At 67.1% G+C, this 221,561-nt stretch carries 227 protein-coding genes, 5 tRNA genes and 1 pseudogene (2 of these 233 running past the window's edge); 157 read left to right on the top strand and 76 right to left on the bottom strand.

Annotated elements, in window-relative coordinates; translation table 11 throughout:
* A protein-coding gene (locus tag DZG09_RS07365) for a thymidine kinase (protein WP_119696957.1) crosses the window boundary here: on the top strand, positions 1-335 show its 3' portion. The gene continues 325 nt to the left of window position 1, outside the view; 335 of the gene's 660 nt are visible here — the last part of the coding sequence; its start codon lies beyond the left edge, outside the window; the stop codon is at positions 333-335.
* A 136-nt stretch (positions 336-471) separates the two neighbouring features.
* Here DZG09_RS07365 and DZG09_RS07370 read toward each other — a convergent pair whose 3' ends face one another.
* A complete protein-coding gene (locus tag DZG09_RS07370) occupies positions 472-1,035 on the bottom strand; it encodes a TetR/AcrR family transcriptional regulator (RefSeq protein WP_119696958.1) in 564 nt (187 codons plus the stop codon).
* An 87-nt stretch (positions 1,036-1,122) separates the two neighbouring features.
* On the opposite strand from DZG09_RS07370, the gene DZG09_RS07375 reads away from it, so the two are divergent.
* The 9 genes from DZG09_RS07375 (at position 1,123) to galE (ending at position 13,753) form a co-directional block, all read left to right on the top strand.
* Entirely contained in the window at positions 1,123-3,390 is a 2,268-nt protein-coding gene (locus DZG09_RS07375; RefSeq protein ID WP_119696959.1) for a glycoside hydrolase family 3 C-terminal domain-containing protein, read from the top strand.
* A gap of 268 nt (positions 3,391-3,658) precedes the next feature.
* A complete protein-coding gene (locus DZG09_RS07380) occupies positions 3,659-4,279 on the top strand; it encodes a PadR family transcriptional regulator (protein WP_162893206.1) in 621 nt (206 codons plus the stop codon).
* A gap of 113 nt (positions 4,280-4,392) precedes the next feature.
* Positions 4,393-5,937: an ABC transporter substrate-binding protein gene (locus tag DZG09_RS07385; protein ID WP_119696961.1), complete on the top strand. Its 1,545-nt coding sequence runs from the start codon at positions 4,393-4,395 to the stop codon at positions 5,935-5,937.
* Between the two features lie 15 nt (positions 5,938-5,952).
* A complete protein-coding gene (locus tag DZG09_RS07390; RefSeq protein ID WP_119696962.1) occupies positions 5,953-6,894 on the top strand; it encodes an ABC transporter permease in 942 nt (313 codons plus the stop codon).
* Complete coding sequence (locus DZG09_RS07395; RefSeq protein WP_205529087.1) at positions 6,891-8,666, top strand: dipeptide/oligopeptide/nickel ABC transporter permease/ATP-binding protein; 1,776 nt, start codon at positions 6,891-6,893, stop codon at positions 8,664-8,666. Before DZG09_RS07390 ends, DZG09_RS07395 begins: the two co-directional genes overlap by 4 nt.
* Complete coding sequence (locus DZG09_RS07400) at positions 8,663-9,487, top strand: ATP-binding cassette domain-containing protein (protein WP_119696964.1); 825 nt, start codon at positions 8,663-8,665, stop codon at positions 9,485-9,487. The genes DZG09_RS07395 and DZG09_RS07400 overlap by 4 nt, the downstream gene beginning before the upstream one ends.
* Complete coding sequence (locus tag DZG09_RS07405; protein WP_119696965.1) at positions 9,484-11,133, top strand: sulfatase family protein; 1,650 nt, start codon at positions 9,484-9,486, stop codon at positions 11,131-11,133. The genes DZG09_RS07400 and DZG09_RS07405 overlap by 4 nt, the downstream gene beginning before the upstream one ends.
* Positions 11,134-11,159: 26 nt before the next feature.
* On the top strand, positions 11,160-12,665 hold the full coding sequence (locus tag DZG09_RS07410) for a sulfatase family protein (RefSeq protein ID WP_119696966.1): 1,506 nt from the start codon (positions 11,160-11,162) through the stop codon (positions 12,663-12,665).
* A 68-nt stretch (positions 12,666-12,733) separates the two neighbouring features.
* Complete coding sequence (gene galE, locus DZG09_RS07415) at positions 12,734-13,753, top strand: UDP-glucose 4-epimerase GalE (RefSeq protein ID WP_119696967.1); 1,020 nt, start codon at positions 12,734-12,736, stop codon at positions 13,751-13,753.
* Between the two features lie 14 nt (positions 13,754-13,767).
* Here the strand turns inward: galE and DZG09_RS07420 are convergent, their stop codons facing one another.
* From DZG09_RS07420 to DZG09_RS07445, 6 genes are read right to left on the bottom strand one after another with little or no spacing between them, the layout of a single operon-like run.
* A complete protein-coding gene (locus tag DZG09_RS07420; protein WP_119696968.1) occupies positions 13,768-14,340 on the bottom strand; it encodes a CoA-binding protein in 573 nt (190 codons plus the stop codon).
* Entirely contained in the window at positions 14,337-15,671 is a 1,335-nt protein-coding gene (locus DZG09_RS07425) for an O-acetylhomoserine aminocarboxypropyltransferase/cysteine synthase family protein (protein WP_119696969.1), read from the bottom strand. Before DZG09_RS07425 ends, DZG09_RS07420 begins: the two co-directional genes overlap by 4 nt.
* A complete protein-coding gene (gene acs, locus DZG09_RS07430) occupies positions 15,668-17,734 on the bottom strand; it encodes an acetate--CoA ligase (RefSeq protein WP_119696970.1) in 2,067 nt (688 codons plus the stop codon). The genes DZG09_RS07425 and acs (DZG09_RS07430) overlap by 4 nt, the downstream gene beginning before the upstream one ends.
* Positions 17,725-18,534, bottom strand: a complete 810-nt coding sequence (locus DZG09_RS07435; protein WP_119696971.1) for an ABC transporter permease — start codon at positions 18,532-18,534, stop codon at positions 17,725-17,727. Before DZG09_RS07435 ends, acs (DZG09_RS07430) begins: the two co-directional genes overlap by 10 nt.
* Entirely contained in the window at positions 18,531-19,556 is a 1,026-nt protein-coding gene (locus DZG09_RS07440; RefSeq protein WP_119696972.1) for an aliphatic sulfonate ABC transporter substrate-binding protein, read from the bottom strand. The genes DZG09_RS07435 and DZG09_RS07440 overlap by 4 nt, the downstream gene beginning before the upstream one ends.
* The gene (locus DZG09_RS07445; protein WP_119697445.1) at positions 19,553-20,497 is read right to left on the bottom strand and encodes an ABC transporter ATP-binding protein; all 945 of its coding nucleotides are present in this window, start codon (positions 20,495-20,497) and stop codon (positions 19,553-19,555) included. The genes DZG09_RS07440 and DZG09_RS07445 overlap by 4 nt, the downstream gene beginning before the upstream one ends.
* A 256-nt stretch (positions 20,498-20,753) precedes the next feature.
* Between DZG09_RS07445 and DZG09_RS07450 the strand changes: the two genes are divergently transcribed.
* Both DZG09_RS07450 and DZG09_RS07455 read left to right on the top strand, forming a co-directional pair.
* On the top strand, positions 20,754-21,455 hold the full coding sequence (locus DZG09_RS07450; protein WP_119697446.1) for a FadR/GntR family transcriptional regulator: 702 nt from the start codon (positions 20,754-20,756) through the stop codon (positions 21,453-21,455).
* A gap of 14 nt (positions 21,456-21,469) precedes the next feature.
* Positions 21,470-22,699 (top strand): alpha-hydroxy acid oxidase, encoded by a 1,230-nt coding sequence (locus DZG09_RS07455; protein ID WP_119696973.1) that lies wholly within the window; start codon positions 21,470-21,472, stop codon positions 22,697-22,699.
* A 24-nt stretch (positions 22,700-22,723) separates the two neighbouring features.
* On the opposite strand, the gene DZG09_RS07460 is transcribed toward DZG09_RS07455, so the two are convergent.
* Positions 22,724-23,497 carry an HAD-IIB family hydrolase gene (locus DZG09_RS07460; protein ID WP_119696974.1) on the bottom strand — a complete coding sequence of 258 codons (774 nt, stop codon included), beginning with the start codon at positions 23,495-23,497 and terminating at the stop codon, positions 22,724-22,726.
* 226 nt (positions 23,498-23,723) lie between these two features.
* Here DZG09_RS07460 and DZG09_RS16745 point away from each other — a divergent pair, with 226 nt between their 5' ends.
* Both DZG09_RS16745 and DZG09_RS07465 read left to right on the top strand, forming a co-directional pair.
* On the top strand, positions 23,724-24,317 hold the full coding sequence (locus DZG09_RS16745; protein ID WP_205529088.1) for an anthranilate synthase component II: 594 nt from the start codon (positions 23,724-23,726) through the stop codon (positions 24,315-24,317).
* On the top strand, positions 24,310-25,779 hold the full coding sequence (locus tag DZG09_RS07465) for an anthranilate synthase component I family protein (protein WP_205529089.1): 1,470 nt from the start codon (positions 24,310-24,312) through the stop codon (positions 25,777-25,779). Before DZG09_RS16745 ends, DZG09_RS07465 begins: the two co-directional genes overlap by 8 nt.
* Before the next feature lie 90 nt (positions 25,780-25,869).
* On the opposite strand, the gene DZG09_RS07470 is transcribed toward DZG09_RS07465, so the two are convergent.
* Both DZG09_RS07470 and DZG09_RS17075 read right to left on the bottom strand, forming a co-directional pair.
* Positions 25,870-26,472 (bottom strand): GTP pyrophosphokinase, encoded by a 603-nt coding sequence (locus DZG09_RS07470; protein ID WP_162893207.1) that lies wholly within the window; start codon positions 26,470-26,472, stop codon positions 25,870-25,872.
* 60 nt (positions 26,473-26,532) lie between these two features.
* On the bottom strand, positions 26,533-26,883 hold the full coding sequence (locus tag DZG09_RS17075) for an MFS transporter small subunit (protein ID WP_420845887.1): 351 nt from the start codon (positions 26,881-26,883) through the stop codon (positions 26,533-26,535).
* Here DZG09_RS17075 and DZG09_RS07475 point away from each other — a divergent pair.
* Positions 26,812-27,504, top strand: a complete 693-nt coding sequence (locus DZG09_RS07475; RefSeq protein WP_119697447.1) for a spermidine synthase — start codon at positions 26,812-26,814, stop codon at positions 27,502-27,504. The genes DZG09_RS17075 and DZG09_RS07475 overlap by 72 nt on opposite strands.
* Before the next feature lie 111 nt (positions 27,505-27,615).
* Here DZG09_RS07475 and DZG09_RS07480 read toward each other — a convergent pair.
* The 3 genes from DZG09_RS07480 to DZG09_RS07490 all read right to left on the bottom strand — a co-directional run bounded on the left by DZG09_RS07480 (position 27,616) and on the right by DZG09_RS07490 (position 31,495).
* A tRNA-Pro gene (locus DZG09_RS07480) sits at positions 27,616-27,689 on the bottom strand.
* A 236-nt stretch (positions 27,690-27,925) separates the two neighbouring features.
* The gene (locus DZG09_RS07485) at positions 27,926-28,849 is read right to left on the bottom strand and encodes a metallophosphoesterase (RefSeq protein ID WP_119696976.1); all 924 of its coding nucleotides are present in this window, start codon (positions 28,847-28,849) and stop codon (positions 27,926-27,928) included.
* 3 nt (positions 28,850-28,852) lie between these two features.
* Positions 28,853-31,495, bottom strand: a complete 2,643-nt coding sequence (locus tag DZG09_RS07490) for a transglycosylase domain-containing protein (RefSeq protein WP_119696977.1) — start codon at positions 31,493-31,495, stop codon at positions 28,853-28,855.
* A 98-nt stretch (positions 31,496-31,593) separates the two neighbouring features.
* Here DZG09_RS07490 and DZG09_RS07495 point away from each other — a divergent pair, with 98 nt between their 5' ends.
* The 6 genes from DZG09_RS07495 (at position 31,594) to DZG09_RS07520 (ending at position 36,869) form a co-directional block, all read left to right on the top strand.
* On the top strand, positions 31,594-31,815 hold the full coding sequence (locus tag DZG09_RS07495; RefSeq protein WP_119696978.1) for a Sp36 family protein: 222 nt from the start codon (positions 31,594-31,596) through the stop codon (positions 31,813-31,815).
* Positions 31,812-32,279 carry a RidA family protein gene (locus tag DZG09_RS07500; protein ID WP_119696979.1) on the top strand — a complete coding sequence of 156 codons (468 nt, stop codon included), beginning with the start codon at positions 31,812-31,814 and terminating at the stop codon, positions 32,277-32,279. Before DZG09_RS07495 ends, DZG09_RS07500 begins: the two co-directional genes overlap by 4 nt.
* Before the next feature lie 192 nt (positions 32,280-32,471).
* Positions 32,472-33,536 (top strand): glycosyltransferase family 2 protein, encoded by a 1,065-nt coding sequence (locus DZG09_RS07505; RefSeq protein ID WP_119696980.1) that lies wholly within the window; start codon positions 32,472-32,474, stop codon positions 33,534-33,536.
* Between the two features lie 26 nt (positions 33,537-33,562).
* A complete protein-coding gene (locus DZG09_RS07510; RefSeq protein ID WP_119696981.1) occupies positions 33,563-34,636 on the top strand; it encodes a nitroreductase family protein in 1,074 nt (357 codons plus the stop codon).
* Positions 34,636-35,628 carry a lysylphosphatidylglycerol synthase domain-containing protein gene (locus tag DZG09_RS07515; protein ID WP_119696982.1) on the top strand — a complete coding sequence of 331 codons (993 nt, stop codon included), beginning with the start codon at positions 34,636-34,638 and terminating at the stop codon, positions 35,626-35,628. The genes DZG09_RS07510 and DZG09_RS07515 overlap by 1 nt, the downstream gene beginning before the upstream one ends.
* Positions 35,625-36,869, top strand: coding sequence for a polysaccharide pyruvyl transferase family protein (locus DZG09_RS07520; protein ID WP_240423757.1), 1,245 nt, complete (start codon positions 35,625-35,627; stop codon positions 36,867-36,869). Before DZG09_RS07515 ends, DZG09_RS07520 begins: the two co-directional genes overlap by 4 nt.
* A 57-nt stretch (positions 36,870-36,926) precedes the next feature.
* On the opposite strand, the gene DZG09_RS07525 is transcribed toward DZG09_RS07520, so the two are convergent.
* Entirely contained in the window at positions 36,927-38,735 is a 1,809-nt protein-coding gene (locus DZG09_RS07525; protein WP_119696983.1) for a hypothetical protein, read from the bottom strand.
* 215 nt (positions 38,736-38,950) lie between these two features.
* On the opposite strand from DZG09_RS07525, the gene DZG09_RS07530 reads away from it, so the two are divergent.
* Positions 38,951-40,096, top strand: a complete 1,146-nt coding sequence (locus DZG09_RS07530; protein WP_119696984.1) for a polysaccharide pyruvyl transferase family protein — start codon at positions 38,951-38,953, stop codon at positions 40,094-40,096.
* A 222-nt stretch (positions 40,097-40,318) separates the two neighbouring features.
* Here DZG09_RS07530 and acs (DZG09_RS07535) read toward each other — a convergent pair whose 3' ends face one another.
* The gene (acs, locus tag DZG09_RS07535; protein ID WP_119696985.1) at positions 40,319-42,289 is read right to left on the bottom strand and encodes an acetate--CoA ligase; all 1,971 of its coding nucleotides are present in this window, start codon (positions 42,287-42,289) and stop codon (positions 40,319-40,321) included.
* A gap of 224 nt (positions 42,290-42,513) precedes the next feature.
* On the opposite strand from acs (DZG09_RS07535), the gene DZG09_RS07540 reads away from it, so the two are divergent.
* The 10 genes from DZG09_RS07540 (at position 42,514) to DZG09_RS07585 (ending at position 52,299) form a co-directional block, all read left to right on the top strand.
* Positions 42,514-43,545: a TadA family conjugal transfer-associated ATPase gene (locus DZG09_RS07540; RefSeq protein WP_119696986.1), complete on the top strand. Its 1,032-nt coding sequence runs from the start codon at positions 42,514-42,516 to the stop codon at positions 43,543-43,545.
* A gap of 215 nt (positions 43,546-43,760) precedes the next feature.
* Positions 43,761-44,708: a type II secretion system F family protein gene (locus tag DZG09_RS07545; RefSeq protein ID WP_240423759.1), complete on the top strand. Its 948-nt coding sequence runs from the start codon at positions 43,761-43,763 to the stop codon at positions 44,706-44,708.
* 71 nt (positions 44,709-44,779) lie between these two features.
* Complete coding sequence (locus DZG09_RS07550) at positions 44,780-44,953, top strand: DUF4244 domain-containing protein (protein ID WP_119696988.1); 174 nt, start codon at positions 44,780-44,782, stop codon at positions 44,951-44,953.
* Positions 44,950-45,312: a TadE family type IV pilus minor pilin gene (locus tag DZG09_RS07555; RefSeq protein ID WP_240423761.1), complete on the top strand. Its 363-nt coding sequence runs from the start codon at positions 44,950-44,952 to the stop codon at positions 45,310-45,312. Before DZG09_RS07550 ends, DZG09_RS07555 begins: the two co-directional genes overlap by 4 nt.
* The gene (locus DZG09_RS07560; protein ID WP_119696989.1) at positions 45,312-45,626 is read left to right on the top strand and encodes an Rv3654c family TadE-like protein; all 315 of its coding nucleotides are present in this window, start codon (positions 45,312-45,314) and stop codon (positions 45,624-45,626) included. The genes DZG09_RS07555 and DZG09_RS07560 overlap by 1 nt, the downstream gene beginning before the upstream one ends.
* A gap of 138 nt (positions 45,627-45,764) precedes the next feature.
* Positions 45,765-48,599, top strand: coding sequence for a type I DNA topoisomerase (topA, locus tag DZG09_RS07565; protein ID WP_119696990.1), 2,835 nt, complete (start codon positions 45,765-45,767; stop codon positions 48,597-48,599).
* Entirely contained in the window at positions 48,599-49,282 is a 684-nt protein-coding gene (tmk, locus tag DZG09_RS07570) for a dTMP kinase (protein WP_119696991.1), read from the top strand. The genes topA and tmk overlap by 1 nt, the downstream gene beginning before the upstream one ends.
* A gap of 133 nt (positions 49,283-49,415) precedes the next feature.
* Positions 49,416-50,573, top strand: a complete 1,158-nt coding sequence (locus DZG09_RS07575; protein ID WP_119696992.1) for a DNA polymerase III subunit delta' — start codon at positions 49,416-49,418, stop codon at positions 50,571-50,573.
* A 56-nt stretch (positions 50,574-50,629) separates the two neighbouring features.
* On the top strand, positions 50,630-52,099 hold the full coding sequence (locus tag DZG09_RS07580) for an alpha/beta hydrolase (protein WP_119697450.1): 1,470 nt from the start codon (positions 50,630-50,632) through the stop codon (positions 52,097-52,099).
* 124 nt (positions 52,100-52,223) lie between these two features.
* Positions 52,224-52,299 (top strand) — tRNA-Thr (locus tag DZG09_RS07585).
* A 65-nt stretch (positions 52,300-52,364) separates the two neighbouring features.
* Here DZG09_RS07585 and DZG09_RS07590 read toward each other — a convergent pair.
* The 4 genes from DZG09_RS07590 to DZG09_RS07605 form a co-directional block, all read right to left on the bottom strand.
* Positions 52,365-53,243 (bottom strand): AraC family transcriptional regulator, encoded by an 879-nt coding sequence (locus tag DZG09_RS07590; RefSeq protein ID WP_119696993.1) that lies wholly within the window; start codon positions 53,241-53,243, stop codon positions 52,365-52,367.
* A gap of 6 nt (positions 53,244-53,249) precedes the next feature.
* Entirely contained in the window at positions 53,250-53,621 is a 372-nt protein-coding gene (locus tag DZG09_RS07595) for a DUF1801 domain-containing protein (protein ID WP_162893208.1), read from the bottom strand.
* Positions 53,622-53,738: 117 nt separating this feature from the next.
* Positions 53,739-54,194: a GyrI-like domain-containing protein gene (locus DZG09_RS07600; RefSeq protein ID WP_162893209.1), complete on the bottom strand. Its 456-nt coding sequence runs from the start codon at positions 54,192-54,194 to the stop codon at positions 53,739-53,741.
* Between the two features lie 68 nt (positions 54,195-54,262).
* On the bottom strand, positions 54,263-55,006 hold the full coding sequence (locus DZG09_RS07605) for a sulfite exporter TauE/SafE family protein (RefSeq protein WP_119696996.1): 744 nt from the start codon (positions 55,004-55,006) through the stop codon (positions 54,263-54,265).
* A 101-nt stretch (positions 55,007-55,107) separates the two neighbouring features.
* On the opposite strand from DZG09_RS07605, the gene DZG09_RS07610 reads away from it, so the two are divergent.
* A complete protein-coding gene (locus DZG09_RS07610) occupies positions 55,108-55,752 on the top strand; it encodes an NAD(P)H-binding protein (protein WP_119696997.1) in 645 nt (214 codons plus the stop codon).
* Between the two features lie 157 nt (positions 55,753-55,909).
* Complete coding sequence (locus DZG09_RS07615; RefSeq protein WP_119696998.1) at positions 55,910-56,494, top strand: isochorismatase family protein; 585 nt, start codon at positions 55,910-55,912, stop codon at positions 56,492-56,494.
* Between the two features lie 183 nt (positions 56,495-56,677).
* Here DZG09_RS07615 and DZG09_RS07620 read toward each other — a convergent pair whose 3' ends face one another.
* Positions 56,678-57,406 (bottom strand): MgtC/SapB family protein, encoded by a 729-nt coding sequence (locus tag DZG09_RS07620; protein ID WP_119696999.1) that lies wholly within the window; start codon positions 57,404-57,406, stop codon positions 56,678-56,680.
* Positions 57,407-57,534: 128 nt separating this feature from the next.
* Here DZG09_RS07620 and DZG09_RS07625 point away from each other — a divergent pair, with 128 nt between their 5' ends.
* The 3 genes from DZG09_RS07625 to DZG09_RS07635 all read left to right on the top strand — a co-directional run bounded on the left by DZG09_RS07625 (position 57,535) and on the right by DZG09_RS07635 (position 58,851).
* Positions 57,535-58,062 (top strand): DUF421 domain-containing protein, encoded by a 528-nt coding sequence (locus DZG09_RS07625; RefSeq protein WP_119697000.1) that lies wholly within the window; start codon positions 57,535-57,537, stop codon positions 58,060-58,062.
* A gap of 99 nt (positions 58,063-58,161) precedes the next feature.
* A tRNA-Lys gene (locus tag DZG09_RS07630) sits at positions 58,162-58,234 on the top strand.
* 389 nt (positions 58,235-58,623) lie between these two features.
* Positions 58,624-58,851 (top strand): MerR family transcriptional regulator, encoded by a 228-nt coding sequence (locus tag DZG09_RS07635; protein ID WP_119697001.1) that lies wholly within the window; start codon positions 58,624-58,626, stop codon positions 58,849-58,851.
* 170 nt (positions 58,852-59,021) lie between these two features.
* On the opposite strand, the gene DZG09_RS16560 is transcribed toward DZG09_RS07635, so the two are convergent.
* A complete protein-coding gene (locus tag DZG09_RS16560; protein WP_162893210.1) occupies positions 59,022-59,171 on the bottom strand; it encodes a hypothetical protein in 150 nt (49 codons plus the stop codon).
* A 494-nt stretch (positions 59,172-59,665) separates the two neighbouring features.
* Between DZG09_RS16560 and DZG09_RS07640 the strand changes: the two genes are divergently transcribed.
* The 52 genes from DZG09_RS07640 to DZG09_RS07910 all read left to right on the top strand — a co-directional run bounded on the left by DZG09_RS07640 (position 59,666) and on the right by DZG09_RS07910 (position 94,070).
* Complete coding sequence (locus DZG09_RS07640; RefSeq protein WP_162893211.1) at positions 59,666-59,875, top strand: hypothetical protein; 210 nt, start codon at positions 59,666-59,668, stop codon at positions 59,873-59,875.
* Positions 59,872-60,186, top strand: coding sequence for a hypothetical protein (locus DZG09_RS07645; protein WP_162893212.1), 315 nt, complete (start codon positions 59,872-59,874; stop codon positions 60,184-60,186). The genes DZG09_RS07640 and DZG09_RS07645 overlap by 4 nt, the downstream gene beginning before the upstream one ends.
* Entirely contained in the window at positions 60,183-60,632 is a 450-nt protein-coding gene (locus DZG09_RS07650; protein WP_162893213.1) for a hypothetical protein, read from the top strand. The genes DZG09_RS07645 and DZG09_RS07650 overlap by 4 nt, the downstream gene beginning before the upstream one ends.
* Complete coding sequence (locus DZG09_RS07655; protein WP_119697005.1) at positions 60,629-61,111, top strand: hypothetical protein; 483 nt, start codon at positions 60,629-60,631, stop codon at positions 61,109-61,111. Before DZG09_RS07650 ends, DZG09_RS07655 begins: the two co-directional genes overlap by 4 nt.
* Complete coding sequence (locus tag DZG09_RS07660; protein ID WP_162893214.1) at positions 61,108-61,521, top strand: DUF3263 domain-containing protein; 414 nt, start codon at positions 61,108-61,110, stop codon at positions 61,519-61,521. The genes DZG09_RS07655 and DZG09_RS07660 overlap by 4 nt, the downstream gene beginning before the upstream one ends.
* Positions 61,518-62,240 carry a hypothetical protein gene (locus DZG09_RS07665; protein WP_119697007.1) on the top strand — a complete coding sequence of 241 codons (723 nt, stop codon included), beginning with the start codon at positions 61,518-61,520 and terminating at the stop codon, positions 62,238-62,240. Before DZG09_RS07660 ends, DZG09_RS07665 begins: the two co-directional genes overlap by 4 nt.
* The gene (locus DZG09_RS07670) at positions 62,237-63,022 is read left to right on the top strand and encodes a DNA methyltransferase (protein ID WP_119697008.1); all 786 of its coding nucleotides are present in this window, start codon (positions 62,237-62,239) and stop codon (positions 63,020-63,022) included. Before DZG09_RS07665 ends, DZG09_RS07670 begins: the two co-directional genes overlap by 4 nt.
* 336 nt (positions 63,023-63,358) lie before the next feature.
* The gene (locus tag DZG09_RS07680) at positions 63,359-64,048 is read left to right on the top strand and encodes a DUF6349 family protein (protein ID WP_119697010.1); all 690 of its coding nucleotides are present in this window, start codon (positions 63,359-63,361) and stop codon (positions 64,046-64,048) included.
* 29 nt (positions 64,049-64,077) lie between these two features.
* The gene (locus DZG09_RS07685) at positions 64,078-64,497 is read left to right on the top strand and encodes a hypothetical protein (RefSeq protein WP_162893215.1); all 420 of its coding nucleotides are present in this window, start codon (positions 64,078-64,080) and stop codon (positions 64,495-64,497) included.
* A 315-nt stretch (positions 64,498-64,812) separates the two neighbouring features.
* Positions 64,813-65,061 carry a hypothetical protein gene (locus DZG09_RS07690; protein ID WP_119697012.1) on the top strand — a complete coding sequence of 83 codons (249 nt, stop codon included), beginning with the start codon at positions 64,813-64,815 and terminating at the stop codon, positions 65,059-65,061.
* The gene (locus DZG09_RS07695; protein ID WP_119697013.1) at positions 65,058-65,666 is read left to right on the top strand and encodes a 2'-5' RNA ligase family protein; all 609 of its coding nucleotides are present in this window, start codon (positions 65,058-65,060) and stop codon (positions 65,664-65,666) included. Before DZG09_RS07690 ends, DZG09_RS07695 begins: the two co-directional genes overlap by 4 nt.
* Positions 65,663-66,046: a hypothetical protein gene (locus tag DZG09_RS07700; protein ID WP_119697014.1), complete on the top strand. Its 384-nt coding sequence runs from the start codon at positions 65,663-65,665 to the stop codon at positions 66,044-66,046. The genes DZG09_RS07695 and DZG09_RS07700 overlap by 4 nt, the downstream gene beginning before the upstream one ends.
* Positions 66,047-66,246: 200 nt before the next feature.
* Positions 66,247-66,516, top strand: coding sequence for a hypothetical protein (locus DZG09_RS16750; protein ID WP_205529090.1), 270 nt, complete (start codon positions 66,247-66,249; stop codon positions 66,514-66,516).
* Positions 66,506-66,802, top strand: a complete 297-nt coding sequence (locus DZG09_RS07710) for a hypothetical protein (RefSeq protein ID WP_119697015.1) — start codon at positions 66,506-66,508, stop codon at positions 66,800-66,802. The genes DZG09_RS16750 and DZG09_RS07710 overlap by 11 nt, the downstream gene beginning before the upstream one ends.
* A gap of 403 nt (positions 66,803-67,205) precedes the next feature.
* Positions 67,206-67,487: a hypothetical protein gene (locus DZG09_RS07720; RefSeq protein ID WP_119697017.1), complete on the top strand. Its 282-nt coding sequence runs from the start codon at positions 67,206-67,208 to the stop codon at positions 67,485-67,487.
* Entirely contained in the window at positions 67,484-67,792 is a 309-nt protein-coding gene (locus DZG09_RS07725) for a hypothetical protein (RefSeq protein ID WP_119697018.1), read from the top strand. The genes DZG09_RS07720 and DZG09_RS07725 overlap by 4 nt, the downstream gene beginning before the upstream one ends.
* Positions 67,785-68,249, top strand: coding sequence for an XF1762 family protein (locus DZG09_RS07730; RefSeq protein WP_119697019.1), 465 nt, complete (start codon positions 67,785-67,787; stop codon positions 68,247-68,249). The genes DZG09_RS07725 and DZG09_RS07730 overlap by 8 nt, the downstream gene beginning before the upstream one ends.
* Positions 68,246-68,485: a hypothetical protein gene (locus DZG09_RS07735; RefSeq protein ID WP_119697020.1), complete on the top strand. Its 240-nt coding sequence runs from the start codon at positions 68,246-68,248 to the stop codon at positions 68,483-68,485. Before DZG09_RS07730 ends, DZG09_RS07735 begins: the two co-directional genes overlap by 4 nt.
* Complete coding sequence (locus DZG09_RS07740) at positions 68,466-68,762, top strand: hypothetical protein (RefSeq protein ID WP_119697021.1); 297 nt, start codon at positions 68,466-68,468, stop codon at positions 68,760-68,762. Before DZG09_RS07735 ends, DZG09_RS07740 begins: the two co-directional genes overlap by 20 nt.
* Entirely contained in the window at positions 68,755-69,114 is a 360-nt protein-coding gene (locus DZG09_RS07745; protein WP_119697022.1) for a DUF4326 domain-containing protein, read from the top strand. Before DZG09_RS07740 ends, DZG09_RS07745 begins: the two co-directional genes overlap by 8 nt.
* Before the next feature lie 105 nt (positions 69,115-69,219).
* Complete coding sequence (locus DZG09_RS07750) at positions 69,220-69,489, top strand: hypothetical protein (RefSeq protein ID WP_162893216.1); 270 nt, start codon at positions 69,220-69,222, stop codon at positions 69,487-69,489.
* Positions 69,489-69,788: a hypothetical protein gene (locus DZG09_RS07755; protein ID WP_119697024.1), complete on the top strand. Its 300-nt coding sequence runs from the start codon at positions 69,489-69,491 to the stop codon at positions 69,786-69,788. The genes DZG09_RS07750 and DZG09_RS07755 overlap by 1 nt, the downstream gene beginning before the upstream one ends.
* 546 nt (positions 69,789-70,334) lie before the next feature.
* Positions 70,335-71,057, top strand: a complete 723-nt coding sequence (locus tag DZG09_RS07760) for a hypothetical protein (RefSeq protein WP_119697025.1) — start codon at positions 70,335-70,337, stop codon at positions 71,055-71,057.
* 13 nt (positions 71,058-71,070) lie between these two features.
* A complete protein-coding gene (locus tag DZG09_RS07765) occupies positions 71,071-71,727 on the top strand; it encodes a hypothetical protein (protein WP_205529091.1) in 657 nt (218 codons plus the stop codon).
* A gap of 468 nt (positions 71,728-72,195) precedes the next feature.
* Positions 72,196-72,474: an HNH endonuclease gene (locus DZG09_RS07775; RefSeq protein WP_162893218.1), complete on the top strand. Its 279-nt coding sequence runs from the start codon at positions 72,196-72,198 to the stop codon at positions 72,472-72,474.
* Between the two features lie 424 nt (positions 72,475-72,898).
* Complete coding sequence (locus tag DZG09_RS07780) at positions 72,899-73,285, top strand: bifunctional DNA primase/polymerase (protein ID WP_119697029.1); 387 nt, start codon at positions 72,899-72,901, stop codon at positions 73,283-73,285.
* A 23-nt stretch (positions 73,286-73,308) separates the two neighbouring features.
* Complete coding sequence (locus tag DZG09_RS07785) at positions 73,309-73,737, top strand: hypothetical protein (protein ID WP_119697030.1); 429 nt, start codon at positions 73,309-73,311, stop codon at positions 73,735-73,737.
* 91 nt (positions 73,738-73,828) lie between these two features.
* Positions 73,829-75,208, top strand: coding sequence for a terminase (locus tag DZG09_RS07790; protein WP_162893219.1), 1,380 nt, complete (start codon positions 73,829-73,831; stop codon positions 75,206-75,208).
* The gene (locus tag DZG09_RS07795; protein WP_162893220.1) at positions 75,148-76,869 is read left to right on the top strand and encodes a phage portal protein; all 1,722 of its coding nucleotides are present in this window, start codon (positions 75,148-75,150) and stop codon (positions 76,867-76,869) included. The genes DZG09_RS07790 and DZG09_RS07795 overlap by 61 nt, the downstream gene beginning before the upstream one ends.
* A 4-nt stretch (positions 76,870-76,873) precedes the next feature.
* Positions 76,874-78,013, top strand: coding sequence for a VG15 protein (locus DZG09_RS07800; protein ID WP_119697033.1), 1,140 nt, complete (start codon positions 76,874-76,876; stop codon positions 78,011-78,013).
* A gap of 10 nt (positions 78,014-78,023) precedes the next feature.
* On the top strand, positions 78,024-78,323 hold the full coding sequence (locus DZG09_RS07805; RefSeq protein WP_162893222.1) for a hypothetical protein: 300 nt from the start codon (positions 78,024-78,026) through the stop codon (positions 78,321-78,323).
* 117 nt (positions 78,324-78,440) lie between these two features.
* Positions 78,441-79,037 carry a hypothetical protein gene (locus DZG09_RS07810; RefSeq protein WP_119697035.1) on the top strand — a complete coding sequence of 199 codons (597 nt, stop codon included), beginning with the start codon at positions 78,441-78,443 and terminating at the stop codon, positions 79,035-79,037.
* Between the two features lie 19 nt (positions 79,038-79,056).
* A complete protein-coding gene (locus DZG09_RS07815; protein WP_119697036.1) occupies positions 79,057-80,043 on the top strand; it encodes an SU10 major capsid protein in 987 nt (328 codons plus the stop codon).
* Positions 80,044-80,045: 2 nt separating this feature from the next.
* Complete coding sequence (locus DZG09_RS07820) at positions 80,046-80,243, top strand: hypothetical protein (protein WP_119697037.1); 198 nt, start codon at positions 80,046-80,048, stop codon at positions 80,241-80,243.
* On the top strand, positions 80,240-80,671 hold the full coding sequence (locus tag DZG09_RS07825) for a hypothetical protein (RefSeq protein ID WP_162893223.1): 432 nt from the start codon (positions 80,240-80,242) through the stop codon (positions 80,669-80,671). Before DZG09_RS07820 ends, DZG09_RS07825 begins: the two co-directional genes overlap by 4 nt.
* Positions 80,672-80,689: 18 nt before the next feature.
* Positions 80,690-81,103 (top strand): Gp19/Gp15/Gp42 family protein, encoded by a 414-nt coding sequence (locus DZG09_RS07830; RefSeq protein WP_119697039.1) that lies wholly within the window; start codon positions 80,690-80,692, stop codon positions 81,101-81,103.
* On the top strand, positions 81,100-81,435 hold the full coding sequence (locus tag DZG09_RS07835) for a hypothetical protein (RefSeq protein ID WP_119697040.1): 336 nt from the start codon (positions 81,100-81,102) through the stop codon (positions 81,433-81,435). Before DZG09_RS07830 ends, DZG09_RS07835 begins: the two co-directional genes overlap by 4 nt.
* A 22-nt stretch (positions 81,436-81,457) precedes the next feature.
* On the top strand, positions 81,458-81,733 hold the full coding sequence (locus tag DZG09_RS07840; RefSeq protein WP_162893224.1) for a hypothetical protein: 276 nt from the start codon (positions 81,458-81,460) through the stop codon (positions 81,731-81,733).
* Entirely contained in the window at positions 81,730-82,101 is a 372-nt protein-coding gene (locus tag DZG09_RS07845; RefSeq protein WP_119697042.1) for a hypothetical protein, read from the top strand. Before DZG09_RS07840 ends, DZG09_RS07845 begins: the two co-directional genes overlap by 4 nt.
* A gap of 84 nt (positions 82,102-82,185) precedes the next feature.
* Entirely contained in the window at positions 82,186-82,761 is a 576-nt protein-coding gene (locus DZG09_RS07850) for a phage tail tube protein (protein ID WP_119697043.1), read from the top strand.
* A gap of 145 nt (positions 82,762-82,906) precedes the next feature.
* Positions 82,907-83,275 carry a hypothetical protein gene (locus tag DZG09_RS07855; RefSeq protein WP_119697044.1) on the top strand — a complete coding sequence of 123 codons (369 nt, stop codon included), beginning with the start codon at positions 82,907-82,909 and terminating at the stop codon, positions 83,273-83,275.
* 5 nt (positions 83,276-83,280) lie between these two features.
* Positions 83,281-83,679: a hypothetical protein gene (locus DZG09_RS07860; RefSeq protein WP_119697045.1), complete on the top strand. Its 399-nt coding sequence runs from the start codon at positions 83,281-83,283 to the stop codon at positions 83,677-83,679.
* Positions 83,680-83,716: 37 nt separating this feature from the next.
* Positions 83,717-86,818 (top strand): tape measure protein, encoded by a 3,102-nt coding sequence (locus DZG09_RS07865; protein WP_119697046.1) that lies wholly within the window; start codon positions 83,717-83,719, stop codon positions 86,816-86,818.
* Entirely contained in the window at positions 86,815-87,669 is an 855-nt protein-coding gene (locus tag DZG09_RS07870) for a phage tail family protein (RefSeq protein WP_119697047.1), read from the top strand. Before DZG09_RS07865 ends, DZG09_RS07870 begins: the two co-directional genes overlap by 4 nt.
* Complete coding sequence (locus DZG09_RS07875) at positions 87,666-89,627, top strand: Gp37-like protein (RefSeq protein WP_119697048.1); 1,962 nt, start codon at positions 87,666-87,668, stop codon at positions 89,625-89,627. The genes DZG09_RS07870 and DZG09_RS07875 overlap by 4 nt, the downstream gene beginning before the upstream one ends.
* Before the next feature lie 13 nt (positions 89,628-89,640).
* Positions 89,641-89,919 (top strand): hypothetical protein, encoded by a 279-nt coding sequence (locus DZG09_RS07880; RefSeq protein WP_119697049.1) that lies wholly within the window; start codon positions 89,641-89,643, stop codon positions 89,917-89,919.
* Positions 89,919-90,455, top strand: a complete 537-nt coding sequence (locus tag DZG09_RS07885; protein ID WP_119697050.1) for a hypothetical protein — start codon at positions 89,919-89,921, stop codon at positions 90,453-90,455. The genes DZG09_RS07880 and DZG09_RS07885 overlap by 1 nt, the downstream gene beginning before the upstream one ends.
* A gap of 13 nt (positions 90,456-90,468) precedes the next feature.
* Positions 90,469-91,791, top strand: coding sequence for a fibronectin type III domain-containing protein (locus tag DZG09_RS07890; RefSeq protein WP_119697051.1), 1,323 nt, complete (start codon positions 90,469-90,471; stop codon positions 91,789-91,791).
* Positions 91,792-91,857: 66 nt separating this feature from the next.
* Entirely contained in the window at positions 91,858-92,859 is a 1,002-nt protein-coding gene (locus tag DZG09_RS07895; protein WP_119697052.1) for a GH25 family lysozyme, read from the top strand.
* Between the two features lie 138 nt (positions 92,860-92,997).
* Positions 92,998-93,429, top strand: coding sequence for a hypothetical protein (locus tag DZG09_RS07900; protein ID WP_162893226.1), 432 nt, complete (start codon positions 92,998-93,000; stop codon positions 93,427-93,429).
* A 3-nt stretch (positions 93,430-93,432) separates the two neighbouring features.
* Positions 93,433-93,735 carry a hypothetical protein gene (locus DZG09_RS07905; protein WP_119697054.1) on the top strand — a complete coding sequence of 101 codons (303 nt, stop codon included), beginning with the start codon at positions 93,433-93,435 and terminating at the stop codon, positions 93,733-93,735.
* Entirely contained in the window at positions 93,735-94,070 is a 336-nt protein-coding gene (locus DZG09_RS07910; RefSeq protein WP_119697055.1) for a hypothetical protein, read from the top strand. Before DZG09_RS07905 ends, DZG09_RS07910 begins: the two co-directional genes overlap by 1 nt.
* An 89-nt stretch (positions 94,071-94,159) precedes the next feature.
* Here DZG09_RS07910 and DZG09_RS16570 read toward each other — a convergent pair whose 3' ends face one another.
* On the bottom strand, positions 94,160-94,327 hold the full coding sequence (locus DZG09_RS16570; protein ID WP_162893227.1) for a hypothetical protein: 168 nt from the start codon (positions 94,325-94,327) through the stop codon (positions 94,160-94,162).
* A gap of 111 nt (positions 94,328-94,438) precedes the next feature.
* Between DZG09_RS16570 and DZG09_RS07915 the strand changes: the two genes are divergently transcribed.
* Both DZG09_RS07915 and DZG09_RS07920 read left to right on the top strand, forming a co-directional pair.
* On the top strand, positions 94,439-94,903 hold the full coding sequence (locus tag DZG09_RS07915; RefSeq protein ID WP_162893228.1) for a hypothetical protein: 465 nt from the start codon (positions 94,439-94,441) through the stop codon (positions 94,901-94,903).
* Positions 94,904-94,905: 2 nt separating this feature from the next.
* Complete coding sequence (locus tag DZG09_RS07920) at positions 94,906-95,316, top strand: hypothetical protein (protein WP_119697057.1); 411 nt, start codon at positions 94,906-94,908, stop codon at positions 95,314-95,316.
* A 52-nt stretch (positions 95,317-95,368) separates the two neighbouring features.
* On the opposite strand, the gene DZG09_RS07925 is transcribed toward DZG09_RS07920, so the two are convergent.
* The 3 genes from DZG09_RS07925 to DZG09_RS07935 are packed head-to-tail and all read right to left on the bottom strand — an operon-like array spanning position 95,369 to position 96,594.
* The gene (locus DZG09_RS07925) at positions 95,369-95,647 is read right to left on the bottom strand and encodes a hypothetical protein (RefSeq protein WP_119697058.1); all 279 of its coding nucleotides are present in this window, start codon (positions 95,645-95,647) and stop codon (positions 95,369-95,371) included.
* 9 nt (positions 95,648-95,656) lie between these two features.
* Complete coding sequence (locus DZG09_RS07930; RefSeq protein WP_119697059.1) at positions 95,657-96,376, bottom strand: SOS response-associated peptidase; 720 nt, start codon at positions 96,374-96,376, stop codon at positions 95,657-95,659.
* Between the two features lie 32 nt (positions 96,377-96,408).
* Positions 96,409-96,594, bottom strand: coding sequence for a hypothetical protein (locus DZG09_RS07935; RefSeq protein WP_119697060.1), 186 nt, complete (start codon positions 96,592-96,594; stop codon positions 96,409-96,411).
* A gap of 47 nt (positions 96,595-96,641) precedes the next feature.
* Here DZG09_RS07935 and DZG09_RS07940 point away from each other — a divergent pair, with 47 nt between their 5' ends.
* Positions 96,642-96,896 (top strand): hypothetical protein, encoded by a 255-nt coding sequence (locus DZG09_RS07940; protein WP_119697061.1) that lies wholly within the window; start codon positions 96,642-96,644, stop codon positions 96,894-96,896.
* Here DZG09_RS07940 and DZG09_RS07945 read toward each other — a convergent pair.
* The 3 genes from DZG09_RS07945 to DZG09_RS07955 form a co-directional block, all read right to left on the bottom strand.
* Entirely contained in the window at positions 96,893-97,390 is a 498-nt protein-coding gene (locus DZG09_RS07945; protein ID WP_119697062.1) for a hypothetical protein, read from the bottom strand. The genes DZG09_RS07940 and DZG09_RS07945 overlap by 4 nt on opposite strands.
* Positions 97,391-97,458: 68 nt before the next feature.
* A complete protein-coding gene (locus tag DZG09_RS07950) occupies positions 97,459-98,361 on the bottom strand; it encodes a tyrosine-type recombinase/integrase (RefSeq protein ID WP_119697063.1) in 903 nt (300 codons plus the stop codon).
* A 23-nt stretch (positions 98,362-98,384) separates the two neighbouring features.
* Positions 98,385-98,711, bottom strand: coding sequence for a hypothetical protein (locus DZG09_RS07955; protein ID WP_119697064.1), 327 nt, complete (start codon positions 98,709-98,711; stop codon positions 98,385-98,387).
* Between the two features lie 397 nt (positions 98,712-99,108).
* Between DZG09_RS07955 and DZG09_RS07960 the strand changes: the two genes are divergently transcribed.
* The 4 genes from DZG09_RS07960 to DZG09_RS07975 all read left to right on the top strand — a co-directional run bounded on the left by DZG09_RS07960 (position 99,109) and on the right by DZG09_RS07975 (position 102,814).
* Positions 99,109-100,371 (top strand): Na/Pi cotransporter family protein, encoded by a 1,263-nt coding sequence (locus tag DZG09_RS07960; RefSeq protein ID WP_119697065.1) that lies wholly within the window; start codon positions 99,109-99,111, stop codon positions 100,369-100,371.
* A 10-nt stretch (positions 100,372-100,381) separates the two neighbouring features.
* Positions 100,382-100,795 carry a hypothetical protein gene (locus DZG09_RS07965; protein ID WP_119697066.1) on the top strand — a complete coding sequence of 138 codons (414 nt, stop codon included), beginning with the start codon at positions 100,382-100,384 and terminating at the stop codon, positions 100,793-100,795.
* Positions 100,792-101,772, top strand: a complete 981-nt coding sequence (locus DZG09_RS07970; protein WP_119697067.1) for a PstS family phosphate ABC transporter substrate-binding protein — start codon at positions 100,792-100,794, stop codon at positions 101,770-101,772. Before DZG09_RS07965 ends, DZG09_RS07970 begins: the two co-directional genes overlap by 4 nt.
* 199 nt (positions 101,773-101,971) lie before the next feature.
* Positions 101,972-102,814, top strand: a complete 843-nt coding sequence (locus DZG09_RS07975) for an alpha/beta fold hydrolase (RefSeq protein ID WP_119697068.1) — start codon at positions 101,972-101,974, stop codon at positions 102,812-102,814.
* Positions 102,815-103,042: 228 nt separating this feature from the next.
* On the opposite strand, the gene DZG09_RS07980 is transcribed toward DZG09_RS07975, so the two are convergent.
* From DZG09_RS07980 to DZG09_RS08000, 5 genes are all read right to left on the bottom strand, one after another.
* Positions 103,043-104,440 carry an NAD-dependent succinate-semialdehyde dehydrogenase gene (locus DZG09_RS07980; protein WP_119697069.1) on the bottom strand — a complete coding sequence of 466 codons (1,398 nt, stop codon included), beginning with the start codon at positions 104,438-104,440 and terminating at the stop codon, positions 103,043-103,045.
* Positions 104,437-105,645 carry an ectoine hydrolase gene (gene doeA, locus DZG09_RS07985; protein WP_119697070.1) on the bottom strand — a complete coding sequence of 403 codons (1,209 nt, stop codon included), beginning with the start codon at positions 105,643-105,645 and terminating at the stop codon, positions 104,437-104,439. The genes DZG09_RS07980 and doeA overlap by 4 nt, the downstream gene beginning before the upstream one ends.
* A gap of 1 nt (position 105,646) precedes the next feature.
* A complete protein-coding gene (locus DZG09_RS07990; RefSeq protein WP_119697071.1) occupies positions 105,647-106,912 on the bottom strand; it encodes an aspartate aminotransferase family protein in 1,266 nt (421 codons plus the stop codon).
* Between the two features lie 23 nt (positions 106,913-106,935).
* On the bottom strand, positions 106,936-108,177 hold the full coding sequence (gene doeB2 / locus DZG09_RS07995) for a N(2)-acetyl-L-2,4-diaminobutanoate deacetylase DoeB2 (RefSeq protein ID WP_205529092.1): 1,242 nt from the start codon (positions 108,175-108,177) through the stop codon (positions 106,936-106,938).
* Between the two features lie 245 nt (positions 108,178-108,422).
* Complete coding sequence (locus tag DZG09_RS08000) at positions 108,423-109,103, bottom strand: fasciclin domain-containing protein (RefSeq protein WP_119697452.1); 681 nt, start codon at positions 109,101-109,103, stop codon at positions 108,423-108,425.
* Between the two features lie 173 nt (positions 109,104-109,276).
* On the opposite strand from DZG09_RS08000, the gene sigK reads away from it, so the two are divergent.
* Both sigK and DZG09_RS08010 read left to right on the top strand, forming a co-directional pair.
* Positions 109,277-109,858: an ECF RNA polymerase sigma factor SigK gene (sigK, locus tag DZG09_RS08005; protein WP_119697072.1), complete on the top strand. Its 582-nt coding sequence runs from the start codon at positions 109,277-109,279 to the stop codon at positions 109,856-109,858.
* A complete protein-coding gene (locus DZG09_RS08010; protein WP_119697073.1) occupies positions 109,855-110,640 on the top strand; it encodes an anti-sigma factor in 786 nt (261 codons plus the stop codon). Before sigK ends, DZG09_RS08010 begins: the two co-directional genes overlap by 4 nt.
* Before the next feature lie 150 nt (positions 110,641-110,790).
* On the opposite strand, the gene DZG09_RS08015 is transcribed toward DZG09_RS08010, so the two are convergent.
* The gene (locus tag DZG09_RS08015) at positions 110,791-111,522 is read right to left on the bottom strand and encodes a SurA N-terminal domain-containing protein (protein WP_119697074.1); all 732 of its coding nucleotides are present in this window, start codon (positions 111,520-111,522) and stop codon (positions 110,791-110,793) included.
* Between the two features lie 198 nt (positions 111,523-111,720).
* On the opposite strand from DZG09_RS08015, the gene DZG09_RS08020 reads away from it, so the two are divergent.
* Positions 111,721-113,148: a phenylacetate--CoA ligase family protein gene (locus tag DZG09_RS08020; protein WP_162893229.1), complete on the top strand. Its 1,428-nt coding sequence runs from the start codon at positions 111,721-111,723 to the stop codon at positions 113,146-113,148.
* 219 nt (positions 113,149-113,367) lie between these two features.
* Entirely contained in the window at positions 113,368-114,798 is a 1,431-nt protein-coding gene (locus DZG09_RS08025; protein ID WP_162893230.1) for a mannitol dehydrogenase family protein, read from the top strand.
* A 101-nt stretch (positions 114,799-114,899) separates the two neighbouring features.
* Here DZG09_RS08025 and DZG09_RS08030 read toward each other — a convergent pair whose 3' ends face one another.
* On the bottom strand, positions 114,900-115,865 hold the full coding sequence (locus DZG09_RS08030) for a DMT family transporter (protein WP_240423763.1): 966 nt from the start codon (positions 115,863-115,865) through the stop codon (positions 114,900-114,902).
* A 164-nt stretch (positions 115,866-116,029) separates the two neighbouring features.
* Between DZG09_RS08030 and DZG09_RS08035 the strand changes: the two genes are divergently transcribed.
* The 11 genes from DZG09_RS08035 (at position 116,030) to DZG09_RS08085 (ending at position 128,936) form a co-directional block, all read left to right on the top strand.
* On the top strand, positions 116,030-116,431 hold the full coding sequence (locus DZG09_RS08035) for a PadR family transcriptional regulator (protein WP_119697078.1): 402 nt from the start codon (positions 116,030-116,032) through the stop codon (positions 116,429-116,431).
* A gap of 1 nt (position 116,432) precedes the next feature.
* Positions 116,433-117,383, top strand: a complete 951-nt coding sequence (locus tag DZG09_RS08040; protein ID WP_119697079.1) for a permease prefix domain 1-containing protein — start codon at positions 116,433-116,435, stop codon at positions 117,381-117,383.
* A 194-nt stretch (positions 117,384-117,577) separates the two neighbouring features.
* Positions 117,578-118,735: a mechanosensitive ion channel family protein gene (locus DZG09_RS08045; protein ID WP_162893231.1), complete on the top strand. Its 1,158-nt coding sequence runs from the start codon at positions 117,578-117,580 to the stop codon at positions 118,733-118,735.
* A 38-nt stretch (positions 118,736-118,773) separates the two neighbouring features.
* Positions 118,774-119,361 carry a response regulator transcription factor gene (locus DZG09_RS08050; RefSeq protein ID WP_119697453.1) on the top strand — a complete coding sequence of 196 codons (588 nt, stop codon included), beginning with the start codon at positions 118,774-118,776 and terminating at the stop codon, positions 119,359-119,361.
* A 223-nt stretch (positions 119,362-119,584) separates the two neighbouring features.
* Positions 119,585-120,076: a 5-(carboxyamino)imidazole ribonucleotide mutase gene (gene purE, locus DZG09_RS08055; protein WP_119697454.1), complete on the top strand. Its 492-nt coding sequence runs from the start codon at positions 119,585-119,587 to the stop codon at positions 120,074-120,076.
* Positions 120,073-121,533, top strand: a complete 1,461-nt coding sequence (locus DZG09_RS08060) for an LCP family glycopolymer transferase (protein ID WP_338039988.1) — start codon at positions 120,073-120,075, stop codon at positions 121,531-121,533. The genes purE and DZG09_RS08060 overlap by 4 nt, the downstream gene beginning before the upstream one ends.
* A 58-nt stretch (positions 121,534-121,591) precedes the next feature.
* Positions 121,592-122,662: a glycosyltransferase gene (locus DZG09_RS08065; protein WP_119697081.1), complete on the top strand. Its 1,071-nt coding sequence runs from the start codon at positions 121,592-121,594 to the stop codon at positions 122,660-122,662.
* A gap of 88 nt (positions 122,663-122,750) precedes the next feature.
* Positions 122,751-123,653, top strand: coding sequence for an ABC transporter permease (locus DZG09_RS08070; RefSeq protein WP_119697082.1), 903 nt, complete (start codon positions 122,751-122,753; stop codon positions 123,651-123,653).
* Entirely contained in the window at positions 123,653-124,654 is a 1,002-nt protein-coding gene (locus DZG09_RS08075) for an ABC transporter ATP-binding protein (RefSeq protein ID WP_119697083.1), read from the top strand. The genes DZG09_RS08070 and DZG09_RS08075 overlap by 1 nt, the downstream gene beginning before the upstream one ends.
* A 176-nt stretch (positions 124,655-124,830) precedes the next feature.
* Entirely contained in the window at positions 124,831-127,215 is a 2,385-nt protein-coding gene (locus DZG09_RS08080; protein ID WP_162893233.1) for an SH3 domain-containing protein, read from the top strand.
* Positions 127,216-127,607: 392 nt separating this feature from the next.
* Entirely contained in the window at positions 127,608-128,936 is a 1,329-nt protein-coding gene (locus DZG09_RS08085) for a chymotrypsin family serine protease (RefSeq protein WP_119697085.1), read from the top strand.
* Positions 128,937-129,050: 114 nt separating this feature from the next.
* On the opposite strand, the gene DZG09_RS08090 is transcribed toward DZG09_RS08085, so the two are convergent.
* Positions 129,051-130,838 carry a glycosyltransferase family 2 protein gene (locus tag DZG09_RS08090; RefSeq protein ID WP_119697086.1) on the bottom strand — a complete coding sequence of 596 codons (1,788 nt, stop codon included), beginning with the start codon at positions 130,836-130,838 and terminating at the stop codon, positions 129,051-129,053.
* A gap of 68 nt (positions 130,839-130,906) precedes the next feature.
* On the bottom strand, positions 130,907-133,561 hold the full coding sequence (locus tag DZG09_RS08095; protein ID WP_119697087.1) for a polysaccharide pyruvyl transferase family protein: 2,655 nt from the start codon (positions 133,559-133,561) through the stop codon (positions 130,907-130,909).
* 261 nt (positions 133,562-133,822) lie between these two features.
* Here DZG09_RS08095 and glf point away from each other — a divergent pair, with 261 nt between their 5' ends.
* Genes glf through DZG09_RS08115 form a run of 4 tightly spaced genes read left to right on the top strand, consistent with a single transcriptional unit; the run spans position 133,823 to position 138,610 of the window.
* Entirely contained in the window at positions 133,823-134,965 is a 1,143-nt protein-coding gene (glf, locus tag DZG09_RS08100; RefSeq protein ID WP_119697088.1) for a UDP-galactopyranose mutase, read from the top strand.
* A 39-nt stretch (positions 134,966-135,004) separates the two neighbouring features.
* Positions 135,005-136,999 carry a DUF6541 family protein gene (locus DZG09_RS08105; RefSeq protein ID WP_119697089.1) on the top strand — a complete coding sequence of 665 codons (1,995 nt, stop codon included), beginning with the start codon at positions 135,005-135,007 and terminating at the stop codon, positions 136,997-136,999.
* Positions 137,000-137,054: 55 nt separating this feature from the next.
* Positions 137,055-137,864, top strand: a complete 810-nt coding sequence (locus DZG09_RS08110; protein ID WP_119697090.1) for an ABC transporter permease — start codon at positions 137,055-137,057, stop codon at positions 137,862-137,864.
* Complete coding sequence (locus tag DZG09_RS08115; protein ID WP_119697091.1) at positions 137,864-138,610, top strand: ABC transporter ATP-binding protein; 747 nt, start codon at positions 137,864-137,866, stop codon at positions 138,608-138,610. Before DZG09_RS08110 ends, DZG09_RS08115 begins: the two co-directional genes overlap by 1 nt.
* 6 nt (positions 138,611-138,616) lie before the next feature.
* Here the strand turns inward: DZG09_RS08115 and DZG09_RS08120 are convergent, their stop codons facing one another.
* Genes DZG09_RS08120 through DZG09_RS08130 form a run of 3 tightly spaced genes read right to left on the bottom strand, consistent with a single transcriptional unit; the run spans position 138,617 to position 141,189 of the window.
* Positions 138,617-138,841 (bottom strand): hypothetical protein, encoded by a 225-nt coding sequence (locus DZG09_RS08120; RefSeq protein WP_162893234.1) that lies wholly within the window; start codon positions 138,839-138,841, stop codon positions 138,617-138,619.
* Between the two features lie 60 nt (positions 138,842-138,901).
* The gene (locus tag DZG09_RS08125; protein WP_119697093.1) at positions 138,902-140,692 is read right to left on the bottom strand and encodes an ABC-F family ATP-binding cassette domain-containing protein; all 1,791 of its coding nucleotides are present in this window, start codon (positions 140,690-140,692) and stop codon (positions 138,902-138,904) included.
* Positions 140,692-141,189 carry a MarR family winged helix-turn-helix transcriptional regulator gene (locus tag DZG09_RS08130; protein WP_119697094.1) on the bottom strand — a complete coding sequence of 166 codons (498 nt, stop codon included), beginning with the start codon at positions 141,187-141,189 and terminating at the stop codon, positions 140,692-140,694. Before DZG09_RS08130 ends, DZG09_RS08125 begins: the two co-directional genes overlap by 1 nt.
* 94 nt (positions 141,190-141,283) lie before the next feature.
* Here DZG09_RS08130 and DZG09_RS08135 point away from each other — a divergent pair.
* The 6 genes from DZG09_RS08135 (at position 141,284) to DZG09_RS08160 (ending at position 146,783) form a co-directional block, all read left to right on the top strand.
* Positions 141,284-141,355: transfer RNA gene (locus tag DZG09_RS08135), tRNA-Gln, on the top strand.
* Positions 141,356-141,359: 4 nt separating this feature from the next.
* Complete coding sequence (glmU, locus tag DZG09_RS08140; RefSeq protein WP_119697095.1) at positions 141,360-142,823, top strand: bifunctional UDP-N-acetylglucosamine diphosphorylase/glucosamine-1-phosphate N-acetyltransferase GlmU; 1,464 nt, start codon at positions 141,360-141,362, stop codon at positions 142,821-142,823.
* Positions 142,824-142,857: 34 nt separating this feature from the next.
* Positions 142,858-143,832: a ribose-phosphate diphosphokinase gene (locus DZG09_RS08145; RefSeq protein ID WP_240423870.1), complete on the top strand. Its 975-nt coding sequence runs from the start codon at positions 142,858-142,860 to the stop codon at positions 143,830-143,832.
* Between the two features lie 98 nt (positions 143,833-143,930).
* Positions 143,931-144,359 (top strand): FMN-binding protein, encoded by a 429-nt coding sequence (locus DZG09_RS08150; protein WP_119697097.1) that lies wholly within the window; start codon positions 143,931-143,933, stop codon positions 144,357-144,359.
* A 1-nt stretch (position 144,360) separates the two neighbouring features.
* On the top strand, positions 144,361-145,227 hold the full coding sequence (locus tag DZG09_RS08155; protein ID WP_119697098.1) for an FAD:protein FMN transferase: 867 nt from the start codon (positions 144,361-144,363) through the stop codon (positions 145,225-145,227).
* Positions 145,224-146,783, top strand: coding sequence for an FAD-dependent oxidoreductase (locus DZG09_RS08160; RefSeq protein WP_119697099.1), 1,560 nt, complete (start codon positions 145,224-145,226; stop codon positions 146,781-146,783). Before DZG09_RS08155 ends, DZG09_RS08160 begins: the two co-directional genes overlap by 4 nt.
* A gap of 169 nt (positions 146,784-146,952) precedes the next feature.
* On the opposite strand, the gene DZG09_RS08165 is transcribed toward DZG09_RS08160, so the two are convergent.
* The 5 genes from DZG09_RS08165 to DZG09_RS08185 are packed head-to-tail and all read right to left on the bottom strand — an operon-like array spanning position 146,953 to position 151,848.
* Positions 146,953-147,927 carry a glycoside hydrolase family protein gene (locus tag DZG09_RS08165; protein WP_240423765.1) on the bottom strand — a complete coding sequence of 325 codons (975 nt, stop codon included), beginning with the start codon at positions 147,925-147,927 and terminating at the stop codon, positions 146,953-146,955.
* Positions 147,924-148,886 (bottom strand): alpha/beta hydrolase, encoded by a 963-nt coding sequence (locus tag DZG09_RS08170; RefSeq protein ID WP_119697100.1) that lies wholly within the window; start codon positions 148,884-148,886, stop codon positions 147,924-147,926. Before DZG09_RS08170 ends, DZG09_RS08165 begins: the two co-directional genes overlap by 4 nt.
* A 3-nt stretch (positions 148,887-148,889) precedes the next feature.
* Positions 148,890-149,714: a carbohydrate ABC transporter permease gene (locus DZG09_RS08175; protein WP_119697101.1), complete on the bottom strand. Its 825-nt coding sequence runs from the start codon at positions 149,712-149,714 to the stop codon at positions 148,890-148,892.
* Complete coding sequence (locus tag DZG09_RS08180) at positions 149,711-150,649, bottom strand: carbohydrate ABC transporter permease (RefSeq protein WP_119697102.1); 939 nt, start codon at positions 150,647-150,649, stop codon at positions 149,711-149,713. The genes DZG09_RS08175 and DZG09_RS08180 overlap by 4 nt, the downstream gene beginning before the upstream one ends.
* Positions 150,650-150,663: 14 nt before the next feature.
* Positions 150,664-151,848, bottom strand: coding sequence for an ABC transporter substrate-binding protein (locus DZG09_RS08185; RefSeq protein WP_240423767.1), 1,185 nt, complete (start codon positions 151,846-151,848; stop codon positions 150,664-150,666).
* Positions 151,849-152,174: 326 nt separating this feature from the next.
* Between DZG09_RS08185 and DZG09_RS08190 the strand changes: the two genes are divergently transcribed.
* Positions 152,175-153,206: a LacI family DNA-binding transcriptional regulator gene (locus DZG09_RS08190; RefSeq protein WP_240423769.1), complete on the top strand. Its 1,032-nt coding sequence runs from the start codon at positions 152,175-152,177 to the stop codon at positions 153,204-153,206.
* A 28-nt stretch (positions 153,207-153,234) separates the two neighbouring features.
* On the opposite strand, the gene DZG09_RS08195 is transcribed toward DZG09_RS08190, so the two are convergent.
* The 3 genes from DZG09_RS08195 to gndA form a co-directional block, all read right to left on the bottom strand.
* Positions 153,235-154,803: a sensor histidine kinase gene (locus DZG09_RS08195; RefSeq protein WP_240423771.1), complete on the bottom strand. Its 1,569-nt coding sequence runs from the start codon at positions 154,801-154,803 to the stop codon at positions 153,235-153,237.
* Entirely contained in the window at positions 154,800-155,534 is a 735-nt protein-coding gene (locus tag DZG09_RS08200) for a response regulator transcription factor (protein WP_119697458.1), read from the bottom strand. Before DZG09_RS08200 ends, DZG09_RS08195 begins: the two co-directional genes overlap by 4 nt.
* A gap of 277 nt (positions 155,535-155,811) precedes the next feature.
* Positions 155,812-157,251 (bottom strand): NADP-dependent phosphogluconate dehydrogenase, encoded by a 1,440-nt coding sequence (gene gndA / locus DZG09_RS08205; RefSeq protein WP_205529095.1) that lies wholly within the window; start codon positions 157,249-157,251, stop codon positions 155,812-155,814.
* A 252-nt stretch (positions 157,252-157,503) separates the two neighbouring features.
* Here gndA and DZG09_RS08210 point away from each other — a divergent pair, with 252 nt between their 5' ends.
* Together DZG09_RS08210 and pth are read left to right on the top strand one after the other, a co-directional pair.
* Entirely contained in the window at positions 157,504-158,115 is a 612-nt protein-coding gene (locus DZG09_RS08210; RefSeq protein WP_205529096.1) for a 50S ribosomal protein L25/general stress protein Ctc, read from the top strand.
* A 129-nt stretch (positions 158,116-158,244) separates the two neighbouring features.
* Positions 158,245-158,829, top strand: a complete 585-nt coding sequence (pth, locus tag DZG09_RS08215; protein ID WP_119697107.1) for an aminoacyl-tRNA hydrolase — start codon at positions 158,245-158,247, stop codon at positions 158,827-158,829.
* A 69-nt stretch (positions 158,830-158,898) separates the two neighbouring features.
* Here the strand turns inward: pth and DZG09_RS16755 are convergent, their stop codons facing one another.
* Both DZG09_RS16755 and DZG09_RS08225 read right to left on the bottom strand, forming a co-directional pair.
* Complete coding sequence (locus DZG09_RS16755) at positions 158,899-159,456, bottom strand: hypothetical protein (protein WP_205529097.1); 558 nt, start codon at positions 159,454-159,456, stop codon at positions 158,899-158,901.
* A 16-nt stretch (positions 159,457-159,472) separates the two neighbouring features.
* Positions 159,473-159,925 carry a hypothetical protein gene (locus DZG09_RS08225; protein ID WP_119697108.1) on the bottom strand — a complete coding sequence of 151 codons (453 nt, stop codon included), beginning with the start codon at positions 159,923-159,925 and terminating at the stop codon, positions 159,473-159,475.
* A 119-nt stretch (positions 159,926-160,044) separates the two neighbouring features.
* On the opposite strand from DZG09_RS08225, the gene mfd reads away from it, so the two are divergent.
* The 7 genes from mfd to hisS all read left to right on the top strand — a co-directional run bounded on the left by mfd (position 160,045) and on the right by hisS (position 169,154).
* Complete coding sequence (gene mfd, locus DZG09_RS08230; protein ID WP_119697109.1) at positions 160,045-163,671, top strand: transcription-repair coupling factor; 3,627 nt, start codon at positions 160,045-160,047, stop codon at positions 163,669-163,671.
* Between the two features lie 81 nt (positions 163,672-163,752).
* Positions 163,753-164,931, top strand: coding sequence for a Na+/H+ antiporter NhaA (locus DZG09_RS08235; protein ID WP_119697110.1), 1,179 nt, complete (start codon positions 163,753-163,755; stop codon positions 164,929-164,931).
* 132 nt (positions 164,932-165,063) lie between these two features.
* Positions 165,064-165,411 carry a YciI family protein gene (locus DZG09_RS08240; protein ID WP_119697111.1) on the top strand — a complete coding sequence of 116 codons (348 nt, stop codon included), beginning with the start codon at positions 165,064-165,066 and terminating at the stop codon, positions 165,409-165,411.
* A 3-nt stretch (positions 165,412-165,414) separates the two neighbouring features.
* The gene (locus DZG09_RS08245) at positions 165,415-166,698 is read left to right on the top strand and encodes an RNA polymerase sigma factor (RefSeq protein WP_119697112.1); all 1,284 of its coding nucleotides are present in this window, start codon (positions 165,415-165,417) and stop codon (positions 166,696-166,698) included.
* A 67-nt stretch (positions 166,699-166,765) separates the two neighbouring features.
* Positions 166,766-166,978, top strand: coding sequence for an alpha/beta fold hydrolase (locus DZG09_RS08250; protein ID WP_119697113.1), 213 nt, complete (start codon positions 166,766-166,768; stop codon positions 166,976-166,978).
* 146 nt (positions 166,979-167,124) lie between these two features.
* Positions 167,125-167,748: a nucleoside triphosphate pyrophosphohydrolase gene (locus DZG09_RS08255; RefSeq protein ID WP_119697459.1), complete on the top strand. Its 624-nt coding sequence runs from the start codon at positions 167,125-167,127 to the stop codon at positions 167,746-167,748.
* 140 nt (positions 167,749-167,888) lie between these two features.
* Complete coding sequence (gene hisS / locus DZG09_RS08260; RefSeq protein WP_119697114.1) at positions 167,889-169,154, top strand: histidine--tRNA ligase; 1,266 nt, start codon at positions 167,889-167,891, stop codon at positions 169,152-169,154.
* 144 nt (positions 169,155-169,298) lie between these two features.
* Here hisS and DZG09_RS08265 read toward each other — a convergent pair whose 3' ends face one another.
* Positions 169,299-170,594 (bottom strand): APC family permease, encoded by a 1,296-nt coding sequence (locus DZG09_RS08265; protein ID WP_119697115.1) that lies wholly within the window; start codon positions 170,592-170,594, stop codon positions 169,299-169,301.
* A gap of 156 nt (positions 170,595-170,750) precedes the next feature.
* On the opposite strand from DZG09_RS08265, the gene DZG09_RS08270 reads away from it, so the two are divergent.
* From DZG09_RS08270 to DZG09_RS08310, 9 genes are all read left to right on the top strand, one after another.
* The gene (locus DZG09_RS08270) at positions 170,751-171,137 is read left to right on the top strand and encodes a GntR family transcriptional regulator (protein WP_119697116.1); all 387 of its coding nucleotides are present in this window, start codon (positions 170,751-170,753) and stop codon (positions 171,135-171,137) included.
* 1 nt (position 171,138) lies between these two features.
* Complete coding sequence (locus tag DZG09_RS08275) at positions 171,139-172,197, top strand: DUF1648 domain-containing protein (protein WP_162893235.1); 1,059 nt, start codon at positions 171,139-171,141, stop codon at positions 172,195-172,197.
* Positions 172,194-173,183: a CPBP family intramembrane glutamic endopeptidase gene (locus tag DZG09_RS08280; protein WP_119697118.1), complete on the top strand. Its 990-nt coding sequence runs from the start codon at positions 172,194-172,196 to the stop codon at positions 173,181-173,183. Before DZG09_RS08275 ends, DZG09_RS08280 begins: the two co-directional genes overlap by 4 nt.
* A 75-nt stretch (positions 173,184-173,258) precedes the next feature.
* Positions 173,259-174,539 (top strand): phosphopyruvate hydratase, encoded by a 1,281-nt coding sequence (gene eno / locus DZG09_RS08285; RefSeq protein WP_119697119.1) that lies wholly within the window; start codon positions 173,259-173,261, stop codon positions 174,537-174,539.
* A gap of 32 nt (positions 174,540-174,571) precedes the next feature.
* Positions 174,572-175,024 (top strand): septum formation initiator family protein, encoded by a 453-nt coding sequence (locus DZG09_RS08290; protein WP_119697120.1) that lies wholly within the window; start codon positions 174,572-174,574, stop codon positions 175,022-175,024.
* A 144-nt stretch (positions 175,025-175,168) separates the two neighbouring features.
* On the top strand, positions 175,169-175,714 hold the full coding sequence (locus DZG09_RS08295; protein ID WP_119697121.1) for a DUF501 domain-containing protein: 546 nt from the start codon (positions 175,169-175,171) through the stop codon (positions 175,712-175,714).
* The gene (locus DZG09_RS08300) at positions 175,711-177,030 is read left to right on the top strand and encodes a S8 family serine peptidase (RefSeq protein ID WP_119697122.1); all 1,320 of its coding nucleotides are present in this window, start codon (positions 175,711-175,713) and stop codon (positions 177,028-177,030) included. The genes DZG09_RS08295 and DZG09_RS08300 overlap by 4 nt, the downstream gene beginning before the upstream one ends.
* Positions 177,031-177,045: 15 nt before the next feature.
* Positions 177,046-178,500, top strand: coding sequence for an NAD(P)/FAD-dependent oxidoreductase (locus DZG09_RS08305; protein ID WP_119697123.1), 1,455 nt, complete (start codon positions 177,046-177,048; stop codon positions 178,498-178,500).
* A 64-nt stretch (positions 178,501-178,564) separates the two neighbouring features.
* Positions 178,565-178,638 (top strand) — tRNA-Leu (locus DZG09_RS08310).
* A 60-nt stretch (positions 178,639-178,698) separates the two neighbouring features.
* Here DZG09_RS08310 and DZG09_RS08315 read toward each other — a convergent pair.
* Positions 178,699-179,337 (bottom strand): GyrI-like domain-containing protein, encoded by a 639-nt coding sequence (locus tag DZG09_RS08315; RefSeq protein WP_119697124.1) that lies wholly within the window; start codon positions 179,335-179,337, stop codon positions 178,699-178,701.
* Positions 179,338-179,377: 40 nt separating this feature from the next.
* Between DZG09_RS08315 and DZG09_RS08320 the strand changes: the two genes are divergently transcribed.
* Positions 179,378-180,403 carry a pseudouridine synthase gene (locus DZG09_RS08320; protein ID WP_240423773.1) on the top strand — a complete coding sequence of 342 codons (1,026 nt, stop codon included), beginning with the start codon at positions 179,378-179,380 and terminating at the stop codon, positions 180,401-180,403.
* A gap of 80 nt (positions 180,404-180,483) precedes the next feature.
* Here DZG09_RS08320 and DZG09_RS08325 read toward each other — a convergent pair whose 3' ends face one another.
* Entirely contained in the window at positions 180,484-181,014 is a 531-nt protein-coding gene (locus tag DZG09_RS08325; protein WP_119697460.1) for a GNAT family N-acetyltransferase, read from the bottom strand.
* A 97-nt stretch (positions 181,015-181,111) separates the two neighbouring features.
* Between DZG09_RS08325 and DZG09_RS08330 the strand changes: the two genes are divergently transcribed.
* A complete protein-coding gene (locus tag DZG09_RS08330) occupies positions 181,112-181,678 on the top strand; it encodes a LemA family protein (RefSeq protein WP_119697126.1) in 567 nt (188 codons plus the stop codon).
* A 294-nt stretch (positions 181,679-181,972) separates the two neighbouring features.
* Here DZG09_RS08330 and DZG09_RS08335 read toward each other — a convergent pair whose 3' ends face one another.
* On the bottom strand, positions 181,973-182,542 hold the full coding sequence (locus DZG09_RS08335; protein WP_119697127.1) for a helix-turn-helix domain-containing protein: 570 nt from the start codon (positions 182,540-182,542) through the stop codon (positions 181,973-181,975).
* A gap of 95 nt (positions 182,543-182,637) precedes the next feature.
* On the opposite strand from DZG09_RS08335, the gene DZG09_RS08340 reads away from it, so the two are divergent.
* A complete protein-coding gene (locus tag DZG09_RS08340) occupies positions 182,638-184,020 on the top strand; it encodes an MFS transporter (protein ID WP_119697128.1) in 1,383 nt (460 codons plus the stop codon).
* Between the two features lie 160 nt (positions 184,021-184,180).
* Here DZG09_RS08340 and DZG09_RS08345 read toward each other — a convergent pair whose 3' ends face one another.
* From DZG09_RS08345 to DZG09_RS08385, 9 genes are all read right to left on the bottom strand, one after another.
* On the bottom strand, positions 184,181-186,727 hold the full coding sequence (locus DZG09_RS08345) for a metallophosphoesterase (protein WP_162893236.1): 2,547 nt from the start codon (positions 186,725-186,727) through the stop codon (positions 184,181-184,183).
* A 56-nt stretch (positions 186,728-186,783) separates the two neighbouring features.
* Positions 186,784-187,395 carry a hypothetical protein gene (locus DZG09_RS08350; protein WP_119697130.1) on the bottom strand — a complete coding sequence of 204 codons (612 nt, stop codon included), beginning with the start codon at positions 187,393-187,395 and terminating at the stop codon, positions 186,784-186,786.
* A gap of 212 nt (positions 187,396-187,607) precedes the next feature.
* Entirely contained in the window at positions 187,608-188,384 is a 777-nt protein-coding gene (locus tag DZG09_RS08355; protein ID WP_119697131.1) for an SDR family NAD(P)-dependent oxidoreductase, read from the bottom strand.
* A complete protein-coding gene (locus tag DZG09_RS08360) occupies positions 188,384-188,854 on the bottom strand; it encodes an S-ribosylhomocysteine lyase (RefSeq protein WP_119697132.1) in 471 nt (156 codons plus the stop codon). The genes DZG09_RS08355 and DZG09_RS08360 overlap by 1 nt, the downstream gene beginning before the upstream one ends.
* Positions 188,855-188,908: 54 nt before the next feature.
* A complete protein-coding gene (locus tag DZG09_RS08365; RefSeq protein ID WP_119697133.1) occupies positions 188,909-190,063 on the bottom strand; it encodes an aminotransferase class I/II-fold pyridoxal phosphate-dependent enzyme in 1,155 nt (384 codons plus the stop codon).
* A 3-nt stretch (positions 190,064-190,066) separates the two neighbouring features.
* Positions 190,067-190,735 (bottom strand): methionine ABC transporter permease, encoded by a 669-nt coding sequence (locus DZG09_RS08370; RefSeq protein ID WP_119697134.1) that lies wholly within the window; start codon positions 190,733-190,735, stop codon positions 190,067-190,069.
* Positions 190,732-191,781, bottom strand: a complete 1,050-nt coding sequence (locus DZG09_RS08375; protein ID WP_119697135.1) for a methionine ABC transporter ATP-binding protein — start codon at positions 191,779-191,781, stop codon at positions 190,732-190,734. The genes DZG09_RS08370 and DZG09_RS08375 overlap by 4 nt, the downstream gene beginning before the upstream one ends.
* A complete protein-coding gene (locus tag DZG09_RS08380) occupies positions 191,778-192,629 on the bottom strand; it encodes a MetQ/NlpA family ABC transporter substrate-binding protein (protein WP_119697136.1) in 852 nt (283 codons plus the stop codon). Before DZG09_RS08380 ends, DZG09_RS08375 begins: the two co-directional genes overlap by 4 nt.
* Before the next feature lie 99 nt (positions 192,630-192,728).
* Positions 192,729-193,982 (bottom strand): winged helix-turn-helix domain-containing protein, encoded by a 1,254-nt coding sequence (locus tag DZG09_RS08385; RefSeq protein WP_119697137.1) that lies wholly within the window; start codon positions 193,980-193,982, stop codon positions 192,729-192,731.
* Positions 193,983-194,069: 87 nt separating this feature from the next.
* Between DZG09_RS08385 and DZG09_RS08390 the strand changes: the two genes are divergently transcribed.
* Both DZG09_RS08390 and ilvA read left to right on the top strand, forming a co-directional pair.
* Positions 194,070-195,287 (top strand): AI-2E family transporter, encoded by a 1,218-nt coding sequence (locus DZG09_RS08390; protein ID WP_119697138.1) that lies wholly within the window; start codon positions 194,070-194,072, stop codon positions 195,285-195,287.
* On the top strand, positions 195,284-196,543 hold the full coding sequence (gene ilvA / locus DZG09_RS08395; protein ID WP_119697139.1) for a threonine ammonia-lyase: 1,260 nt from the start codon (positions 195,284-195,286) through the stop codon (positions 196,541-196,543). The genes DZG09_RS08390 and ilvA overlap by 4 nt, the downstream gene beginning before the upstream one ends.
* 177 nt (positions 196,544-196,720) lie before the next feature.
* Here the strand turns inward: ilvA and DZG09_RS08400 are convergent, their stop codons facing one another.
* Complete coding sequence (locus tag DZG09_RS08400) at positions 196,721-198,271, bottom strand: SulP family inorganic anion transporter (protein ID WP_119697140.1); 1,551 nt, start codon at positions 198,269-198,271, stop codon at positions 196,721-196,723.
* Between the two features lie 189 nt (positions 198,272-198,460).
* On the opposite strand from DZG09_RS08400, the gene DZG09_RS08405 reads away from it, so the two are divergent.
* Complete coding sequence (locus tag DZG09_RS08405) at positions 198,461-198,832, top strand: MerR family transcriptional regulator (RefSeq protein ID WP_240423775.1); 372 nt, start codon at positions 198,461-198,463, stop codon at positions 198,830-198,832.
* A 229-nt stretch (positions 198,833-199,061) separates the two neighbouring features.
* On the opposite strand, the gene greA is transcribed toward DZG09_RS08405, so the two are convergent.
* Positions 199,062-199,541 carry a transcription elongation factor GreA gene (greA, locus tag DZG09_RS08410; protein ID WP_119697141.1) on the bottom strand — a complete coding sequence of 160 codons (480 nt, stop codon included), beginning with the start codon at positions 199,539-199,541 and terminating at the stop codon, positions 199,062-199,064.
* An 85-nt stretch (positions 199,542-199,626) separates the two neighbouring features.
* Positions 199,627-200,025, bottom strand: coding sequence for a DUF4307 domain-containing protein (locus DZG09_RS08415; RefSeq protein ID WP_240423777.1), 399 nt, complete (start codon positions 200,023-200,025; stop codon positions 199,627-199,629).
* A gap of 66 nt (positions 200,026-200,091) precedes the next feature.
* On the opposite strand from DZG09_RS08415, the gene DZG09_RS08420 reads away from it, so the two are divergent.
* Entirely contained in the window at positions 200,092-200,403 is a 312-nt protein-coding gene (locus DZG09_RS08420) for a hypothetical protein (RefSeq protein WP_205529098.1), read from the top strand.
* Between the two features lie 31 nt (positions 200,404-200,434).
* Here DZG09_RS08420 and trhA read toward each other — a convergent pair whose 3' ends face one another.
* Positions 200,435-201,160, bottom strand: a complete 726-nt coding sequence (trhA, locus tag DZG09_RS08425) for a PAQR family membrane homeostasis protein TrhA (protein WP_119697142.1) — start codon at positions 201,158-201,160, stop codon at positions 200,435-200,437.
* A 101-nt stretch (positions 201,161-201,261) separates the two neighbouring features.
* Here trhA and DZG09_RS08430 point away from each other — a divergent pair, with 101 nt between their 5' ends.
* On the top strand, positions 201,262-202,047 hold the full coding sequence (locus DZG09_RS08430) for an isoprenyl transferase (protein WP_240423779.1): 786 nt from the start codon (positions 201,262-201,264) through the stop codon (positions 202,045-202,047).
* 327 nt (positions 202,048-202,374) lie between these two features.
* A complete protein-coding gene (locus DZG09_RS08435; RefSeq protein ID WP_240423872.1) occupies positions 202,375-203,721 on the top strand; it encodes a PhoH family protein in 1,347 nt (448 codons plus the stop codon).
* A gap of 194 nt (positions 203,722-203,915) precedes the next feature.
* Here DZG09_RS08435 and DZG09_RS08440 read toward each other — a convergent pair whose 3' ends face one another.
* Genes DZG09_RS08440 through xseA form a run of 5 tightly spaced genes read right to left on the bottom strand, consistent with a single transcriptional unit; the run spans position 203,916 to position 208,162 of the window.
* Positions 203,916-205,310 carry a class II fumarate hydratase gene (locus DZG09_RS08440; RefSeq protein ID WP_119697145.1) on the bottom strand — a complete coding sequence of 465 codons (1,395 nt, stop codon included), beginning with the start codon at positions 205,308-205,310 and terminating at the stop codon, positions 203,916-203,918.
* Between the two features lie 36 nt (positions 205,311-205,346).
* Positions 205,347-205,979 carry a carbonic anhydrase gene (locus DZG09_RS08445; protein WP_119697146.1) on the bottom strand — a complete coding sequence of 211 codons (633 nt, stop codon included), beginning with the start codon at positions 205,977-205,979 and terminating at the stop codon, positions 205,347-205,349.
* Entirely contained in the window at positions 205,976-206,617 is a 642-nt protein-coding gene (locus DZG09_RS08450; protein ID WP_119697147.1) for a DUF4245 family protein, read from the bottom strand. The genes DZG09_RS08445 and DZG09_RS08450 overlap by 4 nt, the downstream gene beginning before the upstream one ends.
* The gene (locus DZG09_RS08455; protein WP_119697463.1) at positions 206,617-206,847 is read right to left on the bottom strand and encodes an exodeoxyribonuclease VII small subunit; all 231 of its coding nucleotides are present in this window, start codon (positions 206,845-206,847) and stop codon (positions 206,617-206,619) included. Before DZG09_RS08455 ends, DZG09_RS08450 begins: the two co-directional genes overlap by 1 nt.
* Before the next feature lie 10 nt (positions 206,848-206,857).
* Positions 206,858-208,162: an exodeoxyribonuclease VII large subunit gene (xseA, locus tag DZG09_RS08460; protein ID WP_119697148.1), complete on the bottom strand. Its 1,305-nt coding sequence runs from the start codon at positions 208,160-208,162 to the stop codon at positions 206,858-206,860.
* Positions 208,163-208,224: 62 nt separating this feature from the next.
* Here xseA and DZG09_RS08465 point away from each other — a divergent pair, with 62 nt between their 5' ends.
* Both DZG09_RS08465 and DZG09_RS08470 read left to right on the top strand, forming a co-directional pair.
* Positions 208,225-209,274 (top strand): 4-hydroxy-3-methylbut-2-enyl diphosphate reductase, encoded by a 1,050-nt coding sequence (locus tag DZG09_RS08465; RefSeq protein ID WP_119697149.1) that lies wholly within the window; start codon positions 208,225-208,227, stop codon positions 209,272-209,274.
* Positions 209,271-209,849, top strand: a complete 579-nt coding sequence (locus DZG09_RS08470) for a DUF6264 family protein (protein ID WP_119697150.1) — start codon at positions 209,271-209,273, stop codon at positions 209,847-209,849. Before DZG09_RS08465 ends, DZG09_RS08470 begins: the two co-directional genes overlap by 4 nt.
* Positions 209,850-209,928: 79 nt before the next feature.
* Here DZG09_RS08470 and fbaA read toward each other — a convergent pair whose 3' ends face one another.
* Positions 209,929-210,957: a class II fructose-bisphosphate aldolase gene (fbaA, locus tag DZG09_RS08475; protein ID WP_119697151.1), complete on the bottom strand. Its 1,029-nt coding sequence runs from the start codon at positions 210,955-210,957 to the stop codon at positions 209,929-209,931.
* Positions 210,958-211,136: 179 nt separating this feature from the next.
* Here fbaA and glpX point away from each other — a divergent pair, with 179 nt between their 5' ends.
* Positions 211,137-212,120, top strand: coding sequence for a class II fructose-bisphosphatase (gene glpX / locus DZG09_RS08480; protein ID WP_119697152.1), 984 nt, complete (start codon positions 211,137-211,139; stop codon positions 212,118-212,120).
* Between the two features lie 114 nt (positions 212,121-212,234).
* Positions 212,235-212,432 carry a UDP-N-acetylmuramyl pentapeptide phosphotransferase gene (locus DZG09_RS08485; RefSeq protein WP_119697153.1) on the top strand — a complete coding sequence of 66 codons (198 nt, stop codon included), beginning with the start codon at positions 212,235-212,237 and terminating at the stop codon, positions 212,430-212,432.
* Here DZG09_RS08485 and DZG09_RS08490 read toward each other — a convergent pair.
* Both DZG09_RS08490 and DZG09_RS08495 read right to left on the bottom strand, forming a co-directional pair.
* Positions 212,416-213,765, bottom strand: coding sequence for a DNA recombination protein RmuC (locus DZG09_RS08490; RefSeq protein ID WP_119697154.1), 1,350 nt, complete (start codon positions 213,763-213,765; stop codon positions 212,416-212,418). The genes DZG09_RS08485 and DZG09_RS08490 overlap by 17 nt on opposite strands.
* Positions 213,766-213,819: 54 nt before the next feature.
* Positions 213,820-214,413, bottom strand: a complete 594-nt coding sequence (locus DZG09_RS08495) for a 3'-5' exonuclease (protein WP_119697155.1) — start codon at positions 214,411-214,413, stop codon at positions 213,820-213,822.
* 101 nt (positions 214,414-214,514) lie between these two features.
* Between DZG09_RS08495 and ychF the strand changes: the two genes are divergently transcribed.
* Positions 214,515-215,588, top strand: coding sequence for a redox-regulated ATPase YchF (gene ychF / locus DZG09_RS08500; RefSeq protein ID WP_119697156.1), 1,074 nt, complete (start codon positions 214,515-214,517; stop codon positions 215,586-215,588).
* A gap of 104 nt (positions 215,589-215,692) precedes the next feature.
* Positions 215,693-219,268 (top strand): hypothetical protein, encoded by a 3,576-nt coding sequence (locus tag DZG09_RS08505; protein ID WP_205529100.1) that lies wholly within the window; start codon positions 215,693-215,695, stop codon positions 219,266-219,268.
* Positions 219,269-219,933: 665 nt separating this feature from the next.
* Here the strand turns inward: DZG09_RS08505 and DZG09_RS08510 are convergent.
* On the bottom strand, positions 219,934-220,533 hold the full coding sequence (locus DZG09_RS08510) for a TetR/AcrR family transcriptional regulator (protein ID WP_119697464.1): 600 nt from the start codon (positions 220,531-220,533) through the stop codon (positions 219,934-219,936).
* 65 nt (positions 220,534-220,598) lie between these two features.
* Between DZG09_RS08510 and DZG09_RS08515 the strand changes: the two genes are divergently transcribed.
* Together DZG09_RS08515 and DZG09_RS17080 are read left to right on the top strand one after the other, a co-directional pair.
* The gene (locus DZG09_RS08515; protein WP_119697158.1) at positions 220,599-221,510 is read left to right on the top strand and encodes an oxidoreductase; all 912 of its coding nucleotides are present in this window, start codon (positions 220,599-220,601) and stop codon (positions 221,508-221,510) included.
* Positions 221,507-221,561, top strand: a pseudogene (locus DZG09_RS17080) (oxidoreductase); its annotated part runs 164 nt beyond the window's last position; the annotation flags it as partial. The gene DZG09_RS08515 and the pseudogene DZG09_RS17080, both read left to right, overlap by 4 nt.

The raw sequence follows: 221,561 nt of genomic DNA on the forward strand, positions 1-221,561 counted from the left end.
CTGCGCAGGTCGATGCTCTCTTCCGCGTCGCCGTCGAGGACGATGTTCCCGTCATGGCCTACGGCATCCGGACCGACTTCCGCACGGCGGCCTTCCCTGGGTCGGCTCGTCTGCTCGAGATCGCGCACTCTCTCGAAGAGCTCAAGACGGTGTGCCGCTGCGGGCGCAAGGCGCTGTTCAACGGCCGCCTCGTCGGCGGGAGGTTCGTGTTCGACGGCGACCAGGTCGCGATCGACGCCGAGGGAGCGGCCGCGCTCGACGATCACCTCGTCACATACGAGTCTCTCTGCGGCGCCTGCTACCTGAGCGAGTCGGGCGGCGTGCTCGCTCCGTAGCCCGGCCTCGCCGAGCGTGTCCCTTTGTGCCGAGCGTGTCACTTGCATCCGGGAACAAGCTGCACACTCGAACACAAGGTGCACTCCGTTGGCGGGGTGCGCGCAGAGGAGGTGCCGGGCGCGCACTCCGCCGTCGTCAGACGCGCAGGTCGTCGAGCAGCGCCTCGATGTGCGCGGCCATATCGACGCTCGCGTCGAGCAGGAACTGCGTCTGCAGGCCGTCGGTTGCGGCGATGACGAGCGCCGCGACGGCATCCGGATCGAAGGTCGTCCGAAGCGTGCCATCGCTCTGCCCGGTGCGCAGGGACTCGGCGAAGCGCCGCCGCAGCCGCGCGTAGCGTTCGGTGAAATAGCCGTGCGCCGGATGCGCGGGATCGGCTGCCTCGACCGAAAGCTGGGCGTAGAGCTGCACGAGGCCTGGCACTTCCGCATTGTGCGCGACGATGCGGACCAGATCGTCGAGGGTGTCAGTGCTGGGGGAAGCGCTGTCGACCTCGTCGCGCTTCATCAGGACGGCGGCGAACAACTCGTCCTTGCTGCCGAAGTAGTGCAGCAATCCCGCCTGGCTGAGGCCGACCGCCTCGGCGATCTCGCGGACCGACGCGCCGCGGTAACCGTGCCGTGCGACCACGTCGAGCGCCACCGTGAGGATCTCCTCGCGCTTGGCGATGCCCTTCGCGTACGCGCCCCGCTGTGCCATGTCCTCATTAAAGCCGAACCGCACTTGTTCTTCAAAAGCGAACAGCATAAGGTTTTGGGTATTCATTCCTCGACCCAATGGAGAGTCATGACCGACGCGTCATTCCCCGACATCTCGGATCTCACGCTGGAGGAGAAGGCAGCGCTCACGAGCGGGCTCGACTTCTGGCGTCTCAAAAGCATCGAGCGCCTCGGTGTGCCGAGCATCATGGTCGCCGACGGCCCGCATGGACTGCGCAAACAGGCGGGTGCGAGCGATCACCTGGGCCTGAACGCTTCCGTGCCTGCAACCTGCTTCCCACCGGCGGTCGGTCTCGGTGCGTCGTGGGATCCGGATCTGGCGCGCCGGGTCGGTGAAGCGATCGGCCGGGAAGCGGCGATCGAGGATATCGCGGTCGTGCTCGGTCCTGGTGTGAACATCAAGCGCTCCGTGCTGTGCGGCCGCAACTTCGAGTACTTCTCGGAGGACCCGATCCTCGCTTCCGACATGGGGTCGGGTATCGTGCGGGGCATCCAGTCACACGGTGTGGGTACATCGCTGAAGCACTTCGCGGCGAACAATCAGGAGACCGACCGGATGCGCACGTCGAGCGACGTCGAGCCTCGGCCGCTGCGCGAGATCTACCTGCGCGCGTTCCAGGGCGTGGTCGAGGACACCCAGCCGTGGACGGTGATGTGCTCCTACAACCGCGTCAACGGCGTGTACGCGTCGGAGGATCCGTTCCTGCTCAGCCAGGTGCTTCGCGACGAATGGGGCTTCGGAGGCCTCGTCGTCAGCGACTGGGGCGCGTCCAACGTGCGCACCGAGGGCATCAGGGCCGGTATGGATCTGGAGATGCCCGCCTCAGGAGGACTCACCGACCGCCAGCTCGTCGATGCGGTGAGGGTCGGCGCACTCGACGAGGCCGACCTCGATCGTTCGGCCGAGCGTGTGCTGAACCTCATCCGCCGCGCGAATGAGCGCGCCGCGGCGGAGGGCGCGCTCGACGTCGACGCCCACCACGCGCTGGCTCGAGAGGCCGCGGGTCGTTCCATCGTTCTGCTGAAGAACTCCGGCGGCGTGCTGCCGCTGAAACCGGAGCAGAGCATCGCCGTGATCGGTGAGTTCGCCGAGAAGCCGCGTTTCCAGGGCGGCGGCTCGAGTCATATCAACCCGACCCGCGTCGATGTCGCACTCGATGCCATTCGCGAGGTCGCCGACGATGTCGTCTACGCGCCGGGGTATGTGCTGCCGGATGCACCGGAGGGCATCGGCATGTCGGGTGCGAAGGCACCCCGGCCGCCCGCGGACGTCGTCGAGAGGCTGCGCGCAGAGGCCGTTGCGGCGGCGACCGGTGCGGACGTCGCGCTGGTGTTCGTCGGGCTCCCCGACGAGGACGAGTCCGAGGGCTTCGACCGCGAGCACATCGACCTGCCGGAGGCGCAGCTAGCGCTGCTCGACGCGGTCGCCCAGGTCAACGACAACGTGGTGGTCGTGCTCTCGAACGGCGGCGTCGTGGCGCTGCCGTTCGCAGACCGCGTGCCTGCGATCGTCGAGACGTGGCTGCTGGGGCAGGCGGGCGGGTCGGGCGTCGCCGACGTGCTCTTCGGCGCTGTGAACCCTTCCGGACGTCTCGCCGAGACCTTCCCGCACAGGATCGAGGACACGCCGTCGTACACATCGTTCCCGGGCGCAGGCCAGCACGTCAGCTACGGCGAGGGCCTGTACGTCGGGTACCGCTGGTACGACGCCCGCACGATGGACGTCGCGTTCCCGTTCGGGCACGGCCTGAGCTACACGAGCTTCTCCTACGGTGCACCGACGGTGGAGGCGAATGCCGATGGCGGCATCGACGTGACCGTCGACGTGACCAACACCGGATCCGTCGTCGGTCGTGAGGTCGTGCAGGCCTACGTGGCAGTACCGGGCTCCGCTGTGGAGCGGGCGCCGCGCGAGCTCAAGGCCTTCCGCAGCGTCGAGGTGCAGCCGGGGGAGACTGCGGCGGTGAGCCTGACGGTGCGCCGGCGCGACTTGGCGTACTGGGAGACGCGCGTGGACCGCTGGATCGTCGAGAGCGGGGAGTACGTCGTCGCAGTCGGCGCGTCGAGTCGCGATCTGCGCGGCGAGGCGACCGTTGAGCTCTCCGGAGACGAGTTCGTCATCGCGCTCTCACGCGACGCATCGCTCGGGGAGGCGTTCGCCCATCCGATCGCCGGTCCGATCACCCGTGACGAGCTGATGAAGGGCTGGCTGCGAGAGAGCATGATGATCAACGGCGAGCTTACGCCGATGGGCAAGGACCTTCCTCTCAGCCGCCTGGTGAGCTTCGGCGCCGATCCGGATGTCGTGGCCCGGATCATCGAAGCCGGCGAGTAGGAGCGGGCGCGGAGTCCTGCTGCACCGCCACGGTGTGTTTCGGTTCGGCCAGTGCACGATCGGCGGTTGTCGGGGTCGGCCATGTTGTCGGCGGCGTCGTCCCATCCGAAGCGCTCGAACGATCGCAGATGCGCTGCGATGAAGAGATCGTTGGCCACCGGGAATCGCCTGCCCCTCGTCGAGTCCGACGGATCTATCATCGATCCAGGCCTTGTCACATGCTGGTGACGAAGCAACTATGTCACTAGTGACAGAGTGTGGAGAAGTTGTGGCGAAACTCAACCTGCTGGAATCCGTCCTCCTGGGCATCATCATGCGAAAGCCGAGCGCCGGGTACGACATCCGGAGATACCTCGAGCAGTCCGGCCGGATCTACGGCTATGTGCCGCAGTCGTCGCAGATCTACCGGCAGCTGGCCAAACTCGTCGAGCGGGGGCTCATCTCCTTCGAAGTGGACGGTTCGCGAAGCGGTCCCGACGCGAAGGTCTATTCGTTCACATCGGAGGGGTGGGGCGCCTACCTCGATTGGATCGAGGCGCCCTTCGTGCCGTCCGAACGCCCGCTGGATGCGCATTTCCAACTCCACTTCACCCTGGCAGGCGTGGTCTCGCCGGTCATCGCGCTGCGCCTGGTCGAAACCGAGCTGGCGTTCCGCGAGGAGCAGGAGGCGACGTGGGAGCCGGATGCCCAGTTCATCCGAGGCACGGGCTCCGTCATCGACGACGAATGGATGGATGAGGTCTACCACCTCGGCGATGCGCGCGGCAACATGCTCGCCAGCGCGCACATCTCCTGGCTGCGCACCACGGCGCGGCGACTGCGCCGGTACATCGAGCGCACGGGTGCCGTCTGGCCGGATCCGGCGTGGGAGGCGCGGCGCCCGCAGTGACGCGCACTGTGTGAGATCTCACGCATCTTTGTCTTGTCGGAGTATGTGCAAAGTGCTAATCTCTCCTGAGTCGGTGCAGATGCCGACGGATTCACACAGACGAAGGGGTGCTTGTGAAGAGAGTGACCCGCACCGGTGGCACGATGCTGTTGGCCGGCGCGACCGCGATAGGACTCGCCGCGTGCGCGTCGACGGGAGGAGCGGCGCCGAAGGAGGACTGGTCGACGCTCACGATCGCGGCCGTCACGGAGCCGACGAGCTTCGACCCCGCGCAGGCCGCTGAGGCGAACTTCGCGCAGTACTTCCAGCCGGTGTTCGACACGCTGATCCGGCGCATGCCGGACGGCGAGCTCGCACCGATGCTGGCGACCGCCTGGAGTCTGTCGGACGACGGATTGACTGCGACGCTCGATCTGCGCGATGATGTCACGTTCTCCGACGGGGAGGAGTTCACTCCGGAGGTCGCTGAGCTGAACCTCGAGCGCTTCCGGGATTCCGGCGGTCCGTTCTCCGCGAATCTCGCGAACATGACCGATGCCGTGGTCGTCGACGACGACACCATCGAACTGCAGTTCTCCGAGCCGGATCCGGACATCTTCCAGTACCTCGGCAACAGCGCCGGCTATATGGCCAGCCCCGCACAGTTCGACAGCGACGCCGTCGACACGGTGCCGATCGGATCCGGACCCTACGAGCTCATACGCAGCGAGACGGTAGCAGGCGACCGCTACAGCTATGTCAAGCGCGACGACTACTGGGACGAAGACGCCGAGTGGGACTGGTTCGAGAATCTCGTGATCCGACCGATGAACGACTCGTCCGCGCGCATGAACGCGATGAAGTCGGGTGAGGTCGACACCGGCATCATCGAGCCGAAGCAGATTCCCGAGGCTGAGAAATCGGGGCTGAACGTGACCACGTTCCAGGTGAACTGGTACGGGTTGTCGATCTTCGACCGCGCCGGGGAGATCGTCCCCGCGCTCGCCGACGCGCGGGTGCGACAGGCGATGAACTACGCCATCAACGGCGAAGCGATCCTGAAGGCGGTCGACCTCGGCTACGGCGAGCCCACCGATCAGACGTTCAACGTCGACTCGGAGGCGTACGAGCCCGAGTACGACGACTACTACTCCTACGACCCAGACAGAGCCGGCGAGCTCCTCGCCGAGGCAGGCTACGAGGACGGCTTCTCGATCACGATGCCGAGCAGCTCGAGCATGGATCCAGCCATGCTCGCCGCGGTGGGACAGAACCTCGGGGCGGTCGGGATCGACGTCACGTTCCAAGAGGTCGCTCCGGCCGACTTCATCCCGTCACTGCGGCAGGGCAAGTTCGCCGTCACCTGGATGTCGTTCGCCCAACCGCCCACCGCATGGGGGACCATCAGCCGGTTCCTGCTCCCCGGCTCAGCGTGGAACGTCTACAAGACGCAGGACGACCGCGTCGACGCCGCCTCGGACGCGGCACTGGAGAACCTCACGGATCCGGATGCGTACGAAGAGGCGGTCCAGCAGATCAACGCCGTGGCCGTTGAGGACGCCTGGAACGTGGTGTTCTACCGCGTGCAACAGGGTGTCGTCTCGCGCAACGGCCTCACCGCGGTCGGCCAGGCCGGCCAGGCTGCGCCCTCCATCTACAACTACACGCTCGACGAGTGACGACAGGAGACAACCATGCTGAGTTTCATCGCTCGCCGCCTCGTCGGTGGCATCGTGCTGCTCGTCGTCGCGTCATCGCTGACCTTCCTGCTGATGAACGCGAACAGCAGCGGCATCGCGATCCGCATCCTCGGTGATCAGGCCACGACAGAGCAGATCGCCGCGAAGTCGGCCGAGCTCGGCCTCGACCAGCCGCTCGTCGTCCGGTTCGGCGAGTGGCTGCTGGCCGCCATCAGGGGTGACTTCGGCATCTCGTGGTTCACCAGCGAGAGCGTCTGGCACACCGTCACGTCGCGCCTGCCGGTCACACTCTCGCTCGTGGTCGGCACGGTCATCGTCACCGCCATCGTCTCGACGATCCTCGGAGTGATCGCCGCGACTCGGCGAGGCGCGGTCGACCGCCTCGTGCAGGTGCTCTCGGTCCTGGGCGCCGCCGCCCCGAACTTCTGGGTCGGGCTCATGCTCGTGATCGTCTTCGCGCTCACGCTGCACTGGTTCCCGGCGACCGGATTCGTCTCCCCGCTGGATTCGTTCAGCGGATGGACCGCGTCGATCACACTGCCGATCATCGCGCTGGCGCTGGGCGCCATCGCCGCGGTGACGCAGCAGATCCGCAGCGCGTTCATCGAGGTCGAGGGACGGGACTATGTGCGCACTCTCCGCAGCCGCGGTCTCGGCGAGCGGAAAGTGCTGTTCGTGCACGTGCTGCGTGGTGCGGCCACGCCGGCTCTGACCGTGCTCGCACTGCAGTTCGTCGCACTCCTCGGCGGCGCCGTCGTGGTCGAGCGCGTGTTCGCACTTCCCGGCCTCGGCGAGACGATCGCCTCTGCGACGACGAACGGCGACATCCCCCTCGTGATGGGTGTCGTCGTCGTCAGCGTCGCCCTGGTCGTCCTCGTCAACCTGCTGATCGACATCATCACCGGATGGATCAACCCGAAAGCGCGTCTGTCATGAGCACTGGAACCCTGGAATCCGTCGCCCTGAGAGCCAACAAGGGCGGCAAGAACCTCTCACTCGCCGGCCGTCTGCTGCGGAATCCGCTCGGTCTGGCGGCCGTCGTGATCCTCGGCATCATCATCGTGCTCAGTGCGCTGGCGCCGCTGATCTCCCCGCACGACCCGAATCTGGTGAACCTCGAGGAGGCGTTCGCCGAGCCGAGCGCGGCCCACTGGCTCGGAGCCGACTCGGCAGGTCGCGACGTGCTCTCGCGTCTGCTCGCGGGTGGTCACCTCACACTGCTGGGTGCCGCGGTCGCGCTCACCGTCGCGGTCGTCGTCGGGCTCGTCGCCGGTCTGGTCGCGGGCTTCTACGGCGGCTGGTTCGACACCCTCAGCGATCTCACCACGAGCCTCGTGATGGCCCTGCCGAGCATGATGATCCTGCTCGCCGTGCGCGTCGTCGTCGGCCCATCGCTGTGGATCACGATGGCGATCTTCGGTGTGCTGATCTCTCCGAGCATCTATCGGCTGGTGCGCAGCGGCGTCCGTGAGGTGCGCGAGGAGCTCTACGTCGACGCGGCCCGCGTGAGCGGTCTGTCCGATGCGCGGATCATCGCGCGGCATGTGCTGTTCGTCGTGCGGGCGCCCATCATCATCCAGGCGGCGACGATCGGCGGCATCTCGATCGCGATCCAATCCGGTCTGGAGTTCCTGGGTCTCGGTGATCAGACGGTGCCGACCTGGGGCGTGATGCTGAGCGAGGCGTTCCGCAATCTCTACATCTCTCCGCTGCTGATCCTCTGGCCGGGCCTCGTGATCGCACTCACGATCGGTGCGCTCATCCTCTTCGCGAACGCGCTCCGCGACGGCCTCGAGGACAGGCCGATGGCTCCGAGATGGCGCGGCGCGGTCGGGCGTGAGCGGACGCTCGCCTCGGAAGCAGATGCCGAATCCGTTCTCAGCGTCCGCGGCCTCACTGTGGGCTACCCGGACGGCGATCGGCTCAAGACCGTGATCGAAGACGTCGCCTTCGACGTGAGCAGGGGCGAGATCGTCGGGCTCGTCGGGGAATCCGGATCGGGCAAGACGCAGACAGCGTGGTCCGTCCTCGGCCTGCTCCCGCGCGGAGCGGTGATCGAGGACGGCGTCATCATGCACGAGGGAACGGATCTGCTCAGCGACGACGGCGCCGCACAGCGTGCCCTGCTCGGCAGCCGGATCGCGTACGTGCCGCAGGAGCCGATGTCGAATCTCGATCCGCTGTTCACCATCGGGCATCAGCTGATCGCCCCCATGCGCATGCACCTGGGTGTATCGAAGGACGACGCCCGGCGCAGGGCACTGGAGCTGCTCGCACGCGTCGGCATCACCGACCCGGAGCGCACGATGCGCTCCTACCCGCATCAGGTGTCAGGCGGGATGGCTCAGCGCGTGCTGATCGCCGGCGCCGTCTCCTGCGACCCCGATCTGATCGTCGCCGACGAGCCGACGACCGCGCTCGACGTCACAGTGCAGGCCGACATCCTGGAGCTCCTGCGCGGTCTGCGCGACGAACGCGGACTGTCGATGGTGTTCGTCACGCACAACTTCGGCGTCGTGGCCGACCTGTGCGACTCCGTCGTCGTGATGAAGCAGGGCGAGGTGGTCGAGCACGGGCCGGTGCAGTCCGTGCTCCGCGACCCGCAGCACGCATATACGCAGTCGCTTCTGGCTTCCACGCTCGACGGCACGGCACCGCGCCGTGTGAATGACCGGGAGTTCGCCGAGCAGCAGGAGGCAGCAAGATGACCGAGAAGATCCTCGAGGTCAAGGACCTCGTCGTCGAGTTCCCGGGACGCAGGCGGAGTGAGACGTTCCGCGCCCTCAAGGGTGTGTCGATCGACATCGCACCGGGTGAGACCGTCGGGCTCGTGGGGGAGTCGGGTTCGGGCAAGACGACGCTCGGACGCGCGATCCTCGGCCTCGCGCCCATCGCGGAGGGCTCGATCGAGTTCGAGGGCCGATCACTCGTCGGGCTCACACGCAGACAGCGACGCGAGATCGACGTGCAGGCCGTGTTCCAAGACCCGTACACCTCTCTCAACCCGGCGATGACGATCGGCGACATCCTGTCGGAGCCGCTCACGGTGCGGGGGACCTCCGACCGCGAGGCGCGCCTGCGCGTGCATGAACTGCTCGACGCGGTCGGACTTCCCACGGACGCCGCCCGACGCCGCCCGAACGAGTTCTCCGGCGGCCAGCGGCAGCGCATCGCGATCGCCCGCTCGCTCGCACTCGACCCGAAGCTCATCGTGTGCGACGAACCCGTGTCCGCCCTCGATCTGTCGACGCAGGCGAAGGTGCTCGACCTGTTCATCGACATCCAGCGCCGCACCGGGGTGGCGTACCTGTTCATCTCGCACGACCTCATGGTGGTCCGCCACATCAGCCACCGGATCGCGGTGATGTATCACGGCGACATCGTCGAGTTCGGTGACGGCGAGCAGGTGACCGATCACCCGGAGGACCCGTACACGCAGCGTCTGCTCGCCGCGTCGCCGGTCTCCGACCCGGTCGAGCAGCGCAGGCGGCGCGAACTGCGCCATGAGCTGCTGGAGGCCGAAGGATGAGCGCGCGCGGCGACCGGCCGAACATCCTCTGGATCTCGACCCACGACATCAACCCGGAACTCGGCTGCTATCGCGGCGTATGGCCAGGAGCGGAAGTCGCCGTGACGCCGAACCTCGACGCGCTGGCGGCGGAGGGTACGCGCTTCGACAACGCATTCGCGGTGGCCCCGGTGTGCGCGCCGTCGCGTTCGTCGATCATGACGGGGTGCTTCCCCACGTCGATCGGCACGCACAACATGCGTTCCAAGGCGGTGCCGCCGCCCGAGGTGCGTCTGCTGAGCGAGTACTTCAGGCAGGCCGGCTACTACGCGACGAACAACGTGTTCACGGACTTCCAGCTCCCCGTGCCTGGCACGGCGTTCGACGACTGCTCATCCACGGCGCACTGGCGGAACAGACCGGATCCCGATCAGCCCTTCTTCGCGTCCTTCCACGGCATGGTGACGCACGAGTCGCAGATCTACCTCGACGATGACGACTTCGCGCGAGTGACATCAGAGCTGCCGGATGATGTCAGGCACGACCCTGAGACGGTTCCCGTGCCGCCGTACCACCCGGACGACGAGGTGTTCCGCACCGCGTGGGCGAGGTATCACGACCTCATCTCCATCATGGACGCGTGGGTCGGGCGCATCCTCGCCGAGCTGGCGGAGGACGGCCTGGAGCGCGACACGATCGTGGTGTTCTGGAGCGACCACGGAGCGGGCTTCCCGCGTGCGAAGCGCTGGGCGACCGAAGCCGGCCTGCGCATTCCTCTCATCGTGCGCTGGCCCGGCCGGGTCGCAGCAGACGCCGCCCGCGACGACGTGGCGCACCTCGCCGACATCGCGCCGAGCATGCTGCGGATGGCAGGGCTCGAGGTGCCGGAGCACATGCAGACGGCGCCGCTGTTCGACTCGGAAGGAATCGCGCACGAGCAAGGGGAATACGCCTTCGGCGGCAGGGATCGGATGGATGAGCAGCGTGACAGCTCGCGCACGGTGCGCAATCGGCGCTTCCGCTACGTACGCCATGCCCATCCGGATCGCTCCCCGTTCCAGCATCAGCAGTTCGCGGAGAAGTTCTCGACGTGGCGCGACCTGCGCGGTCGCATCAACGACGAAGCCCGCCAACGTGCGGCCGGAGACCCGGAGGACAGGCTCACGCCGCTGCAGCGCCGCGTGACCGCCGAACACAAGCCCGCGGAGGAGCTGTACGACATCGCGACCGACCCGTATGAGACCGTCGACCTGGCGACCGACCCGCAGTTCCGCGAGGTGCGCGACCAGCTCGCGACCGCGCTGGACGCGTGGATCGCGCGCGTGGGCGATCTGGGCACGGTTGATGAGGAGGAGCTGATCCGTTCGTGGCGGCCGGAGGGGATCGTCCCGACGACACCGGCACCCCGCGTGCGCGCGCGAGCGGACGGCTCGGTCGAACTGGGCAGCGACACCGAAGGCGCACTCGTGGCGTGGACGTCCGATCCGCCTGTCGCAGTGCCGGAGCGAGGCCTCCAAGATCGCATCGGCGGCAATCCGGAACCGGACGGGCGCACCTGGCACATCGCCGACGGAGAGCTGCCGGCGTCCGGCGGAGAGCGGTGGGCGCGGGCGTGGCGCCTGGGGCACCACGGCAGCACCGACGTGCACATCCCCGCAGCAATCTGATCGAATCGAACGCGAGAGCAGGAACCGTGGCTCAGCCAAACATCATCTTCATCATGTCCGACGACCACGCCGCGCACGCCATCTCGGCGTACGGCAGTCGAGTGAACCACACCCCGCACCTCGACCGGATCGCCGAGGAGGGCGTGCGCATGGACGCCGTGTTCTGCACGAACTCGATCTGCAGTCCGTCGCGCGCGACGATTCTCACCGGCACCTACAGCCACGTCAACGGCGTCTCGTCGATCTGGACCGAGATGGACTACCGGGTGCCGACGTTCATCGAATCGCTGCACGAGCGCGGGTACGCCACCGGTATGTTCGGCAAGTGGCATCTCGGCGAACACGGCGTCTCGCTGCCGCGCGGCTTCGACGCGTGGAAGGTGTTCCCCGGCCAGGGTGACTACATCGATCCGGAGATGATCGACGAGAACGGCAGTCAGACGATCCCGGGCTATGCCACGGACATCGTCACGGATCTCGCGCTCGACTGGATCGACTCGGTCGCCGACGAGCCGTTCGTCGCGATGGTGCACCACAAGGCGCCGCACCGGCCATGGATCCCCGACGAGAAGCACAAGCACCTCTACGCGGACGGCGACATTCCCGAGCCCGAGACGTTCTTCGACGATCACGCCACGCGCAGCAAGGCGGTGCGGAACGTGCATATGACGATCGCAGACGACATGGGCGCCGACGATCTCAAGCAGGAGGTGCCGGAGCATCTGCGCGGTGAGGAGAACCGCGAGGCGCGGATGCGCTGGAAGTACCAGATCTACATGCGCGACTACCTGCAGACCGTGCAGTCGATCGATGACAACGTCGGCCGGCTGCTCGACCACCTCGCGGAGAAGGGGCTCGCGGAGAACACCCTCGTGGTCTACACCTCCGACCAGGGCTTCTTCCTCGGCGACCACGGCTGGTTCGACAAGCGGCTGATGTTCGACCAGTCGCTGCAGATGCCGATGCTCATCCGGTGGCCGGCGGAGATCCCCGCCGCGTCGCGCTGCGAGGCGATCATCACGAACGTCGACTTCGCCGCGACCTTCCTCGATGTGGCCGGTCTCGATGTGCAGGAGGCGCTGCCGACCTCGCAGGGGCGCAGCTTCCGACCGCTGCTGCGCGGTGAGGAGGTCGAGGACTGGCCGGATGCGGCCTACTACCGGTACTGGGAGCACGATGACCCCATCCACGGCGCTCCCGGCCACTACGGCATCCGGACCGCCGACCACAAGCTGATCCACTATTACGGGGCTGGGCTGGGCGTGCCAGGCGCATCCGAGACGTTCTATGACCCGGAGTGGGAGCTGTACGACCTGAAGGCCGACCCGACCGAGGTGCGCAACGTCGCCGACGACCCCGGGTACGCCGCAATCCGTGCGGAGCTCGAGCGGAAGCTGGCGGAGTACCAGGAGCGCTACAACGACGAACCGTACCGCGGCGAGGACACGCCGCATCCGGAGTGGGGGCCTCACGACGCCGCGACACTCGCACGCGTCGAGGAGTACGTGAAGAACATCCGCGAAACGAGCTGATCGGCTCACCGGCACCATCCGCGGCGTGCGTTCAAGGTTCACGAATGATCGCCGCATAACCTGGACTCATGCGCGTACTTCTCGCCGGCGGCGCCGGATATGTCGGAACCCACACTGCGATCGCCCTGCTCGACGCGGGCCACGAGGCGGTGCTGCTCGACGACATGAGCAACACCAGCGCCGCGGTCGCCGAGCGCATCGAGCAGATCACCGGCAAGCGGGCGTCACTCGCTGCGGGCAGCGCGGCAGTCGCGGACGAGGTCCGGCGCGCGTTCGACGAGTTCGGACCGTTCGACTCGATCATGCACTTCGCGGCGAAGAAGGCGGTGGGGGAGTCGGTCGAGAAGCCGCTGGAGTACTACCGCAACAACCTCGACACGACCTTCGCACTGCTCGAGGTCGGCCTCGAGCGCGGCATCGCCTCGTTCATCTTCTCGTCGACGGGCACCGTGTACTCCGACCCGGCCGATCTGCCCTTCGCCGAGACCGCGACGCGGAATCTGGTGGAGATCTCGAATCCGTACTCGAAGTCGAAGCTGATCAACGAGGTCGTGCTCACCGATGTGCAGCGTGTGAACCCCGAGCTGAACATCACGATGCTGCGCTACTTCAATCCGGTCGGCGCGCACGAGTCCGGCCTTGTCGGCGAGGATCCGAAGGGCATCCCGAACAACCTGATGCCGTTCGTCGCTCGCGTCGCCGTGGGCGCTCTGCCCGAGGTGAATGTGTTCGGCACCGACTACGACACCCCGGACGGCACGGGTCAGCGTGACTACATCCACGTCGTCGACCTCGCCGAGGGCCACGTCGCCGCGCTCGAGAAAGCGCAGCCCGGCCTGAAGGCCTACAACCTCGGCACCGGCAACCCGGTCAGCGTGCTCGAGCTGATCTCGTCCTTCGAGAAGGCCATCGGTCGTGAGCTGCCGAAGAAGATGGCGCCCCGCCGCGCCGGCGACCTCGCCGCCACCTACTGCGACTCGGCGGCCGCCGAGCAGGAGCTGGGCTGGAAGGCCACCCGCACCATCGACGACATGACTCGTGACGTCTGGAACTGGCAGCAGCGCAACCCCGCCGGCTACGAGGGCTGAGTGCCCGCGCGGGGTCAGCGGGCGGTGACCTGGCGCTTGGAGGAGATGACGCCGGTGTCGAAGCCGGCCAGGTGCAGGCCGCCGTGGAAGCGGGCGTGCTCGATCTTGATGCAGCGGTCCATCACCACGTCGAGCCCCGCCTCCTCGGCGATCGCCGCAGCCTCTTCGTTCCATGAGCCCAGCTGCAGCCACAGCGCCTTCGCGCCGACCTCGACGGCCTCGCGCGCCACCTGCGGCAGATCATCGTGCCGCCGGAACACGTCGACTATGTCGGGAACGACCGGCAGGTCCGCCAGCGACGCATACGCTGGGCGTCCGAGGATCTCGGCCGCGCGCGGGTTGACGAAGTACACCTCGTACGGCGAGCTCGACAGCAGATACGTGCTGACGAAGTAGCTCGCCCGCGCGGGATTGGTCGATGCCCCGACGATCGCCACCGACGTCGCCCTGCGCAGGATGCCCAGCCGCGCCGCGGCGCTCGGGCCCTGCCAGGTGCGGCCGGCGTGAGCCGGGTCGGATCCGGATGCCGCGGGCAGCGCGCAGGCGACGCCGGTGGCAGGGGGCGTGAACTCGCATGCGTCGCTCATCGCGTCTCTCCTGTTGCACTGGTGAGGGCCTGGTCGAGATCCCACACGATGTCTTCCGCGTCTTCGAGACCGACCGAGATCCGGATGAGGTCGGCCGGCACGCCCGCCGCCTCGAGCTGTTCGGCCGAAAGCTGCTGATGCGTGGTCGAACCCGGATGGATCACGAGCGTGCGCGCGTCGCCGATGTTGGCGAGGTGGCTGGCCAACTGCAGCGACTCTATGACCCTCTCACCGGTCTCTCTGGCAGCCTGCCCCCGATCCGCGTCGGAGTCGAACGATCCGGATGGCCGCACGCCGAACGCGAAGACCGAGCCCGGCCCGAGTGGGAAGTACTTCTGCGCACGCTCGAAGTGCGGGTGCCCGTCCAGGCCCGCCCACGTCACGAACGACACGCGTGGGTCGGAGGCCAGCCACTCGGCGACGACCCGTGCATTGGCGATGTGCGCGTCGATCCGCTGCGGCAGCGTCTCCACGCCCTGCAGCAGGTTGAACGCCGACTGCGGGCTGAGCGCAGGGCCGATGTCGCGCAGCTGCTCGCTGCGCAGCTTGGTGAGGAACCCGTACTCGCCGAAGTTGTCCCACCACCGGATGCCGCCGTAGGACTCGACCGGTTCGGTCATGGAGGGGAAGCTGCCGTTGCCCCAGTCGAAGGTGCCTGCCTCGACGACGATGCCGCCGAGCGTGGTGCCGTGCCCGCCGAGGAACTTCGTGACCGAGTGGATCACGATGTCGGCGCCGTGCTCGATCGGCCTCACCAGGTACGGCGTGGCCAGCGTCGCGTCGACTACCAGCGGCACGCCCGCGTCGTGCGCGACGGCCGCGAGCCCCTCCAGGTCGGCGATCTCACCGCCAGGGTTGCCGATCACCTCGGTGTAGACGACCTTCGTGTTCGCCCGGATCGCCCTGCGGAACTCCTCGGGATCGTCACTGGCGACGAAGGTGGTGTCGACGCCGAAGCGCCGCAGCGTCACATCGAGCTGGGTGACGGTGCCGCCGTACAGCTGCGCCGACGCCACGACGTGGTCGCCAGCCCCCAGCAGCGCGGCGAAGGTGATGAACTCGGCCGACATGCCGCTCGCGGTCGCCACGGCGCCGATGCCGCCCTCGAGCGATGCGATGCGCTCCTCCAGGGCCGCCACGGTGGGGTTGCCGATGCGTGAGTAGATGTTGCCGTACTTCTGCAGCGCGAACAGGTTCGCGGCGTCCTTGGCGTCATCGAACACGAACGACGTGGACTGGTAGATCGGCACGGCGCGCGCGCCGGTGGCCGCATCCGGGGTGCCGCCCGCATGCAGGGCGCGGGTGCGGAACCCGAACTGGTGCTCGCTCATGTGGTCTCCTTCTCGCGGGGCGGTGCGGGCTGATCATGTCGGACGCCCGCGGCGCCACCATGGTCAGACCGCACTCGGCGCACGGCTTCGCGCACGCCGTCGACGGCCCATGGGTTCTGCAGACTGGTCGTATCGCCGAGCGTATCGCCCTGCCACAGCTGCGCGAGCAGCCGCCGCAGGATCTTGCCCGAGCGGGTCTTCGGAAGCTCCGGAACGCCCACGATGTGCTTCGGCTTCGCCACGGGCCCGATGTCGGTCGTGACCCGTCGGCGCAGGTCGGTGTGGTCGGCCGCGCCCCTGGCGCCTTCGGTGACGAAAGCCGCAACGGCCTGGCCGGTGATCGGGTCGGCGACACCCGCCACCCCCGCTTCGCCGACGGCCGGATGGGCGACCAGGCTCGACTCGATCTCGATCGTCGACAGTCGGTGGCCCGACACGTTCACGACGTCGTCGAGGCGGCCGAGGAGCCAGATGTACCCGTCCTCGTCGACCGTCGCGCCGTCGCCGGCGACGTAGTATCCGCCGTGTTCGCCGTGCCCGGCGTAGGCGGCCCAGTACGAGTCGCGGTAGCGGTGCGGGTCGCCCCACACGGTGCGCGCCATCCCGGGCCACGGGCCGCGTGCCACGAGCGTTCCGGAACGGCCGGGCGCCACCGGTGCGCCGTGCTCGTCGACGACGGCGACGTCGATCCCCGGCAGCGGCACGGTGGCCGATCCGGGCTTCAGCGCCGTCGCACCGGGCAGCGGAGCGATCATCGCGGCTCCCGTCTCGGACTGCCACCAGGTGTCGACGACGGGCGTGGACTCGCGGCCGAAGCAGCGCCGGAACCACACCCAGGCTTCCGGATTGATCGCTTCGCCCACCGTGCCCAGCAGTCGGACGGACGACAGGTCGTGACCGGCGGGGAGCTCCTCGCCGAACCAGGTCATGAAGGTCCGGATGAGCGTGGGCGCCGTGTAGTAGACGCTCACGCCGTAGCGCTCGATGATCTCGAGGTGCCGCTCGCGGTGCGGCGCATCCGGGGTGCCCTCGTAGATCACCTGGGTGAGTCCATTCGACAGAGGGCCGTAGATCTCGTAGGTGTGCGCTGTGACCCACGCCAGGTCGGCGGTGCACCAGTGCACGTCGTCGGGCTTCGCGTCGAAGTGCGCCCAGTGCGCCCAGCTCGCGTGCGTGAGGTAGCCGCCGGTGGTGTGCACCAGGCCCTTCGGCTTCCCCGTCGTGCCCGAGGTGTAGATGATGAACAGCGGATGCTCGGCGTCGAAGGCCTCGGCCGCGTGCTCATCCGGCTGCGTGTCGATCGCGTCGTGCCACCACACGTCGCGGCCGACGGTCCACGGCACGTCATGGCCGGTGCGGCGCACGACCAGCACGTGCTCGAGGCGCGGCAGATCGCGGGCCGCGTCGTCGGCCGCCGACTTCACCTCGGTCGGTCTGCCGCGGCGGTGCTGCCCGTCGGTCGTGACCAGCAGCTTGGCGCCGGTGTCCTCCAGTCGGAAGCGCACCGCCTCGGCCGAGAAGCCGCCGAACACCAGCGAATGCACGGCGCCGATACGGGCGCAGGCGAGCGCGATCACGATGGTCTCGACGAGCACCGGCAGGTACACCACGACACGGTCTCCCGGCTCGATGCCGAGGGCGGTGAGCCCGTTCGCGGCCTGCGACACGCGTCGCCGCAGGTCGGCGTAGGTGACCGCTTCGCGGTCGCCGGGCTCGCCCTCGAAGAACAGCGCGACCTTGTCGCCGCGACCTGCGTCGACGTGGCGGTCGACGCAGTTGACGGCGGCGTTGAGCCGGCCTCCGGCGAACCATTCCGCCTGCGGCACGCTCAGCCCATCCGGGCCCTCGACGGGAGGCGACCACGTGTGCGCCGTATGCCATGCCTGCGCCCAATCGAGTCGGCGCGCGGCGCGCTCCCAGAACGCGACCGGATCGGCTGCGGCTTCTGTGTACGCCTCAGGCCCGACGTTGGCCTGCGCGGCGAACGATTCTGACACCGGGAACACCCGGTTCTCGCCCAGACGGGCCTCCACAGCGGCATCCGGATCCGTCGTCACACCCATCGCTTCAGCACCGCCTTCTCGAACAGCTGCAGCAGCGCGTTCGTGAGGGTTCCCAGCAGCGCGAGCAGCACGATCGCCATCAGGATGCGGTCGACGCGGCCCGTCTTCTGGGCGTCGTTGAGCATCCAGCCCAGACCCATCGATGCGCCGAGCAGCTCGGCGGCGACGAGGAACAGCCAGGCCTGCGCGAGTGCGAGGCGCAGGCCCGAGATGATGCTCGGCACGACCGCCGGCAGCTGCACCGTGCGGAACAGCGACCAGCCGCGCAGGCCGAACGAACGGCCGGCCTCGACCAGGTGCGGATCGACGTGGCGCAGGGCGCCGGCGACGTTCGTGTACACGGGGAAGAACGCCCCGATCGCGATCAGCGTGACCTTCGACTCCTCGCCGGTCTGCAGCCATAGGATCAGCAGCGGCACCCACGCCAGCGACGGCACAGCGCGCAGCGCGACGAGCGTCGGGGCGAGGAATACGTCGCCGGCACGAGAGAGACCGACCACGGCGGCGAACGCGAGGGCGATCATGGAACCGACCAGGAACCCGATCACAACGCGCTGCACCGAGATGGCGATGTGCAGCCACAGCTCGCCGCGCTGGGCGAGCTCGATGCCGGCTGCGACCACCGACGCCGGCCGAGGCAGGCGGTACGCGGGGGCCAGCCCCGTGGCGGTGAAGAGATGCCACACCGCGACGACCACCACGGGCAGGGCGAGGCCTCCCGCGATCTTCACCCAGGTGCGCGACGCGAGGGGCGCGAGCTGTCGCCCTGCCCCTCGCGTCGTGGTCGTGCTCGAGGTCATTCGGTCGCCTGAACCGCGAACTCGTCGTTGACGATCGTGCCCAGTGCGTCGTCGACGGCGTCCTGACCGCCGGCGATGTCGCCGGAGTCGACGAGCACGGGAGCGATCACCTCGAGCACGGCGAGCTGGTCGTCGCCCGGAACGCCGGACACGTCGAGATTGGAGCGCTCGGCGATCACGGTCTTGGCGACCTCGAGGTCGATGCTGGCGGCGTCCGCGAGCAGCTGCGCCGTCTCATCCGGGTGATCGAGCGCCCAGGTGCGGGCCTGTTCGTAGGCGTCGACGACGGCCTGCACGATGTCGCCGTGGTCGGCGATGAAGTCCTCGGTGGAGTTGAGGAAGCCGTAGGTGTTGAAGTCGACGTTGCGGTAGACGAGCTGATCACCCGTCTCGACCTCGGCGGCGGCCATGATCGGGTCGAGGCCCGCCCACGCGTCGACCGAGCCGCCGTCGAGCAACGCGCGGCCGTCGGCGTGCTGCACGTCCTGCACCTCGACATCGTCGAGCGAGAGGCCGCCCTCTTCGAGCGCCTGCAGCAGGAAGAAGTAGGGGTCGGTGCCCTTGGTGGCGGCGATGCTCTTGCCCTCGAGGTCGCTCAGCTCGGTGATGTCGCTGTCGGGGCCGACGACGATCGCCGACCACTCCGGCTGCGAGTAGATGTCGATGACTTGGATCGGCGTGCCGTTGGCCCGTGCGAGCAGCGCCGCGGAGCCCGCCGTGGAGGCGATGTCGGCGGAGCCGGAGCGGAGGAACTCGTTGGCCTTGTTGCTGCCGGCCGACTGCAGCCATTCGACGTCGACGTCGTCACCGAAGGTGTCCTCGAGGATGCCCTGGTCGCGGATGACGAGGCTGAGCGGGTTGTAGGTCGCCCAGTCGACGGTGACCTCGCTGGTCGACCAGTCGCTGCCCTCTGCCGGCGCGTCGGACCCGGCGCTCTCACCTGCGAGGCAGCCCGTGAGCATGAGCGCCATCGTGCCGGCGACGGCGGTCGCGGGAACGATTCGGCAGGTGAGGGTGCTCATGGTGTCTCCTTGGTGGTGAGCGGATGGTGGCCAGTCACGCCCAGCCCGTCGAGCAGGCTGGTGCGCAGGTCTGTGAGGGCGCGTGCGCCGCGGTCGCGCGGGCGGGCGCCCGGCACCGTGACGACGCGGGCGACGGAGCCGCTCGGACGATCCGCCTCGTCGACCGGGGCGGACGCCGAGGCGCGGGAGCCTGCGGAGCCGAGGGCGCCGATTCCGGATGTCGAGCCGAGCGCGACGACCTTCGCACGCTGACGAGCGGGCTCGGTCTGCGCCTGCTGCAGATTGCGCAGCAGCAGTACACGGTCGGCGAGATACAGCGCCTCCTCGACGTCGTGCGTGACGAGCAGCACGGTCGTCGGCTGTGCCCGGTGGATGTCGAGCAGCAGATCGTGCATGCGCAGGCGGGTCAGCGCGTCGAGGGCGCCGAACGGCTCGTCGAGCAGCAGCACGCGCGGGCTGCGGGCGAGCGCCCTGGCGAGCGAGGCGCGCTGGGCCATGCCGCCGGACACCTCGCGCGGGCGCTGAGCCGCGGCGTGGGTGAGCCCGACGAGGTCGAGCAGCTCGGCGACCCTGGCCTTGGCGGCCTTCCGCTTGGTGCCGCGCGGCAGGCCGATGGCGACGTTCTGCGCGATGGTGCGCCACGGCAGCAGGCGCGGCTCCTGGAACGCGATCGCGGTCGATTCGTCGTGCGCCCTGGTCTGCTCTCCGTCGAGTGTGATGGTGCCGGCCGTAGGGGAGTCGAGGCCGCCGACGAGCCGCAGCAGAGTCGACTTGCCGCACCCAGATGGGCCGACCACGGCGACGATCTCAGCCGGGGCGAGCTTCACGTCGACGTCGTGCAGCACCGTGCGGGCACCATCCTGCGTCGGGAAGGTGCGCTCGACGTCCGCGATGCGCACCTCACCCGCACGGATGTCGCTGCGCGCGGCGGATTCTGGCATACGCATCAGGATGGCGGATCGCAGCGCTCCGGTGCGAGCCGCGTCGTAACGTGACGACACACGACGCGGCGCTGGGTGTGCGCCCGCCGTTCCGGCGACATGAATCGATCGCGGGAACGGCGGGCGCTGGGCGCAGCCCGAGCGCCGGATCGGGCGGAGCACAGGCGCCAGCGTGCCGGATGGTACTGTGGTCGGACCATAGTGGTCTGACCACATCTGATGCCCGGTGCAGGCGAGAGGGAACAAGATGGAGCGCATGGCTGAGACGCCGAAGGCATGGCGGATCGTGCTCGACCGCATCGAGGCCGATCTGTTCAGCGGTCGACTCGGCCCCGGTGACCGGCTGCCCGGCGAACGGGAGCTCGCGAGCACCATGAGCGTCGGCCGCTCCAGCGTGCGCGAGGCGCTGCGCGTGCTCGAGGTGATGGGCGTCGTGCGCACCGCGGTCGGGTCGGGCCCCTCATCCGGGGCCATGATCGTCTCCACACCCGCGGGCGGCCTCGGCTCGCTGCTGCGGCTGCAGACCGCGGCCCAGGCGTTCGAGTTCTCCGACATCGTCGCCACGCGCCTCGTGCTCGAGGGCGCCGTCGTGCGCGAGCTGGCCGGCCGCGACGAGCCCGACCTGTCGGCCGCCCAAGCCCTGCTCGACGCCATGTCCACGCAGGATCTGACGCGCGAAGAGTTCCTCGTGCTCGATCAGAACTTCCATCACGCACTCGCCGAAGCATCCGGAAACGCCGTCATCGCGACTGTCATGGCCGGCCTGCGCAGCGCGATCGAGGCCTACGTCACCGCAGGCGCGGCGACGATCGCCGACTGGGAGACGACCGCGGCGCGTCTGCGCGCCGAGCATGCCGGCGTCCTCGACGCCATCCGGAACAGCGTTCCAGACGAGGCCGCGCGTCTCGTGAACGATCACATCACCGGCTACTACGCGCAGATGCGCGACGAGGCCTGAGGAGAGAGGACACCATGGTTCAGCGACAGTTCCCCAAGCCCGCAGAGGTGCTGGAGTTCCTGAAGATCAAGCTGCCGGAGTTCGGCAGGAACGCCAGGCTCAAGAAGGCGTTCTCGATCTACGACCTGCGCGACATCGCCCAGCGCCGCACACCGGCCGCCGCGTTCGACTACACCGACGGAGCCGCCGATCAGGAACTGTCGATACAGCGCGCCAGGCAGGCGTTCGAAGACATCGAGTTCCATCCGGACATCCTCGCGCCCGCGCCGAACGTCGACACCTCGACCGAGATCCTCGGCGGCACGTCGGCGCTGCCGTTCGGCATCGCGCCGACCGGATTCACTCGGCTGATGCAGACCGAGGGCGAGACGGCGGGCGCCGGTGCGGCCGGAGCCGCTGGCATCCCGTTCACGCTGTCGACGCTCGGCACCACCTCGATCGAGAGCGTCAAGGAGGCGAACCCGAACGGGCGCAACTGGTTCCAGCTGTACGTCATGCGCGAGCGTGAGATCTCATACGGGCTGGTCGAGCGCGCGGCGAAGGCCGGCTTCGACACGCTGCAGTTCACCGTCGACACCCCGGTCGCAGGCAATCGGATGCGCGACGGGCGCAACGGCTTCTCCATCCCACCGCAGCTCTCCCTGGGAACGATCGCGAACGCGATTCCGCGGCCGTGGTGGTGGATCGACTTCCTCACCACCCCGAAGCTCGAGTTCGCGTCGCTGTCGTCGACGGGCGGCACGGTCGGCGACCTGCTCAACGCCGCGATGGACCCGACCATCAGCTACGACGACCTCGACGTCATCCGGGAGATGTGGCCGGGCAAGATCGTGGTCAAGGGCGTGCAGAACGTGCCGGATGCGGTGAAGCTGATCGACAGGGGAGTCGACGGCATCATCCTGTCGAACCACGGCGGACGCCAGCTCGACCGCGCGCCGATCCCGTTCCGGCTGCTGCCGGATGTGGTGCGCGAGATCGGCGAGGACGCCACGGTGATGGTCGACACCGGCATCATGAACGGCCAGGACATCGTGGCCGCGATGGCGCTCGGCGCGAAGTTCACGCTGATCGGCCGCGCCTACCTGTACGGCCTGATGGCCGGCGGACGCGAAGGCGTCGACCGCACGATCGAGATCCTCTCCACCGAGATCCGCCGCACCATGGCGCTGCTGGGCGTGTCGTCCCTCGAGGAGCTGGAGCCGCGCCACGTCACCCAGCTGACGCGGCTGGTACCGGTGCGCTGAGCCGCCCCGCGGGTGGGCAGCGCCTCACACCCGCGGCGGCAGCTCCTTCAGCAGCGCGTCGAGGTGGTCGGCGGTGTCCTCCCAGCCGGTGACGGCGACGCAGGCGACCTCGCCCATGTCGAGCACGGGACGGTCATTGCCATCCGGATCGAGTCGATCGCCGTAGAAGAGCATGTCGCTCAGGGCGATGCCGGTCTGCTCCGACAGACGCCGCATCCCAAAGGCCTTGTCGATTCCCTTGCGCGTGATGTCCACGGACGTCGATCCGCCTGAGCGCACCTCGAGGTCGGGTACTCGAACGGCAACGGCTTGGCGCAGGGCGTTCTTCTTCGCGCCGTCTGGGTCCCACGCGCGCTTGGCATCGACCGGTGCGCTCTGCCCGAGAGCCGAGAAGGTGATCTGCGATCCTCGGTCTTCGATCCGCTCGCCCCAGGCGTGTGCCTCCCACACCCCGAGCCTGCGGGCTTCCTCCTCGACGGCGACGATTGCGGCCGACTTCTCCTCGTCGGTGAGCCCGTGGGCGTAGACGGGTGAGAATGCGGTGCCGTCGAACCGGTCGTAGCGGGTGCCGCAGGTCGGCAGCAGGTGGACGTGCGACAGCGCATCCGGTGCCTCCGGCAGCAGGTCGACGACCTGCGTGCGGAACTGCTCGATCTGCCCGCCCGAGATGATCGCCACCTCGACGCGTTCGGCGAGGCGGACGAGCAGGTCGCCGATGCGCGGATCGATCGGGCTCTTCGACGGCGCGAGGGTGTCATCGAGGTCGAAGGCGACGACGAGCGGGGAGTTCTGTGTCACGCGTCGATCCTACGGCGGTCCCGATGAGTGATCCCGGATGATCGGGCCGGCACCGGTCGCTCGGGAACGGGGGCGTGCGCGCCGACGACGAGGCGAGCTTCGAGTGCGGAACGCGAACTCGGCACATCAGGGCCGACAGCGCCGAGCCGCCGAGCCCGGGCAGCGCAGCGCTTCCGATCAGCGGGATCGGAAAGGGCCTCGCGCCCGCGTGCGCGAGAATGTAGGGATGACCCGACCGCTCGAGCCGCCTCGTGTGCTGCTCGTCGACCACTACGACTCGTACACCGGCAACATCGCGCAGATCCTCTGGGTGCTCACCGGAACCGAGCCCCGGCTGGTGCAGAGCGACCTGGTCGATGCCGCGGAGATCGATGCGGCCACGCACATCGTGCTCGGGCCTGGGCCGGGCTCGCCGCATCGCGCGGCCGACGTCGGGCACACCCTCGACGTGCTCGAACGGGCGCGTGTTCCGGTGTTCGGCGTGTGCTTCGGCTTCCAGGCGATGGCCGTTGCGCTCGGTGGACGGGTCGAGAAGGCACCGCGGCCCGCGCACGGGCTGGTCGAAGCGGTGACCCACGACGGGTCGGCGATGTTCGCCGGAGTCCCCGAGACGTTCGACGCGGTGCGCTACCACTCGCTCGTCGTCGCCGAACCTGCGCCGCTGCGCATCACGGCGCGCTCGCAAGACGGCCTGCCGATGGCGGGCGAGACCGAGGACCGGCGCTGGACGGGCGTGCAGTTCCATCCGGAGTCGATCGGCACCCGGCACGGCGCTCGCATGATCGAGGCCTTCCTCGACGAGGGGACGGCGGATGCCTGACCAGACCTGGCGCGCGCTGACGCGTCGCACCCGCGCGCACATCACCGACCCCGCCGCGCTGTTCGCGGCGCTGTACGGCGACCGCCCGACCGCGGTGTGGCTCGACAGCGCCCGCCGTGCGTACGGCATGGGCCGCTGGTCGATCATGGGAGCGCCGGAGACGGGCCGCGATCACGTGCTCGAGGCGACGCCCTGCGGCATCCGGATCGACGGGCGCGAGACGAACGACCTCGACGTGTGGGATGCACTGGCCGACCGCATCGGGGAGCATCCTATGGTGCCGATCGACGATCTGCCGTTCGCCGGCGGGTACATCGGGTACGTCGGCTACGGCGCGAAGACGATCGGTGCGCGGCCGGCACCTGACGAGCCGGCCGCGCAGCTCGTGCATCTCAGCCGATTCGTCGTGCTCGACCACGACACCGGCGAGCTGATCGCGGTGGCCGTCGGGCCGGACGACGAGCCGGATGCCGGGGCGTGGCTCGATGAGGCGCTGGCGGCAGCCTGCGGTGCACGGGGGAGCAGGCATCGTTCAGCTTTCGAAGTCGACGGGGCATCGAGCGGTTTCGGCGATGGGCCGCTGGACGCCCGTGACACCGTCGGCACCGCAGCCGCCAACGGCACTGCTCGCGCGTCGGTGACCCGGGCACAGTACCTGTCGGATCTCGACGATGTGAGCTCCTGGCTGTACGCGGGCGACTCGTATGAAGCCTGCTACACCTACAACCTGCGGTTCGGGTTCTCCGGCGACGCGTTCGCGGTGTACCGCAGGCTGCGCGAGGCGAACCCCGCGCCGAATGCCGCGTACCTGCGACTGCCGGGGCGCGAGGTGCTGTCGTGCTCGCCCGAGCGGTATCTGCGCGTCGATCCGCATGGACGAGCCGAGACCAAGCCGATCAAGGGCACGGTGCGGCGCGAGACCGATCCGGATGCCGACGCGCGTGCGGCGAGCGTGTTGGCCGCCGACCCGAAGACGCGCGCCGAGAACCTGATGATCGTCGACCTGCTGCGCAACGACCTCGGCCGCATCGCGCAGCCTGGCACGGTGGAAGTGCCGAACTTCATGGCCGTCGAGTCGTATGAGACGGTGCACCAGCTGGTGACCACCGTGCAGGCTCAGCTGCGGCCCCGCGCGGCGGTCGGGGTGCGCGCGGCGGAGGCACTGTTCCCGCCGGGCTCGATGACCGGGGCGCCGAAGCAGCGGTCCGTGGAGCTGCTCGATGGGCTCGAGGCCGAGCCGCGCGGCGCGTACTCGGGGGTGCTCGGGGCGTTCTCTCGCTGCGGGGCGGTCGACCTGTCAGTGGTGATCCGCACCGCGGTGGTGGCGGACGGCGAGGTGACGATCGGCACAGGTGGAGCGATCACGATCGACAGCCGCCCCGAAGCCGAGGCCGAGGAGACGGTGGCCAAGGCCGATGCGCTGCTGCGCGCCTTCGGCGTGGATCACCCGTTCTTGCGGTGACCCACGGGTTGACGCTCAGGTGCGGCAGAACGCCGCCAGTCCGCGGGTTAGGCGGCGATTTCCCGCACTTGAGCTGCTGCGGCTGACGCCTCAGCGATCCTCCATCGAGCGCCGGATGTCGTCGAGGTTGCGGTCGGCCTGCTCGAGCAGGGCGGCCGTGAGCGCGAAGCGGCGGTTGATCTCGGGATCCGGTGAGGCGGACTGCGGCTTGTAGCGGAAGTCGTGCTCGACCTCGGCCCAGACGTGCTCGAGCATGGTGCGGATCTGGATCTCGACCGGGAGCCCGGCCGCGAACTCGTCGAACGGTTCGGCGCCTCGCGTGTGGCCCACGAACTGCACGCTGCGATAGCCGAAGCTCTCGGCGCCGAGCAGGTTTCCCTTGTCGATGTACGACTCCTCGACGACCTCGAACACGCGCCTGGTCATCCGCTCCACCCGGGTCAGGTCGCTGCGGAAGAACGCCATGATGCGCAGGCCCACCATGTCGTGCACGGGCTTGGTCGGGTCGCGGCGCACCTTCTCCTCGAAGGAACCGCGCTTCTTCACGCGCGCCTCGACGCGGAAGTCGAACACGCCCCACTGCTTCAGCTGCTGGGGGATCTCCTGCTCCATGGCGTCGCGCAGCGCGCGGTACTCCAGCAGGGAGCGGTCGAAGCCTCGCAGGGCACCCCTCACCAGCTCCTCGTCATCCATGGGATCCAGCGTATGCGCAGCCACCGACATCCGGTTCGCGAAGCGCCTGCGCGCCCCGGTTCAGGTGCGGGAAGCCGCCAGTCGGCCCGTGGCGGATCCCGCACAAACGCATCGGGAGAACAGCTTCATTGCGTTCAAGCACGTCAGCAGGATGCCGATGGCGAGTGGGACTCCCACGACCAGCCACGCGAGCCATGAGGGGAAGTGCCACGCGCGGTTCGCCATATCGATGCCGGTGTGACAGGGTGCTACGGCGGAGGACGAGGACTCCTCACCGTTCCGGATGGTGCCAGGCTTGTGCCGCGCGCACTCCGGAACGAGGACGCAGGAGGAGGAGATGTGGCATCGCGCTTCGAAGAGATCGACTGGCAGCAGACGGACCAGGGCGAGATCAGCCTGCGCCGGCGCCATGACCTGGTGACCGACTCAGACGTCTACGAGGTGAAACTGGGCGAAGAGTTCCTGATGTCCAGCCTCTTCACGGCGGCGGAGATCGAGCTGTCGCGCCTCGCGCTCGCCGAGATCGACCGACCGCGACTACGGGTCATGGTGGGCGGGCTGGGCCTGGGATACACGGCGCAGGCAGCGCTCGCGGACCCGAGGGTCGCCGAGGTCACCGTCATCGAGGTCAACGAACCCGTTCTGGAATGGCACCGGCGGGAACTCCTGCCCGATGTCGTCGAGCTGGGCAGTGATCCGCGCTGCCGGCTGGTCCAGGACGACTTCTTCCGATTGGCGGCGGCCGAGCCCGAGCGAAGGTACGACGCCATCCTGCTCGACATCGACCACTCGCCGCGCCACGCGCTCAGCCCCGCGCACCAGGCGTTCTACACCGCACCGCGGCTCGCGGCGCTGCGCCGCCACCTCGCTGAGGACGGCGTCTTCGCGCTGTGGTCCGACGACCGACCCGATCAGGTGTTCGAGGCCGTGCTGAGCGAAGTGTTCTCGACCGTTGCGGCCCATGTCGTCGAGTTCGCCAACCCGCTCACCGGTGGCGTCTCGAGCAACACCGTCTACGTCGCGCGGCGGTAGCATTCGCCGAGCGCACGAGCTTGTATCCGACTCGACCGGACTCCCGACGAACTCGCTGCGATCGACGAGAGAGGGACCCGACCTGATGGTCGGGTCCCTCTCTCAACAGCGTCGGGGTGACAGGATTTGAACCTGCGACCTCCTCGTCCCGAACGAGGCGCGCTACCAAGCTGCGCCACACCCCGTTGCTTCCGCGGCGAACGCGGCGCAACCCGACCAGTCTAACCGATCCGGAGCCGTGCTTCGAACCGAGGCGGGGCCGTGTCAGGCGGGAGTGTCGACGGGCGCCTCCGCCTCTGCCGCTGCCGGTGGACGCTCTGGTGGCCTCGGCGGCGAGAAGCAGGCCGGCAGGCGCAACCGATGGCGAACACCGGACAGCGTCGGAATCGCGCTACGGCGCGGGACCGGCCGGGGGAGCGTTCTATGCCGGGCGCGGGGCCAGCGTGAGCAGCGACGCCTCGGGCAGGCAGGCGAAGCGCACCGGCGCGTAGATCGAGTGTCCGAGCCCCGCGCTGACGTTCAGCGGCACGGCGCGGCCGGCGTGCGCCCAGGTCGACAGCCCTCGCGTCTGCTCAGCGGGCAGGTCGCAGTTGGCCACCAGTGCCCCGTAGAACGGCACGCGCACCTGGCCGCCGTGGGTGTGCCCGGCGAACAGGGCGTCGACGCCGGCATCGACGAAGTCGTCGAGCACGCGCTGATACGGCGCGTGCGTCACGCCGAGCGTGAGCGGCGCCGTCGGGAGCGCCGCCAGAGCGTCGCGGGCGGCGTCGGCGTCGTCGAGGGCGTGGTGCGCGTCGTTCGTGCCGACGAACCGGATGGGGGAGCCCGCCGCCTCGATCGTGGCAGCAGTGTTGTCGAGCGCGGTCCAGCCGACCTCTTCGCTCAGGAACGCATCGAGCGCCGCGGTGTCAAGCGGGTTCGCGTGCACCCGGTGCTTCGACGGGCCGGCGAGGTACTTGAGCGGGTTGCGCGGCGTGGGCGCCCACAGGTCGTTCGACCCGTGCACGAACACTCCAGGCGTGCCCGCGAACGGAGCGAACGCCTCGCGCACGGCCTCGAGCCCATCCGGATGCCCCAGGTTGTCTCCCGTGTTGATCACCAGGTCGGGGCGCAGCCCTGCCAGGCGAGCGATCCACTCGCGCCTGCGGCGCTGCCACGGCGCGAGGTGCGCGTCGGAGACGTGCAGCACCCGGATGGGGCGGCTCCCCGGCTCGAGCACGCGCACGACGTGCGATCTCAGCGTGTAGAGGTGCCGTTCGATTCCGATGCCCCACACCGCGGCGGCAGCCGCGGTCGTGGCGGCAGCCGTGAACGCGGTGAGAGCGGTGCGGCCGGCCCGACTCATCGACTAGTCGTCATCGTCGTCGTTGCCGTTCCCATTGCCGCCGTTGTTCCCACCGTCGTCGCCACCGCCGCCACCGCAGGTCTTGGAGCTGTACTCGATTGTGACGGTGCTGCCGGAAGAGACCACGGAACCGCCGCTCGGGTCGGTGCCCCTCGCCCGGTCCTCATCGAGGTCGCCGTTCTGGTTGCATGAGCCGAGCGATGCGTTGAGACCGGCCGACTGCAGCGCGCCTCTCGCACCCGACAGGGACATACCGGACACGTCAGGCACCGAGACGCCGCTGCCGTTGCTCGGTTGGATCGTGACGATGGAGCCGCTCGGCGCGCTGCCGCTCGGGTCGGTGCTGTGCACGGTGCCCTCAGGTTCGGTTCCCGCCACCGAATTGCCGACCCTCGCATTGAAGCCGGCCGCCTCGATCGCGGCGGTCGCGTCGGCGACGGACATGCCCTGCACATTCGGCACATCGGCCAGAATGACGCGCGTCAGTTCGCTGTCGGGTGAGGGGAACGGATCGCTGCCGAGCTGGGCGTTCGCAGCTCGCTGCGTCTCGCGTGCGATGTTGTAGCGGATGTTCTGCAGGCCGTTTCCGAAGATGGAGCCTTCCCCCGTGGCGTTGCCCGCCCAGCCAGCAGTGGCCGCGCGGGTCGACGACTCGACGAGCATGGTCTGCAGATTCTGGTGGGTACCGGTCTTGCCGATCAGGGGAGTGCCGTCATAGGGGTTGCCTCCAGTGCCGGATCCTCCGTTCATGACGCCTGCCAGCGCGTATGCAGCGGTCGCAGCGACCTCGGGTTCGAGCACTTTCTTGCAGTCGTGCTCGGGGAGGGTCATCTCCTTGCCGTCGGGGTTGATCGCCTTCCTGATGGCGCGCTGGTCGCAGAGCACGCCGCCATTGGCAACCGTGCCATACGCCGAGGCGAGGTCGAGCGGCGCGATCGCCTTGTCGCCGATGACGTTGTTGGGGACGTTCTCCTCGGTGACCTTCTTGCCGTTGCCGAGGGTGACGCCGAGCCGGTCGGCGACCTTGTTGATTCCGCAGATGTCGAGCTGCTCGGCCATCGCCATGAACCCCGTGTTGAGCGACGCAGAGGTGAAGTCCATCGGCGTGCTCACTCGGCCCTGTATTCCGCCGAAGTTGCGCATCTCGGTCTGTTGGATCGCACCGCAGACGTTCATGTTGAAGGGACGGCTGGTGCCGTCGACGGTCTCTCTGACAGATCGCCCGCTCTCGAGCCAGTCGAGCAGCGTGAACATCTTGTAGGTCGAACCGGCCGAGAAGCCGATCGCGTGGCCGCGGTCGGCGGGTGCCGCGTATACGAGGCTCGTGTAGCCGTCGCCTGACTTGTGATTCGGGCTGAGGCTGTAGTCGGTGTTCTGCGCCATCGCCAAGATGTCACCCGTGCGTGGGTCGACCGTGACGACTGTCGAGCCGAAGTTCATATTCGCGACGGTCTGCGGCGCGTAGGTGTTGATCGCGTCTTCCGCCGCCTGCTGGATGAACGGGTTCAGGGTCGTGTAGATCTTCAGACCGCCACGGCTGAGCACCTGGCGACGTGCGTCCGCGGACTCGCCGAAGGCTTCATCGTTCAGGACCGTCTGGCGCACGTACTCGCAGAAGTACGCCGCATCTCCCGCCTGCTGACAGCCCTGAGTTCTCGACGTGATGTTGGGCTTGATCTCGGCGTCGTGGTACTTGTCGTGCTGGCCTTCCGTGATCTTGCCGTCTTCGAGCATGCGGTTCAGCACGTAGTTCTGACGCGACTTCGCGTACCTGTAGCCGTCCTCCGCAGAGTTGACCATCTCACCCTTGATCTCTCGGGTGCCTTCCTTCTTGTCGATGCGCAGCAGGTTCGGGTTCTGCACGATGCCCGCGAGGATCGCGGCCTCGCCGATGGTGACATCCTTCACGCTCTTGCCGAAGTAGCGCTTCGCCGCGGCCTCGATGCCGTAGGTCTGGCCGCCGAAGTTCGCGAAGTTGAGGTAGCCGAGCAGGATCTGCTCTTTTGTGTACTTCTTCTCGATGGCGATCGCGAAGCGCATCTCCTGGAGCTTGCGCTGATACCCCTCGGTGCCGCTGGAATCGGTCTGCTCGTTGTAGCAGTCGATGATCGCCGACTGCTGGTCCTCGGATGCCAGGCTGTCGAAGTCATCCGGAAGATCTTCCGATGTGCCCGCCTCGCAGCGCTGCACGAGCACGTTCTTGACGAACTGCTGGGTGATCGTCGATGCGCCCTGCGTGCTGCCGCCGCCGGCGTTCTGCAGGAGCGCGCGCGAGGTTCCGATCAGGTCGACGCCGCCATGGTCGTAGAAACGGGGGTCCTCACTGGAGAGCACAGCGTCGATGACGACCTGCGGCAGGTCTTCGTACTCGAGCGGGATGCGGTTCTGGTCGTAGAACGTGGCGAGCTCGACGTTCTTGCCCTCTTCGTTCTCGACGTAGATCGTGGTCGGCAGCATCGGCTGGTCGACCTCGAGGTCTGCGGGAATGTTCTCGAACATCGTCATGGCGCCGGATGCGGTGTAGCCGCTGAGCGCGATAGCGGGAGTGACCGTCGCGGTGACGAGCAGCCCGGCGACGGCGCTCAGGCCGACGAGACCGAGAATGCCGCCGACGACACCGCCGAGCGTTCTCTTCGAGTGAGGCATAGGCTGATGGTAATAGCGTTCCCTGTGGAGAATCTGCTTTGCCGGAGAGCTCCGCACAGAACGCCCACCGACCTTCTGCACACGACACCGGGAGTGCCATGACCACGTGGGAGTACCTCACGACGCCGCTGCTGATCCACAACACGGCGCAGATTCTGAACAACTGGGGCAAGCAGGGCTGGGAGCTCGTGCAGGTCGTGACGGGGCCAGAAGGCGGGCTCGTCGCCTATCTGAAGCGGCCCGTCACCGACTCAGGGCCGGCCAACGTCGGGCTGGGAGCAGCGGCAGAGGCCGCCAAGCAGTTCGAGGGCGAGCAGTGAGCGTCTCCGCGCGCCTCGCCGAGCTCGGGATCGACCTGCCGAGTGTCGCCGCGCCGGTCGCCGCATACATTCCGGCCAAGATCCACGGCGACCTGGTCTGGACATCCGGACAGCTGCCGTTCGTCTCGGGCGATCTGTCGGCCACCGGCAAGGTCGGCGACGGGCACGGTCTCGTTCCCGCGCCGGACGCGAAGGACTACGCCCGCACGTGCGCGCTGAACGCGCTCGCCGCGGCGGCCGCAGCCGTGGGCGATGTCGACCGCATCACCGGTGTGTTCAAGGTGACGGGGTTCGTCGCATCCGACCCCGCCTTCACCGGGCAGCCAGGCATCATCAACGGAACGAGCGAGGTGCTCGGCGAGATCTTCGGTGACGCCGGCGCGCACAGCCGCTCAGCCGTCGGCGTCGCAGCCCTCCCGCTCGACGCACCTGTCGAGGTCGAGGTCGCCTTCACCTTCGCGTAGGGTGCGCTGAGCCCGGGTGCCGAGCCGCGGCACAAACACTCAGCCGCGGCACAATCGACCCGATTCTGCCGCGGCTCGGCGATTATGCCGCAGCTGGGGCGTGGGCATCATCGTGATCGCCCGGCGCGACACTAGAATCGTGCACGCGGTGTGACGATGTGTGCGCCGAACCGTCTACGAAAGAAACCAGCAATGCGTCTGTTCGTTCAGGTCCCCTGTCTCAACGAGGAGCAGACCTTGCCCCTCGTGCTCGAGAGCATCCCGAAAGAGATCCCCGGGATCGATGAGATCCATGTCCTGATCATCGATGACGGATCGAACGATCGCACCGTCGAGGTGGCGCGGTCGTTCGGTGTCGAGCACTTCGTGTTCCACACGCGCAACATGGGGCTGGCGCGCTCGTTCCGCGACGGCGTCGACTACGCGCTGCAGCACGGCGCCGACATCGTGGTGAACACGGATGGGGACAACCAGTACCCGCAGGACCGCATCGCCGACCTGGTGCAGCCCATCGTGAACGGAACCGCCGACATCGTCATCGGCGACCGACAGACCAAGACGATCTCGCACTTCTCGCCGTTCAAGAAGCTGATGCAGCGGATCGGCAGCCAGGTGGTCAACTTCGCAGGCGGCACGAAGCTGCCGGATGCCGCCAGCGGTTTCCGCGCCTACTCGCGCGAATCGCTGTACCGGCTGAATGTGGTCACCGAGTTCAGCTACTGCATGGAGACGATCATCCAGGCGGGCCACAAGCGCATGCGGATCGACAGTGTGCCGGTGACGACGAACCCGAAGACTCGGGAATCGCGGCTGTTCAAGAACATCTTCCAGCACATGGGGCGCTCCGGCCAGGCGATCATGCGCAGCTACATCATGTTCAAGCCGCACGCGGTGTTCCTGAGCCTGGGGCTGCTGCTGCTCGTCCTGGCGATGATCCCGTTCGTGCGATACCTCGTGCTGATGTGGATCGGAGCGGCCGGCGACCACGTGCAGTCGCTCATCCTCGGCGTCGCGCTGCTTGTCGGCAGCCTGCTGTGTTTCGCGCTGCTGGTGATATCCGACATGCTGCGAACGAACCGCGCTCTGGTCGAGGAGAGCCTGGAACGGCTCAGAGCCATGCAGTACGCTCCGCAGAATCAGATCGACCCGACCGTGCCGTCCGTCGCCGACACCGTTCGCCATCCATCGATGATGGTGACGCCTCCGCTCGCGATGCGAGGGATTCAAGAAGACGGCCCCGAAGCAGACCGCACATAGCGACCCAGGATCGAGACGACACCACTGTGCTGAACAAGCTCAAGAAGATCGCGAAGGCGCTGCTCGCCATCACCTGGATCCGCCGCGTCTACGAGACGACGAACCGGATATTCCTCGAGGTGTTCGGGGGAAGCCGTGTGCTCACGCACCTGGTGTACTTCGTCAGCTTCATCACCTTCAACCGCGAGCAGGCAGCGGTGCTGCGTGGGCGCCGGAACTACTACCGCAACAAGAATCGCGAACGCATCACCCACGTCGAGCTGCGCCGCAACATCCACAGACTCGAAAAGGGACTCATCATGCGTCCGCGGCGCGACGTATTCGCCCGCGACTACATCACCGAGACCATCGAGTTCTACGAACAGGCCGCTGAACAGTGCCGCAGGGCTCCCGGCACGATGGACCAGAGCGAGATGGATTGGGCCCACGACGTACTCACGGAGTACTTCCGGGTGTCGGCCTCCGGCGACGACGTGGTGGATGCAGCGCGTGCGCGCTTCGCAGGCGCAGGGTACGACGCGGAACCGACGGGGAAGATCCCGTACGTGAAGCAGCAGCTCTCCGACATCGACTACGAGGCGTTCGAGGCGCTCGTCGCTCAGCGCCGCAGTGTGCGCTGGTACGAGGAACGTGAGATCCCGCGCGAGCTGATCGACAAGGCACTGCTGCTGGCCAGGCAGGCGCCGAGCGCGTGCAATCGGCTTCCATACGAGTTCCGGATCTTCGACTCTCCCGAGATGGTCCGCACCGTTTCGGACATCCCGTTCGGCACAGCGGGATACGGCCACAACATCCCGGCGATCGCGGTTGTGGTGGGGAAGCTGGAATCGTACTTCAGCCCGCGAGACCGACACGCCGTCTACGTCGACGGTTCGCTCGCCGCCATGCAGTTCATGCTCGGTCTGGAGACGCTGGGGCTGAGCTCCAGCGTGATCAACTGGCCGGACTTCGAACCGCTCGAACGCAAGATGCAGAAGACGATCGGTCTCGACCTCACCGATCGTGTCGTCATGCTGATCGCCTTCGGCTACGCCCACCCCGAGGGGATGGTGCCGCACTCGAAGAAGAAGGAGCTCGACACCTTCCGCCGCTACAACTGATGTCAGAGGAATCGACCGGCGCCGAACCACCGCGCAAGCGGCGCTCCGTGAAGAAGCAGGCGCTGCGCTGGGCGATTACGATCGTCGTCGTCGGCGTTGTCGGATACTTCTTCTCACGATCGCTGATCGAGAACTGGCACGAGCTGCAGGCGAACCCTGTCGACTTCGACTGGCTCTGGATCGTCGCAACTGTCGCGTTTGCGCTCGCCGTGCCGCTGACCGGGCTGCTGTGGGCGCGTATCGTTCGCGTCTGCGATACCGATGCCAGGATCAGTGCGGTCGAGGCCGTGGCGGTGCAGTGCCTGTCGTGGGTGCTGAAGTACATCCCCGGTCAGGTCGGTTCGGTCGCCAACAAGGTGCTGTGGGCGAAGAAGAAGGGCATCAGCCGCACGCTCGTCGTCATCAGCTTCATCTACGAGAACGTCTTCTTGCAGCTGGCCTCGATCGTGCCCGCGATCGTCCTCCTGTTCCTCAGCCTCGGGCCGCAGATATTCGGGGCCAACGTCACCACTCTCGTGCTGCCGCTGCTCGTGCTGATCCCCTTGGCGCTGGTGATGTATCGGCCGTTGTTCCACGGCATCTTGAGCAGGGTGGCAAAACGGGTGCTGAAGCAGGACGTGCCTCGCGAGTACTTCCTCAGCAGCTGGCAGTCGCTGCGGTCGGCTGCGGAGTTCCTGGGGCCGCGCATCCTGAACGGCGTCGGCTTCGTGCTGATCGCCGTGACCGTGTCGGATGTCGGGCCCGAGATGTGGCTGCCGTTCGCCGCCGCATATGTGCTTGCGGGGGCCATCGGCATCCTGGCGATCTTCGTGCCCAGCGGCATCGGCGTGCGCGAGGCCATCATCGTGCTGGTCCTCAGCCAGTACATTCCCGTCGCGCAGGCGATTGTGATCAGCCTGCTCGCTCGTCTGCTGTCCACCGTCGGTGATCTCGGCGTCGCCGCCGTGTACCTCATCACCCGCCGGACCATTCCGAAGGAGATCCGTCCGTGACCGACCAGCCCTCCCCGCACATCACCATCATCGGATCGGCGCTCTCCGGCAACAAGGGCGCCTCTGCGATGCTGGAGAGTGCCATCCAGACCCTGAACGCACGGCTCGACAATCCGCGGTTCACGCTGTTCAGCATGTACCCGCGGGAGGATCGCGCGCAGAATCCGTACGACAACCTCGACGTCGTCGCGGCCAAACCGAAGCAGCTCGGGGTCACGATCAACCTGCTCGCGCTGGGCTATCGGCTGCTGCCGTTCCTGCGCCCGCTGCTGCGCAAGCGGTCCAAGGCGATCCGGGCGCTCACCTCCAGCCAGGTGCTTCTCGATCAGGGCGGCATCACCTTCACAGACGGCCGCGAGAAGTTCCTGCTCTACAACGTCGCGTCCATTCTGCCTGCGTTGAACACCGCGACTCCGGTGTTCAAATGTGCGCAGGCGGTCGGGCCGTTCACGAACCCGGTGAACAGGTTCGTCTCGAAGGTCTTCCTGCCCAAGGTGCGCACGCTCGTCACCCGCGGCCGGATCACCCACGAACTCGCCGAGGGACTCGGTCTGAAGAACCTGCACGCCGGCGCCGACTACGCCTTCTCGCTGGAGATGGATGGCACCGAGGTGGAGCAGGTCGCAAAGCACGTCGACCTGACGTTCTTCGACGACGGCGACGTGGTCGGCGTGTGCCCCAGCGTGGTGCTGCAGAAGAAGGTCGAAGCGCGCGGCGGCGACTACATCAGCCAGATCGTCTCCTTCATCGCGCACCTGCGCGCGCAGGGCAAGAAGGTGGTTCTCGTGCCGCACAGCGTGCGCACCGGCACCGACAAGACTCACAACAACGACCTGCCGCTGTGTCAGGACATCCACTCTCGGATGGCGCTCGGAGACGACCTGCTGTTCATCGATCGCGAACTGAGTTCGCAGCAGCTGCGGTACCTCATCGGTCGCTGCGACATCTTCGTCGCCAGCCGATTCCACGCCATGGTGTCGTCGCTGGCGATGGCCGTGCCGACGCTGGTCATCGGCTGGAGCCACAAGTACCGCGAGGTGCTGGAGATGTTCGAACTCGAGGAATGGGCATTCGGTCACGACAAGCTCAATCCGTCCTATCTGCAGCAGCGCTTCGCCGAACTCGACGCGCAGCGCGGCGCAGTGCAGGCCAAGCTCGACGCTCACCTGCCGGAGGTCAAGCAGCGCTCCCTCGCGCAGGCCGATCTCATCGCCGACATCGTCCGCGCCCCTCAGGGGTGACAGCGACGGATCCGGTGCGGCGGGCATCAGCGCCGCACCGGATCGAGTGCGAGCGTGTCACCGCAGGAGGCCGGCGGCGTCGAGCTCGTCCTGAAGCTCGCCTGGGAGGACCCAGAGCCGGTAGGAGTAGTCGGGGTCGGCGTCGTACGCGCGCGCCCCGAAGGCGTCGGCTTCTGGCCAGTCCTCGCACGAGACGACGAGGTCGGAGTCGAATCGCTCGCCGACCCGACGATCGACGATCTCGACGACGCGTGGCGAGAGCCAGAAGGGGAGCCAGTTGATCGCATCCGATCTACCCGGTGCCCGGCAGGCGATATCGAAGTCGATCCGGGCACGGTCTGGGCCGAGCGCCACGGACTCGATCTGCTCGACCGCACCTGTGGTGTTTGCTGGGTAAGGTCGAGTCATATTCGGGTTCGCGAGGAGAGCGAGAGCGCATGAGAGGGCGAGCAGACAGGTGGCCAATGTCCGTGGATGATTACGCAGCACGACGTACGCACCGAGACAGACGAACACAAACGTCGTTGCCCACACCCAGAATCGGGCATCGTTGGTGAACGTCGGCGTCAGCGGGAGAACGAATGGGGCATCGGGGAACAGGAAGCGCCATGGAAGAATCGCCGGGTTCGACGCCGAGTACCAACCCCAGAGCGGAACGTTCCGAGCGACCCCCAGAACGACCGCGGCTGCCCCGGCTGCGAAGACGCCGACGGCGGTCGCGACCACGCTCCAACGAAGTCCGCGGACCAGTGCTGCGAGCGCGACGAGTACGACGATCGCCGCTACCGGGTCGATGTACCGGGAGTAGGTCCACGCGTCCAGCCGCACCCACCCGACGACGCGCAGCAGGACGTCCGGTCGCGTCCACCAGATCGCACTGACCAGTACGGCCGACAGGATCATGCCGAACATGAAAGTACCGGTACCGAGCCGACGCTCGCGCAGTTCGCGTATCGTCCAGACGACCACGACCACGCTCCCGACCGCGAACAGCCCCGCGGTACCGACGACCTGCACCCAGGTCTGGTTGAGGAAGACCTTCAGAAAGATCGAAGCGTCGAAGTTGTCGAGCGTGTTCTGAAGAGTTGCGTCCTTGCCGTAACCGTTGAGCAGCACACGCTCCGCAACGTATTGAGCGAAGCGATCGGCGGCCACATATGCGCAGAAGAGCAGCGCGAGACCGAGCAGGGCCAAGCGCCATCGCCGCAGGGCGAACCCGAGCAACCAGATCCCCGCCGTCGCCACCAGTGCGATCGTGCGCGGGTGTGTCACGTATGCCGCGCCGATCGCCGCGACGAACAGCACCACGCGCCACCACGACGGCCGTTGCCACAGCGCGAAGGCGGCGAGCACGACCCACGCGACGAAGAACGCGATCGCCTGCTCGCTGAGGGCATATTCGGCAAAGGCGCTCCGCGCGGGCAGAATCATCACGATCGAGGAGATCGTGATGCTCTGCGGCCAGGTCAACCTTAGGCGGCGGCCGAGCAGAGCCAGTGGCACGATCGTCGCGACGCCGATCACGTTGCTCACGGTGAGTGCGGCGGCGTACACCGTCGCGGCGTCGTGAGTGAACCACCAGATGGGCGCCAGGACGACTGCCCAGCCCGGGTAGTAGCCGCTGCCGGCGAGTTGGGTCACGTTGTCGTCGCCGGAGACGAGACGGGCCATCTGCAACAGGTGGTTCTCGTCATAGCCGGTGCGCGGCGCGATCGCCGACTGCGCGATGTACCAGTACAGAATGATCGTGGCGACCGGGCCGACAACAGCCAGCACCCGCCAGACCCAGCTTCCGCGGCCCTCTGTCCGTTCGTGCGGCTCGCTCGCTTGACGCAGCGATGTCGGCATGACGATGGTCGTGGTCAAGTGAACTCCTGCAGGGTGCGCGGCGACCAAAAGTGTAGCGTCTCCACTGTCGCACAGCGGTATGGGACGCGCCCTGCGTGCAATGCGATGAAGCGTTTCGGGATCATGCGGCGATTCACGGTCCTCGCCGAATCTCGATATCGTGGTTGTGCGTCGGATGAGGATCGACGTGCGTCGGCGGGGAGACGGCAGTTCTACTAGTGAAAGGCACTGGGATGGCGCTGTTCCGGACTCGTACTCCTGTTGACCCCGCGCCTAGCGTCGTCCGTACTCGGTACCTCGTCTCGACCTCGGGCCACCCCAACTACGGCGACGAACTGATCGCCAGGGCTTGGCTCGACTTCTTGGCCGCACGCGAACCCGAATCGGTGGTGTGGCTGGACTGCCCGCATCCTGGGCGTGCGGCGCATCTGTTCGCCGACACCCATCCGAACCTGCGCACCACCAACACGCTGTGGGAGCTCGCCATGGGCAGCGAGACGCACGACCCGGCGGTCGACGCGGCCAGGATCGCGCGGCTGGTGCGCGACCTTGGTTCGCCTCGCTTCGACGAAGGCCTGCGAATGCTGCGCGGTGCAGACTCCCTGCACCTTCTCGGCGGCGGATACCTCAACTCGATGTGGCACGACAACCTGGGCCTCGTCTCCGCCGCGGCCGAGATCCATCGTGCCTTCGATGTGCCGGTCTTCGCGACCGGGCAGGGGCTGATGCCGCTCGATGACGCCCACAGGGGCTGGCTGGCCGACCAGTTCGCGGCCTTCTCTCACGTCGAGGTGCGTGACGAACCCAGTGCCGAGATCACGAAGACGCATCGGGAGAACGACGACGCCTTCCTCGCGCTCGCGTTGTCGCGACCGGTGTTCGCAGAGCACGACTCACCAGAGCGGATGGTGTTGGTTCAGGGCGACCTGCTCGCCTGGAGCGATGAGGAAGCGACCGAGTCGATTCGCAGCTTCACAGGCGACAACGGCGATGTCGACGTCGGTTTCGCCGAGGCGATTCCACCGGATGATCTGCGCTATGCGAATCTGATGCCCGACGCTCGTGCCTATTCCTTCGGTCAGCTGTGGCATGACGGTCTGCCTGCGAAAGCCGGTCAGCACTGGCTGACGACGCGATTCCACGCGCATCTGCTTGCTGCAGCTGCCGGGGCAGCGGGCACTGTGATCGCTGGTCAACCGGGCTACTACGACGTCAAGCACGCGTCACTGCTGGAACTGGGCACAGGGTGGAACGTTGTTCCCGCCGGAACCGACCTGTCATCCCCCGAGGCGAGGCCGACCGTCGACCCCAGTTTTCCGAAGAAGGCGAAGATGCTTGCGGCCCGGAAGAAGGCTCTGGCAGACCGCCTCTACGAGTGAGACGGGGCGGGGCGTCGGGCCGACAGTGGGCTGCTTGACCCAGGCGTCGGCGCCAGATGCGCTGAGCCGCGGCACAATCGCTGAGCCGCGGCACAAACGACCCGATTCTGCCGCGGCTCGAGGATTCGGCCGCGACTGGGAGCGCGATGCCGACGCACGACGTGCCGACGCTGACACGAGTGGGCGGTCCCGGAGCATCCGGAACCGCCCACTGCCATCCGGCTACTTGACCTGCGAGCTGATGATGCTCATCACCGAGGTGTCGGCCAGGGTCTGCGTGTCGCCGACTTCGCGGCCCTCTGCGACATCGCGCAGCAGACGGCGCATGATCTTGCCCGAGCGGGTCTTCGGCAGCTCGCCGACGATGTAGACATCGCGCGGGCGGGCGATCGGGCCGATCTGCGTGCCGACCCACGTGCGCAGCGCGTCTGCGAGACCCGCCGCCGAGTTGTCGCGCAGGAAGCTCTCCTTCAGGATCACGAACGCGACCACTGCCTGGCCGGTCGTCTCGTCGCTGGCGCCGACCACCGCGGCCTCGGCCGTCGCCTCGTGCGCGACCAGGCTCGATTCGATCTCGGCGGTCGAGAGGCGATGGCCCGACACGTTCATGACATCGTCGACGCGGCCGAGCAGCCACACGTCGCCGTCCTCGTCGAGACGCGCGCCGTCACCGGCGAAGTAGTAGCCCTTGTCCTGGAACATGCGCCAATATGTCTCGACGAAGCGATCCGGGTCGCCCCAGATGCCGCGCAGCATGCTCGGCCACGGCTCGGTCACGACCAGCAGGCCGCCGTTGCCGTTGTCGACCGACTCGCCCTGCTCGTCGACGACGGTCGACGCGATGCCGGGGAGCGCAACCTGCGCGGAACCCGGTTTGGTCTCCGTGACGCCGGGCAGCGGCGAGATCATGATCGCGCCGGTCTCGGTCTGCCACCAGGTGTCCACAATCGGGGCTGTGCCGGCGCCGACGACGTCGCGGTACCACATCCACGCCTCGGGGTTGATGGGTTCGCCCACCGACCCGAGCACCCTCAGGCTCGACAGGTCGCGCGCCTGCGGGATCTCGCGGCCCTGCTTCATGAACCCCCGGATGGCCGTGGGAGCCGTGTAGAAGATGGACACGCGGTATTTCTCGATGAGATCCCACCACCGGCCTGGCTCGGGAGACTCGGGGGTGCCCTCGTAGAGCACCTGCGTCGCGCCGTTGGCGAGCGGGCCGTAGAGCGCGTAGGTGTGGCCGGTGATCCAGCCGATGTCGGCGGTGCACCAGTACACATCGGTCTCGGGGTGCAGGTCGAAGACGTTGCGGTGCGTGAACGCCGCCTGGGTGAGGTAGCCGCCCGAGGTGTGCAGGATGCCCTTCGGCTTTCCGGTCGTTCCCGAGGTGTACAGGATGAACAGCGGAGTCTCCGACGGGAAGGCACGGGCCTCGTGCACGCCCGATGCCTGCGGCACGACGTCGTGGTACCAGATGTCGCGGCCGTCGACCCAGTCGACCTCGTTCTCGCCGCGGCGTACGACGAGCACATGCTCGACCGTCGCCTGCTCGCCGGAACCGTTGCGGTCGGAGAGCGCCTGGTCGACCGCAGGCTTGAGCGAGGAGACCTTGCCCTTGCGCCAGCCGCCGTCGGCGGTGATGACCAGCTTCGCCCCGGCGTCGTCGATGCGGGCGCGCAGGCTGTCGGCGCTGAAGCCGCCGAACACGACGGAGTGGATCGCTCCGACGCGGACGACGGCGAGCATCGCGGCGACGGCCTCGGGGATCATCGGCAGGTAGATCGCGACACGGTCGCCCTCGCCGACCCCCAGATCGGCGAGAACATTCGACAGGCGCTTCACCTCGTCGGTGAGATCCGCGTACGTGAGGGTGCGGGTGTCACCCGGCTCGCCCTCGAAATGGAACGCGACGCGATCGCCGCGGCCCGCCTCCACGTGGCGGTCGAGGCAGTTGTACGCGACGTTCAGCTCGCCGTCGGCGAACCAGCGCGCGAACGGCGGGTTCGACCAGTCGAGGATCTCGGTGAACGGCTTCTGCCAGGTGATCAGGTCGCGCGACTGCTCCGCCCAGAATGACTCACGGTCGGCATTCGCCTGCTCGTACAGCTCCGACGTTGCGATCGCATTCGCTGCGAACTCCGCACTCGGTGGAAAGACACGTTTCTCGTCCAGAAGGTGGTCGATCTGACTGCTCATGTAGCGCGCTCCTTCGCGGGCCCGGTGCATCCGGATGTCGGTGCGTGCGCAATTGCACGGGATGGGTACTCATCGAATCTATGCCCGCTGGCAGGGTCGTTTCCACCCCCGAAAGGCGGGGGTCCGGCCGATCGTGTCGCTCACAGGCCGGTGCCGTCGGCGTGTCGTCGGATCGGCCTGTGGACAGCGGCCCGCGCCGGATCGGTCCTCCATAGCGTCGGGGCATGAGCCAACCGTTCGTCGTGCAGCCGAGACAGGGCCGAGGGCCCGTCGTGCAGCAGGCGCGGGCCCGCGGCGGCGAGATCCGCGCTGCGGTCGAGATGCCTGAGGACGTCTTCGGGCCGCTTGCTCCGTTCCTCACAGCGCCGGGTGTGACCGATGCCTTCGTCAACGGTGCCAGCGGTCTGTATGTCGACCGCGGCTCAGGCGCACAGCGTGCCGTCGGATGGCGGGCCTCGGAGCGCGAGGTGCGCGATCTGGCCGTCCAGCTGATCGCGCGAGGCGGCCGACACATCGACGACGCGACGCCATGCGTCGATGTGCGGATGCCAGGCGGCGTGCGCGTGCACGCGGTGCTGCCGCCGGTGGCGAAGGGCGGCACGGCGCTGTCCATCCGGATTCCCGCCGTGTCGGGAGCCGATCTCGGCGAGCTCGCCGGCGGCGGCACCTTCGACGAGACCGTGAGGGCGTGGCTGGTGCGGATGATCGATGCGCGCGAGAACGTGCTCGTCACGGGTGCGACCGGGTCGGGCAAGACGACGCTGCTGGGTGCGCTGCTGGCGCATGTGCCGCACTCGGAGCGGATCGTGACGATCGAAGACGTCGCGGAGCTGCGCGTCCCGCATCCGCATCACGTGGCGCTGGAGGCCAGGCAGCCGAACCTCGAGGGAGCGGGAGGCGTCGGGCTGCCGAGACTCGTGCGCGAGTCGCTGCGGATGCGGCCCGACCGGATCGTCGTCGGCGAGTGCCGCGGTGAAGAGGTGCGCGAGCTGCTGACTGCGCTGAACACCGGGCACGACGGGGGAGCGGGCACCCTGCACGCGAGCGGCCTGGCGGATGTGCCGGCGCGGCTCGAGGCGCTCGGTGCACTGGCTGGCATGGATGACCACGCCGTCGCCCGTCAGGTCACCAGCGCGATCTCGTGGGTGCTGCACCTGGAGCGCGACGGCGGCGGGCGCAGACGTCTGGCGAGCGTCGGCCGCTTCGGCGCGGCCGGAGGGCGGCTCACGATCGAGGAGGTGCGGCCATGGGAGTGAACGGCGCGCGGCGCAGGCGCAGGCGGCATTCGCGCACATCATCAGACGGATCGTCGGCGTTCGGCCCGAGCGAGGACAGAGCCGCCGATGGTGAGGAGCGCGGTGCCACCCGGTCCGCACCGCGCAACCGTAAAGGCGGCAGAGAACGGCGAAGGACCGGCGGTGCGGAAGGGCGGTCACGCGAAGCAGGGACCGCCCGTGACGTGCCTGGCAGCGTGCTCCGACTGTCGGCGCTGCTCGAAGCAGGTGCGGTGCCCCAGGCAGCGTGGCGCCACCTCGCGGAGTCGGGAGACGCCGCGGCGCAGCGGATCGCAGACCGCGCCGATCGGGGAGCCGCCGTCGCAGAGGCGATCGGCGGCGAAGCCGTCGCACCGGTGCGCCGACGATGGGGCAGACGCGCGGCTGTCGAGCGCGACCGGGCCGCGGCGTGGCGCGACATCGCCGCCGCGTGGGAGATCGCCGCCACGGTGGGCGCCCCGCTCGCCGAGTCTCTGCGCGGCATGTCGCGCGCGCTGCGTGATGCGCAGGAGACGCTCGACGACGTGCGCGTCGCGATGGCCGAGCCGACGCATACGGCCCGCCTGATGAGCGTGCTGCCGTTCGTGGGCGTCTTCATCTCCCTCGCGCTCGGCTTCGACATGATCGGCGTGCTCACCACGCCGGGTGCGGGGCTGGTGTGCCTGTCGGCGGGGCTCGCGATGGTCGCCGGCGGTCGGCTGTGGACATCCGGTCTCATCCGCGCCGCCAGACCGGCACCTGGAACACCCGGGCTGTACGCCGAGCTCACCGCCATCGCTCTCGGCGGCGGGGTGTCGCTCGACCGAGCCCGCGCCCTGGTCTCGGGGGCGACCGGTGCGGCGGCGGGCGGATCGTCGACGCAGGCCGAGGCATCCGCGACAGGCGGCGGGACCTCAGCGGACGACGAGGTGGAGCGCGTGCTCGACCTGTCGCGCCGCGCGGGAATTCCCGCGATCGACCTGCTGCGCGCGACGGCGGAGCAGCAGCGCAGCGCAGCGCGCACCGACGGGCGGGTGCGCGCTGCGCGTCTCGGCACGCGCCTGCTGCTGCCGCTCGGAGCGTGCACGCTGCCCGCGTTCCTCTGCCTCGGCGTCGTGCCGATGCTCCTCGCCGTGCTGCAGACCACCTCGTTTCCCGACCTGTGACGTCCGGGATCGCATGCCCCCGCGATCGGTCCCTACGGCCGGCCGCATCACCAGAGAAGAAGGAGTACACCATGAACACCGCAAGCGAACTGTTCCGCGATGAAGAAGGAGCATCGACCGCTGAGTACGCGATCGTCACGTTGGCAGCCGTTGCGTTCGCCGGGCTGCTCGTCGCCGTGCTGAGATCCGACGGCGTGCGCAGCATGCTCGGCGACATCATCGAACGCGCGCTGAACTCGGCATGATGCCATTGCGTCGTCGGGCGCTCGGTCGGCCCGGCGGCGACCAGCGCGGGTCGGTGACGGCGGAGCTCGCCGTCACCCTCCCCGCGGTCGTCGTGGTCGTCATGCTCGCCGTGGGAGCTCTGACGTGCGCCGCCGCGCAGGTGCGGCTGCAGGACGGCGCTGCCGATGCGGCAAGGCTCGTCGCCCGCGGAGACGAGGCGCGCGCAGGCGGGGTCGTGACCGGTGCCGTCGACGGTGCGACCCACCGCGTCGCGCGCTCGGGCGATCTGGTGTGCGTCACCGCGCTCGTCGACGCGCAGTTCGGTCCCGTCAGCGTGCCGCTCACCGCGCGCAGCTGCGCACTCGACGGGGGACTGTGATGAGCGGTTCCGTGCTCGCGGCCGGCGTGATGGGCGGCTCCGTCGTGCTCGCACTCGGCCTCGTCGCCGTCGGCGGGGCGGCAGCCGAGAGTCAGCGCGCTGCCGGCATCGCCGACGCGGCGGCGCTCGCCGCAGCCGACGCCGCCAGCGGCGCGATCACCGGAGAGCCGTGTGCCAGAGCGGCCGAGGTCGCGCTGGCACAGGGCGCGAGCGTCTCCTCGTGCACACTCGACGACCTGATCGCGACCGTGTCCGTCTCCTGGCACTATGCTGGGGTCCCCGCACTGGCCGTTTCCCGCGCTGGTCCTCCGTGAGGCGCCCGTCACCAACTGCAGATCCGCTGTCAGCACGAGCCGCGCACCGCGACGATGCCCCGAACTCCACCGCTGGAGATCCGGTATTCCTACACAGCTGGGAATGTGTATGGTTGCCAGCGAAGAAAGGACGCCACCTTGGCAACAGGCAAGAAGCTCGTCATCGTCGAGTCTCCGACGAAGATGAAGTCGATCCAGAGCTACCTCGGCGACGACTATGAGGTGCTCAGCTCGGTCGGTCACATCCGCGACCTCGCGAACAAGCGAGACATCCCCGAGAAGGACCGCGCGGTGTACGGCAAGTACTCGATCGACGTCGACAACGGCTTCGAACCCTATTACGTGGTCAGCGACCGCAAGACCAAGACGGTCACCGAGCTCAAGCGTGCGCTGAAGGGGGCGAGCGAACTCCTGCTCGCCACGGATGAGGATCGCGAGGGCGAGGCCATCGCGTGGCATCTGCTCGAGACGCTGAAGCCGAAGGTGCCGGTCAAGCGGATGGTGTTCCACGAGATCACCAAGGACGCGATCCAGGCAGCGATCAGCAACACGCGCGAACTCGACATCTCTCTCGTCGACGCGCAGGAGACCCGCCGCGTGCTCGACCGTCTGTACGGCTGGGACGTCTCGCCGGTGCTGTGGCGCAAGGTCGGCAGCGGACGCGAGGGGCAGGCGCTCAGCGCGGGCCGCGTGCAGTCGGCGGCGACCCGGATGGTCGTCGACCGCGAGCGCGAGCGGATGGCGTTCGTGTCGGCCGACTACTGGGGCATCGACGCGACCGCCGCCAGGGCGGACGACGCCTTCCGCGTGAAGCTCGTCCGTCTCGACGGGGCCCCGGTCGCCGTCGGTCGCGACTTCGACGAGGACGGCAAGCTCAAGCGCGCCGTCGTCGTGCTCGACGAGAAGGCAGCGACCGAGCTCGCCGCAGCGCTCGACGCGGCGTCGGCGACCGTGACGAGCGTCGAGGCGAAGCCCGGCACGCGCCGCCCTTACGCTCCCTTCACCACGTCGACGCTGCAGCAGGAGGCCGGTCGCAAGCTCGGCATGACGGCGAAGACGACGATGTCGGTCGCGCAGAGTCTCTACGAGCGCGGATACATCACCTATATGCGAACCGACTCGACCAACCTCTCGGCGCAGGCGGTCAAGGCCGCGCGCGAGCAGGCCGTCGAGCTCTACGGCGACAAGGCCGTGCCGCTGAAGCCGCGCGTGTACGCGTCGAAGAGCCGCAACGCGCAGGAGGCGCACGAGGCGATCCGCCCGTCAGGCGATACCTTCCGCCGCCCGAGCCAGATCGGCGGCGAGCTCGGCCGCGACGAGAAGCGGATGTACGACCTGATCTGGAAGCGCACCGTTGCCAGCCAGATGTCCGATGCGAAGCTGGAGACGACCACCGTCACCCTCGAGACCGAGGCGGACGGGAAGAAGGCCGAGTTCACGGCATCCGGCACCGTCTACACCTTCAAGGGCTTCCTCGAAGCCTACGAGGAGGGGCGCGATGAGACGCGCGCCGACGCTGACAAGAGTGCAGACCAGCAGCTCCCGAAGGTCGAGACCGGCGACGCGCTGAGCCTCGGCGAGCCCGAGGCGAAGGGGCATCAGACGAGCCCGAAGCCCCGCTACACCGAGGCGACGCTCGTGAAGGTGCTCGAGGAGCGCGGCATCGGCCGACCCTCCACCTTCGCGAGCATCATCGGCGTGATCCTCGACCGCGGCTACGTCGTCAAGCGCGGGCAGGCGCTCGTGCCGACCTGGCTCGCCTTCAGCGTCACACGGCTGCTCGAGGAGCACTTCGCCGAGCTGATCGACTACGATTTCACGGCCAACCTCGAGAACGACCTCGACGCGATCGCCCGCGGCGAGGAGGAGCGGCCGGAATGGCTCAAGTCCTTCTACTACGGCGGCGAGGGGCACCCGGGCCTGCGCAACATCGTCGACAACCTCGGCGAGATCGATGCGCGCGAGATCAACGCGACGCGGATCACCGACGTGGCCACGCTCCGGTTCGGACGCTACGGGCCGTACCTCGAGATCGTCGATCCGACGCAGCCCGAGGCGAAGCCGCGCATCGTGAACGTTCCGGAGGAACTGGCTCCGGATGAGCTCACACCCGAGAAGGCGCAGGAGCTGATCGATGCGCCCGTGGCGGGCAACCGCGTGCTGGGTGAGAACCCTGCGACGGGCAAAGTCGTGGTCGTCAAGGACGGCCGCTTCGGCCCGTACCTGCAGGAGGAGGACCCGGTCGACCCGGATGCGGCCGATGCGGCAACGGGCGAGATCGAGGAGAAGCCGAAGAAGCGCACGGCGAAGAAGGACGAGCCGAAGCCGCGTCGTGCGTCGCTGTTCAAGTCGATGTCGCCGGAGACGATCGACCTCGACACGGCGATCACGCTGCTCGATCTGCCGCGCACCGTCGGGAAGGATCCGGACAGCGGGGAGACGATCACTGCGCAGAACGGCAGGTACGGTCCCTACCTCAAGAAGGGCACCGACTCCCGCTCACTGCAGGCCGAGGACCAGATCTTCGACATCACGCTCGACGAGGCGCTCGAGATCTACAAGCAGCCCAAGTACGGCGCCAGGCGCGCCGCCGCGGCGCTGAAGGAGTTCGACAACGACCCGGTCAGCGACAAGCCGCTGAAGGTGCGCGACGGCCGGTTCGGCCCGTATGTGACCGACGGGGAGACGAACGCGACGATCCCGCGCGGCGAGCAGGTCGACGACATCACGTTCGAGCGCGCCGTGCAGCTGATCGCCGACAAGCGCGCCAAGGGGCCGGCGAAGAAGCGCACGACGACGCGCAAGTCGACCGCGAAGTCGTCGACGACGAAGAAGGCCGCCACCGCGAAGTCGTCGACCGCGAAGAAGACAGCGTCGACCACGAAGAAGGCTTCGGCTGCGGCCAAGTCGTCGACCGCGGCCAAGAAGCCGACGACGACTAAGAAGTCGACGGCGGCCGAGAAGACCTCGTGATGCCCGGCCCACTCGGCAGGGGGGCGCCCGTGGAGGCATCCGGTGGGCTCTGGATCACGTTCGAGGGCGGCGACGGCTCGGGAAAGACCACCCAGGCCGGCCTGCTGCAGGAATGGCTCGAGAACGCGGGTCGCACCGTGGTGCGCACTCGCGAGCCGGGCGGTACGGCGGTGGGGCGCAGCATCCGAGAGATCGTGCTGCATCACAAGGCGTCCGGCGACGGTGCGGACGGCGCCGACATCGGTGCGCGCGCCGAGGCGCTGCTGTTCGCAGCGGATCGGGCGCACCACGTCGACGCGCTGGTGCGACCCGCGCTCGAGCGCGGCGAGGTCGTGATCCAGGATCGCTATCTCGATTCGTCCGTGGCGTACCAGGGCACCGGCCGTGTGCTCGATCCGGACGAGATCCGCGAACTCTCGCTGTGGGCGACCGAGGGAGCGCTTCCGAGCCTCACGGTGCTGCTCGACATCGACGCCGCATCGGCCCGTGCCAGACTCGACGCGGATGACAAGCCGTTCGACCGGCTGGAGTCGCAGCAAGATGCCTTCCACACCAGGGTGCGTGAGGCGTTCCTCGCGCTCGCCGAGGCCGAGCCTGAGCGATTCGTCGTCGTCGACGCGACCCTGCCGCCGGAAGAGATCGCCGCACGCGTGCGCGCCCGCGTCGCAGCACTGATCGGCTGAGCGGCGCTGCGAACGCCGTCGCTTCGTCTGCGCGATCGTCGGCGTTCGCAGCGGCACGCACCGCATTCGGCACAGATGAACGATGGGCGCTGCCGCGTGCGGCGGTGTCGGAGGGCGCCGGTAGGCTCTGGGTATGACTTCAGTTGCCGCGGCGGAGCTACCGTGGGGCGACGTGTGGGGCCAGCACGAGGCGGTCAGCACGCTGCAGCGCGCAGCGCACGACGAGGGCTCACCTGCCCACGCATGGCTCATCACCGGCCCGCCGGGCTCCGGTCGCTCCACACTCGCGCAGGCGTTCGCGGCGGCGCTCATCGCGAACACTCCCGATGACCACGCAACCATGCGCCAGGTGCTCGCCGGCACCCATCCGGATCTCATGGCGCTGCGCACAGAGGGGGTCATCATCACGATCAAGCAGGCGCGCGCGCTCGTCGAGCGGTCGTACTTCGCGCCGTCGCTCGGCCGGTTCCGCGTGATCGTGATGGAAGACGCCGACCGGATGACTGAGCGCACGTCGAACGTGCTGCTCAAGGCTCTCGAAGAGCCTCCGGAGCAGACCATCTGGTTGCTGTGCGCCCCGAGCGAGGCCGACCTGCTGCCGACGATCCGCTCGCGCGTGCGCACTCTGCGACTGCGGGAGCCCGAGGTCGACGACGTGGCGCGGCTGATCGTGGAGCGCACAGGTGCGGATGTCGATGTCGCCGAGCAGGCGGCGCGGCACGCGCAGCGGCACATCGGCATGGCGCAGCGGCTCGCGACCGACACAGCGTCGCGCGAGAGGCGTGACGAGAGCCTGCGCGCGGTGCTCGGAGGGCGCACGATCGGCGACGTCGTCGAGATCGCCGGCCGAATCGTGCAGGCGGCGACGGATGACGCGAAGGCGCTGACCGCGGAGCGTGACGAGGCCGAGCGAGCTTCGCTGCTGCGCACCGTCGGTGTGCCGGAGGGATCGCGCGTGCCGCCAGCGGTGCGCGCGCAGGTCCAGGCACTGGAGGAGGAGCAGAAGCGCCGCGCGACGCGGAGCCTGCGCGACGGGCTCGACCGCGTGCTCACCGACATGCAGTCCTTGTACCGCGACGTCGTCATGCTGCAGCACGACCGCCAGGAGGGCATCATCAATCTCGAAGTCATCGACGATCTGCGCCGGGTGGCGGGGGAATGGAGCCAGGAGCGCACTCTGCGCGTGCTCGACCACATCACCGACACGCGTGCCGCGATCGAGCAGAACGCACAGCCCGCGTTGGCGCTGGAGAGTCTGCTCGTCACGATCGTGAGCGGGAACCGACTGTGAGGGCGAGCGGCGCGAAGCGGCGCATCGTGGCGGCCGCGGTGCTCGCAGCGGGGGCGATGCTGCTCTCCGGATGCCTCTCGGCATTCATCCCGGAGCGCCCGGCCGATCCGGCGCCCGTCACGGACGGCGTGCCGAGCGAGCTGATCGAGTTCTACGACCAGCCGCCGCAGTGGCAGGACTGCGGCCCCGATCTGCAGTGCGCGACCATCGCCGCGCCGCTCGACTGGAACGATCCGGAGCGGGGTGAGATCGAGCTCGCCCTCACGCGCTATCTCGCCGAGCAGGGCGCTCCCGACGGTTCGCTGCTCACCAATCCCGGCGGGCCGGGCGCCAGCGGTGTCAGCTTCGTGCAGTCGAGCGCGCAGTACCTGTTCGCCGACGACGTGCGCGCCGCATACGACATCGTCGGCTTCGACCCGCGCGGCGTCGGCGAGTCGACGGCAGTCGAATGCCTCGACGATACGGCGATGGACGCCTACCTCTACGATGTGCCGGAAGCCGAACGCGGCAGCGCAGAGTGGGAGAGCGAACTCGAACAGGCGAATGCCGACTTCGCCGCGGGGTGCGAGGAGAACACAGGCGATCTGCTCGAGTTCATCACAACGGAGCAGGCGGCCCGTGATCTCGACCTCATCCGGGCCGTGCTCGGGGAGAACGAGCTGCGCTACCTCGGCTTCTCGTACGGCACATTCCTCGGCGCGACCTACGCGAACCTGTTCCCAGAACGCGCCGGGCACCTGGTGCTCGACGCGGCGATGGATCCCTCCGTGCCGAGCGCGATGGTCGGTGCCGTGCAGGGCGTCGGGTTCGAGAACGCGCTGCGCGCGTACCTCACGGACTGCGGCGACGGCGGGCAGTGCCCGTTCCCTGGGAATGTCGATGACGGCATGGCAGATCTCGGGGCGCTGCTCGCAGAGGTGGATGACAGGCCGCTCGTCGGATCAGACGGCCGTGAGCTCGGTGCTGACACCCTGGTGACGGCGATCATCTCTTCGCTGTACAGCCCGCTGTCCTGGCCCGATCTCACCGCCGCGCTGGAGGGCGCGCAGCAGGGCGACGCCTCTGGGGCGTTCGCGCTCGCCGACATGTACAACGATCGCGTCGACGGCACCTATGTCGCGAACACCACCGAGGCGTTCACCGCCTACAACTGCATGGACTATCCGGTTCCGACCGCGGCGGAGAACGACGCGGCTGAGGAGCTGGTGTCGGAGAACGCACCGACGATCGCGCCGTACTGGTCGGGGCCCGACCTGTGCGAGCAGTGGCCGCATGACCCGACGGGCACACGGGGCCAGATCACGGCCGAAGGTGCAGCGCCGATCCTCGTGGTGGGCACGACGGGAGACCCCGCAACGCCCTACCAATGGGCCGAGTCGCTTGCGGAGCAGCTCGAGAGCGGCACGCTGATCACATACGAGGGCGAGGGGCACGGCGGGTACGGCAACAGCGCGTGCGTCAACGACGCCGTCGGCGAGTTCCTCATCGACGGCACGGTGCCGGATGACGGGCTCACCTGCCAGTGACCCGGCGCTGTCCGGGGGCTGTGCGGCGCGCGACGATCGTGCCACGCGCGGGCGTCGGACCGATTCGTTGCGCAGGCGGGCATCCGGTATGCTTGTTCATCGTGCCGCTGACGCGGTCACAGACGCCGCCTTAGCTCAGTCGGTAGAGCGATTCACTCGTAATGAATAGGTCGCCGGTTCGATTCCGGCAGGCGGCTCCAGAAAGGCCCTCGTTCCCCATCGGGATCGGGGGTCTTTCTCGGCAGTCGGTGCAGTGCCCCAAATCTCACGCAACCAGGGGGAGCAGCAGCTCGACGGCGTTGGAAGTCGGAGCGCTGTCCTGCGGGCTCGAGATGTAGCGCTCGACGACCGGATCGTCGGCAAGCCTGCGGCCGCTCTCAGGCACCCAGTGACCGAAGAGCCAGGCGTAGGTGTCCGGCATATCCGCATAGGCACCGATATGGGTGAGACCGGCGTACGGTCCGCCGCGTATCGTGAAGGATTCGACCTGCGCCGCATCCGGTGACAAAGGTTCCAGACGACCGGAGATTCCCGGCGGCACGGTTGCGCACGCGATCGATTTCAGATCTGATTCCGGCGTTCTCGTCGGGTCGGACAGATACACGCCGTACATGTCCTGATCGGCGAGGTCGTGGCCGTGTGCTGCGAGCCAGACGCGCAGTTCGTGGAACGTTCGGTCGATCGTGAGGTACGAACCGCGGTGCCGTGCCGCAATGCATCTGACCTGTGTCAGCTCTCGCACGCGCACCTCGAAGGCGTCAGGATCCTGGCGAGCGCGAGCCATGCGAAGGTCCACGTGCGTTCCGCTGCTGCGGAACCGGGCGGGCGTGGTCCCCGTGGCGGCTTTGAAAGCGCGAGTGAATGATGACTGATCCGGAAAACCGCATTCGCTGGCAATCCGGCGGACGGGCATCGTGTCGGAGACCAGCAGCGAGACGGCTCGCTGGAGGCGCACCCGCTTGACCAGCGCCGACAGCGATTCTCCGAACGCTGACACGAAGATCCGGTGCCAGTGCCGTGGAGAGAACCCGGCAACCTCGGCGAGCCTGATCAGGTCGAGCGGTTCGTCCAGATGGTCGTAGATGTACGTGAGGACCGCGTCGAACCGCTCGTCGTATTCGATCCACGTTTCGCGCTGGTTCATCTTCGCTCATCCGGTTGCGTCTGTGCGCGCCCTGCCATCTCGCCACTCACGATAGCTGAAGGCGAGCTCGACCATGGCACCCAACTCGGCGCGCGGCAGTGGGACGGTGGGATCGAGGAGCACCGCCCGACGTCCGTCGAACTCCATGTGCGCGGCGAACGTGCTGAACTCGCGAATGAGGGACGTTCGGCAACTCACCAGCAGAGCGGGCACGCCGGGACTGTGCTCATCGAGCCGGACTGCTGTGCCGACGCCGTCGCGCCGAGGACGGTACGTCGGTTGCCCCCATGCCAGGTACTCGTGCACACCGCCCGTCCGGGGTAGCGCCCCGGCGGTCGTGAGGATCAGCGCGCGAACCGACAGAAGAACGCTTCGCACGGGAGGGGAGAACCGATCGTAGACGGGCGCGGTCGCCGACGACGGCGGGGAGACGCCTGTATCGGTCCGCATTCGAGTGGGAGCGCCGCGGTGGATACCCGGAGGTTCCGGCATCGACTAGCTCACCCCGAGATTCACGGAGACGGTGCCGTCGACGCCGTACTTCTCGTATTCGCAGAGGAACGTCTTCTGCGCGTCGTCGTAGTCCCATGCCGCCTGCCATGCATCCAGAATGCGTGAGTGATCGCCGTCTGGGGCAGCGAACTCGAGGCGTTCTGAGGCAGGAACCGAGGCCAGCGTCATGCCGTCCGGAATGCTCGTCGCGGGATCGACAGCGACGCCGATGATGAAGCTGAACCAGCCGCTTCTGCTTCGACCCGCGTGCTCGAGGTTCGTGTACACGGCGTAGACCTCGTCAGTGAGGCGTCCCGGCACATGGGCGAGCGCATCGTCGGTCACGACGTGGTTCCAGTGTGCGGGGATGTCGACTGCCGACGCCGCTCCGTTGGTACGGACTTCGATGCCGAGGACGGTGAAGGGCTCAGTGTGGAAAGAGCGAGGGATGATCGTCATGCCCTCACCGTAGGTCGGCGGCATTGTGCAATACGTGCCATCATCGATCGCCGCGGTCTTCCTGCCCCTCAGATCAGCAGGTAGAGCGCGCCGAGGATCGTCACGACGATCACCGCGACGTCGAAGAAGCGCTGGTTCATGCGGGTGAGCAGGATCTTGCCCAGCCACGCGCCGAGCACGACTGCTGGGATCAGTACGGCGTCGACGAGCAGCGTGGGGACGGTGAGGATGCCGAGCCCGATGGAGAAGGGCAGTTTGGCGAGGTTGACGGCGGCGAAGAAATAGGCGGCCGTGCCGAGGAACTCGCGCATCGGGAAGCGCATTGCGAGGAAGTACATCGACATCACGGGGCCGCCGGCGTTGGCGACCATCGTCGTGAAGCCGCCCAGGGCGCCGTAGGACGCGCCCATCATCCGGCCACCTGGCGGTCGGGTGTCGCCCCGCCGTTCCCTTCGCCTCCGCCAGAGAGTCACGGCGATCACGAGAAGCAGGATGACGCCGATCACGCGCTTGGTCCAGGTGTTGTCAGCGAAGGCGAGGAACGCCGTGCCCAGCAGAATCCCGACGATGACGGCCGGGATCAGCGGGAGCAGCGCTCGCAGACGGGCGTGGCGACGGTGGATCAGCAGCGCGAACACGTCGCCGACGATCAGCAGCACCAGCAGGGCACCGGTCGACTGCTTGGCCGGCAGCGCGGCGGCGAACAGGGCGATGGCGATCGTGTTCACGCCGGGAAGCGCGGCCTTCGACATGCCGACGACGGCGGCGCCCAGGGCGAGTGCTGCCCAGGCGAGGACTCCGAGCTCAGGCATCGCGCTGGTCGTCTCCGGTCATCCGCTCAACCTATCGCTGAACGGCGCCCTTGCCCGCGATCGCCGATAGCGTGGAAGCACGTCGACGAGAGGGAGACACGATGAGCCGCATTCTGATCATCGGGGGCCATGGCAAGGTGGCGCTCCGGCTGGCACCGATTCTGGCGGAGAGGAGCGACGAGCCCGTTGCCGTGATCCGGAACCCCGCCCATTCCGACGACGTGGCCGCCGCGGGTGCGACTCCGCTGGTCGCCGACGTCGAATCCCTCGACACGGATGCGCTGGCCGAGCTGTTCTCGGGTCACGATGCGATCGTCTGGTCTGCGGGGGCCGGTGGCGGCGACCCGCAGCGAACCTATGCGGTCGACCGCGACGCGGCCATCCGATCGATGGACGCCGCATCGCGCGCCGGTGTGAGTCGTTACGTGATGGTGTCGTACCTCGGCGCCCGCACCGATCACGGCGTGCCGGAGGACAGCTCGTTCTTCGCGTACGCCGAGGCGAAGGCCGCCGCCGATGAGCACCTGCGCGCAACGGATCTCGACTGGACGGTCCTCGCCCCCGGACCGCTCACACTCGACGAGCCTACCGGCCTGATCGAGGTCGCCGAACCCGGCGACGGGCGCGTCTCACGGGCGGATGTCGCGGCGGTCGCCGCGGCCGCGCTCGCCGATGATTCGACCATCCGGCGCACCATCGCATTCGGCAACGGCACCGTGCCGATCGTGGACGCGATCCGGGGCTGAGCAGCAGCAGGTGACGCTGCGCACCTCGCGGGCAGACACCGGTCTCACCCGGCCGGCATCGAATGCTCCATGCGTGAGACGGAGCGCACAGGCGGCTGGATCCCCTGAGCATCCGGCGCGCGTAATCTGAGACGAGGCACCAGCGGAAGGAGACGAGATGAGTCGCGGACTGCTGATCGTCGACGTGCAGAACGATTTCACAGAGGGCGGCGCGCTCGCCGTCACCAGCGGCGATGACGTCGCCAGGGGAGTGACTCGGTACCTCGCCGAGCACGCGGGGGAGTACGCGGCCGTCGTCGCCTCTCGTGACTGGCATGACGGTGCGAACGACAACGGCGGTCATTTCGCCGCTGATGAGCCCGACTTCGTCGACACGTGGCCGGTGCACTGCGTCGCCGGAACGGAAGGCGCCTCCTACGACCCGCTGTTCGACACATCGGCGGTCACCCATCACGTCAAGAAGGGGCAGGGCGTGTCGGCGTACTCGGCGTTCGAAGGCACTACGGAAACGGGCAGCACGCTCTCCGCGCTGCTCACCGATCTCGGGGTCGACGAGCTCGACGTCGTCGGCCTCGCCACCGACCACTGCGTGCGGGCGTCCGCACTCGACGCGATCCGCGATCGGAGGACGGTGCGCGTGCTCTCGGACTTGGTCGCGGGGGTAGCCCCCGAACCGAGCGCCGCTGCGCTGGCGGAGATCCGCGCAGCGGGCGGAACGATCTCGGCATCCGGCGCAGCTTGATCGTCCGGACGGGTCGCGCGATCCGCGGCACCTGAGCCGACCCGGATCTTCCCGCGATTCGGCTGGTCCCGCATCGCCAGTGCTTCGTTCCGCTGGGCGTCGGGAAACGCGAGACGAGTCCGTTCCTAAGCCAGGCCTGCGCTGCCAGGAGCGTCCGGTTCGAGGGCGTTCTCGCGGCGGGTCTCACACCGAATCGTCGTCGGCGTCGTGCGAGTCGGCGCCCTGTACGGAGACGCGCTCGACTCCGGAGAGATCGAGCAGCGGCGGCACCAGCTCCCGCATCGGCTGCTGTCCGTAGAAGTGCACGTCGACGGTGACCAGTGCCCGATCGCCCTCCGTGCTGCGGCGGCTCCTGACCACCGAGCTGCTGAATCCCATCGCGGTCGCCGCTTCGAGCACATCGCGCAGCACGCCGCCGCCGTCGATGTAGGTGATGCGCAGCACGCGGTGCCGATCAGGCGTGGGCAGGCGCCGGACGACCGGGGCGATGACGAACAGCGTCACCAGATGCAGCACCGTCAGCGCGGCAGCCAGGGCCAGCAGTCCTGCGCCGCACGCCATGCCGACTGCGGCGGCGACCCACACCGTCGCGGCCGTCGTCAGCCCTCGTACGACGTTGCGCCCCTTGAAGATCACGCCTGCGCCGAGGAACCCGATGCCCGACACGATCTGCGCCGCAATGCGCGAGGGATCGAGCGCCGCATCGTCGCCGAGCACCATCGCGAAGCCGTAGCCGGAGACGAGTGTGAATGCGCACGATCCGAGTCCGACGAGGACGTGTGTGCGATAGCCGGCACTCTTCTGCCTGACCTGCCGCTCGAGTCCGATCAGCGAGCACAGCACGAACGAGGCGACCAGGAGCTCGAGCTGAACGGCGGTCGAATCCGTGACGAAGCCGATGAGCGGGTCCATACATCACCTCCACGTCTCGGGACGCCGATCTTCACAATGCCCGTGCTCTAAGAGGAACTCAAGGGCACGAGCCGGATGAGCGGAAGGACGGGACTACCCTTGGTCTGTTGCAAGCGGAAGGAACATCGGTGCTCGAACTGCTCGGAATCTCGTGGCTGGAAGCAGGCGCTGTGGTGCTTGCGACGATCGGCATGTACGTCGCGCTGGTCGTGCTGGTGCGCGTGCTCGGTCAGCGGATGCTCTCCGGAATGTCGAGCTACGACCTGGCGGCGGTCATCGCCTTCGGCGGCATCATCGCTCGCGCCGCACTGGGCGAGTCGCCGAAGCTCGGCGGCGGCATCGTCGCGATCGTCACACTCGTGCTGCTGCAGGCGCTGTCGGGGGTCATCCGGCGTGCGAAGTTCGGCGCGCGGCTGGTGGTGAACCGTCCGGTGCTGCTGATGGCGGGGTCGAAAGTACTCGAGAGGAACATGAGTCGCTGCCACGTGTCGCATCCGGAACTGAACTCGCGTCTGCGGCTGGCCGGTGTGTCGCATCCGGATCAGGTGGGAGCGGTCGTCTTCGAGCCGTCAGGCGCGCTGAGCGTCATCCGGGCCGGGCAACCGATCGACGAGGGCGTGTTCGACGGGGTGATCGGGGCCGAGGAGCTGCGGTAGTCAGGTCAGGCGGAGTGATCCGGATCGATCTCCAGCAGAAGCGGGCAATGAATCCACGGGGGCATCTGTACGTGTCAGGTTCAAGTAAAGTTGGTCTCTGGGCCTATAGCTCAGCTGGCAGAGCATCGGACTTTTAATCCGCGGGTCCCGGGTTCGAGCCCCGGTGGGCCCACTGGCCCTCGCCCCCTGCGGGGCGGGGGCCATCTTCGTCGGTCCACCCGAGGAACCAACCGCGCGGGACTCCCGTGAGGCGCTCGAGCTTTACTGCGAGGCCAGCAATGTCAGCTGGGCGGTTGCGGTCAGCTTCCCAAGCGGCGTACGCCTTCGGGCCGACCTCGAGTGCGGCAGCCATACCGTCCATGGTCGTCTGGACGTACTCTCGGCGCACCTTGCGGAGCCGGTCGCCAAGGCTCCAGGCAGGGATGCTGCGTGGGAACTGGATGACTTGTGCGTTCTCAGACATGCCCCAATAGTAGCAAAAGCTACCTAAACCTTGCAATAGCTACGACACGCGGGCATAACGACTTGACGTAGTTGGTAGCTATACCTATTGTCGGTGGCATGACCGATAGCGATACCTACTCTAGCGAGACAGCGATACCAATCGGAGAAGCTGCTCGACTGCTGGGCGTATCAGTGGGCACAGTCCGGAACTGGGAACGCAACGGCAAGCTTCAGTCCTTTCGCACACCAGGCAAGCAACGCCGCTTCCCGATCGAACAGATCCGGGCGCTCAAAGGACAGACCGCCGCATTGCGCTCGCCGCAGTCTGCTGGAGCGACGTCATGATCGCGGAACCGGCAGACTTCCTGAACGATGAAACGGGCGAGGCTTCCTTGGCGATCCGTCGCCTAGCCGACGCGCTGACGGACGTGTTGCGTACTGACGATGATCTCGAGGTGCGGCCTGCTCGCATCGAGGCACTCCGGGTGCGCGCGCGTCAGGCCGCACCACATCTTCTATCTCTGCTTGGCGGCAACCTCCTCGACGGCGTGGGCGAGCTCCTCGATCGCCTTCCCGAGGGACCGCTCGAAGTCGTCCTTGGCAATGTTGACGGCCTGTCGGGCGTGGCGCTTGGCACGTCGGGCGTAGTTCTCACCGTTGCTCATGAGAGTTCTCCTCTGCGTAGTGGGCCGGGCGCTGGCACGTCCGTGACTCCCGCGTCGACCGTAGCGGAGACCACCGACGCCTTGTCTCCGGGTGTTGGTGCTGAGAGCGGGGCGGTTGAGCCGTCGGTTCCCGCCCCGTTCTCACATGTGGGTGTTCGGTACACGTGCGACGACCATCCGGAAGGGTCACAGGCGCTGTGCAGGGGGTGCGGGGATGCTCGCCGCCGGTGCGCGGCATGGCTTGATGCGCGGCGGGGTGAGTCATGAATCCGCGGCTACTGGGTTTGGTCCGACTCGCGCTCATCCTCGCAGTACTTGCGTGCCTGGTGGCGTCGTGGCTGCGCGCGCAGCACGACGGTGTGACGCTCTTGGGTCTTCTGTTCGGCGCCGCGCTGGTCGTGGCGATGCGTGTGCGCCCTCGCGACGTGGAGTCGCCGCCGCGGTAGTGCCGCGGCCTCCTTCCTCTTCTCACTCTGTTCTCTATTGGGGTTGTCATGGTTCCTTTTTCTGATGAGTCGGCGCCGATGTCGGCTGGCGAGCACGTCGCGAATGGTGCGGCGGTTGGCGAGGCGTCGACGAGCGTTCTGCCGGTGATCGTCGATCGCCCGGTTGTGCCGTGGCACGCGGTGGTCTTGATCGCTGGTGCGTTCGTCCCGCTGGCGGTGCTCGCTGTCGCGGTAGTCGCGCTGGTGGTGATCGCATGAGGGTGACGGTCGAGCTCGAGGATCGTGAGGCGGAGCTGATTCGTCTGCGCGCAGAGACGCTGGGGGCGACGCCGTCGGAAGTTGTCACGGAAGCGGTCCGGGCGCAGCGTGCCAGATCAGCGCAGCGCGTGTCTCATGCGCGCGAGGTCGCTGCGATGGTTCGGCAGTCGTGGTGTGACGCGGATATCGCGTTGTATCTGGGACTGTCGAACAACACGGTCGCGTCGATTCGTCGCACGCTGGGGCTGCCGCCGAATCGTCGCGACGCGCCGGGCACGGCGCCGTCGGTGGCGTACGGGGTGCGGTCGTGAGCGCGCTGGTGTCGATGCACCCGTTCGAGGGACTGCATGTCGGCGACTTGGTGAGCGTGTCGAGCCTTCGTGGTGCTGCCATGGCGTGCTCGAACGTGTTGGCGCGTGTGTCTACGATTCACCCTGCGGGTGCGATGCGGGTGATTCACGTCACGCTCGCGTCGGGTGAGGGCATGTTCGCGTCGCCGGATTTCTATCGGGTCAGGAAGCTTGAGATCTCGGATCCGACGGGGTTGTCGACGGGGCGCTGGCGGGTTCGCCGCAAGGTGTTCGTGACGCGTGGGGGTAGGGCCGTGCAGTGGGCCTGGCGGGTTGCGCCGGAGCCTGCGCGGGGCGTGTCCGAGGACGTGGTGATGCAGGAGCTCGGGTACCACGATTTCCCGCCGCGGCAGTTTGGGCGTGCGGTCGACGAGGCGGTCGAGAGGGCGAGGGGGAATCTGCGGTGAATGAGTTCGATGGTCTGGCGCAGTACCGGTTCGCGGTGGCCGCGGCGCTGCCGGGGCTGGTGCATCTGAGTGACCAGGACGACGCGGTGCTGTTGCTGACCCAGCTGGATGTGCCGGGTGCGGACGAGCGCCGTTGGCTGACGTCGGGCATGGCGTTCCATGCGGGCATGTTTCTGCGTGCGACGGCGGTGAGGCGGCGCCGCGCTGCGCGACCGTGGTGGGCGTGGTGGCGTCGCGTTGCTCTCCCGGACGGTGCGTTCGTGCCGGATCTGTCGACTGGGTCGGGCCACGGGATAGTGGCGGCCGCGCAGGTTGTTGCGGCGTACGCGGATCGGCGCCGTGATGACGCGGAGGCATTGCTCGAGCCGTGGTGCTCTGGCCGGCGTGATGAGGATGACTACGCGGAGCTGCTCGGTGCGCTGTTGCTGCACATGCGCTACGCGCACGGTCAGTTGGTCGCGTGCGGGGGTCACTCGTGATCGTGCATCGGCGTCCGGCGTTCGGCGGGCCTGTTGTGCCGTGCTGTGGCGTGCGGCTCGGGGAGGTTCCGGGGGAGGCGTTGTCGTCGACGTTGGGTGAGGTGACGTGTTCGGGCACGTACGCCCCGTTGTCGGGCGGCACGGATCTGACTGTTGCGCAGCTGCTCGACGTGGAGCGCCGGTTTCCGAAGGCGTCGGGGGCGAAGGACGAGCACATTCGACTCGTGCTGGGCACGAATCCGGCGCACTACTACGTGCTGTTGTCGCGGGCGATCTGGACGGACGCGGCGTTGCAGCAGGACCCGGTGTTCGCACGGCATCTGCGTGAGCAGCAGGGGCGTCATAACGCGGCGCGGGCGGCGCGGTTGCGGCCGCGGAACGCGGACTACGGAGCGGAGCAAGGGAAATGAGCACGGTGACCACGATCGACGCGGCCGACATCTCGGTGACGCGCGTCCTGTCGATGTCGACGCCGGATCTCGGATGGCTGGCCGCGGGCCTGCTGCCCGCAACGGCGAACGACGAGGTGTTCGGCGTGAAGCAGCACGCACATATCGTCGCCGACGAGCTGACGGCCATCATGACGGCCACGGACGGGCACCGCGTGCACCAGGTGCACGTCCCGCTGCAGGCACCGGTCGAGCACGTCGAGGTAGTCGTCCCGCGCGACGTGCTCGTCTGGGCGAAGAAGAACGCCCGCACGTTCAAGCCGAAGCGCGACGCCCTGATCGACCCGGTCGCACAGCTCGTCCTCGAAGTGCCGGCCATCTCCGACGAGGGGATGCCAGCGGGCTGGGCCGCGGCGATCTACCGGGAATGGGATTCCGAGGAGGCGCCGTCGGCGAGGTTCGACGCGCCCCTGGTGAAGGAGACCTACCCGAACATCAATCGCATCATCGACATGGTGCGCCGCTCGACGCCGAGCGGGTCTTCACCGATTCCGCTGTCCTACCTCGCGGACGCGCAGGCGCTGCAGACCACGAACACGAGCACGCCGACGATCGAGTACACGCGGCGCGAGTCCGACGGAAAAGCGGGCCCGGCGCTCATCGACTTCTGGGAGCAGGGCGTGCTCCGCGCGACCGCGCTGATCCAGCCGACCACGCAGCCGGAGGGTGACGAATCATGACGAAGCCGTACTACCAGGACGACTTGGTGACGCTGTACCACGGGTCGTGTCTCGAGGTCAGGGAGTGGTTGGAGACGGATGTCCTTGTGACAGACCCGCCGTATGGCACTCAGAACGGCGTCGGGCCGAAGAAGCACCGGGGCGGGTATGGGCGCCGCGACAAGTACGACACGGGCGATGGCATGGCCGCGACGATCGCTGGGGATGAAACGACGGAGACGCGTGACGCGGCGCTCGAGTTGTGGGGCGGCCGGGCGGCGTTGGTGTTCGGGTCGCCACGTCTGCCGGACCCGCCGATCGCAGTCGCGGACCGGCTGGTCTGGGACAAGCGGCGCCCCGGCATGAACGGCGGCCCGTGGCGGTACCGGCATGAGTCGATCTACGTGACTGAGGGTTTCGTGCGTGCGAGCAACGCGGCGGTGTCGATCATGTCGGCATTCCCGGAGCAGGGTGACCACATTCACGGCAAGCCGGTGAAGTTGATGGAGGCCCTCGTCGCGGCCGCCCCCCCCGGAATCATCGCGGATCCATTCGCCGGTTCAGGGGCGACGCTGTTGGCGGCGAGGAATCTGGGCCGGCGGGCCGTGGGCGTGGAGTTCGAAGAGCGGTACTGCGAGGTCATCGTGCGTCGTCTGGGGCAGCAGGCATTCAACTTCGACGACCTCCTGCGTCCGGCGTCGGACGAGGTGCGCGCGTCGGGATGGGCGAACGATCCGGACGCCGACGAGTTCGCTGCGTGGGCTCCGGCGAACGTCACAGCGAGGGGCGGTGACGTGGCATGAGTACCGGACTGTTCGGTCTCGCTGATGTGCAGGCTCCGTGGTGTCCGATCTACGTTGCGCCGGCGGGTGCGGAATCTCTGATGGCGATGCTCGCTGCGCAGGAGCCGGTCTGCCGGGACTGTGGGACGCGGAAGCTGGGTCGGGAGCGATGTGCGCAGGGTGTTGACGAGCGCGGGACGTTCGTGCTGTGTGACGAGTGCGCTGCGCTGGACCGAGCGGCCGTGGGCGCCACTGTCGCGGTGTCGTACTGGGGCGTGCGGGTGCCGGTGGTGGAGCTGCCTGCGCGTCGTGAGGCTCAGGCTGAACGGCGAGCGTCCTGTCTGCGGGCTGTGAACCATGACTGATCTGCTGGATCTTCTCGACGACCTTGAGGCGAGGGATCGCGCCGCGCAGCCGTACGTGGGTGCCGCGCCGTTGCACTTCACGTCGGCGTACTACACGCCGGATGAGTTCCTGGAGGCGCGTGACGGGTGGGTGCAGCGGTACGGGCATCTGGAGTGGGCTGATCGTCCGCGGTGTCGCATGTGGACCTTGGGGATCACGACGGGCTGGTGCAACGCGTCGCCGGGGCACCGGCTGTGTGTGCTGCAGGTGGACCTGCGGTGCGAGTGTCGGTTCCCGTACCTCGTGGACGAGTGGGAGCGGGTCGGCCCGTGCAGCTGCCCGGGCGATCTGATGTACCAGGCGAATTGTCCGGACTGCCGGTGGCACACGATCCAGCCGTCCGAGAACGCTGTGGTCCAGGCGTGGCACGATCACGCGTGGCCAGGGTGGCGTGACCTCCCGGTGATGCCCTTCGACGTGCGACCGCATGGCGGGAGCATGGATCCGGCGCACGCGATGGAGAAACGCGCGGCCGCGAAAGCGCGCGCGTGGGCCGCCGAGCACTATCCGGCCGAGTGGCAGGTGCCCGGTGCCCCGGTGGTGACGGAACGTACCTGGATCGGGTCGCGGAACGTGCCGGGCTACAGCCCGTGGGGCGGCTTCGACCTCACCGGCCGGATCATCGACGAGGTGACGTCATGACCCGCCGGGGTACGCCGAAGCGTGCGCTCGTGTTGCTCGAGGCGCGTGATGAGCGGGTGTGTGCGATGACGGCGCAGCGTGGTGACCGGATCGTTCCGCAGCATCGCGCCGGCGGCATGGGAGGCGGGAAGTCGAAGCACGACCTTCACGGGCTGGTGTGGCTGGACTCGATCGTGAATGGCCAGATCGAAGCTGACGCGACGTTGCAGGCCATGGCGTTTGCATGGGGCGTGAAGGTGCGTGCGGTCGATCCGGCCCGGGTGCCGGTGTTCTACCGCCACGAGCACGCATGGTTCGTGCTCGAGGGCGTGGAGCGTCGTGAGGTGTCGGCGGTGGTGGCGCTGGACATGATGCTTGCCGCGTACGGCGACCGATACCTGGCCTGGAAGGCGACTGCTGATGAATCACCGCGTGCGGCACTGCTGGTGGCACGGGGAGGACGGTTCTGATGCTGGGCCGTTGCTGCGCACGTTGCAAGACGCCGTATGGCTGTGGACGCGGGGTCTGCGGGTGTCATGCGGATGACTGGCGTGTGCGTGAGCAGGAGGCGCTTCGTGATGCGCGTGCAGATCTGATCGAGGAGCTGGAGGCGCAGGAGCGTACGAGGGGGCGGTGGCTGTGAATGCGAGTGAGGTCGTGCATGGTCAGGGGCTGGTCCCGGGCCGGGCGTATTGCGGTCGGAAGATCACGAGCTTGCCGGCGGGGTGGCGTCGGGTGACGTGTGTGGATTGTCGGGCGGCGTATCGAGCGGATGGGAATCGACTATGACGGCAGCGAAGACGGAGCGCCCGGAGTGGGCGTCGGTGAATCTGACGCTTGAGCGTGATCGGGCGCGGGATGTTGCGGTGCGGCTTGAGGGTGAGTTGGCGGCGGCGGACGGCCTGATCGAGGCGATCGATGAGGTGATCTCGCCGACGCCGGATGCGGAGCTGGACGAGAGCAATACGCGTGCCCTGCAGCGGGTGCGCGATCTGATCGATGACCACATGGTCAGGAACGGAGCAGACCGATGAGCGAGTCCATTCATCGTTTCGCGGGCGTGACGGGTGCGCTGGGGATCGAGGTGAGCGAGCTGGGGTGCATTATGGCGGACGTCGAGCCGATCCCGGTGACGAGGTATCTGGCGTCGGCGTTGCCGAACCCGTGGGGTGATCTGTACGTGTCGCCGCGGCGTGAGGAGCGGTTCTGGATCGATGGTGCGGTGGGTGAGACTGGCGCGCATGTGACGTTGCTGTATGGGCTGCTGCAGCCAGGGCCGGTGTGGCGTGAGCATGTGGACGTGCTGCTCGCTGACGTGGATCTGTCGACGGTGACGGTTGATCACGTGGGCGTGTTCGATTCGCCGTACGAGGATGAGCGGTACAAGTGCATCGTGGCGCACCTGCAGCTCACGCCGGCGCTGCGGAGGGCGCATACTCGGCTCTCGTATCTCCCGCATGTGAACACGTTCCCGGAGTATCGGGCGCACGTGACGCTTGCGTATGTGAAGGACGAGCCTGCGGTGGGTGCCGTGTGGGGTGGTCTGTCGATTCCTGAGCTGTGGGCGGGGTATCTCGATCAGGACCTCGCTGGCCGCGAGCTGCGGGTGTCGGGCATCAACTACGGGGGCCGGTCATGAGCGCGCCGCAGCGGTTCCGGAAGAAGCCCGTCGAGATCGAGGCGATGCAGCTCACGCGGGAAAACGTCGCAGACGTGGCCGCTTGGTGCGGAGGGCGTGTCATCAAACAGGTCAAGCCTGGCGACCCAACGGACGTGTACGTGGCCGCTTGGTGCGGAGGGCGTGTCATCGAACAGGTCAAGCCTGGCGACCCAACGGACGTGTACGTCGGGCTCGACATCCCCACGCTCGAAGGCACGATGCGCGCCGAGACTTTCCACTGGTCGACGTGGGACGGCACCCGCTACGTAGGTGGCGACTGGATCATCCGTGGAGTGCAGGGTGAGTTCTACCCGTGCAAGCCGGACATCTTCGAGGCGACGTACGAGGCGGTGCGCTGATGGGCTACCAGGTGTACGAGGATCGGATGGCGCGCGATCATGGCGTGAGCCGGTGGGCTGGGTACGGAGTGCCGGCGGTATGCGATGCGCCGTCCTGCGAGGCCAGGATCCACCGGGGATTGGCATTCAAGTGCGAGCCGTGTGGCATGTACTTCTGCTTGGAACACCTTCTGAGCGTGTGCCCTGCCTGGCATGCGTTCGTGACGCCAAAGCCGGACACGGCGGAGTGGGAACGGTGGATACTCACCGACGAGTCGTGGGCGCAGTGGCGCGCAGAGAACTCGGACCTGGTCGCTGACATGCGCGCTCGCACGACGACCGACACGGCCCGGGACGCACCGCGCTCGCCGGATTGCGTGGCGGGCAAGCACCGCGCGTGCGGTGGTGACGCGTGGGACGACGCGGCGGATGACGTGTGCGACTGCCGGTGCGGATGCCACTCGGAGGAGGTGGCCGCTGATGAGCGCTGAGACGGAGTACACGGTGTACCGCCGCGATAGCCGGGACGCGATGGTGCTTGACGCGGCCGACCCGGTCCGCTCGCTCGAGGTGCTGCTCGAGAAGGCCACAGCGGCACGGGAAGACGCCGAGCTGGAACGGGACCGACTGACGGCATGGGCTGAACGCGCGGTCAACGCCCACCAGACCGCCTGCGAACGCGAAGCACGCTTCCGAAAAGCGCTCGCCGCGGTGCGAGAGGGCGAGCAACGGCATGTCGCGGTTGCTGAGGAGGAGGGCCGGACGGATGGATGTTGAGCGCGAGTTGGCGGCGGTGCGTCGTCGTGTGCGAGCGCAGATCGACCGGAACGCGCGTGCCGCGTTGGTCCGCATCGGGATCGACGTGGAGGCGGAGGAGCGTGCGGCTCGTGAAGCGCTCGAGCTCGAGAGGCGTCGTGCCGCTGATGCTTCGGCGGAGCAGCTCGGAGCGAGTCTGCGGGCGATGCGAGATAGCTGGGTTCGCATGGCGGAGGGCATCGCTCGTGGCTTCAACGGGGGTGGTGTGCGATGACTGACCAGTTGACGCCCGCCGAGATGCGGGAATGCAAAGGCAGGTGGCCGCATCGATGGCACGTCCGGCAGTTTGGCGGCGTGGCCTGCGGTCGGTGCGGGGCGCCCCGGTCACGCTTTCACATGGTCGCGGGGAAGCCGGAGGTGCGTGATGTCCAGTCCTGACGAGCTGAGGGCAGCGGCCGACAGCCTGCTCACACGTCCTGAGCCTGGCCGACTGGCGGTCACCGTGGATGCGAGGGATGCGGGCGTGATGTCGCTCGCCGCCCGTCGCCTGGCCCGCGTGATCGAGCACGTCGAGAGTGAGCGTGTACGCCTGCCTCAGCTGCCGGCGGCGTCGATGTATGCGCAAGGCGAGTTCGACGCGTTCACCGAAGTCGCCCGTATCGCCCGCGGGGAGACCACCAGCCACGAGGAAAGGAGGCGATCATGATGCGCATAGGAACGACGTTCGGTGGGATCCGTATCCCGCCATCGCTCGACGGCGTGATCGTGGGACGCGATGGCGACAGGCCTGATGCTTGGCGGCTCACGTCGAACATCACTGGTGCGTCCGCCACGGTGCGAACGGCCTACGCCGGTCAGGGCCAGATGAAGCCCTACCGCCTCTTCATCGAGGGCCGCCGGACGCGGTCCTTCGGCTGGCGTCACGCTGCGATCGAGGCGGCTATCGAGGCGCTACTCGCTGGACACCGTGCCGCCGGGGAGACCAACGAGAGGGAGGGCGGCAATGTCTGATCTGCGAGTGGTGCCGGTCGATCTCGCGACTGCGAAGGCATTCGTCACTGCGCATCATCGTCATCACGAGCCGCCTGTGGGGCACAAGTTCAGTGTCGGCGTCGCACGTGGTGATCAGCTGGTCGGTGTCGCGATCGTGGGTCGTCCGGTGTCTCGCGTGATCCAGGCCGAAGCTCGCACGCTCGAAGTGATCCGCACGGCGACGGACGGCACGCACAACGCGAACTCGATGCTCTATGGGGCAGCACGTCGCGCCGCGTTCGCGCTCGGCTATGACTGCCTCATCACGTACACGCAGGAGGGCGAGACGGGCGCGAGTCTCCGTGCTGCCGGGTATCGCGTGATCGCGCAGCGTCCGCCCCGGAAGGGCTGGGATACGCCGTCTAGACCGCGAGAGGACCGCGGCGATTACGTCGCGCGGACGCTGTGGGAGACCAACGAGAGGGAGAAGCCATGATCATCGAGCAAGTGCCGCTTCGCGATCGAGTCTGGGACGCGATCACCGAGAGCCTTGTGCCTGCCGCTGTCCAGTCGCCTGAGGACGAGATCGCCACGCATGTTGTCCCGCATGACGCGGACGGTGCTCTGTATTGCATCGAAGGAGTCCTCGACATAGGCGTGCTCGTGTCTGCAGTCGTGGATGAGATCTGGGACGACCACGAGAGGGAGAGCAATGGGGACCGTGGAGACTGAGGCATTCCTGCTGGTTGATCCCGTGCAGGACTACGAAGAAACGCTGACCATTCTCGGGGTGTACGGGTCGTTGGACGCCGCGAAGGAAGCACTCGCCCGGCTGCGTGAGGTATTGGTCCGAGAGGTCGGCATATATGGGCACAGCAAGCTGCGCCGGGATAGCGAGGTCCAGCACTGGCGGGGCGATCAGCTCCTCGAGTCGTGGACGTACACGCCACCTGAGTCCAAGGACCCGGACGTCGGGTGGAGCGATGCATGGAGGTGGGGCAATGCCTGAGCGTATCCAGCTGTCACGCAAGCGGGGCTGGCGGAAGCCGGAGAACACGATCGTGGTCGCGCGGCCTGGTCGATGGGGCAACCCGGTGCTGATCCACCCCGTGAGGCCGTCAGGGCCGTTCGACATCTATCACGGCGATGTCGGCTTCATCGGGCAGGTGACTGGCATGGAACTCGCGCGCGAGAAGGCGGTCGAGGCGTTCCGTCGGATCGTTGACGGGTCTCCGGAGATGCGCGCCGAGATCCTGGCGGAGCTGGCTGGGAAGAATCTCGCGTGCTGGTGTCCGCTGGACCAGCCGTGCCATGCAGACGTGCTGCTCGAGCTCGCGAACACGGAGCCCGGCGATGACTGAGGGGATCTGGGTACACGCGCTGTTGGTCGCTGGGGTCGGCACGTACAACGCGGCATGGTTCGGCATCGGCGCGTGGTGGGCGACACGACACCGGAGGAGGTCCTGATGCCGGTGGACGACGAGACCCGTGAGGCTGCGAAGGCGGATCTGGATCGCGCGATCAAGGCGTACTTCGGGGTGATTGAGCCGGACACGTATGTGGACGCGTGGGTGTTGGTGACGCACAAGCGTCGGCCGGAGTGGGAGCAGGCTGGGCAGAGCGTGGTCGGGACGACGACGCCGCCTCAGGCGTGGCCTCTGACGCGTGGCCTGTTGGACATTGCGTTGACGGAGGACCGCGACGATCAGAGTGTCAGGGATGGGGAGGACGACTGATGGTGATCGTTCTGGCGACATCGATCAAGGATGGCCGGGCGGCGGTCGACCGGATGCTGGTCAAGCCCCCGAGCGTGCACATCGTCACGCCACGGAATCTCCCGAGCGTCCGCGGCCGATCGACGACGCACATGTTCGCGACGCCCGACTTCTGGGACCTCCCCGAAGCGCGCCGAGCGAACATCATCCGCTGCGCGATCCCCGCGCTCACCACTTCCTACTGCGAGCGCTGCAAGCACTTCTGGGCTGGGGCGGTCGCCGAGATCGAGGCTCGCGCTCGCCGTGGGGGTGAGGGCTGATGGGGGTGTTGATCGATCTGTCTGGGGAGCGTTTCGGCCGGTTGACGGCGGTGAAGCGATTGCCGGATGCCGTGTCGGCGAGCGGTAGCCGGCAGCCGGCGTGGGGATGCGTGTGTGACTGTGGGCGTCGCACGGTCGAGCAGGGGCGTGCTCTGCGGGCGGGCCGGGCGTTGTCGTGTCGGCAGTGTGTGCGTGACCCGAGTCGGATGCTGCGGTACGGCACGACGTACATGGTGTGGTGGCCGACTCTGGGGATTCTGAAGGTCGGTCGCGCGTTCCGTGGGATGCGTCTGGAGATGATGCGGCAGACCGGAGCCGTTGTGCTGCTGGATGCCCGAGGCACGGACGCGTCGTGGGAGCGTGCTGGGCTGCGTGCGCTGCGGAGGCTATTCGATCCGGCGTTCACGGGGCCGAGTGGGACTGGGGCGCATCGAGCTGATCGGATCCTCTATCGAGGACGTGGATGGCGGGAGTGCTTCTTCGTCGAGGAGGAGGATCTGCAGCTCGCGTACGACGTGTGCTTGAGGGCGATGCTGCGAGAAGGGAATGATTTTGGAGAGAACCCACCTGCCACCGCCACCTGGCGGCGAGCACTCCGCGGCGTCCAGCGTGCTCGGGCTGCCCGTCGCGGCCGCACCGACTGCGCTGGGCCTACAGGCCCTCGCGGGCCGGCTGGGGCTGTTGGAGCTCGACGCGGAGCGGATCGGACTGAGGCTGTATCCGGGCGAGTCGGTGACGACATCGGCGGAGCGTGTGGTGCTGCACGTCTTGATGCTCGAGGAAGCGGGGTTCCTGCTGACGTGGGCACAGGACGGCCGGGAGTGGTTGCGTCTGCTGGACGGCGGCGGTGCGCCGTCGGCGCGCGGACGGGCCCCGTGGGGGACTGTTCAGGACAGCTCGGTGCCCGCCGGTCCGGTCGCATTTTCAATGGCTGGGGAGAGGGAGAGAGAGGAAGCACGCGCACGAGCGCGCGAGCGCGCACGAGCACGGGCAGACGAGGAAGAACGGATGCGGGAGGGGCGCTGGGCGGCGTGGGAGGCCGAGTATGTGCGCCGGAAGCCCGCTCGCCCGTCTCGCCCGGCCGTGTTGGAAGCTCCGCCCATGGGGTGCCCGGATCATCCGCACGGTTCGCTGGATCCGTGCGGGCCGTGCGGCACGGCAATGGAGCGCCGCCGGGAGTTCCTGGCGCGGCAGAAGTACACCGAGCAGCTGGCGGTGTTCGAGGAGCACCTGGAGGACGAGCCGTGGGATCCGGACGAGCCGTTCTGACGCAGGAGATGTCTTGCCAGGAGCCCAGGGTGGCATCGTGCTTGATCTGATGCCGTTGGACCCGGAGTGGGTCGAGTGGGGCGCTCGGTATCGCTGGCATGTCGACCAGCTGCCAGCGCTGTTCGAGGCCTTGCGTGAGATGCGAGTGCCGTCGATGACGGCTCGTACCGATGTGGAACGGGTAGCGGGCTCGAGCGCGGAAGGGCCTCCGGTGCCGTTGCAGGTCGGGCCTGTCGATGTCGTCGACGAGCTGTGGGCAGTCGTGGTCGAGTACGTTGACGAGGTTGCCGAGCTGATCGGGCATGCGCCGCCGCAGGTCGTGGCTCGAGCATGGCGGCGGCGGGGTGTGCCTGCGGGTGTGCGACCGCTGTCCGAGGGCGTCGCCGTGAGGCGTGCTGCACACGAGGTGACGAACTGGTTGATCATCCACCTCGAGGCGATCGCCGTTCACAGCCAGCTCGCGGACAGCGAGGACCACCTGTTTGAGCTCATTCGCAAGCACCGGTCGCGCTACGTGGCGGAACGTACTCGGGCGCGGCGTCGCGTGTGCCCTGTATGCGAGGAGCGTTCCGTGGTCGTGGAATGGGCGATGCTCGCAGGAGCGGACGAGGCTGAAGGCATCGGGCGATGCACGTCGTGCGGCACGGGATTCCGGCGGGAAGCATCGTGACGTGGCGTCCACGGTGGCTTACATACGACGAGGCGGCAAGGCGCGCCGGGGTCAGCGCATGGACGGTGCAGGAGTGGCGCCGTGCGGACATGCCGATGACCACGGACAAGGCGGGTCGTCGAGTGGTACGTGAGGACGTGCTGCTCGAATGGAAGGTCCGACGCCTGCGTGCGAATCCGGCACGCTCTCGCAAGCGATAGGGGGTGTCGTGTCGCAGTTGCATTCGCCACGATCCACCCCCTATTGTTTACGGTAGAGAATAAGAGTGTCAGCCCCCGGGGTAGCGCAAGCTATCCGGGGGCTTTCTCATGCACCCCGGGGCTGTTGTATACCTGCCGGGGTATGGTCTTCGGGAGGCTGCCGATGGGGCGTGCTGTTCCGGCTCCCAATGCGAATGGTCATCGTCGCCGGCAGGTGAGGATTCGAGTACTCGCAGAGGAATCCACTTGTGCACTGTGTGATCAGGCTGTGGATAAGTCGCTGTCGTTCTTGCCAGGTCAGCATGGCGCGAAGTGCCGCGACCGTGAGTGCAGTGGCTGCGTGCCGCATCCGCTGCGCGCTGAGGTTGACGAAGATCTGCCTCGTTCGCGTGGTGGATCGGCCACGGACCGCGCCAACTGCCGCCTGATGCACCGTGAGTGCAATCGCTGGAAGGGCAAGATGACGCTGACAGAGGCGCGCGCGAAGCGCGCCGGTGTGAGCATGTCGAGTGTTCCGCTGGTGATCACAAACCTGGTGCGGTGGTAACCGAAGCGGTGAGTGACGGCCGGGTCGGGTCGGCGCCGGCACCCAGGGGGGGCACCCCCTCCCCGCCGCCCCCAAGGCAACCCCGCCGGATAGGGCCGATCTCTCCTCGGTGATTTCCTCAATGCCGTGAAATGTATTGAGGAAAAAAGCGCAGTAGTATCTCTCGCGGCCCATTGCATTCGTGATGGGGGCAGATGGTCTCGGCGACTTTCTGGGGAGTCTGTGCGGAGGGCGTTCTGAGGGCATCCTGAGAACCGCGGAATCATGCGGATTATCCGTAACACGCTGGTAGAATTGAGGCATGGATTTCGGGGCGTGTGAGTTTTGCGGGGCCGGGTTAGCGTTGATGCGTCGCGGTGCTCGCTTTTGCAGCTCGAAATGCCGAGTGTATTTCCACCGTAATTACCGTCGAATACCTCGCCAGATGACTGATCGGGCTGCGTGGGTGCGTGCGGTTGGGAAGCGGCCGGTCACGGTGACCGGGGCGCCGGCCTCGACGACGAAGCGTGCGACGTGGGCGCCGTTCCGTGCCGTGGCGACATCGTCGGTCGGTGACGGCTACGGGATCATGCTCGGCGATGGCATCGGCGCGTACGACCTGGACCACGTCACTGACGACGAGGCGCGATTGCTGCTGTCGCAGATTCCGGAGCGGGTGCTGTTCGTCGAGCGGTCGATGTCCGGCGACGGCGTGCACGTCTTCGTCGAAGCTCCGGAAGGGCCGGGGACGAAGAAGTGGGCGGGACGCCATGAGCGCTACACCCGCGCGAGATTCATCCGGATGACGGGAGACCGACTCTCCCTCGCATGACCTGCCGGTAGGAGGTGACCACGATGAAGTGCGCCACCTGCCGGAAGCCGCTGGGCACCAGCGACCGCCGCGTGAAGTACTGCTCGGAGTTCTGCAAGGCGAACAAGCCGGCACCGAAGCGGAAGCTGCGTGCCGTCGGTGCCGACGAACGTCCGGTCGATCCCGAAGCCATGGTCCCGGACCCCGATCAGGACCCGCACACTGAACCGCGCACGCTCACCGTGGATGACGCCGCGCGCGAAGGAACTGACCTCGAGTTCCTCATGGCCATCCGAGATCGCCTCGCTGATGCCGTCGCCGACGAGACATGTCCTCCCCGCGAGCTCGCCGCGCTGACGCGTCGCCTCGAAGAGAACCGGAAGCAGATCAACGCCGAGAAGGCGCGTCTGCGCGAGGAGGGCGAGGATGACGAGCACGCCGACGACGAGAGGTGGGACGCGGACGCCGTCTAAGCGACGTCTGTCCGATGTGACCAAGCACCTCTCGATGCCGTCGGGAATCGTTGCACACGGGTACCCGGCCGTCGCGCGGCAGTGTCGCAAGATGGGCGTCGTCCACGACGATTGGCAGCAGGCGCTCGCTACGGCGATCCTCGCGAAGCGCGCCAACGGCCTATACGCGGCCGGCGTCGGTGGAGTGACGTTGTCCACCTGCCGGCAGGTAGGGAAGACGTTCACGATCGGGACGATCATCTTCGCCCTGTGCGCGCTGTCACGAGGCACGAAGGTGCTGTGGACGTCGCACCATGGCAAGACGACGGACGAGACGTTCGAGTCGCTCGTCGCGCTGGCGCAGAAGCCGCAGATCGCCCCGTACATTCGTAAGACGCCGTCCGGGTCGGGCAAGCAGCAGATCGTGTTCACGAACGGGAGCAGGATCCTGTTCGGCGCGCGCGAGCATGGCTTCGGTCGAGGCATCCCGGGCGTGACCGTCGTGGTGTTCGATGAGGCGCAGATCCTCAAGGCCGGCGCACTGAACGACATGGTTCCGGCGCTGAACACGATCAAGAACCCGCTCGTGCTGCTGATGGGCACTCCGCCGGATCCGAAGGACCCGGCAGAAGTGTTCAAGGCGCGCCGCCGGAAGGCGCTCGACATCGAGCAGCGCCGCGCGAAGGGCGAGAAGGTCGCGTCGAATGCTCTGTACGTCGAGATCGGCGCCGACGACGACCCTGACCCCGATGACCGACGCCAGTGGGGCAAGGGGAACCCGTCGTACCCGGACCGGACCCCTGAAGCTTCCATCGAGCGCATGCGGGAGCTACTGCCTGACGTGGCTGCGTTCATCCGCGAAGGCCTGGGCGTCTGGGATCGAGAGGTCAACGGCACTCGACTGATCACGGAGCCCGAGTGGGCTGCTACCGCCGTCGGGATCGTGCCGCAGGAGGGCGTAAAGGCGATCGGCGTTGCGTTCAACCTGGATGGCACGCGAGTGTCCGTGAGCGGTGCGCTGAAGCACGCGGACGGCATCCACACGGAGCTGATTGACGCCCGCCCGCTCACCGAGAGTGGGATTGGCCCGCTTGCAGACTGGCTCGCCGAACGCAAGGACTCGGTCGCCCTCTTCGTGATCTCGGGGCGGGCCGGCGCCGACGCGCTTTACCTGGCGCTGCGGGAACGGAAGGTGTCCAAGCGGCAGATCCACCTTGCGACGACGGTGGAGTACACGGCGTCGTGCTCGATGCTGCATGACGCCGTGCGGGGCCGCACGGTCACCCATCCGAAGGCACCCGCCGGCGACATGCTCGACGCGTCGATTGCAGTCGCGGACAAGAAGCAGCGTGGCCAGAACGGCGCCTGGGGATGGGTCGCGACCACCCCTGACGGCGACGAGACGCCGGCCGAGGGGATCAGCCTCGCCCTGTGGGGCGTGAGAACGACGAAGCGTCGACCTGGACGGAAGAGGAGCGTGATGACCGCATGATTCCCACTGCCGTACAGATGTCGGCCGGGTTCACTCCTCCCGAGGTGATCGGGCTGGACGCTCCGACGCAAGAGATCGTCACCGAGCTGCTGGTGCAGTGGCGCAGCAAGCTGCCCCGCAACATCGAGCGAATGATCTACCTCGACGGGAAGAACAAGCTCAAGGATCTGAAGATCGCGCTCCCACCGAGCTTGGTGGACTCGCTCGACATCGTGATGGGCTGGCCGGAGAAAGCTGTCTACGACCTCGCCGACCGGATCGTGCTCGAGCGCATCCGTGGCGCGGGTGACGACGCGGACCCGTTCGGCCTCAAAGCGCCGCTCACTGCCAATCGCTTCGAGTCGGAGTTCCCCCAGGCCACAGCGTCGTCTCTCGCCCATTCGACGGCGTTCGTGTCGGCGACACCGGGCGACGTGTCGGCGGGCGAGCCGGAACAGCTGCTCATGTTCCACTCGGCAATGTGGGCCACTGGCCTGTGGAGCAAGCGGGCCCGTTCGTTCCGTGCGGCGCTGCTGATCTCGGCGACGGACAAGCTCGGATTCCCCACCGAGTTCACAGTGTTCCTCCCGGATGAGACGCTGGTCTGCCAGAAGGGCGCTCGCTGGTACGTCGCGGACCGCATCCCGAACCGCATCGGCCGAGTCCCGATCGAGCAGCTCCCGTTCCGACCGAACCTGGATCGCCCGTTCGGACGGTCCCGCATCGACCGTCGCGTGATGAGCCTCACGGACCGTGGTGTTCGTGCCGGTGCGCGCCTCGAGGTGCACGCCGAGATGTTCACCACGTTGAAGCTCATCCTGCTCGGCGCCGACGAGGATACCTTCAAGGATCCCAACGGCAACCCGGTGCCCCTGTGGTCGTTCTACATGGGGCGCCTCAACACGCTCTCGAAAGACGAGGACGGCGACAACCCGCAACTGGAGAAGATCGCTGCGGAGTCTCCTCAGCCTCACATCGAGGTCCTGCGGGAGCTCGCGAGCGAGTTCTCAGGGCACACGGGCGTCCCGCTCGGGTCGCTCGGCATTGCATCCGACAACCCAGAATCGGCGCAGTCGAAGACCGTAGCTCGCGACGATGTCGTGGCCACGGCGGAGAAGCAGCAGACGATCTACGAGTCGTCCATTCGCCGAACGCTCGAGAACCTCGTCATGATCCGCGAAGGACTCACAGAGCCACCCACGGAGATGCTCGACCTGCACGTGAAATGGCGCCGCCCGGACCGCGCGACACGCGCCGCGCTCGCCGACGCCGGAGCCAAGCAGGTCAACGCGAAACCAGAACTCGCCGACACCACCGTCGGTCTCGAGCTCATCGGCCTCGACCCCGACCAGATCGACCGGTACGAATCCCAAGCACGCCGCAACGCCGGCCCCACCGTCCTCGACCGCCTCACCACCACGCGCTCGCCGCAGGTGACGGAGAACGCGTTGGACGAGACGCCGGATCCGGCGCCGGGTGGTGAGCCGGAGGATGCATCTGATGCGCATGTGGTGCAGACGCTGAAGGCGAAGTTCGAGGCGCTCGGCATCGCGATTCGTTCGGGCGTCGTGCCGGAGGCGGCTGCGCAGCGCCTGGGGCTCACCGGTATCGAGATGACCGGTGCCGTGCCAGTGTCGCTGCGGATGCCGGAGCAGGAGGCTACGACGCTCGAGGAGAGGTGACGCGATGACCTCTCGCCGAGACGTCGACCGGCTCACGGAGGCGCAGCGGAAGCTCGTCGCGATGGCGCAGTTGGACCTCGAGGAGTTCTTCTCAGGTTGGGATCTGTCAGACCCGTCGGACGTGCGAGATGCGCTGCTGGAGGTCGTGCCCGGTCTCGTGTCGGAGTACGGCGATCTGGCGGCGACGGCGACGGCCGAATGGTACGAGCAGGTGCGCCCCGGGGCGGGCTTCACGGCGAGGACCGTGGCGCCCGCCTCGATCTCGGATATCGAACGCGATGTGCGGTATCACGCGGAGCATCTGTTCGGTGATCGCCCAGAGGACGTGCTGGACGCGCTCTCGGGCGCAGTCCAACGCCACATCGCCTACTCGTCGCGCGAGACGGTCGCACGCAATGTGTCGCTGGACCCGTCGCAGCCGCGGTTCGCGCGCGTCCCGACCGGTGCGCGCACGTGCGCCTGGTGCGAGATGCTCGCCAGCCGCGGGTGGGTGTACTACTCGCGCGAAACCGCGGGAGCGATCAAGAAGTTTCACGACCACGACGACTGCCAGATCGTGCCCGAGTGGGACGCCGAGAACGCGCACCTCGAGGGTTACGACCCCGACGCGATGTACGACCGGTACCAGCAAGCGCGCGACAAGCTTGCCGCGGATGGCAACACAGCGCCAACCGATCGGGAGATCGCTTCCAAGCTGCGCCACCTGTTCCCCGACAAGTACACCGACGGGGCGTGGCCAGCGAAGAAGACACTCGCCACGCCTGACGGGCCGGCGGTGCTCACCGGCAAGAAGATCAATCACCTTCTTGACGGCGACGGTGTTGGGAAGGGCGGCGGGCATTTGTCGGGCGTCGCGCAGCTCGGCGAGACTGAGTTCCCACCACACTGGGACGCGAACAAGATCATCGATGCGATTGAACGAGTCGTCGCTGATCCGCGGCGCGTGAATAGGACGAAGCAGCCGAACATTTACGTTGCAGTGGTGGACAATGTCGTGGTCGAAGTGAAGGTCGCGTGGCGCAAGAATGGCACTGGCCGAGTCACCACCGCGTATCCGCGTAGCGGCGACGGCGTGATCCGGAACACCAGGAACGGACGAATCGACCTACCACTTGACCTGGGAATCTTTGGACCCGCCGAGTAGAATGTGGCCCATGAGAAAGACGTACGAGGCGCTGTATGAGTTCGTGGAGTCGCTGCAGCCGTTCGTCAAGAAGGACGCCTGGGGCACGACTGGCGGCATGTTCCACACGGAGCTGTTCGTTGGCGAGCCCTGGGAAGCTATCGACACGCTCCTCCGCGGACTCGCCGAAGACGGCGTGAACGTCCCTGACGAGGTACTCACTCGCATCGAGGAAGAAGTCCTCCCTGCATTCGCGGAGAAGCGTGAGCTTCGCGAGTACCGCGGCCTCATCGCGGCAGAGCGCGAACGTCGAGCGCCAGCCGCCGCGTAGCAGCCGCAACAGACCCGAAACCCCGTACCGACATGGTGCGGGGTTTCTTCATGCCCGCCCTTCGTGGCCGGGCACGTCCTGCCCGCACGGGCACTACCCATCACGAAGGAGCGCCGCATGGCCACCGACACCACTCCGCACGGAGAAACCCCCATCAGCGAGAAGCCTGCCGAGCCGACCGCGTCGGACCCTGCACAGGGCGCCGACGGCGAGAAGCCCGGTGAGACGCCCCAGCCGGCCGAGACCGACTACAAGGCGGAAGCCCGCAAATGGGAGAAGCGAGCGAAGGAGAACCGCGAACTCGCGCGCGCGAACGAGGAAGCCGCACGGCGCCTCAAGGAATTCGAGGATGCGCAGAAGACCGAAGAGCAGAAGACCGCTGAGCGGATCGCGCAGCTCGAGAAGGAGAACACCTCCTACCGGCAGCGGGAGCAGGTACAGAAGTGGGCGGGCGAGGTCTCCGAGACCACCGGCGTTCCCGCGAACCTGCTCCGTGGCAGCACCCGCGAGGAGATCGAGGCGCACGCCAACGACCTCAAGGGCGCGCTCGCCGCATCGGCGCCGACTCCGGATCCGGCTCGTCCGGTTCCGACGGTTGGGAAGACGCCGGCGACGCCGGGGAACGTGTCTCTCCCAGAGCAGATCGCGGCCGCCGAGGCCGCGGGAAACACAGAACTTGTCGCTGCGCTGAAGGCTGTTCAGCTCGGCGGCTGACGACACAGAAAGGGGCATCATGCCCGGTATCACTGGTATGGGGACGACCTTCAACCTTCCCCAGTACGTCGGCGAGCTGTTCGCAGCGTCGCCGGAAGACACTCCGCTGCTCTCCGCGATCGGTGGTCTGACTGGTGGCGAGTCCACTGGTTCGACGCTGACGGAGTGGCAGGGCTACGATCTGCGCGACGCGGACGACGGTCGCCAGCGACTCGAGGGCGCGCCCGCTCCTGATGGTGAAAGCCGTACTCGCTACCGCGAGTCGAATGTGCTCGAGATCCATCAGGAGAAGGTCGAGATCTCGTACACGCGCCAGGGCACGACGAAGCAGCGGAACACGGACGGCGACCCGGTCGTCACGATCGGTTCGACGTCGATCCCTGCGAGCGAGCTGGCGTGGCAGCTGGCACAGCAGTTCAAGCAGATCGCGCGGGACGTCGAGAAGACGTTCATAACGGGGATCTTCCAGAACCCGGACGACAACCTGACGCCTCGTCGGACGCGTGGTCTGCTCGAGGCGACCGCGACCAACGTCGTGACCGCGGAGTACGCTGCGGGCACGGTTCCGGCGACGGCGCTGACCGAAGACGTCGTGCTTGACCTGATGCAGCAGGTCTGGGAGTCGGGCGGCATCCAGGAGTCGGAGACGCGCACCCTGCTCACGAACGCGGGGCTGAAGCGTGCGCTGACGAAGATCTTCATCAAGGACGCTGGCCGGCAGGAGGAGTCCCGCAACGTCGGTGGCGTGAGCCTGCAGACGATCGAGACGGACTTCGGTCGAGTGAACCTGATGCTGGATCGGTACATGCCGACCAACCAGCTCTCGGTCGTCTCGCTCGAGGACCTCGCGCCGAGGTTCCTGGAGATCCCCGGCAAGGGCCACTTCTTCGCGGAGCCGCTCGCGAAGACGGGTGCCAGCGACGAGGTGCAGATCTACGGCGAGATCGGCCTTAAGTACGGCAACGAGCGCAAGCACGGCAAGATCATGCTCACCGAGGGGGCCTGATCGTGGTTTACACCCCGAGGACGTGGCAGGACGGTGAGGCCGGTGGCACACCGATCGATGCCGCGTCCCTCAACAACATCGAGCAGGGTATCGCCGATGTCGACTCGAGGCTCACGACGGAGGAGTCGGCGTCGCCGACGCCTGCGGAGTGGGACGACATCGTGTCGCGCGTCGAAGCCCTCGAAGCAGGAGGTGCATGATGGGTAGGTTCCTGAGCCCGAAGCTCAAGAGTCTCCGGGTCGCGGATATCGGCGTCCAGTTCGTCGGTGGTGCGGTCACGGTCGACGACAAGCACGACGAGCGGATGCGGCGTCTCGCCGAGTTCGGCGTCGTCGAGGACACCAGTGCTGCGCCGCCGGCCGCGACGGTCCCGGAGCAGACTGGTGCCGTCGGTGCGGAGCCCGAGGGTGACCAGTCCACGGGTGACCAGTCTGACGGTGACGACACCGCCGAGCTGTCGCCGCCGGCGGGCAACGCGTCGCGCGACGACTGGGCGGCGTTCGCCGCCAAGATCGGCCTCGAGGTCGACGCTTCGGAGAAGCGCGACGACATCCGCACCCGTGTGGAGGCGCTCCTCGCCGAAGACGAGGACGACGAGGACGACGACGAGTCGGACGACACCGAGTGACGAGGAGGGGGATTCCTGATGGCTGTTCCGTTCGCTGATGAAGAGTACTTCACGCAGAACTTCGGGGATCCCCCGTCTCGCGTCGCCGCACGTCTCGTCGAGGAGCTCGCCCGCGCATCTCGGTATGTGCGGCGCGAGTGCCCCGGGATCGATGCCCGGATCGCGAAGTACGTCGCTGATCCAGAGGACCCGGCCGGGCTGGATCCGGACGTCGCCGCTGACGTGGTGTGCGAGATGATCCAGTCTGCCGGTGCGTCTCCTGGCGGTATCGGCGTCACATCGCAGCAGATGGCCGCCGGCCCATACCAGGAGACGACGCAGTTCGTGAACCCAGTCGGTGACCTGTATCTGACGAAGAAGCAGAAGCGGCTTCTCGGGTGCGGGCGGCCGCGTGCGGGGAACGTTGACCTGATCCCGGACGTGCCGCGATGAAGGGCGAAAAGATAGTCGTCGAGCGCAAGCAGACCATCGGGGAGGACGCGCACAACGTCCCGATCGTGGACTGGGTGCCCGAGACGGTCGAGAACGTGCTTGTCGCTCCCGGAGCACGCGCGGACATCCCCGACGTCGATCGCCCGGCAGGGACGGTGGTCGCGTGGAATCTGCACTTCCCGAAGCCCTACGCGAAGTCGCTCCGTGGTGCACGCATCCGCGTCCGCGGTGGCAAGCCGTGCAAGGTGATCGGTGACCCTCAGCCGTACACGGCGGAGAACACCCCGACCGAGTGGTGGATGCCTGTCGAAGTGGACCGCGCTGACGGGTAGCCGGAACGGAGCAGAGCAGAGCATGGGTGACGTACGAGTCCGGCTCAAGATGAGCGGGATCAACAAGGTGCTCAAGTCCGAGCCGGTGCAGAAGCTCGTCGACCGGACGGGTGAACGCATCGCGGATGCGGCTGCAGCTGCGGCACCGGAAGCATCCGGCGACTTCGAGTACGAGCGAAAGCCTCACAAGTGGACGTCTCGCGGGTTCGTCCAGACCGGGTCCGCACGGGCGATGCGCGCGCAGAAGAAGCATGCAGTGCTCGAGCGTGCCGTCGCACAGGTGCGGAGCATGTCGTGACCTTCCCTGATGTCGAGGCTTTGCTGCTGGATTTCCTCGAGGCACGTGCCTCAACGGTCCAGTTCGTGACGCAGGTGCCGTCCGACCGGCCGGGCGAGTTCGTGTGCCTGTGGCGCAACGGCGGCGCCGCGATGAACCGCGTTGTCGACCGTCCTATGGTCACGGTCGATACGTGGGCCCCCTCGAAGGCTCGTGCGTCAGAACTTGCCGGACAGGTACGCACACTACTGCTGGGGCGGCTCGGCGAGCTGCCCCAGGTCCGGGGCGTCCTCGAGGTGTCGGGGCTGCACTGGAACCCAGATCCGGAGAGCGAGACGCCGCGCTATCGCTTCTCGATACAGCTGACCGTGCGCGCGGCTCGACGATAACTGAACATCAACCTGCCCCAGGAGAACCCTCCTGGGGCTTTCTCATGCCCGCCGTGGGGCGGGATACGGAAGGAGAAGAGGTCCATGAACGACCTGAACCCTGACAACGCCCGCATCTACGGTGGCGACGCCGATGCGGTCCATCTGGCGCCCTTGGGGACGCTGCTGCCAACAACGATCGATGAGGAGCTCGCCCCGGCCTTTGAGGACGTCGGCTGGCTGCACACCGATGGTGTGACCGAGACCGCGACGGGCTCGGCGGAGAAGAAGCGCGGCCACCAGGGCAACGGCGTCATCCGAACGAAGGTCTCGGAGGGCGGCACGACGATTGCGTTCACTGCCCTCGAGACGAAGGCGATGACGCAGCGGCTGCGGTACGACGAGAAGTCGACCGAGGTTGCTGGTGGTGTCCGGCAGACGCGCCGGGGCCCGGGCCAGAAGATCACACGCGTCGCCGCGGTCCTCGATTTCTTCGACGAAGACAACGACTCCGTGCAGGAGCGGTGGGTGATCGAGACGTTCGAGGTGATCCCTACGGGCGACCGGACGATGACGAACGCGGACATCGCGGGCTACCCGATGTCGGGCGAGATCATCGGCGAGTACGACCACTTCACGACTGCCGCGGAAGGGGACGAGGAGGACCCGGAGGTCCCTTAACGGTCCCCGGCTCGGAGCTCTATCCCGGCCCGGGGACTTTCCCGGAGTACGCCTGACGGCGTCAACGACCGGTGGGCGGGGTCTCTGACCCCCGACCCCGCCCACCTCACCATCCATCGGGGTCACAACGAAGGGGGTCATCCCAATGGCAACACCAGCAGCAGCGAAGAAACCACAGGACCGCAAGCCGAAAGCACCGGAGAAGGTCGAGATCACGCTCGGCGAAGGCGACGACAAGCGTGTCGTGCCCGGGCACCGCGTGACCGTGGAGGGGATCACCCTCGAGGTCCCTGACGAGGCGATGGACGACTTCGAGATCCTCGATGACTTCCGTACCGCGAGAGCTGAAGAGGATCCGACGGCGTTCCCGTCGATCTTGCGACGCCTCGTCGGCGAGACCGAGTATCGACGCGTCATCGCGGAGCTGCGCGACCCGGCCACTGGCCGCGTCACGATCAGTCGAGGCATTGACTTCGTGAACGGCATCTTCGGGGCGCTCAACCCAAACTCCTGAGCCTGGTGAGCGTCCTCGAGCGCCACGAGGACGCTCTCCGGGCATCACTGCAAGCCGAGTACGGCCTCCGCCTCCTCCCAGACGCTGGAGGCCGCACCCAGCCACCTCGCACACCAGGCGAGGTCGCAGACCTCGTCGAATGGCTCCCCGCCGGCACGGCGCTCGCCAGAGCGGTCGGCGGTATGCCTGCGTTGTCGACCGAGGCAGCCATGACACGAGAGCTCGAGCACACCGAGCGGCTCATCGCATGGGCCTCCAGCGGCGGCCGCGGCGCGAAGCCCGACCCGATCCCGCTACCAGACCCGCCCGGCGCGAAGCAGCAACGCACCGCAGCGACCGACGCGAAGGCGCTCGCGTGGAAGCGCCGCCAGGAACGCATCAAGAACAGAACGGCCTCCGCCTGACTCGATCGGCGGGGGCCGTTCTGCCGGAGGGGGCATCATGGCCAGCACCATCGAAGTCGCGAACGCCTACGTCGCACTCCACGCACAGATGCCCGGCGTCGCCGGGAACATCAAGAAAGCCCTCGGCGGCTCCGATGTCAAGAACAGCATCACCGGCGGCGGCAAGTCCATGGGAACCGCGCTCGCCGGGGCTGTCGGCGGCGCCGTAGCGGCGGTGACTACGAAGGGCATCCAGGCGGTGATGAGCGCCTGGAACGGCGCCGTGGGCCGCGTGGACACGCTGAACAACTTCCCGAAGGTGATGTCGAACCTCGGCTACTCCGCCGACGACGCGCGTGCCTCAGTGCAGAAGATGTCGGATGGGCTGAAGGGGCTGCCGACGACGCTCGACGGCATGGCTGGCACGGTGCAGCAGCTCGCCCCGCTCACCGGTGGTCTTGACCAGGCAACGGACCTGTCGCTCGCCCTGAACAATGCGTTGCTGGCCGGTGGCAAGTCCACCGAGTACCAGTCGAACGCGATGGAGCAGTACACGCAGATGCTGTCTGTCGGGAAGGTCGACATGGCCGCGTGGCGGTCCATCGTCGCGGCCATGCCGGGCCAGGTGGACCAATTGTCGCAGTCGCTGCTCGGCGCGGAAGCCGGCCAGAACGACCTCTACGAGGCGCTCAAGTCGGGAGAAGTCACCTTCGACGACTTCAACGGCGCGATCCTCGACCTCAACAACAAGGGTCTGAAGGGCTATGCATCGTTCTCGGATCAGGCACGGTCCGCCACGGACGGCATCGCGACGAGCGGGCAGAACCTGCAGACCGCGATCACGCGCGGGCTCGCCGACCTGATCCAGAAGTTCCAGCCCCAGATCGTCGCCGGGTTCCAGACCGCGAGCGAGGTCATCTCGACCGCGTTCGTTGCCATCGGTCGCGGCATCGACTGGGTCCGCTCCAACTCGGACTGGATCGGCCCGCTCGCCGTCGGAATCGGAGCGGCCGCACTGGCGTGGGGTACATGGACGGGCGCGATCAAGCTCTGGACGACAGCGACGGAGATCGCGAAGGGCGTCCAGCTCGCGTTCAACGCTGCGATGAAAGCGAATCCGCTCGGACTGATCGTCACGGCGATTGCCGCGGTGGTGGCAGGGCTCACGTGGTTCTTCACACAGACGGAGCTCGGGCGCGAGATCTGGCAGAACGTGATGAAAGCGATCGGCGCGGCCACGACGTGGCTGTGGGAGACCATCCTGCAGCCCGCGTTCACCGCGATCGGTGACATCGCGATGTGGCTGTGGCAGAACGTGCTTCAGCCCGCCGGGATCGGAATCGCGGCAGCGCTCGACGGGATCGGAACCGCAGCTACGTGGCTGTGGGAGCACGCACTGCAGCCCGCGTTCACCGCGATCGGTGATCTCTTCACCTGGATCTGGACGTCGATGATCAAGCCGATCATCGACGCGATTGTGAACAGCATCCGGTTCTGGGGAGCGGTCATCTCATGGCTGTGGACGAACGCGGTTCAGCCTGCCTTCGACCAGATCGGGAAGGTATTCGGCTGGATCTGGAACACGATCGTGAAACCGATCATCGACTTCATCGTCGGATACTTCCGGTTCTGGGGCGACGTCGTGATGTGGCTGTGGACGAACGCGGTGAAACCGACGTTCGATCAGATCGGGAGGATCTTCAACTCGATCTGGGTGAACGTGATCAAGCCGGTGATCGGGTGGATCTCCGAGCGGCTCGACTTCCTCGGGCTCGCGTTCCGGATCGCGTACCGGGACTACATCAAGCCAGCCTGGGACGGCGTGACCGATGCGCTCGAGGCCGGATGGAAGTGGGTGAAACAGCACGTCTTCAAGCCGTTCGAGAAGGGCATCGACCTACTCGCAAAGGGATTCGAGGTCGGCGCGAAGGCGATCGAGAAGACGTGGAAGGCCATCAAGAAGGCCGCCGCGGTGCCGATCAACTTCGTGCTCGAAACGATCTGGAACAAGGGGCTCCGCAGTTTCTGGAACGGCATCGTCGACGAGCTCGGTCTGGACGACATGAAGCTCCCGGCGGCGAAGGAAATTGCGTTCGCTTCAGGTGGTGTCATGCCTGGGTACACGCCGGGTCGTGATGTGCATGACTTCTACTCGCCGACGGCGGGCCGTCTCGCGCTCAGCGGCGGCGAGGCGATCATGCGTCCCGAGTTCACTCGGGCCGTGGGTGGGAAGGCCGGTGTGGACCGGCTCAACGCGGCGGCGCGGAATGGTCGGGCGTTCGCGGACGGCGGTGTCTGGGGCTGGGCATCAGACGCGTGGAACGCCACGACGGGCTTTGCCGGTGACGTTCTCGACAACATCAAGAATGCTGCGAAGGTCGCGTTCGAGTTCGTCTCGGATCCGGTTGGCGCGGTGAAGTCGCACATTATCGACGGCATTGTGAAGCCGCTGCTCGGCGACGACAACAACATGTGGTTGCAGACAGCGGGGCGGCTCCCGTGGAACATCGCGACCGGCCTTGGCGAGAAGGTGAAGGAGTTCTTCGCTGGTGGCGGTCAGGCCGCGGGCGGCGGGACTGCCGGTATGGGCTGGAAAGCCATGTGGAACATGGTGCAGGCAGCGCTGCCGTCCGCGACGTTGAACAGCTCGTATCGTCCCGGGGCGCGCACGGTTGGCGGCGGCCAGTCCTATCACGGGCTCGGCCGTGCGATCGACGTGGGGCCGGCGTCGATGAACACGTTCGACGTCGTGCGAGGCTTGTTCCCGAATGCGACGGAGTTGATCTACACTCCGGCGGGCATCCGGCAGCTGTCGCACGGCAGCCCGTTCGCGGGCTGGTCGCCGGCGGTGAAGGCGCAGCACTACGACCATATCCACCTGGCGATGAACGAGGGCGGTGTCATGCCGCGCCTGTATGACCAGGGCGGCTGGTTGCCGCACGGTCAGATCGCAGTGAACCGGTCGGGGCGTCCTGAAGCGGTGCTGGACCCGGAGGAATCGGCGGCCCTGAAACGGGGCTTGGGCGGTGGTGACGTGCATGTGCACGCCACGCTCGTCCCGGAGCGGGGCACGCCGCTGTCGACGCAGATCATGAACGCGGCGCGCAGCCTGCGCGCCCAGCGTGGCGTGGTGCGGTCCGTGATGGAGGGAGTCGCATGATCCGTCTCGCCATCGAGTCGGCCCGGGGGAGCATGGAGTTGCCGTCGTTCGGAACGAACGGTGTCGTCTTCGCCCCTGGGCCGGCCGGGCTGGGCATTCCGCCGGACCTCACCGAGTGGGAGGAGTCTCCCGCGGGTGGCGGGCGGCTGCGTTCGGTCCGCGCTGGCATGCGTGACGCGACTCTGCCGGTGACGATTCTCGGTCAATCGTCGGACGAGGTGCGCGAGTTCGCGGAGCAGCTGCGCCGTGTGACGCGGGCCGCGGCGAAGCCGGTGTTCGTGGTCACCCTCACGAACGGAGAACGGTACAAGCTGCCGTTCATCCGCGTGGGCGGCGGTGAAGACGGTCTCCCGTACGAAGGTGCCACGGAACTGGATTGGGCACTCGAGGTGCGTTGCGGCGCCCCGTATTGGGTGTCGGAGCGCTCGCGGCAGATCGGCCCGATCAGGGTTGAGAGCAGCGAGGGTCTCCTCCCGGATCTCGCCGAGCTGCACGTGTCCCACTCGAACGCGTTCGGTGAGATCAACATCCTGAACACCGGAGACGTCGAGTCGCCGGTCACGTGGGTGATCACCGGGCCGGGCGGCCCCGTCTCGGTCGATGTGGACGGCGCCGGATTCACGTTGACGGACCCGCTCGACGTGGGCGAGGTCATCACGGTCGAGTACCGGAACCGCACCTGGTCTGTGACTGATCAGACCGGCGCCAACCGATACGCGCTGCTTGGCACGGCGCCGAAGTTCCCTCGCCTTCAGCCGGGGACGTCGCGCGCCACGATCAGCATGACTGCCGCGACGCCGGAATCGTCGGTCGCCGGTTACTACCAAGTGCGGAGGGAACTCATCCTGTGAAGATCTCCGACCTGACCGTAGAGGTCCGCGACAAGACGCTGACGCGTGTCGGCATGATCGATGCGATCGATCTTCCGGGTGACGTGTTCTCGCCCGCGTTCCGTGCTCCGGGGGCGTGGCAGCTCACGCTCCCCGGAGACCACGGGCTGGTCGACACCATCAGCACGCCCGGAGCTGGCGTCATCGTCACCGGGCCGGGCGGCACGATCCTGTCCGGCCCGATGACGAGCGCGGTCGAGAAGCGCACCGCCGAGCAGCCCGCCGCGGGCTGGACGTTTACGGGCAGCACCGACCTCGTCCACATCGCCGACGCGCTCGCCGTACCTTCCCCGGAGGTAGAGGACTTCGCCGCGCAGACTCGCGCGAACGACATCCGCACGGGCCCTGCCGAGACACTGCTGCACGAATACGTTACGGCGAATATTGGCCCTCTTGCGCCAGGCGCGAGGCGACGCGCGAACCTCACAATGGGGCCGGATCTCGGACGGGGTCCGATCGTCCAGAAGTCGCCTCGGTTCCAGAATCTGCTCGAGCTGTTGCAGGAAATCACCGCGGGCACGAACCTCTGGTTCGACATCATTCAGACCGGCGACCAGCTCCAGTTCGTGACTGGCGAGAGCGACGACCGGCGATATGACATCCGCCTCGACCTCGACAACGAGCAGCTCTCTGAGATCGAAGCTGGCCTCGCTGCCCCCACCGTCACGTTCCCCGTTGTCGCAGGACAAGGCGAAGGCACCGGGCGCACGATCATCACCCGCTCCGCCCCTGCCGCCGAAGACGAATGGGGCCGCCGGATAGAGACCTTCGCCGACCAGCGCCAGACCGACGACACCACCGAGCTCGCGGATGTCGCAGAAGCCGCGCTCGCCGAGGGTGGGGAGACGACCAGGTCGTTGAAGCTGGTTCCGTCGGATGACGTCGCCGGCACGTATGGCACGGATTGGAGCGTCGGCACGTGGATCACGGCTGTGCGCGGCGACGAGGAGATCCCTGCGCGCGTGCATGCGGCCGCGATCGCTGTTCAGACGGAGGGTGTGTTCGTCGGTGTGACGATCGGGAACGACATCGCCGTTGACTGGGAGTCTGGCGTCGATGCTGGGCTCGCCGACGTGTCCTCTCGCGTGTCGAACCTCGAACGCAACGTCACGGGGCTATCCGTTCGCATGGTCGACGACTGTGACGACGCGGACGAACCCGGCTTGTGGTGGGTGAACGCGTCTGCGGCGAATACGCCGGTTGAGGATGCGTTCGTGCTGGTCGTGCTCGCCGGGGACGACCGGCTGGTGCAGGAGGCGGTGATCCCGGCTGATGACGCGTTGGTGACGACGTCGTGGCGGCGTGTCCGGCGCCCGGATGGCGTGTGGGGCGACTGGTATCGAGCCGGTGCTCCGCTCGAGGTCACCGATCTGGACGAGGCGGTCGTTCCCGGTGACTACTGGGCCGGTTCGGCTGCGGTGAACGGGCCTCCTGGTTCGACGGTCCTCACGCTCCGGGTCAGGCAGAGCTTCGTCAGCGGCCTGCCGGTCATCTTCCAGGAGGCTCGCCGCGCCGGGGCCGAGAGTTCAACGCTCTGGGTGCGGTACCTCTCGTCGATGAGTCTCTGGACGGACTGGGAGCCGGATGGTTCTCGTCTGGAAGAGGTCGACCTGTCGAGCTACATCGACACCGGGAACGGCTTCTCGGGCACGCTCACCGGCTACCGGCTCCCCAACGGGACGGCCGAGATCACCGCGACCCTCTCGGGAGACTTTCCTTCTGGAAATTCCACGACGAACTGCTTCTCAGGTCTGCCGCCCGAGTTCTGGCCGGTCGGGGCAACGCGAACCGGCCTGGCTCAGCGAGCGGGCTACCAGGGCTTCCTCGTCGTGCGCGCAGATGGCACCGGCGGCGTGCTCCAGCTTTCGGGCACCACCTGGGGTGGCGTGTCCACATCCAGCGTCGTTTTCATGACATGACGAAGGGCATCACATGACTTATCTCGACATCGCGACGATGAAGGACGACCCGTGGCTGCGCGCCCGGGTCGCCGCGTGTGCGGCGCTGGAGGGTATCGACCGACCCGACCAGTGGGCGATCGATCACCGCTGGAAGCTGGCCGCTCAACCTGGATGGGCAGCATCGTGGGCGTCGGCGCTCGTCACCAACGCGGCCATCGAGGGCTACGAGCCTGGCAAGGACCAGGGCTGCGTCACGGACGCGGTGATCTTGTCCGCTGTGCAGGCGCTGATCGCAGAGGAGACGGTCTGATGGCAGAGCGCAGCTATCCGTTCGTGGATGGAGAGACCACGGATGCCGAGTTCAGCGCCATGTTTCGGCATCTGTTCCCGAGCTCGGTGGTCGGCTATCCCGGCCAGCCTGGCCTCGAGGTCGTCGCAAACAGTTCGGGGCTGCGTGTCGAGTTGCAGCCTGGCGAGGCGTTCGTCCGCGGGCACCGGTTCGCTATGGACGCGCCTGTGGAGCTCGTGATCGATGCCGCGACGAGCGTGCGCGTCGACACGGTGATTCTCCGAATGGAGTATGGGGCGGTGCAGTCGATCACTCCGGCGGTGAAGAAGGGCGTCGCGGGCGTGGCTTCGCCGCCGACGCTTGACCAGACCGAGGACGACCTCTTCGAGTTCCCCCTTGCTGACATCGCGCTTGCCGATGGGCAGGTCACGATCGGGCCGTCGCATCTCACGGATCGACGGGCGTGGTGGGGCATCGAGTTGATGAAGTCGTTCGGGATTCACATCGGGGCGCAGCATCCGGATCCGGCGGCGGCGTTTCTGTCGTTCCTGACGTGACGGAGGTCCTGCCATGGTGACGATCACCGTCAACAAATCGAGCCCCTATGTGACGTTCCGAATGGAAGCGACGGTCGTCGGGAGTAGCTCCGGGTCGGGGTACACCCGTGTCCGCTGCTATCTCGAGGCGGAATATTCGGGCTCGTCGAACTTCTACGGGTCGGGCCGTCAGATCGGGTCGATGGACGGCGAAGGCACGTTCCACACTGTGTCGCGGGATCCATTCCTTCCTCAAGGCGGCGGCGGCTGGCGCGGCGGCCCGTACGACATTCTCGTGTATCACCGTGCGGCAACGCGTCGCACGATCCGGATGCGCCTGGACTACGGATCGATCGACACGCAGCACACCGCGTCGCTGTATCTGCCGCGAATCCCGTATCCGGCTCCGGGTACTCCGAACCCGTCGATCTCGTCGCCCTCAACGGGAACGGTTCGCCTGTCGTGGGCGAAGCCATCGGGCTATGTCACTGGGTATCAGATCCAGCGTGAAGGTGGCGGTATCGCATCGACCTCGTCAGGCTCCTGGTCAGGGTCGTACACACCCGGATCGACGTACCGATTCCGTGTCCGCGCGAGGAACGGCGACGCAACTGGGGACTGGTCGTCGTGGCGAACGGTGACCACGAAAGCAGCGGCGCCGTCTGCGCCCACGAGCGTAGTGGTGTCATCTCCGTCCGCCGGCCAAGCTCTCATCGCCTGGGCACCCCCATCTTCTGACGGAGGGAAGCCGATCACCGGATACCAGGTGAACGCGTACGACAATGGCGGCACCTCGGGCTGGGTGTCCCCCTCCGACCGCGACTACGTGTCGACGCGCTCGCCGGGCGCCGAGAATCGCTACCGTGTGCGTGCTCGAAATGAGGACGAGATCGGCCCGTGGTCGTCGTGGCGGTCGGTCACGATGCAGGCAGAAGCACCGACTTCTCCACGGTCTCTGTCTGCGACGTCGCCTGCACCGGGCGAGCTGCGCGCCACGTGGCTGGCACCGTCCAGCGACGGCGGCAAGCCGATCATCGGGTACGACGTCGAGAACGCCGCCGACGAGGCTTTCACCACCGATCTATTCCTCTATGAGGACGTGTCGTCGCCGCTGCTGCGGGACTCGTCGAATGGCGCGCCGCATGGGGCTGACCGGTGGGTTCGGGTGCGTGCCCGCAACGAGGACCAGGCTGGCCCGTGGTCGGTCCACGTGGAGGTGCAGATCCTCGCCGGCGGGTGGGCGTCGGACGGCGACTCATGGCATTCGGCGCCCGCGCACGCATCTGACGGGTCGGGGTGGCAGATCGCCGTCCCATACGTTCCGGATGGCTCCGGCGGGTGGACCGTCACTCGCTGATCTCGATCACACACTCTCGAGCCTCACCGACCGGTGGGGCTTTCTCTATGCCCTTTGGAGGGAATCATGACCTTGAACGGTATCGATGTGAGCGGTTGGCAGCCGAACGACATCACGGGGCTCGTCGACTACGACTTCGCGATCGTGAAGGCGAGCGAGAACCTCGCCGTGACCGGCAGCTGCGACCCGCAGGTCCAGCATGCGCGCAAGCGCGGCAAGCAGTACGGCGTCTACCATTTCGCCCGTCCGGGATCACCACGCCAGCAGGCGGAATTCTTCGTGAAGAACGTGAAGGGATACGTCGGCGAGGGCATCCTCGTCCTCGATCTGGAAGCGAACGGCCTGACCACTTGGGGCGGAGACGGCGCATTCGAGTTCATGGATCGCGTATGCGACCTGACCGGTGTGAAGCCGCTGCTCTACTCGTTCGGTTCGGCGCTCTCGTCCTCGGACATGCGCCAGCTCGTCGAGGCTGATTTCGGCCTGTGGACGGCGCACTGGAACAACCGCACGTCGGGGAGTTTCAGCACACCGCCCGACCCGATGACTGGCGTGTGGCCGTTCGCGGCGGTCCACCAGTACACGGACCGCGGTCACCTGCCGGGCTACTCTGGCCCGCTCGACCTGAACATCTTCCATGGCGACGTGGATACCTGGCACGCCTACGCGACCGGGGACAAGATCGACTCGAAGCCGTCCACGCCGAAGCCCACACCGAAGCCGAGCGTCAAGACGCTGGCTGTGGACGGGCTACTCGGCCCGGCCACGATCGGCCGCTGGCAGAAGGTCATGGGCACGCCCGCCGATGGACTGATCTCGAAGCCATCCGTGCTGGTGAAGGCAGTGCAGCGCCACCTCAACGAGTCGGGCGCACGCGACTGGGACGGCCGCAAACTCGCCGTCGACGGGCTCGGCATCGGCCCGAACGTCGCTACGGCGGCGGGCAAGACGCGCACGATCTGGGCGCTGCAGGACTACCTCGGCACGACGACCGACGGGATCCTCAGCAAGGGCGGATCACCGGCGGTGAAGGCGCTGCAGAAGCGGCTCAACAAGGGCACCTTCTGACATGCGCCGCGCAGTACGCACGGTGGGGATCGTCACGGGCCTATGCGGCCTCGTGGCGGTCCTCACCGTGACCGGCCTGCTGTGGGGGGCTGCGGTCGTTGCGGCAGCGCTCACGGTGCTCTGGGGAGGTGGCGGTTGATGTTGTTTCGGATACGACGGTTGTGGGACGCGATCACCGAGCCGCGGCATTTGAAGGTCGCGTACTTCGTCGTCTACGTGGTGACGACGGGCACGGGCGTGGCGACATGGCTGATGCCGCCGCAGTCCATCGAGGGACCGCTCGGGGCGCAGCTGACTGCGATCTGGTCGGGCCTGTTCATTCTCGGCGGTCTCGTCGGTGCGGTGACGGTCCTGCCGGGCTGGTGGTGGGCTGAGAGGCTCCTCGGTATCGCCCCGGTGCTCTTGGGCCTGGCGATCTACCTGTCGGTGGTCGCGGTGCTGCACTGGCAGGGCATGTCGTCGGGAGCGTCGCGACTGACGCAGCTCGGCATCATCGTCATCGCTTCCGCGCCGTTTGCCCTGCGGGGGCTCCTCATCAGGGAGTACAGCTACGAGCCACGGCGGGGTTAAGCGATGGAGCTGGCCGCAATCATCTCCTCCCTCCTCGGCGCCGGGGGTATCGGAGCGATCCTCATCAAGCTTGTCGAGCGCGGGCTCGACAAGATGTCCAATCGCGGGAACAAACGCCGCGACGAGGTCGACCGCGCGTGGCGACGCGTGGACCGAGAAGCATCACGCCGACGAAAGGTCGAGGAGCACGCTTCCCATCTCACTCGGCTGCTGATCGCCGCGCCCTGCGTCGACCCGACCACGATCCCGAAGTTCCCGCCCTACACGAGTACCGATACGAGATCCACTGACACGAAGGAGTCCTGATGGACATCACACTTCCCACGGTCCCTGCGGGGATCCTCACCCTGCTGTCGCTGATCGCCCCCTACGCGATCGCTCTCATCAACCGACCGTCCTGGTCCGCGACCACGAAGAAGATCGTCGCGATCATCGTCGCCATCGTCCTCGCCGCGGTGGTGATGGCGTTCTACTACGTGTACACGGGCGACGTCGTGCCGGAGTGGCCGGCACTGGTGCTGCTCGCGATCGTGGTTGTGCAGGCCAGCTACGCGCTTGTGACGCGCGAGGCCGGCGCGGCCGCAGTCGAGCGGAAGAGCTCGCGCACGGTAGTCGTGCACGAGAACCGCTCTGACGAGTGACCCTGCCGGTATAAAATCTGGTATATATTCACGGCAGAACTGCGCCCCGGCGCCCTCTTCGGAGGGCTGCCGGGGCGCTTTCGCTGTGTCTACTGACCGTATCGAGTCGGATGCTGCTCCCGCTCGGCCCGTTCCCGGTCCGAGCGCAACGCTGCCCGGACCGCCGTGTAGATCACGAACCACAGGATGAGCAGGCAGATCGCGATCCCGACCAACCACACGAGAAACCAGACGATAGCCAAGCTGGGAATTGCCATCCTGGCACCGTACCGGAGTCGCGGGCTCTGACACCACCGAGCGCCCGGCGCTCTCCTACGGGAGAGTGACCGGGGCGCTTTTGGTCTGTCGTCCCCGGGTATCGTTGGCACGTGGGCCGCAACGGGAAGTTCAGCAAGAGCGCTGATCGTCAAGCTCGACGCGATGCCAAGGAAAAGAACGCGCGGTCCCTGGAGGATGTTGCTGGCGAGCAAGGCCGGTACGTGCCTCCAGATCGGTCCGCAACTGACGAGAAGCACTTCTACCTGCCTGTTGATGGCTCTGCAACTATCAAGATCGCGGTCCGTCAGTGGAAGCAGGGTGGGAGGCTTGTAGATTTCTTCCTCGCAGTGGTTCTCACGTCGTGGGATGCGACGGAGGAACCGCACGTCTACGAGATCGATTGTCGTCATGGGCACTGCCACGGGCACGTTGTCATCGAGGGGAGACACTCTGGAGAACCTGATAGCCTGCACAGACTGGACGTCGTTGGCGACGTTAAGGACGCCCTAAGCGTGGCGGTACACAAGGCCACTGCGGTTGCGAGTATGATCCGAGACATGGAGCCCGAGGAGTGATCATGAACAACCTCGATGAGTTCAGAGCACAGGTTATCTTCAACATCGCGGTTCACGACATCCCGATCGACGTGACGGACACGCAAGGTGAAATGCCCGTCGTCGTCGCTCTGGACGACGAGCGCGCGTCAGTTCTTATGCAGCGGGTGCAGGCCGTCGGCGGTAGCGCAACGGTGTTTACTCGGGGGGAATCACACGTACGGATGTTCGTCGTGATCGACGAGCGTTGTGCGCTGGGCAGCGATGGTGCCGACGACATGACCGGTACCGAGCGGCCGAGCCCGAACGCAACTGTGGGCATGCTCCTCGACTATCTTGGCCAGCGGCCTGAAGGCATCCGTATCCCATCAAAGCTCGAGCCTGAGACCAGGCGCGCATCGCTCAGCCAACCGCGAGACGTCGCGTTCGCGTGACCTCAGCTAGCGCCCCTTCTGGCTTCGGCTGGGAGGGGCGCTCTCGTTGTGTCTACGCCGGGCGGATGCTGAGGGCCTGCCACCCCTCGGGGATGCTGGCCTGCAGCTGGTCGCGACGTTCGACGGTGATCTCGCGGATCTCTGCCTTCTGTGCGGTGCCTGTGCCGACCATGTAGCTCGTGCCACGAGGTTGGGACACGCGAATGTCGGCGAGTGTGTATCCCTCAGGTACCTGTGCGCGGAGTCCTGCTTCGATGTCGGCGTACGATTCCGCTTCCGGTACTTCGAGTGGCACTGTTTCGGTCGGGCGGATCATCACGATGTAGGGCACCGATCGAGTCTATTCCGCCCCTCGGACACGGGCCGTCAGCTCCGGTCCGTCGTCGCCGACTTTGAACGGTGCGACCTCGTGGAACGTGAGCCCGCGCGCTTCGCCTGCATGTGCGTCGACTGCTTCGTCGACGAGCGCTTGGTCTCCGACGATGGTGGGGTCGAGCCAGTGCTCCCACATCTCTTGCGGGAGCGTGACGGGATTGCGGTCGTGGATGTCGGCGAGATGCCCGATGGTCGGGCAGGTGAGGATCGTGGTCGTCAGTACCCACCGGTCGGGATCGTCGTCAGCTTTGCTTTGGTCTCGCCACCATGAGTAGAGGCCGGCGAACCCGATCAGACCATCGGCGGGGGAGATCCACCAGGGCTGTTTGCTGCCCTTCTCACCGGTCCATTCGTAGTACCCAGATGCGAGGACGATCGCGCGGGTGCTCTTGACCGGCTTCGCCCACGTCGACTTGTTAGCGATCCCTTCCGTGCGCGCGTTGAACGTGGGGAACTTCAGCTTCAGGCTGTCGGACCAGGGCGGCACGAGCGACCACCGTGCCTGCTCGAACCGCAGATCCCGGGTCTTGGGTGAGTCGATGAGGACGGCGACGTTCTCGGTCGGGGCGATGTTCCATCGTGCTTCCCAGTCCGGCGACCATTCGTCTGGGCGCCGGCCGGTCTGCTCAACGAATTCGGTGATGGCCGTGTTGACCTTGTCGTCGAGAGCGAATCTGCCGCACATGCTGCCAGCGTAAGCGGCACGCGACAGCGTGGCTACCGCCAGCGCCAGTCGTCGAGGTCGACGATCCCCTCACCGTCACCGGGATGCTCACCTGCCGGCCACTCGATCCGGTACCCGCACTCCCGGCACTCGTCACCCTCACCCTCGGGATGCATGGTCACACCGCAGGCGGGGCAGATGGGTTGGGCGCCGTCGTCGAGCCCGTCCTCTCCGATCATGGGGGTGAGCCTATCGAGTGTCGGTGCTCGCGCGTACTCTGCGGGGCATGGAGAGGTGGCATCCGATCTTCCAGACGGTCGAGCACGAGCCCGGCGTGTGGACGCTGTATGACACGCTCGGCAAGCCGCAGGCAGTGATCGAGTTGCGCCGCACGGAGGTCGGTCCGCGCTATCGGGTCGAGTGGGCAGGGAAGGTGCTCGGGTGGGCGACGTCACTCAAAGTCGCAGTCGAGCGGGCGTATGCCGCGTACGTGTCGAGCCTCGGCCACCAGGGCGGGCCGAACGAGCCGCGCGGGCGCTAGATCTTTGTGGTCCAGTTTTCGTCGAGGCTGGCTCCGGTCGCTTCGAGCTTCTCGGCGATCTGCTTGAGCTTCTCGAGGGCAGTGGTGATGCTCGATGAGGTCGCCTTTTCGCCCTTCATCGCGTAGAAGATGGGGATCTGGTACTCGTCGCCGGAGGAGGTGCGGAGGGCGAGTGTGATCTGCTGCACGCGTTCGTACTCGCGTCGACCTGTGATGGCGCCCACGATCGCGCCGGCGCCGCCGAAGAGGATGCCGAGGCCGGCGGCTCGACCGAGACCGGACTTGTGCTTGGTGTCGCCTTCGACGCCCGTTGCGTAGGCCGTGAGATCGTCGTAGGGGACTGTGTCAACGTCCCGCTTCAGGGTGAACTGGGACTTGCCGTTCTTCCAGGGCGTGAAGATCTCGTAGGTGCGTTCCTCGTCGGAGTAGCGGAGGATGCTGGACGTGTTGTCGGTCAGCTTCCCGAAGAGCGTGGTGTGTGTCTTCTTGCTCATGGTGTTCCCTTCGTCTCGACGCGAGCATATCGGGATCTCTGCACCATCGCCGTGGGCTTGCGCGGCGGTTACGCCGCTCTGCGGTGTGAAGAGCGAGCCGAACGAGAGCGGGGTGAGATGAAGGGCAACACGTTCGCGGCCGCGGACATCTCGTCGTCGCTGACCTCCATGTACAGCTGGGTGGTAGCGAGGGACGCGTGTCCCATCATCTCTTGCACGACGCGGACGTTCACGCCGCTGCGTAGGAGCGTTGTCGCGTAGTAGTGGCGGAGTGAGTGGCCGGTAATGGGGGCGTGGATCCCGGCGCTTCGGAGGCAGCGGCTGATCGACGTGGAGGCGGACTTCATGAGGATGTGTCCGCCGCCGTCGGGGAATTGGTGGTTGCGGTAGGGGGATGGGAACCACCATCCGAGGCCGCCGCGCCTGTCAGCGATCTCACGTACGGCTGGGGGCATGTGGACGAGATGTTCCAAGCCGCCTTTGCGGGTAGATCGGATCGTTCCCGTGATGGGATCGACATCGTCGTCGTGGATCTTGACGATCTCGCTGACGCGGAGCCCGGTGAGTGCGCCGACGATGATCATGTCGCGAGTTGATTGGTAGCCGTGGTCGAGCATGAGCTCGATGTGCTGCTCTGTGACGGGGCGTGGTCGTCGGCGGGGGAGCTTGACCTTCCGGAGTCTGGCTCCGGGGTCGTCGTCGCGGTAGCCCTCTTCGAGCATCCATCGCGTGAATGTCTGCAAGTAGGAGCGTTCGACCTGCTTGGTGCCGGGGGAGAGCGATCTTCCGGTGCGTGCGTTGGGGCGGTTGAGTACGGCGACGAGGTCGGCCTTGGTGATGTCGAGTGGGCCGCGTCTGATCGATCGCTCGACGGTGACTAGGAGGGCAGTGCGACCTTCAATGGTGCGGTGGGCGAGTCCGGCGGCACGCTGGTCTGCGTTCCACAGCTCGCGAGCGGTATTCCAGTCCATGTCAATGAATCTATAAACGCAGGTCAGTCGTGCGCGCCGACCGACCTGCCCAATTCTGCATGGGTAGGTTTGGGCAGGTCGCTGTTCGTGGCGTCAGTCGGTCGGAGATACTCGCGGGGTGCGTGCCCGATGGCGCCGCCGCCGCTGTGGGCAGGGCACTGGTACGTGTCTCCGGTGGTGCTGTCGGGGTGCTGGAAGTCGGCAGGGTAGGGCGCGATGCTCCAGCCGTCGGGGAGATCGCCGAGCCCGGCGCGCGAGCGAGGGCTGCTCATGCGTCCGCAGATCTGGCATACGAGACGCACCTTTCCCGTCTTCGTGGGGATCGTGTTGACCGCGACGTTGGCGATCATGCGCGGGCCTCGATCGGGGTGACCGGCGCGACCGCGTCACGCTCGATGCTTGCCGAGCGGCGCCCGAATTCCGCGTGGATGATGGGCGAAACGTCGCCCTGATAATCCGCGGGTCCCGGGTTCGAGCCCCGGTGGGCCCACCCACGCACAAGGCTCGAACCCCAGCCAACAGAATCGTTGGCTGGGGTTCGAGCCTTTTTGCTGTCTTGTGCTCAGCCGCGCACGTCATGATGATCCGTTCTCGGGAGTTGATTCCCCTCTTGCCTGGCCGCGGCCCGAGTCTCATTAACCGGATGTTCAGCCAGCGTTCCCGGCTGAAAGGGTGTGCCCGGGGCTGCTTCCTTGCTTCAGTGATCTCGTGCCCACCAGCGACGCCGAGCGGCGGAGGAGTCAACATATGTCAGAGCGGCAGAATGACGATGCTGATGATCCGACCGACGAGCACAGTTCGGTGATCACACGGCATCCTGATGACGCAGCCACGTCGACGCCCGCCGAGGAATCGCGGCTGCGTGGCCCTTTCGACTCCTTCGTGCCAGAGGGGAGAGCGCGATCGGTCGTCAACTGGCTCTCCGTCGTCGTCTCCGTCTACGTGCTGATCTCCGCCGTCGGCGTCATCGGCGCCGGCTTCAAAGCCGCAACCGGTGGCCAAGCCGAGGCGCTGTTCGCCTTCGCCAGCAACCCGCTCGTGGCGCTCATGGTGGGTGTCCTGGCCACCGCGGCCACCCAGTCCTCCTCCACCACGACCTCCATCACAGTCGGTCTCGCCGCGGGCGGACTGCCGCTGGAAGTCGCCATCCCGATCATCATGGGCGCCAATATCGGCACCACGCTTACGAACACGCTCGTCAGCGTCGGTATGATCCGGAACAAGGACGACTTTCGACGGGCCTTCGCGGCCGCCACCGTGCACGACTTCTTCAACCTGATGGCCGTTGCCATCCTGCTCCCGCTGGAGATCGCGACGGGCTTTCTTCAGACGGTCTCCGGGTGGCTCGCGGGTGTCCTCACCGGTGTCGGCGGCGTGGACACCGACAGCGCGGACGTGGTCGGAGCAGCGACCGCACCTCTGAAAGAACTCGTCGGCTTTCTGACGGAGCCCCTCGGGGTGCCGTGGGGAGGGGTGATCACCATCGCCGTCGGCGTGGCCCTGATCCTGGTCTCGATCACCTTCATCGGGAAGGTGCTCAAGGTCCTCATGGTGGGACAGGCGAAGAAGGTGCTGCACGCCGCCATCGGCCGCGGTCCGCTCAGCGGGATCGCATCCGGAACCGTGGTGACGGCGATCGTCCAGTCCTCCTCCACGGCCACCTCGCTGATGATCCCTCTTGCCGGTTCAGGCACCTTCTCCCTGCGCCAGGTGTATCCCTTCACCATCGGGTCCAACATCGGCACCACCGCCACCGCGCTGCTGGCGGCGCTGGGCCTCAGCGGCGTCGATGCTTCGGTGGGCCTGCAGGTGGCTCTGGTGCACCTGTTGTTCAACCTGACGGCGATGGTATTGATCTTCGGGATCCCGTTCCTGCGGGAGATCCCGATCAAGGGCGCCACGTGGCTGGCGAACCGCTCTGCCGAGAACAAGTTCTTCGCGGCACTGTGGGTGCTCGGCGTGTTCGTCGTCGTACCGGGCCTGCTCATTCTCGTCACCACCATCTTCTGAGAGGTCGATCATGGACACGCAGCACACCAACGGTCCCGGCGCCGAGGACCGGGGTGACCGAGTCGACGAGCGTTCACCGCTGACTGAGGCAGATGTGCCGCGCTCCGTCGAGGAGATCGACGCTGCGCTCGTCCGGTTGATGGCCGAGACCGAGGAGACGGTGACTCGGCTCCGCGCCGAGTTGGCCGAGCGTCGTCAGCACGAGGCGCAGCATGCCGAGATCGAGCGCCTCGAGCACCATCTGGCCGAGGCCACGGTGAACTGGGCGAAGGTGAAGGAGTTCTTCGAGGCGGTGCTTCGGGATATGACCGGACGCCGCACCGGCACGGCCGGACCGGAGGAGTCTGGCGGGGCTGCCGAGGAGCCGAGCCCGCACGGCGACACGAACCCGAGCGATACCGGACCCGGAACGGAGCAGCGATGAGCACAACGAGCGTGATGACCCGCCGAGGTCTGGTCGCCATCGGAATGGCCACATCCGTTGGGCTGGCGCTGACGGCCTGCACGCAGGCTGCCGCATCGGAACGGATCGAGATCTCCGGTTCTTCGACGGTGGCACCGATCACCGAGCACGTGTCCAGCACGTCCGATTATGCGGTCTCCGTGACAGCGGAAGGGTCCGAGGACGGGTTCGCACGCTTCTGCGCCGGAGAGTCGGCGATCAACAACGCCTCCGAGGCCATCCCGCAGGAATACATGGATGCGTGCGCTTCCGCCGGGATCGAGTTCATCGAACTGCCGGTGGCGTGGGACGCGCTCACCGTGGTGGTGCACGCCGACAACGACTTCGCGCGGGACATGACCATGGACGAGTTCGCGCAGATCTGGTCACCCGACTCGACGGTCGAGACCTGGCAGGATGTGCGGCCTGAGTGGCCGGATGAAGAGCTGAACCTCTACGGCCGCCCCGCTGGATCAGGAACGTTTGCCACGTTCACGCACGAGATCAACGGTGCGGCCGGGGAGATCCGAGAGGATGTAGAGGCTTCGGACGACATCGCGGAGCTCACCGGCTGGATCGCCGAAGACCCGGATGGGATGGGCTTCATGGGCATCGGCAACTATCTGGGCAGCGCTGAGACCCGCGACGATCTGACCACCGTGAACATCGACGGGGTGGCCCCCTCACTTGAACATGCGCAGGACGGTACGTACGCCCTGGCCCGGCCTCTGTTCATCTACGTCTCCACTGCGGCACTGGAATCCGAGGATGTGACCGGTTTCGTGGAGCACTACCTCGAGAACGCGCGGGAATCTGCGGCGCTGAGCTTCTTCTACCCTCTCGACGGCAACCTCGCCGCACTGGTGCAGCAGCGATTCACCGACGAGGTGACCGGCTCGATGTTCGACGGCGACCCGTTCAGCGACGTGGACCTGGCGGAGGCGCTCGCCCACCGGTAGGCGTCTGCCCCGCTCGGGCGTTCGAAGGCAACGCTCTCACCTGGGCACAGGAGGAGAACAAGGCTCGAGCCTCAGTCGACGATTCGCCGGGCAAGGGATCGAGCCATGTGCGAGAGGCGGGCCTCCGCAGCCGACATCAGCGGCAGCGCCTCGGACCTAGCTAGGGTGTGACTGCAGACGGCAAGAGACGGAGGGAACGATGGAGATCCTCGATCTGGACGGTGTCGCGCTGGCGATCGACCACTGCGGCCCGGAAGGCGCGCCCGCGCTGCTGCTGATCGCCGGCGGAGCGCAGTCGATGGACTGGTGGACTCCTGAGCTGTGTGAGCGGCTCAGCGCTGGCGACATGCAGGTGATCCGGTACGACCATCGCGACACCGGCCGATCCACTGCATCTCCGCCGGGGCGCCCCGGCTATACCGGCGACGATCTCGCCGCCGATCCGCTGCGCATTCTCGATGCCCTGGGGATCGCGGACGCGCATCTGATGGGAATGTCGATGGGCGGCGGCATCGCGCAGATCGTCGCGGTGCGCGCGCCTGAGCGGGTGCGCTCCCTCGCCCTCATCGAGACGAGTCCCGTTGGCGGTGATCACGGAGTTCTGCCGCCGCCGACCCCTGAGGTCGCGGCGACCTGGGAAGAGCCGGAACCGGAGATCGATTGGTCCGACGAGGCCGCGGTCATCGACTATCGCGTCGACGTCGAGCGTCCCTACGCGGGCCCGCTCGGGTTCGATGAGGCGCGGGTGCGCGCTCTGGCGACGCGTGAGGTGCGCCGCAGCCGCGACATGGCGGCTTCGATGTCGAACCACTTTCTGGCCGCACCGGGCGCGTCGGCGGATCCGGCGGGCATCACGGTCCCGACTCTCATCGTGCACAGTGAGGACGACCCGATGTTCCCGATGCCGCACGGCGAAGCGCTTGCGCGTGCGATCGACGGAGCCGTGCTCCTCCGCCTCGAGGGAGTCGGACACGAGATCCCGCCGCCCGCCGTCTGGGGCGCCGTCCTGCCCGCTCTGCGGAACCACGTCATGACGGCATGACGGAAGCCGGTCCTTGCAGAACTGGGCTGCCCGCTGAGCGATCTCGTCTGCGACGCGGACCCTGTCCCGGCGAGACCGAGAGCTGCCGGACGGACCGGCAGCTGATCGGCGAGCACGGCTCGTGGTCGAGAGGCCCGAATCCCGGTCGTCCAAGAGCGTGGTCATCCTGCACCTCCTGCCTTCTTCCGGTGTGCCCGGAGGAAGGCAGGAGGTGCAGGCCTGGCGCGGTCACCCTATACGCTTCGGACCGAGCCAGACCTGCTGTGCGTTCACGAACTCGTGGATCCCGTGCGGGCCGAGCTCGCGTCCGAAGCCGGAGCGCTTCACCCCTCCGCTGGGCAGGCGCGGGTCCGTCTTCACGATGCCGTTGACGGCGACCTGCCCTGCCTCGATCTCGGCCGCCATCGCCGCACCGCGAGTGACGTCGCCGGTCCACACGCTGGCCGCGAGGCCGTACGGCGTGTCGTTGGCGACGGCGATCGCCTGCTCGGCCGAGTCGACGGGGATGACCGCCGCCACTGGGCCGAACGTCTCCTCGACGCACGCCGTCATGCGCGGCGTCATGTCCGTCAGCAGGGTCACCGGGTAGAAGAATCCCCGCCCCTCCGGGATCTCGCCGCCGAAATGCAGCGTCGCGCCCTGCTCGACCGATTCGACCACCTGGCGGTGCAGCCCCTCGCGCAGGTCGGCGCGCGCGATCGGCCCGACATCGGTCTTCTCATCCCGCGGGTCGCCCAGCCGCAGTGCGGCCAGGCGCTCGGCGTAGAGCGCGACGAACTCGTCGTACACCGCGCGTTCGACGATCACGCGCTTCGCGGCGATGCACGACTGACCGGCGTTGATCTTGCGCATCACGGTGATGACGTCGGCCGCCTGTTCGAGATCGGCATCTGCCAGCACGATCGCCGGGTCGGATCCACCCAGCTCCAGCACGGCCGGCTTGATCTGCTTCGCGGCGATGGCAGCCACGGTGCCGCCGGCCTTCTCCGATCCGGTCAGCGACACCGCTCTGATCCGGTCATCCTTCAGCGCCCGCTCCACCATGTCGTGGCCGAGGGGAGCATGCTGCACGATCGCCTCCGGAGCGCCGTGCTCAGTCGCGACCTGCGCCACGATGCCCGCGATCGCCTCCGCACATCCGGGCACGTGCCCGTCGTGCTTCATCACGGCGGTGTTGCCAGCCATGAGCGCCGGCGCGATGAACCGGAACGCGAGCCAGAACGGAGCGTTCCAGGGCAGCACGCCGAGCACGGGACCCAGGGGGAGGTGCTGGACATAGGAGCGGGTCGCGTCGCTGGGCAGGTCGACCGGTGCCAGGTACTGCTCGGCGTGCTCTGCATAGTGCTCGGCCGCCCAGCACGCCTTCTCGACCTCGCCGCGCGCCTCGACGATGGGCTTGCCCATCTCCTCGGTCATCAGCATGGCCAGCCGCTCAACGTCGCTGCGCATCGCGGCGGCGACACCGTTGAGCACCTTCGCACGGTCGGTGTACGACCAGCGCCGCCACGCGTCGTACGCGTCTTCGGCACGCTGGAGTGCGGCGTCGAGTGCGGTCTCGTCCAACGTCGGGATCTCGCGCACGACCCGTTCGGTCGTCGGGTCGATCGCGGTGAAGGTCTCCGTCATGATGCTTCCCCTTCCAACGCGTGCAGGCCGACCTGTTCGCCCGAGTCCTTGACCGTGAAATCCTGGTCGAGTGTGAAGAACGACTCGCATCCGGTCTCCGTGATCCGGATGGTGTCGGAGATGCCGACGGTGCGGGTGCCGTCGACGCCCCACATCCACGGGATCACATGGAACGTCATACCCTCGTCGAGCACGGCGTTGCCGCCTGGCATCAGGCTGAGGATATAGCCCTCGTCCCAGGCGGGCGGGAACGCGATGCCGATCGAGTAGCCCGCACGGGTCACGAGATCGGCCTGGACGTCGTTCTCCGTGATGATGTTGCGCACGATGGAGTCGGCGTCTGAGACCGTGAGGCCGGGCCTGAGCGAGGCCTTGAGCTCGCGCAGCGCCGTCTTCATCCGTTCCTGCGCCTGAGCCATCGACGGCGTCATGTCGTGCAGCAGCACCGTGCGCATCATCGCCGTGTGATAGCGCCGGAAGCACCCGCCGACCTCGAGGAACACCGCGTCGCCTGACTGGAGCTGGCGGCCCTCCCACGTCGCGTGGCCGATCATGGTGCGCGGGCCGCTGGTCACATACGGCATCACGGCGGGGTATTCGCCGCCCGCCGTGAACATGCCGCGGGAGATCTCGGCGGCGACATCATTCTCCGTCGCCCCGACCTCCGCTGCGGCGATGCCGGCGCTCATCCCCGCTTCGGTCGCTCTGGCCGCCTTGCGCATGATGTCGATCTCGGCGGCGGACTTGCGAACGCGCCCCTCCTCGACGATGCCGAAGCAGTCCATCAGCTGCCCCGAGCGGTACGAGGTGTGGATGCGGTCCTGGAAGTAGGCGGGGAAGAAGTAGCTGTTGCGCTCGTAGCCGACGTGCTTGCCGGTCAGTCCGAATTCCCGCAGCGCTGCGACCAGCTGCTGGATCGCGTCACCGGTGTCGGGGTAGGGCCGCGTCAGCTCCACCCACGTGCGTTCGATGACGTTCGACTCCTCCATCTGCCGAGTGATCATGAACGGTTCGGCTTCGAGCGGCACCACGAGGGCCTGGAAGAACGAGTACCCCGTCGTCTGGTAGTCGGTGAGGTACATCAGGTTCTCGGGATCGGTGATGATCACCGCGTCGAGCAGGCGCCGCTGCATACGCTGTCGCAGCTCATCGAGCCGGCGCTGGTACTCCTCGGGCGGGAACGTCATGTCATCGCGCATGCGCATCTCACGCACCTCCTTCGCTTGCGGCCGTGATGGCGGCGTCGAGAATCTCGAGGCCCTCGGCGAGGTCCTCGTCGGGGATCGTCAGCGGCGGGATCAGCTTGATCACGCGCCCCCCGGAGCCGCACGGCCCGATCAGCAGGCCGTTTGCGAAGGCCTCGGCCTGTGCTCTGGCGGCGACCGCGCCGTCGACGACGTCGAGCCCCTGCATCATGCCCTTGCCCCGTACCTGCCATCCGAGATCCGGGTGCCGCGCTGCGATCGTGTCGAGTCGCTCGGCCATGACGGCGCCCTTGGTGCCGACCTCGGTCATCAGGACGTCGTCGGTGAAGTAGTCCAGTGCAACGGTGCCGGCTGCGAACGACAGGCCCTGTCCTCTGAACGTGCCGGTGTGCGCGCCCGGCGCCCAGTGCGCATCGACCTCCGGTTTGTTGAGGTTCATCGCGATGGGCGTACCGAAGCCACCGAGGCCCTTCGCCAGCGTGACGATGTCCGGATCGAGACCCATCCCGTCGAAGCTGAAGTACGAGCCCGTGCGGCCGCACGCCGCCTGGATGTCGTCGATGATGAACAGTGCGCCGGTCTCTCGGGCGAGTCGCTGCACCTCCTGCAGCCACTCGGCGCTGTGCACCCAGACGCCGCCCTCCGCCTGCACCGACTCGACCAGGAACGCCGCAGGCGGTCGCAGCCCGGATGAGGGGTCGGCCAGCGCGGCGCGGTAGGCGTCGAGCCCTTCGAGGCCGCCGCCGGCGGCGAACTCGTTGGGTACGCGCACGACGTGATCTAGCGGAACGCCCGCCCACTTGCGGAACGCCTCGTTGGCCGTCGCGGCGAGCGACCCGAGCGTCATTCCGTGGAAGCCGTGCGAGAACGCCACCACGTCGAGCCTGCCGGTGGCGAGCCGAGCGAGCTTCAGGGCGGCCTCCACGGCGTTGGTGCCGGTCGGCCCCATGAACTGCATCTTGTGGTCCATGCCGCGCGGGGCGAGGATCACGTCGTGGAACCTCTGCACGAAGTCGCGCTTGGTCGTGGTGTAGGTGTCGAGGCTGTGAGCGACCCCATCGGAGGAGATGAAGTCGATCATCGCCTGCTTCATCTTCGGGTTGTTGTGCCCGAAGTTGAGGACGCCTGCGCCCGCGAAGAAGTCGATGTAGCTGGTGCCGTCCTCTGCGACCTGGCGCGCATTGGACGCATGGGAGAAAACGGTCGGATAGGCGCGGCAGTAACCGCGGATGTCGGACTCCCACTGCTCGAACGGGCTCATGTCCATGATCGGACTCCTTCCAGGTCGATCTAGATCCTTCTCACCTCTTGCATGTTTCCTTCTGCCCCGGGTCTGGCTGGCACGGGGAGCTGCGGGGCGCCTGCCAGGCGCGCGTAGGCGCCGACGACCGGCGCGATCAGGGCATCATCGAAGTCGTAGTGCGGGCTGTGGCACGAGTGCTGTGATCCTGAACCGACCAGCGCGAACGCACCTGGCACCTCGTCGAGGTAGTAGCTGAAGTCCTCAGACGCCATCACCGGAACCGGCACATCGGCAGTGTGGTCGTCGGTGCTGAACACGGTGGCCAGCTCTGGGGCCAGAGCCGCGCGCAGCTCGGCGGCCGGCTCCGGATGATTGACCGTGGCGCCGTAGCGGTTGGTCGTCTCCGTCGCGGCCGTGACACTGTGGGCGCGCGCCGTGGCGTCCGCGATCTCGGCGATCAGCGCGAACACCTCGTCGCGCACGGCGATGCTCGGCACGCGGATGCTGCCGCCGAGCCTGGCGGTCGCCGGTGTGACGGTCGGGTTGCTGGGGGCGTCGATCGAGGTCACCGCGACGACGGCGGCGGTCTGCGGTGCGAGGCGGCGGGCCACGATCTGCTGGAGCGCGACGGCGATCGCCGCGGCCGCGAGCACGGGGTCGCGCGTGGCCTCCGGCTGGCTGGCGTGCCCGCCGATGCCGGCGACCTCGATCGCGAAGGTGCCGTTGGCGGCCATCACCGGGCCATCAGGGCATGCCATCCGACCGCGACCGAGCGCCGGCCAGTTGTGCCAGCCGAAGATCACGTCGACGCCGTCGAGCGCCCCGTCGTCGATCATCGCCTTGGCGCCGTGACCGCCCTCCTCAGCCGGCTGGAAGAGCAGGGTCACGGGGCCGGGGAGAGTGTCCTCGTGCGCGGCCAGCCAGCGTGCCGTTGCGGCGAGTACGGCCGTGTGACCGTCGTGGCCGCAGGCGTGCATCGCGCCTGTGCGGCGCGATGTCCATTCGACGCCGGAATCCTCATCGATCGGCATGGCGTCGATGTCGCCGCGCAACGCCACGTGACGGCCAGGGGCATCCGGTGCCAGCAGCGCCAGGGTGCCCGTGCCGGCGCAGGAGCGCCAGGTCACACCGAGCGCGTCGAGCTCCGCGCGGATGCGAGCGGCGGTGTCGTGCTCGGCCCAGCCGAGCTCGGGGGAACGGTGGAGGTCATGGCGCAGCGCGGTCGCAGAGTCGAGAAGCTCCTGCATGGCGTCCGACTGGTCGACGCCGCTGAACCGGACTGATGCCAACTCGCCCCCTTCGCATGCTCCGCGACCGAATCTGCGCGGTCGCCTTGTTGTCGACCGTAGACCCCAGAGGGTGGGTTTGTCTGCAGGGAATCGAAGAAGATACCCCCGTGTGACCGAAGCGAAACACCGCGGACCGAACCGTGCAAGGCGAGCGATGACCGCGCACATCAGCATGGCGAGGCCCCCGGGAGCATCGGAAGAGCTTCCGGGGGCCTCGCTGCGCCATCTATGGCGGTCACCCGTGGTCACATCGGCATCAGTACGGAATCGATGAGATAGACGGTTGCGTTGGCAGTCTGAACACCTCCGCAGACCACGTTCGCATCGTTGACCATGATCTCATCGCCGGAGCCCATCACCTCGAGGTCGGAGCCTTGGACAGTGGTGTGGGTGCCCTCGATGTCGCTCGGTGCGATCTGGCCAGGCACGACGTGGTACGTGAGGATCGATGAGAGCATGTCCGCGTCGGTGCTGAGCGTATCCAGCGTCGCCTGGTCGATCTCGGCGAAGGCATCGTCGACGGGAGCGAACACGGTGAACTCGTCGCCGTTGAGGGTGTCGACGAGGTCGACGTCCGGGTTCAGCTCGCCGGAGACGGCCGAAACGAGAGTCGTCAGCATCGGATTGTTGGACGCGGCGACGGCGACGGGGTCCTGCGACATTCCCTGGATCGAACCGGCGCCGTCCGGAACGGCATCCGCGTAAGCGGTGCATCCGGGACCGACGAGATCGGCGGCGGGGTCGGCCATGTCGTCGGTGTCCTCGCTCATCCCGTCGTCGGTGCTCTCCTCCGGAGCAGTCTCCTCGGTGGCGGGGGAGTTCGTCTCTTCGTCGTCAGTCGCATCGGCACTGCATCCGGCAAGACCGGCGACGGCGACCAGCGACAGCACGGCTGCGGCGGTGAAAGCAGACTTCTTGGTGATCATTTCGTTCTCCTTGTGATCGGATGTCCGCTCGAGGCGAGACATCTTCGGGCCTTCACTGGGTATTCGAACTGCACGCCGAATCGGATGGGAACCCGTTCTCGGCGCTGCCGACACCCACGTGCAGAGAGTCGAGAAGAAGTCAGAAGGTGCGCATTTGAGGCATGCTTGTGTGCATGGTGATCGACGGCATCGAGGTGGAGGATGATCCCGGCGACTCCATCGCCGAATTGCTGCTCCGGATCGCTGAGCGCGATCAAGGAGCGTTCGCCGGCCTCTACGACGCGCTCTCGTCACGCATGTTCGGACTCATCCTGCGCGTCCTCGTCGATCGTGCGCAGAGCGAGGAGGTGCTGCAGGAGGTTTTTCTGGAGATCTGGCAATCCGCCTCGCAGTACTCTCCGAATAAGGGGCAGGGCAGAACGTGGGTGCTCACGATGACGCATCGTCGTGCCGTGGATCGCGTGAGATCGGCGCAGGCCAGCGTCGAGCGTGACGTGCGGATCGGCATTCGCAACACGGGGGTGGAGTTCGACGGAGTCGCGGAGGACGTCGAACTCCGCTGGGAGGGCCGCCGTGTGGTCCAAGCCCTTCAGCAGCTTCCGGAGAAGCAGAGGGAGGCGTTGACGTTGGCATATTACGGCGGGTACTCCCAACGTGAGATCTCGGCGCTGACGGGAACCCCGATCGGCACGGTGAAGACGAGAATGCGTGACGGGCTGTCACGGCTGAGGTCGAAGATGGGGGTTCTGGCATGAGCGAGAAAGATCTCGATGAGCTGCTCGCTGGTCGCGCCCTCCACTCACTCGACCCGGAAGATGCGCAGCGGCTCGACCGAGCGCTCGCCGGTGACCTCGAACTGCGCGAGCGAGCCGAGCGCGACGAAGAGACCGCCGCGCTCCTCGCAGAAGCGACGACTGAGGTCGAGCCTCCCTCATCCATCAGGGATGCACTGCTCACCCGGATAGCGGAGCAATCCGCAGCGCCGTCCGTTGATTCCGAGGCAGGAGCTGCGCAGGAGCCGGACGCCACCGGTTCGGATTCCCACGACGGCGAGCGCGGATCGGCACGGAGGCGCCGTCGTCGTCGTGGCCGTCGTCGATTGTGGGCTCTCGCCGCCTCGATCGTCGTGATCGCCGGTCTGGGAGGCGGTGCGATCGTGGCGACGCAGGTGCTCGAACGCCCCGCCGCGGTCGAGGCACTCGATCGGATCGAGGCCGCCGCTGACGCGCGCAGCACCGCTGAGGATCTCCCAGGCGGAGGCACACTCGACGTGCACTGGTCGTACGAGACGGGCCAGGCGGTCATCGTCGCCGACGACGTGCCCGCTCTGGAGGACGGGAGCCAGTACGAGCTCTGGTTGGTTCGGGAGGAGGCTCCGATCTCCGCCGGTGTGTTCGACGGCGGGGCGGGTGAGCCGAAGCTCCTGGAGAGCGAACTCTCTCAGGGCGACGTCATCGCCGTCACTGTCGAAGATGAGGGCGGATCAGCGACGGGCGCGCCGACGACGGAGCCCATCATCGCCGTGCCGACCGCGTAGGCGACCGTCCCCGCATCTCTGTCGAACGAACAATCGGGCGGGCGAACGCCGGTCATCGGCAGCCCGACATCTCGCTTGTGATCGAGCGTGCCCCCTTGGAACAGGTTCCAAGGGGGCACGCTCGATCGAAAAGGGTGTGCTCGCGGGGGCCTACAGGTTCACCTCGACGTCGCCGTCTTCGCGCAGCTGAGCAAGGATCTCCTCGGTCGCGGCGTTCTGCTCGTCCGTGACGGCCTGGTCGGCGAGCTGCTCCTTCACCTCGTCGAACGGGGGAATGGATTCCTCGCTGCCCTGCGTCTTGGCCTGCTCGACGAGGGTGTCGTACTGAGCGCGCAGCTCCTTGTCGCCAGGCGGCGTCACATCCGTGTTCGCCTCGATGTACTGCTCGAGCTCGTACTGGTCGGCCGCGTCCTCGCGCACGTCGTCCTCCGACATGCCCTGGTCGGCGAACGCCTCGTAGACGGCGTCGACCGATCCGAGACCGCTCTGGTCGGCGACTTCCTGCAGCACCGTCTCGATGTCGTCGGTCTTCGCCTCGATCCCGGCTTCCGCGGCCGCCTGTGTCAGCAGCCGGTTGTTCACGAGAAGATCGGCGACCTGCTGCTTGAGCTGCTCAGGATCGACCGCCTGGCCCGTCTGCTGCTGGGCGGCGGTCGCCTGCTGCAGCTGGTTCTCGTACGCCGAGGTGAACTCTTCGAGGCCGATCTCTTCGTCGTTGACGACCGCGACGACGTCGGGCAGGCCTTCGAGAGCGGAATCGGCGGAGTCACCCGCGGATTCGGACGGCGCGGGAGACTCTTCCTCGGGGTCACCTGCACTGCAGCCCGTCAGGGCGAAGACGGCGACGATCGCTCCGGCGAGGAGCGAACGTGGGACAGACATGGGGCCTCCAGCTTTTCGGTGCATCCCGCGCGACGTTACACGCCCCGACGGGGCCCGCGGTCAGGCGTCGGTCAGGAACCGGGGGAACCCTGGGCGCGTTGATCTCGTTGATCCCGTTGATGCGAATTCTCCTGCCGGTGCCGGATCTCGATGGCAGTCTGCCAGCAGACGCCACTCACGCGAGTCAAGGAGGACCCGATGGGGAAAGCAACGGCGACGCGCGCCGAGGAAACCCGCAACGCTTGGAAGAACGTGCTGGCGAAGCACCATGAGGACCGCAGCGAACCGGTGAGCGAGCAGTACTGGTCGGAGAAGGACACCTGGTCGCGGGAGCGGATCCGTGAGGTGCAGGACGAGAAGATCGCTGCGGTCGCACCGTTCCTCTATGAGAACAGTCGGTTCTATCGCAGCCGTTTCGATCGGCTCGGAGTCGCACCGACCGATATCGTCGACGTCGACAGCCTCGTGCGCAACTGGCCCGTCGTGACCAAGGACGAGATGATGGTCGACGCCGAGGCCCATCCGCCCTACGGCACCTACACGACCTGCGGCGAAGAGGAGTGGGACGACCGCGGCTGGATGCTGTTCTCCTCATCCGGATCGACCGGCACGCCCCGTGTGTTCCGCTACACGCATTTCGACCGTGAGTACTGGGAACAGGCCAACGCCCGTGCTCTCTACTCGGGAGGGCTGCGCAAGGGCGACTCCGCGCTGCGCATGGTCGGCTTCGGCCCGCACGTGTTCGCGTGGGGTGCGCAGCAGTCCTTCACGAAACTCGGCCTGCCGACGATTCCTGCCGGCGGACTCGACAGCAAGGCCCGCGCCGGCATGATCGATCGCTTCGAACCGCGCGTGCTGATCGCCACGCCCTCGTATCTGCTCTACCTCGGGCGCACCATGCAGGAGATGGGCCTCGACCCGGCGAAGAGCTCGGTGCGGTGGCTGCTGCAGGGCGGCGAGCCGTTCTCCGGCGTCGAAGGCACGCTCGAGCGCATCCACGAGCTGTGGGGGGCGAAGACCGTCGAGTTCTACGGCTGCACGGAGGCCGCACCGCACTGCGGCGGCTACTCCTGCCCCGAGTACGAGACGGGCGACGAGCGGTTCCTGCACCTGATGGAGGACATCCAGGTGTGGGAGACGATCGACCCGGTCACGCAGGAGGTCATGCCGGAAGGGGAGAAGGGCATCACGGTGTGCACCAACCTCAACTCCGAGAGCTCGGCGCAGCTGCGCTTCGTGGTCGGCGACTACACGCGTCTCTCTCGCGAGGCGTGCGCGTGCGGCCGCAACCACATCAGGGCGATGGGGTGCATGACCGGGCGTGCCGACGACCTGATCAATCTGCGCGGAATCAAGTTCTTCCCCGTGCAGATCGAGGAGGCCGTGCGCGCCGTCTCAGGCACGGGCGACGAGTTCCAGATCCGGCTGTCGACGCTGGACAGCGGGCTCGACGTGATGACCGTCGTCGTCGAGCACGCCGATGCCGCCGCCGGAGAGGCGGTGGCAGGCGAGGTGCGCACGCGCTGCGAGATCCGCGCCGATGTCGAGGTGGTCGCCCCCGACACCCTCCCCAAGACGGAGATGAAGGCCAAGCGCGTCGTCGACCAGCGGGGGAAGCAGCACTGAGCGCCCCGCACGGGCCGCAGGACGCGAGTGTGCCCTTTGCGGTCGAGCGTGCCCCGGCTCAGATCCGGTTCCGATCGGTACGTTGGATTACAAGGGGTACGTGCGCGCGGATCGGCGGGGTTTCTTGCATCCGGACGGATGGGGTGCTCGGCAGCAAGCGGGCTGATCGCGAGGGCGTACTCTGGTTCAGTCCGCCATCTCTCAGCGCCGAGGAGAACCATGACCGCGCTGTCCCGCCAGACTCTCTCGCAGCTGCCAGACGCCGTGGCACGGCCGAGCTATCTCGATCGCGAGCCCACGGTCGGCATCGCCCACATCGGCGTCGGCAACTTCCATCGCTCACACCAGGCGATGTACGTCGATCGCGTCCTCAACGAGACCCCGGATGCCCCATGGGCGATCTGCGGCATCGGCGTGCGCGAGGAGGACAGAGGCCTGCTCGACGCGCTGCGCGGCCAGGACGGCCTGTACAGCCTGAGCCTGTTCGAGTCGGATGGCGCCGTCACCTCGCGGGTGATCGGCTCGCTGCGCGAGTTCGTGCTGGTGCCGGATGATCCGGCGGCCGCAGTCGCGCGTCTGGCCGATCCGGACATCCGGATCGTGAGCATGACCATCACGGAGAGCGGCTACGTCGAGGACCCGGAGAACTCCCGAACGGCGGGCGACGACCCGGTCGTGCGCGCCGACGCCGCTGGCGATTTCGCCGCGCCCCGCAGCGCGTTCGGACTGATCGTCGCGGCCCTGCGCGCCAGGCGCGATGCGGGGGTGCCGGCCTTCACGGTCTCGTCGTGCGACAACGTGCAGAACAACGGCACGGTCGCCAAGCGCAGCGTCGTCGCGACGGCGCGCCTGGCGAGCGATGAACTCGCCGACTGGATCGACCAGAGCGTCGCCTTCCCGAGCACGATGGTCGACCGGATCACGCCGCGTGCCACGGCGGCTCAGCTCGAGACCGTCGCGAGCCTGCTCGGCGACGTGACCGATGCGGCGGCGGTCGTGGCCGAACCCTTCGAACAGTGGGTGCTCGAGGAGAACTTCGCCCTGGGGCGACCCGCGGTGGAGAACCACGGCGCGGTCTTCGTCGACGAGATCGACACCTACGAGTTCATGAAGCTCCGCCTGCTCAACGCGGGCCACCAGGTGCTCGCATACGTCGGTCTGCTGCGAGGCCACACCTACGCACACGAGGCGATGGCCGACGTCGAGGTGACGCGGTGGCTCGAGCGCTACTGGAACGAGCTCGCGCTGCCCACGACCGAGCTGCCCGTCGGCGTCGACGGTGCCGAGTACGTGCGCGTGCTCGGCGAGCGCTTCGGCAACCCCGCGATCGCCGACACGTTGGAGCGGCTCGCAACCGATTCCGGTGACCGGATGAGCAAGTTCGTGATGCCGGTGCTGATGCAGGCGCGGGATCGCGAGACGTTCGGCGAGGTCGCATCGCGCATTCTCGCCAGCTACGCCGTCGCCGTGGCGGAGACCGCATCGCCCGTGATACTCGCCAGCGTCTCCGACGAGGTCCTGGTCGCACTGCGAAACGAAGGCGACCCAGCGGGCTTCCTCACCGAGATCGACTGGCTCGCCCCGCTCGCCGACGATGAGCAGCTCCGCGCCGCCGTCGCCGCGCAGGTCCGCGCGCTCCGCGCCCGCTGACCCTGGCACGCGGCGTGCCCCACCCGCCGAGCGTGCAACGCCGGGGCACGCTCGATCACAGGAGGTGCCTTCGCGGGGTGCTGGCGAGCACTCGCGCGAGGTCAGGCGGCGCGGCGTCGGGGGATGTTGGTGAGCAGGACGCCGGCGAGGACGATGGCCATCGAAAGGTACGTGGTGACGTTCACCTCGGCGTGGGCGGCGAGGAGCGTCAGGTCGATCACGAGCGAACCCAGCAGATTTCCGAACAGCGACATCAGACTCAGCAGCAGCACGCCGAGCCGGGCGACGGTCATCGTGGTCACACCGATGAAGACGACGCCGAGCACTCCGCCGATGAGGATCCAGCTCTGAGCGGGCATCTCAGGGAGTCCCTGGATGCGGGCGCCGGAGGCGAACAGCACCGCGGCGCAGACGAAGAGCAGGGTCCCTCCCGTGATGAAGTTCGTCAGGTTCGCGGTGATGGCCGAGGACGCGAGCATGCGCAGGCGACCGTTGAACGCCTGCTGGAACGACAGCATCGCGCCGGCGATGAACGGCAGGACGGGTGCCCACAGCGGCACTCCCTGTGCGAGCACATCGACGGCGGAGAGCGAGATGCCGATGAGGACGATGATCGTGCCGAGCACACGCCACAGCGTCGGAGGGCGTCGTCCGCCAGGCGGGAGCGATGTGTTGTCGACGCCGAGAGCCGCGGTGAGCTGGCCTGAGATGAACGCCATCGTGAACACCGACACGCCGATGAGCGGAATCGTCAGCGCCTGAGCGAGCACGATCATGGCTCCGCCGATGCCGCCCAGCGTCATCCACCACGGGAACTCGCCGGTGCGTACGGCCCGCCATGCGCGGACGATGCCGGCGCGTGCGGTCGGCGCACACGCGGCGACGACCACCAGGATCACCAAGCCGGACAGGAACGAGAACGCGGCGGCGAAGATGCCGTATCCGAGCACATCGCCGAGTTCGCCGTTGGCGGTGCCCTGCACCGACATGCCGACACCGGCGCCGATCGTCGCGAGTGCGGCGAAGAAGAAGCCGGATGCCGGAGCGCGTGTGCCCTGCGTGCTCACGCCGGAACTCTCCGGTGCGGGGGCGCATCCAGCGCGCGGACCAGGCAGGAAGGGGGAGGAGAGCGATCGAACATGCCGCGGCAAGTCTTTCATGGTCGGCGAGGATGAGTGGCCGATGCCTGCGTGCTGGACAATAGTGTGTGACACACAGTATTGTGTTGCGTATGAACGAGGAGTTCGACGCCCACCTGCAGGAACTGCGCCGCGGCACGATCGTGCTGGCGTGCCTGCGCCTGCTGCGCGAGCCCGGCTACGGGTACGGCCTGCTCGAGCAGCTCACGCGGCACGGCTTCGAGACGGACGCGAACACGCTCTACCCGCTGCTGCGCCGCCTGGAGAAGCAGGGACACCTCGTCAGCGAATGGAGCACGGCTCAGGCTCGCCCCCGCAAGTTCTACCGAACGTCCGATGAGGGTGAGCGGCTCGCCGACGCGCTCACCCTCGACTGGGCCGCGCTGACGTCGTCGATCGCATCGCTCGACGACGCATCGGAGAGCTCTGCGACTCCCGACACCACCGACGACACGTCCGCCCGGCGCGACACGCCGATCGACAAGGAGCACTGACATGTCCGCGACACTGACAGACAGATACATCTCCGCGACGCTCCGCGGCGTGCCCGCGGAGGCGCACGACGACGTCAGGAACGAGCTGACCGGATCGATCGCCGACGCCGTCGAAGCTCGCATCGAAGAGGGCGAGCGCCCGGATGAGGCCGAGCGAGCCGCGCTGAACGAGCTCGGCGATCCGGCGGTGCTGGCGGCGGGTCTCGCCGACCGGCGGCTTCAGCTGATCGGCCCGCGCCACTACCTGACGTGGCTGCGCCTGCTCCTCGCCATCGTTCCGGCGAGCGTCGCCGTGCTGGTGGCGCTCGGGTACGCGATCTCGGGTGCGGGCGTCGGCGACATCATCGCGGAGGGCATCGCCTCCGGCATCACAGCGGGGCTGCACGTGTGCGTGTGGACGACGCTCGCCTTCGCCGTGATGGACAGGCTCGGCGCCGACGGCTCCCCTCGCTGGAGCGTCGACCGGCTGCCGGAGAATCGGTCCACCGGGCGAGGATTGGCCGACCTGATCGCCGTCGCCATCCTGATGCCGGCCGCGGCGTTCGGGTTCGTGTGGGATCGGCAGGTCGGCTTCATCTTCCTGCACGGTGAGGCGTATCCGATCTGGAACCCCTCGCTCTGGCCGTGGTGGATGGCCGCCGTGTTCGTGCTGCTCGCGATGGTCATCGGCATTCAGACAGCCGTCTTCGTCAGGGGGCGGTGGACCGCACGCATCGCGATCGCCAACACGGCGCTGCAGGTGCTGGGCGCGAGCTGGTTCCTCACGCTGCTGGGTCGTGGCGAGCTGTTCAACCCCGAGATGCTCGAGGTGCTGATGGTCGAGAGCGGCGTGACATCCGAGACGCTGCGCGTGCTCGCCGTGGTGTTCGGCTTCTTCGGGGTCTGCGCGATCGCGGCCGGGGGCATCATCGATTGCTGGCTCAAGACCGCCCGCGATGCGCGGACCGCGTAGGCACGACATCTCGTTCGCGGGAATTGTTCACCGACTCGTCGTCGGCCGGCTGAGCTGAATACGACCGCGCGACATCCGTCCATCCGGATCGACTGCATGCTCGTTCCATGCGGTCGCACTCCTCTTGCGCCGCGAAGGCAGAACGTTCCGCCCGTATCCGGCCGCTGCCAAGCCGCCGCGACTACCGTGGAGGCATGGAGAACGATCTCGAGGAAGTTGCTGAGGCCGCGACTGCGAACCCGCTGATGGCCTGGGTCTGGGTGCTCATCGCCATCGGCGTCGCCATCGGGCTCGGGCTGCTCGCGTCGTTCGTGTTCGCCGGGGTGATGGGCCGTCTCAGCCGCAAGCATGAGGTGTTCGCCGATCTGAAGCGCCGATTCCCGAAGATCATCTTCTGGGCCATCGCGGTTGTCGGCAGCTGGGTGTCGGTGCCGAACCTGATGCCGGAGGGCACGGAGGACCTCGCTGGCGTCGTCGAGTACGTGCTGCGCCTGTGCGTGATCGCCATCGTCGGCTGGCTGCTCGCGAAGATCCTGATCTTCTTCATCGACGGCGCCCTGCGCGCACAGGAGAAGCTCGAGGACGATCCGTTCACCCTCCGGCAGCGCCGTACGCAGATCCGGATGATCCGGCGGCTCGTGGTCGTGCTCGTGCTCGTGCTGACGGCCGGCGCGATGCTGCTCACGATTCCCGGTGCGCAGACCTTCGGCGCATCGCTGCTCGCATCGGCCGGTGTCGTATCGATCGTCGCCGGCATCGCCGCGCAGTCCACGCTCGGCAACCTGATCGCAGGACTCCAGCTCGCCTTCTCGAACGCCCTGCGCACGGGAGACACCGTCGAGGTCAACGGCGAGTTCGGCACGGTCGAGGAGATCACCCTCACCTACGTCGTCGTGCAGATCTGGGACGACCGGCGTCTCGTGCTCCCCTCCACGTACTTCACGACGACGCCCTACACGAATTGGACCCGCAGTCAGACCGAGGTGACCGGAACCGTCTACCTCGAAGTGGACTACTCGGTCGACATCGGGGCGCTGCGCGACGAACTGCGCATGGTGCTCGACTCCACGGACCTGTGGGACCGCCGCTCATGGGGCCTCGTGATGACGGATGCGGTCGGAGGCGTCGCCCAGCTGCGCGCGTCGATCACTGCGGCGAACGCCGACGACATCTGGGGTCTGCGGTGCCTCGTGCGGGAGAAGCTCGTGGGGTTCCTGGCGCAGAAGCGCCCGGATGAGCTCGTCCGCAGGCGCGTCATCGTCGAGGAGCCTGCGCCGCGCCAGCGCGGCGGGTTCGACGTTCCCACGGACACGACAGGCATCCCGGTGGTCGCCGAGGGCGGTGAGCAGTGACCGAAGAGTTCCACAAGCCGGTCAGACTCCCATCCGAGATGTTCGACCGGCTGTTCGCCGGCGACGACCCTGCCGAAGTGTCGCGGGTGGCGCACTCGACGGCCCAGGCACTGCTGGCGCGCGTGCGCGCGGAGCCGGACACCGACATCGTCGAACGGCTGATCGACTTCACGAATCACAACGGAATCGACGATATCGCCGAGCTGTGGTCGCGTTCGCCGGCGAAGACGCTGCCTGGGTCGCTGTGGCGGCTGTACCTGCTGCAGCTGTCGATCCACGACGATCCTGGCACCTCGGCGCTGCTGTACGAGCGAGGGCGCACCGAGCTCCACTCGGCCGACGCCGCCATAGCCGGTGCACCGAGCCCCGCCGGCCCCGATGAGCTGGTCTCCGTGATCGACCAGATCATGCGCGGCGTGTTCGCCGGCGACTTCGCGGTGGCACTCGACCGGGCCAGCGCTTTCTGCCGAGTGCAGGCATCCGGGGCCACGCACCTGGCCGATGACTACGAGCAGAGCGAACCGGACCGCTCGACCGCCTTCACGACGAGGGCGCTGCGTCTGAGCACCTACGCCGACGACCTCCGCCACGCCGCGCGCCTCTGGCGCCGGGAAGGGCTCGCCTGACGCGCCGCGCCCCGCAGCTCAGGTGCGAGAAGGTGCCGCCTGAGATGCGCAACAGCGGCACTTCGTCGCACCCGAGCGACGATCGGTGGGGCCGCGGACGGGGTGCGCAGGTGTCGGCGGGTTGATACTGGACTCTGCGGGTCGTGTCAGGTGGAGCCGAGAGGAGCGCCGTACGCTGGGTGGCGTGCTTCACTCCTCCACGCAACCACTGGTCGGGCTCGTCATGGGGTCGGACTCCGACTGGCGCGTCATGGCTGACGCGTCGACGGTGCTGAGCGACTTCGGCATTCCGCATGAGGTCGAGGTCGTCTCGGCGCATCGCACACCTGACAAGCTGCTCAGCTACGGGCGCGAGGCGCGATCGCGCGGCCTGAGGGCGATCATCGCGGGTGCAGGGGGAGCGGCGCACCTGCCTGGCATGCTCGCATCCCTGACGGCGCTGCCGGTGATCGGCGTTCCCGTGCAGCTGAAGACGCTCGATGGGCTCGACTCGCTGCTGTCGATCGTGCAGATGCCTGCGGGTATTCCGGTCGCCACCGTGTCGATCAACGGTGCGAAGAACGCAGGGCTCCTCGCCGCGCGCATCCTCGGCGCGAGTGACCAGGCCATGGCCGAGAGGATCGAGGCATACGCCCGCGACCTCGAGTCGCAGGTCGGGGAGAAGAACCGGAGGCTGAAGGAGTCGCTGCAGAGCGACCAGGAGAGCGGCGCGTGACCCTGACCGAGTCGCCATGGCGCTCGGCATCTCGGGGCGACGGAGTCCTGAGTGCCCGCCCGATGCGCCACCCCGATGCGTCCGACGAGCAGGTGATGACGCGCCGAGGCTGGTGGCTCGTCGTCGTCAACTGGCTCATCCCCGGGTCCGCGCAGGTGCTCGCAGGCAACCGCAGGCTCGGGCGCTTCGGCCTCGCCGCCACACTGGTGATGTGGCTTCTCATCGTGCTGCTCGTCGCGGGGCTGCTGCTGTGGCGCTCCGCCACGCTCAGCGTGCTGATCAACCCCTTCGTCCTCGTCGCCCTCACCGTGATCGTCATCTCCTACGGCGTGCTCTGGATCATCCTGAGCCTGGACACGCTGCGCCTGACTCGCCTGGTGAAGACGGCACCTCCCGGTCGCTACCTGATCGCGCTGCTCTCCGTCGCACTGATGCTCGTCACGGGAGGCACCGTCGCCTTCGCCGCGCCCCGGATGCTCGCGGCGAGCAGCGCGATCGACCAGATCTTCTCCGCCGGCGCCCCGATCGAACCGGACGACGGCTACTACAACGTGCTCCTGCTCGGCGGCGACTCGTCGGAAGGGCGGGACTCTCTGCGCTTCGACAGCATCTCCGTCGTCTCAGTGAACGCCGACACCGGCAAGGTGACGATCTTCGGCCTGCCGCGCGAGATGCTGAACGTGCCCTTCGAAGAGGGCACACCCATGCACGACATCTACCCGAACGGATTCCAGGGGCAGGCCAGCCAGACGTGCAGCTGGAACGGCTGGCTGAACCACGTGCGACAGCGCGTCGAGGTCTGCGATGAGAACGGGCAGTACAGCGAAACCGGCGGAACGGACCTGTATCCGGATGCCGATGAGGACGGTTCGGCGCCGGGCATCGAAGCCACCAAAGACGCAGCAGAGGGCATTCTCGGCATCGATGTCGAGCACTACGTGCTGCTCGACATGCATGGCTTCGCCTCCCTCGTCGATGCGCTCGGCGGCGTCGAGATCGAGGTCACCGAGCGGCTGCCGGAGGGGCCGGGACCGTCGTACACCGGTCAGCCGGCAGAGGAGTGGGCGACCGGATGGATCGAGCCCGGCATGCAGACGATGGACGGTGACACGGCCCAGTGGTACGCGAGGTCGCGCTACACGACGAACGACTGGGACCGGATGAGGCGGCAGCGCGAGCTGCAGGCGGCGATCCTGGAGCAGTTCACCCCGCAGAACGTGCTGAATCGGTTCCAGGACATCGCCAGGGCGGGCGACGACCTGGTGCAGACCGACATGCCGCAGGCAGACCTGCCGTACTTCTTCGAGCTGGCGATGAAGGCCAAGGAGCAGCCGATCGACTCGATCGAGTTCACACCGAACAACGGCTACGGCACCGACACGACGCCGCCCGACTATGCGCATATCCGCACTGATGTGCAGTCGGCGCTGCATCCGGATGAGGAAGGTTCCGGGTGAGCGGGCCTTCCCTGTGGATATACGGCGACGTTCAGGAGACGCTGGATAGGCTCTTTCCATGCCAGTGAGTCTCCGCGTCGTCCTCGACCAGGTCGTGGAACCCACGAGCGATGACCTGCACGCCGCGGCGCGCGATCTCACCCGCGCGCTGATCGGCACGGTGCCCGTCGGGTGTCGTGTGGAAGGCATCGCTCCCGTCGCCGACGGCCTCGACATCGATGGGCTGTTCACCGTGCACGCCGCCAAGCAGATGCGGCGCGATTGGCCGTTCGGCTTTGTCCGGGGGGCGGGTCGCGGAATGGTGCACTCGCCGACACTGCTCGCTCCGCTCGCCGCGCACGATCGCGTGAACGAGGGCGACCAGACCGTCTCGACCGTCTGGGACCTGTCGCCGTGGAATTCCGTCGCCGAACGCCACGGCGCGGGCGCCTCGCGGCAGCGTCGTCTGCTGCGCAGGGCCGCCAAGTACGCGGACGCGATCGTCGTCCCCACTCATGTGATGGCTGACTCGCTCTGCGAGTACGCACGCGTTGCCGACCGTGTGCGCGTGATCCCCGGTGCCGTGGAACTGGACTTCGCGATCCCGGATGATGCGGTCGCGCGCCGCGCACGGCTCGGTCTGCCGAGAGACTACGTGGCCACGAGCGGCGGCACGGCGGAGCTCGACGGGCTCGCCGCCGCGCTGCGGGCGGCATCGGCCACCGACCTCGACGTCGTGGTCGTCGACGTGCCGGAGGGACAGGAACCGGGTCTCGCCGACCTCGCCCAGGCAGGGGGACTCCCGGAGCGGCGGGTGCACGCACGCGGCTCCCTCGGCCGCGAAGACCGCGCCGCTGTGATCGGGGGCGCGGCGAGCTTCGTGTCCGCGGCCACGCGCGACGCATGGCCGTGGCGTGCGGTCGAGGCCATGGCGCTCGGCATTCCGCTCGTCGCCGTCGACTCACCCGTGCATCGCGAAGTCATCTACGACGGCGGTCTCTTCGTACCGGAGGGCGACCTGGGCGATGCCCTGCGCACGACGCTCGGCGCGGGGCGTGAGCGCCTGCGCGTGCTCGGTCAGGACCGCTCGAGGGCGTTCACCTGGGTGGGAGCCGCCGAGAAGGTGTGGCAGCTGCACGCGGATCTGTGATGGTCAATCGACACAACCCTGCCCCGGTTGAACGGGCATCCAGGCTCACGGCGGTACGATCGCGTGTGGCCTTAACACGGAACAGGATATGGGGCACGGCGGAGTGAACGCAGTCGATCTCAAGGACTACAACGTCCCCGGCAGAGGCCGCGGGCTCGCGGACGTGTTCCGCTGGCGGTATCTGCTGAAGGTCCTGGTGCGCAAAGCGACCTCCACCCGCTATCGCAACTCGGCGCTCGGTTGGACGTGGTCGTATGCCAGGCCGCTCGTCCAGTTCCTCATCTACTGGCTCGTGATGGGCAAGATCCTCGGGGTGGACAAAGGGATCGACAACTTCCCGCTGTACATCTTCAGCGGCTTCGTCACGATCCAGTTCTTCAACGGGGCTTTTCAACAGGCGACCTCGTCGATCGTCGCGAACAAGGCGCTCGTCAAGAAGATCTACATGCCCCGCGAGCTGTTCCCGGTGGCGGCGGTGATCAACGGCTTCATCCACTTCCTGCCGCAGCTGGCCATCCTGCTCGTCGTGGCGCTGCTCTACGGCTGGAGGCCCGATTTCATCCATATCGGGGCGGTGCTGCTCGGTCTGATAATCATCGGAGCGCTCTCGCTTGGGATGGGCATTCTGTTCGCGGGCATCAACGTGCGCTACCGCGACGCCGACAACTTCGGCGAGCTCATCCGGCAGGTCGTGCTGTGGTTGTCACCCGTGCTCTACCCCTGGCGCCTCATCAGTGAGACTCTTGGTGATGTGTGGGTGTACCTCTACTTCTGCAATCCCATCTCGGTGGCCGTCGAACTGATGCACTTCGGCTTCTGGTCGCCCACGGTGCCGCCGTTCCACGCGACCGACGAGCCCGGCGGTTGGTTCGGGTTCCCGCCCGCATTCGGCTGGTACATCGGCGGTGCACTCGTCCTCAGCCTGCTGCTCCTGCTGCTCGGCCAGTACACCTTCCGTCGCTTCGAGCGGACCTTCGCCCAGGACGTGTGATGTCGAAACAGATTCTGCAGACCTCTGCCACCAAGCCCGCGATCATCATCGATCACGTCTCGAAACGCTTCCGCAAGCGCAACACTCACTCCATCAAGGAGGCGTTCGTTGCAGCAGCGCGCCGCAAGAGGGTGCGCTCGGACTCGTTCACGGCGCTCGACGACGTCAGCTTCCAGATCGGCGAAGGGGAGTCCGTCGCGGTGATGGGGCTGAACGGTTCCGGCAAGTCGACGACCCTCAAAATGGTCTCCGGCGTCATGGAGCCGGATGACGGCCGCGTGTTCACACGGGGACGCGTCGCCGGCCTCATCGAGGTCGGCGCGGGCTTCCATCCCGAGCTGACAGGGCGCGACAACGTGTACCTGAATGCCGCGATCCTCGGAATGTCCAAGGAGGAGACCGACAAGCGCTACAACGACATCCTCGAGTTCAGCGAGATCGGCGAGTTCATCGACCAGGCGGTCAAACACTACTCGTCGGGCATGTTCATGCGCCTGGCGTTCGCCGTCGCCATCCACGTCGACGCCGACGTGCTGCTTGTCGATGAGGTGCTCTCCGTGGGCGATGCGCCCTTCCGCAAGAAATGCAACGAGAAGCTGCAGGAGCTGGCCGCACGCGGCGTCACGATGATGATCGTGAGCCACAACAAGAACACGGTGAAGAAGCTGTGCAGCCGCGGCATCATCATCCGCGACCACAGGGTCGTCTTCGATGGGCCGATCGCTGAGGCCGTTGCCGAGCTGGACGGTGACAAGCCGCGAGATGCCGAGAAGAGCGCAGAGCAGCGCAAGGAACCGGAGCCACGCACGCCGGATCCGAAGGAGATCCCGGATCAGGTCAAGGGCCCGCACACGGGCCGGATCCCGATCGGTGGGCTGAGCGACGACGACGAGACGAACGGCCCGATCAGCGGGAGTCCCCGCCCCGATGGTGGGGATGAGCGCACTGGTGATGACGAGAAGTTCGGCGGCGACCAGAAGCCGAGCGACGATGAGAAGTGACAGAAGGGCGCCCTGACGTAAGAGCGCGAAGCGGCGTCGGCGACGAATGCTGACGTGCGCGCGTAGCTCGAACGGTGGTGAGCAGCGAGGGCTTTTGGCGTGCCGGGTGCCCATCGCGACACGAGGTACCATCGGGCACACTCGCCTCGCGAGCACACTTCTGTCACACTTATCACATGCGTACCTCCACTCGATTGCGACACGCCCTGGTTCTCGGGGTTGTCGCAACCCTTGCTGCGACACTGTCTCCTTCGGCGGCCTTCGGCGTTGCAACCGAAGAAAACAGCACGGATTCGGCGGTCGTGAGCCCCACGGGCCAGGAGGACGTGCCTGACGATGCCGCTGGTGGCGATGAGTCCGATGAGCAGGCGCAGACGGAGCCCACTCCTGAACCGACGGACACGACAGAGCCGACGCCGGAACCGAGTGAGTCCGAAGACTCCGACGCGGACGACGAGGCGGTGGATGAGGCCGAGAAACTCGAGAAGGTCGAGCTGTCGCAGGGGATCACGGTCGATCCGGCGGGAACCGACGACCCGCGTTTTGCCTCGAATGCCAATGCCGGCGCGATCAAGCGCGGCGATCTGACAGAAGCCGAGATGGATCGTATGGCGATGTCCATCGGTGAAGATCTCGCCGCGCCGGGGGATTTTGAGATGAAGGCGTCGCTGAAAGGCTTCACGCCGGGCAACATCATCAGCGACCGGGTCTTCTACGACGGGTCATCGATGTCGTTGTCGCAGATCAAGTCGTTCCTGAAGAGCAAGGTCTCAAGCTGCCGCAGCGACTACACCTGCCTTCCTGACTACACCGAGAACACCAAGAGCAAATCGGCCGACCAGTACTGCAACGGCTACACGGGCCGTTCCGGCGAGAGCTCGGCTGCGATCATCTACCGCGTGGCGAAGTCGTGCGACATCAACCCGAAAGCGCTGATCGTGATCCTGCAGAAGGAGCAGGGCCTGGTCACGCACACCTGGCCGAGCGACTGGCGCTACACGATTGCGATGGGGATGGCCTGCCCGGACACCTCGGCATGCGACTCGCGCTACTACGGCTTCCAGAACCAGGTGTACAGCGCGGCGCGGCAGTACCAGGTGTACTCGAAGAGCAGCTACTTCAGCTGGTACCCGGTCGGCAAGACGTCGAACGTGCGCTGGCACCCGAACGCGTCGTGCGGCTCGGCGCCGGTGCACATCGAGAACAAGGCAACGGCGGCGCTGTACTACTACACGCCGTACCAGCCCAATCAGGCGGCGTTGAGGGCAGGCTACGGCACGGGCGATTCGTGCTCCGCTTACGGCAACCGCAACTTCTACAACTACTTCACCGACTGGTTCGGTTCGACGCACGCCGACGCGTGCACGGTGCCGTCGGGCACCCGGACGGCTTCGAAAGCGTACGTAGTGTCCGCATCGAGTCTGAATGCACGCACCGCACCGAGCACGGACTGTTCGAAGGGGATGACTTCACTTTCGAAGGGCGATATCGTGCAGGCCGTACGCGTGACTGAGTCTGGAAAATGGTTGCAGGTTCAGACGAATCTCGGTAAACGCTGGGTAGCTCGCGAGTACGTCAAGTACGCGACGGCAGGTGAAGCGGCATGCACGATCGTTCCCGGTTCGAAAACCGCGGTCAAGGTCTATGCGGTGGAGGTATCGAGTGCGGTGGGCCGGGGCGCCCCGCGCACGGAATGTGCCATTGACCGAACAGTCCTGCCAGAGGGTTCAGTAGCTCAGGCCATCAACGTGACCGCAGACCGACAGTGGTTGCAGGTCCGGACAGGCGAGGGGAATCGCTGGGTGGAACGGTCCGACGTCAGGTATGCGACTGCGCCGGAGCAACAGTGCGTGGGGCCAAACGGCGGTGTGAAGTCGCGCTCTGCGGTGTATGTCGTTGACAACGACACGGTGGGAGTTGTCGGACCACGGAGCACGTGTGACGTAGGCGTGGCAAAGCTTGCTGAAGGAGTTGCCGTGCGCGCGCACGGTGTATCCGGGTCAGGGGACTGGATGTGGGTGGATACGGGTACGGGTAGACGTTGGATTCCCACATCGGATATCGATGTCGCAACGACCTCGGAGGCACGTTGCCTTGAGCCGAGAGGCGGCGTCGAAGCGGCATCGAAGGTCTACGCTGTGCGCGAATCGAACACAACTGGGCGGATCGCGCCGCGCAGCGACTGCTCGGACGACAGCACTGCTCTCGTCTCAGGTACCGTGCTCCAAGCGGTCGAGGTGTCCGGTTCAGGGAACTGGTTGCGGGTGCGCACGGGCGCAGGCGAGCGTTGGATCGCTCGCGCAGACGTGCGCTACGCCACTGCGCCGGAGAGCTTGTGTGTCGCGCCCAATGGAGGCGTCTCGTCAGCGCGGCTGACCTACCGGGTGCTGACGGACACGACCGCCCTGCTCGGCCCTCGTGATGATTGTGGTGCGGGTATCGCGCTGTCGGCTGGAACGGTGGTGAAGGCCGTAGCGATTTCCGGGTCTCGAACCTGGCTCAAAGTCGCGACGGAAGCCGGTGAACGCTGGGTCAAGCGTGCCGATGTCGACTACGAGTGAGTTGTCTGCATTACTGCCGTGCCGTACGCGCGGCGTGATTCAGAACGCCAGCACGCGCCACAGAACGGCAGCAGATGCCCGTTAGTGGTTCCAGATCGATACCTCGGTCTCTCATCGCGGGGCTGACGTCGCCGACGTGCACGAGAAGTAGCGCCGACCTGACGTGCCCATCCTCCTGTGTGTGGCGTCAGATCCGACGACGGCGCCGCTGACGGCGCCCAGCGGACTTCTCCGCCTTCGCGCAATGGGCGGCGGTCGCCGACTTGCTCTGCGCAATCCGGCACGGTGGAAGATTTCATGAGAGAGCCCCATATGCCAGGGTTCCAGTACGCTGGTTGGCTCTGCTGATCGCCTCTACGCTCAGTCGCGGGGGAGGTCTACGAGGAGGGCGTATGAGTTCGAAGCGATGGTGGAGATCGATTCCGATCGGCGTGACAGCGATTGTCGCCGTCACGTTCGGAGCGGGGCTCGGCGGCAGTGCGGCAATGGGCGCTGACGTCGACGGAGTCGATGCGAACGGAGAACCGACCGGCGACGTGATGGTCGGACAGGACCTGGTAATGGAGGTTGTCGACCCGCTTCTCGCGCTCGTCAACCCGACAGAAGGCGGGGAGCGCGTCACCGCCGACGGCGCTGAGTATGGTTATGCGGGAGTCATCGTCGATCCCGTCGCACGAGAGGTCGACGTGTACTGGGTCGGCTCGGTGGAGGCCAAGGCGCAACGTATCTTGGACCGCGCGCCTTCCGAAGTGACGTTGAACGTGCGCGACGCGAAGTACACAGTGTTCGAGATGCAGGAGGCGGTGGAGCGTCTGCCAGGGATGACCGTGGACGACGCCTCGGGCGATCTCACGATCGTTGCATCTGGTCCCGAGGCTGATGGCAGTGGGGTCTGGGTCGAATATTCGGGCGACGGTGTACAGAAGTTCTCTTCTCAGTCGGAGGACCGAAAGGCTGTCTCTGCAGCAGCGGATCGAGAGATCGACGTCGATATCACTTCGGTTGACGTCGGTGAGGAACTCACTCCCGCGGCGCGATGGAACGGGGACGCACCGTACGAGGGCGGGGGCGGATACTACCTGCCCAATGGTGGGTTCTGCTCGACGAGCTTTCCTGTGACGAGCAACGCCACGGGTGCCAAGCACCTGTTGACCGCCTATCACTGTGTTGACGATTACAGCAGCGTCTCGGTGTCGAATGACGCTGGTTCATTCGGTACGGCATACACTGGGTCCGGGTATCGGCATCCCGACATAGATGCGGCGTTGATCAAAGTCACCCCTCAGTCAATTCTGCCGCGCATCTACTACGGCTCATACAATACATCGAGCTATCACAGCATCGGCGCCGTCGGTGGGAATGTCGTTGGCGCGAGGGCATGCACCAATGGCGCGAACTCGGGGCTGCACTGCCTCACTATCAACCGCGCGAACTACACCGCGTACTCGTCCGATCTCGGGCGCGACTTGCACGGCCTGGTCCGTGGCGAAGCAACTTCGGGTGGTGTGGTGGTCGTGGGCGGCGACAGCGGCGGTCCGGTCGTCTATCCGCAGGCTAGCCTTGGAGGCCAACTCCGAGCGATGGGCACGATCTACGGAGGCGGTAATTCCGGGACCTGTCCCGCCACGCGCTATTCGACGAGCAAGTGCTTCAGGTACGCGGTGTGGGTCGGTTCTGTGACGATCAGTTCCGAGATGGGAATGACCATCGCGACCAAGTAGCGGAGCGACTGGGCCGCACGCTGGCCGAGTGCGCGGCGTACTAGGACGCGTGTGAGGCGGTCGGATCGGGTCTATCTGGGAGCCGCCCGACCGCCTCTGGCGGTGAGCAGCGACTCAGCTGCCTTGCTGTTCTAGCCGGAGCTTGTCGTTCCAGTAGGCGTTCGACGTCAGCCCGTCGTAGCCGCGACTCCACTCGCGAAGCATCTTGGGATAGATGCGCCGCAGGCGCAGCGTGTTCTTCAGCAGTCGCAGGGTCTCCTTCCGGAAACGACGCGGATCGCGGCGCACGGTGTAGGCCTGCGTCTGATCGACGTTCAGGTGCGTGATCTCCTTCGCGCCGTAGATCAGTCGGAAGTCCTCACGTGACTCCGCAGGCAGGACCACCTTCGCCATGCCGAGCGGCAGCAGATGACCGTTCAGGGTCAGCAGCAGCAGCGCGCGCACAGGTCGCGGGAGGAAGGTGCGTCTGGGCTTCGGTGGCGAGGCGATCGGCTGCCAGACCTCCGTCGTGGTCATCGCCTTGATGTCGCCGCGGCGCTTTGCCATGTCGGCGTTCTTGTCGAAGAAGTCCGGCCCGCGCATGACGTCCTCGAACGCCAGGTTGACCGCCGACAGCGTGTCGTAGTGGAAGCGAAGAGCGGTGCGCAGGTAGAAGTTCAGCACCATCCGCTGCAGCTCTTTCCAGCTGCGCTTCTTCTCCGGCAGGCTCAGATGATGGATGAGGTGGCTGCGGAAATCAAGGTACCAGGTCTGAGGTGAGGCCTTGTCGACGAAGCTCTCCTGCACTGAAGCGACGCCGGGCAGCGTGAACGTGTTGAAGTCGTTCACGAGAGAGAAGCTCACGTCATCGCCGCGGACGAAGAACGGGAACGGCAGGTGCTCGACCTGGGCGACCGGGAAGGCGAAGAACCACCAGCCGGCGTAGAAGTCACCCCTGGCCGGGGCCGTGGTTTCGTACTCCATCCGGAAGACCTTCTTGCGCTGTCGCAGGTCGAGGCCGGCGTAGTGCGCTTTGCAACCGAGGTCGAAGTGCGCACCGTTCTCGCCGATCTGCCACCGCTTGGCGTCGTGCACCATGGCGCCGGCCACTGCCGTGCGCGGGTCCTGAGCGTAAGCGAGGAACCACCAGGTGCGACTGACCGCCTCCATCTGGATGGAGGCGTCGTCGTCCATGAAGAGAACGTGACTGGCGTTCGTCGCCCTGGCCTCAAGCAGACCACGGGTGAAACCGCCCGATCCGCCGAGGTTCTCGTTGGGGATGACGGTGACGCCGTCGCCGTCATCGACCGTCGCGGACTGACCGTTGTCGACGATCACCATGCGGATGTGCTCGTTGAGTTCAGACTCTGCACGGAACCGGCGGAAGCGTTCGGCCGTCGAGGCGACCTCCGCTTCGCGTCGGAACGTCGTGACCGAAAGCAGCAGATCCGGCGTGCTGCGGGGCTTCTCCGTGGTCGCCCAGGCGAAGTCCTCCAGCCGACCGTCCTCGAGAGCCGTGAGCTTGAAGAACACGATGGCATCGGACGATGCTTCTTCATAGGGGTCGAACGGCTGGCGGAGCAACCCGTCCAGTGTGACGACCTCGCTGAAGAGCTGCTGCGTCGAGCGATTCCGACAAGCCACGTGGATGGACAGCAGGAATCGCCCGTGGCCCGTCAGCTGCAGCTCCAGCGGCAGGTCGCCGGAGTTCCTGCGCCACTTGCCGAGGTTGAACAGGTTGTAGTAGGTGCCCGTCGCGAGCCGTCCGCCTTGTGCGAAGTCTGCGCCGCCCTCGGAAAGGGAGATCCCGACGGACCCTTTCAGAGCGAAGTGTGCCTCGGTCTCAGTCGAGATACCGGCTTGTGGCCAGATTGCGGCCTGCAGTGGGTACCCAGTGCGATCCGGGAGTTTCCCCAGCCCCATGGCGGATGCCTTCCTGCCGTTGACAGACGGCCCAATCGTGCTTGTTGCTGTCGTCGCCACGTACGATCTCAGTCGTCGGCGTGACGCTTGAGGACGTAGCCGGGCTCGATGCGCTTGGAGCGCGGAACGAGAACCGACCGGTCGAAGTGGCCGACAGCGATAAAGGAGATGAACACTTCGGAATCGGGGATCCCAAGGATTTCACGAATGGCGGCTTCGCGTTCCTGACCCATCGCCGTGTTGAGGCTGACCGCGCCCAGACCTGTGTGCTCGAGCCCGAGCAGAAGGAGCATCATGAACAGTCCGCCATCGATGTAGGCCTGGTTGCGCTCGACGGCGGCGACGAAGGCAGCGTGATCGCTTGTCACCAGCAGCAGTTTCGGCGGGAGCTCATACCCGCGGAACCCTCCCTGCAGTTCCAGCACGGGTCCAAGTTTCGACTTGTCGTCGAACTGGTGCACGCGAACCGGCTGCCGGTTGCATACGGACGGCGCTTGCAGTGCGATCTGTACGGCACGCTCGATGTCCTCGTTCGCAACAGGGTCTGCGGTGAACTCACGTACGCTGCGCCGTGAGAAGACGACGTCCTCGAACTCCCGATCGGAGGGGGTCCAGGTCTCCATGTCGCGCTCAAGCGTCGCAGGCGTCGCGCCGCCGAGCCCAGGGTCGGCCTTCGTGATCAGCTCTTGCACCGGAGCGTCGAACAGCTTCCAGAAGTGTGACACGTCGGCGTCGAGCTGCCGGTGGCGCTCGAAGTAGTTGTGCATGACGGCAGCCGCGATCTGGAAGAACGTGTCCTCAGGGTCGCGTCCGTTCGAGATCCACTTGTTCATCTCACCGGAGAGCAACGGCATGACGGCCTTGCCGAAGCCGGGCCGGAAGTTCGTCGTGCGGCTGAGCCCCTTCTCGAAGCCGTGCGCGTGATACATCAGGAGCGAGCGAGCGTTTTCGACGGTGCGGGAGACCCGATGCTGCGCGTAGGACTCAATATAGCGGTTGTCATCGTTGTTCCCGAGGGCCCTTACAGCCCGTACCGGGTCGTTTCCCCTCACCGCTCCGGTTCTCTGCCGCCCGAGTGCCGAAGCGGCGATCGGACGGAGCGTGATCGATGCGATGTCGGCGCCGCCGTCCTTGCCGCCGAAATGGAGCGCTCCGAACATGATCTGTGAGAACGCGGGGTCCTCTACTGCGAACACAATCCGGTCGGTGCGGCGTTCGCCGGTCCTGATGCCGGTGTCGATCCCGCCCACAACCCTGAATTTCCCGGTTGTCGGGTTGCGCAAGTGCACGCTAATCGTTTGTGAGGAGCTGCGAGGTGTCCAGTCGAACTCGACCTCATAGGCGTTCCCCTCGCGCAGGGCCGAGGGGAAGGTGGTCCAGACGTAGTTGCCGCGCTGAGTTGCGTACGTGGGCCCGGCGACACGCAGCCTGGTCTCTCCTGCTTTGCTGCTGATCTGCCATGATTCGTTGTTGGCGAAGAACTTGGGTGCATCCATCCGCACGGTGCGAGGAGGGCGCTGGAGGCCCACTCGACGCACGACGCGCTTAGCGAATCGCACACCTCGGCGTACCGTCGGGAGCAGCGCACGGGCAGGGGTGGGCAGTTCGGCGCGGACGGACCCCACGGTGCGGCGCACCGGCATCTCGAGCGCAGACTTGAGCCATTGCTTCGAGTCGTCGACGTGCTTGTCGAGCGCTGCTCTGATCTCGGTGTAGTCCAGCGGAGCCAGGAAGCGCTCGTCTTCAGAGACAATGTTCTCGGCCTCAAGGGTGAAGCGGTCTCGATGGCCGATCAGGCGGAACATCGAATCGAATCGTGCAACGCCGCGACGACGGTTCCCGATCGATGCGAACGGTTTTTCGAACTTGAGCGAGAACGCGGTGCCATGGAAGGAGTCCGTCACGACGTAGGAGCTGTTGTCGTACAGCTTCAAGAAGTCGTACGTGTCGATGTCGTCCTCGATGGCGTCCGGCATCGCCATTTTTTCCTTGTTCTCCTGGATGAGGTGTGGCCACGCATCGAGAATTACGCGGACCTTCAGGCCTTTTTTGGCCGCGATGTGCTCGATCGCTGCCTTCTTCTCGGGCGTCGGGTCGAGGATGTACGCGAGAAGGTAGGGGCCGGACACGTCGCGGTCGGAGCGCGACGCGAGCTTGCGGTACTCGTTGACGTCAGTAAGGAAGATCGGCTCGGCAACTTGCTTCGCCGGCACTCCGTAGACTTCGCGAGCAATCCGGACGCCGGAGTCCTCGCGGACGGAGATCGCGTTGAATCGCTTCATCAGAACGGAGACCTTGGGAATCTCTTCTTCGGGCGCAAAATCCTTCGCGTGACCGAAAGACGCCGCGTATGAGATCTTCCGTTTGTCGTCATCGGCGAAATCGAGATAGAAAGCCTTCCCGAAATTCCGGGCGATTCCGAAGTTCCAGACCTGGTCGGATCCGATCACGAAGTTGTCCGCGATCTGGTTCAGGTCTCCGACGGTCTGCGTGCTGTACAGCTTGCTCAGGTTGTAGTGCTCGCGCGCGAAACGCATCGCGTGCGTGTCCTGAATCTCCGGATCGCTCGCACTCGCACCGATCTTCGACACCATCAGAACCTTGTTCCCGAAGCCTTCGACAGTCTTGTACAGGCTGTAGTAGGTCAGCACGGACCCGTAGTTCGCGCCGATGCCGACGCCGACGATCGCGGCATCATAGTGCTCGTTCGAGTGTGCAGTCATTCTGTGATGATCCTTGGGGTTGTGGTCCGGAGGCGTCGCGATCCGGTCAGCTAGCGCTTGGAGCGCTCGCGACGTTGGGCACGCATCGAGATTCTAGACGACAGGATCCGCTCGAAGCTGGGACGACGCCGTGCTGTCGGAGGCCGCATCGATGACGCCGACGAGCCGCAATGCTGGGCTGATTCGCGTCTGATCCGGCCGCGCACACGTCACCCACCCCGTTGCCAGGGAAAACGGGGCGTCGATGTCAGAATGTCCCCTATGGACACCGATCTTCTTGTTGTTGGTTCTGGTTTCTTCGGTCTGACGATCGCGGAACGGGCCGCGAACGCCGGCCGCAAGGTCACCGTCATCGACCGTCGCCACCACATCGGCGGGAACGCCTACAGCGAGGCAGACGCCGAGACGGGCATCGAAGTGCACCGTTACGGCGCGCACCTGTTCCACACGTCGAACGAAACGGTGTGGGAGTACGTGAACCGGTTCACGACGTTCACGAACTACGTGCACAAGGTCTACTCGCACCACAACGGTGTGGTGTACCCCCTGCCTGTGAACCTCGGCACGATCAACCAGTTCTTCCAGGCTGCGTACAGTCCGGACGAAGCGCGTGCGCTGGTCAGGGAGCAGGCAGGCGAGTTCGACGTCAAGACGGCGCAGAACTTCGAGGAGAAGGGCATCGCGCTCATCGGGCGACCGCTGTTCGAGGCGTTCTTCCGCGACTACACGGCGAAGCAGTGGCAGACCGACCCGAAGAAGCTCTCGGGCGACATCGTCAGCCGACTGCCCGTGCGCTACAACTACGACAACCGCTACTTCAACGACACGCATGAGGGGCTGCCGACCGACGGCTACACCGCATGGTTGGAGCGGATGGCCGATCATCCGAACATCGAGGTGCGTCTGGAGACGGACTTCTTCGACGCGTCGCAGCCGTTCAACAAGGAGGCGACCGTCGGTCAGATCCCCGTCGTGTACACGGGCCCGGTCGACCGCTACTTCGACTACGCGGAAGGTGCGCTCAGCTGGCGCACGCTCGATTTCGAGCGTGAGGTGCTGAACGTGGGCGACTTCCAGGGCACGCCGGTCATGAACTATCCCGACGCGAACTTCCCCTACACGCGCATCCACGAGTTCAAGCACTTCCATCCTGAGCGCGCCGACGCGTACCCGACCGACAAGACGGTCATCATGCGTGAGTTCTCGCGCTTCGCAGAGAAGGCGGACGAGCCGTACTACCCTGTGAACACCGAGGACGACCGCGCGGGCCTGCTCGCCTACCGCGAACTGGCCAAGGGCGAACAGGACGTCTACTTCGGCGGCCGCCTCGGCACGTACCAGTACCTGGACATGCACATGGCGATCGGGTCGGCGCTGTCGATGTGGAACAACCAGCTGGCGTAGGGGAGCGGCGAGTGCTCGCAGGCGGGGAGTGACAGCGAGATGACCTGGGGCGACTCATTCCTCGCACTCCTCGTGGCGGTCTTGTGCCTTATCGGTCCAGGGCTGATCGTCACAGCGCCGTTCCGTTTCGGCGCACTGGCTCGCACTGCCGTCTCCGGCCTGGTCGGGGTGTGCGTGGTCGCAAGCGCCGCGACGACGTTCGGGGCGTTCGGCCTCGCGTTCTCCTGGTGGCAGGTGCTCGCCGTGACGGTCATCGGTCTCACGCTCGCGCTGGCCGTGCGCCCGGCCGTGCCGCGGCTGGAACCGCGCCCCGATCGTCGTGTGCTCCTGCTGCTCGGGATGTGGCTCCTGTCCGTGCTCGCGATCGCCATCGTGATGTTCTGGCGGGTGCCCATTCCCAGCCGGATTGCGCAGACGCTGGACAACATCTTCCATCTCTCCGCAACGAGCGCGATCCTGAGCGGGCATTCCGCTTCACCGTTCGCGATCGGAGGATTGATCGACACGACGGGGGCGTTCACCTACTCGCCGTCCGGTTGGCATTCGTTCGCCGCCCTCGTTGCGCAGACCACCGGTGTCCCGGTCGCCGTCGCCTTCAACGTGCTGTGGCTCGCGATGATCGCCGTTGTGTGGCTGCCGGGCATCGCGTGGCTCGCACGCACGGTCGTGCCGACATGGGCCGCGGCGACGATCGCCCTTCCGCTCGGCGCCTCGTTCGGCTGGTACCCCTACGGATTGACGACGGGCGGCGCGCTGTACCCGTCTGCGCTCGCCCACGCACTCCTGCCAGCGGCCGTGGCCATCGTCCTCGTCGCGGCACGAGCCGTGCTCGGCGAACGCGGTCGGGTATCGCGGGCCAGGCGATGGACGGCGGCCGTCGTCGGCGTCGCCCTGGCAGGCGGCGCGCTCGCTGCGGCGGACCCCCGCGCGATTGCGACCCTGTTCGTGATCGCCGCACCGTTCGTCTTCTGGCGACTCGTCGTCGTCCTCCGTCAGGCGCGCGAAGCCGCGCCGGAGGAGCTGCGTCGTGCCAGACGCATGCTGTGGGGGAGCCTCGGCGCCGCGGCGGTCGTGATCGTCGCAGGCATAGCGTTCGGCAACGCGGCCGTGCCGTTGACAGGGCACCCGGATGACACTTCGGACCTGGTCGCGCAGACCGCGTGGCAGAGCCTGACGCAGGTGATGATGGCGCAGTCGCAGACGGGAGTCAACGGCGTGGTCACGATCGTCGCACCCCCGCTCGCACTTGCGGTCATCGGCGGGATCTTCATGGCGCTGCGACGTGCCACGACCCGCTGGGTGGTGGTTCCCTACCTGGTGCTCGCGGTGCTGTACGTGCTCGCGGCCGGTGAGGTCGGCCCGGTGTCGAGAATGCTCGCCGCACTCTGGCTCGGCGATCCGTACCGACTGGCGGCGGCCCTGGCGATCGTGGGTGTTCCTCTCGCCACGATCGGAATCGTTACGCTCGGTCGTCTGATCGTGCCGGCGCGGCGCGCTTTCGGGGCGGGTGCGGCTGTCGTCGCGGCGGTCATCGTCGGGGTGACATCGACCGGTACGCTCGCTGCCACGGGAGTGAGTGAAGCGGCAGGCGTGGTGTTCCGTCAGCCCGTGCAGGCGAGCGACTGGGCCGTCGTCTCGTCTGCGCAGATGACGTTCATGCGGGATCAGGTGAGCGCGATCGTGCCGGAGGATCAACGGGTGCTCGGCGACCCCTGGGACGGGTCGGCGCTGGCCGGTGTCTTCGCAGGCAGGGAACCCGTCTTCCCCCACGTCCTCGGACGCTGGGACGACACGCGCCTGACGCTCGCCTACTCGCTTCCGTCGATCGATGAGACGTCAGAGGTGTGCACGGCTCTCGACGAGCTCCGCGTGCGGTACGTGCTCTACACGCCCGGCTCGTTCGGCGGAGGCGACGCTGAGGGCGATCTGTTCCTCGGCCTGCATGCGGCGGTCGAGGCCGGTCTTTTCACCGAGGTCGCCACCGATGGCGAATCCTCCCTGTACCGGATCGACCAATGCGGTGACCTCGGATGACAACACGCGTGTGATCGGTGGTCGAGCGCGTTTCTCCCGACCGTAGGATCAAGGGGTGAAGGTCAGGGCCACCTCAGGCGTGCGCGGGTACACCCACTCGTTGTGGCTGCTCTCTGCACGCGACCTCAAGGTGCGCTATGCGACGAGCTGGCTCGGCTACATCTGGAGCGTGTTGGACCCGCTCGTGATGAGCGCGATCTACTGGTTCGTGTTCACTCAGGTCTTCCACCGCACTGTGGGAGCCACCCCGTACATCCTGTTTCTGATCTCGGCGCTGCTTCCGTGGATGTGGTTCAACACCTCGATCTCCGACTTCACGAGAGCGTTCAAGATCGATGCGAAGCTGGTGCGATCGACCGCGATTCCTCGGTCGATCTGGGTATCGCGCACCGTTGTGTCGAAGGGCGTCGAATTCCTCTTCTCGTTGCCCGTTCTCGTGATCTTCGCCGTCGTCGCCGGGCTGACCGGTGAGGGCGGATGGACAGATGTCGCGCTGGGGTGGGGCGTGCTGTGGCTGCCGGTCGCTGTGGTGCTTCAAGCCGTGCTCCTGACCGGGCTCGGCCTCGTCATCGCGCCGCTGTGCGTGCTGTTCCGCGATCTCGAGCGCACGACCAAGCTGATCCTGCGCGCGTTGTTCTACGCGACGCCGATCATCTACGGCATCCGCGACCTGCCTGACGGCTTCGCATGGCTCGAGTACGCCAACCCGCTCGCGGGGCTGTTCGTGCTGTACCGTGCAGGATTCTTCCCCGAAGAGTGGCAGACCGGGCCCGTGCTGTCGAGCGCTGCGATCAGCGTCGTGGTCTTCGTGATCGGGTGCCTGGTGATGCGCTCGCTCGAGCGCCCCGTGCTGAAGGAACTGTGATGGCTCACGACACAGGCAACGCGATCGACGTCACCGGGCTCGGCGTGCGCTTCCGGCGCAACCGCCGCGGGCGCAGCGGCATCCTGTCGATGTTCGCCAGCGCGAACCGGCGCACGCCGAAGGACGAGTTCTGGGCCCTTCGCGACGTCTCCTTCTCCGTCGGGCGAGGCGAGGCGATCGGCGTCGTGGGCAGGAACGGGCAAGGGAAATCGACGCTGCTCAAGCTGGTCGCCAGGGTGATGCTCCCTGACGAGGGGAGCGTGAGAGTGAGCGCAGGCGTCGCTCCTCTGATCGAGCTGACGGGCGGCTTCGCGAACGATCTCACAGTGCGCGAGAACGTCCGCCTTGCCGCCGGGCTGCACGGCATGAAAAGAGCCGAAGTCGCGGCCAGGTACGACGAGATCATCGACTTCGCCGAGCTGCGCGACTTCCAGAACACCCCCTTCCGTCATCTGTCGAACGGCATGAAGGTGCGTCTGGCGTTCGCCGTCGTGTCTCGGCTCGACGAACCCATCCTCCTCGTCGACGAAGTGCTGGCCGTGGGAGACAAGGCCTTTCGCGAGAAATGCTATACGCGCATCGACGAGCTGCTCTCCGAGGAGCGCACCCTGTTCTTCGTGAGCCACAGCGAGCGCGACCTGCGCCGGTTCTGCACACGCGGTCTGTACATCCGGGACCACCGTCTGGTGATGGACGCCCCGATCGACGACGTGCTCGACGCCTACAACGAGGACAACGACACGTAGTGGCAGCTAGGGCGTCGACAGCTTGGCCGCGATCGGGCGCTCCCATGCTTCGACCGGACGGCTGCGGCTCCACGTCGTGTTCGAGCCGTCGAGCACGCTGTAGTGTTGCGGCAGCACATCGTCGCGCAGATGCGCCGAGTCGCGGTAGGGGAAGGCATCGAGCGGTTGGGCGCTGCTGTGCGCGAGCCACCCCGGCAGATCACGGGTGAGATCGCTCAGCAGCTGGTCCACGCGTACCATCTTGCCGCAGAGCGCGGTGCGGTGGCATGCGCTCGCCTCATCGGAGCCTGATCACTCCAGCCGCGTCGACAGCTCCAGCCACTTCTCTTCAAGAGCTGCGGCTTCCTCCTCCAGCTCTGCGACCTTCGCCATCTCGGAGCCGAGCAGTTCGAAGTCCGCCTGGTCGAGGTCGGCCAGGCCCGTCCGCCGCTTGTGCGCCTCGCTGCGCAGCTTCTCGGCGCGTCGCTCCACGGAGGAGAGCTCCTTCTCCAACGTGCGCAGCTCGGCGCCGGACAGCTCCGGCGACCGCTTCTGGTCCTGCTGCCCGCCGGCCGGAGCAGGGCCCGCACCCGCGGCATCCTGCGCCGCGCGCAGCTTCAGGTACTCGTCGACGCCGCCCGGCAGATGACGCAGCGAGCCGTCCAGAATCGCGTACTGCTGGTCGGTGACGCGTTCGAGCAGGTACCGGTCGTGCGAGACGACCAACAGCGTGCCCGGCCACGAGTCGAGCAGATCCTCCATCGCGGCGAGCATGTCGGTGTCGAGGTCGTTCGACGGCTCGTCGAGGATCAGAACGTTCGGCTCGTCGAGCAGCACCAGCAGCAGCTGAAGCCGACGCTGCTGCCCGCCTGACAGGTCGCGCACCGGCGTCGACAGTTCGCTCGAGCGGAAGCCCAGCCGCTCCAGCAGCTGTGCGGGCGTCATCTCCTTGCCGCCGGAGACGTAGCTCGTCCTCTGCTCGGCCAGCACCTCTCGCACCCTCAGGTGCTTGACCGCGTCGAGTTCGGCCAGCCGCTGGTCGAGGTACGCCACGCGGACCGTCTTGCCGCGCTTCACCCGCCCGCTCGTGGGCGCAACGTCGCCGGAGATCAGCCCCAGCAGTGTCGACTTGCCCACACCGTTCTGGCCGAGGATGCCGGTGCGCTCGCCCGGCGCGATCCTCCATTCGACGTCGCGCAGCACCTCGCGTCCGTCGTAGGCGACCCCTGCGTCGAGCAGGTCGACGACGTCCTTGCCCAGCCTGGCCGTCGCCAGCTGCGACAGCTCTACGGAGTCGCGCACGGGCGGCTCGTCGGCGATCAGTGCGTTCGCCGCGTCGATCCGGAACTTCGGCTTCGAGGTGCGTGCCGGAGCTCCTCGCCGGAGCCAGGCCAGCTCCTTGCGCATCAGGTTCTGCCTCTTCTCCTCGACGACCTCCCGCTGGCGCTGGCGCTCAACCCGCTGCAGCACGTACGCGGCGTACCCGCCCTCGAACGGGTCGACGATTCCGTCGTGCACCTCCCACATCCGGGTGCACACCGCATCGAGGAACCATCGGTCGTGCGTCACGAGCAGCAGAGCGCCCTGATTCGCGCCCCAGCGGGTGCGCAGGTGCTCGGCCAGCCAGGTGATGCCCTCGACATCGAGATGGTTGGTCGGCTCGTCGAGTGCGATCACGTCCCACTCCGCCACGAGCAGCGTCGCCAGCGCGACCCTGCGGCGCTGGCCGCCGGAGAGCGTCGAGACGGCGGCCTCCAGGTCGAGGTCGCCCGCCAGCCCCCGCACGATGCTCCGGATGCGTGCATCGCTTCGCCAGGTGTGATCCGGCACGTCGCCGACGATTGCGTGTCGCACGCTGTCCGACCCCGTCAGCTCGTCGGTCTGCGTGAGCATGCCCACCCGCAGGCCCCTGCGGCGCGTGACGCGCCCCGCATCCGGCTCCGAGATGCCCGTGAGGATCTTCATCAGCGTCGACTTGCCGTCGCCGTTGCGCCCGACGATGCCGACGCGGTCGCCCTCGGAGATGCCGACGGTGACGTCGTCGAGCACGACCTTCGCGGGGAACTCCTGGTGCAGGCTCTCGGCCCCGAGCAGGTGCGCCATCAGACGCTCTCCACGCCGATGCTGAGGTGGCGCAGCAGGGCGACGAGCCTCGTGCGTTCGGTCGGGGAAAGGGAGTGCAACAAGTCGGCCTCTGCATCGATGAGTCGGGTGATGGCCGCATCCACGCGGATGAGGCCGGATTCGGTCAGGATGACGAGCACGCTGCGCCCATCGTCTGGGTCCGCTTCGCGGCGCACCAGCCCGCGATCGACGAGCTTGTCGATCCGGTTGGTCATGGTGCCGGATGACACGAGCGTCTGCTGCAGGAGCGTCTTCGGACTGAGCTGGTAGGGCTCTCCCGCACGGCGCAGTGCGGACAGGACGTCCCACTCCCACGGCTCGATGTCTGTGCGGGCGAAGGCGGCGCGCCTGGCGTGCTCGAGGTGGTGCGAGAGCCTGTCGACGCGGGAGAGCACCTCCATCGGGGAGAAGTCGAGATCGGGGCGCTGGGCGCGCCACGCGCCGACGATCCGGTCGACCTCATCCGCTTCTGCCATCCCTCCAGTATCGCAGGGTGCGCCTCCTGGTCTGGGTTGAGGAGGCACTCGGCAGTGCATGGCAGACTGGGTGAGTGGTCCCATCCGACCGCAGTCCGCCATGGTGTAATGGCAGCACGACAGCCTTTGGAGCTGTGAGGTCTAGGTTCGAGTCCTGGTGGCGGAGCGTGATGCACGAGAATCTTGCGATCGTAGTCCTGGCGGCGGGTCAGGGCACCCGGATGAAGTCGAAGCTTCCGAAGGTGCTCCATCCGATCGGCGGCCGTCCACTCGTGGGGCACGTGCTGCACACGGCGGACGCGCTCGGGGCGGCCGTGATCGAGGTCGTGGTGAGACACGAGCGTGACCGCGTCGTCGAGGTGATCGGTGATCACCCCGGTCTCGTCGTCGTCGATCAGGACGATGTGCCCGGCACGGGGCGCGCCGCGCAGCTCGCGGTCGACGCACTGCCTCAGGATTTCTCCGGCGACGTGCTCGTGCTCTCCGGAGATGTGCCGCTGCTCGAGGCCGAGCAGCTCTCCGCACTCATCACCGAGCACCGCAACGCGCAGGCCGAGGCGACGATTCTCTCGGCCGAGCTCGAGGACGCGACGGGCTACGGCCGGATCATCCGTGACACGGCGGGCGCTGTGAACCGCATCGTAGAGCACCGCGACGCCAGCGACGCCGAACGGGCCGTGAGCGAGATCAACGCGGGTGTCTACGTCTTCCGTGCGAGCACGCTCAGGGAGCACCTGCCGAACCTCTCGTCCGACAACGTACAGGGCGAGCTCTACCTGACCGAGGTCGTCCGGATGCTCCGCGACGCACAACGCTCCGTTGCGGCGAGCGTGGCTCCGGATGCGCGGGTCGCCCTCGGAGTGAACGACCGCGTGCAGCTCGCTGAGGCCGGCGCGATCCTCAACGAGCGCGTCGTGCGTCGCTGGCAGCGCGAGGGCGTCACCGTCAAGGACCCGGCGACCACCTGGATCGACGACACAGTGACGCTGGCGCCCGACGTCACGATCCTCCCGAACACCCACATCCTGGGCGCGACCACGGTCGACGAGGACGCCACGATCGGGCCCGATACGTCACTCGTCGACTGCGAGGTCGGCCGGGGCGCGAACATCCGCCGCTCCGATGCTACGCTCGCGGTCTTCGGCGCGGAGAGCACCGTCGGGCCGTTCGCCTACGTGCGGGCGGGGACGACACTGGGAGACGGCGGCAAGATCGGCACGTTCGTCGAGGTGAAGAACTCTTCCATCGGAGACGGCAGCAAGGTCCCGCACCTGTCGTACATCGGAGATGCGACGATCGGTCGCAGCGCGAACATCGGGGGCGGGGCGATCACAGCGAACTACGACGACGTGGATAAGCACCGCACCGAGATCGGCGATCAGGTGCACACGGGTACGCACAACGACTTCGTGGCGCCGGTTAGGATCGGAGACGGCGCGAAGACGGGGGCGGGGGCTGTGATCCGCAAGGACGTCAAGCCCGGCGCCCTGGCTCTGAGCGTTGCGCCGCAGCGCAACGTCGAAGGCTGGGTGGAGAAGAACAGGGCAGGTACCGAGGCGGCCGACGTGGCCGCACGGGCGCGTCGAGCAGAAGAGGCAGTCGGTGGGTCAGAAGCAGAAGCAGAAGCACGTTGAGCTCGACCGCGACAAGGGCGTAGCGCCCGGTGTCGTGACCAAGACGAAGAAGCGCCTGGTGGTGGTCGCCGGCCGCTCGCACCCTGAACTGGCGACCTCCGTGGCCGAGCACCTCGGCATCGAGGTGGCGCCGACTGAGCACCGCACCTTCGCGTCCGGCGAGATCTACACGCGCTTCGAGGTGTCGATGCGCGGCTCCGACGTCTTCCTCATCCAGTCGTTCTCCCAGAACGTCAACGAGGAGCTGATGGAGCTTCTCATCATGCTCGACGCGCTCAAACGTGCCTCCGCCAAGCGCGTCACCGTCGTGGCGCCTTACTACCCGTATTCGCGCCAGGATAAGAAGGGTCGCGGCCGCGAGCCGATCTCGGCGCGACTCATCACCGATCTCATCGCGCAGGCCGGTGCGGACCGCATCATGAGCGTCGACCTGCACGCCTCCCAGATCCAGGGCTTCTTCGACGGCCCCGTCGATCACCTGTTCGCCAAGCCCGTCCTGATGAACCACTTCAAGGAGTCGTTCACCGAAGCGGAACGCGAGAACCTCACGGTCGTCTCGCCCGACATGGGCCGCGTTCGTGTGGCCGACCAGTGGTCGGAGTCGCTGGGGGCGCCGCTTGCGATCATCCACAAACGCCGCGACCCGAAGGTCGCCAATCAGATCACGGTGCACGAGATCGTCGGGCAGGTCGCCGGTCGAACCTGTCTCCTCGTCGACGACATGATCGACACGGCGGGCACCATCGTCAAGGCCGCGCAGGCGCTGAAGGCGAACGGCGCCGAGAAGGTCATCGTAGGTGCGACTCACGCGATCCTCAGCGGTCCTGCGGTCGAGCGGCTCGGCGATGACGCGATCGATCGCGTCGTCGTCACCGACACCGTTCCGGTCCCGCAGGATCGCCGCTTCGAGAATCTCACCGTGCTCTCCAGCGCACCGCTGCTCGCCCGAGCGATCCGCGAGGTCTTCGATGACGGCTCCGTCACGAGCATGTTCGACGGGGCCGCCTGAGCATCACAGGCGATTCATATCCGGATCCGATCCACGGTTCCGCGTTCGGCTCTAGTCTGGCGGTACCGACTCACCGCGACGCCGACAAGGGGCCCACGATGAACAGAACCGTACGCACAGGATCCGCAATCGCGGGAGCCGCAGGAATCGTCGTTCTCGCCGGGTGCGGGGCCGTCACAGTCGGTTCTGGAGAGGCCGAGTCATCGACAGATGGCGACACTTCGTCCATCGAGTACTCTGACGGCACGTATTCCGCCGAGGGCACCTATCAGACGCCGGAGACCGTTGAGACGATCACAGTGACGGTCACACTGGAGAACGAGGCCGTCACCGAGGTGGAGGTGACGGGCGACCCGCAGGCGCCCGAGACGGAGCAGTATCAGGGCGAGTTCATCGACGGCATCGCCGATGAGGTCGTGGGCGTCGACCTCGACGATCTCGATGTGAGCCGTGTCGCGGGCTCGTCGCTGACGAGCGGCGGTTTCAACCAGGCGATCGATCAGATCAAGCAGGACGCCGCAGCCTGACATGACGGGTGCAGCGTGGCGATTCGACGCGATCGGCACGTCGTGGGAGATCGTCGCTCCCGCACCGCTCGGTGACGAACTCCGTCGAGCGGTCACGGAGGCCGTCGATCGCTTCGATGCCGAGTGGTCGCGCTTCAGGGCCGACTCGCTGGTCTCCCGCCTCGGTGCGCGAGGCGGTCAGGCACCCGCTCCGGCAGACGCCGAGGCCATGCTCGATCTGTACACCGAGCTGTCGTTCGCCACGGACGGTGCTGTGAACCCGCTTGTGGGGAAGTCGCTGGAGCGGCTCGGGTACGACGCGGCGTATTCACTGCGTGCGTCGGGGGATCCTCTCGCGGCTCCGGCGGGGTGGAGCGACAGGATGACTTGGCGCGGCGGCGCGCTGCGCATCGACGGCCCGGCCGTCGTCGACGTGGGCGCGCTCGGCAAGGGGCGTCTCGTCGACCGGGTCCTCGATCTCGTCCCGGACGCCGTTGTGATCGACGCGGGCGGCGACATCCGAATCGGATCGGAGCCTCAGCGCATCGCACTCGAGCATCCGTACGACGCGCGCAGGGCGGTAGGCCGCGTCACGGTGCGAGACGAGGCACTGTGCGCGTCGGCGTCGAACCGGCGGGCGTGGGGTGACGGACTGCACCACGTGATCGACGCGCGCACGGGAGCGCCGGTGCGCACGATCGTCGCCAGCTGGGCGATCGCGGCGACCGCGATGACTGCGGACGCGGCGGCGACCTCCCTGTTCTTCGATGGAGGGCCGCGCTTCGCCCGCGATCATGACGTGCACTGGGTGCGCATGCTCTCCGACGGCGGAGCAGAATGGTCGCTGGGGGAGCGGATCGAGAAGGGCGAGGCGGAGCTGTTCATATGATCGGATCACTCAGGGCCTGGTACCTGTGGGCGGTGCGCCTGCTCGGCAGGGCGTCGATGTACCGGCTCACCCTGTTCGCGCTGGCCTCGCTCGTGGTCGTCGCCTTCATCGCGTCGGCATTCGGCCTGCTCGCTGCCACACCGGCATCCATCGCGCTCACCGCCGTGGTCCTCGTCATCGTCGGCTCCGGTGTCGACATGATGGGGCACCGCCTACGGGGAACACCGTGGCGCGCAGAGTCGACGCTGATCACCGCCGGCATCCTGCTGTTCGTGCTTCGTCCAGGCACGGATGCCGCCACGCTGGCCGGTGCGGCTGTCGGGGCCGCGATCGCCGTGGCTTCGAAGCACCTCGTCTCCTGGCGGGGCCGCCATCTGCTCAATCCTGCGGCGGCCGGCGCCACGGGCGCGACGCTCGTGGCGCTCGCGCCGTGGATAAGCGGGGGCTCGGCCTGGTGGGTGGGCTCGCCCGTGATGTTCGTGCCCGTGCTGCTCGCGGGCTTCGTCGTGCTGTGGCGCACGGAGCGCGTCAGGGTCGTCGCGCTGTTCTTCCTCGTCGCGGTCGTCGTCTCGGTGGTGCGCACGATCGTGCAGCTGAACGCCAGCGGCGCGTCTATGGCGCTGGATGACCTGCTCACAGCCGTCATCGTGCAGTCGCCGTATCTGTTCCTCGGCGCGTTCATGCTTTCGGAGCCGTTGACGCAGCCGCCGCGGCGCTGGCAGCAGTACATCGTCGCCCTCATCGTCGGGGCCCTTGCCGGATGGCCGGTGTCCCTCGGCGTGATCACGCTCGGACAGGAGCGGGCGCTGCTGATCGGCAACCTCGTGGCGCTCTGCTTCGCCGCGCGCTCGGCTGTGCGGCTGACACTCGCGGATGCCAAGGACCTGACGCCCACCGTTCGTGAGCTGAGCCTCACCGTGGCGGGCGGCATCCGGTTCGTGCCGGGCCAGTATCTCGAGCTCGAGGTGCCGCACCGAGGCGCGGACGCGCGCGGCACCAGGCGCGAGTTCTCAATCGCCTCCGCACCGGAGGAGCTGCCGGAGCTGCGCATCGCGTATCGTGCCGCGGGCGGCCTGCCGCCGTCCACATACAAGGCGGCGCTCGCTCGGGCCGGCGCAGGGGAGAAGCTCCGCGCGACGGGAGTGTGGGGCGACTTCGTGCTGCCTCGCGACGCAGAGCAGCCCTTGCTGCTGGTCGCCGCCGGGATCGGCATCACGCCGTTCGTCTCGCAGCTGCGTCATCGTCGTATCGCAGGCCGGATGGGAGACATCGTGATCGTGTACGTCGCGAGCACGGTGGATGAACTCGCCTACCGGGACGAGCTCGAGCGTGCCGGCGTTCGGGTGCACATCGTGACTCCCGATGATCCAGGCGGGTTGCCGGAGCAGTGGACGTGGCAGAGCGAACGGCTCACGGGAACCGCGCTCGCGGATGCCGTGCCGGGTCTGGACGAGCGCCGTGCCTACGTCTCTGGCCCTCCCGGCCTGATCGCCGGACTCGCGCCGACGCTGCGCAGAGCGCGATCCGTCACGACGGACGCGTTCGCCGGTTACTGAGCGCCGGTTGCGTCCGACGAAGATTTCACGTGCGAGAGGTTGCGCGGATGGGGCTTCGGCGCCAGCGGCCCATCGACACGACCCCTGAGGTGCGATCGGACGTATGGGGCGATGCCCATCGCAGCTCTGTCGCCGTGAGCGATGAGGATGCGATCGTCTCGGCGGGACTTCACTCGGCGACGAGCACGTCCCCGTCCCAGCGGACCGCGAACGGTCCCATGATGCCTCCACGGAACGGCGCCTCAGCCGTCTCATCGCGGAACGCGAACATCAGCCATTGGTCGCCCTCGCGACGCCGGACGAGCCTCGCCGAGTACAGCCCCTGTGGGGTGATGGGATTGGCTCGGTCGAGCGCGAATCCGCCCACCGTCGATTCGGCCGGTGCCGTCCATGACCCCGCTCGCGCTCCGGCATGCGCAGCGGACGCGTGGAACGGATTGCACGAGAACAGGAGAACGGAACGTCCGTCGACGACTTCGGTCTGGGGTACCTCGAGCTGACCGAACCCCGTCTCTGAAGGCTCGGTGATGGCAGGACGCAGGGTCCACGCGGTGAGATCGGGGGAGGTCGCATGGCCGATCACGCCTCGGCCGAATTTGGGGCCGTGTGGGGACCGCGCCGTGAACAGCATGTGCCAGCCAACGCCATCCGGATCACGCACCACCCATGGATCGCGCAGCGTCGGGTCGTGCCAGTCATCCTCGTCTGCCCCGACGTACCAGCTCGGATCCGGTTCGAACAGCGGGCCCGGAAGCTTGTTCCAGGTCTCCAAGTCGTTCGAGATCGCGCACCCGATGCGCTGGATCGGTTGTCGATCCTGTGACAGGGATACTCCGGTGTAGAACATCAGCCATCTGCCATCAGGACGACGCGTGACTGATCCCGTCCACGTTGCGAGGTCGTCGAATGCAGGAGCGTCAGAACGCACCACCGCGTCCGAGACTCGTGTCCAGGAGGTCAGATTCTGTGAGACGGCGTGACCGATCGATGCGCGATGGTGGCGTCGTTCGGGCTCGTGAAGCGCGCGTGAGGCGTAGAGGAAGAACAGATGGTACTGCTCTCCGTCGTCGGCGAACCAGAAGTCCCATACCCATGAATCGGTCAGATCGAACACCGGTGGGCGGGTCGTGTCCAACGAGATCACGACGCAGCCTCGCTCTGCGTGAGCACACGGCGCAGCCAGTCCACGCGCGCCGCGACGGCGTCGCGGCTGAGCGCGGCATCGGGCACGAGAACGTCGAACCCGTGCGCACCGCCCGGCCAGACGTGCAGTTCGGCGTCACCGCCGTCGGCCCAGATCCTCGCGGCGTACTCGACGCACTCATCGCGGAACGTCTCGGCAGAACCGACGTCGATGAAAGTGCGCGGTACGCCTGAGAGGTCATCCGCGCGAGAAGGGGAGGCCGTCGGCGGCACGTGCTCGGGAGCCCCACCCAGGTAAGCGGTCCATGCGGTCTCGTTGGCAGAACGGTCCCATGCACCGTGACCGGCCATCTGATGCGCCGATCCGGATGCGTTGCGGTGGTCGAGCATCGGACAGATGAGCATCTGCCCGTACAGATCGGGGCCTTCGTCTCGGGAACGCAGAACCGCAGCTGCGGCAAGGCCACCGCCAGCGCTGACGCCTTCTACGACGATGCGATTCGCGTCGATGCCGAGGTCCGGTGCCTCTGCGGCGATCCAGACGAGCGCATCATGTACATCGTCGATCGCGGCGGGATAGGGGTTCTCAGGGGCAAGGCGGTACTCGACCGAGGAGACGGCCATTCCCGCCGTCGCCGCGATGCGTGCCACTGGAGCCAGCGCGTCATAGGCGGTCCCGGTGACGAGGCCTCCGCCGTGCACATGGAACAGCAAAGGAACGGGACGAGTCGAGGCAGCGGGGCGAATCAGCGCGAGGTCGATCCTGCCGCCGTCGCGTCGCGGAATCCGGTGCACGGTGTGAGTCGCCTCACCGTCGCGGGTGAGTGCAAGGACGTCGGGTTGCTCACTGCGCGCACGCAGCGACTGGATCTGCTCTGGGGCGAGCATCGTCACGATGTCTTCGCGAGAGGCGAGCGCGATGGCGACTTCGGGATCAAAAGGAGGACGGGAACCGGGCATTCATCAGCCTTTCAAAGAGCCTTGGAGCAGAGCCTGTACGAAGTGTCGCTGGAAGATCAGGAACACGATGAGCGTCGGCGTGAGGATGAGCAGTGACCCGGCGCACAGCAGAGGAACATCAGTGCCCCACTGCCCCTGGAACGCGCCGAGCGCACCGGCCATGGTCCGCTTCGCGGGATCATCGACGAGGACGACCGCGAGGAGGAACTGGTTCCAGGTCCACAGGAACAGAAGAATTGCAAGAGACGAGAGCGCCGGGACTGACAGCGGCACGTGCACGCGCCAGAACAGCTGCCACGTCGTCGCCCCGTCAACGCGTGCTGCTTCGGACAGATCGTGAGGCATGTTGACGAAGTGGGCGCGCATCCACATCACGGCGAAGGGAAGGTACAGCGCGATCAGCGGAAGGATCAGCGCCCAACGTGTGTTCAATAGACCCAGATCGCGCATCTGGTAGTACAGCGGCACGATGATTCCTTCGAACGGCAGCGTGAGTCCGAGGATGAAGGCCACGAAGATGAACCCGCCGCCAGGCGGACGCAGATGTCCGAGAGCGAACCCTGCGAGAGTCGCGATGAGCACGGCGACAGGCACGACGCCGAGTTCGATGAGAACGCTCGACCACAGCAGCCGAAGCATATCGGCCGATTGGAAAGCGAGGGCGAAGTTCTCCCAGTGCGGTGTCTCAGGCCAGCTCAGGCCGCTCGGATAGGTGCCGGGCGGATGCAGCGCTGTGACGAACAGACTGATGAACGGTGCGACCGTTACGAGCAGAAGAGCGATGAGGAGCGAACGGCCGACGAGGCGATCACGGAGCGGGGCTTTCATGTGTCCTTCCCTCGCAGCAGGCGCTGCATCGGCAGTACGACGAGTAGGACCAGCGCCATGAGAATGACCGCGAGAGCCGACGCCGTACCGACGTCGCGTTGGAAGAAGGCGAGGTAGTAGATCTGCAGACCCGGCACCATTGTGGAACCGCCTGGCCCGCCCTGGGTCGAGATATAGATGATGTCGAACGCCGCCAGAGCCGAGATGACCGTGACCGTCACCGCCACTGTGAGCTCTTGGCGAACGCTGGGGAGGGTGATGGCGAAGAACTCTCGTATCGGGCCGGCTCCGTCGATCCGCGCCGCCTCGTACAGCGACGGGTCGATTTTGGACATTCCTGCTAGGAGAAGTACGGTGCACAGACCCAGCTGCACCCACGCGCCGATCATGCCCACTGCCGGGAGCGCGGTCGTGAAATCCCCGAGCCAGGCTCGTGCGAGATGACCGAGTCCGACTGCGCGCAGCAGCTCGTTGACGAGGCCGTCGCTGGCCAGCTGCCAGCTCCACATGATGCCGGAGGCGACAAGGGGAATCACCTGCGGAAGGAATAGCACGGTACGCGAGAAGCCGGCGAAACGCGATGCCGCGATGCCGCGGATGACGTTCGCGGCGAAGAGGCCGAGCACGACGGGGATCACGCTGAAGTAGATGATCAGCTCGAATGAGTTGAGTATCGCACCGACCAAGGCAGGGTCGCGGAACACGGCGGCATAGTTCGACACGCCCTCCCACGTCGCAGCGGAGAAACCGTCCCAGTCGTAGAACGAGTACTGAGCTGTCAGAGCGATCGGGCGCAGCACGAACGCGATGTAGAACGTCGCAGCCGGCAGGACGAGCAGATAGGCCCCAGCGGCGCGTGTGAATCTGCGTCGTCGGTCGAATCGTCGGCGTCTCGTGCGGGCCGCCGCGTCTGGGTCCACGGCGGCCCGTGTCATGGGGGACGTCATCGTCAGCCGTCGACCTCAGCCTCGTAATCGGTCTGGACCGAGCTGAGCACCTCGGCAGGGTCCTGCTGACCCTCCGCGAGCCGTTGCATCGCGGGGGTCCAGCTCTGAGCGTAGATCGAACCGGTGGCATTGGCGATGAAGTCCATCGCTCCGTCGGCCTCGCTGATGATCGAACCGGCGCTGAGCGTTTCCGCAGTCACGGACGCCGGATCGACGTCAGGCATGAATGCGTCTGCAGGTCCCATGGGGTGGGAGCCACCGACTTCCACCGTGATCGTCCGTGCCGTCTCGTCTGTCGCGATCCAGTTGAGGAAGTATGCCGCGCATTCCGGGTTCTCCGCGTATGCAGAGACTCCGTAGGTAAGCGGTGCAGACATCGCACCGAGCTGACCGTCTTCCTCGATCGGAGGCATCGGGAAGAAGCCGACCTCACCCGGCATCTGCTCGTCGAAGTTCCCCGATTCCCAGTCGCCGCTGAAGATGAACGCGCTCTCTCCATCGATGAACCGGGCGATCATCTGCGAGTAGTCGAGGGCGTTGATGTCGTCTGCGAAGTACTCCTCGTCGATCCAGCTCTGGAGGTGTGTCGTCGCGCGCAGGTTATCCGGAGTGTCGATCGTGGCGCCGGGCTTCTGGAAGACCCAGTCATTGATCGGCGCCGTCTCTCCGTAGGATGCCATGAGCAGTTGGAGTGGGAAGAGCAGCCCACCTGTTGCACCGCCGTTGAACTGTGCGACGGGAGTGAGACCAGCGTCTCGGGCGGCGCCGAGCTGTGCATCGAACTCGTCAAGGGTCGTGGGAGGGGAAACCATGCCGAACTCCGATGCAAGCGTCTTGTTGTAGTAGACGCCTGTCATGGAGAAGTTCAGTCCCATGCCGTAGAGCGGCCCAGCGCCCCGCCTGCCCTCGTCATCGACGCGCAGTTGTTCGAGCTGAGCCTCGGGCCAATCCGTCCAGCCGAACTGTTCAGCGTACGGATCGAGGTCGAGCAGAAGATCAGCGGACGCGAGTTCGGACATCTGGGGAAGGCGCATGAGGTCGGGCGGTGAGTCGCGAAGCACTCGTGGGGCATTCTGCGTGATGACGGCGAACTGGTCCTCGCGGATGTCGAACGTTACGTTCGGGTGCTGAGCGGTGAACTCGGCTGCGAGTTCCTTGGGGAGGGGGAAGCCTGTCTCGATGTACATGTCGAGCACGACATCGTCGTCGCCGCAGGCTGCTGTCTGCGGCGACTGCTGTGCGGGCGGGTCATCGTCGGGCGATGCGCCGCCTCCGGGTGGCGCGCACGCCGCAAGAGCGAGAACAGAAACTGACAGAGCGCCTATGACGAGTGGCGCGCTGCGTGCGGGGGTTGGTGAAGTGTGGCGAGACAACGGTGTCTCCTTTCGCGAAGGGTAATCGCTGGAAGCTAACGCGTGTTAGCATTGACCAGTATGAGGAGTGCTCACCTGCTTGTCAACCCTCGTCGGTGTGGCATGCCCGTGACAGGGCATGCCATGGAGAGGATCAAGAGGTGAAAGCCAGGCGAGTGACCCAGGCCGGTGTGGCGCACGCTGCGGGTGTCTCGCGTTCGACGGCTTCGCTCGTGCTCTCCGGACGGGGCGACGAGCTGCGCATTTCGGGCGAGGTGCAGAGGAGAGTACGCCAGGTCGCTCTCGAACTCGGGTACCGTCCCAATCTGGTTTCTGCTGGTCTTCGCGACGGAACGAGTCGAACCATCGGATTCCTCTCAGACACGATCGCCACCTCTCAGCTTGCCGGAGACATGATCCGAGGAGCTCTTGCTGAGGCGCATCGTGCCGGGTACATGCTGTTCATCGGTGAGAGCGAGGGCGACATCGCTGAAGAGGAGCGCCTCGTCGACGCGATGCTGGACCGTCAGGTGGACGCCGTCGTCATCGCATCGATGTTCACCCGCGAGCGGGGAGTATCGGAAGCGGCGCGCGGCCGTGCAGTACTTCTCAACGCGCTGCCGGAGCATGGAATCGACGTCGCGGCCGTGGTGCCGGACGAGTACGACGCAGGGCGCCGCTCCGCTGAGAGGCTGCTCGCCGCGGGCCACCGCCGGATCCATCTGATCGGTGTGGGGCTGGGCGAGGATGAGGTGCCACCTGAAACGGTCGCGGGAGTCGAGCGTCGGCGCGGCATCCTCGACGCGCTGGGGGCCGTCGGTGTGACTCCTGAAAGCGGGCGGCTGTGCAGAATCTGGCTTCCTGACGACGGCTGGAAGGCTACCCGCGATCTGCTCGCATCTGGTGTCGACGGAGGGGCGCTGATCACGTTTAACGACCGTCTCGCATTCGGTGCATATCAGGCGCTCCACGAGGCGGGGCTCACAATTCCCGATGACTTCTCGATGGTGTCGTTCGACGACCACCAACTGGCGGGCTGGCTGCATCCGGGACTGACGACGTTCGCGATCCCGCACTACGAGCTCGGTGAACGTGCAGTTCGGCGGTTGCTGACGGATGAAGGCCCCACAGGGGGCACAGAGCGGATCGCAATGCCGCTGGTGGAGCGCGGATCGATCGCCGAACACGGTTGAGCCTCCGCCGTCCGTCGACGTGCAACGACTATGTCAATGCGTCTTGATCGCCGTCCGGCACCGCGTCCAGGGGCTTCGCGGGCAGGCGCACCTCGAACGTCGTGTCGCCCGGTGAGCTGCGCATGCTGATCGTGCCGTGGTGCGCCTCGATGATGGCCTTTGCGATCGCCAGGCCGAGACCCGTGCCTCCCGTCTTGCGCGCTCGCGACACGTCGCCGCGCGCGAACCGCGAGAACATCTCCGCCTGCAGCCCATCGTCGATGCCAGGCCCGTTGTCGTGCACCTGCACCACGGCACGCGTGGCGCTGCCCTCGCCTTCGCGGTGCACGCGCAGCGTCACCTCAGTGTCTGCGGGGGTGTGCGTTCGCGCGTTGGCGAGCAGATTCACGAACACCTGGCTGAGCCTGGCACCGTCTCCTGCGACGATGAGCGGCTCCTCGTCGGCCTCCACGCTCCAGGCATGGTCCGGCGCGGCCACCTGCTGATCGACCAGCGCGTACACGGCGACCTCGGTGAGATCGACCGCGTCGATGACCACTTCCTGACCCTCGTCGAGCCGCGCCAGCAGGAGAAGATCCTCCACCAGCCCCGTCATCCTCAGCGACTGCGCCTGAATGCGCTCGAGCGACTGCTCCGTGGTGTCGGACAGCGTGGGGTCCCGCAGCGACAGCTCCGAATAGCCCCGGATGGACGCCAACGGAGTGCGCAGCTCGTGGCTGGCATCGGCGACGAAGCGGCGCATGGTCGCCTCATTGCGCTCGCGCGCCGACAGGGAGTTCTCAACGTGGTCGAGCAGCGTGTTCAGCGAGGAGCCCACCTGTCCGACCTCGGTCGCAGGGTCGGCCTGGTCGTGCGGAACGCGCTCGGCGATCGACACGTCGCCCTGGTCGAGGCGCTGGCGCGAGACGCGTGTGGCGGTCTCAGCGATGTCGCGCAGCGGACGCAGGCCTCTCCGGATGATCACGCTGGTCGCGACCCCGAGGCCGACCATACCGCCCGCTGTGACCAGGCCGATCGCCCACAGCATCCGGGCCAGCGTCTCGCTCTCGCTGCTGGTCGCCAGTCCCAGCACTCCGAGCACTTTGCCAGAGGAGCCGTCGATCAGCGCCTGCACTCTGAAGCTTCCGATGCCGGAGAGCTTCACCGTGTGCGGACGGACGTCCGTGATGACCGCAAGCACTTCGGATATCTGCTGCGCTGACAGCGACTGTGCCGAGAAGTCCTCGGTGAAGTAGGCACCGGCCGCGCCGCCGGAACTCGTCCCGAAGATCAGCATCGTGCCTGGCGCGGCGCGTGAGTCCTGCAACTGACCGACAGGATCGCCGGCGGCTGCGTTCTTGCCGAACTCCGGCCCGAGGGATTCGCTCGTGTTCTTGAGGCGTTCGTCGACGCTCGCGTTGAGCACGGTGGTCAGCACGGCGCTCGTGACGAGTGCGACCACCAGCAGGATGCCGGCGACGATCGCGAACACCGTCGCCATCAGCCGCGACTGCATGCTCATCTTTCCGGTGAGCCGCCCCGGTGCGACCGACCCGGTCGGAGTCTCGTCGGTCGGTTGCTGCGGCGGTGGGGCACCCGTCGCCGGGATCCGGCTCACGATTCCTTCTGAGGTGCCTTGATCATGTATCCGGCGCCGCGCACGGTGTGGATCAGCGGATCGCCGCCGGCGTCGATCTTCTTGCGCAGGTACGAGATGTAGAGCTCGACGACGCTGGAGCGCCCTCCGAAGTCGTAGTTCCACACGCGGTCGAGAATCTGCGCCTTGCTCAGCACGCGGCGCGGGTTGCGCATCAGGAAGCGCAGCAGTTCGAACTCGGTGGCCGTCAGCTCGATCTCGCGCCCGTCGCGATCGACCTCGTGGCTGTCCTCATTCAGGCTGAGGTCGCCCACGCGGAGCACCGGGTCCTCCTCCGCGGGCTGCACGCCGGTACGGCGCATCAGAGCGCGCAGGCGGGCGACGACCTCTTCGAGGCTGAACGGCTTGGTGACGTAGTCGTCGCCGCCAGCGGTGAGGCCGGCGACGCGGTCCGAGACCGCGTCCTTCGCGGTGAGGAACAGGATCGGCACGTCGTCGCCCGACTGGCGCAGTCGCTGCATCACCGCCATGCCGTCGAGATCGGGCATCATGATGTCGAGCACGACCGCATCAGGCGCGAACTCGCTTGCGGCGCGCAGCGCGTCGAAACCGCTCGCCTCTGCGCGCACTTCCCAGCCCTCCATCTTCAGCGCCATGGAGAGCAGATCGGTGAGCATCTGCTCGTCGTCGACGACGAGCACGCGAACGGGCGAGCCGTCGGGCCGGGCGAGGGGAGCGTGCGGATCGGTCATGTACTCCATTGTGCGCACGAATCTATGCGTCCGCTATGGCGTGTGCTATGCGTCGCCTGTGAAATCGGCGCGGGTGGCCGCCGCCGCTTCGCGACCTCACTCGTCGGGCCTTCCGGTGCGCCGATCTGCGCTATGCGTTCGTGCGCGTCGGATCCCGTGTGAGAAATTGCGCCACGGTCATCCGGGAACCGCGTTCCGGCGCACCTGAGCACGGGACGCCTGGAACAGCAGCGGGCCGCCCCGGATCATCCGGATCGGCCCGCTGAGAGCGCTGAGATCAGTGCGTGTCTTCGGCCTCGATCTCGGAGCGGTCGCCCGACCACAGCGTGTGGAAGGTGCCCTCCTTGTCGATGCGCTTGTAGGTGTGCGCACCGAAGAAGTCGCGCTGCCCCTGCACCAGCGCGGCCGGCAGGCGCTCCGCGCGGATGCCGTCGTAGTACGCCAGCGACGAACTGAACGCCGGCGAGGGGATTCCCGCCTGTGTGGCGGCGATGACGACGCGACGCCATGCGGCCTGGCCGCGGGTGAGCGCATCGGCGAAGTACGGAGCCGCGGCGAGCACGGGCAGATCCGGCTGCTCGGCGTAGGCATCGGCGATGCGGTTCAGGAACTGGGCGCGGATGATGCAGCCCTCGCGCCAGATCTTCGAGACGGCGCCGAGATCGATCGTCCAGCCGTACTCCTCGGCGCCTGCGCGGATCTCGTCGAAGCCCTGCGAGTACGCGATGATCTTGGAGGCGAACAGCGCCTGGGCGACGTCCTCGATGAACGCATCGGCGTCATCGACCTGGAACTCCTCGCCGGGCCCAGGGAGCGTCGCCGCCACGGCGCGCTGCTCGGGGTGGGAGGAGAGGGAGCGGGCGAAGGTGGCCTCAGCGATGCCGGAGACGGGAACGCCGAGCGAGAGTGCGGTCTGCACCGTCCAGGCTCCGGTGCCCTTGGCGCCGGCCTGGTCGAGGATGACGTCCACGAGCGGCTTGCCCGTCGCCGCGTCGTTCTGGCGCAGCACCTCGGCGGTGATCTCGATGAGATACGACTCGAGCTCGCCGGTGTTCCACTTGGCGAACACATCGGCGATCTCGGCCGGGGTCTTGCCGGTGCCGCGCCGGATCAGATCGTAGGCCTCGGCGATCAGCTGCATGTCGGCGTACTCGATGCCGTTGTGCACCATCTTCACGAAGTGGCCGGCGCCGTCGTGGCCGACGTGGGTCACGCAGGGTTCGCCCTCTGCGACTGCGGCGATCGACTCGAGGATCGGCCCGAGCGTCACCCACGACTCGTCGGAGCCGCCTGGCATGATCGACGGACCGTTGAGTGCGCCCTCTTCGCCGCCGGAGATGCCGGCGCCGACGAAGTTGATGCCCGTCTCGCGGACGGCCTTCTCACGGCGGATCGTGTCGGGGAAGTAGGCGTTGCCGCCGTCGACGATGATGTCGCCGGGCTCGAAGACCTTGACGAGTTCATCGATGACCGCGTCCGTGCCACGGCCGGCCTTGACCATGATGATCGCCGCGCGGGGCTTCGACAGCGACGCGGCGAACTCCTCGTAGGAGAACGCGGGGATGAACCCGGCCTCGGGGTGCTCGCTCACCAGCGTGTCGGTCTTCTCACGACTGCGGTTGTACACCGCGACCGTGTTCCCTTCGCGGCTGGCAAGGTTGCGGGCCAGATTCGACCCCATCACGGCAAGTCCGACGACTCCGATATTCGCACTCATGCGTACAAGGCTATCGCCCCGGGGAGCGTCAGAGAGACGCGAACGGTTCGACGACGCGATACGGAGTCGCACAGCGATTCTCTTTCGGATGATTCGTCGGGTACGATGGAGGCGACCTCGGCGAGGGATAGCCATGAACGGCATCCGTTATCGACGCGGGTGTGCGGGCCGCCATGCTCTCCTCACGTGTCGCGTTCGAGTCGAGAAGCTTAACCACCGTGGCAGCCACATGCCGCGAGTACGAGGAGAATCATGAGCGACAAGAACACTCTCGCGGCGTCTGTCCGCACCGAGTTCGGCAAGGGCTACGCGCGCCGTCTGCGCGCGGCCGGCAAGATCCCTGCTGTCATCTACGGCCACGGCAACGATCCGACCCACGTCGCGCTGCCCGGCCACGAGACTGGCCTGATCGTTCGCCACGCGAACGCCGTCATCGACCTCGACGTCGAGGGCAAGAGCGAGCTCGTGCTCGTCAAGGATGTGCAGCGCGACCCGGTGCGCTCGATCATCGAGCACATCGACCTGATCTCGATCAAGCGCGGCGAGAAGATGCAGGTCGACGTGCCGTTCGTGATCGAGGGCGAGAGCTTCGCCGGCACGATCCACACGCAGTCGGCATCGGCCATCACGGTCGAGGCAGAGGCGTTCCACATCCCCGAGACCCTGACGGTTTCGATCGACGGTCTTGAGGACGGCACGTACGTCTACGCCAAGGACGTCGAGATGCCGGAGGGCGTCACGCTCGCCGACGACCCCGAGCTGCTGCTGGTGTCGATCTCGACGCCGCGCGGCGAGGAGGACGAGCTGGAGGAGGGCGAGGCCGCAGCCGAGGGCGAGGCCGCGTCGGAGGAGGCTGCAGAGTAAGAGGTCGCACCGACGGACGTCGGTGACGCGAGTCAGGCGGCCTGTCGGCGCGAGCTCTGACACCACGACGTCTCTGCGAGGGGGTGCGATGATGATCGCACCCCCTCGCTTTTTCGTGAAAGGAGAGCCGTGGTCGACACATGGCTGATCGCCGGGCTCGGAAACCCCGGCCCTCGCTACGAGCTGACCAGGCACAACGTCGGCCAGATGGTCGTCGACGAACTGGCCGCCCGTCGAGGCGAGTCATTCGGGCAGCACAAGGCGAATGCACGCGTTGCCGAGACCTGGGTGCGCCCCGGCGCTGCGAAGCTCGTGCTGGCGAAGCCGAACTCGTTCATGAACGTCTCGGGCGGGCCGGTGTCGTCGCTGGCGAAGTTCTTCTCGATCGATCCTGGCCGGGTGATCGTCGTGCACGACGAGCTCGACATCCCGTTCGACTCGCTCAAGCTCAAGCTCGGCGGCGGCCACGGCGGGCACAACGGCGTGCGTGACGTGGCGAAGGCACTCGGCAGCGGCGAGTTCATCCGGGTGCGCGTCGGCATCGGCCGCCCGCCTGGTCGCCATGACCCCGCCGACTGGGTGCTCTCACCGTTCTCCGCCGGCGAGAGGCAGGATCTCGGGAACCTGCTCGTCGACGCCGCGGACGCGGTGGAGCGCATTGTGGAGGACGGCCTGGTCGCCGCCCAGCAGCGCGCACACGCGCCGCGACCGTAGCGCGCACAGGAACAGCGCGAGGCCCGTCACCTTCGGAAGGTGACGGGCCTCGCGGCATCCGGATGTGCGTCACATGGTGTCGAACGGGATGGACGACACGAAGGTGGCGACGTAGGTGATCATCACCGGCACGATTCCGACGACCGAGATCACGATCGCGGCGATGCCCCAGCCGCGGCCGCGGTTGAGCACGGTCGCGACGATGCCCTGGATCAGGCCCCACATGCCGAAGAGTCCGTAGACGCCGAACCCGGCGAAGATGCCGAACAGGTAGGGCAGGAACTCCGCATCCTCGAAGCCGGTGTAGCTGTAGTCGGAGCCGGCCGCATCGGAGACATATCCGGCGAGGGCTGTGGAGGCCACGCCGACGATCACGCTCCCCGCGATGACGGCGATCACGGAGGCGACGGCGGCGATGATGCCGAGCGTCGGCGATCCCTTCGGACGGGCGGGTCGCGGCTGCGGCGGTGCCGGGTAGTACCCGGGCTGCTGCTGCTGCGGGTATCCCTGGCCCTGGTAGCCCTGGCCCGGCTGCTGCGGGTAGGCCTGTCCCGGCTGGCCCTGCGGCGGCTGGCCCGGGTGACCCGGCTGGTTGTTCGGCTGCGGAGGAACCGGTGGAGTCGACATGTGTCGTCCCTTTCTCTTAAGCGGCGGCGACGCCGACGGCAAGGGCAGCGCCCGTGAGCGCGGCGAGCAGGATGGGGGAGGAAGCGGCGACGACGATCGCCCACACTGCCGGGGCGCGGCCGCGCTGTCCTCGCAGCGCGATGATGCCCTGGGTCAGCGCCCAGACGCCGAGCGCGCTGCCGAGCCAGAAACCGACCTCACCGATGATGATCAGCGATCGCGCGGGTGCGAGGATCGCCCAGGTCCAGACTCCGGAATCCAGGAATGCGCTCGCGCCGATCGCCCTGCCGGAGCCATGGCCGGCGAACCAGAGGGGGACGGCCGCGAGGACGAACGCTCCGATCGCGAGCACGATCGCGACTCGTCCGAGGCGGGGAGCTGTGCGCTTGGGCCGCGGCGCGACGACGGGCGCGTATCGAGGGTCGACGGGCGGCTGATACGGAGCCGCATACCCTCCCTGATACGTCATGCCTCCATGCTACGGTGCGCCCGGCGCGCTCGCAGTATGGCGTTCCCACCCATCCGCCGTCCGCGCGTCGCGCCCGCGGTGCCGTTCCGATGCGGTTCGGAGGCGCGTAGACTCGGGCGGTGACAGTTCACGGCATCGAGCGCGCCCTCGAACGTTCCGAAAGCTATCGTGATGCGCTCGCCGAGGCGGCCGTCGACGCGGAGCTTTCGTGTGCATCGGGGCTGGACGCGCCGCTGTTGGCCGCCATGCTGGAACGACGCGCGGCCGCCGGTCGTCCTCCCGCTCTGCTGGCGATCGCGCCGACGGGCCGCAGAGCCGACGCGCTCGGCGCCGCCATCGAATCTCTCGTTCCGGATGCGACCGTGCTGAGCTTCCCTGCGTGGGAGACGCTTCCGCACGAACGGCTCAGCCCCAGCCCGGAGACCGTCGGGCGTCGGCTGACGACCCTCCGCGCGCTCGCCGCGTGGAACGGCGATCACCCGATCGTGGTCACCGCATCGGTGCGCGCCGCGGTGCAGCCGATCGTGCCGGGCCTGGCCGAGATCTCGTCGATCGACCTGCGGGTCGGCGAGCGCGCCTGCGATCTCGACGAGCTCGTCGCCGGGTTGGTGGAGCGCGCGTATGCCCGTGTCGACATGGTCTCGCGCCGCGGCGAGTTCGCCGTGCGCGGCGGCATCGTGGACGTCTTCCCACCCGTCGCCGATCATCCGTACCGCATCGAGCTGTTCGGGGACGAGGTCGACCAGATCCGGGCGTTCTCCGTTGCCGACCAGCGGTCGCTCCCCGGCGACATCGACGGCGTGGAACTGGTGCCGAGCCGCGAGCTGCTGCTGACCGACGAGGTGCGTGAACGTGCGCTCGAGTTGCAGGACTCCATGCCGGGCATCGCCCAGATGCTCGAGAAGATGTCGAACGGGATTCCTGTCGAGGGCATGGAATCGCTCAGCCCTGTGGTCGCCGGCCCGCTCGTGTCGCTGCCCGCATATATGCCACCGGCCTCGTCGGTCGCTCTGGTCGATCCGGAGCGCGCCATCACTCGCGCGCTCACGCTCGGCGAGACGAACCGTGAGTTCCTCGAGGCGGCATGGGCCGTCGCAACCGGGGGCGGAGATGCGCCCGTCGACCTCGACGCGGGCGACTTCCTGCCGATCTCCCGCCTGCGGGAGGATGTGCGATCCGGCGGCGGCGTATGGTGGTCGCTCAGCCCGTTCGACGCCGGCATCGCCGAAATCAGTGCGGAACTCGCGGAGGCGGGGGAAGACGTCGTCCCGGACGGCGGAGCGACCAGGGTGCGATCGGAGGCCGTTCCGTCGTTTCAGGGGAACGTCGAGGGCGCAACGGAGCACATCGCAGGCAGGCTGCGCGACGGCTGGGCCGTCGTCGTCGCCGCCGAGGGAGCGGGCCTCGTCGAACGGGCCAGGGACGTGCTCAGCGAACGAGGTCAAGCGGCGCGCATCGTCGAAGAGCTGACGGACGCGCCGGAGCCGGGAGTCGCCACGCTCGTGCGCGCCTCACTCGAGCGCGGCTTCGAATCCGCCGAGGCGCAGCTCTCCGTGCTCACCGAGAACGAGTTCTACGGCAGGGCGATCGGCGGAACGAACCTCGGCGCCAAGAAGCTCGCCTCGCGTCGGCGCAACGTCGTCGACCCGTTGCAGCTGAAGAAGGGCGACCACGTCGTGCACGCCACGCACGGCATCGGCCGCTTCGTCGAGATGGTCAAGCGCGAAGTGTCGACGGGCGGGCGGAACGCGGTCAAGAGCGAGCGCGAGTACCTCGTGCTCGAATACGCGCCCAGCAAGCGCGGCCGTCCCGGTGACAAGCTGCACGTTCCCACCGACCAGCTCGACCAGCTCTCGAAGTACGTCGGCGGCGAGGACCCGCAGCTGTCGAAGATGGGCGGCAGCGACTGGGCGCAGGCCAAGAGCAAGGCGCGCAGGGCCGTCCGCGACATCGCCGTCGAGCTCGTCAAGCTCTATTCGGCACGGATGGCGGCCAAGGGCCACGCGTTCGGTCCCGACACCCCGTGGCAGCGCGAGCTGGAGGAGGCGTTCCCGTTCGCCGAGACCCCCGACCAGCTGCAGACGATCGACGAGATCAAGCGCGACATGGAGAGCCCGCAGCCCATGGACAGACTGCTCTCCGGCGACGTCGGCTTCGGCAAGACCGAGGTCGCCGTTCGCGCAGCGTTCAAGGCGATCCAAGACGGCAAGCAGGTCGCGATGCTGGTGCCGACGACCCTGCTGGTCAAGCAGCACTTCGAGACGTTCGCCGAGCGGTTCGCCGGTTTCCCCGTGCAGGTGCGGTCGCTCAGCCGCTTTCAGAGCGACAAACAGGCCCGCGAGGTCGTGCAGGGGCTGGCCGACGGCACCGTCGACATGGTGATAGGCACGCACCGGATCCTCACCGAGCGTGTGAAGTTCAAGGACCTCGGCCTGATGATCGTCGATGAGGAGCAGCGCTTCGGCGTCGAGCACAAGGACGCGCTGAAGAAGCTGAAGACCAATGTCGACATCCTCGCGATGAGTGCCACGCCCATCCCGCGCACGCTGGAGATGGCCGTCACGGGCATCCGGGAGATGTCGACTCTGCAGACGCCGCCCGAGGATCGCCACCCGATCCTGTCGTACGTCGGCCCGCGCAACGACAAGCAGCTCACCGCGGCGATCCGTCGAGAGCTGCTGCGCGAGGGGCAGGTGTTCTACGTGCACAACCGCGTGCAGTCGATCCAGCAGATCGCCAGTCGCATCGCGGAGCTGGTGCCGGAGGCCCGGATCGCGGTGGCGCACGGCCGGATGGGCGAGCAGCAGCTCGAACAGGTCGTCGACGACTTCTGGGAGCGCAAGTTCGACGTGCTCGTGTGCACCACGATCATCGAGACCGGGATGGACATCACCAACGCGAACACCATCATCATCGACCGCGCCGACAGATACGGCCTCGCCCAGCTGCACCAGCTGCGCGGGCGGGTCGGGCGCGGCCGTGAGCGCGCATACGCATACTTCGTGTACGACGAGATGAAGCCGCTCAGCGAGACGGCCGCCGACAGGCTCGAGACGATAGCCGTGCACAACGACCTCGGCAGCGGTACGCAGGTCGCCATGAAGGACCTTGAGCTGCGCGGCGCCGGGAACCTGTTGGGAGCCGATCAGGCCGGGCACATCGCCGGAGTCGGCTTCGACCTGTACCTCCGGATGATCGGAGAGGCCGTGTCGACCTTCCGCGGCGATGAGACCGAAGGGCCGACGGAGCTGCGGCTCGAGCTGCCTGTCGATGCGCGTGTGCCGGAATCGTACATCGACAGCGAACGGCTGCGCCTCGAGGCGTACCAGAAGCTCTCCGCCGCGGCCGCTGCCTCGGCGGAGGAGGATGCCATCGACCTCGTCGTAGAGGAGCTCGCCGACCGGTACGGCGGACCGCCTGCGGAGGTCATCGGACTTGTGCGCGTCGCGCGGCTGCGTCGCCGCGCCAGCCGTTCCGGGCTCAGCGACGTTGTGGCGATGGGTAAGAACCTCCGCATCGCACCGGCGAATCTGCCGGATTCCATGCAGGTGCGACTGAAACGCCTGTATCCGAACGCCAAACTGCTGGCGGGAGGAGAGGCGATGGTGGTGCCGCTGCCGACGAAGATCGAGCCCGGCCAGGACGAACTGCTGCTGGAATGGGTGGAGCAGCTCCTCGATGCCCTGTTCCCGCTCCCGAAGAAGGAGGACACTCCGGATGCGAGCGTTGATGCGCAGTCCGCGTAGAATCGTGGCCGGTGTGCCGGGAAGTCTGGTCGGCGTCGCGGGCCCGACGGTCCGCGGGCAGTCGTTGACCGAAAGGACCCTATGAAGCTGCTTCGTTCTGAGCGGTTCCCCGCCTTCCTGCTCCTCGGCGCTGCGGCGCTGGGGCTCCTCCTCGCGAACATGCCGTTCGGCGAAGAGCTCATCCATTGGAGCCACACCGAGATCGGCCCTGCCGCGATCGGCCTGAACCTGTCGCTCTCGCACTGGGTCGCCGACCTGCTGTTGGCGATCTTCTTCTTCACTGCGGCGGTGGAACTGCAGTTCGAGCTCACCAAGGGGCAGCTCAACAGCGTGCAGAAGGCCCTCAGGCCGGCTATCGCGGCGCTCGGCGGCGTGCTCGTGCCGATCCTCGCCTACGTGCTGATCGCCAACGATCGCGACACGATCAACGGCTGGCCGATCCCGACCGCCACGGACATCGCGTTCGCCCTCGGTGTGCTCGCGATGTTCGGCAAGGGACTGCCGAAGCAGGTGCGTGTGTTCCTGCTCGCGCTCGCGATCATCGACGACATCGTCGGCATCCTGTTCATCGCGTTCCTGTTCACCACCGACATCGACCTGCTCAACCTCGTGATCGGCGTCGCGCTCATCGTGGTCTTCGCGATCCTGAGCCGTCTGCGCTCCGAGACGAACACCCGCATCGTCGTCGCGCTGATGATCATCGTGGCGCTCGCCGCATGGGCGTTCATCTACCTCTCCGGCGTGCATGCGACGATCGCGGGCGTCATGCTCGGGCTGGTCATCCGACAGGACGAGGGTCTGCGCGCCAGCCACGCGCTCGAACCATGGGTGAACGGCATCGTGCTGCCGATCTTCGCGTTCTTCTCCGCGTTGGTGGCCGTTCCGGCTGTGCCGATCAGCGAGCTCTCTCCCGCGATGTTCGCGATCATCGTCGCGCTGCCTGTGGGGAAGATCATCGGCATCACACTGTTCGGCTGGCTGTCGAACTTCATCGGGCGGAAGAACGGCGATCCGGGGCTCAGCGTCGCCGACATGCTGCCGGCGGCCGCGCTCGGGGGCATCGGCTTCACGGTGTCGCTGCTGCTGTCGCGCCTCGCCTTCGCCGCGCACCCGATGGTCGCCGACGAAGCGGTTCTCGGCGTGCTCATCGGATCGTTCATCTCGCTCATCATCGCGGCCTTCCTGGTCTCGGCCAGGGCGCGCCACTACCGCCGTCTCGCGGCGCAGGGCGTCGGCTCTGCAGAGGACGAGAAGGCATAGAGGGGAACTTTCTTCTCCGAACGTGTCGATGTGCGGCACCCTCATCCGTCAACATGGTGTCGGGCCGATCGGCTCGGCGCACACGAAGGGGCCGCACCGCACGGTCGCGGCAGACCGAACCGAGGAGACACCATGAAGTACGCGATGCTGCTGATGGGACACCACAACGACCCCGACTGCGGTGAGGACGGAGGAGCCGACCCCGAGGAGTTCTTCGCCTTCGACAAGGAGATCACCGAGGCCGGCGTCGTCGTCACGTCGTTCGCACTGGAGGATCAGGATGTCGCAGTGAAGGTGGCGAGCAACGCGGACGGCGGCCGGATCACGTCGTCCGGTCCGTTCGCCGAGGTGCAGGAGTTCGTCGGGGGTGTGTACATCATCGACGTCGACGGAGTCGACGAGGCGATCGAGTGGGCGAAGAAGAGCCCGGGATCCGCCCCGGGCGGTCACGTCGAGCTGCGTCCCGTCGCGCCGTACTGAGCGATGAGCACTGAAGCGCCGGGCAAAGAGGCGGCGCGAGATGCGATCGACGGCGTCGATCGCGACGCGCAGTCACGGATCATCGCCGTCCTCGCCCGGCGGTTCGGCGATCTCGACCTCGCCGAGGACGTGCTGCACGAAGCGGTCGTGCGGGCACTGGAGCGCTGGCCGCGCTCCGGCGTACCGGATTCCCCGGCCGCGTGGCTCACGACCGCGGCCACGAGGCGTGCGATCGACATCGTGCGTCACGACGACATGCACGCGCGCCGACTCGCGCGCATCTCGGCTGAGCGAGAGATGGAGCCCGTCTCCGCGGCGTTCCGCGACCCTGCGGACGCCGCGGCGGACGAAGACGACCTTTCTGATGACAGGCTCGGGCTGTTCTTCGCCTGTGCGCACCCGGCGCTGGCTCCCGAGGATCGTCTCGCGCTCACGCTCCGTTTCGTCGGCGGGCTGTCGACCAGCGAGGTCGCCCACGCCCTGCTCGTGCCCGTGCCGACCATGCAGCAGCGCATCACCAGAGCGAAGCGGCGCATCCGGACGATGGGCATCCGGTTCATTCCGCCCGCCGTCGGACGGGCACGCGACCGGCTGCCGGTGGTGCGACAGGTGGTCTACCTGATCTTCGCCGAGGGATTCGCCGCCTCCAACGGCAGTACGCACACTCGGGACGATCTCACCGAGGAGGCGATCCGGCTCGCGCGGATTCTGCACCAGCTGACTCCGGGGTCTGCCGAGAGCACGGGGCTGCTCGCACTCCTGCTGCTCACACACGCACGTCGGCCGGCGCGCGCCGATGCTGACGGGCATCCGGTCGCGCTCGCCGATCAGGACCGTTCGCGTTGGAACCGAGCACTGATCCGGGAAGGGCTCGCGCTCGCTGCCCGCGCCGCTGGCAGCCCTGGTGCGGGCCCCTTTGCCATTCAGTCGGCGATTGCGGCGGTGCACTCGGAGGCGCCGAGCTTCGACGCCACCGATTGGGCGCAGATCGCGGTGCTGTACCGGATGCTGGCCGCGCACGATGATGGGCCGGTCGTCCGATTGGGAGAGGCTGTCGCGCAGGGGCGGGCACAGGGCCCGAGCGAGGGCCTGCGCCGCCTCGACGCGCTCGCCGCAGATCCGGTCCTCGCCCGGTTCCGTCCGTTCCACACGGCCCGAGCCGTGACGCTCGAGGAACTCGGCGAGCACGCGGCCGCCGCTGAGGCATACCGCCGTGCGCTGGAGCTGCCGGGCAATGAGGCCGAGGACGCGTATCTGGTTTCCGCGCTCGACGGGCTGTGCACCTGACGGACGGGGTCAGCTCACTCCCGCGTCGTAGACCGCGACGAACGCGACCGCTTCGCGGACGCTCGACGTGGCAGCGCAGATCACCGTGCCGGTGCACGTGATGGCGGGGGAGCGCAGCCCCGCGTCGCCGCATCAGGTAGCCGTCGCGCTCGCTGAGGTGATTCCCGGTGCAACGCACGAGCCGCTTGCGGGCCAGGGCCACATGGTGTCAGCGAAGCTCCTCCTGCCACGATTCGTGCACCACCTTTCGAACCGGGATCCTCACGCGCTCGACTCCTGACACGCTCCGCGGAGCGCAGCTGTTTAGATCTCCCGCATCTCCGCAGCTGCCAGCGGAAGAGAATCCGGAGACTTGAGGAGTTGGCGGAGTGTCAGAATGGGCACGTGAGCGAACGGGGCGATGCGCTGCGGCGTGCGGCAGATGTGATGGATGAGGTGCACTCTGAGTGCGTGTGGTCGAAAGCCATGACGCACGAGGAGCTGGCGCCGTACCTGCAGGAGGAATCGGCTGAACTGATCGACGCGATCGAGACCGGTGACCGTGCCGGGCTGCGCGAGGAGCTCGGTGACGTGCTCTGGCAGGTGCTGTTCCACTCGGCGGTCGCTTCCGACTTCACGATCGACGACGTCGCCGGCGACCTCGTCGACAAGATGGTGCGTCGTCATCCGCACGTGTTCGCCGGTGAGACCGCCGAGACGCCGGAGCGCGTGCTGGAGCTGTGGGGCGCGGCGAAGGCTGCCGAGAAGCGCGACCGCACGTCGGTGCTCGACGGGGTTTCGCACGCGATGCCCGCGCTCGCACTGGCGCAGAAGGTGCTCGGAAAAGGTGAGAAGGTCGGCGTCGGGCTCGAGCTGATCGAGGCGACGGCGGCGTACGAGGCGCTCGAGGCCGATGCGGAGGAGCCGCTGCTGCCCGCCAGCGAGGAGGAGCTGGGCGAGACGATCCTCGGCCTGGTCGCCCTCGCCCGTGCCCGCGGCTGGGACGCCGAGCGCGCACTGCGCAGCAGCGTCCGCACCGTCGAGTCGGATATCCGCGACACGGAGGCGTGACGCGGGCACGGTCTGCGCCCCGCTGCTCAGGTGCGGAAGAATGCCCCTATGGGTGGTGCGGAGCGGCAGTTCGCCGCACCTGAGCCACGATGCGCGGCCTGACGGGGGCACGCGCCGGGTTCTGGAAGAATGGGGACGCTATGGCTGCCGTTAACGCTCCGCGCGGAATGCGCGACTTCCTCCCCGCCGACAAGAATCGTCGTGAGCGCGTGCTCGCGATCATCCGGGACCGCTACCGCGCCCACGGGTTCGATGAGATCGAGACCCCGGTGATGGAGGAGTACTCGCGGCTGCATGCGGGTATCGGCGGGGATAACGAGAAGCTGGCGTTCAACGTGCTGCGTCGTGGGCTGACGCCCGAGAAGATCGCCGCGGCGGCCGACGATCAGTCGGCGCTGACCGATCTCGGCCTGCGCTACGACCTGACGGTGCCGCTGTCGCGCTTCTACGCGTCGAACCGCGCCGATCTGCCCGGCGTCTTCCGCTCGGTGCAGATCGCGCCGGTGTGGCGCGCGGAGCGGCCGCAGAAGGGTCGCTACCGCCAGTTCGTGCAATGCGACATCGACATCATCGGCGACGCGTCCTCGCGTGCCGAGGCAGAGCTGCTGGCCGCATCGCTCGACACCTTCGACACGCTGGGCCTGGGCGACGTCGTCATCCGGATCAACGACCGCCGCGCGCTCGACGCGATGCTCGACGTGTTCGGCTTCCCGGTAGACGAGCGCCCCGGCGTTCTCATCACGATCGACAAGCTCGACAAGATCGGACCGGACGGCGTGGCCGCCGAGCTGCGCGAGCGAGGCGCGTCCGCCGCGGCGGTCGACGCGTTCGAGACGTTCCTCGGGCGCGAGACATCCGAGCAGCCGGTGTTCGGTGAGGCGCAGATCCGCGCGGGGCTTCCCGAGGGCGTTCCGGATGACGTGGTCGCGCACCTGGTCGGCATCGGCCACGCCGTCGGCGCGGCGGCGAGCCTCGAGTTCGACCCGTTCCTGGTGCGCGGCATGGGGTACTACACCGGCACCATCTTCGAGGTCGCGCACGCCAGCGTCGGGTACTCGCTCGGCGGCGGGGGCCGCTATGACGGCATGATCGGACGCTTCCTCGGGCAGGACGTGCCGGCTGTCGGCTTCTCGATCGGGTTCGAGCGCATCGTCGACCTGGTGGAGCTGACCGAGGCGGAGGCCGCGGAAGCTGTCGTGCTCGTGCACGACAAGGATGTCCCGGTTGCGGATCTGGTGGGGCTGAAGGCCGCGCTCATCGCCGAGGGCAAGCGCGTGCGGCTCGAGCAGCGCACCAACAACCTCAAGAACCTGCTCGCCCGCGCCGCGTCCGACGGGTACACGGCGTTCGCCGCGGTGCGCGCCGGCCAGGCCCGCGCCGACCTGGAGCTGAAGCCACTCGGCTGAGCGCGCGGCGCCCTGCAGCGCCGAGTCGGGGGCGCCGAGCCGCGGCGCCCCGCGCGATGCTGAGCTGCGGCAGATTCGCCGGCCCGCGGCAGAATCCGGGTGGATATGCCGCGGGTCGGCGATTGTGCAGTGTCTCGGGGCGGGTCAGCGCGCTCGGCGCAGCCGGATGACGCGATACGCCAGGCCCAGCGCGATGACGATGACGCCGCCGAGAATGCTCTGCCACGGCAGGCTCGCCGCGATCACCACGCACAGCACGGCGCCGAGCACCTGCAGCCAGCGCGGGTAGCGGCGCGCATCGCGCCCCTGGCGGAGCGCTGCGAGGTTCGCGACGAGGTAGTAGAGCATGATGCCGAACGACGAGAACCCGATCGCGCCGCGCAGGTCGACGAATGCGACCAGCACGATCACCACGATGCAGACGGTGATCTCAGCGCGATGCGGCACACCGGTGCGCGTCGAGACGGCCGAGAGGAAACGCGGCAGATCGCCTTCTCGCGCCATCGCGAGCCCGGTTCGGCCGAGACCGGCGAACAGCGCCAGCAGTGCGCCCAACGACGCGAGGGCCGCACCGACCCTGACCGCGGGTTCCGCCCACGTCCATCCGGCTGCGCTGACGACATCGGCCAGGGGAGCGCTCGAATCCGCCGCGCCCTGGGGCCCGAGCGCCCACAGCACGACGGCGGCGAGCACAGCGTAGACGACCACCGCGCCGGTCAGTGCGGCAACGATCGCCCGCGGGATCGTGCGGCGCGGGTCGCGCACCTCCTCGCCCATCGTGGCGATGCGCGCGTAGCCGGCGAAGGCGAAGAAGATCAGTCCCGCCGACTGCAGGATTCCGTGCCATCCGGATGCCCAGAGCCCGTCGCCGAGGAACGTCGGGGGCGCGCCGCTGACCAGAACTGCCGCATCGCCCGGAGCGGCGACGGACGGATTGTCGAGCCCTGCTGTCACTCCCGCGGCGACGACGACGGCCAGCACCACGAGCACGAGTGAGACGATGATCTTCGTCGCCAACACCGTGCGCGTGACACCGGCGAGGTTGATCGCGCACAGCAGCACGACCGCCGCGATCGCGACCGGGCGTTCCATACCCGGCCAGGCATATGCGGCGAACGTGAGTGCCATGGCGGCGCAGCTCGCCGTCTTGCCGATCATGAAGCACCACCCGGCGAGGAAACCCCACCAGTCGTTCAGCTCGGCGCGGCCGTACGCGTAGCTGCCGCCGGAGACCGGATGCACCGCAGCGAGCTGAGCGGAGCTCGTCGCGTTCGCGAAGGCGACGACGGCTGCCAGTGCGAGCCCGATCAGCAGGCCGGATCCTGCGGCGGCGGACGCAGGGGCGAACACCGCGAACACCCCGGCTCCGATCATTGAGCCGAGTCCGATCGCGACGGCGTCGCCCAGACCGAGTCGGCGAGAGAGCGAGGGAGAGGCCATGAGCGGATCGTACAGTTTGCCGGTGACGCGGCAGTGCGATGCGCGTGGTCCGACCGGCAGGGGTCTGAGGGTGCCCGTCTCATCCGGCCAGGCAGCTGCGACGAGGATCTAGGCGGGATATCGGATCAATAGTTCTAATTGAGCTAGAATATACGTATGCTCATCCGGATCGACCCGGCGCGTGAGGCCCCCGTCTTCACACAGATCGCTGCGTCGATCCGGGGCGACATCGTCGCAGGCGCCGTCGGCGAAGGGGACAGGCTCCCCTCGGCGAAGCAGGTCGCCGCCTCGCTCGGCGTGAACCTGCATACCGTGCTGCATGCGTACCAGCAGCTGCGCGACGACGGCCTCGTCGACATGCGCCCTGGCAGGGGAGCGGTTGTCACCGCCGCGGCAGGCCAGGTCGCAGAACTGCGCGACGACATTCGAGCGCTCATCGATCGTGCCTCGGCGCTCGGCGTCTCGACGGAGGTGCTGGCCGGGCTCGTCCGCGACGACCCGCATCCGGTGCAGAAGCGAACCGTCCCTCCACGAAAGGACTGACGTGACCAATACATACGACGCGCTGCGCGCGAGGGCCGTTCGCCGGTTCCGCTGGGTGGGACTGATCCTGCCGTTGGGCGTGATCGCGGTGCTCTCCCTGGTCCTCGTCGTACTGCTGCCGCACATGCCCGACCCCGCGGCTATCCATTGGGGACTCACCGGCGGGCCCAACGGGTTCGGGCCGGCGTGGACGATCCCGGCGACGATCGCAGGCATCGGCGGCGGGCTCGTCGTGCTGCTCGCGACGCTGGTGCTCTCCGGCATCCGGACGAACTCCGGTGGGCGTGTCTCGTACAAGCTGATCGCCGCGATCGTGTGGGGCGAGGTCTCGCTCCTCGGGCTGAGCCAGTTCGCCTCGGCGGTCGCGCAGATCGGCCTCGACGACGCGCGCGACGCGCCGGGCACCGGCTGGTCCCTCCTGGGAGGTGTCGTCGTCGGCGTGCTGCTCGGGTTCGCCGCATGGAAGCTGTCTCTCTCCGTTCCCGCAGATGAGGAGGGCGGCGAGGCGCCGGAGGCGCTCGAACTCGGGTCGGGCGAGCGCGCCGTATGGATCCGCAGCGTGTCGATCGCCCGGGCCGGACTCATCGTGCTCGGAGTCGGCGTCGCAGTGCTGGCCGGCCTCGCCCTCACCATCACGATCCTCGACGTCAGGCTCAGCGGCGCCATGAGCGTCGGCACCTGGATCACGTACGCGGCGCTGGCACTGGTCACGGCCGCCGTCATGCTCAGCTTCGTGTTCGTCGTGCGCGTCGACGACGACGGCCTCACCGTGCGCGCCCCGCTGGGCTGGCCGCGCAAGCATGTGCCGCGCGAGAGCATCCGGTCGGTCGATGTGGTCCAGGTCAGTCCGATGGGCGAATTCGGCGGGTGGGGGTGGCGCTACGGAGTCGGAACGGGGCTCGGCATCGTGATGCGCGCGGGAGAGGCGATTCGCGTCACGACGGATGCGGGGAAGAGGGTCACCGTTACGGTCGACGATGCGGCCACAGGTGCCGCCCTGCTGGCAGCCATGATTCCGGATGACGACGATGGACGAGACGAAGAAGGAAGCAGATCATGACGGACACCACGGAAAACGACAGCACGCGGCGCAGAGACAGCGGCATTCCACGGGTCGGATGGGGCCCCATCACGGTATTCGTCCTCGTCGCATTGGCGCTCGCATGGGCCGTGGCGATCCCGCTGTGGCTCGGGCCGGTGCCGCCGCTGGTAGGGCAGGTGATCGCCGTGGCGATGATGTTCACCCCCGCGCTGGCGGTGCTCGTGGTCACCCTCGTGATGCGGGCTCCGCGCCGCGGCGCACTGCGCTTCCTCGGCATGTGGCCGCTGAAGCCCGTCGGGCGCACCGTCTGGTTCTGCGTGATCGGCCTGTTCGGTCCGCTCGTGCTCACCATGGTGGGCATCGCGCTCTCCGGAATGCTCGGCTTCGTCGAGCTCGATCTGCAGGACCTCTCGGGCTTCACCGCCCAGATCGAGGCTGCGGGAGCCGATCTGGCAGGTGTCAGCCCCTGGGCCATCGTGATCACCCAGCTCGCGACGGTTCCGTTCGTCGCCGTCGTGCCCAACGCGATCGCCGCCTTCGGGGAGGAGATCGGCTGGCGCGGATGGCTGACCGCGGCGCTGCGGCCGCGCGGCGTATGGCCGACGCTGCTCATCACAGGGGTGGTCTGGGGGCTGTGGCACGCGCCGCTCATCCTGCTCGGTCACAACTACGGGCGCACCGACGTCTCAGGCGTTCTGATGATGGTCGTCGCATGCGTGCTGCTCGGGGTGCTGTTCGGCTGGCTCCGGCTGCGCACCGGATCGGTGTGGCCGGCCGTGTTCGCACACGGCGCGCTCAACTCCGTCGGCCAGGCGACGCTTCTGTTCACAGCGGCGGGCACGGAGCCCGATCCCGCGCTGATCGCACCAATGGGCGTTCCGATGTGGATCGTGCTCGCCGTAGTCATCATCGTGCTCATGGTGACGGGGCAGTTCCGTTCCGACAGACTCACCGGATTCGTGCCGCAGCATCCGGATGCTGGATCGTCGGTGCGATCCGGATAGGCTGGGTGCGAGCCCGGTGCGGCGTGCGGACACAGCCGCGGTGCGGGACCAAGACCACTTCTGAAGGAGTCATCCGTGGCAGAAATCGAAGCTGTAGGCGCTCGCGAGATCCTCGACTCGCGCGGCAACCCGACCGTCGAGGTCGAGGTCCTGCTCGGCGACGGCATCGTGCAGCGTGCCGCTGTTCCCTCCGGCGCATCGACCGGTGCGTTCGAAGCATACGAACTGCGCGACGGCGACAAGAACCGCTACGGCGGCAAGGGCGTGCTCAAGGCCGTCGATTCGGTCCTCGACGAACTCGGCCCGGCTGTTGAGGGCCTCGACGCGAGCGACCAGCGCCTCGTCGACGCCACCCTGAACGCGACCGACGGCACCGAGAACAAGAAGCGCACGGGTGCCAACGCGATCCTCGGCGTCAGCCTCGCCGTCGCCAAGGCGGCAGCCGACAGCGCCGATCTTCCCCTGTTCCGCTACCTCGGCGGCCCCAACGCGCACGTGCTGCCCGTTCCTGCGCTGAACGTCATCAACGGCGGCGAGCACGCGGACAACGGCATCGAGATGCAGGAGTTCTTCCTCGTGCCGCACGGCGCCGAGACGTTCTCCGAGTCGATCCGCTGGGGTGCGGAGACCTATCAGGTGCTCAAGAAGGAGCTGCTCGCGGGCGGCTTCGCCACGGGCCTCGGCGACGAGGGCGGCTTCGCCCCCGACCTGCCGAACAACCGCGAGGCGCTCGACTTCCTGATGGCGTCGATCGAGAAGGCCGGCTTCACTCCCGGCAAGGACATCGCCGTCGGTCTCGACGTGGCCTCGACCGAGTTCTTCTCGGACGGGAAATACCACTTCGAGGGCAAGGACATGACGGCGGAGGAGCTCACGAAGTACTACGAGGAGCTCGTCGCGAACTACCCGCTCGTCACCATCGAAGACGCGCTCGCCGAAGACGACTGGGAGGGCTGGAGCGCCCTCACCGCCGCCATCGGCGACAAGGTGCAGCTCGTCGGCGACGACCTGTTCGTCACCAACCCCGAGCGCCTCGCTCGCGGCATCAAGGACGGCGTCGCCAACTCGCTCCTGGTGAAGGTCAACCAGATCGGCACTCTCACCGAGACCTTCGACGCCGTGTCGATGGCGCAGAACGCCGGCTACACCGCCATGATGTCGCACCGGTCGGGTGAGACCGAGGACACCACGATCGCCGACCTCTCCGTCGCTGTGAACTGCGGTCAGATCAAGTCGGGCGCGCCCGCTCGCAGCGACCGCGTCGCGAAGTACAATCAGCTTCTGCGGATCGAAGAGGAGCTCGGTGACGCGGCGGTGTTCGCCGGTCGCGGTGCCTACCCGCGATTCGCGGGCTGATCACGCACAAGCACTGACGGAAGGGGGAGCGGATGAGCACATCGGCTCCCCCTTCCCGTTCGTCAGCGCGCGAGTGGCTCGCTCGGCTCCGGCTGTCGGGTTTCACCATGATCATGCTCGCGCTCGTGGTGCTGGGTGCGCTCGTACTCGTGCCGACCGTGTCGACCTACGTCGAGCAGCGTCAGAAGATCGCCGCACTCGAGGAGTCGGTGCAGCTGACGCAGAGCGAGATCGATGCGCTCGAGGACGAGCAGCAGCGCTGGGGCGACGAGGCGTACATCATGGCGCAGGCCCGTGAGCGGCTGTACTACACCAAACCGGGCGAGGTGCCGTATCTGATCGTGAACGACCTCGACGAGTCCGAGCAGCCGCGGGATGCGGAGCCTGTCAGCGATGAGGTCGAGGAAGCCCGCAGCGACTGGGGCGGGCAGCTGCTGCGCTCCATCACCGAGGCCGGTCTCTCGGAGCGAGCCGCAGCGGAGTAGTGCGGCTGCGCCGACGACGCGGGGCGACCGAACAAGCCGACGCGACCTCTTGTCGTCTGGTCGCTGCGACGTCGAGATGCGGCGGCCGACCGGCGGCTTCTGTGGTTCGAGTCGTTTGTCAGCCGGTCTCGATACCCTGGACGCGTGACGACTCCGCCCTTCGCTCCAGCAACGGCCGCCGACATCCGGGTCGTGTCCGAGCAGCTCGGGCGCGAGGCCCGCGGAGTCGTCGGGATCTCCGCGCGCTGCGTCTGCGGCAATCCGACTGTCGTGTCGACCGCACCGCGACTCGAGAACGGCTCGCCGTTCCCGACCTTCTACTATCTGACCCACCCGGCGGCCACCGCTGAGATGTCCCGGCTCGAGGCCGGTCAGGTCATGGTCGAGATGAACCGGCGCCTCGCCGAGGACGACGAGGCGAGGGAGCAGTACACCGCGGCGCACGAGGCGTTCTTGGCCGACCGCGCGCAGTTCGGGGAGGTCTCGGAGATCGACGGCATCTCCGCCGGCGGGATGCCGACGCGAGTGAAGTGCCTGCACGCTCTCGCCGGTCACGCGCTCGCAGCGGGTCGGGGTGTGAACCCGTTCGGCGACGAAGCGCTGCGCCGCTCCGCATGGTCACCCGAGCGCTGCGAGTGCGTCGACCCCGGTGCCGCGCTGCGCGATGAAACCGCGGGAGCCGCCGGATGATCGCCGGCGCTGTCAGGCGTGCGAGCGCGGTGATCGCGGGTACGATCGCCGCCGTCGTGCTGCTCAGCGGTGCAGCGGTGGCGGAGGATCACAAGGACGAGGACGAAGAGCCGAAGGAAGATCCGATCAGGGCAGCCGAGTACTGGCTCGACGAGTACGGCATCAGCGATGCATGGGAGACCACGCGCGGCGAGGGTACGACGATCGCCGTCATCGACACCGGCATCGGCACCGGCGCGGAGGAGGTCGACACTGCGGTCTCGGCCGGAACAGACGTGTCGGGAAGCGGTTCGGATGACGGTCGCACGCCGGTCGGAGTGCTCAATCGCAACCACGGCACGCTCGTCGGTTCGATCGCGGCGGCCCGCGGCACGGGCGAGGATGAAGGCTTCATCGGTGTCGCACCGGAGGCTGATCTCCTGTCCATCTCGGTCGGGTTCGAGGCATCCGTCGCCGTTCCCTTCGTCGACCAGGTGCCGGAGGCGATCCGGTGGGCCGTCGACAACGGCGCAGACGTGATCAATCTCTCGTGGACGACCAATACGCTCAGCTGGGACGAGTCGTGGGACGACGCATTCCTGTACGCCTTCGACCACGACGCGGTCGTCGTGGTCGCGGCGGGCAACCGCAGCAGCGGCACGGAATCCGTCGGCGCGCCGGCGACGATTCCCGGCGTGCTGGTCGTCGGCGGCGTCGACCGCGAAGGCGACATCAGCAAAGACGCCTCGACACAGGGCATCACGATCGGCGTCACGGGCCCCAGCGAGGAGCTGCTGGGCCTCGCTCCGGATGGCACGCTGATGCAGTGGGAGGGCACGAGCGGCGCGGCACCGATCGTGGCGGGCATCGCCGCCCTGGTGCGCTCGGCGCATCCGGAACTCGATGCGGACAACGTCATCAACCGGATCGTGAAGACCACCAGCAGCGTCGACGGCGTCGACCTGCCCGATGCGGACTACGGCTACGGCATCGTCGATGCCGAACGTGCTGTGGAGAGCGATGTGCCGATCGTCGCGGAGAACCCGGTCGCAGAGACGACCCTCGAGGAATGGATCCGGCTCCATCGCCGCGCCGACTCCGATGCGCAGACGCAGCCGGAAGTCGGCGACGTCGAGCTGCCCGCGCTGCCGCCTGCTGAGCCACCGACGGAGGCCGGATCGCCGTGGCTGCCCACGCCGGAATCGCTGCGCGAGGGGACGCTGCCGATCGTCGCGCTCAGCGGCGCTGGTATCCTGATTGCGCTCGGCCTCGTTGCTGTCGTCCGACGCACTCGCTCTGCGCGCTCTGAGAGCCGCACGCCCAGCACATCCGATTGAAGGAGTTCCTCACTCGTGCCCAAGATTCTTATCGTCGGCGGCGGTTACGCCGGCTTCTACACCGCGTGGAAGCTCGAGAAGCACCTGCGCAAGGGCGAGGCGGAGATCGTCGTAGTCGACCCGCTGCCGTACCTGACCTACCTTCCCTTCCTGCCGGAGGTCGCGGCCGGATCGATCGAGCCCCGCCACACGGTCGTCTCGCACCGACGCCACCTCAAGCGCACGAAGGTGATCAACGCGAAGGTCACCGGCATCGACCACGCCAACAAGGTCGCCACGATCGCACCGAACGGCGGCGAGGAGTACGACTTCGAGTACGACCACGTCGTCGTCACCGCTGGATCGGTCTCGCGCACGTTCCCGATCCCGGGCATCGCGGACAACGCGATCGGGCTGAAGTCGGTCGAGGAAGCGATCGCCGTGCGTGATCGCCTGATCGCGAACTTCGAGCAGGCGGCGTCGCTCCCCAAGGACAGCGAGCTGCGCAAGCGGCTGCTGACCGTCGTCGTCGTCGGAGGCGGGTTCGCTGGGATCGAGACGTTCGGGGAACTGCGTTCTGCGGCCTCGGCGCTGCTCAACAAGTTCCCGGAGATCACGTTCGAGGAGACTCAGTTCCACCTCATCGAGGCGATGGGACGGATCATGCCCGAGGTGTCGCTTCCGACGAGCGAGTGGGTGCTGAAGGATCTCGCCAAGCGCGGCGCCTACGTGCACCTCGACACCCAGGTCGCCGACGCGACCGACGGCGTCGTGAAGACGAACACGGGAGAGGAATACCCCAGCGACCTCATCATCTGGACCGCAGGCGTGATGGCGAACCCGCAGGTCGTGGGCGGCAGCGACCTGCCCCGCGAGCCGCGCGGTCGCATCACGACGCAGGCCGACCTGCGCGTGATCGACGCTGACGGCGGCCTCATCGAGGGCGCTTGGGCGGCCGGTGACGTGGCGGCCGTGCCGGACAAGACCGGCGGTCTGCCCGACGGCACCTGCGTGCCGAACGCCCAGCATGCCGTGCGTCAGGCCAAACGCCTCGCGAAGAACCTCGTCGCCGTGCTGCGCGGCGAAGACACCGTCGACTACTTCCACAAGAACCTCGGTGCGGTCGCGGGCCTCGGCCTCGGCACCGGTGTGTTCCAGTCGGGCAAGTTCGCGCTGAAGGGCTTCCTCGCCTGGGTGGCGCACCGCGGCTACCACGGCCTGGCGATGCCCACGTGGGAGCGCAAGTGGCGCGTGCTGTGGGGCTGGTGGCACAACCTCTTCCTGGGGCGCGACCAGGTGCAGCTGCAGACGTCGCAGAACCCGCGCGGGTTCTTCGAGGAGTTCGCCTCGCGGCCCAAGCCCAAGGTCGAGGAGCCGAAGCCGGCACCGGTCGAGCCGAAGCCCGAGCCGGAGGCCGAGAAGGTCGAGTCATCTCCGGCGGAGCCGGACGCTGAGAACGTCGACGCTGAGAAGGCCGAAGCAGCGCAGTAGCGCTCGTTTCATCCGCCGAGGGCGCCCCACCCGATACCGTGGTGGGGCGCCCTCGGCGCATCCCCCCCCCATAGCCCAACCGGCAGAGGCAGCCGACTTAAAATCGGCACAGTGTGGGTTCGAATCCCACTGGGGGGACGAATCGGGCCCACAATCGCGCAGGCGTAAGCGGCCCCATCGGGGCGTAGAGCGAGGGCGTCAGATGCGCGTCACCGGCTGCCGGAGCAGTGTGCGCATCCGGTCGGGCGCGACCCGGCGAACGTCGCTGAAGTACACCTCATGGTGGGCTCCGCTCATCCGGAGCCCGTTCGCGGGAATGAACTCGTCGTGCATGCGCGCCAGGACCGGCCCTTCGTCATCGAAGGAGCCGACGTGAAGGGTCTGCACGCAGGTTCCCTCGGACAGCGTCTCGATGCGGATCCTATGCAGGCGTGCCGGAGGGTCGCTGCGCCCGACGAGTTCCACGGCTGCGTCGACCATCTCAGAGTCGATCCAGTCGGGAATCATCAGCATCATGGTCCAATGCCACCGGCTCTTGTCGCGAGCGGTCGTGAACGCACTCATGTCGTCAGCCCACCACAGCCCTTCCAGGGGCGGCACGACATAGTCTCGTCCATCCGACTTGCTGGCGAACTTCAGTCTGTAGGCGACCGGATAGAGCGCTGCGAGGGCATCGGCATACTCCGGCGACGAGTTGGGGTCGCCGTGACCGTCGATCGCCAGGTACCGCAAGTCGGGCACTTCGACCAGGCGGAAAGCCTCGCGCGGCGCACTGTAGGCGTCGAGCGCTTTCTTGAAGTCGATCTTGTCGGCCACGATCCGACCAGCGTAGGGCATCCGGGCGTCCGTCAGCGGGCGCCGGTAGACTCTCGTTCTCGTGAGGCTTCGGGGAGAACGGATGCTGCCGCCGCGAGACGGCATCTCCGCGGCGCGCCTGCGGGCGCCGGGCGGCCGGGAGACGCACGCCGCAGCGGGCGATGCGGTGCCAGGGACGATTCGGGAGTGGCTCGAGACCGTTGTGATCCCGCGGACGCTCGGGAGGGAAGAGGCGTTCGACGACCGGGCGTTGGAGCCGGAGTTCTTCACGAGCGACGACGGTTCGCTCACCAGCGCATTCGGCGAACGGGTATCGCTCGACGACCCCGTCGCGCCGGGCGGCTTCTACTTCTTCCACAAGCCGTACCCGCCGGAGACTCGCGTACCGTTCGAGGTCGGCATCCGACACGAGGACGCCGACCTGCTCGTCGTCGACAAGCCGCACTTCCTCGCTTCGACGCCGAACGGCCGGTTCGTGCGCGAGAGCGTCGTGACGCGGCTGCGGGCGGAGCGCGGCGAGGACGATATCGTCGCGATCCACCGGCTCGACCGCGTCACCGCGGGGCTGCTCGTGCTCTCCCGGCGTCCGGCGACGCGGGGCCGGTACCAGGTGCTGTTCCAGGAACGCCGGATACGCAAGACGTATCGGGCGCTGGCATGGCTGCCGGACGGGTGGCGCCCAGACGATCCGCTCCCGCTGGGGCTCGAGCCGGGTGGCCCGGTGGTCGACATTCGGAGCAGGCTCTATAAGGCCGATGGCGTGCGCGCCGTGAGCGAAGTGCCGGGGGAGCCGAACGCGCACACCTCGGTGCGGCTGGACAGCATCGGCGAGCACGCTGGCCGCGCGATCGGCGAGTTCACACTCACACCGCACACCGGCAAGACGCATCAGCTCCGCGTGCATATGAACGCGCTCGGCATGCCGCTGCTGGGCGACCCCGTCTACCCGATCGACCTGGGCCCCGACCGCTATGACTTCTCGCACGCCCTGCAGCTGCTCGCGGACCACCTCGAGTTCGACGACCCCATCACGGGGGAACCGCGTGCCTTCACCTCGGCGCTCTCCCTTGACGCCGCCGCGTCCTGAGCGGGTTCTTCTTCATTTCTGGCACATCTCCGGGGGTGCACAGCATCCGAAATGTGCCAGAGATGAAGAGATAGTGCGGGTCAGAGGGATTTGCGCAGCTCCTCGAAGGCGAGGTCGTCCCGGCGGGGGACGCCGAAGCGCTCGTCGCCGTAGGGGAACGGACTGATGACGCCGGTGCGGTGGTAGCCGCGGCGCTCGTACCAGGCGATGAGGTCCCCGCGGGCGGTGATCACGGTCATCCGGATCTCGGGGCGCCCCCAGGCGGCGGCGACGCGCTCGGCCTCGGCGAGCAGTGCGCGGCCGATGCCGCCGGACTGCGCGTCGGGGGAGACGGCGAACATGCCGAAATATGCGTGGTCGCCGCGGTTCTCGAGGTGGCAGCAGGCGAGTGCGGCGTCACTGCGGCATGCGAGCATGACGCGCGAGACATCCGGATCTCCCGATACGAGCGGGGCGACCTCGCGGGCATCTGTGCGCTGGCCATCGAGCAGATCGGCCTCGGTCGTCCATCCTGCGCGGCTCGCGTCGCCCCGGTACGCCGATTGCACGAGACCGACGATCCGGTCCACGTCCGTGAGGGCGGCTGTGCGGAAGATCAGCTCGTCAGTCACACTGACACAGTACCGGGCGATGACGAGGGGAAGATCTTCACGGTTCGCACCCTGCTTGTGCTCGTACACTGGGAGCAGCAATCGAGGGGGTTTTCACATGGAGTGGCTCATTCCGGTCGGGATCGTCGTTGTCCTGCTCGTCGTCGTCGGCATCTATCTGTGGGCGACGTACAACTCGCTCGTGCAGCTCGGCGTTCGTGTCGATGAGGCGTGGAGCGACATCACGGTGCAGCTCAAGCGCCGTGCCGATCTCGTCCCGAACCTGATCGAGACGGTCAAGGGCTACGCTTCCCATGAGAAGGCCGTGTTCGAGAACGTCACGCGTGCGCGGGCGGAGACTCTGCAGGCGGCATCGCCGCGCTCAGCCGGGGCCGCGGAGGGGCACCTGGAGCAGGCGCTGAAGAGCCTGTTCGCCGTCGCCGAAGCGTATCCGCAGCTGCAGGCGAGCCAGAACTACCTCGAGCTGCAGAAGGATCTCGTCGACACGGAGGACAAGATCCAGGCGTCGCGCCGGTTCTACAACGGCGGCGTGCGGGACCTGAACACGAAGATCAAGGTGTTCCCCAACAACATGTTCGCCCGTGGGCTCGGTTTCACCGAACGCGAGTTCTTCGAGGTCATCGACGGCGCGGCTATCTCGGAGCCGCCCCGCGTGCAGTTCTGACGGGCACCGATCGCGAGAGCCGCTTCCTCGGCACAAGAGCGTCGAGTCGAGGAGCTGGCCGCGGATGAGGACGTCGTGCTCGCGCTGATCGGCGACCGCGCGCAGAGCGGCGGCGCGGACGGCCATCCGCACGAGGTGCAGCCGTACCGCTTCGCGTCGCAGGGGCGCTTGAGGGCTGCCAGGCGGATCACTGTCGTTCGGAGCGCGTCCCATAGCGGGACCGGGCGATCACAGTGCGACGGAGCGGAGCTGTTCTCGGTTCGAGTTCGCTTCCTCTTAGTCCGCGCTGCCGCCCTAAGACACGGCGACGGGTGGGGCGATCCGGTCTCCGTGCGGGCCGAAGAAGTGCAGGATCTCGACCGCGAGGTCGTCGGCAGGCCCGAACCAGTGCGGGGTCGCCGCGTCGAACTCGGCCGACTCACCGGGCCCCAGCCGGATGTCGTCGTCGCCCAGCAGCAGGCGGAGGTCGCCGGCGAGCACATAGAGCCACGCATGGCCCTCGTGCGTCTTCATGAGCGGTTTGCGCGGCCCCAGCACGTGCTTGAAGATCTGAACCCGACTGGGGCGGCGCGTCAGCGGGACGATCACGCCCGATCCGCCGATGCGGTGCGGTTGGAGGTGCGCACGCGGATCGCCCGTGGCAGGCGCCCCGACGAGGCGGTCGAGCGCGACGGAGTACACCCTCGCGAGGGGGAGGAGCGCGTCGAGCGTGGCCCGGCGCCGGCCAGTCTCGAGGCGTGAGAGCAGGCTGAGCGACAGGCCGGAGCGCTCGGCGACCTCGGCGAGCGTCCAACCGCGGGAGCGCCGGATGCCGCGAAGGCGCGGCCCGATCGCGTCGATGATGCCGTCGAGGTCGTCTGCCATGCACCCAGTTTGCAGGATCTGCAAACCAGCTCGGCCTGACGGCTCCGTCCCAGGAGAATCGACGGTGCAGCTTTCGGCACGAAGGGACTCACCGCATGACACAGATCGCCTCCGTCGATCCGCCGATACTGAGCACTCGTCGTCGCTGGACCGTCCTCGTCGTCTGTGCCATGGCGCTGTTCCTCGTGGGCCTGGATACGACGATCGTGACGACCAGCCTCCCGGCGATCGCCGAGGGCACCGGCGCGGGTGCCGGGGGTCTTGCCTGGGTGGCCGACGCCTACACGATCCCGTTCGCCAGCCTGCTCATCACGGCGGGTGCCCTCGCCGACCGCTTCGGCCGGCGGCGCGTGTTCCGGATCGGTCTGGTCGTCTTCGCGCTCGCCTCCGTCGCCTGCGCCGCGGCGCCGTCACTCGAACTCCTCATCGCGGCACGGGCACTGCAGGGAGTCGGGGCGTCGATGCTGTCGCCGGTCGCTCTGGCCATCGTCGTGAATGCGATGCGGGATCCGCGCGAGCGCGCGCTCGCGATCGGTGTGTGGGGAGCGATGTTCGGGGTGAGCATGGCTGCGGGGCCCGTGACGGGCGGGGCGCTTGTAGCGGCGCTCGACTGGCGTGCGGTGTTCTGGGTGAACGTTCCGATCGTCGCCGTGGTGCTCCTCGCCGTCGCAGTCGTCGTGCCGGAGTCCCGCGGCTCGGTCGCTCGACGCCTGGACGCTCCAGGCCAGCTGCTGCTGGTCGTGCTGTTGGCGGTGAGCGTGAGCGTGATCATCGAGGGGCCGCACATCGGTTGGGGAGCACCGTGGTCACTGACCGCCTACGGAATCGCGCTCGCCGTGGGGACGACGTTCGTGATCGTCGAACGACGCCGCGCCGCGCCGCTCATCGATCCCGCGCTGTTCCGTGTGCCGACGTTCGCCGGTGCGATCGCCGGGGCCGTCGCGGTCTTCGTCGCCTTCAGCGCGACGCTCGTGATCACGACGTTCCTGTTGCAGGAGATCGAGGGATGGCCTCCGGTCGCGGCAGGCGCGGCCACGCTCGCGATGGCGGTGCCGGCCGCGCTGTTCGCACCGGTGTCCGGTGCGCTCGTCGGCAGGGTCGGTCCGCGCATTCCTCTGCTCATTGCGGGCGTGGGGCTTCTCGCGGGCGGATGGATGCTGTTCCGGGTGATCGGCGGCATGCACTTCTGGCAGCTGGTCGTCGCGTACCTGCTGGTCGGCATCGGCATCGGATTCGCGAACGCTCCGATCACTAACACGGCCGTCGCAGGGCTTCCTGTCTCGCGCGCCGGCGTCGCCGGAGGCATGGCCTCGACGGCGCGTCAGATCGGCGTGGCGGTGGGGGTAGCGCTGGCGACGAGCCTGCTTGCGGGCCCCGGCCCGAGTAGCGCGGAGTTCGCCGCGGCGGCCGTGCCAGTGGTCGTGGTGATCGTCGTGTGCGGTGCTGTTGTGCTTGGCGTGGCCGCCATTCGGCGGTGACGGCGATTCGCAATGGCCGTGCGTCGCTCGCGAGATGCGCACTTCTTCGACAGCCGGGCGTCAAAACCGGCGCATCTCGGCGATATGTGCGCATCTCGGCAGCCTTCGTACGGGGGAGCGGTGGTGCGGCGTCCGAAGCGGACACCGCACCACCGCTGTGTCAGGACTGGTCGGCGCGGCGGCGCAGGCGCAGGACGGCGCCGACGCCGAGGGCGATCAGACCGGATGCGAGCACGAGCCAGACCAGCGGCGTCAGGCCGGTTGCCGGCAGCATGTCGCCGTCGGTCGCGGCGGTGTCGTCGTCCGTGGTCGCGCCGTCCGTCGCTGTGCCTCCGTCCGAGACCCCGTCGCCGGATGTGCCTCCGTCTGTCGCATCGGTCGAACCGTCGGCGCTCCCGTCAGACGCGCCGTCCGTTCCGCCGTCGGTGCCGTCAGAGGAACCGTCCGCCTCGATCGCGAACTCCAGTGCGACTGCGGCGCCGTCACGAGTGCCGATGCTCGGCACCACCGACAGCTCGTACGCTCCGGCCTCCGCGATGGCGGAGTCGAGCTGCAGGCTCCACGTGCCGTCGTCGGACACGGTCGTCGCCCCGAGAACGCTTTCGCGCGATGCGTCGGACGTCGAGACGGCCGCTGCTGCACCGGTTGCGGCACTGTCGGCGACGCGCACGTCGGTTCCGGGTCGTCCGGTGCCCTCGAGCTCGGTCAGCTGAGCACCGGCTGGCAGGTCGCCCGTCGGCGCGTCGACGACGGAGAAGTCGCCGTCGATGTCGACCCGGTTGTACAGGAACTGGCTCGGGTCGACGGCGTGGTCGACGATGCGGGTCTCGCCCACGCATCCGTTCCACCCGTTGGAGGCCTCGTCATAGTTGAACACCGTGCCGATCACCCACGGGTAGCCCGGAGCGAACGTCATGCCGTCGAGGTCGGTGGCGTTGCGCAGCACGGGCACGCCGTCGACGTACATCGTGGTGGTGTGCGCGTCGGGGTCGTTCACGGCGGCCACGTGGTACCACGTGCCCGTCATGATCTCGCCGGACCAGAGGGAACCGGTGTTGGCCCACGGGGTGCCGTTCGTCGTCGCCCACTGGAACTCTCTGAGATTCGACACCGAGAAGAACGCGGGGCCCATTTCGTAGTCGTATCGCTCCGGCGTAACCGGAAGAGCCGAACGGCGCCCGGTGCGGGAGAACCAACCGCCCCACTGGTTGTCCTCGACGGTCCAGTCGTCTGCGAGGTAGACGAACGATTCGATCGTGTACCCCTCGTCGAAGGAGGCGTGGGTCACCGGAGTCTCGTACTCCGTGGTGAGGTAGTTCAGCTTGCCCGTGTTCCGTGAGCTGTCGGCGAAGCAGACGGCTCCGGCATCCGCCGAGAGGTTCGAAGCGTCGCTGTGCGTGATCGTGACGTCCTCGACCTCGGCCGGCGCGTTGATCTGGTCGACCGGAAGCCGGTACATCGGGTTGTCGCCGGTCTCGTCGGTGATCTCCGCGTTCTCCGGGAGCACGCCCTCGTCCTGGTCGCCGAAGCGCCAGTGCGCGAGTGTTCCCGGAACCTCGACGTAGTCGCCGCGGCTGCCTGCAACGGCCGCTTCGGTGCCGCCGTCGCCGCCGTCCCAGCCTTCGCTGACGATCTCCTTCGCCCGCTCGGAGAGGTCGCCGTAGGCGCCGTCACCGGGACCGAAATCAGGGGAGAAGGAGAACCGCTCGGAGAAGTCGATCTCGAGCGAGAAGTCGGCTTCCGGCGTCGACACGACGGGGGTGTCGGACGGGGTGAGCGTCTCTGGATCCTTCTGAGTCACCCAGGGCGAGACGGTCGCGAAGTCGATGCGGTCGTTCTCGAGGTCGAACTCCATCATTCCCATGATCCCGTTGCCGCCGTCCGCGGCCATCTGGGAGTCGAGCAGGATCTGGTGCACGTCATGCCCCGCGTCGTTGGTCACGACGCGGCGGGTCTGCCCGTGGGAGTGGCCGTTGAGCGTGACGAAGATCTGGTCGTTCGACCGGATGAGGTTCTCCCACATCTCCTGGCCGAATGCCGTGTCCGCCGCTTCGCCCGTCTCCTTGTCGATGTCGATGATCGAGTGCGAGGTGAGGACCGTCGGAAGCGTCGGGTTCGCATCGAGCACCGACTGCGCCCAGTCCCAGGTGCCGGGCTCGGCGTTCCAGCCGATTGCGAGCACGAGGAACTCCTGCCCCTCAGCGGTGAACACGTGCGCATTCGAGTAGCCGTTCTGATGCGACGACACGAGCGTGTCGCTCGAGAGCCGGTCGGCGGAGAAGTGCGACAGGTAGTTCTGCGCGTTTCCCTCTGAGCTGCGCGCGTTCCAATCGGAGACGTCGTGATTGCCCGGCAGCACCGAGTAGTCCATGCCTGCCTCGTCGAGCACGCTCATCGCGCGGTCACCGGCGTCCCATTCGCCTGACACCCATTCCTGGTCGACCACGTCGCCGAGATGGGTCGTGAACCGGACGTTCAGCTCGTCTGCGTTGTCGGCGAGCCAGTTCGTCTGGACCTCGAACGGATCGGTCCCGTACCGGGGGAAGAACTGATCGGCCGAGTACCGCGAGTAGAACTGCGTGTCGGGCAGCACCGCGAGGGTGAAGCGCGATGCGGTGTCCTCGGCGGCCTCGGCCTCTGGTGCTGTGATGGGCACGGCGAGCGCACCGGCGGTCACCGCCGCGCCGACGACCGCGGTCAGCCGCACCGCGGCGGATCGGCGCGGGGAACGGGAAGAGGCCGGTGTGCTGTATCGCTGCGCGTTCACTGCTCCGGCCCCCAGACCTCGAGCTCGGCGAGTCGCATCCAGGAGGAGTCCGACTTGTTCTCGAAGACAGCGCGGAACCCGGTTGCCGTGACGACATCGAACTCCGCCGTGAGCGCGAGCCGGTCATCCTCGTTCGTCAGCGTTCCGACCGAGGTGTCCTCCCATCCGCCGCGCATGTTCCGCCACTGGAAAGTGACCGCTCCGACGTTGTCCGCCTCGACCGGCTCGTAGAGCGCGGCGCCGTCGACCGGTGTCGGGCGCTCGAAGTAGTAGGCCACCCAGTTCGGGTCGACTCGGTTCTCTGCGCCGCCGGAGCGCCAGTCGTCGAAGCCCTCGACATCGCGGTCGCCGTCGGTGAGACCTGACATGTCTTCCGATCCGGAGAGGCGCCACGAGCGCGTGTTCGTGGTCTGGAGCACGTTCACACCGCTCAGCTCCGCAGCGCTTTCGAGCTGCTCGGTCTGCGCGTCTTCGGCGATGGTCGCGTCGTCAGCGGGGGCGGCCGCCGCCGGTTCGCCGCCTGCCGGGTTTCCCAGTCCCACCGCCACGAGGGAGAGGCCGAATGCGGCCGCTCCCCACGCGCGAAGGGAACCAGTGGTCACAGTCATGTCGCTCCTCGGAGTTCATCGGTCGCTGTGCCGAAGCTGTGCCTGTGCACGGCAGAGCCCCGTGCGCAGGCCGGCATCGGCCGGAAGATCGCTGCGACGGCTCGGGCGCCGGACGCAGCGGTTCACAAGCTACGAGGGCCGGATGAACGTCCGAGTGTCCTGTCGGACACCTTTCGGCCACCGAGATGAACAGCGGCCGAAGAGTCGATTTCTCAGTGCATCGTCATGCCACCGGTGACGTTGATCCCCTGGCCGGTCATGTAGGAGGCGAGATCGCTGGCGAGGAAGAGGGCGACGCCCGCGACGTCTTCCGGGGTGCCCGTGCGGCCCAGCGGCACCTGCGAGGAATCCTCCGCCTCGATGTCGGCTGCGGTGAGTCCGCGCAGCTCGGCGCCCTCGACCCGCTCGCGGTGCTTCATGGCCGTCTCGATGATGCCGGGGCAGATCGCGTTGACCAGGACGCTCTTCGGTGCCAACTCGACCGCCATGGTCTTCGTCAGCCCCATCACGGCGTGCTTCGACGCGACATAGCTGGTCATCGCGCGGTACCCGTTCTTCCCCGCCTGCGAGGCGAGCAGGATGATCCGGCCAGGCCTTCCGGTCTCGACCAGCTGCTGCGCGACAGCGCGCGCCACGAGGAACGAGCCCGTCGCGTTGACATCGATCGTCTTCTGCCAGTCGGCATACGTCGCATCGACGGCGAAGTCCATCGTCGAGATGCCGGCTGCATGCACGACGGCGTCCACGGGGCCGACCTCGAGAGCGATCGCGCCGACGGCGGCAGCCACGGCGGCCTCATCGGTCACGTCGAGCCGCACCCGCCACAGGCGCTTGCCCGCGGCCTTCGGCTCGACGGGCTCGAATGCGAGGTCGGCGGAGATCACCCGTGCCCCCTGTTCGAGGAACGCGGCCGCGGTCGCGGCGCCGATTCCGCTGGCGGCTCCCGTGATCAGGACGACGCGATCGGCGAGTTCGGGGAACGATGCCATCAGACGACCCGAGAGAAGGCGTCGCGGCTGATTCCCTGCGCGACGATCTTCGCGGCCCACTCACGCGCGCCGTGCAGGCTGTGGTCGCGGTAGTTGCCGCACTCGACGGCGCTGACGCCCGGCACGTCCGCCCATGTCGCCTTCTCGGCGATGAACTGCAGCGCCGATGTCAGCGCCGAGGCCACGTCGTCGATGCTCGGCTCTCCCCACACGATGAGGTGGAACCCGGTACGGCAGCCGAACGGCGAGCAGTCGATCACCCCATCGAGGTGATCACGCAGCAGGCTCGCGAGCAGATGCTCGATGGTGTGCAGCGCACCTGTGGGGATGTCGCTCTCATTCGGCTGCGTCAGCCGCAGATCGAAGTTGCTGATGGTGTCGCCCGCCTGGCCGTGCTCGGCGGCGATGCGACGCACGTAGGGGGCGTGCACCGCGGTGTGATCGAGCGCGAAGCTCTCGACGTCTGCCATGGGTCTCTCCTCAGAACAGCGGGCCGGCATCCGGATGCGGCCCGGACGAACGGGTTACGGGGTGCGTGGGGCGGGGAAGCGCTCGATCGCCCGCAGCAGCGTCTCTTCATCATGCACGAGGCTGAGGCGCACGAAGCCGGCCCCACCTGTGCCGAAGCCGCTGCCGCTGGCGACGGCGACGCCGTGCGAGGCGAGCAGCTCCTGCGCGAACGCGATGTCGTCGTCGCCGACGCGCAGCCAGACGAAGAAAGTCCCCCTCGTGTGGCGCACGTTCCATCCGGATGACCGCAGTGCGCTCACGACGAGGTCGCGGCGGCGCCGATACACATCGACGAGTCGCCTGGCTGGGGCCTGATCGCCCGCGAGTGCGGCGGCTGCCGCATCGTGCATCGCACCGAACACCGAGCTGTACGCGGACTCCTGAAGCGCGCGCATCGCGGCGATGACCGACGGGTTCCCCACGGCGTACCCGATGCGCCATCCGGCCATGTTGTACGTCTTCGAGAGGGTCGAGATCTCGACTGTGCGCTCGAAGGAGCTGTCGACGGCCAGCGCCGACAGCGGCGGCTCGTCGAAGCCGATCGAGCCGTAGGCGAAGTCGTGCAGAAACACCGCACCGAGACGCTCCGACACGGTCAGCGCCGTCTCGAACGTGTCGGCGTCGGCGACCGCGCCCGTCGGGTTGTGCGGATAGTTCAACAGCATCGCCGCTGCGCGCTCCGCGCCCACCCTGGCCGGGTCGGGCGCGTGGCCCCGCTCTGCGTCCAACCCGATGGTCGCGAGTTCGGCGCCGGCGAGGGAGGCGGCCTCGCGGTATGCGGGGTAGCCGGGGTCGGGCACCACGAGCGTGTCGCCGGGGTTCACGAGCGCGAGCACCGCGGACATGAACCCCTCGGACGAGCCGTGGAAGACGGCGATGTCCTCGGCGGGGTCGACCTCGACGCCGTGATCGATCCGGTAGCGTGCGGCGATCGCGTCACCGAGATCGGGCAGCGCCTCGAACGGCCCATAGCGGTGATGTGCCGGGTCGGCGACGGCCCGCTGCGCCGCACGCACGATGTGATCCGGCGTCGGCAGATCCGGATTGCCCTTCGACAGATCGATCACGTCGGTGCCCGAAGCACGGGCAGAGGCGATGCGACGATCGAGGTCGGCGAAGAAGTTGCCTGGCAGGTCGGACACGCGGGTGGCGGGGGAGAATGTGGCCACGCGTCAGCGCCTCCGCACCCGGCGGGCCAGGGAGTTGCCGAGCCACTGCACGAGCTGCACGATGACGATCAGTGTGATGACCGTGACGAGCATCGCGACGCCGTCGAAGCGCTGGTAGCCGTACGAGATGGCGAGGTCGCCGATGCCGCCGGCGCCGACGGTGCCCGCCATGGCGGTGGCGTCGATGAGGCCGATCGACGCGGTCGTCAGCGCGAGGATCAGGGAACCGCGGGCCTCAGGCAGCAGGAACCGGATGAAGATCTGCCACGGCGTCGCACCCATCGAGCGCGCCGCTTCGATGACGCCTGCCGGCACCTCGAGCAGGGAGTTCTCGACGAGCCGACCGATGAACGGCGCGATCATGATCGTCAGCGGCACGATCGCCGCCGTCGTGCCGATCGAGGTACCCGCCAGCAGTCGCGTGAAGGGCAGGATCGCGACCAGCAGGATGATGAAGGGCAGCGACCGCACCAGGTTCACCGCCGTGTTCACCACGAGGTAGACGGGGCGGTTCGGCAGGATGCCGCCGCGGCGGGTGAGTACGACAGTCGTGCCGAGCAGAAGGCCCAGGACGGAGCCGATGGTGAGCGCGACACCCGCCATGTACAGCGTGGCGACGAGCTCCTGGAGGAACTGGTCCGCCGTGATCAGGGTGATGCGGTCGTCGTTCATGCCGCCACCTCCGAAACGGAGACGACTTCGTTCTCCAGGTAGGAGCGCGCAGCGGAGAGCCGCTCCGCGTCTCCCTCGAGCTGGATGACCATCTGCCCGACCGTGTGCCGCTGCACTTCGGTCATGTCGGCGTGCAGGATGTTCACGCCGACGCCGATCTCCGCGATCAGCGTCGAGATGATCGGGGCGGTGACCTGATCGTCGAGCAGGAGCAGCTGCAGCAGGTTGTGCTGATCGAGGCGGTCGCTCACACGCTCCGGCAGCTCGTTCGGGATCACTGTGCCGACGAAGGCTCGGGAGACCGCGTGACGGGGGTGCACGAACACGTCGAGAACGCTGCCGCGCTCGACGACGCGGCCGGCCGACATCACAGCGACCTCCTCGCAGAGGTCCTTGATGACGTCCATCTCGTGCGTGACGACGACGATGGTCGTTCCGAAGTCGGCATTGATGCGTCGGAGCAGGTCGATGATCTGCGTCGTCGTGGTCGGGTCGAGGGCGCTGGTCGCCTCGTCGCACAGCAGCACGCGGGGGCGCCGGATGATCGCCCGTGCGATGCCGACGCGCTGCTTCTGCCCGCCGGAGAGGTCGGCGGGGTGCGCTCCGGCCTTGTCCGCGAGGCCGACGAACTCGAGCACCTCATCGGCGCGTCGGACCGCCTCGGCGCGCTTCACTCCGTCGAGTCGCAGCGGCATCGCGACGTTGTCGCGCACCGTGATGGTCTGCAGCAGCTCGAACTGCTGGAAGATCATGCCGGTCTGTTTCTGTGCCTGGCGGAGCGTGCCGCCGGCCAACGATGCGATGTCGACGCCGTCGACGGTGACGGTGCCCGAGGTGGGTGCCTCGAGGCCGTTGATCATCCGGATCAGCGTGCTCTTTCCCGCACCGCTGTGGCCGATCACGCCGAAGATGCTGCCGCGGGCGATCTCGAGCGAGACGTCGTCAACGGCAGCCGCCGCGGCTTCGCCCGTGCCGAACACGCGAGAGGCCGCGGCGAACTCGACGATGGCCTCCGTGGGCTCGTCGTCGCGGGGGAACAGCGTCATTCCGCGGCTGCCTGTAGTTCGGCCGGAATGGTGTAGCCGTCGTACTGCGGGTCGCCGGCGATGTACTCGGCGAACTCGGGTGAAGTGAACGCGTCCTTCAGCGCCTGAGCCCATGGGGTGTCGAGGTTCTTCTCGTCGACCGAGACGCCGACCGTGAACTCCTCGCCGAGATCTTCGAGCGCGAGGGCGTCGGTCAGGTCGAGTCCGCCCGAGATGATGAAGTTGCCCTGGATCGCCGAGAAGTCGACGTCGGAGAGCGAGGAGACCTGCTGCGCGTTCTCCATCGGCACGAGTTCGATGCCCGCAACGTTCTTCGTGATGTCTGCGGGCGACGCAGTGGCCGCGTCGATCGAGTCGCTGAGTTCGACCCAGCCGACCTTCTCCAGAACGTTGAGCGCCCGGTACATGTTCGCCGGCTCGCTCGGCACGGCGACGGTGGACCCTTCGGCGGCGTCGTCGAGTGACGAGGCGGCACCGCCGAACAGTCCCATCGGCGCTGTCGGCACGAGCACGAGGATGCGGTTGCTCAGCCCCTCCTGCTCATTGATCGAACTCTGGTAGATCTCGTGCTGCATGATGATGGCGTCGACTTCGCCTTGGCCCAGCGCGGCGTTCGTCGTGATGCCGTCGGTGAAATCCATCGACTCGGTGGTGAAGCCGTCGTCCTCGAGCAGCGGCACGATGCCGCCCTCGAAGTACTCGCGATACGGCCCGGGGTTGAAGCCCACGCTGATGTTCGTCTTGTCGTCGCTCGGAGCGTTGTCGTCGCTCGACGCACCGCACGCCGTCGCGCTGAGAGCGATGCCGACGATGGCGGCTGTGGCAAGGATTCGGGCGGGGATGCGCATGAGGACTCCTGAAGGTCTGGAACCCTCCGAAGATAACTATGGGGATAGTGCCTGTCGAATTCGTGTTACGCCCTGAGTCGCACCCGGGCCGCTGACCTGCTATCCATCGCGTGGTGCGCGCGGATGCTCGTGGCGTGCGGGGCGGCCGAGCACCGAGGCCAGCTCGTCGGTCGCGTCGCCCCACGTCGACACGGACACCGTCTCCAGCCCCTGCCAGTCGGCGGCCAGGCGGAGCTCGTCGGCGATGCGCTCGGCGTCCCCCGGCCGAGCGCTCGGCTCCCACCATGCCGACTGCACGAGCAGGCGCGAGGACGAGCGATCGGCCTTGAGATCGATGCGCGCCGCGATGCGGTCGTCGACGAGCGCGGGCAGCGAGTAGTACCCGTAGCGCCGCTGCGCCGCGGGCACGTAGATCTCGATCCGGTAATCGAGGCCGAAGGTGCGCAGAGCGCGGCTGCGGAACCAGACCACGGGATCGAAGGGAGTCAGCAGGGCGGTGCGCTCGATGCGCCTCGGCACGACGGCATCGCGGTGCAGCCAGGCGGGCTGCGCGCGCCCCGAACGCTCCCATTCCGGCACGCGCACCGGTGTCAGCTCGCCTGACGCGACGAGGTCGTCGATCGCTGGCGCCACCTCTCGTGCGCGCAGCCGGTAGTAGTCGGCGAGATCTGCGGCAGTGGCGACGCCGTACGCCTGTGCCGCCCGCCGCGTCAGCTCTCGGATAGCATCGCGCGGCGACACCTCCCGATGCAGATGCTCGGGCGGCACGACGTGCTCGGCGAGTGCGTATCGGCGTTCGAAACCGCGCCTTCCGGCGATCGCCACCTCGCCGGTGAGCCACATCACCTCGAGACCGCGCTTGACGTCGTCCCAGCCCCACCACGGACCCCGGCGCCCGCGCTCCGATTCGGGGTCGATCTCGGCCGGGCGCAGCGGACCTCGTGCCGCCAGTTCGTCGCGGAGGCGATCGAGCACAGCGGCGTGCGCGTGTGCCCATCCTCCCGGCGATGCGAAGCGCTGGCGGAAGTGCTCCATCCGGAACTGCCACACCGGCCAGTCCTCGACAGGCACGAACGCCGCCTCGTGCGCCCGATATTCGATGTAGCGACCGCCGGAGGACAGCACGAGCCGGTCGAGTCGATCGCGGTCGTACGGGCCGAACCTCGAGAAGTGCGGCATGTAGTGCGTGCGGGAGAACACGTTCACGGAATCGATCTGCAGCGCGCCCATGCGCTCGAGGCCCGCGTGCAGTCGTCGCACCCCGACGCTCGTCGGCCGTGCGCCGGAGAATCCCTGCGCTCCGAGCGCGATCCGTCGTGCCTGAACCGCGCTGAGCGTCTGTATCGTCACCATGCTCCCAAGCTACTCACAGCCTCCGACATCAGTGGTCCGCCCCGACCATCACAGCAGGTGCATATGCGCGGGCCTAGACTGTCTGAGATGAGCGACAAGACCTCCAGACGCGGATTCTGGGATCTGCTCCGGGCGCGAGACGAGCCATCCTCTCCGATCGGAGCGCGGCGCGAAAGTGACGACGTCCCCGCGGGGCTGCGCATCGGAGCCGCGTATTCGTGGCGCCTGCTGCTCATCATCGCGCTGATCGGCGTCGGTGTCGCCGCGGTCGTGATGTTCAAGCAGCTCGTGATTCCGCTGCTCGTCGCGATCCTGCTCACGGCGCTCGTCTGGCCCGTGTACGAGCCGCTGCGCCGCTTCGTACGCGCGCGCATCCTCGCGATCACCATCACCGTGGTGGGGCTGATCGGGATCGTGACCGGCCTGCTCACCATGGTGGTCTGGCAGATCACCGAGGAGGCGGGAGAGGTCCGCGACGAGGCGACCAAGATGATCGACGAAGCCCATGAGTGGCTTCTCACCACCGGTATCGTCACCGACGCCCAGATCAGTGAGTTCTTCGGTCAGGCCGGTGACTTCATCCGGGATCAGGCCGACTTCCTGCTCAGCGGAGCGCTCACCGTCGGAAGCACTCTCGGCAGCGTGGGCGCGGGCATCCTCATCGCCCTCTTCGTGCTGATCTGCCTGCTCGCCGACGGCGAGCCGATCTGGAAGTGGACGCTCAAGCTCTTCCCTCGTGTCTCCCGCGACGCCGTCGACGCGGCGGCGCGCAACGGCTGGCGCACACTGATCAACTACGCCCGCACACAGGTGATCGTCGCGACGATCGACGCCATCGGCATCGGGCTCGGCGCGTTCCTCCTCGGGGTCCCGCTCGCCATCCCGATCTCCGTGCTCGTCTTCCTCGGTGCGTTCGTGCCGTTCATCGGTGCGATCGTCACGGGGGCCATCGCGGTGCTGTTGGCGCTGTTCACCGGCGGCGTCTGGCTCGGCGTCGCGATGCTCGCCGTCGTGCTCGTCGTGCAGCAGATCGAGAGCCACATTCTGCAGCCGCTGCTGATGGGATCGGCGGTGAAGGTGCACCCGATCGCCGTCGTGCTCGTCGTCGCCGGCGGAGCGATGATCGGTGGGATCGCCGGCGCGCTGTTCGCCGTGCCGGTCGCGGCGTTCGTCAACGTCGTCGCCGTCACGATCGCAAGCGGCTCGTGGCGCACGGGGCATCAGCCGGACGGCTCGCTGCTGTGGAGCACGGTGCCCAAGAAACTTCTGAACGACAGAGAACACGAAGAAGGGAACAAGGCATGACCACGGTCGAACCCGAGCACCAGGCGGTCGCACGAATTCCCTCGCTGACCGAGATCGAGGACGCCGCGCGCAGCCTCGCCGGCGTCATCGAACACACACCGACGCAGAACTCCCAGCACCTCTCCGAGGTGATGGGTGTGCCCGTCAGCCTCAAGCTGGAGAACCTGCAGCGCACCGGTTCGTTCAAGGTCAGGGGAGCGACGTATCGTCTCTCCCACCTCACCGCGGAGGAGCGGGCCAGGGGAGTGGTCGCGGCCTCGGCCGGCAACCACGCCCAGGGTGTCGCGCTCGCCGCGCGGGAGCTGGGGATCTCCGCGACGATCTACATGCCGCTCGGCGTTCCCGTGCCGAAGCTGCTCGCGACCCGCGGCTACGGCGCCGAGGTTGTGCTCCAGGGCGAGACCGTGGCGGAACCGCTGCGCCTCGCCGCCGAGCATGCGGAGCGCACCGGCGCCGTGCTGATCCACCCGTTCGACCATCGCGACGTCGTGATCGGTCAGGCCACGCTCGGCCTCGAGGTGATGGACGACGTTCCGGATGTCGAGACGATCGTCGTCGGCATCGGCGGCGGCGGGCTCATCGCCGGTGTCGCCGCAGCCGCCAAGGCGCGTGCGAAGGCTGAGGGGCGCGAGGTGCGGGTCATCGGCGTACAGGCGGAGAATGCCGCGCCCGTGCCGCTCTCGCTCGAGGCGGGGCATCCGGTCGAGATCACTACGAAGCCGACGATCGCCGATGGGATCCTCGTCGCCCGGCCGGGCGAGATCCCGTTCGAGACGATCCGTGAGTACGTCGACGAGGTCGTCACCGTCTCCGACGACGACATCGCGCGCGCCGTGCTGGCGCTCCTGGAGCGCGCCAAGGTCGTCGTCGAGCCCGCAGGAGCGGTCGGCGTCGCCGCGATGATGGCCGGAAAGGTGCGTTCGCACGGACCGATCGCCGCGATCCTCTCGGGCGGGAACATCGACCCGCTTCTGCTGCAGCGCATCATGTCTCACGGACTGGCGGCCTCCGGCCGGTACATGACGATTCGGATCCCGCTGCCCGATAGACCTGGCCAGCTCGTCATGGTCTCGCAGGTGATCGCCGGCGCAGGGGGGAACGTCATCGAGGTGCTGCACACCCGCCACGGCCAGGGGCTGCAGGTCAGCGAGGTGAATCTGCAGATCTCGGTGGAGCTGCGCGGTTCGGAGCACCGAGAACTCGTACTGCAGGCGCTCAGGGACGCAGGCTTCACCCCCGAAGTCCTCCCAGACTGAGCCGGGCTCAGGCACTGCGCTGGCCGCGTTGTCGTCGGTCAGGGCACTCTCGGTGCCCATTCTCTCCTCCGCCTTGCCATCACAGCACCTGAGCCCGGCTCCGCGGTGGTCGGGCACACGCGAAGGGGCCGTTCCGGATCATCCGGAGCGGCCCCTTCGCGGAACCCAGCGACTGGGTCAGTGGCCGGCGCCCAGGCCGCCGGAGAGGCGACGATGCAGGTCGCCCGTGGCGTCCTCGATCCCCTCGATGACGACGTACTTGTCGTGGTGCTCGTACTTGGTGGTGATGGCGTCGAGCGCGGCCACGGTCGATGCGTCCCAGACGTGCGACTGCGACATGTCGATCACGACACGATCCGGGTCGTCCGCGTACTCGAACTGTGTTGTGAGGTCGTTGCTGGAGGCGAAGAACAGCTCTCCGACGACCGTGTAGCGCGCAGTCGGAACGCTCGCCTCCTCGTCGATCTCGCGGGTGACGGTGACGAAGTGCGCGACGCGCCGCGCGAACAGCACCATCGCGGTGAGCGTGCCGAGCACGACGCCGATCGCGAGGTTGTCGGTCCAGACGGTCGCGACGACGGTGATGAGCATGACCGCGGTCTCGCTCTTCGGCATCGTCTTCAATGTCTTGGGGCGGATGCTGTGCCAGTCGAACGTCAGGTACGACACGACGATCATGACGGCCACGAGTGCGGCCATCGGGATGATCGCGATGATGTCGCTCAGCGCCACGACCAGGATCAGCAGGAACACGCCGGCGAGGAACGTGGAGATCCGGGTGCGGGCACCGGATGCCTTCACGTTGATCATCGTCTGGCCGATCATGGCGCAGCCGCCCATGCCGCCGAAGAGGCCGGACAGTATGTTCGCGATGCCCTGGCCGACGGCTTCGCGGGGCTTGCGCGAGTGCGTGTCGGTGATGTCGTCGACGAGCTTGGCGGTCATCAGCGACTCGAGCAGACCGACCACGGCCAATGCGAGCGCGTACGGCGCGATGATCTGCAGCGTCTCGAACGTGAGCGGCACATCCGGGAAGAGGAGCATCGGGAGGCTTTCGGGAAGATCGCCCTGGTCGCCCACTGTGGGGACGTTGATGCTGAAGAACACGACGATCCCCGTCACGATGACGATCGCGATGAGCGGTGCCGGGATCACTTTGGTGAGCCGCGGCATCAGGAAGATGATCGCGAGACCGAGGCCCACCAGCGGGTACACCATCCACGGCACGCCGAGCCACTTCCAGTGATGCGTGTCCAGGCCGAGCTGCGGCAGCTGCGCCATGAAGATGAGGATGGCGAGCGCGTTCACGAAGCCGACCATGACCGAGCGCGGGATGAAGCGCATGATCTTCGCGACGCCGACTGCGCCGAGGACGATCTGCAGCAGGCCGCCCAGCAGAACTGTCGCGATCAGATAGTCGAGGCCGTAGTCGCGTGCGACCGGAGCGACGACGAGCGCGATCGCACCCGTCGCGGCGGTGATCATGGCGGGGCGGCCGCCGACGAACGCAATGGCGACCGCCATCACGAACGATGAGAAAAGCCCGACGCGTGGATCGACTCCCGCGATGATCGAGAAGGCGATCGCTTCGGGGATGAGCGCAATCGCCACGACCAGACCGGCGAGCGTCTCCCGGGTCAGGAGACGAGGGCTCTTCAGAGCCTGCATCACGGTGGGCTCGATGCGATATCGAGAGGCCGGATCCTTTGTGGGCGTGACCGCAGTCATACGACTCCTTGCAATGGTTGCAGGGGCGAACGGGGAATACTCCGAGCGCACCATTGCGCAGATCGTCGACACAGGTCGACGCGGAAGAATATGTAGGAGGGAGGTGTTCGACTGAACGTTGTCGAGCCTACCGTAACGTAAGGTTAGAGTTCAAATCTCGCCCCAACCGCCCGACACCGAGGAGCACCGATGACGAATACCGCCGTGATGCATATCGGCGAGCTGGCGGAACGCACAGGGCTCTCCCTGCGCACCATCCGGCACTACGACGACATCGGGCTCGTCAAACCGTCGGGGCGTTCTGAAGGCGGGTTCCGCGAGTACAGCGCGAGCGATCTCAGTCGGCTGATGCTCATTCGCCGGATGAAGCCGCTGGGGTACAGCTTGGATCAGATGGCCGAGCTGCTCCGCGTCATCGATGCGCGTGAGTCAGGAGACACATCTCCTGAGTCAGAGGAAGCACTCCGGCAGTTCCGGGAGGATGCGCACCAGCGGCGCACCAAGCTCGCGACGCAGCTGACGATGGCCGATGAGTTCATCGGAGAGCTCGCCGCCCACTGAGCTCCGCTGCCATCCCGCCCCGACGCCGACGGAGCGTGACGGTCTGATGCGTGCGGATGATCCGGGGCGCCCGCACACGAGAAAGCGGTTCCGGATGCTCTCGCGAACATCCGGAACCGCTCACCCCCACAGTGCGCGGAACGGTGCGGGCAACGCCAGGCAGAGGGGGAGTCGGGCCGAGAGCCCGGCGACAACGATGCGCTGTGCGTGCCCCCCCCCCGCGCCGTTGTCAGCCCTCGAAGGACTCGACCTTGACGATCTCGACCGGAATCTGCTTGCCGTTCGGGGCCTCGTACGTGGTGCTCTCACCCTCGGATAGGCCGAGGATCGCGGCGCCCAGCGGGCTCTTCTCGCTGTAGACGTCGAGGTCGGTTCCACCGGCGATCTCGCGACTGCCGAGCAGGAAGCGCTCTTCGTCGCCCAGCACCAGCGCGGTCACGACGGTGCCGGACTGCACCGTGCCGTCGAGCTCCGGTGCCTCGCCGACCACGGCGTCCTTCAGCAGCGACTGCAGTGTGCGAATGCGTGCTTCCTGCTTGCCCTGCTCGTCCTTGGCGGCGTGGTAGCCGCCGTTCTCGCGCAGATCGCCTTCCTCACGGGCGGCTTCGATGCGCTTGGCGATCTCCTCGCGGCCCTTCGTCGAGAGCTCTTCGAGCTCTGAGGTGAGACGGTCGTAGGCATCCTGAGTGAGGAAGGTTGAGTCAGACACGGCATTTCCCTTCTAAGCGAATACCGGATGAGAAAGACGCCCCGGCGATATGGCCGAGGCGTCGAGCAAGTAGCTTTCGAAGAGCTTAGAGCACCCAGCAGGACTTCACCAAACCCGTGGTCGCTTCGCTGAGCGTCGGGATCTCCTCGGTGTGCCGTTGGGCGTGATCGCCGTCGGCGGCGTACTCGAACACCTTCCAGCCGACGGTGCCGAACTCCTCGTCGAGTGCCGTGAGGATGCAGGCCACGTCGCGATCGACCGGCGCCGTGAACTGGAACGACACCGAGGTCGTCGTCTCGTCGCGCACCTCGAAGCCGAGGTCGTCTGCGTTCACCGTGCTGATCGCACCCGCGACCGTGTGCCAGGCGAGGTACCCGGTCAGCGCCAGTGCGCCCGCGAAGACGACCAGCCAGAACGCGCGGACGCGCCCGCGTCGACGCACGCGGCCGTAGCGCTCGTCGAGCATCTGCTGGGTCGTCGTCACAAGGTTCTCCAGGCCAGGGCGGCATAGGCTGATACCACCAGGTTACGCCGCTCAGAGAGGCAATCCATGCACGTACTCCAGGCGGTGTCGACGCCCGAACCGACGCCGACGCCGACGATGACCGTCGACCCCGACCTGGTCACGCCCGGCCCCGCGGGGTTCATCACGATCGTGCTGCTGGCGCTCGCCGTCGGTCTGCTGGCGTTCGACATGCTGCGGCGCGTGCGGCGCGCGCGATACCGCGAGGAGGCGCGCCTGGCGCTGGACGCGGAGGAAGCGGCTGTGCACGAAGCGACCGATGGCGGCGAGTCGGATTCCGGTGGCGGCATCGGCGACATCGTGCCAGGAGAGGATGCGCCGGACAAACCGTCCTCCTGAGCCTGATTCGAGCATCCGGGCTCTGCTCAGGTCAGGTCGCAGGGCCGTGGAAGGGCGGGTCGAGCACGAGCAGCAGAGCGCCCGTCCAATGGCACAGGAACGCCAGCACCGTGCAGACATGGAAGATCTCGTGGAAGCCGAAGTGATTCGGTGACGGGTTCGGGCGCTTGAGTGCGTACACGACCGCGCCGAGTGAGTAGAGCAGGCCGCCGACGATGATCAGGATCATCATGGCCGGGTTCGCTTCGAACAGCTGCGGCAGGTACATCACCGCGGCCCACCCGAGTGCGAGGTAGAGCGCGACGTAGAGCCAGCGGGGTGCACCGATCCACAGCACGCGGAACAGGATGCCGGCGATCGCGCCCGCCCATACGATGCTGAGCAGCAGCACGCCGTTTCCGAACGGCAGCGCGAGCACGCCGATCGGGGTGTAGGTCCCGGCGATGAGGAGCAGGATGTTCGCGTGGTCGATGCGCTTGAGCACGGCTTTGGTGCGCGGGCCCCAGTTGAACCGGTGATACACAGCAGAGTTGCCGAACAGCATCAGCGACGAGGCCATGAACACGGCAGAGGCCCATTTCGCCGGGGCGCCCTGTGCGAGGCTGATCAGCACGATTCCCGCGGCGATGGCGACGGGGAACGTGCCCGCGTGGATCCAGCCGCGCCATGATGGCTTCTTCTCGCTCAGGGGTGCATTCGCCTCGGCATCGATCAGCGGAAGCTGGGGAACGTCGGGTGCGCGTCGGGAGCGTGCCATCTTCGAAGCCTACGCATTCGCACATGCCGTATCACGCACATGGCGGGCAGCTCGTAGCAGGGGATAACGGATGCACAGCGGGGCCGGGTACCGTAGGAAGCGTGACGAGCAAGCGGTCGGCGGAGGGGCGTGGCCTCCTTTATCGGCTCTACAACGCGCGGCTGAAGCGCCAGATCGATCGCGCAACGGTGCCGCACCACGTGGCGATGATCATCGACGGCAACCGTCGTTGGGCCAGGCAGCTCGGCTTCGACACGGCTGCCCACGGGCACCGCGCGGGGGCGGCGAAGATGGAGGAGTTCGTCGCCTGGTGCGACGACATCGGCGTCGAGGTCGTGACGCTGTACCTGCTGTCGAACGACAACGTCGTCAAGCGCGACGCGGCGGAGCTCACCGACCTCATCGAGATCATCGCGGGCCTCGCCGGCCGGCTGTCGCGCCGAGGCGATTGGCGCGTGCAGCACGTGGGGCGCTCCGACAACCTGCCGGGGCACCTCGTCGATGCGCTGCGCGACGCCGAGACGCTGACGGCGGCGAACGTCGGTCTGCACGTCAACCTCGCGGCAGGCTACGGCGGCAGATACGAGATCGTCGACGCCGTGCGGCAGATCATCCAGAATCACTCGTCGAACGGCGGAAGCCTCGACGAGCTCGGAGCGAGCCTCACACCCGAGACGATCGGCGAGCACCTCTACACGCGTGGCCAGCCCGATCCGGATCTGGTCATCCGGACCAGTGGAGAGCAGCGACTCAGTGACTTCCTCGTGTGGCAGAGCGCGCACAGCGAGTTCTACTTCATGGAGGCGCTCGGCCCGGATCTGCGCGAGATCGACTTCCTGCGCGCCATCCGCGACTACACCACGCGCGAGCGACGCTTCGGCAAATAGCTCGCCCCGGTTCCGGGGCGAGCCGCGTGTTCGGGCACAACTCAGTCGATCCGCAGCTCCGATGTCGCTTCGAGCGCATGGTTCCGCGGTACCCGGCCGCTGCTCGTTCGGATCGACTGCGTTGTGCACGCACTCGTCACACGACGTTTACGGACTCGTCACGCGACACGCCAGGATTGCGCCGATGAAGGCCGCTGGCGGGGCGTAGCTTCACAGGTATCGGGCAGAGCGCCCGTTCGGGTCGGCCTCACGGAAGCGACTCGCGAACCCACGGTCGACTCGTAGAAGCCGGGCAGGTTCCCGGGGCGGGAGTGGGTTGTGACCACGATCAACACGCAGCAGTCCTCGCGCACGAACGAGCAGGGAGCGCACGACGCGGCCGATCAGCGGCTGCGGACGTATGTGCTCGACACCTCCGTTCTGCTGAGTGATCCACGCGCTCTGTTCCGCTTCGCGGAGCATTCGCTCGTCATTCCGGTCGTCGTCGTCAGCGAGCTCGAGGGCAAGCGGCACGATCCGGAACTCGGCTACTTCGCGCGTCAAGCGCTGCGCTTCCTCGACGGTCTGCGCGTCGAACACGGGCGACTCGACTTCCCTGTCTCCGTGGGGGAGGGAACCCTCCGCGTCGAACTGAACAACATCGATCAGCAGGTGCTGCCACACGGCATCCGGCTGGCCGACAACGACAGCCGCATCCTCGCGGTCGCCTCGCACCTGCAGCAGGACGGGCAGGACGTGACAGTCGTCTCGAAGGACCTGCCGATGCGCGTGAAGGCGGCATCGATCGGGCTGCAGGCCGAGGAGTATCTGGCCGAGCAGGCCGTCGACTCCGGATGGACCGGGGTGGCCTCGCTCGCGCTCTCGGGCGACGACATGGCCGATCTCTACGACGCCGAGGTCGGCGTGCATGAGGACGCGGCCGGTCTTCCGATCAACACCGGGCTGGTCATCCAGTCGGAGCGCGGATCGGCACTCGGGCGCATCGTGGGCGACGGCGAGTTCAAGCTCGTGCGCGGCGACGGCGACGTGTTCGGTCTGCACGGGCGCTCTGCCGAGCAGCGCATCGCAATCGACGTGCTGCAGGACCCGGAGGTCGGCATCGTCTCGCTCGGAGGCAAGGCCGGCACCGGCAAGTCGGCGCTGGCGCTGTGCGCCGGGCTCGAGCAGGTGCTGGAGCGCCAGCAGCAGAAGAAGATCATCGTCTTCCGGCCGCTGTTCGCCGTCGGCGGGCAGGAGCTCGGCTATCTGCCGGGTGATCAGGGCGAGAAGATGAACCCGTGGGGTCAGGCGGTGTACGACACCCTCGGCTCAGTGGTCTCGGAGAACGTGCTCGACGAGGTGATGGCGCGCGGTCTGCTCGAGGTGATGCCGCTCACGCACATCAGAGGACGGTCTCTGCACGACGCGTTCGTGATCGTCGACGAGGCGCAGTCGCTGGAGCGGAATGTGCTGCTGACGGTGCTCAGCCGCATCGGACAGAACTCGAAGGTGGTTCTCACACACGACATGCAGCAGCGCGACAACCTCAGAGTCGGGCGACACGACGGCATCGCCAGCGTCATCGAGACGCTCAAGGGCCACAGCCTGTTCGCACACGTCACACTCACCCGCAGCGAGCGCTCGGCGATCGCGGCGCTCGTGACCAATCTGCTGGAGACGGGCGAGCTGGCGTAGCACGCCAACCGGGACGCATGAAGCGGGGTGGTGAGGAAGAACCTCACCACCCCGCTCTTCATCGCTCGGCATGAGAGCGCAAGCGCTCTCCGCCTCAGCGAATTCGTGCACTGGTGCGTCTCTGGGAAGGCGGAGGAGGGAAGGGCACCGCGAGTGCCCTGACCGCCGCCGCCAGAGGCGTGCCAGCGTGCGAATCAGCCCGGGTGGGTCATGGAGAGGAGGTCGAGCTTCTGATCCAGCTGCGCCTCGGTGATCTCGCCGCGCTCGACGTAGCCGAGGTCGATCACGGCCTCGCGCACCGTGATGCCCCTCGCGACCGAGTGCTTTGCGATCTTCGCGGCGGCCTCGTAGCCGATCAGACCGTTCAACGGCGTGACGATCGAGGGGCTCATGCCTGCCAGAGCGGTGACGCGCTCGACGTTCGCCTGCAGCCCGTCGACGGTCTTGTCGGCCAGCGTGCGGGAGGCGTTCGAGAGCAGGCGGATCGACTCGAGCAGGGCCGTCCCCATCACCGGAATGGCGACGTTCAGCTCGAATGCCCCGGATGCGCCGGCCCATGCGACCGTCGCGTCGTTGCCGATGACGCGGGCGGCGACCATCAGCGTGGCCTCCGGAATGACCGGGTTGACCTTGCCGGGCATGATCGACGATCCCGGCTGCAGATCGGGGAGATGCAGTTCGCCGAGTCCCGTGTTCGGGCCGGAGCCCATCCAGCGCAGATCGTTGTTGATCTTGGTCAGCGACACAGCGATGGTGCGAAGGGCGCCGGATGCCTCGACGAGACCGTCGCGGTTCGCCTGCGCCTCGAAGTGGTCGACCGCCTCGGTCAGCGGCAGACCGGTCTCGGCGACGAGGTTCGCGATGACCTTCTGCGGGAATCCCTTGGGGGTGTTGATGCCGGTGCCGGTGGCCGTGCCGCCCTGGGGAACCTCGGCGACGCGGCCGATCGTCGCCTCGACGCGCTCGATGCCGAGGCGCATCTGACGGGCGTAGCCGCCGAACTCCTGACCCAGAGTGACGGGCGTGGCGTCCATCAGGTGGGTGCGGCCGGACTTCACGACCGACTTCCATTCCTCGGCCTTGGCTTCGAAGGCCTTGGCGAGGTGGTCGAGGGCGGGGACGAGGTCGGTCAGCAGCGCCTCGGTCACGGCGACGTGCACCGAGGTCGGGAACACGTCGTTGGAGGACTGTGAGGCGTTCACATGGTCATTCGGGTGCACCTCGCTGCCGAGCTTCTCGGTGGCGAGAGTCGAGAGCACCTCGTTCATGTTCATGTTCGAGGAGGTGCCGGAGCCGGTCTGGTACGTGTCGACGGGGAACTCCGCCTCGTAGCCGCCGGCGACGATCTGATCGGCCGCCCACGCGATGGCGTCGGCGATTCCGCCGTCGAGAGTGCCGAGATCCTTGTTCGCCAGTGCCGCCGCCTTCTTGATGCGCGCGAGGGCGTGGATGTGGCGGGTTTCGAGGCCCTTGCCCGAGATGGGGAAGTTGTCGACGGCGCGCTGTGTCTGGGCGCGATACAGGGCGTCTTTGGGGACGCGCACCTCGCCCATCGTGTCGTGCTCGATCCGGTACTCGGTGTCGGACATGTCTCTCCTTACCTCAGGCCGCATCCCTGCGGCGGTTCACTGTTCCGCGCCGAGCACGACGCGCGGCTCGACCTTGCCCTCTGCCAGACGGTAGTTGGCGCCGACGATGCCGAGGCGGCCCTCGGCCACGGCCTCGCTGATCAGCTCGGAATGTCGCAGGATCGACGCGACCGTCTGTTCGAGGTGGCGTCGCCCGACGTTCTCGGCGCTCACCGTCTCGTGTGTGACGCCCTCGTCGCTGCCGGCGCGCAGCTCGGACTGCACAGCGGGCACGATCGGTGCGATCAGGCGCCAGATGTACGGGGGCAGCGGATCCTTGTCGATGTCGAAGCTGTCGATCGCCGCGCGGACGGCGCCGCACGCGTCGTGGCTGAGCACCACGATCAGCGGCACTCTGAGGACCTCGACCGCGTACTCGAGCGATCCCATGATCGACTCGCCCGTCACCTGCCCGGCATTGCGCACGACGAACAGGTCGCCGAGCCCCATGTCGAAGATGATCTCGGCGGCCAGCCGAGAGTCGGAACAGCCGAACAGGGCCGCGCGCGGCGCCTGCGATGCGGCGAGTTCGTTGCGTCGGCCGGCGTCCTGATGCGGGTGCTCCGGGGCGTTCTCGACGAACCGTCGGTTGCCGTCGAGCATCTGGTTCCAGACATCTGCGGGGATCATGTCGCGTCCTCCTCCTGGTCGCCTGCGGCGATGTTGTCGCGGATCTGGTCTGAGAGCAGGCTCGCCATCTCGGCTGTGGCGTCGGCGGAGGCAGAGCCGTACAGCAGCACGTAGCCGTCGCTGAGCGCCGTGCCGATGGCGTAGGAGACGGGGGAGTCGTTCTGCGTGCCCCCGATGTCGTACACGCTCCACTGCACGCCGTCGATGGTCGTGGTGTCGTCGGCGCGAGCGCCTGAGAGTTCCTGTGCCGCCCAGGTCTCGTCGCCGTCGAAGCCCTGCAGAAGCGTGACGTAGTCCTTCTCGTCGGGGGTGAGGTGCACGACCTTCCACGACACGACCGTGGAGGGGGAGACCTCAGCGGCGTTGACGCCCCATCCGGTCGACAGATCGGCGACCAGCGGAGTGTGGTCGTACGCCTCCTCGGCGTTGGCGGCGATGGCGGCGACGTCGATCTCCGGGCGTTCGGAGGGTGTGCCGCGGGGCACACCGAGTATCACCACGACCACGATGAGCAGAGTGACGCCCAGAGCGATGATCAGGTTCCGGACATTCTGACTGTTCCGGTATGCGGCCGAGCGGGCGGCCTTCTGCGCCGCGATGTCCTCGGCGGTCTGCTGCTCGGATGCCCCGTTCGCCATCACTCGGCCTCTGCCGCGGCCTCTGGCCTTGCGGCTTCCAACCTGCTCTTCGCGCCGCGCAGCCACTCCTCGCAGCGCGCGGCGAGAGCCTCGCCGCGCTCCCAGAGAGACAGCGACTGCTCGAGCGTGGCCGCGCCTTGTTCGAGTTCGGACACGACGCTGACGAGTTCATCGCGCGCCTGCTCGAAAGAGAGCGAGGCGACGTCGGCGGGGGCAGGCTGGTCCGTCATCGTAGCCATTCTATTCTTCCGATCCGGCCTGCGCCGCCACCGGTGAGGCGTCGATGCTGCCGTGCGAAACGGCCGCGATCGAGCCGTGCGCGACTGTGACGATGAGTCGCGTGTCTGCAGGAGCCTGAGCCGGCTCGCGCACGATCCGGCCGACTTCGTCCTGGGCGATGGCGTAGCCGCGGGCGAGGGTCGATGCGGGGGAGAGCGCCCGCAGCGACGCGCGGAGCTCACCTGTGCGTGCCTCCGCCTGCCGCAGCGCGCGATCGACCGTGTCGCGGCCGCGCGAGACCTGCAGGAACACGTCCTGTGCGCGGTCGCGGATGATCCGGTCGGGCTCCCGCAGCGCGGGGCGCGAGCGCAGCTGCTCGAGCTGGGCGAGGTCGTTCGTGACGCGCTGCGTCAGACGCATCTTCGCTCGCGCGCGCAGCTCGGCGATGAGTGCACGCTGCTCGCCGACATCCGGGACCACTCTCTTGGCGGCGTCGGTGGGTGTGGACGCGCGCAGGTCGGCGACGTCGTCGAGCAGCGGATGATCGTTCTCGTGGCCGATGGCGCTGACGACGGGCGTGGTCGCGGCAGCGACGGCGCGCAGCAGGCGCTCATCGCTGAACCCGAGCAGTGTCTGCGGGTCGCCGCCGCCGCGCGCGATGACGATCACATCGACCGAGTCGTCGCCCTCGAGCCTCTCGAGGGCTGCGAGCACGTCGGGGACGCAGCGGTCCCCCTGCACCGCCGCATGCTCGGTGCGGAAGCTCACCTCGGGCCAGCGCAGCTCGGCGTTGCGGATCACATCGCGCTCGGCGTCGCTGCGTTCGCCGGTGATGAGGCCGATGCGATGAGGCAGGAAGGGGACGGGCTTCTTGCGCGCAGGGTCGAACAGTCCCTCCGCCTTCAGCTGCGCCCTCAGCCGCTCAAGCCGTTCGAGCTGGTCGCCGAGCCCGACGTGGCGCATGGAGCTGACCTGGAAGGCCAGCTCCCCGCCCTTGACCCAGTAGTCCGTCTTGACGTTCGCGATCACATGGTCGCCGACCTTGAGGTCGGCCGGCAGGCGGCTGCGCACGCTCGACCACACTCGCAGCGAGATGTGGGCGTCGGTCTGGAGATCCTTCAGCCGACCGAACGTGGCGCCGGCGCGCACGTTCCACGACGTGATCTCGCCTTCCACCCAGAGCGAGCCCCATCGTTCGATGAAGCCGCGGATGGTCCTGCCGAGCCGTTCGACTGACGTCGGAGCGTCGGAGGAGGACTCCGATGGTGCGACGCTGTCGGGTGGGGGAGCCTGACCCGGCACCGGCTCGGTGCTGAAGGTGGTCATGGTTTGCCTCTCGTCGCTTCGGATATCGGCCGATGCTCAAGCGCCGCCCGTAGACTGGGTGGGTGAGTTCCACCGCAGTTTCGTTGCCCGTACCGCGCGTACCGGTTCGTCGTGAGCGCCTCCAGAATAACGAGGTCCTCGGACATAAGCGTGTGCTGCTGGCCGCGCCCCGCGGCTACTGCGCGGGTGTCGACCGGGCGGTGATCACGGTGGAGAAGGCGTTGGACCGGTACGGCGCCCCGGTGTACGTGCGCAAACAGATCGTGCACAACATCCACGTGGTGCACGAGCTCGAGGCGCGTGGTGCGGTCTTCGTCGAGGAAGTCGATGAGGTTCCGGAGGGTGCGCACATCGTCTTCAGTGCGCACGGGGTGTCTCCTGCCGTGGTCGATGCGGCGTCGGATCGCGGCCTGCAGGCGATCGACGCGTCGTGCCCGCTCGTGACGAAGGTGCACCGCGAGGCCAAACGCTTCGCCAGAGACGACTATCAGATCCTGCTCGTCGGCCATGAGGGCCACGAGGAAGTCGAGGGCACGGCCGGTGAGGCGCCAGGCAGTGTCACGATCGTGAACAACCCGGATGAGGCGGCGACGATCGAGGTCGACGACCCGTCGAAGCTGGTGTGGCTGTCGCAGACCACCCTGTCAGTCGACGAGACGATGGAGACGGTGCGCCGACTGCGGGAGCGGTTCCCGAATCTGCAGGATCCCCCGAGCGACGACATCTGCTACGCGACGCAGAACCGCCAGGTTGCGATCAAGAAGGTCGCGCGCGGCTCCGATCTCGTGATCGTCGTCGGTTCGGCGAACTCATCGAACAGCGTGCGCCTGGTCGAGGTCGCGTTGGAATACGGCGCCAAAGCCGCGTATCGCGTCGACTACGCGGACGAGGTGCGTCAGGAGTGGCTCGACGGGGTCGAGACGGTGGGCATCACGAGCGGCGCATCGGTGCCGGATGTGCTGGTTCAGCAGCTGCTCGACGACCTCGCCGACGCAGGCTATGCCGATGTCGAGGAAGTGCGCACCGCCGAGGAGGATCTGATCTTCTCGCTCCCGAAGGAACTGCGCGGTGAAGGGCAGCCGCGGGGCGGTCGGGCGGGAGCCGCAGCATGAGCGAGATGCGCCCGTCATACGGCGAGTATGCGACGCCCGAGGAACAGCGCCGTCGCATCGACTCGAATCCGCTGCCGGACGGGTCGCCGCGGCAGGAGCCGAAGCCTCGGCAGGAACCTGAGGTCTCGCGAGCCACGGCGGCAGCGCCCACCGCGACGGCGGGCGACAGCCCGAAGCCACTGACGAGGGCACGCCGCATCGACCTGTTCGCCGCAGTGTTCCTGCTCGCCTGGGGACTGTTCTCGGTGATCCGGATGGTTCCGGAGCTCACGCAGCTCCCGTCGACGTTCTACGACGCGTTCGAGGTGATGGGCATCGACGCCGAGTTCTCTGACCCGGCCGGCGCGCGCTGGTGGGGTGTGGGGGCCGCTTTCGTCTACGGCTTCGGCTGGTTGGTCGCCGCCGCGCTGACCTGGCGACGCGCCAGGCAGCGGAAGATCGTGTTCTGGGTGCCGCTGGTCAGCGCCGTGGTGGTCTTCCTGATCGTGATGCTCCTGATCGCCGTGCCTCTCGCAAACGACCCCGCCCTGCTGGACGCACTGGTCTCGCAGATGGGCGAGCTGCCGCAGCCGTAGCGCTCCTGACGGACGGCGATCCCACGAGACGACGGATGCCCCGGCGCCGCAAGGCACCGGGGCATCCGTCGTCGTCGGGTCAGCCCTTGGACTGTCCGAAGGAACCGAGCTGCTTGGTGGCTTCGATGACGCGGGCGGCCATCGCCGTCTCCGCGACCTTGCCCCAGGCGCGCGGGTCGTACTTCTTCTTGTTGCCGACCTCGCCGTCGACCTTGAGCACCTCGTCGTAGTTGCTGAACATGTAGTCAGCGATCGAGCGAGTGTATGCGTACTGCGTGTCCGTGTCGATGTTCATCTTGATGACGCCGTTGCGGACCGCGAGCGCGATCTCCTCGTCGGTCGAGCCGCTGCCGCCGTGGAAGACGAGGTCGAGCGGCTTCTCGCCCGTGCCGAACTTCTCGGCGATGCCGGCCTGGATCTCGCCGAGCAGCTCCGGGCGCAGCTTGACATTGCCCGGCTTGTAGACGCCGTGCACGTTGCCGAAGGTGAGTGCGGAGAGGTAGCGGCCCTTCTCACCGAGCCCGAGGGCCTCGACGGCCTTCGTCACGTCGCCGACGGTTGTGTACAGAGCGTCGTTCGAGCCCTCGTGCTGTACGCCGTCCTCTTCGCCGCCGACGACGCCGATCTCGATCTCGAGCAGGCCGCCGATGTTCTTCAGACGGGGGAGGAGCTCGCTCGCGATCTGGATGTTCTCGTCGAGCGGCACGGCGGAGCCGTCCCACATGTGCGACTGGAAGATCGGCTCACGGCCGGCCCTGACCTCTTCCTCGCTGGCCTCGAGAACAGGCAGAAGGAACGAGTCGAGTGCGTCCTTCGGGCAGTGGTCGGTGTGAACAGCGACCGTGATGGGGTAGTTCTTGGCGACCTCGCGCACGTAGCGGGCCATGGCGATCGCGCCGGTGGCGCGCGCCTTGACGGTCTGGCCGGCGAAGTAATCGGCTCCACCGGTCGTGACCTGGAGGATGCCGTCGGAACCGGCCTCCGTCAGGCCCTGCAGCACGGAGTTGATTGTCTGCGAGCTCGAGACGTTGATCGCCGGGTAGGCGAAGCTGCCCGCCTTCGCGCGATCGATCATGTCTGCGTACTGGTCAGCGGTGGCGACGGCCATGTAGTTTCCTTCGCAATCGGGTGAGCGGAACTCCCCTCACTCTACCGAGTGGCGCGGGAAGTCAGTAGCCGGGCGTGGAAATCATCCGGCATGACTCATGGGAAAGAAACGTGATTCTTGAGCGTGCTCGGAGCGTGAAGTCGCCTCGATCGGCGACGAGGGAGGAATAGGGTCAGAACATGACGACCGCTGAAGACATGATCCCCCTTCGCCCTGACCGCAACATCGCCCTCGAACTGGTGCGCGCCACGGAGGCGGCCGCCATTCGCTCTGTGCCGTTCATCGGCCGCGGACAGAAGGAGAAGGCGGACGGGGCCGCCGTAGACGCGATGCGCGCCTTCCTGTCGACTGTCGACTTCGACGGCACTGTCGTGATCGGCGAGGGCGAGAAGGACGAAGCTCCGATGCTGTTCAACGGCGAACAAGTCGGGACGGGGAAAGGCCGCAAGTACGACATCGCGGTCGACCCGATCGACGGTACGTCGCTGACCGCCGCGGGGCGTCAGAACGCGCTGAGCGTGATCGCGCTGTCCGATCGAGGCACCATGCTCGATGCCTCGAGCGTGTTCTACATGGACAAGCTCGTCACCGGCCCCGCCGGAGTCGGCATCGTCGACATCCGTCTGCCCGTCGGCGAGAACATCCGACGGCTGGCGAAAGCGTCGGGGAAGCCCGTGGAGGAGATGGTGGTCTCCGTACTGAACCGCCCGCGCCACGAGAAGCTGATCGAGGAGATCCGGGAGGCCGGAGCGGGCACGCGGCTGATGTCGGATGGTGATGTCGCGGGTGGCATCAATGCTGCGCGCCACGACGCGCGCGTCGACATGTGCGTCGGCGTCGGCGGCAGCCCGGAGGGCATCGTCACGGCCTGCGCGATCAAGGCCCTCGGCGGGCACATCCAGGGTCGGATCTGGCCGCGCGACGACGAAGAGCGCCAGTCGGGCATCGACGCGGGCCTCAAGATGGACTACGCCTACGACGCGGAGGAGCTCGTGCGCGGGAACAACACGATCTTCGTCGCAACCGGCGTGACCGACGGGCAGCTGGTGGCCGGCGTCAACCGCAGCGGGGAGCACGTGTACACGGAATCGATCGTGCTGCGCAGCCACTCCGGAACCTTGCGGCGCGTCACCTCCGATCACCTCGTCTCCAAGTGGTTCTGAACCGATCGCGCCCGGATCGTGACCTTCAATCCCACTTCCGTGCAGGAACGGATGCAAGAATGAGCTACGGCGGAAGAGGGGTCGCGCCGTGCGGCTCGCCGTCGAGGCTGATCTATGACGACTGACAATCCGACCGGGCGGGTCACCGGTGCCAAGGCCGTCGTGAAGGATGCTCAGGACCCTTCACGACGACCGGACGTTCTGTTCCGGGTGCGACGAGCACCGGGACAGGAAGCGAGCCCGTGGTGGAACATCTGCGCCTTCGTGATCTTCTCCAGCGGTGTGCTCGGCGTGCTCAGCTTCCTTCCGTAGCCACCGACTCCGGTTCGTCGGCCTCGCGATCCGCGTTCGCGTCAGGAGCGTCGCTGTCCGCCTGCTCCAGCAGCTCCGGCGCTGTCAGGCGGCGCACCGGCTCATCGATGGTCTCCAGTTCCGGTGACTGTGCGAGTTTCGACGCATCGATGCCGGGGAACTTGCGCGCCGTCGACAGCACACGACCCTCGAGCGAACCGACGAGCTTGTTGTAGGAGTCGACTGTGCGCTCGATCGCGCGCCGCATCCCGTCGGCGTGACCGGACAGCGTGCCGAGACGTTCGTAGAGCTCGTTGCCGAGCTCGAACAGGGTGCGGGCCTCGTCGGATACCTCCTGCTGCGTCCATGAGTACGCGACGGTCTTCAGCACCGCCCAGAGGTTGACCGGTGATGCCAGGGCCACACGACGGGAGAAGGCGTGTTCGAGCAGCGCAGGGTCTTCGCTCAGGGCGGCCGCCAGCACCGATTCGCTCGGAATGAAGCACACCACGAACTCAGGGCTCTGATCGAGGCCCGTCCAGTAGGCCTTCTTCGCGAGGGCGTCGACGTGCGCCCGCACCGCCTTGACATGCTTCGCCATCAGGCCGGCACGGCGCGCACCCGCGTCTCCGGTCGAGGTGTCGGGAATGGCGCTGGCATCGAGGAAGGACTCCAGCGGTGCCTTCGCATCGACGGCGATCGCTTTGCCACCCGGCAGGCGCACCACCATATCGGGGCGGCCGACGCCTGCGTCCGAGGAGACCTGCGCCTGCAGGTCGAAGTCCACGCGCTGCAGCAGGCCGGCCTCCTCGACGATGCGCCGCAGCTGCGCCTCGCCCCACGCTCCGCGCGCCGTCGTCGAACGCAGCGCACTCGCCAGCGACTGCGTCGTATCACGCAGCTGCTCGTCGGAGCGATGAGCGGCCCTGAGCTGCTCGGCGACCTGGCCGAACTGCTCCTGCCGTTCCTTCTCCATCGCGCCCACGCGCTGCTGCATCCGGGTCAGTGTCTCCTGCACCGGTGTGAGCGCCTGCAGAACGGCGCTCTCGCGCTGAATCCGCGCGGCGGACTCAGCGCGTTCGGTGCGTTCGCGCTCGATGTTCTCGCGGCGCTGCGCGTCTTGTCGAGCGACCGTGTCGCGCAGAGAGGATGCTTCGCCCTCGACACGCGAGAGCTCGGCGCGCAGGGCCGAGGTGGCCTCCACGACGCGGTGCTCCGCCTGCGCCCGCACCGTCTCGACGGCGTGCGAGTTCGCGGCCTCGGCGCGGGCTGCTCGGCCGGAGCGGGCGAACCACCCGATCGCGGCGCCAGCGGCAAGGGCGAGGAGCACGAGAACGACGGTGATGGAGTCCATGGGCACCATCCTGCCGAGGGTCTCCGACATTCCCGCCTCCGGGCGCGTCGGGTGCTACGCCGCTGCGCTTTGCGGTGCAACAGGTTCCGTCAGCTTCACCTTCGCGCCGATTGCCCGCGCGAGGATCGTGACGTCCGCTGCCTCGTGGCGCCGTCCTGCGTCGATCACGATCTGCGCGCAGGCGAGGGCGTCGGCGATCGCCTCATGGTGGGCGAACTCGTGGTGCCCTGCCGCTTCGGCGGCGATCGGCAGCCGATACGACGGCAGGTCGTACACTTTCCGGGCGACCTGCAGTGAGCACAGATAGCGGTAGGAGTTGAGTCCAGCGCCGGTCGCCTCACAGGCCGATCGGAGCACGCGTGTGTCGAAGGCCGCACTGTGTGCGACGAGCACATCATCCGCGATGAAGCCGACCAGTGCACCCAGTTGCTGAGTCCATCCGGGAGCTGAAACGACATCATCCGGAGAGATGCCGTGGACGCCCATGTTCCCCGGGTGGAAGGTGTCGTGACCTGCGGGAGGCCGAATCAGCCAGCCGGCCGTTTCGACGACCCGACCGTCTCGAACGCGCGCCAGGCCGACCTGACATGCGGAGGCGGGAGATCCGTTCGCCGTCTCGAAGTCGATGGCAGTGAAGTCGAGAGGCATGCCCTGAAGTCTGCTCCCCGAGCATGGGAGGTCAAAACCGACGCGGCCGTTCCCCGGCGATCCGGAGGGTTCGGCGGTCGACGCACGTAGACTGTCGTTCCGTGGCTCTGACTATCGGAATCGTCGGACTTCCCAATGTGGGCAAGTCGACTCTCTTCAACGCCCTGACCAAGAACACCGTGCTCGCGGCGAACTATCCGTTCGCGACGATCGAGCCGAACGTCGGGGTGGTCGAGCTGCCTGACCAGCGGTTGAATCGGCTGGCCGAGATCTTCTCGTCGCAGAAGATCCTGCCCGCGCCGGTGTCGTTCGTCGACATCGCAGGCATCGTGCGAGGTGCGAGCGAGGGAGAGGGGCTCGGCAACCAGTTCCTCGCGAACATCCGCGAGGCGGACGCGATCGCACAGGTCGTGCGCGGGTTCACCGACGGCGATGTCGTGCACGTCGATGGCAAAGTCGATCCCTCCAGCGATATGGAGACGATCAACACAGAGCTGATCCTGGCTGACATGCAGACGCTCGAGAAGGCTGTTCCCCGCCTCGAGAAAGAGGTCAAGGGCAAGAAGACGGATCCGGCCGTGCTCGCCGCGGCGAAGGAAGCCGCAGCGATCCTCGAAGACGGCACGACGCTGTTCCAGGCAGGATTCGACACGACTCCGGTCAAGGAGCTCGGCCTGCTCACCGCCAAGCCGACGCTGTTCGTGTTCAACGTCGACGAGGGCGTGCTCACGGACGAGGCCCGGATGGCAGAACTGGCCGCGCTCGTCGCGCCGGCGAAGGCCGTGTTCCTCGACGCGAAGGTCGAGTCGGAGCTGATCGATCTCGACCCGGATGAGGCAACGGAGCTGCTGCAGTCGCTGGGTCAGGAGGAGTCGGGTCTCGACCAGCTCGCCCGCGTCGGGTTCGAGACGCTCGGGTTGCAGACGTATCTGACGGCGGGCCCGAAGGAAGCGCGTGCGTGGACGGTGCGCAAGGGCGCGACTGCCCCGCAGGCGGCCGGCGTCATCCACACGGACTTCGAGCGCGGCTTCATCAAGGCCGAGATCGTCTCCTTCTCCGACCTCGACCAGCACGGTTCGATGAGCGAGGCGAAAGCCGCCGGGCGCGTGCGCATGGAGGGCAAGGACTACGTCATGAAGGACGGCGACGTGGTGGAGTTCAGGTTCAATGTTTAAATTTCATGCTTGATCAGGCGTTCTTTTTTGGATTGGGATGAATCGCTGGAGTCGAATTCCGGTCTTGTATGACTGCGATGGCATATCAACTCGGGAGTGGTCACGTGCCTGACATCGGGCCTTTTTCGGTTGAGCCGAAGCAGATTGAAGGGCTCGATGGGCCTGGGTTCGCGGACCTCGTTGGCAGGCTGCTCGCAGCGGAGATCGCTCGCGCGGGTTTGGCGGGATGGACGCTCACCCAGACGTATCGAACGAACGCAGCAGATGGCGGTGTCGATGCGGGGCTTAGCAATTCGTCCGGGACAAGTTGGTTACCGGCGGGAGGCTCCGCCTGGCAGTTCAAGGCCGGTGATCTTCCGCCAGCCGCCTGCGAGAAGGAGCTGCGTGGCGCCACCGCAGCGGTCGAGATTCTGAAGGCCGACGGTTCCTACCGTCTGGTGCTGGGAAAGTCACTCGCCCCGAATCTCGTCGCCACACGCAAAGCGCGTTTGGAGAACGTTGCGCGGGCTCTCGGAGTGAAGGTCGTGCCGGGTATGATCGAGGTGCTCGCAGGAGACTCGCTTGCACGATGGGCCGAGGAGTTTCCTGCTGTCGCAAGTAGCCCGTCCATTAGGGGCATGGGGACGATCGGCCAGACGTTTGGCGAGTGGTCTGACTCCGTGTCGCACACGACGACTTGGGTGCCGTCCGAAGCGCGCGAGAAGCAGATCGAAGACCTGCGCGTGGCTATCCAGTCGGGGGACGAGTCCGGAGTCCACGTCGAGGGCGTAAGCGGCCTCGGCAAGACACGAATGGTGATGGAAGCGCTTCGCGATCAACCAAACGAGGCACTGGTCGTCTACGTTCCGAGCGAAGACCAGTTTCCGCCTGCGGTACTGAATCATCTTCAAACTCAAGCTCGCTCAGCTGTCGTTGTGATTGACGAGTGCGATGCCAAACGGCACGATGTCTTCGCGGGCATGCTGCAGACCGGCACGAGGATCCGCCTGGTGACAATCAGCGAGCCCTCTCAACGTGCTCCCCGAGCGGCGACACTCCTTGTCAAGGCGTTCGATGACGAGCCACTGTCGAAGCTTCTCCAAGAGAACCTGCCCACGCTGTGGCCCGAAGCGACGCGCGTGATCGTCGAGGTATCGGCCGGCAACATCGACTATGCGTTGAAGTGTGCGAAGGCGCTGATCGCGCAGCGCCCGGGCTTTGCCCGTCAGCTCGTCGACCCCGCCGACATCCGACAGTTCATCGCAGATGAACTCCCCGGTGGTGCACTTTTTTTAGCATCCTCCGCCCTGGCCCTCTTTAGTCGGCTCGGCTTCGACGGCGATCTAGTGTCGGAGCTGCGCACGGTGAGCGCCGCCCTCGCCATCCCTGAAAGCGACCTAAGGGCGGCGGCTGCTGAACTCACGGCGAAGGGTCTTCTCTCTTCGCAGGGGCGCTATCGCAGTGTCGGACCGAGCCCCGTTGCGATCTATCTGGCCTCAAATGGGTGGACTGAGTTCGGATCTCGCATTGTGACCGACTTGATCCCTACACTGACCGACGACCTGATCGAGCGACTGTTTGCGCGGGCCGCCGAGATTGGCGACGCTTCCCTGCCCCGCGCTGTGGTCGACAAGATGCTGGGGGAGAGCGGCCCGCTTAGTTCACTTCAGGCGGTCGCCGGCGATCGCAGGGGCAGTCTGATCGAGCACCTCGCAGTGCTCTCCCCGGGGCGCGTGTCCCGGCGGATCTCCTACCTACTGGGGAGCGTAACCAAGGCTGAATTGCTGGCTGCAAGCGGAGCACGGCGACCCCTCATCTGGTCGCTCCAGAAACTGGTGTGGCACTCGGAGACCTTCTCGGAGGCGGCCGACTCGCTGCTGCTGCTTGCCCTTGCCGAGAACGAAACCTTCTCCAACAACTCGACCGGCGTGTGGGTGGAGCTCTTTGGCACGATGCTTCCAGCGACGTCGACATCGCCAGAGGCTCGACTCGCCTACCTTCGCGGAAAGCTCGCGTCTGAGGACTCGCAAGTCCGTTCGCTCGTCGTAAGCGCGGCTGGTCGCGCGCTGGAGAGTCATGAGTCGACGATGGTGTCCGGTGAACTCCAGGGCGGCGTCGTCGTCGAACCGCGGGGTGCCCCCAAGACATGGGGAGAGGTCTGGGCGTACAGAAACGCGATGATCGACCTGCTGAGAACGCTCGCCGACGATCCGGATCCGGCCGTTGCTGAGGAGGCAGTGAAGTCTCTCACCGGGGCCATCCATGGCGCGCTCGGCATTCCTACCGTGCAGGAACATCTCGCTGAGACCCTTGCTTCGCTGCCCGCTGGGCAGCTTCAGCTCGCGCGCGCCGAACTCGCGGATCTCAGTTCGCTCTACGACCGTACGGGGGATGAACGCAAGCACTCGGAAAATATCGACGCGATGATCGCGGCACTCCCCAGTGAGTCTGTCGCTGACCGACTGTGGGTGATAACTCACGCCTCGCCATGGGATCGTCGGAATACGGACATCGAAGCAGACCTGCTCGATGCTCTGAGCGACATGACCCCAGAAGAAGCTACGGCTTCCCTGATAGAAGCCCTGTCGAACGAGATTCCGACAGATTTCAACGTTGGCGCCGCGATCGCGCGTCTTGGCGTAACGAACGAGCGCGACGAGCAGTTCTTGATCGAGTTGTCCGGGGCGTCGAACTCGAGGGCCCTCACGGGGTACTTGCTGGCAAAGGATGAGCTCAGCCCGGGGGCTTACGACAGTTTCGTCGATGGCATGGAAACGGATCGCGCAACCAAGCTCAGGCTCACCACCCAGGGCCCACGCACGCCGCGAGCGGGAGAGCGGATTGCGGAGCATCTTCCGCATATTTCCGTCGCCGAAGGCGCACGCGCGGTGTTCTACTGGCTCCGCGAGGAAAGCGACGAGGCGCTCTTACAGCAGTACATCGAAGACTGGTTGAAGAGAGTCGAGACGCAGGCTGATTACAGTGCGCTTGTCGACTTCATTGCCTTCGCGATTCATGGTCGCTCCGGCCTAGCTGCCGATCTCGATGACCTCATTGGTGATGTCGTAGCCATGCGAGTCGACTTCCCGGATGTGGGGCAACAGCGGTATGACTGGAGGAAGCTCGCAGAGCGACAACTCGACCGCAGGCCGCGGCAGCTTGTCGACACGATCGTCCAGCTCGTGGAGAGCGATGCGGTCAGTATCTACTCGCGATCGGAAGAGAAGAGTCTGTTTGCTCGCTCGATTCAAGCGGCCGGCCCCGAAGCGTGGGTTGACCTCATGGATCGGTTGGAGTCGCGCAGCTCGTTCAAGCTCTCGTTCGCTGTGCGGGGCTGGCTCGCGGACGTCGTCGATCTCAGTGTCCTCGAAGGGTGGGTCGGGTATTCGAAGGAGCGCGCTCGTGTGGTTGCTTCCGTCGCATCGGTGGGCGACGAGATGCTTAGTGCGCCCGCGGCATTTCTTCTCGCTCGGTTCGGGGACGATGACGCCATAACCTCACCACTCATCGGTGAGTTCATTTCGGGTGGCTGGACCGGCGACGAATCCATACGAATACGGGGCCAGATCGATCAAGTGAAACGATGGCTTGCCCAGCCCGGCCTGGCGGACGGTGCCAAGCGGTGGTGCGGATGGGTGATCGACCTCCTTGAGTCCAGACTGGGCGACGTTGAGCAGGGTGAGCAGGAGAGCGACTGGTAGAGACGCTCGTGCGCACCAGCGGATCTGCAGAGGTGCCACTGCCACCTCCTCAGTGCGGCAGTTGAGGGCACTGCGTGGTACGAACACTCCAGGGCTCTTGGGGGCATCAGGATCGGCGCCGCATGGGCGGTCGACTGTATCGTCTGCTGCTGCCGCGTAAGCCACAGGGGTGCGAGGAACGAGTCTCAGCCTTTGCTGAGGAGGACGGAAAATCGCGAGAGTGTCAAGCTCGGATGATCGGTGAGCGGCGAACTGTTGCGTGACCGCTCAGATCGCTGATGTTGGCAACCGCGGCGACGTGGTCGAACTTAGGTTTGCGATCTAGCGTCTGACGGTCAGCCGCTCTGGGTCGACGTCGGTTGGAACTGCCAAGAGACCTCTCAGGGTGGTGTCCCCGATAAACGCGAACAGCGTCAGGTGCACCTGCGATGGGCGATCCAACCGACGATGTGATCTGTCATCTCATCAGCAATGCTGCGCGGGTTCCTCTCAAGGAGCCGGGAGAGCGTGGGGTCAGAGTGTGGGAATGGACGTGGGACCGTCAGCAGGTTCTGCGACGGCCTTCCGATTCTCGCCATTGGCGAAGCAGTTGACCCGGGCCGCCGTAGAAGCCGTGGCGCAGCGGCGACGTCAGCATCGATCGCAGCTCGGTGCTGCCCAAGGTCCTATGGTGCGGTTCCCTTAAGGAACTGATGCACTGCCGCGTTGGTCAGCTCGTCCAGTCGGTCCCTGTCGACGAGTCCATTGTTGACCAGGGTGGTGAGACCATTGATCGTGGCATAGAGGATGATTCCGATCTCTTCGTGAGGACCTTTCTGCAGGATGTGCTTGTCCTGGCCCTCGTGTATCAGATCGACGAGGGGTTCGAAGGCGCTCTCCGCCGAGTGCGTGACCTCTGCCTTCTCCGGCTGGTGCTTTGTCGCATTCATCAGTTCCAAGAGCGTAGGGTTCTCTGTCGCAAAGACCGCAAACGCCGACGTCGCGCGCCCGACCCTGGCAGCGAAGTCGTCGTCACCGTCGGCAACTGCTTGGCGGATCCTCTCGCCTAGACGACGGAATCCTGTCTCCGCCAGAGCGTCGAGTAGATCCCGGCGCTCCGGGAAGTGCCGCCGCGGGGCCGCGTGGCTCACGCCAACCTCTCGGGCGAGGTCTCGCAGGGAGAGCTGCGCGACACCGCCCGCGCGCAGGCTACGCTCGGCCGCCTCTAGGAGGGCTGGGCGCAGGTCGCCATGATGATACCGGCGCTGTTCTGTCTGATCGCTCACGAGGCCCATCATAGCCATGCGTGTAGGCATTGACAACATAGGTAGTCAGTGACTACATTTGGTGCATGAGCTCTTTCACTGCAACAGACATCCCCTCAATGAAGGGCCGCACGATCGTCATCACCGGAGCTAACAGCGGAGTCGGACGCGTCACTGCGACCGTATTCGCTGAGAAAGGCGCACGCGTCATACTCGCTGTGCGCAACCTGGAGAAGGGTCGTGTCGCGGCCGCCGCCATGGGCGGCGATACGGAGGTGCGTCGTCTTGACCTGGCGGACCTGTCCTCGATCCGCGCGTTCGCGGAGGGATTCACCGACCCGATTGACGTGCTGATCAACAACGCAGGCATCTCGATACCGCCCCTGGAACGGACCGTCGACGGCTTCGAGTCGCAGTTTGGAACAAATCATCTGGGCCACTTCGCACTGACGAACCTACTCCTGCTGCAGGTGCGCGACCGCGTCGTCACTGTCGGCTCGCTAGCGCATCTGATCGGCAAGATCGACTTCACCGACCTGAACTGGCGCACTCGGAAGTACAGGCCCTACGCGGCGTACGGGCAGTCGAAGCTCGCGAACCATCTGTCAGCGCTTGAGCTGCAGCGCCGGCTGACTGCTCTAGGGTCGCCGGTGAGGTCGGTCGTGGCGCATCCGGGGATCGCGACGACAAACCTGATGGACGTCGAAGGCCAGGGGCTGCGGCACCGGGTCGAGAAGTTCTTCATTCAGTCATTTGCACACTCCGCCGAGGCGGGGGCGCTTCCGAGCCTCTACGCCGCGACCGCTGACATCCCGGGCGACAGCTACGTCGGTCCGAGTAACTTGATGGGCATGCGCGGGTCGCCTGCACTGGCCAAGCCCGCAGCTAGAGTTCGTAGCGTCGAGGACGCGCGGCGCTTGTGGGAGGAATCGGAGAACCTCACCGGCATCGTTTCCCCGCTGAGTGCCGATCAGTTCGGGAACGGTGCGGTGCGATGACCACGCCGACAGAGGACCTCATCGACGTCTCCGGTGCCTCGACAGGGATTG

Source organism: Microbacterium halotolerans (assembly GCF_003569805.1).
In the GTDB taxonomy this organism is placed as follows: Bacteria; Actinomycetota; Actinomycetes; order Actinomycetales; family Microbacteriaceae; genus Microbacterium; species Microbacterium halotolerans.

What these genes read in the sequence shown, in the direction of transcription:
- DZG09_RS07370 (WP_119696958.1), bottom strand. Translation starts at nt 1,035, where the DNA reads ATGGCACAGCGGGGCGCGTACGCGAAGGGCATCGCCAAGCGCGAGGAG.
- DZG09_RS07375 (WP_119696959.1), top strand. Translation starts at nt 1,123, where the DNA reads ATGACCGACGCGTCATTCCCCGACATCTCGGATCTCACGCTGGAGGAG.
- DZG09_RS07390 (WP_119696962.1), top strand. Translation starts at nt 5,953, where the DNA reads ATGCTGAGTTTCATCGCTCGCCGCCTCGTCGGTGGCATCGTGCTGCTC.
- DZG09_RS07395 (WP_205529087.1), top strand. Translation starts at nt 6,891, where the DNA reads ATGAGCACTGGAACCCTGGAATCCGTCGCCCTGAGAGCCAACAAGGGC.
- DZG09_RS07400 (WP_119696964.1), top strand. Translation starts at nt 8,663, where the DNA reads ATGACCGAGAAGATCCTCGAGGTCAAGGACCTCGTCGTCGAGTTCCCG.
- DZG09_RS07405 (WP_119696965.1), top strand. Translation starts at nt 9,484, where the DNA reads ATGAGCGCGCGCGGCGACCGGCCGAACATCCTCTGGATCTCGACCCAC.
- galE (WP_119696967.1), top strand. Translation starts at nt 12,734, where the DNA reads ATGCGCGTACTTCTCGCCGGCGGCGCCGGATATGTCGGAACCCACACT.
- DZG09_RS07420 (WP_119696968.1), bottom strand. Translation starts at nt 14,340, where the DNA reads ATGAGCGACGCATGCGAGTTCACGCCCCCTGCCACCGGCGTCGCCTGC.
- DZG09_RS07425 (WP_119696969.1), bottom strand. Translation starts at nt 15,671, where the DNA reads ATGAGCGAGCACCAGTTCGGGTTCCGCACCCGCGCCCTGCATGCGGGC.
- acs (WP_119696970.1), bottom strand. Translation starts at nt 17,734, where the DNA reads ATGGGTGTGACGACGGATCCGGATGCCGCTGTGGAGGCCCGTCTGGGC.
- DZG09_RS07435 (WP_119696971.1), bottom strand. Translation starts at nt 18,534, where the DNA reads ATGACCTCGAGCACGACCACGACGCGAGGGGCAGGGCGACAGCTCGCG.
- DZG09_RS07440 (WP_119696972.1), bottom strand. Translation starts at nt 19,556, where the DNA reads ATGAGCACCCTCACCTGCCGAATCGTTCCCGCGACCGCCGTCGCCGGC.
- DZG09_RS07445 (WP_119697445.1), bottom strand. Translation starts at nt 20,497, where the DNA reads ATGCCAGAATCCGCCGCGCGCAGCGACATCCGTGCGGGTGAGGTGCGC.
- DZG09_RS07450 (WP_119697446.1), top strand. Translation starts at nt 20,754, where the DNA reads ATGGCTGAGACGCCGAAGGCATGGCGGATCGTGCTCGACCGCATCGAG.
- DZG09_RS07455 (WP_119696973.1), top strand. Translation starts at nt 21,470, where the DNA reads ATGGTTCAGCGACAGTTCCCCAAGCCCGCAGAGGTGCTGGAGTTCCTG.
- DZG09_RS16745 (WP_205529088.1), top strand. Translation starts at nt 23,724, where the DNA reads ATGACCCGACCGCTCGAGCCGCCTCGTGTGCTGCTCGTCGACCACTAC.
- DZG09_RS07465 (WP_205529089.1), top strand. Translation starts at nt 24,310, where the DNA reads ATGCCTGACCAGACCTGGCGCGCGCTGACGCGTCGCACCCGCGCGCAC.
- DZG09_RS07470 (WP_162893207.1), bottom strand. Translation starts at nt 26,472, where the DNA reads ATGGATGACGAGGAGCTGGTGAGGGGTGCCCTGCGAGGCTTCGACCGC.
- DZG09_RS17075 (WP_420845887.1), bottom strand. Translation starts at nt 26,883, where the DNA reads ATGGCGCCGGCGCAGGCTGATCTCGCCCTGGTCCGTCTGCTGCCAGTC.
- DZG09_RS07485 (WP_119696976.1), bottom strand. Translation starts at nt 28,849, where the DNA reads ATGAGTCGGGCCGGCCGCACCGCTCTCACCGCGTTCACGGCTGCCGCC.
- DZG09_RS07490 (WP_119696977.1), bottom strand. Translation starts at nt 31,495, where the DNA reads ATGCCTCACTCGAAGAGAACGCTCGGCGGTGTCGTCGGCGGCATTCTC.
- DZG09_RS07495 (WP_119696978.1), top strand. Translation starts at nt 31,594, where the DNA reads ATGACCACGTGGGAGTACCTCACGACGCCGCTGCTGATCCACAACACG.
- DZG09_RS07505 (WP_119696980.1), top strand. Translation starts at nt 32,472, where the DNA reads ATGCGTCTGTTCGTTCAGGTCCCCTGTCTCAACGAGGAGCAGACCTTG.
- DZG09_RS07515 (WP_119696982.1), top strand. Translation starts at nt 34,636, where the DNA reads ATGTCAGAGGAATCGACCGGCGCCGAACCACCGCGCAAGCGGCGCTCC.
- DZG09_RS07530 (WP_119696984.1), top strand. Translation starts at nt 38,951, where the DNA reads ATGGCGCTGTTCCGGACTCGTACTCCTGTTGACCCCGCGCCTAGCGTC.
- acs (WP_119696985.1), bottom strand. Translation starts at nt 42,289, where the DNA reads ATGAGCAGTCAGATCGACCACCTTCTGGACGAGAAACGTGTCTTTCCA.
- DZG09_RS07540 (WP_119696986.1), top strand. Translation starts at nt 42,514, where the DNA reads ATGAGCCAACCGTTCGTCGTGCAGCCGAGACAGGGCCGAGGGCCCGTC.
- DZG09_RS07550 (WP_119696988.1), top strand. Translation starts at nt 44,780, where the DNA reads ATGAACACCGCAAGCGAACTGTTCCGCGATGAAGAAGGAGCATCGACC.
- DZG09_RS07555 (WP_240423761.1), top strand. Translation starts at nt 44,950, where the DNA reads ATGATGCCATTGCGTCGTCGGGCGCTCGGTCGGCCCGGCGGCGACCAG.
- DZG09_RS07560 (WP_119696989.1), top strand. Translation starts at nt 45,312, where the DNA reads ATGAGCGGTTCCGTGCTCGCGGCCGGCGTGATGGGCGGCTCCGTCGTG.
- tmk (WP_119696991.1), top strand. Translation starts at nt 48,599, where the DNA reads ATGCCCGGCCCACTCGGCAGGGGGGCGCCCGTGGAGGCATCCGGTGGG.
- DZG09_RS07575 (WP_119696992.1), top strand. Translation starts at nt 49,416, where the DNA reads ATGACTTCAGTTGCCGCGGCGGAGCTACCGTGGGGCGACGTGTGGGGC.
- DZG09_RS07580 (WP_119697450.1), top strand. Translation starts at nt 50,630, where the DNA reads ATGCTGCTCTCCGGATGCCTCTCGGCATTCATCCCGGAGCGCCCGGCC.
- DZG09_RS07590 (WP_119696993.1), bottom strand. Translation starts at nt 53,243, where the DNA reads ATGAACCAGCGCGAAACGTGGATCGAATACGACGAGCGGTTCGACGCG.
- DZG09_RS07600 (WP_162893209.1), bottom strand. Translation starts at nt 54,194, where the DNA reads ATGACGATCATCCCTCGCTCTTTCCACACTGAGCCCTTCACCGTCCTC.
- DZG09_RS07605 (WP_119696996.1), bottom strand. Translation starts at nt 55,006, where the DNA reads ATGCCTGAGCTCGGAGTCCTCGCCTGGGCAGCACTCGCCCTGGGCGCC.
- DZG09_RS07610 (WP_119696997.1), top strand. Translation starts at nt 55,108, where the DNA reads ATGAGCCGCATTCTGATCATCGGGGGCCATGGCAAGGTGGCGCTCCGG.
- DZG09_RS07615 (WP_119696998.1), top strand. Translation starts at nt 55,910, where the DNA reads ATGAGTCGCGGACTGCTGATCGTCGACGTGCAGAACGATTTCACAGAG.
- DZG09_RS07620 (WP_119696999.1), bottom strand. Translation starts at nt 57,406, where the DNA reads ATGGACCCGCTCATCGGCTTCGTCACGGATTCGACCGCCGTTCAGCTC.
- DZG09_RS07635 (WP_119697001.1), top strand. Translation starts at nt 58,624, where the DNA reads ATGACCGATAGCGATACCTACTCTAGCGAGACAGCGATACCAATCGGA.
- DZG09_RS16560 (WP_162893210.1), bottom strand. Translation starts at nt 59,171, where the DNA reads ATGAGCAACGGTGAGAACTACGCCCGACGTGCCAAGCGCCACGCCCGA.
- DZG09_RS07640 (WP_162893211.1), top strand. Translation starts at nt 59,666, where the DNA reads ATGGTTCCTTTTTCTGATGAGTCGGCGCCGATGTCGGCTGGCGAGCAC.
- DZG09_RS07645 (WP_162893212.1), top strand. Translation starts at nt 59,872, where the DNA reads ATGAGGGTGACGGTCGAGCTCGAGGATCGTGAGGCGGAGCTGATTCGT.
- DZG09_RS07665 (WP_119697007.1), top strand. Translation starts at nt 61,518, where the DNA reads ATGAGCACGGTGACCACGATCGACGCGGCCGACATCTCGGTGACGCGC.
- DZG09_RS07670 (WP_119697008.1), top strand. Translation starts at nt 62,237, where the DNA reads ATGACGAAGCCGTACTACCAGGACGACTTGGTGACGCTGTACCACGGG.
- DZG09_RS07680 (WP_119697010.1), top strand. Translation starts at nt 63,359, where the DNA reads ATGACTGATCTGCTGGATCTTCTCGACGACCTTGAGGCGAGGGATCGC.
- DZG09_RS07690 (WP_119697012.1), top strand. Translation starts at nt 64,813, where the DNA reads ATGACGGCAGCGAAGACGGAGCGCCCGGAGTGGGCGTCGGTGAATCTG.
- DZG09_RS07695 (WP_119697013.1), top strand. Translation starts at nt 65,058, where the DNA reads ATGAGCGAGTCCATTCATCGTTTCGCGGGCGTGACGGGTGCGCTGGGG.
- DZG09_RS07700 (WP_119697014.1), top strand. Translation starts at nt 65,663, where the DNA reads ATGAGCGCGCCGCAGCGGTTCCGGAAGAAGCCCGTCGAGATCGAGGCG.
- DZG09_RS07710 (WP_119697015.1), top strand. Translation starts at nt 66,506, where the DNA reads ATGAGCGCTGAGACGGAGTACACGGTGTACCGCCGCGATAGCCGGGAC.
- DZG09_RS07720 (WP_119697017.1), top strand. Translation starts at nt 67,206, where the DNA reads ATGTCCAGTCCTGACGAGCTGAGGGCAGCGGCCGACAGCCTGCTCACA.
- DZG09_RS07725 (WP_119697018.1), top strand. Translation starts at nt 67,484, where the DNA reads ATGATGCGCATAGGAACGACGTTCGGTGGGATCCGTATCCCGCCATCG.
- DZG09_RS07730 (WP_119697019.1), top strand. Translation starts at nt 67,785, where the DNA reads ATGTCTGATCTGCGAGTGGTGCCGGTCGATCTCGCGACTGCGAAGGCA.
- DZG09_RS07735 (WP_119697020.1), top strand. Translation starts at nt 68,246, where the DNA reads ATGATCATCGAGCAAGTGCCGCTTCGCGATCGAGTCTGGGACGCGATC.
- DZG09_RS07740 (WP_119697021.1), top strand. Translation starts at nt 68,466, where the DNA reads ATGGGGACCGTGGAGACTGAGGCATTCCTGCTGGTTGATCCCGTGCAG.
- DZG09_RS07745 (WP_119697022.1), top strand. Translation starts at nt 68,755, where the DNA reads ATGCCTGAGCGTATCCAGCTGTCACGCAAGCGGGGCTGGCGGAAGCCG.
- DZG09_RS07750 (WP_162893216.1), top strand. Translation starts at nt 69,220, where the DNA reads ATGCCGGTGGACGACGAGACCCGTGAGGCTGCGAAGGCGGATCTGGAT.
- DZG09_RS07755 (WP_119697024.1), top strand. Translation starts at nt 69,489, where the DNA reads ATGGTGATCGTTCTGGCGACATCGATCAAGGATGGCCGGGCGGCGGTC.
- DZG09_RS07760 (WP_119697025.1), top strand. Translation starts at nt 70,335, where the DNA reads ATGATTTTGGAGAGAACCCACCTGCCACCGCCACCTGGCGGCGAGCAC.
- DZG09_RS07780 (WP_119697029.1), top strand. Translation starts at nt 72,899, where the DNA reads ATGACTGATCGGGCTGCGTGGGTGCGTGCGGTTGGGAAGCGGCCGGTC.
- DZG09_RS07785 (WP_119697030.1), top strand. Translation starts at nt 73,309, where the DNA reads ATGAAGTGCGCCACCTGCCGGAAGCCGCTGGGCACCAGCGACCGCCGC.
- DZG09_RS07790 (WP_162893219.1), top strand. Translation starts at nt 73,829, where the DNA reads ATGGGCGTCGTCCACGACGATTGGCAGCAGGCGCTCGCTACGGCGATC.
- DZG09_RS07800 (WP_119697033.1), top strand. Translation starts at nt 76,874, where the DNA reads ATGACCTCTCGCCGAGACGTCGACCGGCTCACGGAGGCGCAGCGGAAG.
- DZG09_RS07805 (WP_162893222.1), top strand. Translation starts at nt 78,024, where the DNA reads ATGAGAAAGACGTACGAGGCGCTGTATGAGTTCGTGGAGTCGCTGCAG.
- DZG09_RS07810 (WP_119697035.1), top strand. Translation starts at nt 78,441, where the DNA reads ATGGCCACCGACACCACTCCGCACGGAGAAACCCCCATCAGCGAGAAG.
- DZG09_RS07815 (WP_119697036.1), top strand. Translation starts at nt 79,057, where the DNA reads ATGCCCGGTATCACTGGTATGGGGACGACCTTCAACCTTCCCCAGTAC.
- DZG09_RS07825 (WP_162893223.1), top strand. Translation starts at nt 80,240, where the DNA reads ATGATGGGTAGGTTCCTGAGCCCGAAGCTCAAGAGTCTCCGGGTCGCG.
- DZG09_RS07830 (WP_119697039.1), top strand. Translation starts at nt 80,690, where the DNA reads ATGGCTGTTCCGTTCGCTGATGAAGAGTACTTCACGCAGAACTTCGGG.
- DZG09_RS07835 (WP_119697040.1), top strand. Translation starts at nt 81,100, where the DNA reads ATGAAGGGCGAAAAGATAGTCGTCGAGCGCAAGCAGACCATCGGGGAG.
- DZG09_RS07840 (WP_162893224.1), top strand. Translation starts at nt 81,458, where the DNA reads ATGGGTGACGTACGAGTCCGGCTCAAGATGAGCGGGATCAACAAGGTG.
- DZG09_RS07850 (WP_119697043.1), top strand. Translation starts at nt 82,186, where the DNA reads ATGAACGACCTGAACCCTGACAACGCCCGCATCTACGGTGGCGACGCC.
- DZG09_RS07855 (WP_119697044.1), top strand. Translation starts at nt 82,907, where the DNA reads ATGGCAACACCAGCAGCAGCGAAGAAACCACAGGACCGCAAGCCGAAA.
- DZG09_RS07865 (WP_119697046.1), top strand. Translation starts at nt 83,717, where the DNA reads ATGGCCAGCACCATCGAAGTCGCGAACGCCTACGTCGCACTCCACGCA.
- DZG09_RS07870 (WP_119697047.1), top strand. Translation starts at nt 86,815, where the DNA reads ATGATCCGTCTCGCCATCGAGTCGGCCCGGGGGAGCATGGAGTTGCCG.
- DZG09_RS07880 (WP_119697049.1), top strand. Translation starts at nt 89,641, where the DNA reads ATGACTTATCTCGACATCGCGACGATGAAGGACGACCCGTGGCTGCGC.
- DZG09_RS07885 (WP_119697050.1), top strand. Translation starts at nt 89,919, where the DNA reads ATGGCAGAGCGCAGCTATCCGTTCGTGGATGGAGAGACCACGGATGCC.
- DZG09_RS07890 (WP_119697051.1), top strand. Translation starts at nt 90,469, where the DNA reads ATGGTGACGATCACCGTCAACAAATCGAGCCCCTATGTGACGTTCCGA.
- DZG09_RS07895 (WP_119697052.1), top strand. Translation starts at nt 91,858, where the DNA reads ATGACCTTGAACGGTATCGATGTGAGCGGTTGGCAGCCGAACGACATC.
- DZG09_RS07900 (WP_162893226.1), top strand. Translation starts at nt 92,998, where the DNA reads ATGTTGTTTCGGATACGACGGTTGTGGGACGCGATCACCGAGCCGCGG.
- DZG09_RS07905 (WP_119697054.1), top strand. Translation starts at nt 93,433, where the DNA reads ATGGAGCTGGCCGCAATCATCTCCTCCCTCCTCGGCGCCGGGGGTATC.
- DZG09_RS07910 (WP_119697055.1), top strand. Translation starts at nt 93,735, where the DNA reads ATGGACATCACACTTCCCACGGTCCCTGCGGGGATCCTCACCCTGCTG.
- DZG09_RS16570 (WP_162893227.1), bottom strand. Translation starts at nt 94,327, where the DNA reads ATGGCAATTCCCAGCTTGGCTATCGTCTGGTTTCTCGTGTGGTTGGTC.
- DZG09_RS07920 (WP_119697057.1), top strand. Translation starts at nt 94,906, where the DNA reads ATGAACAACCTCGATGAGTTCAGAGCACAGGTTATCTTCAACATCGCG.
- DZG09_RS07930 (WP_119697059.1), bottom strand. Translation starts at nt 96,376, where the DNA reads ATGTGCGGCAGATTCGCTCTCGACGACAAGGTCAACACGGCCATCACC.
- DZG09_RS07935 (WP_119697060.1), bottom strand. Translation starts at nt 96,594, where the DNA reads ATGATCGGAGAGGACGGGCTCGACGACGGCGCCCAACCCATCTGCCCC.
- DZG09_RS07940 (WP_119697061.1), top strand. Translation starts at nt 96,642, where the DNA reads ATGGAGAGGTGGCATCCGATCTTCCAGACGGTCGAGCACGAGCCCGGC.
- DZG09_RS07945 (WP_119697062.1), bottom strand. Translation starts at nt 97,390, where the DNA reads ATGAGCAAGAAGACACACACCACGCTCTTCGGGAAGCTGACCGACAAC.
- DZG09_RS07950 (WP_119697063.1), bottom strand. Translation starts at nt 98,361, where the DNA reads ATGGACTGGAATACCGCTCGCGAGCTGTGGAACGCAGACCAGCGTGCC.
- DZG09_RS07955 (WP_119697064.1), bottom strand. Translation starts at nt 98,711, where the DNA reads ATGATCGCCAACGTCGCGGTCAACACGATCCCCACGAAGACGGGAAAG.
- DZG09_RS07960 (WP_119697065.1), top strand. Translation starts at nt 99,109, where the DNA reads ATGTCAGAGCGGCAGAATGACGATGCTGATGATCCGACCGACGAGCAC.
- DZG09_RS07965 (WP_119697066.1), top strand. Translation starts at nt 100,382, where the DNA reads ATGGACACGCAGCACACCAACGGTCCCGGCGCCGAGGACCGGGGTGAC.
- DZG09_RS07970 (WP_119697067.1), top strand. Translation starts at nt 100,792, where the DNA reads ATGAGCACAACGAGCGTGATGACCCGCCGAGGTCTGGTCGCCATCGGA.
- DZG09_RS07975 (WP_119697068.1), top strand. Translation starts at nt 101,972, where the DNA reads ATGGAGATCCTCGATCTGGACGGTGTCGCGCTGGCGATCGACCACTGC.
- DZG09_RS07980 (WP_119697069.1), bottom strand. Translation starts at nt 104,440, where the DNA reads ATGACGGAGACCTTCACCGCGATCGACCCGACGACCGAACGGGTCGTG.
- doeA (WP_119697070.1), bottom strand. Translation starts at nt 105,645, where the DNA reads ATGCGCATGCGCGATGACATGACGTTCCCGCCCGAGGAGTACCAGCGC.
- DZG09_RS07990 (WP_119697071.1), bottom strand. Translation starts at nt 106,912, where the DNA reads ATGGACATGAGCCCGTTCGAGCAGTGGGAGTCCGACATCCGCGGTTAC.
- DZG09_RS08000 (WP_119697452.1), bottom strand. Translation starts at nt 109,103, where the DNA reads ATGATCACCAAGAAGTCTGCTTTCACCGCCGCAGCCGTGCTGTCGCTG.
- sigK (WP_119697072.1), top strand. Translation starts at nt 109,277, where the DNA reads ATGGTGATCGACGGCATCGAGGTGGAGGATGATCCCGGCGACTCCATC.
- DZG09_RS08010 (WP_119697073.1), top strand. Translation starts at nt 109,855, where the DNA reads ATGAGCGAGAAAGATCTCGATGAGCTGCTCGCTGGTCGCGCCCTCCAC.
- DZG09_RS08015 (WP_119697074.1), bottom strand. Translation starts at nt 111,522, where the DNA reads ATGTCTGTCCCACGTTCGCTCCTCGCCGGAGCGATCGTCGCCGTCTTC.
- DZG09_RS08020 (WP_162893229.1), top strand. Translation starts at nt 111,721, where the DNA reads ATGGGGAAAGCAACGGCGACGCGCGCCGAGGAAACCCGCAACGCTTGG.
- DZG09_RS08025 (WP_162893230.1), top strand. Translation starts at nt 113,368, where the DNA reads ATGACCGCGCTGTCCCGCCAGACTCTCTCGCAGCTGCCAGACGCCGTG.
- DZG09_RS08035 (WP_119697078.1), top strand. Translation starts at nt 116,030, where the DNA reads ATGAACGAGGAGTTCGACGCCCACCTGCAGGAACTGCGCCGCGGCACG.
- DZG09_RS08040 (WP_119697079.1), top strand. Translation starts at nt 116,433, where the DNA reads ATGTCCGCGACACTGACAGACAGATACATCTCCGCGACGCTCCGCGGC.
- DZG09_RS08045 (WP_162893231.1), top strand. Translation starts at nt 117,578, where the DNA reads ATGGAGAACGATCTCGAGGAAGTTGCTGAGGCCGCGACTGCGAACCCG.
- DZG09_RS08050 (WP_119697453.1), top strand. Translation starts at nt 118,774, where the DNA reads ATGTTCGACCGGCTGTTCGCCGGCGACGACCCTGCCGAAGTGTCGCGG.
- purE (WP_119697454.1), top strand. Translation starts at nt 119,585, where the DNA reads ATGGGGTCGGACTCCGACTGGCGCGTCATGGCTGACGCGTCGACGGTG.
- DZG09_RS08065 (WP_119697081.1), top strand. Translation starts at nt 121,592, where the DNA reads ATGCCAGTGAGTCTCCGCGTCGTCCTCGACCAGGTCGTGGAACCCACG.
- DZG09_RS08070 (WP_119697082.1), top strand. Translation starts at nt 122,751, where the DNA reads ATGGGGCACGGCGGAGTGAACGCAGTCGATCTCAAGGACTACAACGTC.
- DZG09_RS08075 (WP_119697083.1), top strand. Translation starts at nt 123,653, where the DNA reads ATGTCGAAACAGATTCTGCAGACCTCTGCCACCAAGCCCGCGATCATC.
- DZG09_RS08080 (WP_162893233.1), top strand. Translation starts at nt 124,831, where the DNA reads ATGCGTACCTCCACTCGATTGCGACACGCCCTGGTTCTCGGGGTTGTC.
- DZG09_RS08085 (WP_119697085.1), top strand. Translation starts at nt 127,608, where the DNA reads ATGAGTTCGAAGCGATGGTGGAGATCGATTCCGATCGGCGTGACAGCG.
- DZG09_RS08090 (WP_119697086.1), bottom strand. Translation starts at nt 130,838, where the DNA reads ATGGGGCTGGGGAAACTCCCGGATCGCACTGGGTACCCACTGCAGGCC.
- DZG09_RS08095 (WP_119697087.1), bottom strand. Translation starts at nt 133,561, where the DNA reads ATGACTGCACACTCGAACGAGCACTATGATGCCGCGATCGTCGGCGTC.
- glf (WP_119697088.1), top strand. Translation starts at nt 133,823, where the DNA reads ATGGACACCGATCTTCTTGTTGTTGGTTCTGGTTTCTTCGGTCTGACG.
- DZG09_RS08105 (WP_119697089.1), top strand. Translation starts at nt 135,005, where the DNA reads ATGACCTGGGGCGACTCATTCCTCGCACTCCTCGTGGCGGTCTTGTGC.
- DZG09_RS08115 (WP_119697091.1), top strand. Translation starts at nt 137,864, where the DNA reads ATGGCTCACGACACAGGCAACGCGATCGACGTCACCGGGCTCGGCGTG.
- DZG09_RS08125 (WP_119697093.1), bottom strand. Translation starts at nt 140,692, where the DNA reads ATGGCGCACCTGCTCGGGGCCGAGAGCCTGCACCAGGAGTTCCCCGCG.
- DZG09_RS08130 (WP_119697094.1), bottom strand. Translation starts at nt 141,189, where the DNA reads ATGGCAGAAGCGGATGAGGTCGACCGGATCGTCGGCGCGTGGCGCGCC.
- glmU (WP_119697095.1), top strand. Translation starts at nt 141,360, where the DNA reads ATGCACGAGAATCTTGCGATCGTAGTCCTGGCGGCGGGTCAGGGCACC.
- DZG09_RS08150 (WP_119697097.1), top strand. Translation starts at nt 143,931, where the DNA reads ATGAACAGAACCGTACGCACAGGATCCGCAATCGCGGGAGCCGCAGGA.
- DZG09_RS08155 (WP_119697098.1), top strand. Translation starts at nt 144,361, where the DNA reads ATGACGGGTGCAGCGTGGCGATTCGACGCGATCGGCACGTCGTGGGAG.
- DZG09_RS08160 (WP_119697099.1), top strand. Translation starts at nt 145,224, where the DNA reads ATGATCGGATCACTCAGGGCCTGGTACCTGTGGGCGGTGCGCCTGCTC.
- DZG09_RS08170 (WP_119697100.1), bottom strand. Translation starts at nt 148,886, where the DNA reads ATGCCCGGTTCCCGTCCTCCTTTTGATCCCGAAGTCGCCATCGCGCTC.
- DZG09_RS08175 (WP_119697101.1), bottom strand. Translation starts at nt 149,714, where the DNA reads ATGAAAGCCCCGCTCCGTGATCGCCTCGTCGGCCGTTCGCTCCTCATC.
- DZG09_RS08180 (WP_119697102.1), bottom strand. Translation starts at nt 150,649, where the DNA reads ATGACACGGGCCGCCGTGGACCCAGACGCGGCGGCCCGCACGAGACGC.
- DZG09_RS08185 (WP_240423767.1), bottom strand. Translation starts at nt 151,848, where the DNA reads ATGTACATCGAGACAGGCTTCCCCCTCCCCAAGGAACTCGCAGCCGAG.
- DZG09_RS08200 (WP_119697458.1), bottom strand. Translation starts at nt 155,534, where the DNA reads ATGACCGATCCGCACGCTCCCCTCGCCCGGCCCGACGGCTCGCCCGTT.
- gndA (WP_205529095.1), bottom strand. Translation starts at nt 157,251, where the DNA reads ATGAGTGCGAATATCGGAGTCGTCGGACTTGCCGTGATGGGGTCGAAT.
- DZG09_RS08210 (WP_205529096.1), top strand. Translation starts at nt 157,504, where the DNA reads ATGAGCGACAAGAACACTCTCGCGGCGTCTGTCCGCACCGAGTTCGGC.
- DZG09_RS16755 (WP_205529097.1), bottom strand. Translation starts at nt 159,456, where the DNA reads ATGTCGACTCCACCGGTTCCTCCGCAGCCGAACAACCAGCCGGGTCAC.
- DZG09_RS08225 (WP_119697108.1), bottom strand. Translation starts at nt 159,925, where the DNA reads ATGACGTATCAGGGAGGGTATGCGGCTCCGTATCAGCCGCCCGTCGAC.
- DZG09_RS08235 (WP_119697110.1), top strand. Translation starts at nt 163,753, where the DNA reads ATGAAGCTGCTTCGTTCTGAGCGGTTCCCCGCCTTCCTGCTCCTCGGC.
- DZG09_RS08240 (WP_119697111.1), top strand. Translation starts at nt 165,064, where the DNA reads ATGAAGTACGCGATGCTGCTGATGGGACACCACAACGACCCCGACTGC.
- DZG09_RS08245 (WP_119697112.1), top strand. Translation starts at nt 165,415, where the DNA reads ATGAGCACTGAAGCGCCGGGCAAAGAGGCGGCGCGAGATGCGATCGAC.
- DZG09_RS08255 (WP_119697459.1), top strand. Translation starts at nt 167,125, where the DNA reads ATGGATGAGGTGCACTCTGAGTGCGTGTGGTCGAAAGCCATGACGCAC.
- hisS (WP_119697114.1), top strand. Translation starts at nt 167,889, where the DNA reads ATGGCTGCCGTTAACGCTCCGCGCGGAATGCGCGACTTCCTCCCCGCC.
- DZG09_RS08265 (WP_119697115.1), bottom strand. Translation starts at nt 170,594, where the DNA reads ATGGCCTCTCCCTCGCTCTCTCGCCGACTCGGTCTGGGCGACGCCGTC.
- DZG09_RS08270 (WP_119697116.1), top strand. Translation starts at nt 170,751, where the DNA reads ATGCTCATCCGGATCGACCCGGCGCGTGAGGCCCCCGTCTTCACACAG.
- DZG09_RS08280 (WP_119697118.1), top strand. Translation starts at nt 172,194, where the DNA reads ATGACGGACACCACGGAAAACGACAGCACGCGGCGCAGAGACAGCGGC.
- DZG09_RS08290 (WP_119697120.1), top strand. Translation starts at nt 174,572, where the DNA reads ATGAGCACATCGGCTCCCCCTTCCCGTTCGTCAGCGCGCGAGTGGCTC.
- DZG09_RS08300 (WP_119697122.1), top strand. Translation starts at nt 175,711, where the DNA reads ATGATCGCCGGCGCTGTCAGGCGTGCGAGCGCGGTGATCGCGGGTACG.
- DZG09_RS08315 (WP_119697124.1), bottom strand. Translation starts at nt 179,337, where the DNA reads ATGCCCTACGCTGGTCGGATCGTGGCCGACAAGATCGACTTCAAGAAA.
- DZG09_RS08330 (WP_119697126.1), top strand. Translation starts at nt 181,112, where the DNA reads ATGGAGTGGCTCATTCCGGTCGGGATCGTCGTTGTCCTGCTCGTCGTC.
- DZG09_RS08335 (WP_119697127.1), bottom strand. Translation starts at nt 182,542, where the DNA reads ATGGCAGACGACCTCGACGGCATCATCGACGCGATCGGGCCGCGCCTT.
- DZG09_RS08340 (WP_119697128.1), top strand. Translation starts at nt 182,638, where the DNA reads ATGACACAGATCGCCTCCGTCGATCCGCCGATACTGAGCACTCGTCGT.
- DZG09_RS08350 (WP_119697130.1), bottom strand. Translation starts at nt 187,395, where the DNA reads ATGACTGTGACCACTGGTTCCCTTCGCGCGTGGGGAGCGGCCGCATTC.
- DZG09_RS08355 (WP_119697131.1), bottom strand. Translation starts at nt 188,384, where the DNA reads ATGGCATCGTTCCCCGAACTCGCCGATCGCGTCGTCCTGATCACGGGA.
- DZG09_RS08360 (WP_119697132.1), bottom strand. Translation starts at nt 188,854, where the DNA reads ATGGCAGACGTCGAGAGCTTCGCGCTCGATCACACCGCGGTGCACGCC.
- DZG09_RS08370 (WP_119697134.1), bottom strand. Translation starts at nt 190,735, where the DNA reads ATGAACGACGACCGCATCACCCTGATCACGGCGGACCAGTTCCTCCAG.
- DZG09_RS08375 (WP_119697135.1), bottom strand. Translation starts at nt 191,781, where the DNA reads ATGACGCTGTTCCCCCGCGACGACGAGCCCACGGAGGCCATCGTCGAG.
- DZG09_RS08380 (WP_119697136.1), bottom strand. Translation starts at nt 192,629, where the DNA reads ATGCGCATCCCCGCCCGAATCCTTGCCACAGCCGCCATCGTCGGCATC.
- DZG09_RS08385 (WP_119697137.1), bottom strand. Translation starts at nt 193,982, where the DNA reads ATGGTGACGATACAGACGCTCAGCGCGGTTCAGGCACGACGGATCGCG.
- DZG09_RS08390 (WP_119697138.1), top strand. Translation starts at nt 194,070, where the DNA reads ATGAGCGACAAGACCTCCAGACGCGGATTCTGGGATCTGCTCCGGGCG.
- ilvA (WP_119697139.1), top strand. Translation starts at nt 195,284, where the DNA reads ATGACCACGGTCGAACCCGAGCACCAGGCGGTCGCACGAATTCCCTCG.
- DZG09_RS08400 (WP_119697140.1), bottom strand. Translation starts at nt 198,271, where the DNA reads ATGACTGCGGTCACGCCCACAAAGGATCCGGCCTCTCGATATCGCATC.
- DZG09_RS08405 (WP_240423775.1), top strand. Translation starts at nt 198,461, where the DNA reads ATGACGAATACCGCCGTGATGCATATCGGCGAGCTGGCGGAACGCACA.
- DZG09_RS08420 (WP_205529098.1), top strand. Translation starts at nt 200,092, where the DNA reads ATGCACGTACTCCAGGCGGTGTCGACGCCCGAACCGACGCCGACGCCG.
- trhA (WP_119697142.1), bottom strand. Translation starts at nt 201,160, where the DNA reads ATGGCACGCTCCCGACGCGCACCCGACGTTCCCCAGCTTCCGCTGATC.
- DZG09_RS08440 (WP_119697145.1), bottom strand. Translation starts at nt 205,310, where the DNA reads ATGTCCGACACCGAGTACCGGATCGAGCACGACACGATGGGCGAGGTG.
- DZG09_RS08445 (WP_119697146.1), bottom strand. Translation starts at nt 205,979, where the DNA reads ATGATCCCCGCAGATGTCTGGAACCAGATGCTCGACGGCAACCGACGG.
- DZG09_RS08450 (WP_119697147.1), bottom strand. Translation starts at nt 206,617, where the DNA reads ATGGCGAACGGGGCATCCGAGCAGCAGACCGCCGAGGACATCGCGGCG.
- DZG09_RS08455 (WP_119697463.1), bottom strand. Translation starts at nt 206,847, where the DNA reads ATGACGGACCAGCCTGCCCCCGCCGACGTCGCCTCGCTCTCTTTCGAG.
- xseA (WP_119697148.1), bottom strand. Translation starts at nt 208,162, where the DNA reads ATGACCACCTTCAGCACCGAGCCGGTGCCGGGTCAGGCTCCCCCACCC.
- DZG09_RS08470 (WP_119697150.1), top strand. Translation starts at nt 209,271, where the DNA reads ATGAGCGAGATGCGCCCGTCATACGGCGAGTATGCGACGCCCGAGGAA.
- fbaA (WP_119697151.1), bottom strand. Translation starts at nt 210,957, where the DNA reads ATGGCCGTCGCCACCGCTGACCAGTACGCAGACATGATCGATCGCGCG.
- glpX (WP_119697152.1), top strand. Translation starts at nt 211,137, where the DNA reads ATGACGACCGCTGAAGACATGATCCCCCTTCGCCCTGACCGCAACATC.
- DZG09_RS08485 (WP_119697153.1), top strand. Translation starts at nt 212,235, where the DNA reads ATGACGACTGACAATCCGACCGGGCGGGTCACCGGTGCCAAGGCCGTC.
- DZG09_RS08490 (WP_119697154.1), bottom strand. Translation starts at nt 213,765, where the DNA reads ATGGACTCCATCACCGTCGTTCTCGTGCTCCTCGCCCTTGCCGCTGGC.
- DZG09_RS08495 (WP_119697155.1), bottom strand. Translation starts at nt 214,413, where the DNA reads ATGCCTCTCGACTTCACTGCCATCGACTTCGAGACGGCGAACGGATCT.
- DZG09_RS08515 (WP_119697158.1), top strand. Translation starts at nt 220,599, where the DNA reads ATGAGCTCTTTCACTGCAACAGACATCCCCTCAATGAAGGGCCGCACG.